Source organism: Paenibacillus sp. LHD-38, assembly GCF_031157315.1.
In the GTDB taxonomy this organism is placed as follows: domain Bacteria; phylum Bacillota; class Bacilli; order Paenibacillales; family Paenibacillaceae; genus Pristimantibacillus.
In genome coordinates, this window is record NZ_JAVIFU010000014.1 from 1 (window position 1) to 171,940 (window position 171,940).

Here is a 171,940-nt window from a genome sequence, read left to right on the forward strand (position 1 = left end):
AGTTCACCAACGAGAGCGAGTACGTCATATCCATAGGAGGAATGCTTCATGCTAAGCATTTCAGCTTCAGCAGATTTATAGGCAACTCCTGAATGTGAACAACCTGTATTCTTACAAGCATAAGCCATGCTCCAAGCGTGGATGATTCCGTCTCTTGTGACAATCTTTTTCTCCCACGCGGTATGGGTTCTCCGCAATTTAGAATCACAGTGTGGACAGTTTTTAAATTCAGGTCTGAAGTAAACTTTTGGCGCATTACCCAATCTATTTTTCTCAAGCATGAAGGTCATCTCCTAGGATAAATTCTGACCTATATACCTTCGACAAATGTTTGGAAATACCTGCTAGTTAATCTTGCTGTCGTAGTTTTTTTTACGGTAATAATACTAACACGAAGCTCCGTTGCCGCTTGTCGTATAGGTGGCAAACTATACCCATTATCTAGTTCGCCATTGAGAATTTGTGAGCTGATTTGTTCAAAAAGCTGCTGATAGATGGGTTTATCAGATATGTTCGAAATAGCTATGTTCATTATATTTCCACTTTCTCAAACCGTTTGATGGCAATATGATAAGCGATAATCGTAAATACCGCAAATATCACGATGCCTGCATTAATTCCAGGATTACAATAACGGATACCATTGCTTTTACAATGTCTTTTTTTGTTACTGGCAGCATGGTCGTAAATATCAAATCATTCTGAGTTTTATACCCTGCAAACATATTCGGTATCGTGATAAAACAAAAGTAAAGGAGGACAAGGAAATATAACCATCCAGGTATTAGCATTAAGGCGCCTGTCAAGAAGGGCATTATATAAAAGAAAGGACTTACGCCTAACTTTAATTCTTTCATCAGTAAGTTATACATGGATACCCTCCTTTTTTGAGAAATAGATCATAATCTCCTCAAGATTAGGCACGATTGACTTCATATCCAAAGACAGATCAAAGTCTGTAGTATAGATCAAGCCAGTGAAGCCAAATGAATTCTTTTTGTAGGCAATTAACTGGTCGTTTATCAAATCCAATTGGTCTTCTTTCCCATTCACCAAGCGATAGGTATCAATAAATTCTTCTTTCTCAGAGCTGTTGATAATTTGTCCGTTATCGATAAAAGTAATATAATCTGCGCATTTTTCCAAGTCGGTTGTGATATGAGTCGAAAACAGGATGCTGATTTCTCCATCTTCCACCAGTTCCTGAAAAATATCTAACAGATTGTCTCTTGCAACCGGATCAAGGTGGTGCGGAACGCTGTAAAAAAAGCAAAGCGGTCGACCCTCATTTATGGGGTGGGCCGCGTGTTATGAATATACCTCAAATCGAAAGAAATTCGAGTGTCCATCGCTAAGTAAGCGTTATCAATATTGTGCAACAATAGTTGCTAATTGGCTCTAATGATGCTCCTTCAAACTTACCCTATACTAAGGATGTACTAATCATTTAAGGGGGATAAAAACTATGAATAAAGCGTTTTATCTGGGACTTGTAAGCGTAATGTTGATGTTGTCAATTACGGCTTGCGGCACTAACAACACGCAAAACAGTGGAGAAGCTGTCCAGGCTACCAATGAAGGAGCTAATGGCGGAAATACGGAAGAACCGAAGGCAGAGGCACAGAAAGTCGAACTGAAAGTGCAAATAGGATCACCGCGTTTCAAAGAACAATTTGAAAAGTATTTTGAACAGTTTAAAGCCAAAGAATTAGCAGAGAAAAATATCAATGTTACGGTCGATCTCGAAATGCCGAATCCGGACCAGGCTAAGCAAGTTCTACAAGCACGTCTGGCTTCTAATGATGCACCCGATATCTTTGATGTACATGCCAACGATCTCACAACGTATGAAAAAGCTGGTTATCTGGAAGATCTTACGAGTCAACCGGCAATTGCAACCTTATATGATAGCGTGAAGAATACCGTTACGCTTGACGGCAAAGTTGTTGCCCTTCCACTTGAGAGCTTGGCATGGGGGTACCTGTACAACAAAAAGATCTTTAGTGATGTGGGAATCACGCCTCCACAAACGCTTGATGAAATGAAAGCAGCTGTAGATAAATTGAATGCGGCTAAAATAAAACCATTCTTGCTTGCTTTCCAAGAGTCTTGGGTGCCTCAACTAATGACAGCTCTTTCTCTTGGTGGAATCATTTCCTCTGAAAATCCGGATTGGATCGAAAAAATGAACAAAGGCGAAGCTTCTTATGCAGATGTTCAAGGGATATTCAATATTATCGACCTCATTAATGCAAACGGAACAGATAAACCCTTTGAAGTAGGCAATGAAGCGGGTTCCACTGAATTTGCGAACGGAAAAGCTGCGATGTGGATACAAGGACCATGGAATGCAGAAACGCTTCTAAAAGTAAATCCTGAGTTTGAGTTTGGCGTAGCCCCACTACCGGTTAGCAACAATGCCGCTGGAACGATGATCAACTTGTCGACCTCCACAACGCTTGCTGTATCGAAAACCAGCGAGAATAAAGAAGTGGCGCTTGATCTCTTGAACTATATCTTGGATGAGAAAGATTCGTCGGCATTGTTCCAAGAACTGAAGTTCAATCCAGTATCGAGCGTTCACAAATATGAAGTGTTCCCTTGGGTAAATGAAGCTTCCGAATATGTGGCACAAGGTAAAACGTACCAAGATCTCAAACTGCCTAATGGTGTTACAGACGAACAGGCCAAATTGCTGCAAAGCTATTTCGTTAAAGAGGTTACCAAGGAGCAATTCATCAGCACGATGGATAAGGCATGGGCAACTGCAGTAAAAGCAGCGCAATAGGTATGACAAACAGGTGGCCGGGAGTGACGGATTATGAATTATTCAAAAAAATACAAGCAAACGGTCATCCTTCTCGCCTTCGTATTTCCAGCATTATTATTCTATGCTGTATTTACCATCGCCCCCACAATCGGGGGCGTGTTGTACAGCTTGACGGACTGGAATGGATTGGATCCCACCTATGACTGGGTGGGATTCTCCAATTATACCGAGGCGCTGAAGGATGCTTATTTCATGAAATCAATATGGTTTACATTGAAATATGTGATCTATATGGTTGTACTGCAAAATGTCATTGCTTTGCTCTTAGCAGTCTTTGTGGAATCCAGGCGGCAGAGCAAAGTATGGTTTCGAACCATATTTTTTATGCCGAACATGCTCAGCTTGATCATCGGCGGATTCATGTGGGTGTTCATCTTTACGAAAGTGCTGCCATCTTTTGTTGAGTCTACCGGTATCCACTTTCTAGATCAATCCTGGATTGGCGATCCGGCCTATTCCTTCTATTCCATCATCATCCTTTCATTATGGGGCGGGGTAGGCTATCAGATGGTTATCTATATAGCCGCTCTACAAGGTGTACCCATGCAATTGAAAGAAGCAGCAGCTATAGATGGGGCAAGTAGCGTTCAGATCTTTCGTCATGTTACGTTCCCCATGATATATCCGGCTCTAACAATCGGTATTTTCCTAGCGCTTAGCACTTCATTTAAAGTGTTTGACGCCGTATTTGCATTAACCGGTGGAGGGCCGGGAAGGTCAACGCAGGTAATCGCGATAAACATAGTGGAAGAAGCCTTTCGTTTCAACCAGCGGTTCGGATATGCCAGCGCAAAAGCGATTATCCTATTCTTGATTGTCCTCTTAATTACACTCATCCAATTATTAATTATGAAGAGAAGAGAGGTAGAGGCATAATGGCACAGAGGCAATCGAGCAATAGATCGATCGGACGCGGGGCCGGAAATGCTTTTATTTTTCTCGTTTTAATTATTGCTTCTATTTTCACGCTTTTCCCCATTTATATGGCGCTATTAAATTCTTTTAAGCCGGATGGGGAAATGCTGACGAATATCATGTCGTTTCCTACCCGATTAGATTTTGGAAACTATATTGATGCATACCAAAAGATCGATTATCTGAACAGTTTTGAAAATACAATTGTCGTAACGATTATCGGGGTAGCAGGGATCATTCTTTTTGCTTCCATGGCCGGTTATAAGATGTCGAGGACACCTGGGAAGTTAAGCAGTTTTCTGTTTGGATTATTTGTCTTATCGTCATTAATCCCGTTTCATTCCATAATCATTTCACTGGTCAAAATCGCTAAGGAACTGAAAGTGCAAGGAACTTCATACGGTCTGGGATTGATTTATATTGGTTTGGGGGTAGCTCTCGCGATATTTCTGTACCATGGATTCGTAAAATCGATTCCTAGGGATCTGGACGAAGCAGCATTGATGGATGGATGCGGTGAATTTCGGCTTTACTTTTCTATTATTTTGCCATTACTTCTACCAATAACGGCAACAGTAGCTATATTAAATGCTCTGTGGATGTGGAACGATTTTCTCCTGCCGCTGCTTATGTTAACCGATTCCAAATATTATACACTTTTGATTTCTACGAACATGCTATTTGGCGAGTATAACAACGACTGGTCGGCTATTCTGTCCTCTTTGGTGCTGACGATGCTGCCGATTATTGTCTTGTATCTGCTCCTGCAAAAATATATTTTAAGCGGTATAGCAGAAGGTGCAATTAAAGGCTAATAGGAAAGGATGCGGATTGAGACAATGGGAAAATCCATTGAAGTACATGGTTTCGTAAAAGCCTCCGGAAAAAAAATCATTAACGGCAGCGGCCAAGAAATCCTGTTTCGGGGCGTCGGCTTCGGCAGTTGGATGTTGCCAGAAGGCTATATGTGGCGGTTTCCAAATCAAGGTGACCGTCCTCGCCGAATCGAACGCATGATTAAAGAATTAGTCGGAGAAGAAAAAGCCGCACAGTTTTGGGATATGTATTACGAAAATTATACATCGGAAAAAGATATACAAAAAATAGCGGCTGAAGGATTCAACTCCATTCGTTTACCTATTAACGCTAGATTCCTTATCGAGGATGGAGAACCGCTGCGTCTTATCAATGGACGTATCGAGATCATTGATAGAGTTATTGAATGGTGCCGTGAACACTCGCTTTATGTCATCCTTGATTTACATGGTGCTCCCGGTGGACAAACGGGGACGAATATTGACGACTCTGAACATGATAAGCCGGAACTGTTCATGGATGATAAGAATAAACGGTTAACGGTTGCCATATGGAAAATGCTCGCGGAACGCTATAAAGATGAATGGATCGTCGCAGGATATGACCTGCTGAATGAGCCGTTACCGGATTGGTTCTCCGTATATAACGATCAAGTTATGCCGCTTTATAAAGAGATTGTGAACGCGATCCGAGAAGTGGATGACAGGCATATGATTATTTTAGAAGGTGCGCACTGGGCTACCGATTGGTCCATTTTCGATGAGAAGATTGACGACAATCTCATGCTTCAATTCCATAAATATTGGAATAACCCGGATACGGAAAGTATTCAGACATTTTTAGATAAACAGGATGAGTGGAACGTACCGATATTCATGGGCGAAGGCGGGGAGAACAATTGCGATTGGTTTGCAGGAGTATTTCGACTATATGAAGATCACAATATATCCTGGAACTTCTGGACATGGAAAAAGATGGACTGCACTAATTCACCTTGTTCTGTAAATACGCCAAAGGGCTGGCAGTTGCTCATTGACTATTTGGAGGGCGGCATTAAACCGGATGCGGAAACTGCAGAGAGGATCCTGTGGGAATACCTAAACAATATTTTGTTTGAACATTGTGTGTATCGACCAGAAGTCGTTAATGCTTTATTCCGTAGGCCTCCAGTTCGTATTCCTGCAATCTTTTATGGTTACAAAGGTGAGGGTACAAGTTTCGGCATTGGGAAACCATGTGATAAGAAGATTGGTTTTAGAGTAAATGACGGAACAGATATCCGATTTGTTAAAGAACAAAGAGATAAACCTCATTTTCAACATATGAAGGGTGAAGAATGGCAGCCGGATGAGCTTTTATATGTACAGCTTGCTCCGAATGACTGGCTTGCTTATGAATTTACTGTTCCTTCATTCCGTTCCACATTAGAGTTTACCTTAGAATTATGTGTTCAAACAGGAGAATTTGGGTTTATCGAAGTTACTGTGGATGATGTCCTTTTCGGTGTAGCCGGTACATGTGGAGATTCCTGGAACTCAATTAAACTTCACAAACATTTCAGTGCTAATGCTGGTCTGCATCGGTTAGTATTGAAGGCAAAAGGACAGCCTGTTGCCATTCAATGGCTTCGAATAGTACCCGTTTAAAAAGAAAGAGGTCGTAATTCCACCCATAGCATCAAAAAAAACCTCCAAGCGGAGGTTTTTTTGTCTGGACAGGTGGGAGATTCCAAAAAAGAACCTACCAACCCCCGGAAAGGTGACAGGTATTGTCCCCTTTACATGTTATTTTTAATTTATGAGGTATGGCATTATAACGACAACCTTCATAAAGGAGAATGATATGGGACATGACTTTCCGGCAAAAGGACAGCAAGGAGTAAAGTTTCTTTATCAATCAGACAATCAGGCTAAGGTTGTTTCAGTAGCAGGAACCTTTAATTCCTGGGATCATACCAAACATAAAATGGACCAAAAAGGGAGCAAATTATACTATAAATGTGCCAGTACTGTTCAGTTTTATTGACAATTAAACCACGTCCTCTGGACGTGGTTTTCTGTTTTATACTAGTCGATTTAAAGAAAACGGACGAAAACGAATAATATTGCAATGGATAAAGCGTTTTCATGATGATAGTGTTGATCCTGATCATACGGAATGATGCTTTATGATTTTAGTATAAGAGGAGGTTATATGAATGCGAGTAAAGTTCCGGAGCGGTTTGTATGAGAATGATTTCTATCCTAGGGGGACTGTAAGCAGCAGTAAGCACATGACATCAAGGGAGGTGAATATGATGTTTCTGAAAGGGATTAATTTTGGTAAATGGTTTAATAAGCGTTTATTAGCCTTCGTTGTTTCCATCTGTTTGTTGGCAACGATCCTGCCGTTACCGGCGGAAGTATCTGCAGCGGAAACAACTGAGCTATCGATTATTACCGGATATCAGCCCATAATTAATGAGGTAATCGATGAAAGCGGATTCAAACATCCTGGTGTCGGACTAACTAAGGATATTCTTGAAAATTTGAGGACACAGGTACTGGCGCAAAAAGAGCCTTGGTCTACCTATTTTAATCAAATGCTCTTATCTTCGGCCGCTTCAAAGACTGTCACATCCAGCAATCAGAGCGGCGCGGACCCGACAAAACCGGCTAGTGATGCCTTTAACAGTCAGGGCTTTAATTCAAGATTTATAGCCGATGGTTTGAAGGCTTATACCCAAGCCCTTTTGTATATCGTATCCGGTGATGAGGTATATCGGGCCAATGCGATGCGTATTATTCGAATTTGGTCACAGATGGATCCTGGGAAATACGTGTATTTTAACGATGCACATATTCACACGGGAATCCCGCTCAACCGAATGGTTTCTGCCGCAGAAATCTTGAGGTATACAAGCACGCAAAACGAAGAACTGGAGTGGACGGAGAAAGATGTGACCGATTTTACGAATAATCTAATAAATCCGGTCATTGAAACCTTCCAACACACGAATGATCGATTCATGAACCAACATCTTTATTCGCTGCTGGGAGCCATGTCAGGTTATATATTTACCGGCAACAGGGACCGGTATAATGAGGGAGTCGAGTGGTTTACCGTTAACAAGACCGCCGTCGATCAGGGGCAAAATGGCGCTATTAAAGCATTATTCAGACTGGTAGATACGAATATATTGACAGGGGAAGAGGTAGATCCCCCAGTAGTTCAGCATGTCGAAATGGGCAGGGACCAGGCGCATGGCGCTGGCGACGTAACCAATGTGGAAATTTTATCGCGTTTATTGCTAGCCCAGGAAACAAAGGTAGATCCGGTGCAAGGGACGGTTTCTACAGCGCCGAATGCTGTTGGCCCCTACGAATTCCTCGATAATCGAATCTTAAAAGCTGCGGACTATTTTGCCCGGTACATGATTGGCCACGATACACCTTGGATACCGGTTGCGGCACGTACAGATGTAAATGGAAGTCCAACCATCGTGTATAAACAACTGGCCGGCGGTTATAGAGGAAGAATTGGCGGTAATGTGTATGACCTTTACTATTACTATAAATATACGGCAGGATTAAATATGGAGACAGAAGCTCCATATTTTACCGAGATGTTTGCCAAGAGATTGCCTTTCTACTGGGAGTCGCCGGATGGAGGCGGGGATTATTGGCTTTATATCCCTGAAGAAGCGGAGGCCGAGGGTACACAGAATATTCCGAAGGCGATAACAAATCCGGATTTGAGAGAAATAGAAGATCGATACACGAAGCTGGACAGTCATTCGACGACAAAACTAGAAGGAGATACTACCTTCGCTCAGATTACGGCAACGGAAGAGGGAAGCAGAATTGCATTTGTTGGCGCCGGCAGCGGCGAGAGAACCATTGCATTCAAGATACGGACCAGTGGCGTAGCGAAAATGGAAGTGTTTGGCGATACCGTGACGCTGCCGGATACAAAGGGGCAATGGAGATATATCAGCTATGCGTTCAATAATTTCCAAGGGCTCGGCGACCTCGTTTATTTCAATATAAAAGGAGCCGGCACTACGGTTGATATCGACCACATTCATTTAAAAGCCGGAGTACAGCTGACGCCTCCAGTATTTACAGCAGGCAACGAGCCATTATCACTATTTACCTATTTGGGGTCTACAAACGCTGTCCATTTCGATTTCTCTGCGACAGACGCTGGCACAACGGATGTAGTTACCTATCAGGCTGATCATTTACCTGTAGGTGCCGAGTTCGATGAGACCACCGGCGCATTATCCTGGTCTCCAACACAAGCGGGAACGTATTCCTTTGTAGTGGGAGCATCAGACGGCACTTCGGTTACGACCAGGGACGTTACCATTGTAGTGGCAAACGATCGGCAATCTGCAGTTAACGCAGTAACTGCGCCTTATCATGCAGACACACTTTATATTACGTCAACGCTTGATCATTATCACAATGTTTATGCGGACGTAATGAATCAAATTTCGAGTGCATCTGATGAGGTTTTCTATCAAAAACTATTTGACTTGAATCATGCGGTTCAAAGTCTTCAAGTATTGACGCCTTTGATGGAGGACGGAAGCGTTAATTTTACGAATATGTTTGTTAGTTCAACCATGGGCAATGCCGTTCCCAACTGGTTGGATGGTACGAATGATAGTTTTGTGGGCTTTTTTACAGCGCAAGATCGGACTCATTACATGGATTTAGGGCCCAATTACAAAATTTCAGCAAATGCCTTCGAGCTTCAGGTAAGAGCTAGTTTTCCGGAACGAATTGGCGGCGTTGCTATGTTCGGATCCAATGATAAAGTAAATTGGACAAGGTTAACACCAGGTCTAACAACGGTTACGGAAGAGATGCAGAGACTTGAGGTACAAGCCGGGCTCGAATATGAGCAATACCGATTCTTGAAAATGCAAATGATAGAGCCGTCGAGTACCATGCTGGAAGTCGCTGAGTTTAGAATCTTTGGTCAGCGCCATGAGACGGTAAACAAACTGGAGTCCGTTTCCGTCAGCTCGGATCAAAGCCTGAAAAATCGAATTGTTCCAGGGGATACGATCCGATTGTCCTTCAAGTCTACAGAAATGATCAATCATGTGAATGTAAATATTCAGGGCCAAACGATAGCTGCCAGCACTGTTGACAATATCAACTGGACAGCAACGTTCGTTACGGATCAAAGTGTACAAACAGGTACAATGAAATTCATGATCAATTACAAAACGGCTGCTGGAATGGATGCAGAGGAAACCATTTTTACAACAGACGGATCTACATTATTTATTGCAGACCAGACAGATTATGTTTCTAATGTGCTTGGGATAGCTAATCTTATTGATTCCAGTGGAAGAAATCCGGCTGATCTTTTGGCAACGGCAAATGCATTGTTTGATAAAAATTTAGGTACCGTTACGGATTTCCGGCTAAATGGCAGCGGATATGGCGCTTACCTTACCTTTGACTTTAAAGAAGGCGGCCAAGCCTTGCTTTCGAAGGTGGAAGTGATCGCAAGGCAGGATGGTTATGCCAACAGAATTAATGGCACCGTGGTGCAAGGCTCTAATGACAACGCGACTTGGACGAACATCACGGGTGCAGCATGGAATACAACGGAATGGCAGACGCTTACGATTAACAGCACAGTACCCTACCGTTATATCCGAATAACCAATGGAAACAACTGGTATGGGAATATGGCCGAACTACGGTTATATGGCTCTGTTGAATCCACGAACAAAATCGAGACGCTTTCGATCAGCTCGGCTCAGAGCCTTAAAAGCAGGATTGTGCCCGGTAATACGGTAAAACTGTCCTTCAAAGCAAAAGAAGCGATCCAAAACGTAAAGGTTAAGATTCAAGGCATGGATGCAACGGTTAGTTCTGCCGATAACATCAACTGGACAGCAGAAGCGACCTTGAATCAAGGTACGGCAGCAGGAAGCGTGAATTTCGCTGTTGATTACAAGGGGCAAAGCGGAGTGGATGGATACCCGGCGACATCTACGACAGACGGTTCCAAGCTGTACATTGTCAATGAGTCCGATGTGATTCGCAATGTGACTAGCATCGCCAATCTCATGGATTCCACTTCAGGGAGATCTGCAGCAGCAACCTTGTCAATCGTGAATAGTCTTTTTGACAGCAATTTAGGTTCGATAACTGATTTCCGTCTGAATGGCACTGGAGCGGGAAGCTATATTACCTTTGACTTTAAGGAAGGCAATCAAGCTTTGCTTTCGAGTGTGGAGCTGATTGGAAGATAAGAGAGTAATCTATTCAGCAGAATAAAGTATACCGTAATCCAAGGTTCCAACGATAATACGAACTGGACTGATCTTACAACAGCAGCTATAGCATCAGGAGATTGGCAAAGCTTCCCGGTCAGCAGCAAAGTGCCATACCGTTATATCCGTGTATACAATTGGAGTAATTGGTTTGGAAATATGGCTGAACTGAGATTGCATGGGGTTGTAAAAGCGGCTGACCTGACGCCTCCGGTGACAACGGATGATGCACCGGAATGGGCTGACAAGGATACCAAGGTAACCTTCAATGCCGCTGATGCGGGTTCCGGTGTTGCGGTGACCTATTTCACAGTAGACGGGGGGGCGCAGCAAACCGGGAACTCGGTTACTTTGACCAGCGAGGGAGCGCATACGTTAGTATACTGGAGCGTTGACTGGGCAGGCAATGTGGAACAGCCGCATACGGCTGCGGTGATCATTGACAAGACGGTCGCATCTGTAAATCCTGAAGTACCTAACGGAAGTAACGGATGGTATACCGTGCCCGTAACGGTGACGTTGTTGGACTACGGGAATGTGCAGTACAGCGTGGACGGCGGAAGCAGCTGGGGCGTTTACGACGCGCCTGTCACCTTGGGACAGGAAGGAGCGAACCGAATGCTGTATCGTCCTATAACTGTAACGGGTTCTGTTAATCCGAAGTCGGTGGAGGTGAAGATCGATCTGACCGCGCCTCAAGTGGAAATGATCGGAGAAGCGTCGTATACGATTGATCAGACGGTCAACATTACATGCAGCGCAGCCGACACCGTATCCGGCGTCACTTACTCACCATGCGGCGCACCGCTCGCGGATATCAAGGCGTATACGCTGGAGCCGGGTGTTCACAGCGTAACGGCGGAAGCGGAAGATGCGGCGGGACACCGCGGGTTGGCTGAACATTCGTATAGCGTATATGCGACATTCGACAGCCTATCTGCGCTGACCGGGACATTCGCGGCAGAAACCGGCGCACTGGATTCAGAAAGCGTAGTAAACTCACTGAAGCAGCAGCTGGCTAACGCCAAAGCGAAAGCCGAGCAGCGCAAAGGTGCGGAAGCCCGTTCACTGCTGCAAGCGTATACCTTGGAAGTGAACAAGCAAAGCGGCAAAGTATTCACGCCCGAACAAGCCGCGGCACTGACACGCTGGGCACAGTGGCTGCATGATGTAACTCCGCTTGCAGGCGGAGCACCGGGGAAACCGGTACTGTCCGACAACAATGGACACGACACGGGATTGAAAGACGGCAGCTATACCGTTGCCTTGAATCTGTGGTGGGGGAACAACGGTACTGAATTCAAGCTGTACGAGAACGGCGTGTTGATCCATACAAAGACGTTGACGGACAGCTCGCCGAATGCGCAGACCGTGCAAACGGATATTACGGGCAAAGCGAACGGAACATACACGTACACTTGTGAGCTGGCGAACAGCTTCGGCATGACAGCATGCGACCCGCTTGTCGTCACCGTCACCGACGCTGCGCCGGGTAAGGCAGTATTGTCCCACGACAACTGGGACGGGGATGGGAATTACGGCGTCACGATGAATCTATGGTGGGGAACGAATGGTTCGGAATACCGACTATACGAGAATGGAGTAGTGATCGATACGCAGACGCTGAGCGCAGCGACGCCTGCCGCCCAGAAGGCGGTCACGAATATTTCCGGCAAGGCGGCGGGTGTATACGAGTATCGTGCCGAATTGGTCAATGCGTCCGGCGAGACGTCCAGCGAGAAGATCACCGTAACCGTCAAGTAAGAAAGTTGACCGGTGCTGCGGGGAGTAAGTAACTGATCAAGAAGAGTGCCTCTTTCCATACGGAATGAGGCACTTTTTGCGTGCGGTGTGTATTCATCAAAAAAGGTTAAGGAAACAACAGATTTGCGCCAAAAAATCAAGCGGCATGAGCAAAGGCGGCTGCGAAATTATTAAAAGTGTTGATGCCTCATTATGCTCGAGAACCAAAAAAAAGCCGGAGAATCCCCTGTTGAGCAGGGACATTCTCCGGCGTTCATTATTTGCTGCTCATTATCTTCTTCAAGAAAGGAATCAGTAAGCCCGACTAGGGTTAGTCTTGATGTCAGCGGAGCTTTCCTGGTCCTTCAGTTCTGCAAGCAGCTTATCGCCTTCGACGTCCAGATTCGGCAGCATGCGGTCTAACCATTTCGGAAGCCACCAAGCTTTATCTCCGAAGACCGCCATGACTGCTGGTACGAGCGCCATGCGGACGATGAAGGCGTCAATAAGGATGCCAATCGCCAGCGCAAAACCGATCTGTTTGATCATGATATCATGAGCAAAAATAAAGCCGGCGAAGACGGATACCATAATCACGGCTGCGGCTACAACAACGCGGCTGGCCTGATTGTATCCGTGAACGATGCTCTCCGTTCCACGATGACCATGGACGTAAGACTCGCGCATGGAGCTGACCAGGAAGACCTGATAATCCATCGCCAGCCCGTAAAGAATGCCGGTAACCATAATCGGCATAAAGCTAAGCAGCGGGCCGCCGGTATCAAAGCCGAAGAGGGAGTGAAGCCATCCCCATTGGTACACGGCCGTAGTAATCCCGAAGGTGGCGAGTACACTGAGAAGAAAACCGACCGTAGCTTTGAGCGGAACGATGACCGAGCGAAATACGAGCAGCAGAATAATTAGCGAGAGGATAACGATAATGCCGACGTAGAGTGGGAATACCTCTGCCAGCTTTGACGACATATCGATGTTGATCGCGGTGAATCCAGTAACTCCTATCGTGACATCATTCGTCAGCGCCATGCTCGAATCGGAAGCCCGAATCACATGCACTAGGTTTTTGGTCTCTGTGTCCGTCGGTCCTGTTTTTGGGATGAGGCTAATAATCGCCATATCTCCGTTTTTGTTAACGCCCATAGGCGTTACTACTGAAACATTGTCATTCTGCTGAAGCTCTTGAACCAGCCCGCCCAGCGTCTCCATCGTTATGGCGTCCGAGGAATCTTGCGGCTGGGCAACTAGGAGCAGCGGGCCATTGAAGCCTTCGCCGAAACCGCTTGAAATGGCGTCGTAGCTCTGTCTTGATGGAGTGTCCAAGTTCGCCGTTGCACCCGATGGGATGCCCATTTCCATATTTGCGACCGGGAGCGCTGCTGCGCCAAGTATAACAATGACGCCAACAATAATAAGCCAACGGCCCTTCGAAACGTCCGTTACCCAGCGGTGTGAGAATCCATGAGAAATTTTATTCGTTTGGCTGCTGCTCTTCGTGCGCGCTTTTGCCGAGCAGATGCGTTCACCTAGCAGGCCTAGCAGAGCCGGCAGCAGGGTAAGTGCAACCAGAACGTTGACGAGGACGGCCAACGCGGCAACAAGGGCCATCGCGGACAAAAAGCCAATCCCAATCACAAGCATGCCGCACAAGGCAATGATAACGGTCAAGCCAGCGAAAAACACGGCGCTCCCGGCGGTGCCGACTGCTCTGCTAGCTGCTTCACGAGCGCTTAGTCCCTGATCGAGAATCATGCGGCGCTGACGGTTCACGATGAACAGCGAGTAGTCGATTCCGACGGCAAGCCCGACCATAAGCGCCAGAACAGGCGTGAGGTCGGTCATATGGATGAATTTCGAGAAGGCATATGCCCCTCCTACGCTTATCCCTACTCCCATTAGAGCGGTCAGAAGCGGCAAGCCTGCAGCAACTACCGAACCGAGAGTCATGAAAAGCACAACGGCGGCGACGGCAATACCGATTGCTTCAGTCGAACCAATTGCAGGCTTGGTCGAAAGCGAGTCGCTGGGTAATGCGGTAATACCAGTCTGCTGGGTGGCCATGACAGCATCGATTACGGAATCGGGGACCGATTCCGGCAGCGACATTTGCTGAACGGTGAATTGGAATTGGAACAGGGCGACGCTGCCGTCAGATGCAAGCATCACGCCAGGAACCGGAACACCGTCCACCATCATCGGGCCGTAAGGAGGCAATTCGCCTGCTGTTCCTTGAGCGGACCCGGCAGCGGCTTCCCCTTGCGCAGTCTGGCTGCCTTGCGCAGCCGCGTCGGTCATCGATGCTCCGGCTTGTGCAGCCAGTTCGATCGGATTAATAACATACTCAAGTTTGTATACCTCGTTAACAGCTTCGCTTATAGAGGTCAAACGCTCCGGCGTGTCCAAACGCTCGCCCTTTGGGACCGTAAACACGATACTGGCTTGACCGCCCGAAGCTTCCGGCAGCTCTGCCGATAACTGATCTAACACCTTCTGCGATTCCGTGCCCTCAATTTTCATATCGGAACTGACATGTATTCCGTTGACCCCGAGCAGGGCGAGCACAACTCCGAGGATCGCGATCCAACTGACAATGAAATACCATGGCCTGGTATAGGCTGACTTGCCTAATCTGTACAGGAAAGTTGACATAGGTTAATGCTTCTCCTTTGCATGTAGAAATAAAGTGAGGTAATGAACTAGAATCCGTTACGCAAGTAACCGAACATGGTGTCTAAATAGTGATCGAGCGTAATAGCCTCTGGGGTTTCGGCGGCTGATTGACCTGGAAGCAGCACGTTCAGGCTGCCGTCAAGCAATGGCAGCACGGCTCCGTAAACAGCACCGACGAGAAGGTGGATGTACCCCTCGGGATAACGTCCATGGGATAATCCGCTCAATGTCTCCTGAGCGGATATTTGCAAACGGCGCAGTCCGCTGAGGATGTATGGCTCAAGTGACGGGTACTGCTTCGAGAGCGATACAAGCTGTTGTAATTTCACGAAATGCTCTGCTGTCAGCTGCATCTTCATCAAATGGTACAGGATCTCAAGCGGGGAAATGTCCTCGTTTAAGCGTGCAATCCAATCCTCAATTTCATCGGCGCCTTTGAAGATAAGAGCTGCCGACGCTACCGCTTCCTCCTTGCAGGAGTAGTGGTTCGCGAACGTTCTTCTGGAGTAACCAGCGTACTGCACGACATCCTCGACGACGAAGCCGTCCATCCCCTTTTCCAGAGCTAGAGCAAACGCTGCCTCGGCAAGCGCATTCGCGGTTGCTTCCCTTTTGATATCGCGTAAGCTTTGTTTGTTCATCATATAACGCTTAAGCGTTCACCTCTTTTCAGATAGACTGGAAGCTTTTTCAAATATAAATCCATATCTATATTATTGCCCAATGGGCAATGATGCACAATGAGCAAGTTGTTACGGATTTGTGGCGTTGAGGGGCAAAGTTAGACAAAGAGTAAAAAAAAGTCGGGAAAGTACTATCAAGTAGTCGTAATTATGTTAGTTAACTAACAAGTATTGTGATAAAATGAGGAAAAAGCAGAATTTTGATAGGTAAAAGGAGGGGCAAAGATGGACGTTGACCGATCGGTTGCGCTGGAGCTCAGAACGTTAAGAAATATGTTGAAAAGACAGGTTGACGGGTTTATTAATCAAAAATACGCAGATCAGTTGACAGGCATGCACGGATGGGCGTTGAAGTACTTTGTTGATAACCGAGACAAAGAGATTTTTCAACGCGATTTCGAAAACGAGTTCTCGATTCGTCGTTCGACGGCGAGTAAAATTTTACAGTTGATGGAGAAAAACAATCTCATTACGAGACAAGCGGTTCCCTACGATGCGCGATTAAAGAGGATTATGCTTACGCCTAAGGCCATCGAGTTCCATGAAACCATTATAGGGAAATACGTTGAATTGGAGCATGAATTGAAGAAGGGCTTGTCGCGAGAGGAACTGGATACGTTTTTCGCTGTCTTGGATAAAATCAAAAACAATTTGGAGTAGCAGTCGTCAGTGTTGTCGGGACGGCTTTAATTAAAGTAATATTGTTAGTAAGCTTACAGTTCCATTGCTAACTACAAGGAGAAGGAGCGTTGGGTAGATGCTTAAGATTTTAAAGTATTTTAATCCGAAAAATGTTTGGTTTATTCTCATTAGCACCGCGTTTATCGTGTTCCAGGTGTGGCTCGATCTGAAGCTTCCCGATTATTTGGCCGAAATTACGAAGCTGGTGCAGACAGAAGGCAACTCCTTGAGCGAGGTGTGGGAGCCGGGCGCCTATATGCTGCTGTGTGCGATCGGGAGCTTACTTGCTTCCTTCATCGTCGTCTATCTCGTCGCGCAGAGCGCTGCGTCGCTCGCCAAGAGGCTTAGGAGCCTGCTCTTCGACAAGGTCGAATCGTTTTCGATGGCCGAGATGAACCAATTCTCTACGGCGAGCCTAATTACACGCTCCACGAACGATATTACGCAAGTGCAAACGATCGTGGCCATGGGGCTGCAGGTCATGATCAAGGCGCCGATTCTAGCCGTTTGGGCGATTGTGAAAATCTCCAGCAAGAGCTGGCAATGGACGCTTTCGTCCGGCATTTCGGTTGCGATGCTTCTGTTCATGATCGCGATCATCATCTTTTTCGCCATGCCGAAGTTCAGAGCGATTCAAGGATTAACGGATCAATTGAACCGGGTAACGAGGGAAGGGTTGACCGGACTGCGAGTCATTCGTGCCTATAACGCGGGACCGAGCCATGAAGCGAAGTTCGATCATGCGAATCGGGAATTAACCGATGCGAATCTGTTCACCAGCCGATTAATGGCGTTAATGATGCCTGTAATGAGTCTCATCATGAGTGGATTAAGCTTGGCAATCTATTGGATCGGCGGCTATCTGATCGCTGGGGCGGATACGTCGGCAAGACTTGGCTTGTTCAGCGACATGGTCATCTTCTCTTCTTATGCGATGCAGATCGTCATGGCCTTCATAATGCTTTCGATGGTCTTCTTCATGCTGCCGAGGGCGTCAGTCTCCGCTAAGCGCGTTATGGAAGTGTTAAATAGTGAACCAAGCATCAGGGATGGCAGTATGAAATCGCCATATGGCGCGAAGGCCGGAGAGATTGAATTCCGGAATGTCAGCTTCAAGTATGCGGATTCGGATGAATATGTACTTAGGGACATCAGCTTCGTTGCGCGCAGGGGCGAGACGGTTGCATTCATCGGCTCGACGGGCAGCGGTAAGAGTACGCTGCTGAACTTAATTCCGAGATTTTATGACGTGTCGGACGGAGAGGTGCTCGTCCATGGGTTGAACGTGAAAGAGTACGCGCTGAGGGATTTGCATAACAAGCTCGGCTACGTTCCTCAGAAAACTGTATTGTTCAGTGGAACCGTGACGACCAACGTCGCCTATGGCGATAACGGGCGAGCAGCAGGCTCGGCCGGCGATGTGAAGAAAGCGGTTGCGATCGCCAAGGGTGAGGAGTTCGTCGAGAAGCTGGAAGGCGGGTATGAGGGGAGCATCTCGCAAGGCGGCTCGAACTTGTCCGGTGGACAGAAGCAGCGGTTATCCATCGCACGAGCTGTATTCCGTAAGCCTGACATTTACATTTTCGACGATTCCTTCTCTGCGCTTGATTACAAGACAGACCGTCAGCTGCGCTCCATGCTGAAGCAAGAAACAGCTGGCGCTACCAGCCTGATTGTGGGGCAGCGAATCGGAACGATCAAGGAAGCCGATCTCATACTCGTTCTCGACGAAGGCAAGATCGTAGGAAGAGGCACGCATCAAGAGCTGCTTCAGACCTGCGAGGTATATCGTCAGATCGCGAACTCTCAGTTATCGAAGGAGGAGCTTGAAATTGGCTAATCAACAGGTCGCAACCAAGCAAAACATCGATTTCAAAGGCACAATGGGCAAGCTAGTCGCGTATTGCAGGCCATACGTTCCTCTTATTGTCGTGGCTCTGCTGCTGTCCGTCGTGGGCACTATCTTTACGATTATCGGTCCAAGTAAGCTGGAAGACATGACGGATCACATTACCGAGGGTTTCATGGGCGAAATCGACATGGACGCGATTAGCCGTATTGGTATTCTGCTTGCCGTCCTGTACGGATTAAGCGTCATCTTCTCGTTTTTCCAAGGCTACATTATGGCTACGGTAACGCAAAAGGTAACGAGAAGCTTGCGTACACGCATATCGCAGAAGATCAATAAGCTTCCGCTGAAGTATTTCGACTCCACCAGTAACGGCGACGTGCTTAGCCGCGTCACGAACGACATTGATACGATCGGACAAACGATGAATCAGAGCGTCGGGATGCTTGTGACGTCCGTCACGATGCTGGTCGGCTCCTTGGTTATGATGTTCTATACGAACGTTTGGATGACGTTGACAGCTATCATTTCGACTTTTTTAGGCTTTGCATTTATGACCATGATGATCAAAAAATCGCAAACGCATTTCGTCCACCAGCAGGCGAACCTAGGTGCGATGAATGGCCATGTCGAGGAAATATACTCGGGCTACGATGTCGTTAAAGTCTATAATGGAGAGCGGAAGGCGAAGGAAACCTTTAACGAAATTAACGATAAATTATATGAAAGCTCATGGAAGTCGCAATTTTTATCCGGGTTGACGATGCCGCTCATGATGTTTGTCGGAAACTTCGGCTACGTGGCGGTCTGTATTGTCGGCGGAGCATTAGCGATGAACAATCATATTTCGTTTGGTGTCATCGTCGCTTTCATGCTCTATGTCCGGCTGTTCACGCAGCCCCTTGGGCAAATTGCGCAGGCCGCGACAAGTCTGCAATCGACTGCAGCCGCAGCCGCACGCGTTTTTGAATTTTTGGAAGAGAAAGAGCTCGAGGACGAGAACCATAAATCGAAGGTGCTTAAGGATGTTAAGGGGCAGGTGGAGTTCCGGAACGTTACCTTCGGGTATGATCCGAATAAGCTCATCATTAACGATTTCTCAGCCCGCGCTTTGCCCGGCCAGAAGATCGCCATCGTTGGACCGACGGGTGCGGGGAAGACGACGATCGTCAATTTGTTGATGCGATTCTATGAGCTGAACGGCGGAGAGATTGTCATCGATGGCGTTCCGATTCAGGAGCTCCAAAGGGAAAATGTGCATGAACAGTTCTGCATGGTGCTTCAAGATACGTGGTTATTCGAGGGCACGATCAAAGAAAATATCGTCTTCAACAAGCAGGGCGTTACTGATGGCGAAGTGAAGAACGTCTGCAAGGCCGTCGGCATTGACCATTTTATCCGAACCTTAACGCATGGCTACGACACGGTATTGAACGAGCAAGTGAACCTTTCCGCAGGGCAAAAGCAGCTCATTACGATTGCAAGAGCGCTTATTGCGAACGCCCCGCTGCTCATCCTCGACGAGGCGACGAGCTCCGTCGATACGAGAACGGAGCTTCTCATTCAGGAAGCGATGGACCGACTGATGGCGGGACGAACTTCTTTCGTTATCGCACACCGACTGTCCACGATTAAGAATGCCGACATGATCCTCGTCATGAAGGACGGCGATATCATCGAAAGTGGAAATCACCGAGAGCTGCTTGCTGCGAACGGCTTCTATGCCGATTTGTATAACAGCCAGTTCGAGACTACGGAAGCGGTCGTATAACAAAGACGTATGCTCAAAAAAATGAAAGAGACGGCAGCAGGTTACTAATAAGCTCCCCTTACGGTAGACAGGTGAAATAATAAAACCTGCTGCTGTAAGGGGAGTTTTTTCATGTTTAAAAGAAAATACGGCGCTGCGGACAGACTCGCTATCCTTGAAGAAGTAACAAGTGGAGAAATCGTTTTTCAGGATGCAGCCAAGAAATGGTTAAACCTCTCCAAGATGAAAATTTCCTCAATTCTCTGGTAAGATAGATACAGAGATTTGACAAGGAGGCGCTTACAATGGACTTTCAAACCGATATTTCTGATGAATACGCGAGACAAAAGGGGAATTCCATACTATCGTTTTTATTAGATTGTGTTCGCGGCGGCCGTCGAAAACAAATCGAGAGAGAGCTGAGTACCCCCGAATATCAAACCTATACTAAGCTGATTTTTAGCGATCAATTGTCTTTTACTTATATGGTTGTTCAATTTCTATGGCCTCAAATTGTGCGTTCCGCCGTAGAGGGAGGGATGTCGGAGATGGAGGCTTCTGGTATTTACCGCAATTATATCGATAAGGCACAACAGGCCAAATCTGTACAAACTTTATTAGATTTGCATCATCAAGTTTTCCTTGAGTATGCCGACAACGTTGCTATTGCCCAAGAGGATGATCGCTATTCTCCGTTAGTTCGGAAGTGTCATCATTATATTAAAGAGAATTTGTACGATTCTCTTACTGTCAGCGAAATCGTGGAAGCGTTGCATTTCAGCCGAAGCCATCTTTCCCATGTATATAAGCGAGAGACGGGAGAAACGCTTTCTGATCGCATCCGTAAGGAGAGGATTGCCGAGGCTATGCAACTTCTCGAACATACTTCGCTGACATTGAACGATATTGGACAGAAACTTGGCTTCAGCTCACAAAGTCATTTCACCGATATATTCCGGAGGGAAACGAGGATCACACCTCATCAGTACCGTCTTAAACCTGATCGCAATCAAAGTTTAACCATTCGAAAATAACGCTAAGGAACTGGTCATCGTAAGAGGCTGAAGCAAGTAATAACCAAAAATAAACGAGTGAGTTCAGAAAAGAAATAGACCACCTCCTTGGAGAAGAATGGTCTATTTCTTATTTGCCTATTAAAAGATAACGTACAAATCTGATATAAAAAGCAGCAAGCTTGTAACGTTACCGATTCGATATTTGTTAAAGTTATGGTGTCATTCATATTGGCACAGGATCTGTTTTCATAACATTGTTTCAAAAATCTATCAAATAGTTGAGGTGTCGTAAATGAAATTTAAAGATAAAGTTATTGTTATTACTGGGGCCGCTGCAGGTCTTGGAAAACAAAATGCAATCCGTTTTGCCAAAGAAGGGGCAAAAGTAGCAATTTGTGATATCCAAGAAGAGAAATTAAAGGAAACTGCAAAGCTGTGTGAGGCAGAAGGTGCAGAAGTATTAGCAATGATTACAAACTTAAAAGAACAAGAGCAAATGAAGGAATTTGTACAGAATATTCAAGAGAAATTTGGTCATGTAGATGTTTTAATTAATGGGGCAACTGCTTCGAACTATATGGTTTCTTTTTTAGATCAAACAATTGAGGACTTAGATCATTCATTGAAAACGCAACTCTTTGCAACATGGACGATGATGCAGCTTTGCCATCCTTTAATGAAAGAAAATGGCGGGTCGATTATTAATTTTATAAGCAATGCCGTGCAAGGCTTGGATGGATATGCGTCTTATACTGCAGCTAAAGGCGCTGTTGGTGCTCTAACTAAGACCGTCGCTAAAGAATGGGGTAAATTTAATATTCGAGTGAACAATGTAAGTCCTATAGCGATAACTGATACGGTAATAAATGACTCTCCGAAAGAACTTTATGATGTAATTATGACGGAAGTTGCGAAATCTAGTCCTTTCAATAGAGTTGGAATACCAGAAGATGATGTTGTCCCCGTTATTTTATTCTTAGCTTCAGAAGATAGCAGATGGATTACAGGACAAGATATACGTGTTGAAGGCGGCGTGGATATTCACTGGTAAAACCATACGGAGGTGTATCTAAGTGAAAGCAGCAATTTACAAGGGGTTAAGGAAGTCGTCCTCGAGCAGTTTCCGGATTGATCGAAGGCAGTGAGACAAGGATTGTATTCGGATGACGTGGACCGATATGAAATAGAGCATAAAAGTATGAGCGAAAAGCATCTGATTCAAGGTAGGCTTCACCCTTGGTTCAGGTGTTTTGTTTGTTTGGTGGAGTGTTATTCTCGGGTGGCGAAACGGTATGAGTCAATCGAAAGTCTGTAAACCGTCATTGAGAAAGTCGTCAAACCGTTAGATGGAAAGCAATCCGTCCGCTACGATGAAGACAGGATAGTCCAATGTAGAGTTAGATTACTTGTTGTCTCCAGAGATGAGAAGATGAAGATCAAACTTATGAAACTATTTGGCATTTCATTAGAAAGGAGTCTAGCTAATGAGTAAAAGAATTACTACCGTATTAGGGGACATTAAACCAGAGGAATTAGGGTATACTACGGCGCACGAGCATGTGTTGGGAGACATTTCCTTATTGAGCAGAGAAGTTATGAAGTATAAGGGTAGAATACCTGACTCGATGCTGGAGCTTCGTATGGAAAATCTGGCAGGCCTAAGGCAGGGAATGTCCATTTTTTCGGAGGATTGTTCATTAGCCGGGGATATTGATTTCGCGGTCGCTGAATTCAATGCTTTCAAAATGATTGGAGGAAAGACTGTCGTCGATGCTTCTCCAATAGGAATGAGAGCTCCTGCCGAACAGTTAAAAGAAGCCGCCCAAAAAAGCGGAATTCACCTTATTACCTGTACCGGTATTTATTACGCTGCCGCCCGTCCAGATGAATATATCGGGAAAGACGATAAGTTTATGTATGAGGTATTCAAAAAAGAAGTGGAAGAAGGAATCGATGGCAGCGATGTGTTGCCCGGTTTCTTAAAATGTGCGGTGAATACCATTCATGAAGACGGTTCCATCGATAAGAGTGAGTTAGATGCGCTTCGCGCACAAGCAAGACTTTCGAATGAAACAGGTCTTTCGGTTCATGTTCATTCCGGCTACCCTATGACGAATAATCATATTTATGGGGTTGTTGATGTGGCTCTAAAAGAATGCGGCATGAATCCTGATCGATTGCTAATGATGCACCAGGATCAGTTTCTACGCAGAGGTTGCGAGAATCAAGCGTATCTTTACAATCCCGAAATCGGAAGAAACGTGAATACGGATTACATCGAGAAGATTTTAGACCAAGGCGTGTACGTTGGTTTCGATTCTTGGGGTTCATTCATTTCAACGCTTCCGGATGACTATGATAGATTGAAAGGTTTGGTTGCTTTATTGAAAAAAGGCTACGGATCTCAAATTGTCTGCGGGCATGATAGCGCATCGAAGGCACATGGAAAGACGGCTGGTTCTTATGGATATACCCGTTTCCCGGAGATGTTGGGACAGTTGCAGCAGTTCGGTCTTGGCGAAGAAATTGTGAAGCTTACCGTCGAGAATCCCGCAAAACTCTTAGCCTATTGATTGAAGGAGGACAACATGGGGACACTGGAATGGGAAAACCTTGAAATATTGCATGTCAATAAACAAGACGGATCCGCAACATCGATACCATACGATAACGAACGCAGTGCCCTGCTGGGCGAACCGTCGAAGTGGAAGCACTGTTTAAACGGAGAATGGAAATTCCATTTTTCGAACAATCCGAAAGAACGTCCCGCAGATTTTTATCGCGACGATTATCCTACGGACCATTGGAGCACATTGCCTGTGCCATCCTGTTGGGAAATCAAAGGATATGGTTTTCCTATATACACTAACGTGGCTTATCCGAACCCGGTAAAAACAGATTCGCTGGAAGCGATCCCGAGCATTGATCATGACGATAATCCGGTTGGAAGCTACAAACGTGATTTCGAGTTACCGCATTGGAACGATAAGGAAGTGTTTATTCATTTTGCAGGCGTAAAGTCGGCATTTTACTTATGGATTAATGGGGAAAAGGTCGGCTATAGTCAGGGTTCTATGACGCCTGCGGAATTCAACATCACGCCTTGTGTCAAAAGCAGCAAAAATAACGTGGCAGTAGAAGTCTATAAATATTCGGATGGAAGTTATTTAGAAGATCAAGATATGTGGCGTCTTGCCGGTATTTTCAGGGATGTCTTCGTGACCGGAAAGCCGAAGTTGGATATTCGCGATCATTTTATTTATTGTGACCTCGACGATAACTATGAAGATGCCTTTTTGAATGTCAGGGCAAAAATCACCAATTATCATGGTAAGGATGTTGGCGGATATCGGGTTATCGTTGGATTAACGGATGAAAATGGCGTTCCTGTCGGCGAGAGGGAGCTTGCGTCGCAGGAGATTTCTATCGGTGCTCGACAGGAAACGACCGTCAAACTGGAACATCGGATTTCGAATCCGCGAAAATGGTCAATACGATGGAAGAACTCAATAGGGCAACTCATGTTCATGAATTACCGATTCGAGATGATATTATTACGTTGAATATTGATTCCAGACAACGCGGGGTAGGCGGCGATTTGCCTGGAATCGCCAGCAGGCATGAGGAGTTTACATAAAAGGAAAATAGGTTATATCAATACACTTACAGAATTACCCCTTTGATCTAGGCTTTTTAAGCAGCGATGAAGGAGCTGTTCCTTATGGGACGGCTTCTTTTTGTTTTGCGGGATACCAATAAAGTCGTAAAAGTGCTACTTCAAGGGTCGGCAAAGTGTTAGTGAGCTTCTGTTGGATGGATTATTATGATGTTAGCACCCTAACATTGAGAGGTGAGAGAATGAATCTGCCCAACGCAATCAGCTTTGAAATTAAAATACTGGCAAATTTGATCAAGCGGAAGTTGGACGACGGTGAAAAAGGGCTGACGGGTATGCAGGGCTGGGTGATTGGTTACCTCCGATCGAATGCGGACCGCGCGGTGTTCCAGCGAGATCTGGAACGGGATTTCAATATCCGACGCGCGACGGTAACGGGCGTTCTGCAGCTGATGGAACGGGACGGCCTCATCGTGAGGGAAGCAGTAGAGCACGATGCCAGACTGAAGAAGATTACCCTGACGCCGAAAGCCATTACGCTTCATGAGCAAGTCATTCGACGGTTCAATGCGTTCGAGATTCATCTGCGCAGCGGATTAACGGAAGAAGAGATCGCGACGTTCTTCGCGATCACGGAGAAGCTAAAGAAGAATCTTTAAGTGTGCCTTTATTGTTAGATAACTGATAGTAAGTGGCGAACATTGGGGCAGCAATGACAAGGAGCGTTGTTATGAAACTTATTTTCCGCTATTTAAAACCGTTTGCGCTATCGCTTGCGGCCTGCATCCTATTTCTATTCATTCAAGTATCGAGCGATTTGGGGCTTCCCAAACTGATGAGCGATATGGTCGACACCGGCATTCAAGCCGGGGGGATTGAGGGGGGAGCGCCTACTGCGATTAGCGATGACGGGATGGAGCTGCTGAAGACTTTCGCGGGCGAACAGGACGCAACTGTGCTCGATGCGGGCTACGCTTTGATTCATGCTGGAACAGATGAAGATACCTCGGAACGGTACCCGATATCCGCAACGAAGGATATTTATAGGCTAGTCGGCGATCCGATCAAGGGGGTTGGCGATGCTTATACTCGCGCGGTCTATGCGTTAGTCCTTTCTTTGCAAAACATGCCAGAAGGCGAGTCGGCGAATGCCGAAACTGCGAAAGAGAGGACCGCGAACCTAGAGTTGGAGCCGCTGTACACCATGTCGCCGCTGTTTAAGGAGCGCCATTCAGCCAGCGAGCTTGACGCCTATATCTCGTCTGCTGCGGAGGATGAATCCATGGCAGGCTCGCAAGTCGCGGTGATGTTTACTCGCCTATTCTACGAAGAGCTTGGCGTCGACCTGAAGCAGCTTCAGCGCGAATCCATTATCGGAACGGGACTGAAAATGATCGGGGTTGCGCTGCTCGGCGGTTTCTCGGCAATCGTCGTGGGATGGTTCTCCTCCAAGATTGGCACGTCCGTCGCCATGCGGATGCGCCGCGACATCTTCGAGAAGGTTGGCCGTTTCTCGAGCGCGGAGTACGACAGCTTCTCGACAGCCTCGCTCATTACCCGGAATACAAACGACGTGCAGCAGATCCAGCAGCTGATCATGATGGGACTGCGACTCATGTTACTCGCGCCGATCATGGGCATCGGCGGCGTAATCCTTGCCATACGCAGTAGCGTGTCGATGAGCTGGATCATCGCGGTAGCGGTCATCTCCATCGTCGGCATGATTCTCGTTTTGTTCTCCTTGTCCGTGCCGAAATTCAAGACGCTGCAAACGCTGATCGACAAGCTGAATCTGGTCAGCCGGGAAAGCTTATCCGGGATGATGGTCATCCGGTCGTTCGGGAACGAGCGTTATGAAGAGACTCGGTTCGAGCAGGCTAACGACAACTTAAGACAGACGAATCGGTTCGTTCAGCGAACGATGGCTTTCATGCTTCCTGCGATGACATTGGTCATGAATCTGGTTATGCTGCTTATCATTTGGGTCGGGGCGAAGTCAATTGCGGAGTCCGAGCTGCAGATCGGCAATATGATGGCGTTTATGCAGTATGCCATGCAGATCATCGTGTCGTTCCTGTTCCTGTCGATGATGTTTATGATGGTCCCCCGAGCAGTTGCTTCCGCCGAGCGGATTCAGGAAGTGTTGGGAACGGAGCTGTCCGTCCGCGATCCCGAAGAACCGAGGACGCTAACATATAATGAAGGGATAACACTTGCATTCAAAGGCGTTTCCTTCAGCTATCGGGATGCTGAGAAGCCCGTACTGGAAGACGTTAGCTTCACGGCAAAGCCAGGCGAGACGACGGCCTTCATCGGAACGACGGGATCCGGGAAATCGACGCTTGTGAGCCTCGTTCCCCGCTTTCACGACGTGACGGCAGGACAAATTACGATGAACGGCATCGAAATTCGGTCCATCTCGCAGAATGAGCTGCGCGAAAGCATCGGTTACGTGCCGCAGAAGGGTATGCTGTTCTCGGGGGATATTGCTTCCAATGTTCGGTACGGCAAGGAGTCAGCCGATATATCCGAAGTCGGAGAAGCGTTGGAAGTCGCCCAGGCGAAAGGCTTCGTCGAAAAGCTTGAGCAGGGGATCGCGACTCCGATCGCACAGGGAGGGACGAACGTGAGCGGAGGACAGCGACAGCGTCTGGCCATCGCCCGTGCCCTCATCAAGAAGGCGCCGATCTACATTTTCGATGATAGCTTCTCGGCATTGGATCTGAATACGGATGCGGCGCTTAGAAGGGCGCTGAAGTCCTTCACGGCGAACGCTACCGTCTTGGTCGTGGCGCAGCGCGTGAGCACGATCAAGAACGCGGAGCAGATTATCGTTCTGGATAAGGGACATATAATCGGTATAGGTACACATCAGGAACTGCTGGAGAGCTGCGCGGGGTATCGGGAAATTGCGGAGTCGCAGCTTTCGAAGGAGGAGTTGGCATGAGGAATTCCGAGAGCAAGGCGAAGGATTTCAAAGGCGGGATGAAGACGCTATTGTCTTATCTGACGCCATTCCGATGGAGGCTGGTAGTGGTCGCTTTCCTTGCCGTGGGAGCTACCATATTCGGCATCGTAGGGCCCAAGATCATGGCAATGGCGACTGACGAGCTAGTGGCGGGCATCTCCCGCATGATGAAAGGCGAATCGGCAGCGATCGACTTCGACTTTATCGGTATAATCGTTCTTTCGTTAACGGCACTCTATTTGTTAGGAGCATTTTTTAGTTATATGCAAGGCCATGTAATGGCGGACCTCGCGACGAAGATTTCGTACAATCTCCGGAATGCCGTCATGGGCAAAATCAATCGGCTGCCGCTCAGCTATTTCCATCGGAACAGTCAGGGTGATGTTTTGTCCCGGATGACAAACGATGTCGATACGCTGGAACAGTCTCTTAGCCAAAGCATTACGCAGCTGCTCGGTTCTTTGGCCATGGTCATCGGCGTTACGGCGATGATGCTGACAATCAGCTGGCAGCTCACGTTGATCGCCATCGTGATGGTGCCCGTCTCGATGATGTTCGTCATCGGTATGGTGAAGGCGTCGCAGAAGCATTTCCGCCATCAACAGCAGTATCTCGGCCGCATGAACGGTCATGTGGAGGAAATCTACGGCGGTCACGTCGTTATGAAAGCATTCAACGGCGAGAAGAAAGCCATTCGGCAATTCGACGCTGAGAATGAAAAGCTCGCCGAAAGTGCGAGGAAAGCCGAATTTTACTCCGGGTTAATGATGCCGATTATGATGTTCGTAGGCAATCTTGGCTTTGTCGTCATTAGCATTGTAGGGGCGACGATGGCGGCGCAAGGAAGGGTTAGCATCGGCGATATTCAAGCGTTTATCCAATATGTTCGGAACTTTACCCAGCCTATCACGCAGATCGCGAACTTGTCGAGTCAGTTTCAGCGTATGATAGCTGCGTCGGAGCGGGTGTTCGAGTTCCTGGGCGAAAAGGAGGAGGAGAAGGAGAGAGAGGTTGTCACGTTAGCAGATCAAGCGGGCATCCGTGGGCATATCCGTTTCGAGCACGTGAAGTTCGGCTACGAGGCGGGCAAGCCGATTATCAAAGACTTCTCCTTGGATGTGTTGCCAGGTCACCGCGTCGCGATCGTCGGTCCGACGGGCGCCGGCAAAACGACGATCGTCAAGCTGCTGATGCGCTTCCACGACCTTGACGGAGGAGCTATATTCATAGACGGCCATGACATTACGTCGTTCGAACGGCACGATATTCGAGCGAAGTTCGGCATGGTTCTGCAGGATACGTGGCTGTTTAACGGCTCCATTATGGACAATATCCGATACGGCAGCCTGAGTGCGACGGACAAACAGGTTGTTGAGGCGGCGAAGGAGGTGCAGGTCGATCATTTCGTCCGTACGCTGCCCGAAGGCTACCGGATGGAATTGAACGAGGAGACGAGCAACGTATCGCAGGGGCAGAAGCAATTGCTGACTATCGCGAGGGCGATTCTCGCCGACCCGCGAGTGCTTATTCTGGACGAAGCGACCAGCTCCGTCGATACTCGGACGGAGCTTCTAATCCAGAAAGCAATGGATAAGCTGATGGAAGGGCGAACCAGCTTTATTATCGCACATCGGCTGTCCACGATTAGGAACGCGGATCTCATTCTGTGCATGAACGAAGGAGATATCGTCGAGCAAGGCTCGCACGAGGTATTGATGCGGAGAGGCGGGTTCTACGCGAACCTCTATAACAGCCAGTTCGAGAATGCGGATGCCGAGGTGGCAGTAGGTTAACGGTTCCGCTGGGGGAGTTTGAGGGAATGCAGACGCCGGTTGGCATTCAACCGGCGTCTGCATTCCCGGCTTTTTTGAACATGTCTAAAACAAAGATGTAAATCTCGGCCCTTTTCGAGCAACGATTTTTAGTGAATCTGTTTATTTCAGGCGTAGATTGAGGTTTATGCCGTTGACTACATTTGATAGAAAATATAGATTAGGGGTATAACGAAGTCAACAAATGTTGATTTCGATTACTTTCTTGGGAGGTTTAACATGAATCTGATCATTCAAACGACAACGGGTCAAGTAAAAGGAGTTGAAACTGAGGGCATACACGCCTGGTACGGCATACCGTTTGCGGCGCCCCCTGTAGGCGATCTGCGTTTCAAGCGGGCGCAACCAGCCGATTCATGGGAAGGAGTAATGGACTGCACGACTTATGGCAATGATCCCATTCAGTTTGTCGGTCAGCGCGAGAAGGAAAACGAGGACTGCCTGAATCTGAACGTATGGGCTCCCAAAGACGCCAAGAAGCTGCCCGTTCTGGTATGGATATACGGCGGAGGTTTTCATTTCGGCTACAATAGCGATTTAAGCTACGATGGAGCGCGAATGGCGGCAAGCGGCGGAGTTGTTCGCGTCAATATCAACTTCCGCTTAGGGCCGCTCGGATATTACGATTTCAATCAATACGATAACGAGTTATTCGATACGAACTGCGGCTTATCCGATCAGATAGCGGCTTTGAAGTGGGTGAAGGAGAACATCGAAGCATTCGGTGGAGATCCGGACAACATCACCATCGCGGGCGAAAGCGGTGGTGGCTGTGCCGTGTTTAATTTATTCGCGAGCCCTGCGGCTAAGGGATTGTACCATAAGGCGATCGCACAAAGTGCCCTTCCGCGCGCCAGCGGCGGCAGATCGTTCACGAAGATTAGCATTCCTCTATTCCTGAAGCAGCTCGGCGTGCAGCCCGATGACATATCGAAGCTTAAAACGATGGATATCGCCAAAATCAGGGAAGCGGGAGCAGCCTACTACAACGAGTTTACGAAAGTGTACAGCGGAATGTTTATGCCGGGTCCATTCTTCGGCGACGATCTACTCCCCGAACGTCATTGGACGGCGTTAAAGAACGGCAGCGCGGACGGGGTCCCTGTTATAATCGGATATACCCGCGATGAAGGCGACACGTTTGTTGCAGATTCCGAATTTACCAAAGCTTGGTTCTCGTCATGGAATGATGTAGAAACCATGTTGAGAAACAATGGGAAGGAACACTATTTCCCCGAGCTGAAAGCGGCCTACGAATGTTTTGAATCGAATCAGAAAGGTCTAAGTGAATTCGTGAAAGATTATCTGTTCGCCATGGATGCGCATCGTTGCGCGGACGAGCAGGCGATGCACGGCAAAGTATGGATGTACCGCTTCGACTTCGTGCCGGTCGCTTACAAGCATATGAATATGGGCGCGGTTCATGCGGTTGAAGTCCCTTTCTCTCTGAATACGACTGATCGGGGCCATTTCTCCTATGCACTGAGAGGTACGCCACAGGAGCAGTTGGATGCCGTACGCAACCATATGAATGAGGTATGGTTCAACTTCATGAAGACGGGCAATCCGAGCGGCAGTGACGTGGAATGGACGCAATACGAGAGCGAAACCAGTATGCTGCATCTTTTTGATTTGCAGCCTTCGAATCAGTCGATCCGAATCGATGATAAGGTTATCGCAGTTTGGGAGAAGATCGGGTTATTGTACGACATAGAATAGTCGGAAATTGCAGGGTCTAATTGAATCCGGCTTTTAATAATGAATTAAATTAGCCGCATTGAACCTTCAGGTTCGAATGCGGCCATTGTCGTCTAAGGGGATGGAGGATCACAGCATTTTGTTCAATCCTTCGTACCGTACTATCCAAGTACCGTCTTGAGGAAAACCAGGAGCAACCGCATCAGGACTTCCCATCCATCCGCCGGCCATCATGGCGACCGCCGTCAATAAGCCGCCGTTGCCGGGCAGATAAATCGGCAGTCTGTTGGTCTGATAATTGTGGCCGTTCGGCAGATAGATATTCTTAACCGCGTCCATCATGAGAAGATCAACAGCTAATCCGCCTTCTCCAAGTCGTGCGGCTGTCATGGCCATCATGGGATAGTCCCAGCCCCAGGTCGTCTCCCAATTCCAAATACGAATGACTTCGTACAGTGTCCGTCGCATCGTAACCGGATCCGTAGTCATCCCGGGCAATATGCCTAATGAGGCGAGCATGGTCGGGTGATCGTTTACGCCAACCAGGCCGCTGAATGTGTCAGGAACTGTCTCGGCAGCAACATAAAGCCCGTCGACTATAGGTAGAGGAGACAGATTTTTAAGTACATGATCCCATATGTCCACTCGCGTTAAACCAAGCCGTTCTCTCCAACAGTTTGCCACGGACAAGCCGAAAGTCCAATAAGCAAGCTCGAAGGTTGGGTTCATAGTGACCGAATGATCATAAAGTTCCTGTGCCGGAGCAACAGGCGGCCCTAAAACATAACGCATATTCACGTCATCCCATTCCGCGAAGGAGGCCATGAAATCCGCGCTCTGAAAAACGATGTCTGCATATCGTTTTAATGTTTCTTGATCGTTTCGTATGGAATACAGCAGTTCGGCGAAATAGATTGGATGGGGCTGCTGCCAAATCAGAAACGGTTCGATATAACATGGGGATTGATTGCCCTCCGCTGCTATGCACTTTGGCCAGCGTGCACCTGTGTATCCTTGGGATTGCGCGGTATCCATGGCTCTAGGGAGCATCTCTTGGTACCAACTCATATTATTCTCGAGTAATTCGGGACGATTCCAAAGCGCGAAATGCACAGAATGCCACCAATGCATCTCCAGATGAAACTTACCGGCCCAGCTATTCATCGTCAGTCCTGTTTCCTGCGGCGGAAGTGATCCGGAAGACTGCACCGCAGTCAAATATTGCGAAAGCACGATTCGTCGCTCCAACTCATGGGCACGATGATCTGTGCTCCCGTCGAATTCTATGGCAGCGCCGCTGTTCCAAAAGTTATGCCAGAACTCCCGCGAGCATGATATGACATGCTCGAAAAGTGGAAGTGGAGAAGTCGTTTCATCCCGAGAGTATCGAACAACAAGTTCTAGTTCATCCGTCGTTGGTGTAAGTACAAAAAAATGAGGGTCATCAGTATCGTTCTCGAGCCTGCCGTTGGACCATTGCGCCGAGACAAAATACTCGTTCTGATCCAATGTTCTTCGGAATCTGATGGATCGATCTGTTGACGCCTGAATTTCGGTCCGGTGTGCATTCGGGCGGTCCCAAACTGCGCCTGAACCGCCGAAGGCTTCACTCCCGTATGGAAATCGCAATACCAGTTTGAGATTGCCTTTCGACATAAGCCCGGACTTCACACGGATGGCAATTACATCTTCTTCAGGGTGGCAGCAAGTTATTACGGCAGCAGTTTCGCCAGTTAAAGAAAATTTGCTGGAGATGACGCCCGTCCAAAGATCCAGCAATTGATCGATATCCTGTAAGTTCTCCGGTAGAGCTGGTTCGCCAGAGGGAAGTGTAAGGAGAAATTTGACCGCTCCTAGATGCAGACGGTGATGATTAAAGCGCAACCATTTATATTCCTCGCTAGTATGGTTGTGCGGCATATAGGGATATCCCACCGTTCTTCCGTTTAATGTCTTATAAAAGGTTTTGGGAAATTTTTCGGTGTCGTAGCCGATGGGATTGGGAGTGGTATGCCAACCCCAATTCGACAAATGCCCAAGAGCGACCCCGCCATTTTCATACAGCTCGGGAAAGGTTTGCAATCCTGTTGCGTCGACGGTGAAAGCGTAATTCCCGTTCCCCACTGTAAGAGAAGATAAGGGGTCGAAGCCCTTGATCATGGGATTATGGCGACGCACGAGGGATTTTCTATTTATGGCTTTCATATATTTCATCCTTTCAAATTCCAGCATAGATTTGCATCTGATTACAAGTAATATACGACGGTGAAAGGTGTCCATAAAGAGGGGTTTTTAAGTTTCCACTGGGTCATTTTTTAGTTTTTTACTCCAACGGATTCTTAACATGGAATGCTCCGAAAAATGACCTAGTAAATCCTTAAATTTGCCTGTTTAAGAGATAAAGAGGCTAGGCTATCGTTAAATGATATTCACATAAATAGGGGAGGGAGTATAGAATGCTGACATTCTAAATAGCACCATTCATCGGCGGCTAGTTGAGAAGCAGCAACCTTTTTTCCGTAGGCCATATTTCTTCGGTAAAAAGATGTAAGTCTGATCACAGCATGCCTAATTATTGAATTGCAGCTGGTAGGTTCGGGAGGTTTTTTGATTTTATTTTCTTGGATTGAAATCAAATAAATGACGAGGTGCTTAGATGTGATATATGTGGGAACTAACTACCATCCTCATGATTGGCCAAAGAGTCGTTGGCCAGAGGATATTGACTTAATGAAGGAAGCCGGATTCAATCTAGTACGTCTTGGTCATCTCTGCTGGGATAGCTTTGAGCCCTCGGAAGGTTATTATACCTTTGAGTGGTTCGATGAGGTGATGCAATTGTTTAATGATGCAGGGATGAAGGTCGTACTCGATATTGCGACACGTCCTTCCCCAACATGGCTTCATAAGAAATACCCAGAGATTGATCTTGTCGACCGTAATGGTAACCGACTGCCTGCGGTTCACCGTTATATGGAAGACGTAGGCAATCCTATGTTTCAAGAGTACGCGTTTCGATTCGCTGAAGCCATAACTAAGCGGTACGCTGAGCATCCCGCGTTATATGCATTCGGCTTATGCAATGAGGTTGGCAGTGGTATGCCCAGCTTTTCTACTGAGGCACGCAAGCGGTATGTCCAATGGCTAAGGCGAAAATACGACAGTATCGAGCAGCTAAATAAGGCATGGGCTTCTCATAGGTGGTCCCGGAGTCTGAATAGCTTCGAAGATGCCGAGTTTCCGGTAGCCGGTGCTCTAAACGGAGCGCCGGAGAGAATGCTGGATATGTGGAGGTTTTTCTCGGATGAGCAGCTTGCTTATCTTCATGGCTTAAGCCAGATTGTCAGAAAATATGCACCGAATGCCAGAGAATCGACGAATCACTGGGGTGAACACCCAGGGTATGGCTTCGATTACTTAAAGGAATACGGTAACATTTTTGATTTGCCGGGAATTGGATTCTACCCTGGAGTTAATCCAGAAGACCGCAACGCGCTTTTTGGCGCATGTTTTGGAATGATTCACCGGATCGGCGAGTTGGATAAGCCGATATGGTGCCTGGAATTCCAGACGGGCTCCTTTGGAGCCTACGCACCCCCGAAGGGTAGTCTGAGGATGTATGCATATCTGTCATTACTTTTCCGGGCAGAAGCGGTATGTGCCTGGACGTGGCGATCAATGCTAGGCGGTGAAGAGCAGTATTTGTTTGGTCTACTCGATCATGACGGACGTCCTGGAAGAAAGTTGGACGAATATCGCCGATTTGCTCATGAGATGGAGATACTGAAGGATGTTGGTCTTCCCTATATGCCACAGCCAGAAGTGGCTCTTGCTTACTCTTTCGAATCGTTTAAAGTATCCGAAAATCAAAAAGGGTATTACAAAACAGCATACATTGAACAGATGATGCAAACCTTTTTGGCCATTAACTCGGATAATGTCGACTGCAATATGGTGAATCTTCGCAATATCGAGAAGAACTATAAGCTTCTCATCGTTCCCGGACATTGTATGATGGACGAAGCGACTGCCCAATCAATCAGACAATTCGTGGAGCAGGGAGGGACAGTCGTTATGACGGCTTATTCTGCCAAAGTGGATGAACACAATCGCGTATTCGACACATCTTTGCCAGGCAGGCTTAGCGATGTATTCGGAATCCGCGCGAATGCTTTTGAACGTCCGATTTACCATCATTCTGATGTCAATGAAGGCGGACTTCAAAAGAAAAAAATGGACCTTCGACGTGAACATCCAAAAATCAGAATTGGAAACGAAAATTTGGAAATAACGATTGATTATTATGAAATACTGGAGCCAGATACAGCAGAGATATTGGCCTCCTTCACTAATTTGGAGATGGAATTGCCTGCGATTACTGTGAATGCTTACGGTAAGGGGAAAGCGGTTTACGTAGCCATTCCGGCTCAAATTGACCTTATGAATAAACTGTTGAACCAATTTTACGTACAGCTTGATATACAGAAGGGACCGGAAACGCCAATGGGCGTTACTGCAAGGCGGATTGGGGAATATGTAATGTACGTGAACACGACTTCTCTGGAGCAATCTGTTACCCTTTCTGGAAGTGGCAAAGGCTTGACGACGGATCGGATTTACGAAAGTAGTTTGCAATTAGCTCCGTATGAAGTTGAAGTCTGTCAAATGAACATTTGAATATAAAAGGTTTATGTGGACTAATCTTAAAAATGCCCTAGTTTCTCCCCAAATCTGCCTGTTTATCATGAAAGCGCTATAAACTATTCTATTTGTAAGCGCACACAGTGCACCATGCTCTTGATAGCGCTTGAAAATCATATGAAATAAGGGGGAAAAACATGTTTAGAAAAAAAAGTGTTGTATTACTGTTGATCACAGTGATCATAACGGGTATTATTGCCGGCTGTTCATCGAATTCATCGAATCAGAATGGCAACGAACCATCATCAACGGGATCGGACAATACGTCTGGCCAGTCACAAGCGGACAACGAAATCGTCGATCTCGAAGTATGGAACGGAAACACCGGATTCAAGGGTGTGGAGAAAGGAAGCCCCTTATACAATTTCTACGTGGATCTGTTAGGCGTCGGTTACATTAGCCCGTATGTCGAATGGAACGGCGGAACCGATTATTTGAATGCTTTAAACACCAAAATCGCTGCCGGGGAAATGCCTAACGTTTTTCTGCCTTTCAATGGTAATGAAGCCGATCTTGCACGGAACGGCGCGATTGCCGACTTGACGGAGCTATTGCCGAAGTATGCGCCGAAGCTATGGGAACGCATCTCGGAAGAGGTATGGAATATCGTGAAAGCCAACGATCCAACGGGCCAAGGGCGTATATACTGGGTGCCGGGCATCAACTCTTACGAGAAAACGACAGGATTGATTCGCAAAGATTGGCTTGAGAAGCTTGGGCTGGAGATGCCGCAAACGCAGGCGGAATACGTCAATGCTCTGAAAGCGTTTAAGGAGAAGGATCCGAATAGCAACAACAAGGCAGATGAAATCCCAACTGGCGGCCGCGAGAATGCCCGTTGGATGGACCATCTCTTTAACCAGTACGGTGTCGCTATGCTGGAAGGCTTCCCTGATTGGGATATATACGACGGGAAGTTAACATTCTCCGCAGTAACTCCGAACATGAAGGATGCACTAGCGTTTATCTCTGCTTTGTACAAAGAAAAACTGTTGGATCAGGAAACCTTCCTTAACGATAAAGCGGCATGGGACGGTAAAATCGACAATAATACCGTCGGCAATTACTATCACTGGGGCCAAGGAGCTTTCGAACATCTGGAGAAACTCGAGCTAGCGGCTGGAGTGAAAGCCGACATCGCGGTTCTGCCTGTTCTTGAAGCACCGGGTTACGAAGGGAAAGGCTATATCTCTACGAAACAAGTTGGCAGACCTGAATGGGTCGTTAGCGCGCAGCAAGACGAGAAACATCTGATTGCGAGTTTGAAATTCCTCAACTCAATCGCCGATGAATCCAAATGGCTCGATATATACATGGGCGTCGAAGGGATGCATCATGAGGTCGTTGATGGTAAGAAAGTAAAGTTGCCAGAGGACAAGAGCACGCAACAGAACGGCGTGTCTCCATTCTATCAGTTCGGCTCTATGGAATTCCAAGAGAATCTCTTGCTGGAGAGCGCAACACAGGAAAACAAGTGGCGTTATGATCAAAGCATTAACAACATGAGAGAACTGCAGCAATTCGTGAAAGTGATTGAGGGAGATGGTTTGCCTTCTAGCATTTACGAGAATTATCCCGACATTAGGAATAATACGCTTTGGTTTGAATACGCGACTAAGATCATTATCGGTACGTATCCGATCGAGAAATTCGACGAGTTTGTCGAGAAGTGGAACAAGTCCGGTGGCGAGGAAGTTACTAAGAAAGCCAGAGAATGGTATGCCAAAGTGAAATAATTTAAGCCGCAATATTTTTGAAGAATGGAGGGCAATCTATTTTTAGGGTTGCCCTTTCATTATAAAGAGAAGGAGTGGAGGGACTACCAATGAACACAGCATCTTCTTCGAAAGGACTGGTTCACAATGTTCGACGTCACTGGCCATTGTATGTCATGGCGATACCGGGCATTGCCTTTTTTATCATTTTCAAATTTATACCCATGGGTGGATCGATCATTGCATTTCAGGAGTATTCCGTGTTTAAAGGAATGCTCGAAAGTACTTGGGTCGGCTTCAGGCATTTTGAGATTCTGTTTAATTCCCCTGACTTTTACCGAATATTCACGAATACGTTGATTCTAGGATTTCTAAAAATCGCTATCGTCTTCCCCGTGCCGATCGTGATCGCTTTGTTTCTCAATGAAGTTAGATTGGCTGTGCTGAAAAAAAGCATACAAACAGCGCTCTACATTCCGCATTTTCTATCATGGGTTATCATCGCGGGCATTGCATTCGATGTATTCTCGCTCAGCGGGATGTTCAACGCAATTCGAGACTGGTTAGGCATGGAGCCTATCTTACTTATGCAGCAAGAAGAGTCCTTTCGCTGGATTTATGTTTTAACTGGCATTTGGCGGGATGCGGGCTGGGGGACGATCGTCTACCTCGCCGCGATCAGCGCCATTGATGCAGAAGTATATGAGGCGGCCGTCATCGACGGGGCATCACGATTAAAACAAATGATTCATATCACGCTGCCTCTGCTAATTCCGACCATTCTAGTGCTCTTCCTACTCGATCTGGGGAATTTTATGGAACTTGGATTCGACCATGTCTACAACTTGTTGACTCCAATGACTTATTCCGTAGGCGATATCATCGACACATATGTATTCAGGACTGGTATTCAGGAAGCGCGCTATAGCTTTGCTACGGCTGTTGGTCTTTTTCAAGCCGTTATCGGTTTTGTATTGGTCCTATTATTCAATCGGTTATCAAAAAAAGTTTCGGGCGGGGGGTTATGGTAAGATGATATCTTTGTCCTTTGGAGAAAGAGTGCTGCAGACCCTTATAATCATTTTACTTTGCATCGTTGCAGTAATCGCCCTCGTACCGCTCATTTCGGTGCTTTCCGTATCGTTCAGCTCAAGATTGCCGGTTGAATTGAATGCGGTGTCTTTCTGGCCGCAAGGTTTCACTTTGGATTCGTGGAAGTATGTGCTGGACAGACTGGATCTGTGGAGATCTTTCACGATTACGTTAGTTTCGACGGTTATCGGTACGGTGTTGAGCTTGCTCATTACAGCTTTGACCGCATACCCTTTGACGAAGAAAGCATTTAAGCTTGGAAGGTTAGTGATGATTGCGGCAGTCATTACGATGGTTTTTAAGGCACCGCTTATTCCTTACTTTCTTACCGTGAAAGAGATCGGGCTTTATAACAATCCATTGGTACTGTTTATACCGCATATCCTAACAGCATTCAACCTTGTTATCATGAGAACGTTCTTTCAACAATTTCCTGCAGAATTAGAGGAAGCAGCCGTCGTGGAAGGCGCAGGATACTTCAGAACGTTGTTCAGTCTTGTCCTTCCGTTGTCCAAGGCTGTGCTTGCAACACTAGGGCTGTTCTATGCGGTTGTAATTTGGAATCAATTCCAACATCCATTGCTCTTCATTAATGATCCCGATTGGTTCCCGCTTCAACTCAAGATCAGGCAGTTCATTACGAGCGACAATGAATTACCGATCATTGGCGATATCTCCCAAATTAATTATAATGCAAGGACTTTGCGGTCCGTTACAATCGCGTTTTCCATCGTTCCAATTATCATCGTCTACCCGTTCCTGCAAAAGTACTTTGTGAAAGGCGCAATGCTTGGTTCCGTAAAAGGCTAATATTCGCACCTGCCGCCTGCATCGTGTACAATTTAATGGAAAGCGATAGGTTCCATGGAGAGTAGCTAATACTATGCGGAGACAGGGGATCCTACATGGCACATAGGTCTATACGGAAACGAATCGGAGCATGGAAGCTGCGGAATAAACTGATGATCAGTTATTTCGTGGCTTCTATTGTTCCGATTATTGTCATTAGCATTACGGTTTACCAGATATCCTCGAAGAGCGTGGAGGAGGCTTCACAGGAGTTTGCATCTCTATATATTTCGCAAGCCACGACAAACCTGGATCTGTTTTTGGATCAGCACGACAAATCAACCCGATCAGTATTGCTTGAAAGAGATATTATGAAAATATTGGGCAGCGAAACGCCTTTCTCTATGGATCAAACCATTGAGAACAAAAAAGTTCTTCAAAGATTCTTCGGGCGATTGTCAGAGGTATATCCGGAAATTGAATCGATTATGCTCGTTGATGTGCGAGGCGACATTCACCATTTCACCAAAGCAGCGGACACGGTAAACACATCGGTTTTACAAGAACAACATTGGTACGGAAGCATTAGAGAATCAGAGCATTCCATGTTTGTAACAGCAGTACACGACAAATCCTATTACAACCATGACAAAGGCGGTGCCGCATTTACAGTCGGACGGGTATTATGGGATTACGACGGCTCCTATGCAGGAATGATTTTATTTGATATGGATCCATCCAATCTTATACAATTGAGCAAAGATTTTTTGTCGATCGGAAATCGGTACGACATTCGTCTGATGATTACGGGCAATCATCATCAACTGATCTATCATTCTGATGCTGCGACGGGGAAAATTCCATGGAAACAAGTCATTGGCGCTGCCTACCGTTCAGAGAGTGCTGGGAGCAATAGCGATACAATCGTGCTATCACATGAAGCGGGCGGCGGAGGATTCCTAATTAGCGCGGAAATTCCATTGGACAAACTTCTGGCTCGAATCAAAAGCATTGAACATGTTACAATATGGGCCATCATTGTATCTTTGTTATTTATTATTATTATTTCTACTCTTTTCAGCTATCGCATTACCAGACCAATACTGGAATTGCGTAGAAGCATGAAGCAAGTAGAGCTAGGACAATATTCCGTTTTGAGTCCGGTCCCGTCGGCAAATGATGAAATCAGTGGGTTGATAAAGAGTTACAACAATATGATACAGAAAAACAAAGAGTTAATCGAAGATGTTTATATTGCAGGGATTAAGCGAAAACAAGCGCAATTCCTAGCACTTCAAGCTCAGATTAATCCCCACATGCTTTACAATACTCTGGAGTCTATACGAATGAAGGCCGTTGTGAAGAGCCAGGATGATATTGCAGAAATGATTAAGAGGTTGGCGAGGATGTTCAAGCATTCGCTAGGCATGCAAGTCGAACATAATCGGGTACGCAACGAGGTGGAATATGCGGCCAATTATTTATACCTACAAAACATTCGATACGATAACCGTTTCACCTTGGAAGTGAATCTGAGCGATCAGGTGCTGGACACGCAGATCATTCCAATTTCGTTTCAGCCAATCGTGGAAAATTGCATAAAGCATGGTTTTCAAGATTATTCTAAATCTTTGATTATAAAAATCGAGGAGTCTCGCATCCCGCCGAACGATGTGCTGATTCGGATCGTGGATAACGGAAAGGTGTTATCTGACGAGAAGATGCGCAAAATCAATGCCATTTTACAACAAGACGTCGATGCGGGAGCGAATGCTATTGTGGATTTGGATACGATTCAAGGCATCGGCCTGCGCAATATTGCGGAGCGAATCAAGATGCAATATGGCGAACGCTACTATATAAAAATCGGATCGGAAGGAACGGGTACCTACGTTGAACTGTTGATTCCGCTCCAATAGATGGTTAGTGAACAAGGAGGATGGGTCTGTGTACACAGTGATGCTGGTTGATGACGAGAAAGGGATCACAGACGGCTTGAAAGTGATCATCCCCCGATATTTACCGGAATGCCAAGTCATCGGATGCGCATATGACGGGATCGATGGTGTTAATATGGTTCGAGATCTACGTCCAGATATAGTGATAACGGATATCCGCATGTTAAGGAAAGACGGATTAGAAATGGTTCAGACACTTGTTAACGAAGGCGTAGATACCAAATTCATAATCCTAAGTGGTTATTCGGAATTCGAGTACGCTAGGAAAGGTATGCACTTAGGTGTCAGATTTTATTTAAATAAGCCTATTGAAGAAGAGGAATTGCAGCATTGCGTGAGAAGCATCATTCGGGAGATCGATAAAGAAAGGGAAAAAGAAAACACTCATGGAAAAGAAGCTAGTCTAGATATTAGCGTGGAAGAAGACGATTCCTTTTTGAAGAAGAATGTGATTGTCGAAATCAAACAGTATATCATCGCAAATTTCGAAAAAAACATTAGTTTAGCGGATTTATCGAATCGTTTCTTTATCAACATGCATTACCTAAGCCAGCTGTTCAAAGAGAAAACGGGTCAGACTTATTTGGAATATTTAACGCAAGTCAGAATCGAGCGATCCAAGGAGTTACTGGAGAAGAGCGAACTGAGAATCTATGAAATATGCCAAATGGTAGGTTATACAGATACGACGCATTTCTCGAAGCTTTTCGAAAAAGCGGTAGGGTGCAAGCCGAGCGAGTACAAAAAAATGAGAAAATAAGAAAACCTGCTCTGTGGAGCAGGTTTGTTTTTCGATATGGTAATATTCTACAATATCCCTAGTTTGAATATTAAATGTTTTTAAAACGAGCTGTCCCGAAAGCAAATGAATCGGCTTTCGGGACAGCTTTTCGTAACTAAAAATGTTTTTTAATAAACTGTGCCGTTTCTTGAAGTACCTGTAAGCTTTCCGGCGTACCTCTTCCTGTGGTAGCGAAGGCATGGAATGTACCGTCCCATTTCTGGTAATCCACTTGAACGCCCGCCATTTGAGCTTTTTCTGCTAAGAGATCCGCATCATCGGCAAGGACCTCGGTACTGTCCGTTACGATTTTCAGCGGAGGGAAGCCCTCGAAGTTACCATAGAGGGGAGAAATGTACGGATGGTCAGGGTTGTTATTAGGGAAGTATAAGGCCCTGATCTCCGATTCTAGTTCAGCGCCAATAATAAAGTCTGTGGCACTAAATCTCGTTCTATCGATTTTACCTGTTACATCTGCAGGAGGGCTGTATAAAGTAATGGATGTAGGAAGAGGTATTCCTGCATCCATTGCTCTTAAAGTTGTTACGAGTGAAAGGTTGGCTCCGGCACTGTCACCTATAAGTGAGATCTTGATTCCTGGGTACTTGGACAAAATTGCAATATATACGGTGAAACAATCGTCGGGAGCTGCAGGGTAAGGATGCTCTGGGGCAAGTCGATAAGATACCGAGTAAACGCGAAGCCCTGTTTCCCCAGCCAATTGTGATGCGAAACCTCTCGAGGCGCGTGCATTTCCGCATGTAAAACCGCCGCCATGTAAATAAATGATGATGTCGTCACCCGACATTTGGTTAGGCGTAGACAGCTCAACTTCTACCCCGTTCAAATCTTCGGAAGTAAAGGTAACCCCTGGTTCTGAGGGCATTCTCTCCGATGCTGCGTTCATCGTTTCACGCAGTAAGGCGTAATCAATTTTCTCGACGGACTTTGTCATTCCTTGCATCTGCATCATTTGTTGCATTCTTTGTCTAAGCTGCATCATTTCATTACTAGTTGCACGCGGCATATAAATCCTCCTCCAATTTAAATAAACACTTGTTGACTTCGAGATTACAATAATTTAAAATATCGTTCATCGAATGTCAATGAGCCATCGTCTAGCGGTCTAAGTAAATAAACAGAATCAACAAAAAAATGTTGCGTAGAAAGGAACCAACGAAAAGCATGCACAAAAAAATATTCCATACCAAACAGGCGCTTCGGCAAGCGCTTTTCACTTTGATCGAAACAATAGATATTCAAGAGATTACCGTTTCGCAAATATGCCGCGAGGCTAATATCAACCGAACCACGTTTTATAAATATTTTGCACTTCCGATTGATATCTTGAATGAATATGTAGAGGAAGTTAGTGAACAAGCCTTACGGTTTATCAGAAAGCAGAATGGAGTTCCTTCAAAAAGCGATACCTATACGATTATGTTGGATATTTGCCGGATTTATTATGAAAACAAACAGCTGATGAAAATATATATGGCATGTAATAAAACGTTGATTCCAATGTTACAACGGATCTTTGTGGAGTTCTCCGCAACTTCACTGAAAGAAAACAGTTTAAAGTGTTTTCTTTCCGGTGGAGTTTCTGCCATCATTTTTCAATGGAGCTTAGAGGATTATAAGCAGTTACCTGAAGAAATTGCCACGATACTGAGCCATTATATTCTTCAATTAAGTTCCCCATCCGGTGAATAATGTTTGGATTGCGAAAATTAACTACTTGGGCAGTGTGAGACGTGTATGCAAACTGGGAACAGCTAGATAAAAAGAGAAGAGAGGCAAGCTCAATCGGGCACTCGAATCGAAGCGGGTGAAGTTACCAGTCGGAGAGCCTGAGAGTCATATTTTTTTCCGGAAAGTCGTGAAAGCGTCACTGAAATAGTCGTTATACTGTTAGCGAGTCCATGTCTTTCGAAATACGATTAGTATAGTCACATATTTAGTCGACTAAAAACATTTCATAGGGAGGTTACAACATGTCGAAGGAGAACTCGTTATCGGGTGATTCCCATACCGAAACGTATCATCACGGCATTGGAAGGATTGCTGTAAGTTCGGTCCCAATGCCGGATGAGATTAAACTTCAAAGCGGTACTTACACCTATTCAGGAAAAGTCTTGGTAACGTATACGACGGATAAGGATCTCCATCGCAAAGATTTTTTTAACCTCGCTTCGATGAACGACGATGGAACGGATTTTAAGGTGATCTTCTCAGGGGAAATAACTGCGAAACCGAAGGCGAATGGTATTCGATTTCTGCCTTTTCAGGACAATACGCGCGTGCTATTAGGAGATTATGTGCTGGAATGCATCCCCGATATCGATACTTGTATAAGTGCAAAGCTAGTTCCGATCGTATACCCGTCGTACATCGAGGCAGACCCCAAAACAACCCACCATTGGTCCGAGATCATTATTGCGCCAGATAACAAGCATGTAAGCTGGACGTTGCTCCGTGCCGATATGGGAGGAGGCGCGGCAATCGGCGTTCTGGAGCGTGAAGCGGACGCCTATATGATAACGAACGTGCAGTTGATTAGTTCCCTATCGAATTTCGATCCCGATCCAAATCGTCCAGGCTATCTAATTCCGAAACCGGTCCGTGGAGGAGAGGTGAAACAGTTTGTCAGGGGAGGCAGCGCCGTCTCGGTGGTCGGTGGCAAGAGGAACGGTACGCCTGATTCCATCGTGCAGGATTTGTCTACCGAAGAGATTACGCAAATTACACATACTCCCGGTTACGATGAAACCACCATCTTCTCGCCCGATGAACGATTGGGCATTGTGATGAGTACCCGGTTTTCCAAAGCCACGGACCCGGCGATCTTCGGACTCCTTCCTCGGCCATACGCCCTCCAAACCCTTATGGGCATGGCGTGGTCTTTGTATATGTATGCCGTGAGCGGTGTACGCCAGTTCAGGAGAGGGAATATCGGTCCGGTCATGATCGATATTCAGCGTTCCATGAACGAAACAGGCTATCAAGGCATACAGCTGACTACGGACGAAGATTGGGTGTATTGTTCCCCGATGTCGTGGCATCCAAACGGAAAGCATGTTATGTGGCCGGAGATGGCTAGAGGCAGCGGCGGTTCGCAAATGCGGCTTCAGAAAGCAGAGCTGTTGGATTATGAGCCGCAAGCGTCCGTCCCCGTTGTGGAAACGCCGGACGATATTCCGTACGGGATTAAAGATTTATCCGCATTGCAATCCGTCAATCCGGACATAGAGGGGAAAATCGCGGGCAGGAGCACAGGGTACATGTCCTTTTCCAGGAGTTCTGATGGAACTTCCGGGAAAACAGAGGCGGAATATGTGAATTTTAGTGATGACGGCGTTCACTTCTATAACGGATACGAGAAAGCGTATTATGATTTTAACCTTGAAAACCGATATGAAGCGGACCTTCGATTAAATGGTTCAACACAAGGGGAGATGAAGCTGAGGGCAACGTTCTCGCCAGTGTTCGGACCTTCCCCAACGAAGCTGCTGTTCGAGGCAGATGTGGACGGAAACCCCAAAAGTTACGGGCATGCCACCTATAACGGGGTCACCCTTCATATTTCCGATTTATCCGAATAAATCCTATATTGGCATGGTTTTCACAAGCTTCAGGCATTGTTTCAAAGGTAGTAGCTAACGGATGGAATGGTATTAGCGAACAGCTTAAAGAGCAATATTACTATGATATGTACGTGGAATGCTGTCGATCTTGAACTCGATGTGAGGATACTCAAACACTGATAAGAATGTAATTACGCGCCATAAAAAATCATTCCACTCCAGAATGAAGGTGTGGGTCCGGACTTCGTATCGGACTCACACCTTTTTCGTTGTAGAAGAAGGAAGTCGTCAAAACGGCATTCAAAATGTCGTGAGAGTGTTAGTGCCCTAACGAATTTATCTTTATTATTGGAGGTATTAAGGAATGAAAGGAAGTTTTTCATGATTAGAGAAAACCTCAACCGTTATTGGGAGTTCGTAAACGGGAAACCGTCCTCGATTCCAGGATTCGGAACCAATCAATCTAAAACTGTTAACTTGCCGCATGACTTCATCATCGAGACTGAAACTACTCCGGAGGCACCTGGTGGTTCGTTAACGGGCTATTACGGAGGCGGCGTCGGCACGTACACCAAGATGCTTGACATTCCCGAAGATTATGACGGCAAGCGGGTTCTTGTGGAATTCGACGGATCTTACATGAATACAACCGTCACCTTGAACGGACATACCGTAACGAAACAGCATTACGGTTACTCGCCGTTCCACGCGGATCTTACGCACTATATGAAGCCGGGGAAACCGAATCGTCTAGCGGTTACCGTCAACAATGGAGCGCAGCCGAACGCAAGATGGTATACCGGAGCAGGTCTTTACCGCCATGTGGATCTTCTGTGCGCTCCAAAGATCCATATTGCGCCTTGGGGTATTTATGCCCATACTTCACATATTGTAAGCGGCACCGCGTTTGTTACTGTAGAGACGACCGTCGAGAACCATACGGCCGAAAGCGCAAACGTATGGGTGGATCTTAAGATCGAGAAAGAGAACGGCGGTCCTGAAGTGGGCTGCGGCAGAATCAAAGTGGTTATCCCCGCAGGGGAGAAGGGCATCGGCCGCGTCAAGGTCGCGGTAGAGAATCCCGAACTGTGGGATATTGATTCGCCGAATTTATATCGAATAAACGCTCAATTATCCGATCGCGAGTCAGTGCTTGACCAAGACAACACGCTGTTCGGAATCCGAACGATTTCCGTCGACGTCAAGAACGGTTTCATGTTGAATGGGCGCCCCCTTAAACTAAAGGGCGGCTGCGTCCATCATGATAACGGCATTCTAGGCGCAGCGTCGTTCTATGACAGCGAGTTCCGCAAGATGAAGGTCCATAAGGATAACGGTTATAATGCGATTCGCTTCGCGCACAATCCAATGGCAAGGGATATGCTGGAGGCATGCGATCGACTCGGACTGCTTGTCATAAACGAGGCGTTCGATGTCTGGGTCATGGAGAAGAATACGCATGATTACAGCCAGTACTTTGAAACCGACTGGAAGACGGATATGGAAGCCTTCATTCTGCGCGACCGTAATCATCCTAGCGTCATTATGTGGTCAACCGGCAACGAGGTTCCAGAGCGGGGGGGCATGTCGGACGGCGCTATATGGGCAACGAAGCTGGCTGCCTATGTGCGAGAGCTTGACCCTACGCGTCCGATTATTAATTCCCTATGCTCCTTCTTTAACGGACTTGATGATGAAGATCAGGCTAAATTTTTCGAAGGGCTAAGACAACAAACGATGAAAGGCGACGGCTTGCAAAACTTGGATTCGGAATTCGGCAGAAGCGTGTGGCCTGAATATACTGAAGCCTTTTGCGCTCCGCTGGATGTCGTTGGATATAACTATTTGAATTATCATTTCGAAGATGCTGTCACGAGATTTCCGAATCGTGTCATCTGCAGTACCGAAAGCAAACCAATGGAGATGGATATTTACTGGCATGACGTTGAGCGCTTCTCCCACGTCATCGGCGATTTCAATTGGACGAGCCACGACTACCTTGGCGAAGCTGGGATAGGTAAACAATTGTATGTGAATCCGGATGAGGTTGCACAAGCCGCAATGCGGGTTCATATGTCCCCTTATCCGTGGCGAACTGCCTACGATGCCGACTTCGACCTTTGCGGCTTCGAGCGGCCGCAGCTCGCTTATCGCAGAATCGTTTGGGGCTCGAGCGAAACCTTTATCGCTTCGCATAACCCGGCTAACCACGGCAAGATTGAGCTGCTAGGCAGGTGGGGATGGCCGGATTGCGAGAACGCGTGGAGCTGGGTTGGCTACGAAGGAAAACCGACGAAGGTTGACATCTACTCGTCTGCTGAGGAAGTGGAACTGATTCTGAACGGGAAGAGTCTTGGAAGAAAGCCGGCCGGCAGAGACAATCGGTATACGGCTCAGTTCGATCTTGCTTTCGAGCCTGGAACGTTGGAAGCCGTAAGTTATATCGGCGGCGAGAAAGTTTCGTCTGATCTTCTGAAGACTGCCGGCAAGCCTGCCGGCATCCGAATTAGCCCTGATAAGAAGGAGCTTGCGGCAGACGGGCAGTCGCTAGTTTATGCGACCGTGGAGATTGTTGATGCAGAAGGTAACCTCGTTCCGACAGCCGAATTCAAGGCGAATGCAGGTGTGGAGGGTGCGGCTACGCTTGCCGCGTTCGGAAATGGCAGACCGCAGACGACCGAGAATTATACGAAAGGCGAGTTTACGTCCTATAAGGGCACCTTGCTTGCGATCGTCCGTGCGGGTTACGAAGCAGGGACAGCGGTACTGACGGTCAGCATGGACGGACTTGATACCCTCTCTGTTGAGATCCCTGTAAACCGCGTATAATTTTTGGCCCTGAACCATACATGGGTCTTTATTAATCAGCCGAGACGGCCGCCAACCGATATGATCATATCAGGGCGGCCGTCTTGCATACGGAGAGGAAGACTGCAATGAAAATTATTCGGCTCAAAACAAATCGTATGACGAACCCGCTAGGCTTCACGCTCGATAAGCCGCGGTTCTCCTATGTCGTCACGGATACTATGGCCAAGAAACAAACTGCCGCGAGGTACGAAGTAGCCTTGGATGAAGCATTCTCTAACGTCATCTATGATAGCGGCAAACGTGAGGATATCGATAGTCTTGCCTTCAAGCTCCCGACCGAATTGCAGCCAAGAACACGCTACTATTGGCGCGTGGAGGTCTGGGCGGACAACGACGATCATGCTGTCAGCGACGCTGCCTGGTTCGAGACGGCCAAACTAGACGAGCCTTGGAACGGAGTATGGATCGTTCCCGAGTTGGATAAGGATACGCACCCTTTACTCGGACGTACATTCGAGATAACCGGAGAGGTTGCTTCTGCTCGTGCATATGTCTGCGGGCTTGGTCTTTACGAAATGCAAGTTAATGGGTCGAAAGCCGGCGAAGAGTATTTTGCCCCTCACTTTAATGCTTACCAGAAGTGGCTGCAATATCAAACCTATGACGTGACGGAAATGCTGCGCAATGGTGAGAATCAGGTATCGATAAGTCTTGGAAATGGGCTGTATAAGGGAAGGTTTGGTTTTGATGGACATGCGGCCGAGTTATACGGCTCAGAATTTGCTCTGTTATGTGATATCGTAGTAACCTATATCGATGGTTCAACGGCTGTTATTTGTTCAGACTGTTCATGGACGGCAACCAAGAGTAAAGTAATGAGCGGCAATCTGTACGACGGGGAAGTGTACGACGCGACCTTCGAGTCTTCGGAAACTTTCGCAGTACGGGAAGGGGATCTCGGATATGAGCGGCTGAAAGCGCGCCTCAGCTTGCCGGTCGTTATTAAAAAAGAGCGCAAGCCAATCGAGGTCATCCATACCCCGGCAGGAGAAACCGTGCTTGATATGGGACAGAACATGGTCGGTTGGCTTCGTTTCCGGACCGATGCACCTAAAGGCACTGTTATCCGGCTGCAGCATGGCGAAGTGCTGCAAGACGGCAACTTCTATCGCGAGAACTTGCGTACGGCCAAAGCGGAATTTCAATATATAGCTGACGGACAAGAAGCGGTTGTACGTCCCTACTTTACGTTCTATGGATTCAGATATGTGAAAGTCGAAGGTTGGCCAGGCGAGCTGAGTATCGACGATTTTACCGGCTGCGTCATCTATTCGGATCTCGAAGAAATCGGGACTATAGAAACGAGCGACCCGCTGGTAAACCGACTGTTCCAAAATGCGCTATGGGGTCAGAGAGGTAATTTTCTTGATCTTCCAACAGATTGTAATCAGCGAGATGAAAAGATGGGATGGACGGGGGATGCGCAAGTGTTCTCCGGAACGGCATGCTTCAATATGGACTCCTATGCCTTCTACAGGAAATACGGGTATGATATGGGCAAGGAGCAGGAAGATCGCGGCGGATGGGTTCCGAGTGTCGTTCCTGCCGTCAATGTAAATACAGGCGGTTCCAGCGCATGGGCCGATGCGGCTACCATTATTCCATGGAACGTGTATCTCCACTACGGGGACAAGTCCATCTTGGAACAGCAATTCGATAGCATGAAAGGCTGGGTCGATTTTATTATCCGGTCCGATGAGCAATCCGGAAGCCGGAGATTGTGGACGACGGGGTTCCATTTCGGAGATTGGCTTGCCCTTGATGGAAGCGATCCGAGTTCCTCGATGGGTGGTACCGACATCGACTTTATCGCTTCCGCCTTCTACCGGCATTCCTCCCTATTAGTGGCGAAGGCGGCACAAATACTCGGGAAATCCGAGCTCGTGGAGTACTATGAACGTATTTCGGATGAAGTAAAAGCGGAAATTGAAGACGAATTTTTCTCGAAGAACGGCCGCTTGACCATTAATACGCAAACCGCTTTTACCATCGCGCTATATATGGATCTCTTTCCGGATGCTTTCCGAACAAGGGTAGTTGAAGGATTGCGAAATCGGCTTCATATGGATCGTAAGCATCTGAAGACCGGCTTCGTCGGCACGCCTTACCTAAGCCGTGTCTTGTCGGAGAATGGCTTCAGCGATCTTGCTTATACACTGCTGCTTAACGATGATTACCCAAGCTGGCTATATGCTGTGAAGCTGGGAGCCACGACGATTTGGGAACGTTGGAATTCAATCCTGCCAGACGGTAAAATCAATTCTATGGGCATGAACTCACTCAATCATTATGCGTACGGCTCGATTGCAGAATGGATGTACCGCTCTATTGCCGGCATCAATCCGACCGAAGATGCACCAGGTTTCCGCCGAGTCTTATTGTCGCCTCAACCCGATCTGAGGTTGAAGTGGGCCAAAGCCCAAATCCAATCTGCCGTAGGACTATATGAGAGTGAATGGAACATTAGCGGTGAAGGTCATCTTTCCTACCGATTCGTCATTCCGTTTGGCGCCACGGCCTCCGTCAAACTTCCCGATTCGGACATCGAAACAATCAGGATTAACGGCCAAGCGTTCGGTAAGAGCGTCATAACGGGTATACAGATGGGAGACAAGTCGCACTTAGAGCTGACCAGCGGGGTCTATGAGATTCAATATGCACCGACCAAAGACTATTTCAAACGTTACAGCTCAAAGACCCCTTTGGCTGAACTTATGTGCAATGATGCGGTTCTTCGAAACGAATCGGTGATGGAGCTGATGAAGAAGGTGCTTCCACGTCGTATGGAGCATAATCCGGATGAGTTCCTCACTGCCATTGGAGATGCATCGCTTCGGAGTTTGTCGGGACACTTCCAGATGGATACGGCGGTTCTTGATCAGTTGGATGAGCGATTGAATTCTTTACCCGTTGGATGAGGTTAATATTAATGAAAAATAGACGGAAATTGGTCGTGAAAGCGTTATCTAAAAAGTCGTCAAAGTGTTAGTTGAGGTTTCAAGCCTAAAGCTATACTAAGAGAGCAAACCAAGATAACCAAATATACGGGGGGAAGAAAATGAATCGGAAATTCAAAGCATTCAAGATTTTGCTAGTCACGGCTCTCGTTACGGTTATACTAGCTGCTTGTTCGTCAAACAATGGCAATAATGAAAGCAACAGCAGCAATGTAGGCAACGGGGGCAGCCCGACAAACGATGCGGGTCAAACAGCAGAAGGTTCGAATGAGGCCATTAAAGATCCATACGATCTGACACTTGCGCTTCCTATATTCGGGGCTGTTCCAGCAGATATTGCGGAGGTTCAAGCGGAGGTCAACAAAATTACGCAAGCGGAAATCAACACAACGGTTACGCTGCTTCCGATAAGCATCGGCGCTTGGGGTCAGCAATTGAATCTTATGAACTCCGGCGGAGAAAAGTTGGATTTATACTTTACTTTTGGCCAAGGTTATTCTTACGCAGCGGCACAAGGGACAATCAAGGAACTTGACGAGCTGCTTGCGAAATACGGGCAGGGAATTGTTGAGGCGGTTGGCGAAGACAATATGAAGGCTGCCGAAATCGATGGGAAAATATACAGCGTACCTGTCACCGGTGTTTATGCGTCGGCATCTGGGATCGCGATGAGAAAAGACTTAGTCGAGAAGTACAATATTGATATTACATCCATCAAGTCTTTGCAAGACCTGGACAGCGTGTTCCAGACGATCAAGGATAACGAGCCTAACATAGCGCCGCTCGCGAGCGGTCTATCGTCGCCGCTGGAATACTACCGTTCATACGACCGTCTTTTAGACCGCTATGGAGTACTGCCGGGATATGATAATGGATATAAGATCGAGAACTATTACGAATCCGCGGAGTATGCAGAACTGTTGAATATGACACATAAATGGTATAAAGCTGGTTATATTAACAAGGATGCGGCTACGACACAGACGAATCCGTTAGATTTAATTAAAGCTGGAAAGGCATTCTCTTTTATGATGAAGAGCGAGCCGGGAACAGAAGCACTGACTAGCCGACAAACAGGGACAGAAATGGTTGTAGTCAACCTGATGCCTAATGCCTATTCGACGACCAACGATCTTCTTAATGGATTGTATTCGATCGCTCAGCATTCCGAGAACCCTGAGCGTGCGATGATGATGCTTAATCTGATGTATACGAACAGCAAACTTGCGAACCTTCTGGTATGGGGAATCGAAGGCAAACACTACGTTAAAGTGTCGGATACGCAGATCGATTATCCAGAAGGGGTTACTTCGTCAAACGTAGGGTATAACATGCAAGCCTGGCTCCTCGGCAACCCGCTTATTACCTATGTTAATAGCTCGCAAGCGCCGGACTATTGGGAACAAGTGAAGGAATTTAATGCAAACGCTATTAAATCGAAAGCGCTTGGATTTGCTTTCAACCAGGACCCGGTCAAGAACGAAATAACGGCTTTGAATAACGTAGTTGAACAATATCGTAAAGTGCTTGAGTCGGGAACGGTTGATCCTGCCGATAAGCTCAAAGAGTTCAACGATAAGTTGAAGGCTGCTGGTCTTGATAAAGTTATGGCTGAGAAGCAAAAGCAACTGGATGCATGGGTAACTGCAAACCAATAATAAACGATATGCGCCGGATCTCTAGTATCAGAGATCCGGTTTTTTCTATTTATATGAATATCGTAAATGATACTTCAAACCGCCGCTAAAGTCGTGAAACCGTCATTGAAGAAGTCGGCATACCGTTAGTTGCACCAATACCAATCCCTTATGATTAGGTTAATGAAGACATCATTAGACATAAGAAGGAAGGGACTTGAAAATGGAACAAGCCGCAGCAGCGGCGGCCGTGCAAGCGGAGCCGAACAAGAAGAAAAAGAAGACCGTTCAGAAAAAACATTTGCCATTGTTAATTATGATGATCCCAGGTCTTCTCTATTTGCTCTTCAATAACTTTCTCCCCATGCTGGGAATCGTTATCGCCTTCAAGGATATCAACTTCGCCAAAGGTATCCTACAGAGCGATTGGGTCGGGTTTGACAACTTTGAATATCTGTTCAAAACGTCGGATGCGTACATCATCACGCGCAACACGATTCTCTACAACCTTGTGTTCATCATCCTCGGGACCGTGTTAGCTCTCGGTTGTGCAATCTTGCTGAATGAGATCAAGAATAAAGTGTTGCTTAAGACCTACCAGAGCCTTATTACCTTGCCGCATCTCATCTCCATGGTCATTGTAAGCTATCTTGTATACGCGTTGCTGAGCGGAGAGGTAGGCTTTCTCAATCGAACGGTGCTTCCTTGGCTAGGCATAGAAGAAGGCATATCTTGGTACAGTGAGGCAAAACACTGGCCCGTCATCTTGACCTTAGTCCATTTTTGGAAGAGTATCGGCTATTCCAGCATCGTATTCTTCGCAGCGCTGCTTGGCATCGACGAAGAGTACTACGAAGCGGCAAGGCTGGACGGCGCGAGCCGCCGGAAGCAGATTACCCACATCACGCTGCCGTCGATAATGCCGATCATCATCTTGATGACGCTGCTAAGTGTAGGACGGATCTTCTACTCTGACTTCGGATTGTTCTATCAGGTGCCGATGAACGCCGGAGCATTGTTCGAGACGACGGCGACGATCGATACGTACGTCTTCAGAGGGCTCTCTGGCGGAGGCGACCTGGGGATGTCAACCGCGGCAGGTGTTTATCAGTCCATCGTCGGATTCATTCTCGTCGTACTGGCTAACTATTCGGTACGTCGCTATAGTAAAGACAACGCATTATTCTAAGGGGGCGTCATGTTGAAAACGGAAAGCAAATCCATAACCCTAATAAGCCATATCGTTATTTTCCTGTTCGCCGCAATTTGTATTATACCGCTCATACTGCTGATTTCGGCATCATTTACGGATCAGAACGCGATCGTGGCTCACGGTTATTCGTTCATCCCGCAAGTGTTCAGCACGGCAGCATACGATTATTTATTTGCTAGAGGCGCGGATATCGTAAGAGCGTACGGCGTCTCGGTATTTGTAACGGTGTTCGGAACAGCCGTCGGGGTAGCGATTACAACGCTTATTGCCTACCCGCTCTCGAGAAGAGAGACACCGTATCGGAACTTGATCATGTTCCTTGTATTTTTCACCATGCTGTTCAATGGCGGGCTTGTGCCTATGTACCTCGTGTACACGCAGCTCTTTGAGATTAAGAACACGATCTGGGCGCTGATTGTTCCGGGGTTGCTGACAAACGGATATTACATGATGATGATGCGGACTTTCTTCCAAACGACAGTCCCGTCGCCCTTGATTGAGTCCGCGCAGTTGGATGGGGCAAGCGAGTACCGGATCCTCTGGTCGGTGGTGCTTCCGCTCTCGACACCCGTTGTGGCGACGATGGGAATGTTCACGTCCATCATGTACTGGAATGATTGGCAGAACGGCATGGTCTATATTACAAAACCTGAATTTTTCAGCATTCAGAATTTGCTGAACCGCATTATGCAGGACATCCAGTTTATTACAACCAACATGCAGGCGGGCCAAGGCGAAGCGATGGCGATCATGCCGACCGATTCGGTCAAGATGGCAATGGCGGTCATGGGTGCGCTGCCGATTCTGATCGCGTACCCGTTCTTCCAAAAGTATTTTATTAAGGGGATTATGGTCGGCGCAGTAAAGGGTTAATTTATATTAGCGTAATTGCGCCACAACTTTCATATCGAGGTTGTGGCGTTTTGACCTTATTTGCTTGTATGATGGAACGGTAAATCCATTCAAAGGAGCAGATGCATTGAATATTCGTAATTGGGGACAAAGGCGAGGTTCCTTGAGGCGGAAGCTGATCCTAAGTGTGCTGCTCATGACGATTCCGCTCGTTGGAATGCTTTTGTACAATAATTTTTATGCCATTCATGTTGTTCGCGGTCAAGTCGCCGATTCGTATAATAAGATGCTTACGCTCTACATGAAGCAGATCGACACCGGTTTGAACGATGCCGATGCTTATATGAATACGATCGGCGGCAGCACAAGCTCCGACTTGGTGTCTCTTGGCCAAGCCAAGACGGATACGGAATACTTCAGCGCGAAGGTCTATTTGTTTAATAAGCTAACAAAGGAGATCGCGCTTTACGATTCGATTAATTCTTATTTCGTATACCAAGCTGATCGCAAGGATTTTATGGTTGTATCGCAAGGAAATATTCCATATGAGGAGATTGATCGAGTCGAGAGTCATGTCGTAGCGTTGATGCAAGACGGCCGAATTGCTAAAGGAACGGCTGTGAAGAGGTGGCAGCACCATCATATCGGACAAGACGACTATCTAATTGACATTATCCAGTCAGGTAACGTATTTATGGGCGCTGTTGTGAAAACCGACCAGTTGTTAAAACCGCTCGATTCCCTTCAGATTGGCGTCGACGGCGCCGTGCTGCTCGCAAATTCGAAAGGCGATCCCATTACGGGTATAGATAAGAAAAAACTTCAGGGGATCGAACTGCAGCAGCAGAAAGACTATTACCTCTCGGGTTCCAAGGAAAAGTATCTGGTGGTAGGTACTCCTTCCCTGAGGGGGGATTTTAGTTTGATTGCGCTCATTCCTGATCAGCAGATATTGGCCAAGCTTCCGTATCTACAATGGATAATATGGCTGATTACGGCGGTCACTTTGCTATTTGTTCCAATCGGCTTATACGCTATGAGACAGTCGATCTTGATGCCATTAACCCGGATATTGCTGGCCATGAAGAAAGTCCGCAGCGGCGATTGGAGCAAACGCGTGGACTTGCATCAGACTTCGGAAGAGTTCAGGCTATTAGGTGAATCATTTAATGCGATGATGACGGAGATCGAGACGCTGCGCGTTAACGTATACGAAGAGCAGCTCAACAAGCAGAGAGAAGAGCTGCAGCGGCTTCAACTGCAAGTGAACCCGCATTTCTTCTTAAATGCTTTAAATATCGTTTATAATCTTGCCAAGGTTAAAAACTTCGAGCTGATTATGCAAATGACGATGGCTTTGATTCAATATTTCCGCTTTCTGTTCCGCAGCAACACGTCATTCGTGAAACTTAAAGATGAGCTTGAACATACACGAAATTATTTAAGCATTCAGATTCTGCGGTTCCCTGGGCAATTAACTTGGCAAGTGGATTCCCCGGATTATTTATCGGATGTCCCGGTGCCTCCGCTTTCCATACAGTCATTCGTCGAGAATTCGATCAAATATGCGGTTACAATGGAAAAACCCATTCACATAGCTGTTCGCATCCGATTTGCCGACGAAGAAAGCGGATCTCATATCATCATTCGAATCGAGGATACGGGTAAAGGATTCGACAACGACGTACTAATTGAACTGCAGGCTGGACGAAGCGTTCAGAACGAGCTGGGCGAACATACGGGAATATGGAATGTGCAAAGGCGTTTAAGGCTGTTATACGGTGAGCAAATGACCATTCGCTTCTTTAACCATGGAGAAACAGGAGGCGCGGTAGTGGAATTAATCCTTCCTACCCGCGCGGAGATGGAGGAAACAACATGACCTATCAGATGCTGCTGGTTGACGACGAAGTTCATGCCATCGAAGGCGTGAAAGCCGATCTGGATCTTGCGAAATTAGATATTACGAATTTGTTCACGGCATACAGCATGCGGCAAGCCATGGACATTTTCGAGAAGGAAGTCATCGATATCATGCTTTGCGATATTGAAATGCCGCAAGGCAGCGGGATGGATCTGGTTGCTTGGGTAAGGGAACAGTATCCCGATACGGTAACCATCTTCCTGACTAGCCATGCCGACTTTAAATATGCCAAGGAAGCGTTGAAATTAGGAAGTCTCGATTATCTGCTCAAGCCCGTTATTGCGGATGATTTGGAACATGCGATTCGGGAAGCGCAATGCGTCATCGACCGCAAAACCGAAACAACGCGGCATACCCATTCCCATCAACTGTGGACGAAGCATCATGCCTATATCATCGAGCGTTTCTGGCTCGATCTGATCAACCAGTCGACGCCAAGCCAACCGGACGCGGTTCGTGAGCAGGTCGAGCGCCATCATATCCCGATTTCGGAAGGGGCTGTCTTTGTTCCGATTCTAATCGCCGTTCAACGTTGGAACAAACCGTTAAATCGCAGGGATGAGAAGATACTGGAATATGCCCTCAAAAATTCCGCGGATGAAATCATCAAAGGCAGCCATTCCAATGGAATATGTTTTGCGCTCGATCGAGGGATGCTGCTTGTTGTCCTGGCTGTCAGCGGCGATCACGAAGGGGATGACAGCTCGTTCGTGGAGGCATGCAGCAGCTACATCGACTCGTGCCATCAGTATTTTTACTGTGATTTATCTTGTTATGTAGGCCAGGCCGTCCTAGCGCACGAAATGGCTAGTATGGTGTTACGTTTAAGACAGCATAATACCAACAATGTGGCTTTCGTCAATCAGGTATATTCTGACCCTAATTCCTGGCAGACGATTCAACCTGTCACTCTGCCAGCGCTAAGCAACATCGCATCCTTGTTAAAGACGGGAACACAGGAAGCCGTCCTGCGCGAAGTTGATAAGGTTCTTGGCGATCTTGTTCGCAAGCAGGAGATGAATGCTGAGGTTCTTCATCAATTTCATCAAGACTTCATGCAAGTGCTTTACTCGTTCCTGAACGCTAAAGGGGTTCAAGCCCATCAACTGTTCGGTGACGAAATATCAAGACGGTTGTCCGAAACGGCAGGGCGGTCCGTAACCGACATGATGGGGTGGGTTCATCATGTCGTGAGCAAGGCCATGAAGCAAGCTGATGTGGTAAAAGAGACCGATACCGTCATTGAAACTGTTAAACGCTATATTGCGCATAACATGGATCAAGACATTTCGCGGGAGCAGGTGGCAGAACAGGTTTTCCTAAATCCCGACTACCTGTCAAGAATATTCAAGAAGGAAACGGGATCTTCTATTTCGGACTATATTCTTCTGGAACGAATTAATCATGCGAAGTCGTTATTGTCCCAAACGAATATTCCAATCAGTTCTATAGCCTCCGCAGTAGGGTATACAAACTTTTCTCATTTCGCAAAAATTTTTAAAAAGTATGTTGGAATTGGCCCAACTGAGTTTAGAACCCAACACAGTGATAGGACATGAATTAACCAATATGGATACCAAGAGCCGGCCCTGAACGGGGCCGGCTTTTGTGCATGTATTACAAGTTCAGGTTTTAATTTTTATTAAAAGTCGGTATAGTTCCATTCATTTAGTCGTAAAACCGTTAGTCGTCCATAGTTATCTTTCTTATGATTAGTTATAGACGAGAGCTGTCGCCAAAGGGAAGGGAGTGATCTTATGCAACAACTACCGGACAATGTTAGTCAAGTTCTAATACATCTCCAACAGAGGCATCGGGCACAGCGATTAGCCAATTTTGTTGAATTGAACAAGAGCGTGGAAAAAGGCGGTATCTTGTTTATCGGCGATTCGATTACGGAGGGTTTCCCGATTCATGAGATGTTAAAGTGCGGCAAGGCGATGTACAACCGCGGCATCGGAGGCGACAAAACGCAGGATGTATTGAATCTCATGAAGGATATCGTATATGATTTAGAGCCAGCGAAAGTATTTTTGTTAATTGGAACGAATGATCTTGGTTTTGACATTAAACCGCCTGCAATCGTTGAACGTATTAAAGAAATCGTTACGAACATTCAGCAACAGCTGCCGGAAACCAAGCTGTATTTGCAATCGATCTACCCTGTTAATCAGTCATACCCCGCATCGCAGGCGGGATTGCGGAACAACCACGATATTCAGCGAATAAACGTTGCAATCCGTGAAATCGCATCAAAAGATCAGATCGCTTATATCGATCTTTACCCAAAGTTAATAGATGGGGAAGGCTTGCTTCACGATGAATACACGTATGATGGTCTTCACCTAACGATCAAAGGGTACGAAGTCGTAAGGGAAGAAATTCAGAAGTATCTATAAGAAACGGCAACTCGGGGAATGCCTGCCCGGGGAGTCGTTTTTTTATGCAGAGGTTTGGATATGTGGCGATTAATAAGTCGTGAAAGCGACAGTCATGTAGTCGTCAAAACGTTAGTTCGCTAGAAGGGCAGTAGCTAAAATGATAATAGGCACTTAATACCGAACTACAGGGGGAATTCCACAATGACGCTTCAATTTCCTAATGGTTTCTTGTGGGGAGCATCAACAGCTGCCCATCAAGTAGAAGGCAATAATATACACTCTGATTTTTGGGTTATGGAGAATTTGGAAGGATCTATGTTTAAGGAACGCTCGGGTGATGCTGTCGACCACTTCCGCCTTTACCGCGAGGATATCGCCTTGATGGCTGAACTAGGGTTGAATGCATACCGATTCTCGATCGAATGGGCAAGAATCGAACCTGAAGAAGGAGTCTATGACGAATCGGCTATCGAGCATTACCGGAACGTTCTGAAGGCCTGCAATGACAACAACATTACTCCCATCGTGACGCTTCATCATTTTACGACTCCGGTCTGGGCCATTCGCTTGGGAGGTTGGGAATCGGAGGAGATGCCTGCACGTTTCGCCCGTTATTGCGATAAGGTTATGAGCGAACTTGGTGAATATATTCCGTACGTATGCACGATCAATGAAGCGAACATCTCAATTGGCATTACCAAGGTCATGAAGCGCCACCAAGCCGGAGGTACTGCCCAAGTCGGCATCAACACGGATATGGCAGCTCGTATGCAGACGTATATGGAGGAAGTAAGCAAAGCCTTTGGAGTACCGCCAGAAGAAGTACACTCCTTCCTCGGTCTGCGTACAGAGAAGGGGTTGGAAGTCATCTTTCGGGCGCATACAGAAGCAAGAACGATTATTAGGCAGATCAGTCCGAATACGCAAATCGGCATCACCATGTCCTTGTACGACGTTCAGAGTATACCCGGCGGTGAAGAGATTGCAGCGCATGCGTTGCAGGAGGAATTACTGCAATTCACGGATTATCTGAAGGACGACGATTTCTTCGGCTTGCAGAACTATACCCGTTCGGTATATGGACCGGATGGCATGCTTCCGGTACCGGATGATGCCGAGAAGACCCAAATGGGAAATGAGTTCTACCCGCAAGGACTGGAGGCAGTTATCCGATACATCTCGAAGCATCTGGATAAGCCGATCTTCGTCACGGAGAACGGAGTGGCTACGGACAATGACGAACGGCGCATCGCCTTTATCGATCGTGCCTTGAGAGGCATACATGCATGTATCGCCGATGGAATTCCGGTGCAAGGCTACATGCATTGGTCATTGCTTGATAATTTCGAATGGCAGCTTGGATTTTCTAAGCGCTTTGGACTTATTGCAGTTGACCGCGCGACACAGGTAAGGCATCCGAAGCCAAGCGCCAATCATTATGGAAATATCGCCTCAACGAATGTGCTGGCTGATTAATCATAACTCGCAGAAACATACCAAAGGAGCTAGATATGCATGTTATATCCAATCGTAACGGAAACTCGCAGCATCATCGATTTAAGCGGCATTTGGAATTTTAGTCTCGATTCGGGAAATGGTTTTCAAGAAGAATGGTATAACGACTACCTGAAAGATCCGATAAGCATGTCCGTTCCGTCTTCCTTTAACGATGTCGGGGTTACCGCTGACATTCGCAACCATGTAGGCTGGGTCTGGTACGAAAGAGACTTTACAGTACCGAATCTATTGTTCTCCGAACGAATCGTTATTCGATTTGGTTCAGCCACTCACAAGGCACAGGTATATGTGAACGGTAAGCTTGTCGTTGAACATATCGGCGGATTCACGCCCTTTGAAGCTGAGATCAATGCTTTCCTTCAAGCAGGCAAGAATCGTCTAACAGTCGCGGTAAACAACATCGTAGACGAAACCACGTTGCCAATGGGAAGCTATAGCGAGAGGGAACTGCCTGGAGTGGGCAAGATCGTCAAAAACAATCCTTACTTTGACTTCTTCAACTATGGAGGCCTTCACAGACCGGTTAAGATCTATACGACCTCTAAGGCGGCCTACGTTAAGGATGTAAGTATCGTAACGGATCTGAATACGTCGATCGGGACCGTTCGTTATGAAGCGTCCATCGAGGGTCAGGCACAAGTCAAAGTGACCTGCGTTGATCAGTCCGGCGCAATCGTTGCAGAAACGCAGGGGCAGTCTGGTACGATCACGATCGATAACGTGAAGACATGGGAACCGCTGAATGCCTACTTGTACCAGTTGAAGCTTGAAATCATGCAAGATGGACAAGTCATTGACGTCTATGAGCAGCCTTTTGGAGTGAGGACGGTTGAAGTCAAGGACGGTCAATTCCTGATTAACAACAAGCCGTTCTACTTTAAAGGCTTCGGTAAACACGAGGATACCCCGCTTAATGGCAGAGGTCTGAATGAGGCCGCGAACGTCATGGATTTCCGATTAATGAAATGGATGGGTGCCAACTCCTTCCGTACGGCGCATTATCCTTATTCAGAAGAAGTTATGCGACTGGCGGACAAAGAAGGAATCGTGGTTATAGACGAGACACCAGCAGTCGGGTTGCATCTTAACTTTAATGTGGCTCCTACGCAGGGACCCAAGAGGAACACATGGGAAGTGTTGAAGACCCAAGAAACGCATAAGGAAGTAGTGCGAGAGCTTATCGCTCGCGACAAGAATCATCCAAGCGTAGTCATGTGGTGCATCGCCAACGAACCGGCGTCCGAGGAAGACGGAGCAGAAGAATACTTCCGTCCGCTCGTGGAATTAGCCAAGGAGCTTGATCCGCAAAAGCGTCCCGTAACGATCGTCAATATGATGAATGCCACCCCGGATAAGGATAAAGTGGCTGAACTAGTCGACGTTCTGTGTCTTAACCGTTATTATGGCTGGTACGCGTTCGGCGGAGACTTCGACACGGCCAAGGCTTTGCTGCGGCAAGAATTGAACGGCTGGGTCAAGCGTTGCCCTGGCAAGCCAATCGTGATGACGGAATACGGCGCAGATACGATTGCCGGATTGCATGATGTAGATCCCGTCATGTTTACCGAAGAGTATCAGGTTGAGTATCTCCGTGCGAATCACGAAGTGTTCGATGAATTCGAGCATTTTGTTGGGGAGCAAGTATGGAATTTTGCCGATTTCCAAACGAGTCAAGGGATTATTAGGGTTCAGGGTAACAAGAAAGGTATCTTTACGCGCGAGCGCAAGCCGAAGGCTGCCGCCCACGAACTGCGCAGAAGATGGCAAACGATCCCGGATTTCGGATATAAATCAGAATAATGAATGGACTCTAGAGTAACTGAAACTGTACTGAGGTGAATGTTCATGCTACCGCAATTAATAAAAGAAAATGGTGTATTCAATCTTTATGTCGATGGTAAACCCTACATCGCTTTGGCAGGAGAAATTCATAACTCCAGTTCCTCTGACTTAGACTATATGAAACAAAAAGTATGGCCAAACCTCAGAGGATTACATCTGAATACGGTGATTCTACCCGTCTATTGGGAGCTGCTCGAGCCTAAAGAGGGTGAGTTTGACTTTCATATCGTTGACGGAATCATTGAACAAGCACGTGAAGAAAACGTTCGATTAGTGTTGTTATGGTTCGGATTATGGAAGAATGGAAAATCCACTTATGTTCCTAGCTGGGTAAAGAAGGACTACAAAACGTATTTTAGAGCTTCTTATAGGAACAAAGAGACATCGGATACCATTTCACCACTGTGTGAGAAAGCGGTAAATGCAGACGCGAGTGCTTTCAGACAACTGATGTCACATCTAAAGAAGATTGACGGTGACCAGCACACTGTTATTATGGTACAAGTGGAAAACGAAGTCGGATTCCTTGGCAGTGATCGTGACTATTCAGACATCGCGAATTGCGAGTTCAACCTTCCGATCCCATCTGAAGTAAAAGCGGCTTATGAAAGAAGCGGCACTTGGAAGGAAGCATTTGCTGGAGAAGCACCTGAGTACTTCATGGCGTATCATTATGCCCGGGCGGTAGAGCGAATTGCAAAAGCCGGTTCTGATGTTTACCCTATCCCGATGTTCGTTAATGCTTGGCTTGAGCAACATCCATGGAACCCAGGCTCATATCCTAGCGGTGGGCCGATTGCCAAAGTAATGAAGATGTGGAAGGCAGTAGCTCCGACCATATGTCTTTATGCACTGGATATTTATTTGTCCAATTTTGCAGAAATCTGTGAGGAGTATACTGCTGGGAATGACAATCCGCTGTTTATTCCCGAAGCTAGAAGGGACATTGTATCTGCTACCAACGTTTTTTATGCTATTGGAAAACATGACGCCTTATGCTTTGCTCCATTCGGGGTTGAAGACTTTCTAGATCCGTCTGCGGATGTGGGAGCAGGAGTCGATCTCAGTATTTTGATGGCTCTTAATATTGACAGCTCTGGTTTTAATATAAAAGGAACAGGTACTTATCTTGCTCGCAGTTATGAGCTTATTGGAAATATGATGGGTATCATTCAAAAATACCGTGGAACAGGAAAAATGACGGGATTTCTGCAAGATCAAGACCGTGGTTGTATCCTGTCCTTCTCGAATTATGACTTGAAAATCAGCTATACACACCGACAGGAAGGAAAACCGATATCCGGAGGATTGGTTATCGAACTCTCTAGGGATAAGTTTATTTTGGCTGGAATCGGGTTTAATATTGAGTTCCTGCCCAAAAGCGGAGAATCGAGCAAGGTAGGGTACATTCGAGTTGAAGAAGGTACATTCGTTCACGATAAATGGATTCGAGGCCGTGTCCTGAACGGAGATGAAGCTTCATACCGGCTTGGAATTGGCAGCAATCCTGGCGCAATATGTGTGGAAATGTATAAATACGAATGAACTGAGGCGGAAAATCAATGATTTATTCTAATCCCATATTAAAAGGATTTTATCCGGATCCGAGTGTTTGCAGGGTAGGAGAAGATTATTATTTAGTGACTAGCTCGTTTGGTTACTTCCCGGGGGTCCCGATTTTTCACAGCAAGGACTTGGTTAATTGGAAACAGATCGGTAATTGCTTAAACAGAGAAAGTCAGTTGCCCTTATTTGCGAATCATGCTTTCTTAAAGAGACATGTAGGGAAAACAGGTATCTATGCGCCTACTATCAGGTATCATCATGGAAAGTTTTATGTGGTTACCACTAACATGGCACATTATCGTAATTATGTTGTATGGGCGGAACAACCGGAAGGTCCTTGGTCGGAACCCTTAGATTTAGAATGGGGCGGTATTGATCCGTCGCTTTTGTTTGATGATGATGGCAAGGTCTATATTTCGGGCACAAGTGCTGGGCCCGATGAGCCTGAAGAAGGCATTTATCAAGCAGAGATTAACCTGGAAACTGGTAAATTGAATTCAGAACGAAGGCATATCTGGAAGGGAAGCGGTGGCAGCTATCCCGAGGGGCCGCACCTTTATAAGATCGGTAATGTTTACTACTTGTTGATTGCAGAGGGCGGAACGGAATATGGACATATGGTAACAGTTGCTCGAAGCGAACAACCGTATGGACCTTTCGAAAGCTGTCCATATAATCCGATTCTTACTCATAGGAACACCAATTCCCCCATTCAAGCAACGGGACATGCCGAACTGATTCAAGCACATGATGATACTTGGTGGGCGATATTTCTAGGTATTCGGCCTTCCGGATATCCCTATTATCATCAATTAGGAAGGGAAACCTTCTTGGCTCCTGTAAAATGGACGGAGGATGGCTGGCCGATTATCGGTGAACAGGGCCGCGTCCATCTCGAAATGGAAGCACCAGCGTTTTTTCAGGGGAATCTGGAAAATCAGATCCAACTGAAGCGGGACGATTTCGATTCCGAGACATTGAGTTTTGAATGGAATAGCATTCGAAGCCCGATAGAAGGAATCTGTTCGTTGAAAGAAAGATCAGGCTGGTTGGCGCTGCATGGAACAGAATTCGGATTGGATGATATAGAGGATAAGGCGTTTATTGGACGGCGACAGCAAGATATCAATTGTCGCGTTTCTACGTTGATGGAATTCAACCCGAAGGAACAAGGAGAAGAAGCAGGTCTTACGGCATTTATGAATGAAAACAGTCATTACGACATAGCCGTAACCAGCGCGAATGGAAAACAACGGGTAATGTTTCGTCGGCGTATAGGATCATTATGGAAGACAGAACGCGAAGATGAAATCGAATCCGATCAAATTATTTTATCTATTCGTACGAACAAGACCAATTATTTATTTTCATACTCGTTACCTGGACAAGAAGAAATCGAAATCGGCAGAGGGGAGTGTTTCTACCTTTCGACCGAGGTTGCCGGCGGCTATACGGGAGTATACCTTGGAATGTATGCAGCAGGGAATGGAAGTTCCCTCCAAACACCGGCATATTTTGATTATTTTGAATATCAAATCGAGTAACTCAGTCAATGAAGCGACATTATGCTGCCTTCAGGCTGTGAAAACGACCATAGCCACCTGATTTTAGGTGTTTGAGGTCGTTTTTTTCTGTTCCTTACGGGCAGGCAGCCCCAAATCGTCATTTATTGGGGTGAAGATATGGGCGAAACTCCATAATGAATAGGCCTCTTTGGGAGAGGCCTATATGCTGATTTGGGCGCCAACCTGTAGTAGCATGTCGTGTTTTTCTCAACATGCAAACGAACAGCCTCTACTTATAAGGACTCAGGTTAATGTTTAAACTTCTGACCTTTCTTAGCTGGCATAATATATGCACCTCCTAGAATTTCATCGGACAAAACCAGGGGGGCAATGTCCATTCTAAGGGATGCACTTCAGAATGCCCCGGGTGTCGTTTTTTATGCAGCGGTTTACGCGTGTCCCCTTTAATAAGTCGTGAAAGTGACATCCAAGTAATCGTCAAAACGTTAGTTTGCAAGAAGGGCAATAGATAAAATGATATTAGGGACTTAAAACCGAACTACAGGGGGAATTCCACAATGATGCTTCAATTTCCTAATGATTTCTTGTGGGGAGCATCAACGGCTGCCCATCAGGTAGAAGGAAATAATATACATTCTGATTTTTGGGTTATGGAGAATTTGGAAGGATCTATGTTTAAGGAACGCTCGGGTGATGCCGTCGACCACTACCGTCTCTACCGCGAGGATATCGCCTTGATGGCTGAATTGGGACTGAATGCATACCGATTCTCGATCGAATGGGCAAGAATTGAGCCTGAAGAAGGCGTCTATGAAGAATCGGCTATCGAGCACTACCGAAACGTCCTGAAGGCCTGCCATGACAACAACATTACGCCAATCGTGACGCTACATCATTTCACGACTCCGGTCTGGGTCATTCGCTCGGGGGGCTGGGAATCCAAGGAGACGCCTGCACGTTTTGCCCGTTATTGCGGCAAGGTTATGCGTGAACTGTGTGAATTTATTCCTTACGTATGCACGATCAATGAAGCGAACATCTCAATTGTCATTGCCAAGATTATGAAACGCCACCAATCCGGAGGCACTGCCCAAGTCGGCATCAACACGGATATGGCAGCTCGTATGCAGACGTATATGTTGGAAGTAAGCAAAGCCTTTGGAGTACCGCCCCAAGAAGTACATTCCTTCTTGGGTCCGCGTACGGAAAAGGGATTGGAAGTTATCTTTCGGGCGCATACAGAGGCAAGATCGATTATTCGTCAGATCAGTCCGCAAACGCAAATCGGCATCACCATGTCCTTGTACGACATTCAGAGTATACCTGGCGGCGAAGAGAATGCAGCGCATGCCTTGCACGAGGAATTACTGCAATTCAAGGATTATCTGAAGGACGACGATTTCTAGAGACGTTGGGCTGACAAAGTCCAGCGTTTCTTGCTAGTAGTGCCTTGCCGTATACACTCAGAATGCTAAGGGTTACGGGACGGAAATAGACACTTAATATTCCATTTTCTTATCAAAAAATACGGAGGTTGGTTAAATGAAGCTATCTGGAAAAGTAGCAGTTGTTACAGGTGCGGCGTCAGGCATGGGAAAAGCGATCGCCGAGCTCTTTGCCAAAGAAGGAGCTAAGGTTATCGTATCGGATCTCAATGTCGATAATGCGCGCAAAGTGGTCGAAGGAATTACGGCGAAAGGCGGAAGTGCGATCGCGGTCGCGACTAATGTCGCAATAGAACAGGATGTTCAGCAGTTGATTGACACGGCAGTAGAAAAGTTCGGAACGGTTGATATATTGGTTAACAATGCAGGGATCATGGATAATTTCGTTCCAGCAGGGGATATAACGGACGAGCTCTGGGAAAAAGTATTCGCCGTTAATACGACAGGACCGATGCGCACTACCCGTAAGGTGCTTCCGATCTTCACAGAGAAGAAGCAAGGGGTCATCGTGAATATCGCTTCCGCCGGAGGGCTATTCGGTTCGCGCGCAGGTGCGGCTTATACCGCGTCCAAGCACGCCGTTGTTGGCTTTACGAAGAACGTCGGTTTTCAATATGCGAAGCTCGGCATCCGGTGTAATGCTATTGCGCCGGGCGCCGTAAATACAAACATCGCTGCATCGCTAACTGCACCGAATCCTTTCGGAGTGGAACGCGCATCGATCGGAATGGCGATCAATCCCGGTTTAGGCCAACCGGAAGATATTGCGAAGGTTGCTTTATTCTTGGCTTCGGACGATTCGAGCTTCGTTAACGGCACTACAGTTACGGCTGATGCAGGCTGGACGGCATATTAGAGTTGAATCATTAAGATCGAATAAATCTGATCCCGTTTGATCTCTCTCCTATTCGTAGAAAGTTGATTATCTTTCTTCGTGCGGGGAGCTTTTTCATTATAGATATGAGCGAAATGGTGGGAACCGGAGTGTAATTTATTTAGAGAGAGTAGAAGGAGGAGTTTGGTTTGAACTTCGGTAGTGGGGAGAACAAAGCTGCGGATATCGACTTAAGCAAGATCAAGAGAGGGCCGCTCGTCGCTGCGCTAATTATCGGAGCGTTCGTCGCGATCTTGAACGAAACGCTGCTCAACATCGCATTTCCTGATCTGATGAAGGAATTTCTGATTCTACGGTACAATGGCTGGCAACAGCATACATGCTTGTCGTAGGAATGCTCGTGCCAGTTACGGCTCTATTGCAGCAATGGTTTACTACAAGACAAATGTTTATTGGGGCAATGGTGCTATTTTTAACAGGCACAGTCATAAGCGCAATTGCACCGATATTTGATGTGCTGCTCGCTGGACGCGTCGTTCAAGCATTAGGCACTGGATTGATGATGCCGGTGATGATGAACGTGATCTTGATCATCTTCCCTCCGGATAAACGCGGCGGCGCAATGGGCATGATCGGTCTTGTCATCATGACGGCACCCGTTATCGGCCCTACTTTATCGGGACTGATCGTGGAACATCTGTCTTGGCGCTGGCTGTTTTATCTGGTCATTCCGCTCTCCATGTTTTCAATAGCGTTTGCCTGGGTGTTTTTGAAAAACGTAATGACCCTCACGAAACCGCGGATTGATATTTTATCGATCCTTCTATCATGCATCGGTTTTGGGGGAATTGTATACGGCTTCAGCAGTGCAGGCGAGCGTGGTTCATGGTCGGATCCGGTCGTCGTGTGGAGTCTGATTACCGGAAGCATCAGCCTAATTTGCTTTGTGTGGAAACAACTCGTTTCGAAAGCTCCGATAATGGATCTTCGAGCTTTTAAGTATCCGATGTTTTCGCTCGTCACCGTGTTGATGCTGGTCATGATGATGTCGCTTTTCTCAACGATGATTATGCTGCCGCTATTTATGCAACAGGTACTGCTCTTAACTGCTCTAGCTTCGGGATTAGCATTGATGCCCGGAGGCATTATTAACGGAATCATGGCACCGGTGTCTGGCATTCTTTTCGATAAATTCGGTCCAAGGGTATTGATCATTCCCGGAATCTTACTCATGTGCGTCGCGCTTTGGCTGTTTATGGGCATTGAAGCAGATTGGACGCAGGGCCGCATCGTTTCCATACACATCATCATGATGCTTGGAATGTCTTTGGTCATGATGCCAGCTCAAACGACAGGCTTGAATCAGCTGCCGCGAGATCTCTACGTTCATGGGACCGCCATTTTGAACACACTGCAGCAGGTGGCAGGCGCGATTGGCGTAGCATTGTTCATCAGTATTATGTCATCAGGAACGAAAGAATACATGACCACCTCGCCGGATCCGACTTCTCCGATCGAGGTACGTCAAGCGATGGTCATGGGTCTGCACGATGCTTTCTTTGTTGGCCTATGCTTAGCCATACTGGCACTGCTTATTAGTTTCTTCATTAAGCGTACCGATGCACCGAAGAAAGAGAATACGGAGCAGTCTTTATCCGCGAAGGTTCAATTGAGTAAGGGATCATAAATGCTACACAAGCAGTTTGACGAGCTTTGCAGTAATGAAATTAGATATACTGTAGATAGAGAAAACATTTTAGATAGTATGGTGAATTTTACTATTAAGCTAAACGATTTGACCGGAAGGAATTATTGAAATACGGACAAATAAATTGCATTGTAGATTTGAAGCCATATTCGAAAAGCCGAAATCTGTAGAAGTTGTCATAAAAGTTACTACAGCAACTATTGTCGAGTGACAAGAACATATAACTATAAAAAGCCGCGTTGTTGCGGCTTTTTTCATTTTAACGATAAATCCAGACATGTCTTTGTGCCCCAATATTTTTGCCACATAGATCCATGGCGGAAGAAGCTTTATATCTGCAATAATATACTATAGGCATTTAATTTTAAGATGTAGGATATGAGAAGAACTTGAAAGGAGTTTTCACATGGATGTTACATCTTTTTTGATTTACTGTATGATTGCTACCTTTACACCAGGACCTACTAATATCGTTATATTGTCCACCGTGCATAATTTTGGGGCAAAAAAGGCAATGAAATATACGTATGGAGCAACGATTGGTTTTGCTTTATTACTTGTTATTTCTGCTATGTTGAATACGATGCTTATAACGATCATACCGAAAATATTAATTGTGATGCAGATAATCGGGAGCATCTATATGTTCTATCTTGCTTATCGAATTCACAAAAAGGATACATCAAACAGAGCTGTAAACCAAACGGCTACCTTAATGTCAGGCTTCCTTATGCAGTTTTTAAATCCAAAGGTAATACTCTTTACAATGACTGTAATTCCAAGTTTTATTATGCCTTACTATAGCGCAATCCCTGCGGTGACGATAAGTATTATAGCGATTACTCTGATTGGATTTTCAGCTTTCACAACGTGGGTTCTTTTCGGTACAATCTTCAAGGAGTTTTTACAGAAGTATAGAAAGACTGTTAATGTAATGATGGCCTTATCTTTAGCTTATGCTGCAATCATGATATGGAAGTAGGTAAGCTTTTTAAGAGGTGAATGGAATGAATAAGTTTATCTATAAAAAATCCGCAGGTATTACTGCGTTGTCTGCAAGTATGACTGATTTTACGTATAAAAAGCACTCACACCAGGAGTACGCGATAGGTGTAACATTGCGTGGTATTCAACAGTATGATTTGGATGGCAGTTTACAATTATCCTATCCAAACGGCGTTATGCTTTTTAATCCAGAGCAGGCACATGACGGAATGGCGCATGATGAAACAGGCCTTGACTATATTATGCTATATATTGAGCCGCAACTGCTTTTAGAGGTTATTGAGAAAAAGGATATTGTACGTTTTTCAACCCCTATTGTGTATGATTATGGGCTTGAACAAAAAATCATAAATCTTTCTCATGCAATATTAAGTGAAAAAGATGAGGCTTTGTGCAGCGAATTACTCTTATCCCTAACGGATAGCCTTATTCAAACTAATCTTTCCACTGACGATAAGAAAGATAACGCTCTAATTGGAAAAGCAAAGGATATACTTAATTCCAACTTAGAAAAAGCACTTAAACTTGACGAGATTAGTAAAGAGCTTGGTTTATCGAAATTCCAGTTTATCCGATTATTCAAGACTCATATTGGAAATTCACCATACCAATACTTTCTTAACTGCAAGATAGAACGTGCAAAGCAGTTAATCGAAAAGAATGGGGATATTTATTCAGCAGTAGCTGAATGTGGTTTTGTTGATTTAACCCATCTAAATAAACATTTTAAAAGCGTATATGGAACAACAGCTTTTGAATATATATCACATATGAGCGTATGAAGCTACTGAATAGCTGAAGAGAGGCCGCCGATTATATCGGCGGCCTCTTCTTGTTGTTGGTAAGCGATGATTTCTCTCTTATAATTTGGAGCCTTTCGCTAGCGATTCAATGCTCCAGCTCTTTGCTTGTTGAAGGAGACGAAAACGGCAAATAGCAGCAGGATGACTCCTGTAAACGTAAACCCTTCAATAATGGTGAACGGCAGCCAGCCTAACACGGAAGAGCCGGCAACAACACCAAGAGAGAAGAAGGCATAGAAGTAACCATAAGCTTTCCCGCGCAGCTCTGCTGGCGTGGCGTTAATGAGCATCGTATTAATAGATGGAAACAAGAAGGCAAAGCCTACTCCATAAAGACCTAACACGGAGTATAGTGCGAATGTCGTCGTTGATTGGCTAATAAGCAGCTGACTGAGTCCCATTAAGCCGATTCCTATGGCCATCGTTTTTGATGAGGCAACACGATCGAAGATACGATTCGTAGGAAGCGCAAATATTAGGACGGCAATGATCCCAAAAGTGCTCATTAAGGTGCCGCTTAATTTCGAATCATAGCCAAGCGTTTGAATATGCAAGGGTAACAAATAAGCGATCACGCCTTGTGAGAACATTAAGAAAAAGGCGCCGCCGTAAGCCTTTATAACGCCTGCATTGAAAATCGAGCCCGATGACGGAACGATAGTTTCGTTTTTCTCTTTCTTCGATATTTTGTACTTGCTGAGAAAAATGGCGGACAGGATGGCAAGTGTAAAACCCATAATAGATACCCACGTAAAAACAAAAGGCACGGAGGATTTACTCGCCATAATGCCGCTGAAAGCAGGGCCGATAATTGCAGCTAGTCCAACAAATGTACCGGTGAAGGCGACTTTTTTCCCCTGCTGATCATTTATCGTCGTATTCGCAGAGAATGTAAACGCAGCTGGGACAATTAATCCGGCGACAAAACCATGTATGATCCGAACAATGATCAAATATGATGGTTGATCGACAAAATGATAAAGCAGCAGAGCGCTGCTTGATAACAGCAATCCGACCATTAGTATTTTGAAAGGCCCGACCTTATCGGTCATCATACCGGATAAAATATTGCCAAGCGTATTGGCTAACGAATATAGCCCGATGACAAAACCTACAATAAACGAGCTGGCACCGACGGAAGTCGCAAATGTGCTCATGACCGGCAGCTGTGAGAATAAATCAAAAAAAGAAAAAAACACGATGCTGTAAACGAGCAGGGCATAGTTAAAAGGCTTCACACTGTATTTGACCTGCGCCTTCTTCAACTGCCAGTCCAATAAAAAGTTCCCTAATGGTACAAACGCTGCGATTAATGAGGCGGCAGCCCAAAGAGGGCTCCATTTCACTCGAATTGCCGTATAAAGGATAGATAATGTATATAAACTGAAAATCCCGCCGTGAATACTGCCTACAATCGTGACTGCTACGTCTATCCCCCAAATATATTTCAAGGGCATAGCGATGCTGAGTAATACCAGTAATGAAATACCATCAAAAAGGCCTGCTATACGTAAAATGTAGATTGGATGTGATCGCACTTAGGCTGCTCCTAATTTAAATTTTTAACGGATGACTCTATTCTAACATTTTATTAGGCAAGTAAAATAGGAGGGTTAAGGCAAGTGTATGAATAAAAAAATTACTTAACGCCAATGAAATAGGGCTGGCAAAGACGCCATTTTACCGCGTCTTAGCCAGCTCTTTTTTTATTTTCCGCCATCGAAATCTAAAAACACAAGTTTGGAATAAAAAAGTACACAGTTTTAACCGCTTGCTAAAAAAAACAAAAAAATTTAAAGGGAAACCGAAAGGGCCTCCGTATATCGACTTCATGAAAGCGATTTATAATTGCCATACACCAGAGATGGTGATAACGAAAGGGGATGAAAGAAGAAATGAAAAGGTACAGAAAACTAGGAGCGACTGTCGCTCTATCACTCATGATGATTTTTAGCGCTGCTTGCGGGAGTAATGCAAATAACGGTAATACGGGTGGGGAGAACGCGGGTACGAATGCAGAGGCTGGAGCTGCTGCTAACGATAATGCCGTAAAAGCAAGCGGGGACAAAAAAATCACACTTGGTTTCTCGCAAGTAGGTGCTGAAAGCGGTTGGCGCTCAGCAAACACCAAATCGATTCAAGAGTCTGCAGGTGAAGTGGGTTACGATCTAAAATTCTCCGATGCGCAGCAAAAACAGGAAAACCAAATTAAAGCCATTCGTTCATTTATCCAGCAAAAAGTTGATGTAATCGGCTTCTCCCCCGTTGTTGAATCGGGCTGGGACACGGTTCTTAAAGAAGCAAAAGACGCGGGCATCCCGGTCGTCCTGACCGATCGCGCCGTTGATTCGCAGGATAAATCGCTTTATGTTACCTTTATTGGCTCTGATTTCGTGGAAGAAGGCCGTAAAGCAGGTCAATGGTTGGTTGATCAATACAAGGATGCACAAGAACCGGTCAATATCGTAGAACTTCAAGGTACGACAGGATCGGCGCCTGCGAATGACCGCAAAGCGGGGTTCGAGGAATTGATTAAGACAAATCCTAATCTAAAGGTTATCGCTTCGCAAACGGGTGATTTCACTCGTGCGAAAGGCAAGGAAGTTATGCAAGCCTTCTTGAAAGCCCATAAAGATATCGATGTTCTTTATGCGCACAACGATGACATGGCGCTTGGAGCCATTCAGGCAATCGAAGCTGCCGGTCTTAAGCCAGGCGTAGATATTAAGATTATTTCTGTAGATGCGGTTAAGGACGGCATGCAGGCAGCAAGCGAAGGGAAAATCAATTTTATCGTTGAGTGTAATCCTCTGCTAGGGCCTCAATTGATGGAAGCCGTTCAAAATATTATGGACGGTAAGGAGATTCCGGCCCGTATTGTGACGGAAGAGTCAACCTTTACGTCCGAGCAAGCGAAAGAGGCTTTGCCGACACGGGCTTATTAATTCAAACTTATTTTAAATCAAGCGAGAAAGTCACTCGATCCAGCCGAATGCTGCCTCCAGAGTGGCTTTCTCATTTGAAAAGGAGAGATATCCATTGAGTGAGCTTCAACCTGTTCTGCAAATGACGGGCATTCATAAAGGGTTTCCTGGCGTTCGAGCATTATCAAACGTGAATTTCCGTTTATTCCCGGGCGAGGTTCACGCTTTGATGGGGGAGAACGGAGCAGGTAAATCAACGCTGATTAAGGTATTGACGGGCGTTTATTCCATCGATAAAGGCATGGTTCTCTTGAACAATAAGCAAATATCGGTTCAAAACCCGCATGAATCACAAGAGGCCGGAATCAGCACCGTATACCAGGAAGTTAATTTATGCACGAATCTTACGGTGGCGGAAAATATCTTTATTGGAAGGGAGCCAAGAAGATTCGGCCGTATTCTTTGGAAGGAAATGAACCGAAGGGCAGAAGAGCTTCTGCGCGATCGTCTTCATTTGCAAATTGATGTGACACAGCCTCTTCATGCCTATTCAGTAGCAATTCAGCAGTTAATAGCCATTGCGCGGGCTCTCAACATATCGGCTAAGGTGCTCATTCTCGACGAGCCAACCTCAAGCTTGGACAGCAATGAAGTAAAGCAATTGTTCACCATCATGAGAAAGCTGAAAAGCGAAGGTCTAGCCATCCTTTTCGTCACGCACTTTCTAGATCAGGTATACGAAATTTCAGATCGGATAACGATCCTTCGTAACGGCGAATTTATTGGAGAGTATCCGGCAAATAAACTGCCTCGAATCGAACTCGTGTCAAAGATGATTGGCAAAGAACTTCATTTGCTCGAGGACCTTCCAAAATTATCTAATGAGGTAGAGTCCCATAGGAATGAATTAGTAGTAGAAGCATCTGGGGCAGGGAGAAAGGGAGCGATAGAGCCCTTTGATTTGAAGCTCCATAAAGGTGAAGTAGTTGGACTCGCGGGTTTGCTAGGGTCAGGGCGTACGGAAGCCGCACGTTTATTTTTCGGAGCTGACAGACCCGACGTGGGATCAGTCGTTGTCTCGGGGACGAAGCAAGCGGTTCATTCCCCTAGGAAAGCAATCGAACAAGGGATAGCATTTTGTTCGGAAAACCGCAAGACCGAGGGCATAATCGATGATTTAACGATTAGAGAGAACATTATTTTGGCTCTCCAAGCGACTCGCGGCTGGCATAAGCCAATTTCCCGCAAGCGTCAGGATGAAATCGCCAACGAATATATTAAACTTTTGAATATTAATCCTCCTAATCCGGAGCATCTCATTAAAAACCTAAGCGGTGGCAATCAACAAAAGGTGCTGCTGGCAAGATGGCTGCTGACGGATCCTAAACTGCTGATATTGGACGAACCGACAAGGGGCATCGACGTAGGCGCTAAGGCGGAAATTCAGAAGCTTGTGCTATCGCTCGCAAAGAAGGGAATGTCGGTTCTCTTTATTTCCTCTGAACTGGAGGAAGTGCTGCGGGTTAGCAATCGCATAGCCGTACTGCGGGACAGACGCAAGGTAAAGGAAATCACAGACGAAAAATTCAGTCAGCAAGAAATTATGCAGACCATCGCAGGAGGATAAACATGATGAAACGGATGTTCAAACACCATCTATTTTGGCCTTTGAGTGTTTTAGGCGGATTGCTTTTATTTAATTTATTTTATTCTCCGGACTTTTTCTCCATTGTCATGAGAGACGGACATTTGTACGGCAGTTTGATCGATATTTTAAATTTCGGAGCTCCTTTGATGCTCGTTTCCATTGGAATGACCATTGTCATTGCAACGAAAGGCATAGACTTGTCCGTTGGCTCCATTGTGGCCATCGCCGGAGCAGTTACCTGTATGACAATAAGCAAGGGGGCTGATCAAAATGCGCTTTCGCTTGTGTTAACAGGAATTGGAATGTCTCTCGTCCTCTCTTTAGTATTAGGGGTTTGGAATGGCATTCTCGTTGCGGGAGCTGGCATACAGCCTATTATTGCTACTCTTATCCTTATGGTTGCCGGCCGGGGTATCGCACAGTTGATTACAAGCGGCCAAATTATTACGGTTTCCAGTCCGACTTATGCGTATATAGGGACAGGTGCGTTAGCTTCTCTTCCGTTTTCTATATTTGTAGTCCTATTTATATTCGTCATAGCTGCTTTGTTAACAAGAAAAACGGCGTTAGGTATATTTATTGAGTCAGTCGGCTCTAATCCGAATGCAAGTCGTTTAGCCGGTATCCGTTCCAATTTCGTTATCATTTCTGTTTATGTGTTTTGTGGTTTATGCGCGGGTATTGCGGGTTTGCTGCTCAGCTCAAACGTTTCTAGCGCCGACGGCAACAATGCAGGTCTCTGGTATGAGCTGGATGCGATCCTAGCCGTCGTTATCGGAGGAACCTCACTGAATGGTGGACGTTTTTACCTGACAGGCACAATCATCGGCGCGTTGATTATCCAGACGCTGACGACAACGATATACATGATCGGGGTACCGCCAGAAATTACACTCGTCGTTAAAGCCTTTGTTGTACTTGCCGTTTGCTTGATTCAATCGGAAACATTCCGGCAGTCGATCGTCAAGAGATGGAAAACAAGGCATTACCCTGCAGAAAAGGAGATCGTACGCCATGCTTCTTAACCGTAGATACATCCCGATTTTAGTTACATTTGGTTTATTCATTATTATGTTTGCGGCAGGTTCCTTTAGATATACGGGCTTTTTTTCTCTTCAGGTGCTGCTAAATCTTCTCATTGATAACTCATTTCTTCTTATTGTTGCAGTAGGGATGTCATTCGTTATTTTATCCGGGGGCATTGATTTGTCTGTCGGTTCGGTCATCGCTTTAACGACCATGATTTCCGCTAGTCTGATCCAGCAGCAGGGATGGCCGCCTGCAGTGGTTATTCCACTAGTCTTAATTATCGGATCCGTATTCGGTTACGCGATGGGCGCCATTATTCATTATTTCAAAATCCAGCCTTTTATTGTAACCTTGGCTGGAATGTTTTTAGCGAGAGGTCTTTGTTACATGATAAGCGTTAACACCATTACGATTGATAATCCTTTTTACACTTCAGTCGCGCAAACCAAAATCCCATTGCCCGGCGGCAGTTTTGTATCGATTAGCGTAATCATAGCTATAGTCGTCGTGATAGCTGCTATCTACGTCGCACATTACACTCGCTTCGGACGCAATGTGTATGCAGTCGGCGGCAGTGAGCAATCTTCCTTGCTCATGGGATTGCCCGTAGCCAAAACAAAAATAATGGTTTATACGTTAAGCGGATTCTGTTCCGCCCTTGCCGGAGTTGTCTTCACGTTCTACATGCTGTCGGGTTACGGGCTGCACGCAGTAGGACTCGAGCTCGACACGATCGCTGCGGTTGTAATCGGGGGAACACTGCTTTCTGGAGGTGTCGGTTATATTGCAGGAACCTTCTTTGGCGTATTGATTCAGGGGGTTATCCAAACTATAATTAGCTTCGAAGGAACTTTGAGCTCTTGGTGGACGAAGATCGTTATTGGTCTGCTGCTTTGCGTTTTCATTCTTCTACAGAAGGTTCTCAGCGCAAGACGCTCCACGATAAAGGCTTAATCGTTAATATGATCTTCCATGATCGAGGGGGACTTATGCGTAGTATTTTAAAATGGATATGTATTCCCTTGCTTGTTTTTTTCCTCAGCGGTTGTTGGTGGGGAGCACAATCGGAACGAATGGTATCGAAGGATGATGCGATTACGGAAACGGACCTGTGGACGCCTCCGATTACGCCCACTGATGGTTTAGGGGAGAGAATCAAGCTAGGCTTTTCTCAGCTCGGAAGCGAAAGTGATTGGAGAAGGGCAAATACCGCTTCAATCACCGAAGCGGCCGAAGAAGCAGGAATCACACTAATTATGGAAAACGCAGAGCAGTCTCAGGAAAAACAGTTCGAGGCCATTCGAGCCTTTATTAAGCAAAAAGTGGATGTCATTGCAGTTGCCCCGGTTGTGCAATCCGGTTGGGAAGCTATTTTGGAAGAGGTTAAGGAGGCTGGAATTCCGGTCGTCGTATTGGATCGATCCGTTAACGTAGAGGATACATCCCTTTATGTTACATTTATCGGGCCGGATTTTTACGAGGAAGGAATTAAGGCGGCCAAGTATGCTATTGATAAAATGCGCAATCATCCGGGACCTATCCGCATTGCAGAGCTGGAAGGCACAATAGGATCTACACCCTCTATCGACCGTGGGAGAGGTTTTAGGGATGCCATTGCAATTAGAGAAGATATGGATATCATCTGGAGCCGTCCGGCGGAGTTTACCGTAAAGGAAGGAACCAGAGTGATGAGGGAGTTTCTGAAGGAAGCGGGAAGCGAACGTCCCGAGCTCCTATTTTCACATAATGACGACATGGCGATTGGCGCAATCGAGGCGATTGAACAATCAGGACTTATTCCTGGCGAGGATATTATTATCATATCGGTAGATGGCACACGGCAAGCATTCGAAATGATGGTAGAAGGAAAAATCAATGCGGTTGTGGAGTGTAACCCGCTGTTAGGTCCCCTGCTCATGCAGGCTACTAAGGAAATCATGGCGGGAAGAACCCTTCCGAAAAGGATGATCCCGCCCGAAGATATCTACACCCAGGAGAATGCTGCGACAGAAGTGAAGAATAGGAAATATTAGACTTTTATGAATACAAGTGAAACCGCTGATTTGAAATTCAGTGGTTTTTTGTTGTTTTTGCCTAGGAGAGTCTATTCGGTGATACAGATTGGATGGGTGTAAATACTCCACTTTTGGATGGTTTGTTTTAACGCTTTTTCTTTTATCATAGTGGATACATTGTAATGGATAGCATGATAGATGAGAGAGGAGTATCCGTAATGGCCAAGGCGCTGGAGGGAAAACGAATTGTTATCACCGGTTCCCGTAAACTAAGCGAACTCAGTGAAATTATTGATAGACAAGGGGGGGATCCCCTTGTTCGATCCCAACAAGGTACGCTGCTGCCCGCAGAAGAGGAAGTTGAGCGTGATCTGAACCATCTGGTTGAAAGCGGGACAGATTGGATCATTTTCACAACGGGAACCGGGCTGGTCATCGTGCCTGAAAGTGAACGAATGGGCGCCATGATTATCGAGCTTTCGCATTACTACAAGAATCAAACGAGCTTAACGAGATGAAGCTTTATAAAGAACATCTCCTGACTGGAATTTTATCTGCGCTGCTTGCTAGCACCGGCGGCGCCGTTCTCATCATTAACAGCGCTTTGAAAGCAGGATTTACTAACCCGGAGCTCATTTCCTGGATGTTTTCTGTGTACTTTCTTGGTGGACTTCTGAATGTTGGTTTGTCCTTCATCTATAAAATCCCTTTCGGCGGAGCGCATTCGATAACGGCAGCAGCTTTTTTGAGCACATCCATCTTCTATTTCTCCATTGAAGAGTTGGCTGGTGCAGCCATTATGTCTGGTGCGGTCATCGCTTTTTTCGGGATTTCGGGTTTAGGGGAAAAGCTTTTAGCCTTCCTTCCGGTGGCGTTAATGGATGCCATGCTTGCGGGATTGATTTTTAACCATATTGTACAAATAATCCCTGCCATTAAAGAGACGCCTTTTATTGGAATGTTTGCATTGGCGGGCTTTTTTTTGTTTCCAAAGCTGATCAAAAAATGCCCCCCGATTTTGGGCGTGATCGGATTGGGGATGCTGGCTTTATTCATTGGTTATGATTTACCTAAATTCGATGATATCCCATTTTCCTTGCCTTATATGGTTACCCCGGTATTTTCATGGAACAGCTTTGTGTCGCTTTCGGTGCCACTTTCGTTACTAGTCATTAGCAATGATATATTCGTTGCTTTAGCGGTGCTTAGGAAGAATGGATATGAGCCTTCCGCAGCGAGAACGATAACGGTAACAGGAGCAGCGGCTTCGCTCGTTGGCTGGTTCGGTGGCCACTCCGTTAACATAGGCGGGATGATGACGATGCTCTGCAGCAGTGATGAGGCTGGCCCAAAAGAAAAGAGATATTTTGCAGCTATTGTATCAGGCTTGCTTGTAGCGTTGTTCGGGTTGATGGCGTGGAAAGTGATTGCGTTTATTAAGACACTGCCTATTTCTTTTATCTGGATGATTACTGGCTTTTCTTTAATGGCTGTATTCATGAAAAGCATACAGTCAGCCTTCTCAAAGCCAGAGTACCGCTATTCCACTGTGTTTACCTTTGCAATCGCGGTATCGAATGTTAGTTTTATGGGCATATCCGCTCCGGTCTGGAGTCTAGCCGTCGGCATATTTACAATGAAATGGCTTGGAGAGGGCAGAAATGCCGATGAAGGATAAGATCGCCTATCTTTGATTTATAAGAAAATTGAATGTCATACAATTTTTTATTTGATGGCAAACAATGAATGTTGTTACAATTCTCTTATCAGGAGTATGAAGTAAGGAAGGTAGATGAATATGAAATATTATGTCGTTGATGCGTTTGCCGAGAACGTTTTTGAAGGCAATCCAGCCGGTGTCTGTGTTATGGATGCTTGGCTTTCGGAAGAACTTATGCAGAAGATTGCGATCGAGAATAATCTTTCCGAAACAGCATTCGCGGTCAAAGAAGAGGACGAGCTTTATCGGTTAAGATGGTTCACGCCAGGAGGCGAAATCGATTTGTGCGGCCATGCAACGTTAGCAACTGCCTACGTAATCACTAACTTTTATGATACGGATAGCAAGCGTATACGATTCAAAACGCTCAGTGGAGAGTTAACGGTAATAAGAAATGGGGAACTGTACGAAATGGATTTCCCGAGCAGAATGCCGGAGACACAACCATTAACGGATCAGATGGTTGAAGCTCTTGGAATCAGACCTTCTGAAGCTTATCTTGGCCGGGATTTGATGTTCTTATTGGAGTCAGAGTCGGATGTCATTAACCTGGAACCGGATTTCTCCAAGTTAGCTGGGCTGCCGGAAGGGCTGGGCGTATTGGTTACTGCTAGAAGTGATGAGTATGATTTCGTATCTCGATGCTTCTTCCCCAAATTAAATGTCAACGAGGACCCCGTTTGCGGTTCCGCTCATTGCAATTTTATCCCTTTTTGGGCAGCGCGTTTGAATAAGCAGGAAATGACGGCAAGACAGGTCTCCAAACGCGGCGGTACGCTGTATTGCAAACTTGCCGGTGACCGGGTAACGATTAGTGGCCGGGCTGCACTATATTCGATTGCTGAGCTTTATGTTGCATAAGATGATGAAGATAAGCTATCGGGAAAAGATTATTCAACAAACATATAACAGCTAAGGGAAGACCCCAAAAGGATAAAAGGTGAACCTAAGTTCATCTTTGATCATCCTGGGGTCCTTTTTCAAGTTTTAAAATCCCGGTATCAATCATCTCTGGAATGATTTCGCCCTCACTTACTTTCATAAGAGCTTCTATGATCTTTCGACCCCATTGATTTTCATATTGCGAAATAATAGAGGTCACTTGGCCATTAAGCAGTGCTTCTTCGATATTAGGTGTGGATCCAATACTAAGGACATACCGATTTAGCCCATATGCTTTCCAGATCAAAATGGAAGCAGAGCTGGAAACGAAATCTAGGCTGAGGAAAGCATTGAAATGCGGATGTGCGTTAATCATATCTTCTAATTCCGTAATGGCGAGATCTTCACGACCATCATTGTAACGAACTTCCAACACTTCTATTTCAGTCTCAGAATTTAAATAGTCCAGAAGGCCTTCAAGTCTCTCCTTTAGGCTAAACATTTCCGACATTCCCGTTCCTACCATGACCATACCTTTTCCACCAAGCAGGAGATCCGTTGCTTTACCGAGTTGTCTGCCTGTGTCGTAGTTGTCGGCGCCGATATAGCTGAGCCGTTTGCTGTTAGGGGAATCTGTCTCAAAGCAAATGACGGGAATCCCTTGTTCTACCGCTTTATTAATGACGGGGGCAAGTGCTTCTGGGTTTACGGGCGCGATAGCGATACCGTCAACCTTCTGCTTAATCATCGACTCCATAATGCGAATTTGCTGCTCCAGGTTGGCTTCATCAGGAGCCGAGACTAACAGGCGAATGTTTGCCGCTTTTGCAGTGTTCTCCGCATTCTCGGTTATTTTCTCATAGGCTGGAATGGCCATTGGGAAGATGATACCGAATACGCGATCCCTATTGGATGGTATGGTGCTGGGCTCTGATGAGTTCACCAGGCTAGTTGGTGGAGCCGACTGGCAGCTCACTGTAAACAGTGCAAGGAATAAGAACATAAAAAACCAACTGCGTCGTTTAGGGAGCAGCATGTTATTTTCCTCCGTCTTCCGGTACATGTATCTTCTCATTTGTACTGCCTTGGCGCCTAAACTCCATGGGCGTCATGCCTGTTACTTTTTTGAAAATATTAGAGAAGTAATGCTGATCGTGGTAACCGACCTCAAACGCGATTTCAAACGTTTTTCTGCGAGTCGTTTTAAGCAGTTCCATCGCTTTGCGGATTCGGGATTGCGTTAAATACTCAGTTAGTGTTTGGCTCGTTTCTTGACTGAACACTTTGCTTAAGTGACTGGGACTGACCCCGACATGTTTAGATACGACGTGTAGTGATAATTGATCATCGTTGTAATGCTCATTAATGAATTGCTTGACGCTGGCGATCAGCTCACCGTATTGATCGGAGCCTTTAGATCGCCACAGCCACAAACGGTCTAGTAAAATAAGCAGATATTGCACGCAATCTTCCCAGCTTGCAATCTCCCTAATCTGCTGCTGCAGCTCTTGTATCGTGTCTGAGGTATGGTTTGAAGCCGTGAAGCTTTGCTTTGCGACACGGAAGGCCTCCAGTGTAATATCGTTTAACAAATAGCATCCATACATGGATGATTGCCAATCTAGGCCCCTGAGCTCGGCTGCGAATTCATTTACGAATTGTTCAGCCTTTACGGAACTTCCAATCTTCATGAAATCAACGAAGAGGTTGCGATCCAATAAGATATTGCTGATAGAAGATGCTTTAATAAAGTCTTTAAATGCCAATTTGTTTTGATTGGAAAGCCGTTGTAGGTTTTTATCATCATCTGCTTCCAAGAATGAGCTGTGTATGCCTTGGAGACGGTCTTGTATGCTTCCTACCCCTATAGACAGATCGCAGTTGAATAGTTCCTGCAGCTCATATCGGAGCTTATTGACAATGATGTTCATTGCTTCGGATATGGCCGTTTTATCGTTTTCTTTGATAATCCAAATCATGTCCGATCGGTTGCGTTTGTAAGAAAAGCCGGTAATCAATCTTTCCATTCGTTCTTTAAGGACATGCTCCACTTGCTCAGTACGTAACGATTCTTCGGATTCATGAACTCGAATGTCAATGATGGCAACTGCATAATAGCGAGCAATTAAATTAATTGAAATATTGCCTGAGGTTTCAATTGCATCTGAGGTACTGATCAGGCCGCCGCACAGGTCGGAAAGCAATTTATCACTCGTATAAGTTAACTTCTTCTTGTCTTGGCGTTCTTTGTCGATTCTTCTGCTAATTTTGTGCAGCATTTCAATCAAATCCGACGCGCCAACAGGCTTAAGGCAATAATCCTCAACGCCGATTCGTAGAGCGGACTGGGCATAATGGAATTCGTCATGTCCCGTAAGAATAGCTATTTTGATATCCGGCATACGCTGACGAACGATCGTGCTAAGCTCTAGTCCGTTCATAAAAGGCATTTTAATATCGGTAATTAAAATATCCGGCATCCATTCTTCGATTAGAGGCAGTGCCATTTCCCCATCGGGGGCATCGCCGCAGTAGATGAAACCCTCTTGCTCCCAATCCACGCAATTTCTAATGCTTTCTCTAATTAAGATTTCATCATCAATCAACATCACTTTTTTCATGGTGCTGCCTCCTTATTTCTTTGGTATGCGGAGGGAGATCCGCGCCCCTTCTCCTTCGATACTATCCAATTGCAAGCCGTAATGATCGCCGAAATAAAGACGAAGCCTTTGATGCACATTATTTAAACCAAACCCTCCTTCGCCGGGTCCATCTGGCAGCTCGGCGTCTTTTGGCCGCTCAAGCTGACGTCTTAGCTCGGCTAACCGTTCGGGTTTGATGCCTATACCGTTATCCTCGACGTTCAGAATAATATTTCTCTCATTCTCGACATAACCGGTTATTCGAATATTTCCCATGCCTCTTTTGTTTTTGATGCCGTGATACAAAGCATTCTCGACCAGAGGCTGCAGGGTCATGCCAAGCATCGGATAAACCTGCAGCTCGGCAGGGACGTCAATTTCATAGGAGAGGATGTCCCTATAGCGCATTTGCTGAATCGTTAAATAACTTTGTACATGCTCCAGTTCGGTCTTCAATGATATCCATTCTCTTCCTTTGTTGAGCGTAAGCCGGAAAAAGCGAGAGAGTGCTTTCACTAACTTGATTACGCTTTCATTTTTGCCTGCTTCAGCCATCCAGATGATGGATTCTAACGTGTTATACAAAAAATGCGGATTAATCTGCGCCTGCAGTATTCGCAGTTCTGCTTTCTGAACTTGTTCTTGTTCGCGAATACTTTTTTCTAGAAGCAGCTTAATATTTTCCAGCATGATATTAAAGCTGTTGCTTAGATCTGTAATTTCATCATGACCAGCCGGCTTTACCTTTGCTTCCAGATAGCCGCTCGCGGCTTGCTTCATTTTATTTTTCAGGATCTGAATGGGTCGAGTCAGCCGTTGTGTCAGAGAGATATAAATGGCAATTGCAAAAACCGCGCTAAGAATTACGCTAGCAATGATCAGCATCCTAATTTCATTCGCTTCGAAAATGATTTCCCGCAATGGTGCCATGCCGATGATGGTCCAATCCGTTGTCTGCGATCTCACATGGACGACGAGGTTCTTATTCCCATCAATTTTTTGGACGAAGCTTCCAGAAGTATCAGTAAACTGATTGGGCATTCCATTCCCCGCAGGAATGTTGATCTGTTCACCGGCGGAAGGCTTGAAAATCGGGACTCCTTGTGGATCCAGCACATAGAAGAAGCCTGTTTTTCCAATGGTGACATTATCGCAAAATTGTTCAATAATGGAGTCATCAAGGTCGATGACGATAAAACCAATCACTTCGTTTGTAATACGCTGCTGGATAGGTGCGATAATGGAAATGACACTTTTGTCTGGGTATGTAAAGCCGTCCAACCGATCGAACTCGGAGGAAGAGGACGGAGGTACCTTTAGTACAAGACCCGGATCATTCGTCAATTGAACAAAATGCGGATTTCTGAGAGGATTATGGTCAATTTGAAAAAGTCCTCTACGCTCACTGATTCCTTTACCATAGAGATTAACCATTTGTATGTTCAGTACGCTATCGTATTTGTACGTATCACGGTACATTTCAAAGGTACGAACGATTTCTTTGGCCTCCGCGTTTGTTTCGGATTGCGAGATAAGAAAATGAAGAACCTTCGGGTTATTTCCGAGTTCTAGCAGCTTTTGCGTATCCTGAAAAAGCACATCGATGTTTCGGACGAGTTGATCCGCGACAAGTATTGTGGAGGCCTTACTGTGATCGGATACGGTATGATAAGACTTTTGATAGGATACAAGACCAACCACGAGCAGCGGGATTGATGTCAAAATAATGAACATCACCAGCAGCTTCGCACGCAGGCTCGATGTAATACGTCGTATGAGCTTCATACTCTTTTTCCTTTCTATAAAGCTTAAACTCATATTGCAATTACATCATATATCAAAATCAGTGAGTTGAAAGGGGGAAATGGAATTGTCGATTAAAAATGCAACTTTTAAATAAAATTGTACACATTCGATACCGACACAAAGAAGAGGGCCAAATCTATAATAGTTCAAGAACGATCAATTGATCAACTGCTGAAAAAAATACCTTTATTGGAAATTGTGTTTTAATAAATCAGTAAAGTTTGGGTAACGAAATAAAGATATGTGTCTTGTATGATCAGGATCCAATTTGGATAATTATAATGATACAGTTGGTCGCTATCAATATATGTGAAATGGGGTTAGAACTGTTGCGGGAACCCATAATAAATAAGGCCAAGCTTTTGCTTACTGCATTATTGTCTGTTCAAATTTTATCGGCATGCAGTCAAAGCGGCAGTACGAATAACCAAATTTCAGATGAGACCGAACATGTAGTAGTTTATCAAGACATCGCGTTAAGCAAATATAACCCTCCTATTGATGTCACATTTGTTAGAGAAACCAGTGATAGCTTGGATAATTTAATTAGCCAATTTCCGGGGCAAACCTTGGAGGATAACAGTTGGAGCAATCTCTATGAACAGGTATTGGGTATTAAAATAAAGTATGATTGGATCGCTAAGGGCGATCTCTACCGTCAGAAACTAGGCGTTGCGCTTGCTTCGGGAAATATACCTGACGTAGTCAGGGTCAACGCACAGCAGTTAAGACTGCTCAGTAACGCAGGATTGATACAAGATTTATCTAAAGTGTATGAGAAATATGCCTCTCAGCTTACAAAGAATATCCTTAGCCAAGAAGGAACCGGCCCTTTCGATACGGCAACGATCGATGGTAAGCTGATGGGAATTCCTGAAACGAATTCCTCTATTGAAGGTGCACAGTTTATATGGATCCGAACGGATTGGCTGGATCAGCTTGGTATGAAACCGCCCAAAACCATTGGTGATGTTCTTGTTATTTCGAAAGCGTTTACAGAAAAAGACCCGGACCAGAACGGCAGCAATGACACGCTAGGGCTTGCGGTTACGAAACACTTATGGGATCCAGTGATGGGATTGTCAGCATTCATGGCAGGCTATGATGCATTCCCAAATATTTGGATAAAGGATAATTCCGGGAAGCTAGTGTTTGGTGGAATTCAACCGGAAGTGAAAACCGCATTGAAAGCATTGCAAGATATGTATCGAAAGGGTCAAATCGATAGTGAATTCGGTTTAAAGGACGGCGTCAAAGTGGAAAAGCAAGTCGCTGCCGGTAAGATCGGAATGCTGTACGGGGAGCAATGGGGGTCGTTTTTGGCTCAGTCGAGCCGCGCAGATAATCCAAATTCGGAATGGCAGGCATTTCCAATCGTTTCTGTAACGGGAGAAGCGCCGAAGGTTCCGCTCAGATTCAGCACCTCTCAGTACCTTGCCGTAAGGAAAGGTTATAGCCATCCCGAAGCTATCGTTAAACTTTTTAATCTGCACCTTGAGAAAAATTGGGGGGAAACAGCGGAATATGAGACTTACTACAGCTCTCCGTTTCCTGTATGGCAGCTTTCTCCTGTAACCCCGTATCCGGCAAGGAAAAACCTTGAAGCTTTTCGTCAACTTGAAGAGGCTCGCCGCACGGGGGATACTTCCGTGTTAAAGGACGAAGCCAGATCCATACAAAAGAACATCGATAATTATTTGGCCGGAAATGTAAATAAAGAATCAGGGTGGGGCTGGGAACGGACATACGGTCCTTCAGGTGCCTTTGCGATACTAGACCAATACGAAAAGAATAACCAGCTATTGTATGAAAATTTTGTTGGAGCCCCCACGGAAACGATGATTGAGAAACAAGCCATTCTGGATAATCTTCAACACGAGACTTTTGTTAATATCATTCTCGGCAGGCCCATCGACGAATTCGATCAATTTGTTGAAGAATGGCATAAGTTGGGCGGGGAAAAGATGACAACAGAGGTAAATCAGTGGTTTGCAGGAAGAGACAGCAAGTGAAGATAAGGTGGACAACCTCTGGCTTTGTCTGCTATCAGCATAAACAATTTAATCATACTTTAAAGCGGCTACGGAGGCGTTTTCTTGCTTAAATTTCCCGCCATATCAATACGCAATACAATCTTCGTTCGGCTGGTATTTACTTATCTCATCGTGATACTCCCCATCATATTACTAGGGGTGTATCTATATAACTGGAGTTACAAAAATGCAAGCCAAGATATATCGAGAGCTACCGTTAAGCAGCTGACTTATTATTTAGAAGGTTTAAACCGTGAAATCGTGTGGATGGAGCTTCAGCAATTCGATATTTTGGAGGATAGCGAGCTGAATAGGCTCGCTGCCACTTGGGGGATGATGGACAACGCAGAAAGAAGGTCAAGTTTGAACTACTTGCTGCATCGGCTTACTTCATTTCAAAATAACAGTCCATACATTAAAGATATCTATGTGCATATCCGTACGATTAACAAAACGGTTTCGGCGGTTAATGCGATCTATGATTTTGACACTGATAGGTTCGATTATTTTCGTTCCAGTGCCGGAGGAAATGAAAATCGGCTTATTAATTGGAATAATACGCTTCATCTCAGTGCCTCTAAACAAAGCGGAAAAAAGGGAGAGGAACCTTTATTCCTTGTCGAGATCGAATTGGACACGGAGAGGCTAAGGGATTCTTTACAACAGATCAACATTTATCCGGACAGCGGCTCTTTTCTGACTTCGGTTACGACAGGGTTTACGTTAATGAGCCATGAAGAATCAAACCCTATTAACCAGGACGGAGTAGACGCAGCGAATGCATCAAGCGACAACACCTATTTATTGAATATGAACGGCAAAAAATATCATATTAACAAAACCTATTCCAAGAAACTGGGACTTACCGTCGCTACGTATTTACCTGAAGAAACGGTTAAAAGACCATTGAGCATTTTTTATAGATGGGCCTGGGTGTTCGCCATAACGTCATTTTTTGCAGTTGTTATCTTTTCCTATTCTTCTTATAAGATTATCCATAAACCGCTGCTGTCTCTCGTCCAGAGCTTTAAACGGATGGAAGGAGGTGCATTAAACATTCGAATCGAACACGAACAGAAAGATGAATTTGGCTATTTGTATACAAGATTCAACCATATGCTTACGAAATTGCAAAGCCTTATTGATCAGGATTTTAAACAAAAAATGATGATGCAAAAGGCGGAGCTAAAGCAGCTGCAATCTCAGATTAACCCGCATTTTCTGTATAACAGCTTCTTCATTCTGAACTCATTGGCCAAAACCGGGGATATTGATCGGATCGAACAATTTACCAATATGCTTGGTGAGTATTTCAGGTTTATTACACGAAACGGGGAAGACCATGTTTTATTGTCGGAAGAAACGAGACACTCCCAAATGTATACGGAAATACAAAAACTCCGATTCTCAAGACGCATTCGAGTGCAATTTGATGACTTACCAAAGGAAATGGAACAAATCAAGGTTCCAAGATTAATCATTCAGCCCATTATCGAGAACGCTTACGAGCATAGTCTCGAGAAAATGACAGAGGAAGGCTTGCTTCGCGTTTCATTCGAGATGGATTATGCCGAGGCTCGAATCATTGTAGAGGATAACGGAGACAGCATCAGTGATTCCGAGATTGAAGCGTTAAGGGAGCGGCTGGATCCTTCCGCCGAATCCTATGAAATGACGGGCGTGATCAACATTCATCGACGCCTTGTTTTAACATACGGGGAAGGCAGCGGCTTGAATCTATCAAGGAGCGAGCTGAACGGCTTGAAAGTCATCATTAAAATCAAGCTGCAGGAGGAGATTTGGGATGTATAGACTGTTAATCGTCGATGATGAAGAAATTATTACGGATGGTCTATACGAGGTGTTTAATCAACTAATGCCGGAAACGCTGGATATTTGTAAAGCCTATTCCGGCAAAGAAGCGCTAAATTGGATGTCCCGTACGAGAATCGATATCGTTCTAACCGACATTCGCATGCCAGGGATGAGCGGTTTGGAGTTAACCGAAGAAATTCAAACCTATTGGCCAAGATGCAGAATCATTTTTCTCACCGGATACAGTGAATTCGACTATGCCTATAAAGCTATTCAAATGTCAAATGTCCGGTATTTGTTGAAAACGGAAGGGTACGCGAAGGTAACCCAAACCGTGCAAGAGGTCATGCAGGAATTAAATCACGGCATTCAAATGAATGAATTATTGGAGCAGTCCCGCGAACAGAAGGATACGCTTGAATTTATGGCGCAGGGGGATTACTTTAGGCTTTTCCTGCAAGAGAGTCATGGTTTTTATGAGAATCAAGAAGTGTTAGTCCAAGATTTTGACAAATTAAATATTAGTGTAGATCCTAAAGCGCCAGTCATGCTGGCCCTTGGCCGCTTATCGTATCCCGCTGGGGCTTCCTATACCGAAAGAAGCCAAATCCTTGCTTCGTCTAGAATCATATGGAATTCCTTTATGACGGATCAGACACGCAGCATTGGAATCGTGGATAAGTACGGTGACATCGTATGGTTCATTCAGACATCGCTGCACTCCGAGGAGAAGTTCAACAATCATTTCATGCGCTATTTGGAGGGAACGCTGGAGCTGATACAAGAAGCATGTCTTGCATCCCTTGGTTTGACGATAGGCTTTACGATAAGCGGTGCTTCTTGTGAATGGGGAAACGTAACTCCGCAGTATGAGAGGCTTCGACAGCTTCAGCAGTTAAAAATCGGCGACGGCATTTCCATGATCTTGATGGACCGTTCCGATCAATACAATAGCTCTTCTATTAAAGAAGGATTTGTGCCGAGCCATAAAGCCGAGATCATGGAGGCGCATCTTGAGGCAGGCAGGGCGGCGGAATTTTTTGAGGATTTGGAAGAAATGTCGAGGTCCATGCTGCTTGCAAACGGAAAAGTCCAGCGAACGATCGAAGGGTATTATTCAATCGCGCTTGTCCTGCTCTCTTACATCAACCGAATGGGGCTGCACAGTCAAATCGAGGATAACGGAAAGCTTATGCGTCTCGATGATCATGCCTCCATGAAAGAGGGATTCCTATATCTTAAACAAATCGCGGATGCGATATTTAAATTCAAGCGCAAGGATGAACGAGACAGAGCTTCTCATGTCATTGAGCGGATATGTCAATTTATCGAGGAGCATCTAAGCGAGGACTTGTCTTTGGTTCGACTGGCGGAAATCCATTATTTTAATCCGTCATACTTATCCCGTTTTTTCAAACAGGAACGCGGAATTAATTTATCCGAGTATATCGATAAATGCAGGTTAAGGAAAGCTAAGGATCTTCTTAGAGACGGAGATTTGAAGGTGCGGGAAGTGGCGTCGTTCGTCGGTTACGAGGCAGCCCATTCTTTTACCCGTTTTTTCAAAAAAGCAACGGCATTGACACCCCAAGAATACCGCGACAGTTTATCCGTAAACGATATTCAATAAATGAATCAAATGGATAATAGGACTGGACGAGCATAAGCTCTTCCGGTCTTTTTTTAAAATATAAGAATTTATAAGTTTCACATTTATAAATAAGCTTATATTTCACCGCGAAACGAACTGTTGCCGCCAAAGGACGGCGACAGCCGTTTACGCTTGTTGGATAAGCTCAAGCGCGAACTAATAATTCAGCAACCGGTTAGAAGCTGCGTTCCGATAATTGCTTGGCGTCAGATTTGTCAGCTGCTTAAAAGATTTCATAAAATGATGACTGTCGTAATAACCCAGCTGCAATGCGATTTCCGTGATCGTCATATTGGTGTCGGTCAGCAGGAAGGAGGCCGCATCCATTTTTTGCTGTAAAATAAACCGCTTGAGCGAAACGCCAGAAATCTTCGAAAACATTTGCGAAATATACTTTGCATTGTATCCGAAGTGATCCGCAATATGCGACACCTGAAGCTGTTCAAAACGGTTCCACTTGACGTAATCCACGATATCGTTATAAAGCTGCTGCTTCTTCAGCTGCGGTTGCGTCATTTTCTTTTGACCGAAAGTTTGATTATAAAGCTCGCACATAATACTTGTCGCCAAATAATTGTTAAGCGTTTGATCCTGGTAACTTCGAATGGAGTCTTGCAGTTGTTTCATCATCACGATTAATTTATCCTTATTGCGCAGCTTACCGCTGCCAGGAATAATAATATGTCCCGGCGGACAATCGGACGATTCGACTTTACATGATAGCTCGGGCTGACCTTCTGCAATGAAATGCAGCCAATAAAAGCAACAGTCGGACTCTAGGTAACCAAACTGCTTGCTTCGGGGAGGCATAAGCAGATAATCACCTTCCCGCAGCTCATATTGCTCTTGATCATTCGCTATGTACAAAGTGTCCTTAATCGGTACGAACAGCTCGTAATCCATCAGCATTCTGCTCATATGTTTCCAATCGGGAGAAGGCGCGACGAACTTTCCTGTCATTGTGAGCTGCACTGGTTTTGCAATATTTATCGTGTAGTTGTTCATTTGTACCGTCCTTTAGCTAACCTTTTGACACCTAATTATAGGTGCTCATTTCATCATATCAATAAATAATTATTATAACAATTGTGGTTTCGTTATCGTAATAGCTGAAACTTATTCATTTTGAAATCATCCAAACATATGACTTTTTTACACTAATTCGAACCTTTCGCCATTTACCTGTATACGTGTGAAGCGATAATCTAAAGTTGGTTAGCGTGATTTTACTAGAGGGTGTTTGAAAGGGAGAGATTTATGATAAATGGGATTAAGCTTATGCTCGATAACTTGCAGGATTTCGGACTGGACCAGGTTAAACTTACCGGCGATTATCAAGCCAACGCGTTTACAAAAGAGCTTCAATATTTACAAGATTACGATCCTGACCGACTGCTGGCCGGATTTAGGGAAACCAAGGGATTGGAACCCAAAGCTGAGAAGTATCCCGGGTGGGAAAATACGGAAATTCGAGGGCATACGCTCGGGCATTATTTGACGGCATGCGCCCAGGCATACGCCCAGACCAAAGATCCGGAGATGCTGAATAGACTAACCTATATGATTTATGAATTATCGCTTTGTCAATTCGAAAGCGGATATCTCTCGGCGTTTCCTGAAACGTTGATCGACAACGTCGAAAATAGACAACCAGCGTGGGTGCCTTGGTATACGATGCATAAAACCATTGCGGGATTGATCTCGGTGTACCATGCCACTCATTCGCAAGCGGCATTCGATACGGTTACAAGGTTAGGCGATTGGGCAGCATCCCGGACCTCGCGTTGGTCTGAAGAACTGCAAGCGGTTGTACTTTCGGTTGAATATGGCGGCATGAATGACTGTCTTTATGACTTGTATAAAATTTCAGGCTGTCAGGGGCATTTAGATGCAGCTCATAAATTTGACGAGCTTCCCTTGTTTGAAGCGATCAGAGAAGGCCGGGATATACTGAAAGGGAAACATGCCAACACGACAATACCTAAATTTATCGGAGCTCTGAACCGTTACTTGGTGCTCGGGGAAAACGAGCGTTTTTACCTTGAGGCTGCAATGAAATTTTGGGACATCGTCGTCGGTCATCACAGCTATATGACCGGCGGAAATAGCGAGTCGGAGCATTTTGGAGAGCCAGATTCGCTTAACGGCAGACGCACAGATATCACCTGCGAAACTTGCAACAGCTATAACATGCTGAAATTAACCCGCGAATTATTCAAGCTCACGGGGGACAAGAAATATACAGATTTCTACGAGAGGACCTATATTAACGCGATTCTCTCGTCGCAGCATCCGGAAACAGGGATGACGATGTATTTTCAGCCTATGGCGACTGGTTATTTCAAAATTTACAGCTCGCCCTTTGAGCATTTCTGGTGCTGTACAGGTACGGGGATGGAAAGCTTTACGAAGCTTAACGACAGCATTTACTTCCATAAGGACAATCGGCTTTATGTGACGCAGTATACAAGCTCTATCCTGGACTGGCAGCAGCAACAGGTGGTTCTCACCCAGTGTTCCGGTATCCCTGATCAAGATCAAGTCACATTGAAGATTGAAACGGCAGATCAGCAAGCCAGATCGTTAGAACTTTATCTACGAATCCCTTATTGGGCAAGCGGACCGATCGAAGCAAGCATAAATGGCGAACCGATTCGTTTTGTCCGTCAGGACGATTACATGGTAATAAAGCGAAATTGGCAGCATGGCGAGAAGCTGGAATTGCGATTGCCGATGAACATCATCGTTTCTCGTCTGCCGGATAATCAGAATGTGGTCGGCTTCCAGTATGGACCCGTCGTTCTAAGCGCTGCTCTAGGAACGGAGGATTTAAGCATTGCCCAGACGGGCGTTATCGTCAATGTGCCCACCCGCAAAATGCTGATCAAAGATTTTCTGATTCCGACCGGACAGAGTCCGGAGCAATGGCTGGAAGGGATAGAGAGCCATCTTGTGAAGGATAGCAGCGAGCTGGCATTTAGATTGGTGAATACAGACGAGGACGATCGGCTTGTCTTTACCCCTCATTACAAACAGCATCAAGAGCGTTACGGCATTTACTGGAGCATTGTAGATGCGGAATCCGAGGAATTAAAACAGCATTTGAATAAAACAAGAATGGAGCAGTTAATTAAGGATGCTACGATCGACAGCGTTCAGGTTGGCAACGATCAATATGAGCTGCAGCATGCGATTTCGGGGGAAGCCACTGTCGGCGGAGCTTGGGATGGACAGAATGGTAGAATCGTATATCCTGGAGGATGGTTCAGCTATCAATTGAAAATCGTTCCAGGTGAGCAAAATCTGCTTCAGGTGACTTACTTCTCCGTTAATAATGATCGTGTCATGCATATTTATGGAAACGGCAAGCTCTTCGTTAGCGAACGTTCGTCTTCTCATTTCAAACGCGAATTTAGCACGAAGCTTTATCCGATTCCCGATGAACTCATTAACGGACAAGACTTTATCGAGTTTACGTTCAAGCCTGATAACAAAATGAACGGTATTTATGGCGTCCTTCGGACCATGAGACCGATTGATTGAAAATAATATCATAACGCAAAAATAGACATTGCAGCCGCTTAAGCCTGTTGAGAAACCTCAACAGGTTTTCTTTAATATATAAGAATTTATATGTTTTCACATATAAATGTGCTTATATATCTCCGCGAAACGACTGCTTTTGCCACAGAGGACGGCGACAGCCGTTTACGCTTGTGTTCATACCTAAAAACCTATAAATTGACAGGTTATTTATCAGAAATCGGCAGGTTGTTGCCTCTATGTGTAAGCGTTACACTTTTTACATATAGGAAGGGCAGGAGGCTGGCGGAACATGCTTGTCAAATGGAAGCCATTTCTATTGCTGGCTGCGGCTTTGGTCGTGGCAGCAGCCTTGATCTTTATTCTAATTCGTTCATTTGATTCCAATCCCAATTCGGAAAGGAACACGGGCGAAAGCAGTCATGAAGCAGCGGGAAGCGAAACGCCAGCCGTGTTAAAGGCTTATTTGAAAGAAGACGCTGTAGTGCTTAGCAGCGAAAAGGGAATTGTTTATGATTTTCAACTATTAATAGATGAATTTCCGGATGATAGGGAAGTTCATCGAATTAACGCAACCGCTCGTATACCAACAGCATTCGAGGTCGTTAGCATTGTTCCGAATTCAACTAATCTAAAGGCAACGAATGTGGAGTTTAATTCGGTAAACGGCCGGTTGGAGCTTCATATCCATAACACGGATGATTCCGCTATTTCATTTGCGAATTCGGACACAAGCAGAGAATTGGCGACCATCAGATTAAAACTTAATCGGGAGTTGACAGTAGTCATGAATGAAGAAATTAAAGTGAATAGCATGGAGATCGGTTACTCCGACAACAAAACGGACTCGTATGACGTTAGCGGTGCCGTTTCCAAAGTGAGCTTCGCTCCGCTTGCCGGGGCGATCGGGAAGCTTCCTCGGAACGGAAACCCGGTTGTCTCCCATAAATTCGGCGCGGATCCGTATGCATTGGTATTCAAGGATCGCGTGTACCTGTACAATACGAACGACGTGCTGGAATATGACGGGGATGGCAACGTTAAAGACAATAGTTACGGCAACATTAACAAGCTGTCGGTCATTTCCTCCGATGACTTGGTGAACTGGACGGATCACGGCGAGATCAACGCGGCAGGCCCGGAAGGCGCGGCAAAATGGGCGACGCAATCATGGGCGCCTGCAGCCGCCCACAAAGTCATTAACGGACAAGATAAGTTTTTCTTATACTTTGCCAATAATGCCAGCGGCATCGGTGTATTATCAAGCGACAGTCCAATCGGACCGTGGGTGGACCCGATCGGTAAGCCTCTCATTTCGAGATCCATGTCAGCCGCGGCGGATGTGACCTGGCTCTTCGATCCTGCCGTGCTGGTAGACGACGATGGCAAAGCCTATATCTACTTCGGCGGGGGCGTTCCGGAAGGGAAAGATGAAATGCCGAATACCGCGCGCGTCATGCAGCTCAGCGAAGATATGATTGGCGTTGTCGGCGAAGCGGCTTCAATACCAGCACCCTTTATGTTCGAGGATGCCGGAATCAATAAATACAACGGCGTTTATTACTACACCTATTGTTCGAATTTCTACAATGGCGCCCGTCCGGAAGGAAGCCCGCCGGCTGGTGAGATTGCCTATATGACGAGCGACAATCCAATGGGACCATGGACGTATCACGGAACGATATTAAAGAATCCGGGACATTTCTTCGGGGTTGGCGGCAATAACCATCATGTTATTTTCCAATTCCATGACGCTTGGTACATTGCCTATCATGCGCAGACCTTATCCAAAGCAATGGGTGTTCCAAAGGGCTATCGTTCGACTCATCTGAACAAGGTTCTCTTTAGCGAAGACGGTTCCATTGGGGAAATCGCCGCAGATATGAAAGGCGTAGAGCAAATCAAGGATTTCAATCCGTTTGTCCGCGTTGAAGCGGAGACGATTGCGTGGAGCGCAGGGATCAACACGCAGCCGCTCTTGACGGATGATAAGGAGCAAACGTCCGTTAAGCTGGCTGTCTCCGATATTGGCAACGGGGATTGGACGGCGGTTTCAAAAGTAAACTTCGGCAGCGGGGCAACCTCGTTTATGGCATGGGTTGCGAGCGCGGAGGATGGCGGCAGCATAGAGCTGCGCTTGGATGATCCGGAAGGCAAGCTGGTTGGAACGCTTGCCGTGCCTTCGACGGAAGGATGGAATCAATGGGTCGAAGTGAAAACGAAAGTCTTGGGTGCCGAGGGTATTCACGATCTATATTTCGTGTTTAATGGAAAGCCGGGTACGGAGTTATTTAAAATTGGCGCCTGGCAGTTTAGTAAATAAGCTGACTGAACCAATAGCGAGCGTGGAAGGCGCCAGTCGGATGATCCGACTGACGCTGCCATCTATCGAGGGGAAGATGACTATAAAAGCAGCAAGTGGTACATGTGTATGACGCTTGTTGTGGACGACGAACAATGATGCCAGGAAGAACGCCCCGAAAGGGGCGTTTTTATGGAATAAATAATTTGAAGGTGAGGTGTTTTTTATGATTATGAATGGCTGGAAACGAAAAATTTCACTTCTGTTAGTCTACGTTCTCGCGCTGACATCCGCGACGCTAAGCGCGCCGATGAAAACAAATGCGGAGGCAATCTCGCTCTCCTTCGGATTCGAAGACGGAACAACGCAAGGATGGTACGCGCGCGGGGATACGTTGTCAGTATCCGGGGATGAGGCGTACAGCGGCAGTCACTCGCTCTTGTCCACAGGCCGCACTGCCAATTGGAATGGGCCAGGGTATAACCTGGTGTCCTTGCTGAAGCCGGACACTGAATACCAATTGGAGGCCTACGTGAAGCTTAAGGACGGCGAGGGCGACACAACCGCCAGTATGTCGATGCAGAGTGTGTCCGGGGGCGAGACGAATTACGACTCGATCGTTTACAAGACGCCGGTTACGTCCGGCTCGTGGACGAAGCTGTCCGCGCCTTATACGTTTACTGGCGACGTCTCGGAGCTGTCGGTTTATTTTGAGCTGCCGGATTCGCTCGGCTCGTTTTACGTGGACGAAATTACAATTACGGAAACGGGCAGCGGACTGCCGGAACCGACCGCGACTGATTTTGAAGACGGCACGGTTCAGGGCTGGTTTGGACGCGGGGGCTCAGAGGTGTTGACGGCAACGGCCGCTGCAGCGCATTCTGGCTCCTATAGCCTTCAGGTAGAGGGAAGAACGGAGGGCTGGAACGGTCCGATGCTCGACATGACGCCGATCATGGCAGCCGGCAAAACGTATGCGTTTACAGCCTGGCTGCGCTTGCCCGAAGGTACGCAGAATGCCCCTGTTTCGATGATGATCCAGCGAACGACAGGTGGTATCAACTATTACGAGCGCGTCGGCGCCTTAACCGTAAGCGCCGGCGGCTGGCTCAAGCTGTCGGGTGAATACAAGCTTGCTGCCGCGTCCGAGAACGTGGCCGTCTACTTCGAATCGTTCGACCACCCGACACTGGGCTTTTACATGGACGATTTCACGATGGCGCAAATTCCGGACCCGGAGCCGATCGAAATCCAGACTGATATCCCATCGCTTAAGGATGTTTTCGCCGAGGACTTCATGCTCGGTTCAGCGTTCCTGGTTTCTGAAATCGCAGAGCCGGACGGACCGCACGCACAGCTGCTTAAGAAGCATTTTAACAGCCTGACAGGCGGCAACGAGCTGAAATGGGACGCGACCGAGCCGCAGGATGGACAGTTCGACTTTACGCGTGCGGACCAGTCCGTTAATTTCGCCATCGATAACGACATTGCCTTCCGCGGACATACTCTCGTCTGGCACAGCCAGACGCCGGACTGGGTGTTCTACGATGACGAAGGGAAACTTGCAAGCAAGGAACTGCTCTTGCAGCGGATGAAGCGGCATATCGATACGTTGGTCGGCCGTTACAAGGGCGAAATTTACGCTTGGGATGTCGTAAACGAGGTTATTGAACCCGCAGATCCCAATGGTATGCGGAACAGTCTATGGTATCAAATCGCAGGCGAGGAATTTATTGAGAAAGCATTCGAATACGCACATGCTGCAGATCCGGACGCCAAGCTGTTCATTAACGATTACAATACGCATCAACCGGAAAAACGGCAATATTTGCATGACTTAATCAAGCGTCTGAAGGACAAAGGCATTCCTGTGGACGGCGTCGGCCACCAAATGCATATCGATATTCAAAACCCGTCGGCGCAGGAAATCGACGCAACGATCAATGCGTTCACCGATCTTGGCATTGAGCAGCAGATTACCGAGCTCGACATGAGCAGCTATACGAACGGCACGGATTCGTGGGAGTCGTTCCCTGTTGACCTGCAGATCAAGCAGGCTAATCGCTATAAGGACATTTTCGACGTGTTTAAGAAATATAAGGACGAAATAACTGCCGTGATCTTCTGGGGCAAGGATGACGGGAACACTTGGCTAAGCACATTCCCGACCGTTCGCCGTAACTGGCCGCTGCCGTTCGATGAGCGGCTGCAGGCAAAATATGCGTATTGGGGACTTGTCGATCCGAGCAAGCTGCCCGTCGAAATCAAGTATGCGACGGCAACCGCCGGAAGCGCGATAGTTGATGGTCAATCGGAAGAAGCATGGAACCGGGCGCCGGCGGTGTCCATTCTCAAGGCCGGGGAAACTGCGGGTGCTTTCAAGGCGCTTTGGGATGAGAGTCGTCTATACGTTACCGTAGACGTATTCGACAAGACGGTGAACGACAACGATGTGGTGGAGATTTATATCGACGGCAATAACGGCAAAACGGCCTTATACGAAGCTGATGACATAAAATACACGTTTGGGCGCAGCGGAGCAACTCCGCAAAATACGGGGGATTACAAAGCCATTAACACCGCTGACGGATACCGGATCGAAGCTTGGATACCAATGGACGGCGCTGTGCTCGGCCGAGAAATCGGATTCGATGCCCGAATCATTGACCAATCCGGGGAGGTCTTGACGGTAACGTCGTGGAACGACACGACGGACTCGCAGGATTCCGATACATCGGGGTTCGGCGTGCTTGAGTTCGGCGAAGGCCCTCTCTATACGGCGGCGGTAATGGGAACGCCTGTCATCGATGGCATCATCGACGCGCTTTGGGACGATGCGAATGAAATCGCAACCGACCGCTGGGTAATCGGGTCAAGCGGTTCGACCGCGAAGGTCCGGACGCTTTGGGATGAAGGCCGTTTGTACGTATTGGCCGAAGTAACCGACTCACTGCTCTCGAAGCAGAGCGCCAATGCGCATGAGCAGGATTCGATTGAAATTTTCGTCGACCAGAACAATGCCGCGACCGGTTATTTCGAATTGGATGACGGGCAGTACCGGATCAACTTCGACAATGAACAGTCCGTCAATCCGGCTTCAAAGAGCGGAAATCTAGACTCTGCTGCAAAGCGGACGGCGGACGGCTACATCGTTGAAGCGTCGATCGCATTGGATAAGATAGATCCTGCGCTCGGCAAACTAATAGGTTTCGACTTTCAAGTCAACAATGATCAGGATGGCGATGGCATAAGAGACAGCGTTGCCATCTGGAACGACCTGACAGGTTTGTCCTGGCAGAGCACATCCCGATACGGCGTACTTAAGTTCGCCGAAGCGGGAGACGGCACCGAACAACCAACGCCAACAACGCCAACTACTCCAGCAATGCCAGAAACTGCAGCCCAGACCTTTACAGATGCTGCTTTCGCCGCTGCATTACGCAATGCGCAGGGGAGTAAGCTTGTTCTTGAAGCGAAGGATACGGTGGGCGATAAGGTAACTGTTACCTTATCTTGGAGTCAGATTCAACAAGCCGCAGCTGCCGGAATCAAAACCGTCGAAGTGAAGACGGCATGGGCGGCCGTTCAACTTCCGATCTCCATCATTACCGGCGCAGGCAGTCCTCAGCAGGCTTCACTATCAGTGAATAAGATAGATCCTGAAGGGTTATCTGAGGAAGCTCGTGAGAAGGTTGGAGATAACACGGTATTTGACTTTACTCTCACTGTGGGCGGCCAACAAATTAGTCACTTTGGCGATAACCAAACCGTTCGGGTATCGTATCCGTACACCTTGAAAGCCGGCGAAAAACCGGGTCAGGTTGTCGTATATTATATTGCGGAGGACGGAAAGCTGGAAGTAGTCAAAAATGGACGTTACATTCCGGGCACAGGAAAAATAGAGTTTAAAGCCAAGCACTTCAGTAAGTATGCTGCGTCAGCCGTGAAATCTTCCTTCACTGACCTGTTCAAGGCAGCATGGGCAGCTGATGCAATCGAAGCGATAGCGGCTCGTGGGATTGTGAAAGGGGTTTCCGCTGTTTCCTTCGCACCGAACGATGCCGTCACTAGAGAGCAGTTCATCCACATGCTGGTTCAAACCTTAGGTCTGGAAACGGCGAGCGCAGGCCATTCCTTCAATGACGTGGCAAGCGGCGCTTATTATGAGCAGTCCGTATCCATTGCTGCGAAGCTGGAAATTGTGAAAGGTAAACCAAATGGCGCTTTTGATGTAGGTGCAAGCATTAGTCGCCAAGATATGGCGGTGATGACTTACCGTGCATTGCGAGCAGCCGGTCTGGCCTTGGAGAAGACCCAAGCTGCAGCTGCATTCGCTGACAGCGCGAAGATCTCCGCTTATGCAGGTGCCGGAATTTCCGAGATGCAGCAAGCCGGTCTTATCAAGGGCAAGCCGAATAACAACTTTGATCCGGCAGGCACGGCTACCCGCGCTGAAGCGGCAACGCTTCTGTTTCATTTGTTAGAAATGCAATAATAACAAGACAAACTTGGACGCATGGCATTGAAAACCGAAAACCACCGATATACTTGAAGAACTGCGCCAGCACGGCGCAGTTCTTTTTATTTGCCGGGCGGTAAGCGTCCATTTGGCCAAACGGGCAATTGTGCTCACGAGCTGAGCTCCCAAAGGACGGCGTCTGCAGTTTTTCGCTCATTAAACCTATTATTTGTAAGGTGAATAAACAAGAAACAAACGGGTATTGTTCGCTAAATGAAAGCGCTAAAATGATGAGTGTTAGTATCGGATCGGCTTTAAATCCATGGTGGCATGACTTTACTGCAACAACAATTAAATGAACTGGAGGGGGATCGCGATGTCTACGAAGGTAGAGAGAATGATAGAAGCAAGCGGCGAAACGATCCTGAAGGCAACCGGCATTAAACGAGTCTTTGGCAGAGGCAATACCGCCGTCACCGCGCTGGCGGACATTCATCTGACCATTCCGGCCGGGTCTATGGTGGCACTCAAAGGCCGGTCGGGTTCCGGCAAGACGACCCTGCTGAATATTCTCAGCACGCTTGATGAGCCGACGGAGGGCCAAGTGTTCCTTCGGGGACGGGAGATTAGCGGACTTTCCGGCGCGCAGCGCAGCGCGCTGCGGCGTAAGGAGATTGGCCTGGTGTTCCAGTCGTTCGGCCTGATTCCGTTAATGTCTGCTTACGAGAACGTGGAGTTCGGGCTGCGTATTGCGGGTACCCCGGTCAATGGCAACCGCGAGGCCGCTGAGCGTGCGCTGGAGCGCGTCGGCATGCGGGAGAGGATGAAGCACCGGCCGACGGAGCTGTCCGGCGGCGAACAGCAGCGCGTGGCGATCGCCCGTGCGATCGCACACGAGCCTTCGCTGCTGATCGCGGACGAGCCTACCGCGGAGCTGGACAGCAAGATGGGACTGCAGGTCATCCGCGTATTCCGTGATCTTGTGAATAGGTCAGGCATGACGATCGTTCTGACGACGCACGACCCGGGCATTATGGAGCTTGCCGATTACGTTATCGCATTGGAGGATGGAAAAATTGTATCGCAAACAACTCATGAAACACCCGTTGTTTAGTCTGATTCCCCGCGCCAAGCTCGTGGCCGTAATGCTCGCAGCAACGCTGGCGCTTACGGGCTGCTCGCTGCTCCCCATGGAGGAGGCGTCGCTTCAGCCACCGCTTGTCCAGCCGGCCGAGGAAGAATTAGACATCGTGGACGCAGCCAAAGGAAACATTCAGACGTTTCTCAAAGGAACGGCGAATTTCGTGTCCTCCAGCATGGATACGCTATCTTTCAAGGAATCCGGAGGGCGGTTGAAATCCATCAACGTGGCGGTCGGCCAAGAAGTGAAAGCCGGCGACCTGATCGCCCAGCTGGAGACGGGCGACCTGGACCTTCAGATCCGCCTGCAGAGGCTTAGTGTGGAGCGCGCCCGTCTGCAGTATGAACAGGCTCGGGCTTCCGGCGCGAACGCAACCGATCTGCGCCTGCGGGAGATCGATTTGGAACGGGAATCGCTGATGCAGGATTCCATGGAGAAGCGACTCGACCAATCGCAGCTGTACGCGCCGATTGCAGGGATCGTAACCTTCGCCGAATCACTGAATGCAGGCGACTTTATCAACGCTTACCAATCCATCGTAACCATCGCGGATCCGTCCAAAATGCAGCTGACGTATGCAGCGGCAAATTCGAAGGACCTGCTTCCGGTAGAAGCGGGCATGCCCGTCAGCCTGAAGTATAAGGGCAAGGACTATCAAGGGAAAGTGCTGCAATCTCCTTCTAACGTGCCCCTCGGCGCTGACGATGCGAAGGCCGAACGCAATTCGGTGACCATCATTATCGGCATGAACGATAAGCCCGAAGGGGTACAGATTGGCCATAGCGCGGAGCTCAATATCGAGCTGCAGAAGCGCGAGAACGTCATCTTGCTTCCGCGATCAGCGATCCGCTCCTATATGGGCCGCAGCTACGTGCAGGTCGCGGAGGGCGATCGGCGCAAGGAGGTCGACGTTGAGGTGGGATTAACGACACCGACCGAAGTGGAGATCGTCCGCGGGCTGGAGGAAGGCGAGAAGGTCATCCTGAACAATTAAACGCAGGGCGTAAACGGCTGATGCCGTATTTTGAAGGCTCAGTCTACGTTTCAAGGTGAATTCTAAGCGCAAATAAAATTGGAACTTTATTAATTCTTAGAATCGAACAATAATGCCCGGACTGACCGGGCGCAAGAATGGGGTATACGTATGGCCTTATGGACGATGATTCTCCGCAAAATGGCAAATAACAAATGGCTGCAGCTGAATCTGTGGTTTGGCCTTACCGTATGCGTGGCCCTGTTCAGCTCTATGCCGCTTTATTCCGAAGCCATCCTGCAGCAGACATTGTTGAAAGAACTCCAGCAGGTGCAGAGTCAAAGCGCCGTTTACCCGGGCTTCGTCCGGGTTAGTACGACCGTTTCTTCATCAACAATGGATAAAGAGACTTCTGAGGCGCTTGAACGGGCTGACCGTTTCGTTCAGACGATCCCGGACAGGGCGGGACTTGCGGCGATGTCGTTCTACCAGCAGCGGTTCACGCAAAAAATGAAGGTATACGGTGCCGACGCCTCGGATCAAGAGAAGCAGTCGCAGAAAACAGCAGGCAGCTTTAAATCCCTGTCCGGTATGGAGAAGCGCTTGCGGCTGATAGACGGACGGATGCCGGTTGACCGAACGGACGGCGTTTTCGAAGCGCTTGTCACCCAGAAGTTTCTGTTCGCGACGAAGCGCGGTCTCGGAGAAGAGCTGGTGGCGGAATCGCCGGAAGGGGACCGGAGCCGCTTTCGCGTCATTCCGGTCGGCATCATCGAGACGGATCCTGCCGGCGACCCCTATTTGCCGTATTTGACGACGGAGGCCGAAGACGGGTTTATTATCCCGTTCGAGCAGTTCGAGCGCGAATTTACGAAAGGCGGCAAGGCGAGGTTAACCGACTTGGAATGGCGCTTCGCCCTGAATTATGAACAGCTGAATGTCGACAATATCGACCAATTTATCGCAGCCAACACGGATATCCGTCGCTATTTCCGGGGACGGATCGGGGTTGAAGAGATTAATATCCCGGCAATTGAGACGGTCGGATCTTATCGGGGGAAACAAGCGAAGCTCGACGTAATGATGCTGTCCCTTTACTCCCCCGTCATGCTGATGCTGGCCTTCTATTTGTATATGGCTGCCAATCTCATCATCGAACGGCAAAAGACGGAAATTTCCGTTCTCCGCAGCCGTGGAGCCAGCCGATTGCAGATCATGATGGCCTACGCGCTGGAGAGTCTGTTCCTCGGGCTGAGCGCACTGGCCGTGGGACCTTTCCTCGGCGTTTCGTTTACGAAGCTGCTGGGCGCCTCGAGCGGTTTCCTGGAGTTCGTCCAGCGACCGGCGCTTGAAGTCAGCATGACCAGCACCGCCTATAAGATCGCGGCGATTGCTGTGGGCGTGGCGATTGTGCTTATTCTGATTCCGGCTTTCCTGGCGACAAGGACAAGCATCGTGGGTCACAAGCAGCAAATGGCACGCCTGACCAGGATGTCGTTCTGGCATAAGACCGGTCTCGATGTCATACTCGTCAGTCTGGCGGTCTATCTGCTGTTCAATTTCAACAAACGGCAGGAGGATTTGAAGCGGCTGGCACTTGATGCAGGCGCCATGCAGCTTGATCCGCTGCTGTTCCTAATGCCTGCACTATTTGCGCTCGGAGGCGGTCTGCTGGTGCTGCGCGTGTACCCGTGGTTTATCCGTCTCATCTACTGGGCAGGCCGCAGATGGTGGTCGCCGGCGCTATATAATACGCTGATTCAAATCAGCCGATCGTCCGGGCAGTATTTGACCATCAAGGTGTTTCTGATCATGACGGTGGCGACCGGCCTCTTCAGCGCGAATGCGGCCCGGACGATCAACGACAATATGGAGAGCAAGATCCAGTACGCCGTCGGCGCCGACATGGCGTTGACCATGCGGTGGAAGAGCGACGCGCCTCCTCCGCTGTCATCAGGCTCTTCGCAGCAGCCGCAAACCGAAACAGGCATCGCGGAAACGAGACGGATCCAGTATACCGAGCCGCCGTTCCAGCCAATTCAGAAACTGGAGGGGGTAGAAGCGGTTGCTAGAGTGTTCAAGAAGGAAGCGGTCAGGTTCAGCGCAGGCAGCAGCGGCACGACCGGAAAGACCGTGCTATTCGGCATCGATACGTTGGATTTCGGCAAGACGGCCTGGATGAAGAACGGGCTGCTTGAATACCCCATCAACAGCTATCTGAATCTGATAGCGCCGAATCCGAAGGCGGTACTGATCTCAAGGTCGCTCGCCGATGCGGCAGCAATCAAGCCAGGCGATCCGATCCGTGTCTCCTGGGATGGACTCGACCAGGCACAGTTCACTGTTTACGGAATTATCGACTACTGGCCGGGCTGGAATCCGCTTCCGACAAGCGGAGACGCGAAAGACGGGCAGGCAGCAGAATCTCATCTGATCGTCGGACATCTGGGCACGATCCAGAACCGGCTTGCGGTCGAGCCCTATGAGGTATGGCTCAAGCTGAATGACGGCGTATCCAGCCAGGTGATCTATGACCAACTGGCTGAGAAAAAAGTGCCGGTTGCCGGCCTTCGCGATGCGATACAGGAGCTGATCTTGTCAAAGAACGATCCTTTCCGGCTGGCCATCAACGGTGTTATGACGCTGGGCTTCGTGATCTCCATGCTAATCAGCTTCTTCGGCTTCTTGCTGTTCTGGGTGCTGACCCTATCGGGAAGGACGCTCCAATACGGGGTGCTGAGGGCCATGGGCATTCCATTCCGGCAGATTATTGGCATGCTAGTCAGCGAACAGTTGTTCACCTCGGGAGCGGCTGTCATCATCGGCGTGTTTATCGGCAACTTGATCAGCGAAATGTTTGTTCCCCTGTTCGAAATGTCTTTCTCGACCGCCGAGCAGGTGCCTCCGTTCGAGATCACATATCAGCTCAGCGATTATGTGCAGCTTTACAGCATTGTCGGGGTTATGCTAACGATCGGCCTGCTGATTCTCGGCTACCGCCTGTCGAGGACCCGGATTGCCCAAGCGCTGAAGCTGGGAGAGGAGTAACCTATGATTCAATGTGAAGGACTTGTCAAAATTTATAAAACCGCGGATCTCGAGGTCGTCGCCCTGCAAGGGCTCGATATGAAGATCGAAGACGGCGAGCTGATGGCCATCATCGGCAATTCCGGCAGCGGCAAGTCAACGCTGCTCAACATGTTGGGCGGATTAGACAAGCCGTCAGCCGGCAAGCTGCTTGTGGACGGGAATGATCTGCTGACGTTTGGCGAGAAGGATCTGGTGAAGTACAAGCGGGATACGGTCGGTTTCGTATGGCAGAACAATGCGCGAAACCTGATTCCGTACCTGACCGCAAGGGAAAATGTCGAGCTGCCGATGCTGCTGCGCGGCAAACACCGCCGGGCACGGGCGATCGAGCTTCTCGAAGCAGTTGGGCTCGGCCACCGAATGATGAATCGGCTGAGCGAGCTATCTGGCGGGGAACAGCAGCGGGTGGCGATTGCCATCGCCCTCGCGAACGAGCCGAGGCTGCTGTTAGCCGATGAACCGACAGGCTCACTGGACACGAAAACGTCCAATCAGGTGCTGGATCTGTTCCGCACGCTGAATCGGACGATCGGTATTACGATTGTCATCGTGACGCATGATCCGCTGCTGGCGCGCAAGGTGGATCGAGTCGTTCAAATCCGTGACGGCAAGACGTCGGCGGAGATGATTCGCCGGGTATCGTATGCGGAAGAAATGGCGCTGCTGGACGCAGAGAGCGCCCGGTACGGGACAGAGAGCCATATTGAGTATGCCGTTGTCGATAAGGCGGGCCGGTTGCAGATTCCGGCCGGCTACCTCGACCTGGAGGGCTTCAAGGACAGCAACAAAGTGCGCGTGGAGATGGAGGACGGCCGCATCATTCTTTATCCGCCGGAGGCCAGGAAGACGGGCTGAACGATACAAGAACAAACGAAAGAAAGCCGCTTGCTTTGACAAACAAAGCAAGCGGCTTTCTTTTCTGATAATTAAAGGATTCCACGATCAAATGAGCTTATGCCGATATCGCAATCCATTACGGGTCATGCCGTAATCGAGATCATCTTCCTGTACTCGTTAGCGCTTACACCGGTGTACGACTTGAATTTTTTGTAGAACCAATCCATTTCGGTGTATCCGACTTCGTTAGCGATTTTATATACTTTCATGTCGGTATGTTCGAGTAAGGATTTGGCTTTCTCCATGCGCTGTTGCAGCAGATATTCGTTAAAGGTCATGTTCTCGTGATATTTGAATTTTTGTCCCAGGTAAGAGCAGTTGAAGTGCAAAATATTGGATATTTCTTTCAAGGTAATGTTCTGATGCAACGTTTCTCCCACGTATTCCTTCACTTTATCGATAATGTTGGCCTGCGGGGAAGAATCATTTTCGGATAAGGACAAAGAATGCTCGTTATAATCCGTTGATAGAGCGGAGTCGAGCTCCCGCTTCAAATTTTGCAAGCTTGCCGTTAACTCATCGGTTGACAAGGGATCGGGCAAATAGTCGCTGACTTGATAGTACATCGCCTTTCTTGCGAGCTGGAAGTCCTTGCCCCCGCCAATGAGCATTATCGGCAGGCGGCTTTTGCTGCGGATCTGGTCGCATAGCTCCAGCCCCTCTGCGTGAGCGCCTTTCATATTGATCGCGATAAGCGAGAAACGATGCTTGGCGAATAAAGACATGGCGGCTGCGGAGGCGTCGGCATAACCCTCCAAGGAAAAACCCAAGCTGTTCCAATCAAGCGTATATAGTGTCTTATCTTCCGAATGATTATTCAGATCGACAAACAGTACCTTATACACAATGTTTACCTCCCATTGTATTCGCGGCACGTCTGACTCCCTCATGCCTGCAAAAGATTACGCTTTCATTATGTAAAATACACGAATGATTAACAATGTGCTTTTCTTTATATCGTTAGCCGTTGTTTACTACTTGTCTTACCTGGCGGTAATGGATTCGAAATGTCAGCTCTAGACCTATAATTAGACAGGTGGAATAGCTGGTTTTCGACAGGTTGTTGCTGCAAAATGTAAGCGCTAAACTTTGAATGTGTTCACAAATCAAAAGGGGGATTAAGTATGCAGATTCGCAAAATGATGATTCTGTTATGCGCAATGGTTCTGGTTCTCGCAGCATGCAGCAGCGGTTCAAACAGCAGCAATAACACCGGTAACAACAAGGGAACGAACGCCAGTACGAACACCGGCGCGACCGAGACGCAAGGCAATGCGGCTGGGAACAATGCGGAAGAAGTGAACAGTACGCCGGAGATGGATTTCGATCTGGGCGGCAAGACGATCAAAATCGTTTCGTGGTGGGATATGACGATTCCGGAAGACAATCCGGACAATATTCAACGCAAGAAAAACCTGGATGCCTTAATGGAGAAGCATAATTTCAAAGTGGAATATGTTGCGATCGATTACGGCGAGTACCAGCAGAAAGTCACCGCATCCTTGCTGGCGGGCGAGCCGATCGGCGATATCGTCCGATTGGGCAAAACGTACACGGTTCCAACGCTTGTGAAACAAGATCTGTTGTGGCCAGTCGACGAGTACACGAAGAACCCTAGGGCATTCAATCAGAAGGTCACAAATGAATATTACACGTATGAGGGCAAAGGTTACGGCTTCAGCGAAGGTCAGGCTAATCTGGTTCAGGGCATATTCTACAACCGTACGCTTATGAATCAGCTAGGCGCGAAAGCCCTGCAAGAGTATGTGAACGAAGACAACTGGAATTGGGAAACGTTCATTCAAGTTGCCAAAGAGGCCAATAAAGATACGAATAACGATGGCAAGCTGGATACATGGGGTCTCGCGAATGCTTCGCTTATCGACCATGCTCTGTATTCCAACAATACAGGTCTCACCAAAGGAGATAAGCAAAATCTAGAGGATCCTGCAACGCTTGATGCGCTTAATTTCGTTTCCCGCTTGGCTACTGAGCAAGTAGGCAGACCGACGGAAGGCGGCGATTGGACGGAGCCTGGTCAGTTCTTCCGTCAAGGGAACACGCTCATGTATGCAGGCGCTTTGTGGGAGCTAGGCGGCTTCCAGACGGATATGCCTGATTATGAGCTCGGTTTCATTCCGTTTCCGAAGGGACCGAATGCTACGACCTATCATTCCGCGGAAGCGCTCTTCCAAGCTCTGACAATTCCAAAATCAGTTAAGAATCCTGAGCAGCTGCTGTATATCTGGGAAAAGATTAACGATATCGATTCCATGTATGATTATCCGGATCAAGGCTGGTATGAGACTTTGTTTAAAAATGAGGATGACATCAACAACGCCAAAATGGTTGCGCCGAATATGATCGTTCTCGACCACAATACGTTCCCGAATCTGAAGTTCTATGATTTCGTTGGCGAACTGAATAGCGGGGTTTCGGTATCCACAGTCGTCGAAAAGTATAAATCGACATTCCAAGCGGCGATTGACGAAGTATTTGGCTCGTAACCATTCATAGCGATTGCCTTGCAGTCCCCATTTAGAAATTTTCTATAATGGGGACTGTTATTGGATTAAATACTTCATGCTGCAGGAGGGGAGAAAAATTGAACATCAGAAAGAAGAAGTATGTAATCGTCATCCTTGTTCTTGCCGTATTTGTATTGTCCATTTGGGCTTTCTACCCTTCAAATCAGACAAATAACGGGCAGGTTCGGGCCATGGCTGATTTCGAAGCGGAATCGGCTGGAGAAGAAGGTTATGACGAATATATAAATTCCCACTCGACAGCGAAGCGGCCTGAAGGGGTCATCCGAATCGAGGGGGAGAATTATGCCGAAACCGTCGGGGACGGTTTTGAAGTCGCAGAGAAGCTGCATGGTTTGGACGGTAAAGCGGTAATTACGCCGGAGACGGGATCTATTGGTTGGGATGTTCAAATGGATCAGCCAGGTTTGTACAACGTTAGAATTCATTATTATCCGATCGAGGGAAAGAGCTCTGCGATTGAAAGACAATTTGCTATTAATCAGGAAGTCCCCTTTAAGGGCGCTGATATTATTTTGTTTGACCGGGTATGGGGAGATCGGAATGAAGAGATCAAGAGAGACGACAGAGGAAACGACCTGCGTCCGAGACAGGTTGAGAAGCCTGTATGGCAAATCACCGCGCTCACCGACAGATACGGTTATTATGATGAGCCTTATTCCTTCTATTTCGACAAAGGCATGCAAAGGCTTACCTTGACGGCGTTAAGAGAGCCCATGGCGATTGATTATATTGAGCTATATCAAGATCAGGAGTTGAAGACTTACGAAGAGCTGAAGAGCGAGTATACAGCCGGAGGTATAAAGCCTGTCAAGGATCAATATATCCTCATCCAAGCGGAGGACGCAGAGTTCAAGTCTTCCCCGACCTTATATCCGATGTCCGACAGGTCTAGTCCAACGGTTATTCCATATGACGTATCCAAAATCAGAATCAACACAATCGGAGGACTGAACTGGAAGCTGCCCGGGCAGTGGATCGAGTGGGAATTCGAGGTAGAAGAGGACGGTTTGTATCAAATTGCGTTAAAACAAAAGCAGGATCAGCTTCGCGGCGTCTTCGCCACGCGCAGTCTTATGATCGACGGAAAATATCCGTTTGAGGAGATGAAGCGAATTCGCTTTAACTTTGAAAGGGATTGGCAGATGAATGTGCTGGGCGGCGAAGAGCCCTACTCGTACCATTTGACCAAAGGCTCGCATCGTATTCGAATGATGGTCTCCCTCGGCGAAATTGCGCCTTTGCTTCAGACGATCGAGTCTAGCGTGCTGCAGTTGAATGAGATGTACCGGAAAATCTTAATGATTACGTCGAATAAGCCTGATCCGTTTCGCGATTATCAATTGGAGAAGCGGATTCCTGATATGGTAGAGGTTTTCACAGATCAAGCCGAAACGATTCAAAGCGTAGCGGACTATCTCGAGCAGGCAACAGGTGAACGAAGCGACAAGGTAGCCGTCCTTCACTCGATGGTTCGCCAACTAAAGGATTTGGCGGAATATCCTGAAACGGTTGCCAAGCGATTGGATGCATACAAGGTCAATGTCGGCGGTCTGGGAACGTGGATTCTGACCGTGCGGGAGCAGCCGCTTTCGCTTGATTATCTTGTTGTCTCTTCACCAGGCCGCGAACTTCCGAGAGCGGAAGCAACATTGCTGGAAGAGGTAGGACATGAGCTCGGAGCCTATGCAGCCTCTTATACAGAAGATTATGACAACATCGGAAATACCGAAGAGAAAAATCGTTCGGTCACGGTGTGGATTACGACCGGACGCGATCAGGCGCAAGTATTGAAGGGTCTGATTGACGACTCCTTTACGCCGGATACGGATATTTCCGTTCAGTTGAAGCTCGTTCCGGGCAACATCCTTCTACCGGCTACGCTTGCTGGCGAGGGGCCGGATGTAGCTATGCAGATCGGCGAAGATGTTCCGGTGAACTATGCGATGAGGGGCGCTGCGGCCGACTTGTCACGCTTTGCGGATTACGAGGAAGTCGCTTCAAGGTTCCGCGACAGCGGACTTACGCCTTACAAATACGATGAGGGAGTATTTGCCCTCCCGGAGCAGCAGACATTCCCGATGTTGTTCTATCGCAAAGATATCCTCGAGGAGCTGAATTTGACTCCGCCGAAAACCTGGCAGGATATCTATAACATGATTTCGGTGCTTCAGAAGCACAACATGGAGTTTTATTTGCCGCTTGAAGCCACGAATGCGAGTTTGGTTCCGAATGCGACATTCTCTATGCTGCTTTACCAGAACGGCGGCGAATTTTATCGTGGTGACGATAAGAAGAGCGCACTCGATTCCGAAATTTCGATGAATGCATTTAAAAAATGGACGCAATTTTATACAAGCTATAAGTTCCCGCTGCAAGCGGACTTCCCGAACCGGTTCAGAACGGGCGAGATGCCGATTGGCATTGCGGACTATACGACGTACAACATGCTGACGGTTATGGCTCCGGAGATCAAAGGCCTATGGGACTTCACGGTTGTTCCGGGCACGAAGCTTGCGGATGGCACGATTAACAATGAAGTAGCCAGTCACACAACCGGCGTCATGATGCTGGAAAATTCGGATGATAAAGAGTCGTCTTGGCAATTTATGAAGTGGTGGACGGACAAGGAAACCCAAATTGCTTACGGACGTGAAATGGAAGGTCTTATGGGCGAGGCGGCCCGGTATCCGACGGCCAATATTGAGGCGCTTGAAGAGCTGCCTTGGCCGGTCAAGGATTACAACAACTTAGAGAGCCAGTGGCAGTGGGTCAGAGGCATTCCGCAGGTTCCGGGCGGTTACTTTACGGGCAGGCATTTGGACAATGCCTTCCGAAAAGTCGTTAATGCCAATGAGAATCCCCGCGAAGCCTTTTCGGATTATATCCTCTATATTAACGATGAAATTGAGATTAAGCGGAAAGAATTTAATTTACCGTATTAGTTAGGGGGAGGAAGCCGGGTGCAAGCAGAAACAACCGCTCAAGCCATGAAGGGCTCCATTCGTCCGAAGAAGAGATCCAAGTTGGCTTATGTCGTGAATGAGTTGAAACGAAACAAGCATTACTACTTATTGATGAGTCCGTACATGATTATTTTCTTCTTATTTACCGTTATTCCGGTAGTTTTCTCGTTAGGCTTAAGTTTCTTCTATTTTAATATGCTTGAATTTCCGCGTTTTGTGGGCTGGCAAAACTATTCTAGGCTGTTTCTAAACGATGATGTTTTTATGATCGCCTTGAAGAACACGTTTATGTTCGCGGTCATTACCGGTCCGGTCAGCTATATCGCCTGCTTCTTGTTTGCATGGATCATCAATGAGCTTTCGCCCAAGGTGCGCGCATTCATGACGTTGATTTTTTATGCGCCGGCGATTTCAGGAAATGTGTTCTTTATTTGGCTGATCGTGTTTTCCGGCGACAGCTACGGCTATTTGAACGGTTTCCTGATGAAGATCGGGTTTATATTGGAACCGATTCAATGGCTGCTGGACGAGAAATATATTTTGACCATTGTCATGATCGTTCAGCTTTGGCTCAGTCTGGGAACCAGCTTCTTGGCCTTTATCGCCGGTCTGCAAACGATCGATAGAACGCTGGTTGAAGCAGGGGCGGTAGACGGAATTAAGAACCGCTGGCAGGAGCTTTGGTTCATAACGCTGCCTTCCATGAGGCCGCAGCTTCTGTTCGGCGCGGTCATGCAGATTACCGGTTCGTTTGCCGTTGCCGACATATCGATCGCGCTTGCGGGATTTCCAAGCGTCAATTACGCGGCGCATACCGTAGTAACGCATCTGATGGATTATGGCACAATCCGTTTCGAGATGGGCTACGCGTCCGCGATCGCAACGGTTCTCTTCGGGCTTATGATCGGGACCAACATGCTGACGCAAAAAATGTTGAGAAAGATAGGTGAGTGACGACATGAAAATGATGGCGGCCTTTCGAACGCACAAAAAGCTCAATCGCTCCTTTACCGTCAGCTTTTTGCTGTTCGTTCTCCTTGCCTTATTCGGGTCCTTTATGGCTCTGCCGTTAATTTATGCGGTGAACAATGCCTTTAAGCCGCTTGACGAATTGTTCATTTTCCCGCCGCGGTTTTTCGTGAACAATCCGACATTGGATAACTTTTATGATCTGCTGTCCTTGATGGGGAATTCGTGGGTGCCGCTAACGCGCTATATCGCCAATACGCTGCTGATTACGGTTGTCGGCACCGTGGGGCATATCTTATTGGCATCCGCTGCGGCTTATCCGCTGGCCAAGTACCGATTCATGGGATCAAAAACGCTTTTCTCCATCGTCGTGCTGTCCTTGATGTTTTCTCCGCATGTAACGGCCATTCCCAACTATATGGTGATGTCCTGGCTGGGATGGATCAACACGCATGCGTCTATCATTGTGCCGTCATTGGCTTTCCCGTTAGGGCTCTTCCTGATGAAGCAATTTATGGAACAAATTCCGGATGCCCTGCTGGAAGCGGCCAAAATAGACGGAGCTAATGAGTACCGGATTTACTGGAGTATCGTTATGCCCAATGTTAAGCCTGCATGGCTAACGCTCATGATTTTGCAATTTCCAATGCTTTGGGGAACCGATGGAGGCAGCTTTATCTACAGTGAGAATCTAAAGACGCTTCACTTTGCATTGGGGCAGATTACGCTTGGGGGAATTGCCAGAGCAGGGGTTGGAGCGGCAGTCGCGATGCTCTTGATGATTGTTCCGATTTCGCTCTTTATTATTTCCCAGAGCAGCGTCATTCAGACGATGGCGACTTCCGGGATGAAGGATTAGAAGGGAGCCGTGCACGATGTTTAAAAGCATACAAAAAGTGAGAGCACACCTCCTTATTGCGCTTAGTTGTTTACTGGGCGTTAGCATGGGAGGAGCGCTCGTCCAGGCTGAAGACGGAGCCGCCGCTTCCTATAATTACTCATTCTGGGGAGATACCGTTGCCTCGCCCGCCGCTTACCAGGCGACAACTTTATTGAGCGGGCTAAGCCTCGGAGTGGGGCCGTTCAAAGATCCGAGCGATCTTTACGTCACGCCGGACAAACAAATCTATGTGCTGGATTCCGGCAATAACCGGATTGTTATTTTGGATGAGAAATTCAAGCCGGTAGCCACGATCGATTCCTTTGAAAGGGACGGGCAAGCCGACAATTTCCAGAATCCGCAAGGCCTCTTCGTAACGGATCAGAAGCATGTGCTTGTTGCCGATACGGGCCATAATCGCATCGTTCATCTCGATTCGAATTTTAAGCTGGTGAAGGTTGTCGAAGCGCCGGAATCTGAGCTGCTGCAAGCTAATTTTCAGTTCCAGCCCGTCCGGGTCATTATGGACAAGGCGCAGCGGACCTATGTGATGGCGACCGGCGTATTTGACGGCTTCATGGAATTTAATGCGGACGGGGCGTTCACTTCATTTATCGGCGCTAACCGCGTTTATGTCGATCCGGTTGAATACTTCTGGAAGCGGATGTCGACAAAGGCGCAGCGGAGCCAGATGGTTATGTTTACGCCGACGGAATTTACGAACCTGGATATGGATAACGAAGGGTTCATTTATGCAACCAATGGGGATCTTTGGGGAGACAATATCAAAAAGCTGAATGCGCAGGGCAACGATATATTGCGCAGAACCGGGTATTACAATCCGCAAGGCGATATTCGTTATACGAGCGATATCGGCCCCTCCAGACTTGTGGATATCGATGTCGCGGACAGCGAGATGTATTCCGTTCTCGATGCCAAGCGGGGCCGGGTTTTCACCTACAGCGGCGACGGGCATTTTATGTACGTTTTCGGGGGGATGGGCAACCAATTGGGCGAATTCAATACGCCGGTGGCGATTGAACGGGTCGGAGACGATTTCCTCGTTTTGGATAAGGCGCTCGGCGAGATTACGGTATTCCAAACGACGGAGTACGGCCGGACGCTCAATGAAGCCGTTAGAAGCTATTATAGAGGCGAGGAAGAGCAAGCCTATCAATTGTTCAATCAGACGATCAACATGAATGCGAACCTTGAATTCGCTTATGCCGGCATCGGCAAGTCGCTTCTAAGACAAGGCGATTACGAAGAGGCGATGAAGCATTTTAAACGGAGCATGGATCAAAAGAATTATTCGAAGGCTTTCCTGCTCTTCCGGAAGCAAGTAATGAGAGAGCATTTTGCGACGATCATGACCGTTATCGTCTTACTTGCAGCAGGTGTACTAGCGGTGAGAAAGTATCGGAAAACGTCGGGAAGAAAGAGGGGTGTCTCTATTGAGTAAAGAGTGGATTAAATATCCGTTAAATCTCATCGTTCATCCTTTTAACGGCTACTGGGACCTGAAATATGACCGCAGTCAGAAGCTCAATTTAATCATTGCATTTGCGGTTGTGTTCCTGCTGGCCGTTACCAATATTTTAAGCAGCCAATACAGCGGTTTCCTCGTTAATTTATTCAATCCGAACGAAATGAACAGCTTCATGGAAATCATGTACGTGGTTGTGCCGGTTTTGTTCTGGTGCGTGGCCAACTGGTCGCTCACAACCTTGCTGGACGGGGAAGGGAAGTTTGTCGAAATCTTTACCTCAACCTGTTTTGCCCTGATTCCGCTGGTCGTTATTAACTTCCCGTGGATCTGGCTAAGCAACGTCATTTCGCTGCAAGAGACGACATTTTATTATTTTTCGAATAGCGTTGCGGTCATTTGGTTTATTTTTCTATTATTTGTCGCGAATATGACGGTGCATCAATTTACGCCGTCCAAAACGATCGGGATCATCATTCTGACGGTCCTAGCGATGGGCTTTATGGCCTTTATCGGTTTACTGTTCTTCAGCTTGGTCCAACAGATCATCGCCTTCATATCCGTTATCTATCAAGAATTGGTTATGAGGAACTAAGGAAGGAGGAGGAGAGATGAACAAAGCTGGAAGGTACGTACTGCTTGCCTCATGTTTATTGGTGGGGCTTCTCGTTGCCGGCTGCTCGGATGGGGGCACGGTTAATCAGGCGGAGGATAGCGTACAGCTAGCCGAGGCATTTACACAAGGAAAGGCTCTGAGCGTTTCCTTCACGGATGCCCGCGTGGCCGGCATGAAAGGGATAGCTGAAAATGACTTATTGAAATTGTTTGTGGATGATAAGACAGGCGCTGTTGCGGTCATTCATAAGCAAAGCGGCGAAATATGGCACAGCAATCCGCCTGAACGCGAATCGGATCCGTTAGCCGCAGGGGTTAATAAGGGAGTATTGTCTTCTCAACTGAAAATCGATTTTTATAATTTGTTCGGACAGCTGAGCGCAGTCAATTCCTTTTCGGACAGCGTGGTTTACAAGCAGATCAAATTCGAAGAAATTCCAAGCGGCGTAAGGGTGTCGTATCAGTTCGGAACGAGCAAAAAAACGATGGACGACATGCCCATGAAGATGAGCAAAGCCCGTTTTGAAGAAAAAGTGTTAAGTAAATTGGATAATACGGGGAAGCGGGCATTGAAAATCGCCTATACCGAAGACAAAGAAAATTCGGTATATGAAAGAAACGACGGTGCGCTGAAAGGACTTCAGCTTGACCGGGCGCTCAAGGCGTTCGAGGATGCGGGTTATACGGAGGAGGATCTGGTAGCGGACATCGCGGAGAACAATCTGGATCAGACGAAGCCGGAGCCGCGGATTTTCCTTGCATCGATTGAATATGTCCTGGATGGGGATAGTCTCGTCGCCAAAGTTCCGGTTTCGAGCATCCAATATCCGGAGGAATACCCGGTGAACACGATTTCACTCCTGAGCTTCTTTGGCGCAGGGGGACCAGAGTCGAAAGGCTCCATCCTTGTTCCGGACGGGGCAGGGGCGCTGATCCATTTTAACAACGGCAAAACCAATTATCCAGCCTACCAGCAGCAAATATACGGAGCGGACCAGACGATGGATACGACTGAAAATGCGGTTAGAACGCAAGAGGCCAGGCTGCCGGTATTCGGAATTATTCGCGAGGGCGGCGCGTTTCTCGGCATTATTGAAGAAGGCGAGTCCGTAGCGACCATTAATGCCGATATCAGCGGCAGGCTGAACAGCTATAACTACGTCTACCCGAGCTTCTCTGTTCTGAACAAGGGCGATTTAAGCCTGGATGCGAATGGACAGCAGCGCTCGCTGCCGAAGTTTCAAGAAAATCCGGTGATGAGCGACCTGACGGTCCGTTATGCGTTTCTTGACGGCGAAGATGCTTCTTATCAAGGAATGGCTGCGTACTACCAGCAATATTTGATGCAGAAAAACGGTCTCCCTCATCTGGAGGCGGCTGACGGAAAGGATGATATCCCTTTTTATCTGCAGCTGATCGGAAGCATATCCAAAAAGAAGCATATCGCAGGAATTCCGTATCAATCGCTGGAGCCGCTAACGACATTTGAACAAGCGCAGAGCATTGTTACACAGATGCAGCAGCGTGACATTCATGAAATCAAGCTTAAGTACTCCGGCTGGTTTAACAAAGGCCTGGATCACGAGGTTCCGGATAACCTCTCGGTCGACCGGGCGATCGGCGGGAGCAGAGGCTTGAAGGACTTTGTATCGTTTGCCAAGGAACAGGGAGTTTCATTCTATCCGGACGTTGCGATTCTAACTGCCCATTCAGGGTCAGGGTTCAACAAGACGAAGGAAGCTTCCAGAACGTTAAGAGGAGTTCCGGCAGCGCTTTATCCGCTCGACACGGCGCTAAACCGACGCGATCGGAACAGCCTTCCGTCCTATGTCGTCTCGCCGAAGATGGTTGGGAAATTCACGGATGCCATGCTGAAGGATTTCGGCGGCTTTAAGACCGGAGGCATTTCGCTGCGGGATTTGGCGGACCAATTGAACAGCGATTACCGCGAGAACAATCAAGTCGATCGGGCAGAGTCTGAGGGGATATCTATCCAATCGCTGAACAAGATCCGCGAAGCGAATCTCACGATGATGGCCGACGGCGGAAATGCCTATGCGCTTCCTTACCTGAGCGACATCACAAATGCGCCTATGTCGAACAGTAAATTTAAAATCGAGGATGAAGAGATTCCTTTTTATCAAATGGTCGTTCGCGGATTTATCGATTATACGGGAGCGCCATATAATCTTTCTACCTACACCGATGTAAAGCAATACGTGCTCAAATGCCTGGAATACGGTGCGGGAGTTTACTTCGAGTGGATCTATGAGCCGAATCATAAGGTGAAAGATACGGAATATAACGATCTGTACGCCGTTAATTACGAGCTGTGGATCGACCAGGCCGCCGAGATTTATCAGGAGGTAAACGGGGTTCTGAAAAATGTCCGGAATGAGCGGATCACCGGGCATGAGAAGCTAAGTGAAGGCGTGTTCAAAACGGTCTATGAGAATGGCGCTTATGTCATTGTGAATTATAACCGTTCGCAAGTAACGGCGGGCGGCAGGACGGTCGAAGCCGAGAGCTATATTACGGGTGGTGGACAATCATGAAATCCTTAACGAAGCTCGGCATGAAACAAAGGACGTATGCGGAGCAGAAAGCGCTCTGGGGCTTTGTCTACGTCTTGCCTTGGCTGCTTGGATTTGTATTTTTCTTCTTTATTCCTTTGCTGTCATCCTTGCGGTACAGCTTCAGCACGATCAAGGCCAATGCGGAAGGCATCACGATCACGTTTTCCGGTTGGAAGAATTACGTGGAAGCCTTGACCGTCAATGCTACCTTTAATCGGATTCTGACGGAAGCGATCGTAAATATGGTGGTAAACGTACCGCTGATCGTTATATTCAGCTTGTTCCTCGCGGTATTGCTGAACCAGAAGTTTTTTGGCCGATCTGTGGCCAGGTCCATCTTTTTCTTGCCGGTCATCCTGGCCTCCGGGATTATTATGACCCTTGAGAGCACCAGCTTGATCCAAGCCGTCAACGAGCAAAATGCGGGATCCGGCGGCGTTATGAATGCTTTTGGAAGCTTCGAACTTGCCAGAATGATGCTTCAAGCCGGCGTAAGCGAGACCATAGTGAACTATCTTACGGGTGCGGTAGACCGGATCTACCAAATCGTCAGTCAGTCGGGCGTTCAGATTCTGATTTTCCTTGCCGGGATTCAGACGATATCCCCTCAGCTGTACGAAGCTTCAAAGATCGAGGGAGCTACCGGCTATGAAGCCTTCTGGAAAATTACGTTTCCGATGGTCAGCCCGCTTATTCTGGTCAACATGATCTACACGATTATTGATTCGTTCTCGCGTAATGCGTTAACGGACTTGATTCGTGATACGGGCTTTGTCAAATTCAACTTTGGCCTCAGCTCGGCGATGGCCTGGATTTATTTTCTGGCGATTGCCGTCATTTTATTGATCAGCTCTTATTTTATATCCAAAAAAGTCTTTTACCACGAATAGAAAGAAGGTGTATGAGATGCCCGTTTCTCGATTGTTATCGTTAGAAAGCTGGAAGCGCTGGCTTTGGACAATCATTCGGTTAACGCTGATCGCAGGGTTATCATTCGTTATCTTGTACCCGATCCTTCAGAAAATCTCGACAGCGATTAAGGACAAAACGGATCTCTATTCGCCGATCGTCGTATGGATTCCCAAGCATTATACGTTGGACAATTTCATGAACGCGATAAGGATCATGGACTACTGGGAGACGCTGCTCAATACCTTTACGCTATCGGCGACGACCACGATTCTGACCGCGATTTCCTGCGCGCTCGCTGGATACGGGTTTGCCCGCCTAAAATTCAAAGGAAGCAATTTGCTCTTTGCAGGCGTCATTTTGACCATACTCGTACCGCCAACAACCATACTCATTCCGATTTATTTAAATCTGAAGGATTTCACCTTAATGGGGCTTATTCCTTTGATTTCCGGGAAATCAGTTAATCTTCTCAACTCCTATTGGCCGTTTATACTGACGTCGCTTACAGCAAATTCGCTCAAAGCGGGATTGTATATTTTTATCTTCCGGCAATTTTTCAGGGGGATTCCCAAAGAAGTCGAGGAAGCGGCGTACATCGACGGCGCCGGGGTAGGGTCAACGTTTACGCGGATCATGCTGCCTAATGCGGTGCCGGCCATTATTACTACGACGCTCTTCTCGTTTGTATGGCAATGGAACGACAGTTTCTTTACGACGACGTATTTAACCTCGAGTAAAGTCATGTCAACGCAATTGTCGTCATTGCCGTACAATTTGGCGATTCAGCTTCAAGGCGGCGATGCGTCAAAGGCAGATCCGTTCTATATGAGCATGGTGCAGGATACGGGAATTCTGCTCGCGATTTTACCGCTCATTATTATTTATTTGTTCGTTCAACGCTATTTTGTCGAAAGTATCGAGCGAACTGGCATAGTAGGCTAGCTTTGACAAGTATAGGGGAGGCGCCTTGCGGAGCTGAAAACTTCCGCAAGGCTGTTCCCTTTTATGGATATATAAGAATTTATAAGTTTTCACTTATAAATGTGCTTATATATCTCCGCGAAACGATAGCTTTTGCCACTGAGGACGGCGACAGCCGTTTACGCTTGTATCCATTGAAATTATCCATAGGAAGGTGGTTTCCGGCTTGTCCAGCCCAATTATTAAACGAAGAAACGCCTTGCTAGTTATCTTGTTAGCCGCCGCAATTGTCGTTGCCTTGCTGCTGCTGAACAGGTTTGATCCAAGCGAGACGGAAGCTATAAGTACCAGCGAAAGCCTGACGGCTCAGCAGGAGGATGGCCCAAAGGCGGAAGAGTCCGTGGACCCCATTGAACAGACCGCGGCCCCGGAGGAAGAAAAGGAGAGAGCGCTTCCGGAGCCGTCAGTCCAGACGGATATACCGTCGCTCATGGAATCGTACGCCGACTATTTCCCGATCGGAGCGGCCGTCGAACCGTTTCAGACAACGGGGCTCAAGGCAGAGCTGCTCAAGAAGCACGTGAATTGGCTGGTCGCGGAGAACGTAATGAAGCCGGATGCGATACAACCTGCAGAAGGCAGCTTCAATTGGGAAAATGCGGACCGGATCGTCAAATTTGCGAAGGAGAGCGGCATGGAAGTTCGATTCCACGCGCTTATCTGGCATAGCCAGGTCGGAGCTTGGTTCTTCAAGGATGCCGATGGCAAACCGATGGTCGACGAGACGGATCCGGGGAAGCGCGTTGCGAACAAGAAATTGCTGCTTGAACGGCTCGATACGCATGTCCGTACCATTGTCGGACGGTATAAGGACGACATTCAATCATGGGACGTTGTAAACGAGGTCATTGAGCCGGGGGACCCAGGCGGCATGCGGGCCAGCGACTGGTACAAGATTACAGGTACCGATTACATCGAGACGGCCTTCCGCGCGGCGCGCGAAGCGGGCGGACCGGACGCAAAGCTGTACATTAACGACTATGGAACGGACAATCCGGTGAAACGCGACAGGTTGTATGAATTGGTCAAGGAAATGCTGGCCAATGGGGTGCCGATCGACGGCGTCGGGCATCAGACGCATATCGGCATACTCGGGCCCACGGTCGATTCCATTATCGATTCGATGCAGAAATTCAGCGAGCTCGGCCTTGACAATCTGGTTACCGAGCTTGATATGAGTATCTACGCTTGGAACGATCGCAGAGATTTCGGCGCGGATATTCCGGCTGACGTGCTAAAGAAGCAAGCAGATCGGTACCGTGAGCTGTTCGAGGCGTTCAAGGCGAACAAGGACATTCTCAGCGGCGTCGTATTCTGGGGCATCGCGGATGACCATACGTGGCTGAGCTCGTTCCCGGTAAAGCGCACCGAGGCGCCGTTCCTATTCGATAAGCAGCTTCAGGCGAAGCCGGCGTTCTGGGCGGTCGTGGATCCTTCGAAGCTGCCGTAATGCGGGAAGCTCTTCATCGCTGCGCGAACAAGGAGCCGAAGCGGAGTATTTCGAGTGTCTTCGGATCGTTGCTTAGTTGTAGATTAAGAAAGGGAGAATGATGTCCATGTCCAAGCAGGATATGCTTCCGGAGCATCTCCTGAAGCAGCTGACAGGCAAGCTGTTGTTTAGTTTCAAGACAGACCTGCTGCCTGACGGCCGGTTCGGCGAGCAATGGATCGCCGTTACTAGCCGCGACATCATGATTATGCAGATGGAAGGTCCGACAGTCATGCAGCTATCGGCTGCGGAGCTTAAGGATGCGAGAGCCGTTGGTGCAGTAGGAGGCGGCACACTGGTAGCCGACATGCAAAGCGGACCGGTAGTCATTGCCCGCTATACGGCTGAGCTGACATCGGTAGCCGGCTTTGCCGCAAAGCTCTTGAGCGCGATTGCAAAGGGAGAGGAGCTTCCGGCCGTTTCGGAGCGCGATTTACCGCGTTATTGCCCGACCTGCGCCAATCCGCTCGGTGAAGGCACGCAGGTTTGCCAGCTTTGCTTGAACAATGGCAAGCTAGCCTCCCGGATGCTGGGTTACGCAAAGCCCTATAAGCTTCAAATGGCAGCGGCCGGCTGTTTGCTGATTCTAACCACCTTGGTCGAGCTGCTGCCGCCGTTTCTGACGAAAATCATCATCGACGATGTGCTGCAGCCCAAAAATATGGGCTCAGCCTTGTTTACCGTTGTTTCTGGCTTGGGTCTTACCATGCTGCTTCTTACTGTTATGCAGACGGTGCGCGGGTATATCGGCATATGGGTCGGTTCCAAGCTAATGGGTGATGTTCGCAAGGATGTTTATGCGTCGCTCATGAGGCTTTCGCTGGCCTTCTTCGACCGCAGGCAGACCTCTCAATTTATTGGCCGCGTTAATAATGATGCAGAGTCGATGCGTCAATTCATGACGGACGGCGTCATTTTCGTCTGCGGAGAATCGCTTCGCGTCGTCATCATTTTTATCATCATGATGAGCCTGGATTGGAGGCTGTCACTGTTCGCGCTGCTGCCTGTTCCGGTTATGGTTGCGGCGTCAGTCACCATCTGGCCAAAAATCGGACGCCGCCTCTACCAGCAGTGGAGGTCGATCTTTCGCTTGAATATGCTGGTCGGCGATTCACTGCAGGGTATTCGGGTGGTGAAGGCATTTGGCCGTGAACGCGAGGAGTTGTCCCGCTATACCGAGGCGAACGCGGAAGTCGTGAAGAACAATGTCAAGACAGAAGGGCTTTGGCAGTTTATATTTCCTGCCTTTAACCTTATTGCGGGAATAGGCACGCTTCTGATCTGGTATTACGGAGGAAGCAAGGTGTTGAACGACGAGCTGCAGCTAGGGGTGCTTATGGCGCTTGTCGCTTATCTTGGCATGTTATTCGGTCCTTTGCAGTGGGTCAGCCAGATGATTAACTGGGCCAGCAATGCGATGGCTGCCGCGCATCGGGTGTTTGAAATTATCGATACGCCATCCGAAGTGCCCGATGTTCACAAGCCGGTGCCGCTCGGTACCATCAAGGGCGATGTCGACTTCGAACAGGTCACTTATGGCTATGAGAAGCATCATCCAGTGCTTCGGAATATCAGCCTAAGTGTGAAAGCAGGCGAGATGATCGGCTTGGTCGGACATTCGGGAGCGGGCAAGTCGACGTTTATCAATTTGATATGCCGGTTTTATGACGCGGATGAAGGTTCCATACTCATTGACGGTGTTTCGATCCGCGATATCAGCCAATCCGATTTAAGAAAGCAGATCGGTGTTGTCCTTCAGGAAACGTTTCTCTTTGACGGCTCGATCGCGGAGAACATCGCGTATTCCAAGTCCGACGCGACACCTGAAGAAATTATGCGGGCAGCCAAGATTGCCAATGCGCATGATTTTATCGTCAGATTGCCGGACGGCTATGATACCCGGGTTGGCGAGCGTGGGCACAAGCTGTCCGGCGGGGAGCGGCAGCGGGTAGCCATCGCCCGCGCTATCATCCATGACCCCCGTATTCTTATTTTGGATGAGGCAACCGCTTCAGTGGACACCGAAACAGAGCGGCAGATTCAGGAGGCGATTTCGCGGCTTGTTCAGGGCCGTACGACCTTTGCCATTGCCCATCGCTTGTCCACGCTCCGCAACGCAGACCGTCTCGTCGTGCTGGAACGGGGTAAAATCGTCGAAGTCGGCTCTCACGAACAACTTCTTGAGAAAGAAAAGGGCGTCTACCGTAAGCTTGTTGACGCCCAGAAAGAGATGTCCAAAATAAAGGGGGTTGAGGGCTGATGACGGATAGCTTTGCTATTCGGGTATTGTCAGAGGACGAAGCGAGCTTCAGCCGAGGCAAAGGCGGCGTGCTCCAGGGCGTCGTTGACGGCAAACCATATGATGAGCTTGTCGTCTACCGTGCGTTCCCGTTTCAATACGACTCGCAGTATATCTCAATCCGAAATGCGAGCGGCGATGAGCTCGGAATCATCCGCGATATCGCGGAGCTTAATGAAGAAAGTACCGCCGAGCTTACGAAGGAGCTTCAGTTCCGCTACTTCCTTCCGAGGGTAACGCGGGTGGAAAGTGTGAAATTCAAATCCGATCTGTGGCTGTGGGAGCTGCAGACACATCTTGGCCCCGCCCGAATGGCGATGCGAAATCTGCATGAGCATCTCCAATATCCCGGCGGAGGCCGGATTATTCTGACCGATCTGAGCGGCAAACGCTGTGAAATTCCCGATTGGCACGCGCTTGACGCGCATAGCCGAAGATTGCTTGAAGAAGTGCTGTAAATGAACGCAAACTTATATCTACAAAGGAGTGTCTTACGAAATGACTTACCAAAATCCCGTTATTAGCGGCTTCCATCCCGACCCGAGCGTCTGCAGAGAAGGTGAGGACTACTATCTGGTGACCAGCTCTTTCGAGTATTTTCCGGGAGTACCGCTCTATCACAGCAAAGATCTTGTGCATTGGCAGCAGATAGGACATTGCTTGACCAGGCCAGAGCAATTGGATTTGCGTCAAGCGAGCAGTTCTGGCGGAATATTCGCGCCTACTATTCGTGTTCATAACGGTACATTCTACATGATCACCACAAATGTCTCGAGCGGGGGCAACTTTTATGTGTATACGAATGATCCGCGCGGGGAGTGGTCCGATCCGATTTATCTAGATCATCCCGGGATTGATCCTGATCTCTTCTTCGACGAGGATGGGACGGTCTATATTACTTCATCCGCGAGCAATGATATAACGGGCCCGGGTATATACCAGAGCCGAATCGACTTGAAGACCGGGAAAAAAGTTTCGGAATGCGCGTTCCTATGGACGGGGACCGGCGGGCAATATCCGGAGGCTCCGCATATCTACCGGATCGGCGATTGGTATTACCTCCTCATATCCGAAGGAGGCACGGAGTACGGCCATATGGTAACGGTGGCAAGGAGCAAAGGGCCGGCCGGACCGTTTGAGAGCTGTCCGCACAATCCGATTCTGTCTCATCGGAGCCTCTTCAAGCCGATTCATGCGACGGGACATGCAGACTTCGTCCAGACGCCGGATGGCAGCTGGTGGGCCGTATTCCTTGGCATACGTCCTGTCGGGTATCCGAATCGTCATCATCTCGGCAGAGAAACGTTCCTTGCACCCGTCACCTGGACGGAAGACGGATGGCCGATGATCGGCGAGAACGGCACCATAGGAGAGACGATGCCTTCCGCTGGGTTAACTCTGCAGCCTGTGACCGAGGAGCCGATGGTGAGAGACGACTTCAACGCTTCCGCTCTCGCTCCGCAATGGAATTTTCTGCGTTCGCCGAACCCGGATAATTGGACGTTGACGGAGAAAGACAGCTGCCTGACGCTGTACGGCTCCCCGGCTACCTTAAATGCTGTTGACGCGCCTGCGTTTATCGGGCGGAGGCAGCAGCACTTTGCATGCCGCGTATCCGCATATTTGACGTTTGCACCGCAGCGAGACGGCGAAGAAGCGGGAATAACCGTATTCATGAATGAGCGGTTTCATTACGAGATTGCAGTGACAAGAATTGCCGGCGAACGCAAGATCATTTTCCGGAGAAGGGTCGGCAGTTTATGGAAGGTGGAGCACGAGGCGCCATGGTCGGCTGATAAGGTCGTGCTGACTGTCAAATCGGACAAGGAGCATTATGCCTTCGGTTTCTCAAGCAGCAGCCATGAGGAGCCCTTCTGGTTTGGCCAAGGGGAGTGCGCTTTGCTGGCCACGGAAGTAGCCGGCGGGTTTACGGGTGTATTCTTCGCCATGTATGCGACGGGCAACGGCACTCGATCCGAGTCGCCGGCTCATTTTGACTGGTTCCATTATGAAACCTACGAGTAGGAATGAATAAACGAGAGGCCTAAGCGCATGTGCATGGGCCTCTCTTTTTTTAATATATAAGAATTTATATGTTTTCACATATAAATGTGCTTATATATCTCCGCGAAACGACTGCTTTTGCCACAGAGGACGGCGACAGCCGTTTACGCTTGTAATGCAGTCTAAGAGCTCCTCAGATGGGACTTGGAGTTGATTTTGTGAAATTCCCAAAGAAAATATAACTTTCAAATAAGAGACACCATTTTAATAGATACTATTATATCTATAATTTACTTAGGAGACTCTTCTAAGCGTTTGGAGCGTTTAGTCAATTTTCAACGATCAACGATAAGGAGGCTGAAATAATAAAATCGAATTTTTGAAAACGCTTTAAAGTTAAGGCTCAATTGAGTTGAAGGATCAAGCTATAGTTGAATATTAATATGAGGTGATTCGATTATGAAACCAATACCAAAGAAAACGGTTAGAGGCAAGGTGGCATTACTTGTACTTTCTCTTACATTATTAGCAAATGCTACCGGATTCACTAGTACGGGTATGTATGTTAATGCAGCAGGGTTGGATGACTCCATGGAAATGGAATTAAAGTTCGAAGATAATATTACGGATTCTTCTACGAATGCGATCCAAGGTACATTAAATGGCTCTGCAATCTATACCAGCGGGAAAGTAGGAAAAGCATTACAACTCAATGGAACTAACAATTATATTGACCTGGGCACGTCATCGGCATTACAACCACAAAACTTGACCGTTTCCTTCTGGGTTAAGCCTGACACAAACTTGGTTGGCGAGCACATTGTTATGTGGAACAAACCAAGTGGCGCTTGGAATGGAGAGGGATGGTATTTGAGCATCTTGAGCGATGATGTTCCATTAAAACTATCAACAGGCACAAGCGTTCAAGAATCATATGTAACAGGGGATAGAAATGCTTTCTTTCCTGTTGGTGAATGGACTCACATTGCTGTCACCTACGACAATGCCACTAAAAATGCAGCTATATACCGTAACGGTATGGCACAGCAGGTCATGTACAATACAAAGGGCGGCGGCATTATTGCGAACGATACAGACCATAAGTATTTGGGATTTAATTCACCCAACTACGGTGGAGGGTATGCCAAGCTGAATATGGATGAATTTAAAATCTATAGCACAGCAGCATCAAATGAAGAGATCAGAGATATTTTCAAAGCAGAAGGAGGCATAATTGAAGAGGAGTCCATTGCACAGATGGACCTGGATTCAATTATGCTCCCGGGAACAATAAGAGGGAGTCTGCCTTTTCCGGTGAGTGGGAATAACGGGAGTATGCTGGCGTGGAGTTCTTCTAATCCAGATGTTCTTTCCCATACGGGAGAAGTTATTGCGCCTGAGGTTGATACTCCCGTAACAGTTACTGTAAGTGTAACGTATGGCACAATAACGTTGACTAAAAAATTTGATGTTATTGTAAAAGCCAGCAAATACGCTGGCGATTTTGCGATGATTAAGTCGTTTGACATGGAAGATGTAGAGGTAACGGACCCTTTTTATGTAAATGCATTTAATAAAAATTTGGATTATTTGTTAAAGCTCGATCCGGATCGACTGCTGTCGGGATTCAGGACGGTAGCAGGATTACCGAAGAAAGCAGAGCTGTATGGCGGCTGGGAAGGCGGTTGGAGCTATCTAAGAGGGCATATTATGGGCCATTACTTGACAGCGCTTTCACAGGCATATAAACAAACCAAGGGCAATCCCGCCCTAAACCTGCAAGTCAAAAATAGAATCGATTATCTTCTTAGCGAATTAAAGGCATGTCAAGTTGCAAGTCCGAATGGCTATATCTTCGCAACGCCGGAGACGCATTTCGATGTTATCGAAGGAAAAGTCGAAGGTCCGAGCTGGGTGCCGTGGTATACGATGCACAAAATTGTTGCCGGCCTAGTCGATGTATACAATTATACGGATAATGGAGTGGCTTTAGAGATTGCAAGCAAGCTGGGAGACTGGACTTACAACCGGACGCAAACCTGGGATGAAGCGACACATACAAGGGTGTTAAATATAGAATATGGCGGCATGAACGACGGCTTATATGAATTGTACAAAGCCACTCAGGATCCAACTCATGTCATAGCAGCTCATATGTTTGATGAAGATTCATTATTCACCCCGATTGTAAACGGCAATGATGTTTTGCAAAATTCGCATGCCAATACCCAGATCGTAAAGTTTATTGGCGCTCTGAATCGCTATCGGACATTAGGTGAAGAGGCGGAGTTCTATTTGCAAGCAGCTGAAAACTTCTGGGAGACGGTCGTTCACGATCATACTTACGTAACAGGCGGCAATAGCGAAAACGAGCACTTTAGAGAACCAGGACAACTGGATGCAAGAAGAAATAATGTGAATGCGGAAACCTGTAACGCGTATAACATGCTAAAGCTTACCAGAGAACTGTTCAGGTTAACCGGAGATATCAAATACGCGGACTATTATGAAAGGGCATTCCAGAATGAGATTCTGTCTTCCATGAACCCGGAGACCGGAATGACGACGTACTTCAAGCCGATGGGAACAGGTTATTTCAAGGTCTATGGAACAGAGTTTGACAGCTTTTGGTGTGATACCGGAACGGGGATGGAAAACTTCACGAAACTGGATGACAGCATTTATTTCCGAACCGAATCGGATCTTTATGTCAACATGTACGTAAGCTCGACGCTAAAGTGGACGGATAAAGGCCTTCAATTCACACAGCAGGCCAATCTGCCGGAAAGCAATAAGGCAACCTTCACCATCAACGCTGCATCTGCCGAAAGCATTAATTTCAAATTCAGGACTCCAGATTGGATTGCGGCAGGTCAAAACGTGGTGGTGACCATTAATGGGGAAGCATTGCATGCAAACGCAGTAGACGGCTATGTAAATGTAGAGAGAGTATGGGAAGCAGGGGATGTTATTGAGCTGACGTTCCCTATGGAGGTCAAAATTTCAACGCTGCACGATAACGCAGAAGCGGTAGCGTTTACGTACGGTCCTGTCGTCTTAAGCGCAGGTATGGGAACCGAACAAATGGTGGCCATTCCCCATCTCGCCTCGCAAAAAGCAAATATGCCGGAAGGTGTGACTTACAAGGACTATATTCTGATTGAAGATGGAACTGTGAGTGACTGGATGGCTAACGTCAAGGATAATTTGGTAAAGACAGAAGGGAAAGTAGAATTCACGCTGCGGAATACAGATGAGGATCAAAATCTGAAATTTACCCCTTACTATTTAAATACAGGGGAAAGATATGGCATTTACTTTTACTTATCGGCGTTAGACTCTCCTTTTTTTCAGAATAACATTTTAAATAAAAAGAATGCAGCGAGGAAGGCTGTCGCGCTAATCGATGAAGTGCAAATCACCAATGATCAGCACGAATTGGCGCATAACCTGCAAGGCAATTCATCAGGAGGCTCCTACGGCGGCTATCAGTACCGCCATGCATTCGGCGTGAATACCGGAGACGGCTGGCTCAGCTACGACATGACCGTTACTCCGTCCATCACGAATTATGTGGCGACCAAGTACTACAGCGGTGATCAAGGAAGAACCTTTAATGTGTATGTGGATGGAACACTCATAAAGGAGGAAACGGTAGAAGCCAGAAATCCGGCTCAATTCTATGACGTGAGGTATGAAATTCCCGCGCAATTGGTGGCGGGAAAAACCAAAGTAACGGTGAAGTTTGCGAGCAGAGGAACAAGTTATGTTGGTAGTCTATTTGGGACGTTATCGATTCTAAAAGATTATAGCAATGATACGAACCTTCAGAGCGTGACTGCAGGCGGCACAGCGGCGGCATTAACCGGTAGTGACTATGCTTTAACAGTACCGCAGGATACCACGGAGGCCATGGTTAATTTCACGCCTGTAAATTCAAATGCCTTGGTATATGTAGACGATATTCTGATCGATGATACGGCTGTTCGAAAAGTTGCTTTAGATGCCGATACAGCAACATTAAATATCCGGGTGGTTGCAGAAGACAGAGTAACTGAGAAAGCGTACACGCTTAGTATTAAGAAGCAGGTGTCAGAAGAGTTTCCTTTGGAATCGGTTAGTATCACAGCAAGTTTAGCATCAATTAACATGAGCAATGAACTGGTCCTGAACGCTAATCTTAACCCATCAAACGCTGCGAACCCCACGTACGAGTGGAGCACGGATCAACTTCTGGAGATCGTTGGGGACAGCAATAAAGATACGGTTACAGTTAGGGGATTATCAGTCGGAACAGGAACCGTGACTCTAACGGTTATTGCCGGAGGTGTAGTACGGACAGCAGCAACTGAAGTAACGGTGACCAAAGCGAATAACACGGGTAATCATGGCGACCCTGGCTCAGGTAATACAGGAAATGAAAATCCAGTGAACAGTGTCATCGGAATTAAAGTTAATGGTCAATTCGTAAACTTAGGGATGGCTGTGAAATCTGTGAGAAACAGCCAAACGGTTACTACGGCTAGGTTTGACGAGCAGAGGCTTGAACAAAGCATTAACGGGACCGCAGCCGGTTCCATAATCACTATTCCGCTAACTAGCGATTCGGATGTCGTAGTTGCAGAGTTTGCTGGTCAAGTGTTAAAGCTGATGGGAGACAAGAAGGTGACGGTGGAAATCAAAACGGATAAAGCCGCTTATACCTTGCCTGCCGAGCTAATCGGAGCGTCTGCTTTATCTGCACAAGCTGGTATTTCCTTGCAGGATATTACCTTTCAAGTGGAAATCGGCAGTCCATCGGCTGCTATGCTAGAGTTGGTGGAACAAGCGGCAAGCAAAGGGAAGTTTGCTTTTGTCTTACCGCCAGTTGAATTTATTGTGAGAGCTTCCTATGGGGAAAAGACAATTGATGTTTCAACGTTCACAACTTATGTGGAGCGTACAATTGCACTTCCGAATGGAGTAGACCCAAACAAGATAACGACTGGCGTTGTAGTAGAAGCGGATGGTACGATTCGCCATGTACCGACAAAAATCATTGTAATGGATGGCAAGTATTTTGCCAGCATTAAGAGCTTGACGAATAGCATCTATTCTGTCGTGTATAACCAAGTAGAGTTCAAGGATACTGCTTCACATTGGGCTAATGAAGCCATTCATGAACTGGGTGCAAGAATGATCGTCAGCGGAGACGGCAATGAATCATTTTATCCGAGCGCAGATATCACTCGAGCAGAATTCGCCGCAATCATAGTCAAAGGATTGGGCTTGAGGCTGGAAAACGACAAACCTTCCTTTAACGATGTAAAAGCAACGGATTGGTACAGTAACGCTGTCCAAACTGCTCAGTCTTTTGGTTTAATTAACGGCTTTGATGATGGTTCTTTCCGCCCGATGAGCAAGATTACAAGAGAACAAGCGATGACGATCATTGCAAAAGCCATGACCGTTACGGGACTGAAGGATCAACTTGATCTACAGCCTGCGAACGATGTATTACGAGTTTATAAAGATGCGTCAGCCGCTTCAGCTTGGGCAAAGCAAGCCATTGCACACAATATCCAAGCTGGCATAGTGTCTGGAAGAAGCGTCGATGCCCTTGCTCCGAAGGCTTATATCACTAGAGCTGAGGTCGCAAATGTAGTTCTAAAACTACTTAAGCAATCTGATTTGATTTAAATGAAAAAGGATTGAATTGGCAGCCGGCCAGAACGACCGGCTGCTTTTATTTGACTATACCTATTGATCGACAGGTTGTTTCCGCATATGGCAAGTACTACACTTTATTTATCCGTCATCTACTGAAGATGGCTTCGCCGAAGTGTAAGTATGCCAGATCATTAAGGTTATAAAAAAGGAGAATTCGCATGAATCAAATACCAAAACCAAATCAATCGCTTGTCACCCATATTTTCACGGCCGATCCTTCTGCGCATGTATTCGAGGGAAAAATTTATATTTACCCATCGCATGACCTCGACCACGATGGACCTGATAATGACAATGGGGACCACTATGCAATGGAAGATTATCATGTGCTTTCCATGGACAATCTAGAATCTCCCGTCGTTGATCATGGCGAGGTTCTTCATTTAAGAGATATTCCGTGGGCCTCCAAGCAGCTTTGGGCACCGGATGCCGCTTATAAGAACGACATCTATTACTTGTTTTTTCCCGCACGGGACCATGATGGGATTTTTCGGATCGGTGTGGCGACAAGCCCGTCGCCGGCCGGACCTTTTATCCCGCAGCCGGATTACATTGCAGGCAGCTTCAGTATCGACCCGGCCGTACTGATTGACGAAGATAAGCAGGCCTATATCTACTTTGGCGGTCTTTGGGGCGGCCAACTGGAAAAATGGCAGACCGGCAGCTTCGAGCCGGAAGCTGCGGGGCCGGATGCGAGTGCTCCTGCTCTTGGTCCGCAGGTTGCGATATTGAGTGAGGACATGCTGTCTTTTCAAGGAGCTCCGCAGGAAATTTCGATCATCGATGAGGACGGCAGCCCGATTCCGGCCGGCGACGAGGATCGGCGCTTCTTTGAAGGACCGTGGGTGCACAAGCATAACGGATGGTACTACTTGTCCTACTCGACCGGTACCACGCATAAGCTCGTCTACGCCGTCAGCCGGAATCCGCTGGGCCCGTATACCTTTAAAGGAACGATCCTTACACCGGTAATCGGCTGGACGACCCATCATTCCATAGTCCAGTTTGAAGACAAATGGTACCTGTTTTATCACGACTGTTCCCTCTCTGGAGGCGTCAACCATAAGCGGTGTGTCAAGTATACGGAACTGCATTATAACGAGGATGGGACGATTCAGACGATCGATCCTTACATTAAAGGAGAAGTAGAATAAATGGAAAACGCGGAAGCCATAAGTTTAGAAAGAAATCATGTCTATTTATTATGCTATACAAGAACGCCTCTGGAAGATGATGTCTATAGTCCCAAATTGGCCTATAGCATGCATTTGGCGTATAGCCATGACGGAAATTCTTACACAGGGTTGAATCATAATTCAGGCGTTTTATTCGCAAAGGCAACCGCCAATGACAACGGGACCCTGAACGCCAAAAGTTTGAAAAATCCATACCTCTTTCATATGGCGGACGGTACCTTCGGCGTCATCGCAGAACGTATCGAGCATGATGGTGGGAACGACCGGGAGAGTGTAGGCTGTATCCTGCTGTTTACCTCCTCCGATTTAATCCATTATAAAGAAATCGGTTTGATTCATTTGAAGAGCGATTCCTATGTAAGCGATGCGATTTGCGAATATAATCCCCGCACAAACCATTACGAAATTAGCTGGTGCGATGAATCCGGCCATTTTTACAAGAATTCCATGCCGGATATTACCGCACTGGATTGCTCATCTCAACCGGAAACGGCAAGTGCATTCGTATTTAAGACAGCTGAGACTGATATTGAGGGGGCTGTGGAGCGAAACGAGATTCATGTGCCTAATCAAATCGGAAATAAGGTCATAACGAAATTATCAGCTCTTGCAAATACAGAAATCCGAGTACCAGATACCGTAGAGGCTTCCTCGGCAAGCGACTTGGAACTTGTAAGGGCTGTGGCTTTCTATAACGATGGTTCGTCATCTATGAAAAAAGTAGATTGGGATACTAGTCACGTAGATTGGGATTTTGCTGGTATATACGATGTTAAAGGAACGGTACGACAAGATTCTTATTCCTTTCCAACGGCTGTCAATCGAGCTGACCCATGTGTCATCGAATGGAATGGTAAATTCCTTTTTATCGCGACTAATGATGATACTTCAATTAAGCAAGGTTTTTATGTTAGGGAATCAGCGACTATTGCAGGTATAGCAAGCGCCGGCGAGAGCTTGATTTTGGATGACGATATGTATCCGTTAATTAAACAATTTTTTTGGGCCCCGGAGTTCCATATTATCGGGAATGATCTTTATATTTTCTTCGCGGTAAGCAGTGGAGAATTCGGCAGCATTCATTCCCATGTGATGAAATTAAAGTCCGGTGGAAATCCAGTCCATGCAGATGATTGGGAAATGCCGATTAGAATGCAGAACAAAGATGGCGATTATATGTACGAATCCGGCATCACACTGGATATGACCTATTTTGTAGCAGATGGCAAACACTTCGTCATATGGGCACAGCGACAGCTTTCTCCGGTGGATCTTGGCTCTTGGCTGTACATTGCGAATGTTGATCCAGAGCAGCCTTGGAGGTTGGTTAACGATCCCGTTCTACTCTCCAAGCCGGAATATGGCTGGGCAAATAATCACACTTTTGTGGATGAAGGACCTTTTGCCATTATTACAAAAGAGAATATATTTGTTACCTTCTCCAGTGCGCTCGTTAATGCTACCTACTGCGTAGGTATGATGACGGCACCAAGAGGTGCGGACCTTCTGGATACAGACAGCTGGACGAAGAGTAATTATCCATTGCTCACATCGAGGTCGGTAGCCGGTGAATACGGACCTGGTCATAATGCTTATATATCTGACGGTGACGGTAATCTGCTGAATGTTTACCATGCAAGAGGCGGTTTAACGGAGCCAAGAAGTACTGGCATCCGCAGAGTGCATTTTGATATCGATGGATGCCCGGTCTTGGATCTGACGGAGGATGCTGACCTGAACAGAGATCTGAGGTGCGTAACGACGAAAGTCAACTTGACGAAAAAGTGATTGGGTGAAATTTTGGACGAACGATCCTTATCCAGGAATCTATTATTTGCCGGGTTAATGAACAAATAATAGACAGGTTGTTGCTAACGAATGCAAGCGCTACACTTTTGGTAAACAATTGCCTATGGCTTGTTTGAGCTTCAAGCATTACATAGGTAAGAGGAGGCGAACAAAGAGTGGTCAATTCTCATACGGATGCTTCCCCAAAGCTGCATGAAGCGTTCAGTCAGCAGTTTTTAATAGGGGCGGCAGTAAATTCAAAGACGCTGGTCACGCAGCGTGACCTGTTGGCGGAACATTTCAATAGTATAACGGCGGAGAACGAAATGAAGTTCGAGAGCCTGCATCCTGCTGAAGATCGATATACCTTCGAGAATGCGGATCGATTGATTGCGTTTGCCAAAGCGAATGGCATGGCGGTTAGAGGACATACCCTGGTATGGCACAATCAAACGCCTAATTGGATGTTTGAGGATCACACCGGCGGCGCAGTTAACCACGAAACGCTGCTAGCGCGGATGAAATCCCACATCGAAACAGTGGTTGCGCGTTATAAGGGATGCATCTATGCATGGGATGTCGTGAATGAAGCGGTATCCGACAGCGGCGGGGAGCTGCTGCGTTCTTCCAAGTGGCTGGACATCGTAGGAGAGGATTTTATAGCCAAAGCGTTCGAATATGCGCATGCGGCGGATCCGGAGGCCATGTTGTTTTATAACGATTATAACGAGTCCATCCCCGAAAAGAGAGAAAAAATCTATGCCTTGGTAAAGTCGTTGAAGGAGAAGGATGTGCCGATCCACGGGATCGGACTCCAGGCGCACTGGAACTTGGAGCATCCGTCCATTGACGATATACGCCAAGCGATCGAAAGATATGCAAGCCTTGGCGTGAAGCTGCATATTACGGAGTTGGACGTATCCGTATTCCAGCATGACGACCGCCGAACCGATCTGCTCGCGCCGACCAAAGAGATGCTCGTGAGGCAAGCGGAACGTTACAAGCAATTTTTCCAACTGTTTAAGGAGTACAGCGAATGTATCACGTCCGTAACATTCTGGGGAGCAGCCGATGATTATACTTGGTTGGATAACTTTCCGGTGAAAGGCCGAAAAAACTGGCCATTCGTCTTCAATATGGCGCATAAGCCCAAGCCATCCTATTGGGACATTTTGGACGCAGCACGTTATTGACCGCGGTCGGGCAAGCGTAAAACGTAAGATAATACAACTGGTAGTATAAGTGTTTAATAAGGAGAGATAGGGATGAATAATACGATAATATCCAACCCGGTCATGTGGTCTGATGTTCCGGACGTAGATGTCATAAGAGTAGGGACATTTTATTATATGGTCAGCACGAGCATGCATACGATGCCCGGATGCCCGATCATGAAGTCGGAGAACCTGATGCATTGGGAGATCGTGAATTATGTGTACGATACATTCGAGGATAACGATGCTCACAACTTGTTGGATGGGAAAGGCATTTATGGACAAGGGTCATGGGCCGCAAGCTTGCGTTATCATAACGGATTGTTCTATGTGTGCTTCTCAAGCAATGATATGAACCGTTTTTATATTTACCGGACGAATGATATCGAGAACGGTCAATGGGATCGCTCCACGATTGAAGGGCTCTTTCACGATCCGGGCTTATTGTTTGATGAAGGCCGCGTCTACGTGATCTATGGTAACGGTGATATTTACATTACGGAGCTGACGGATGATGCGACAGCTGTAAAGCCTGGCGGAGTCAATCGGCTGTTGTTTGAAACGGAACGGGACGGCATTGGACTACGATGCGAAGGGTGCCACGCGTATAAGATAGACGGCCGCTATTATCTGTTCTTCATCGAGTGGCCAAAGACCGGAAACCAGCGTCGCAGACAAATTTGTTATCGCTCGGAAGAGCTTCTTGGTCCTTATGAAAGCAAATTGATTTTAGATGACGACATGGGCTATCAGAACAAAGGCGTTGCGCAAGGCGGCATCGTTGAAACGCCGGGAGGCAAGTGGTATGCCGTGCTGTTTCAAGATCACGATGCCGTCGGCAGAATTCCCTGCGTGCTGCCTGTTTCTTGGGTAGATGAATGGCCTATCATCGGGGTGGAGGGGAAGGCGCCAGAGGAATTTGAAATCCCGTTGCCCGCCACGTCTCCTAAACCGCTGGTGATTAGCGACGAGTTTGAATACACGGCAAACAAGTTGGCGCTGAACTGGCAGTGGAATCATAACCCGGACAATCGACTTTGGTCGGTGACGGAGCGGCCAAGTTTTCTGAGATTGGAAACGGGCAATTTGACCGACAGCGTAGTACACGCGCGCAATACGTTAACGCAGCGGACAGAAGGACCCGCCTGCGTTGGGATGACGCTGATGGACATTTCCCACATGAAACCTGGCGATCATGCCGGCTTGGTCGCTCTACAGAATCACTTTGGCACCGTTGGCGTTAAAGTTGCGGAGAACGGCGACAGATTCGTTGCGATGTGTGTTAATCGGGGCGATGGCAGTGAAGAAGCGGTCGAGAATATTCGATACAATGGCAGCCAGATTTCTTTAAAGATTGAATTTATTTTTGAGAATAGCATTGATATAGCAAACTTCTTTTACGCTGCGGATGGAGTCAAATGGATTCAAATCGGCCGCCCGTTAGAGATGAAATATACGTTAGATCATTTTATGGGATATCGGATCGGGTTGTTTAATTATGCAACCAAGCAAATAGGCGGGTATGCCGAGTTTGATTATTTCCGTTATGCCAGGGTAATGAAACAAAGGTTCGAATAAATGAGGTTCGGTTAAAGAGAAATGTTCATCAGTGCCCAACTATTGCGGCACTGATGTTTTTTTACACACAATTTGTATCCGCTTACAGCCTTGTTGGTTTTAGAGGAAACCTAAGTCGGAATTTCGTATCAAATGAAACTTTTCAAACAAGAAATTACATGGTTCGTACGGAATTACTGAGTTAAAATGAGCTCAGAAATAGATATTTTATTGGAATGACAAACAACTCAGAGGAGGAGATACAAATCAATGTTTAAAAAGTCGTTTTCATTTTTATTAGCGCTTACATTATTTCTGAACCTTGTACCAAGCACATCAGTCTATGCGCAGCAAGGCGAGAGCATGTTTGAGAACCCATTTATATGGGCGGATGTACCTGACCTTAATGTTATTAGGGTGGGTGATGCGTACTATATGTCGAGCACGACCATGCACATGAATCCCGGCGTGCCGATCATGAAATCTTATGATCTCGTGAATTGGGAAATCGTCAATTATGTTTACGATATCCTTGCAGATAATGACGAACAAGCGCTCAGGAACGGGAAAAGCAATTATGGTCAAGGCTCGTGGGCCAGCAGCCTTAGGTATCATAATGGAAAATTTTATGTGGCATTTCCATCCTATGATACCGGCAAAACTTATATTTATCAAACGGAAGATATAGAGAAAGGCCCATGGACGCATTCAACGTTTGATGGCGTTTATCATGACATGTCATTGCTGTTCGATGATGATGGACGTGTGTATATGGTTTATGGCGGCGGCGATATTAAAGCCATTGAGCTCACCTCGGATGCAACGGCGATCAAACCGGGCGGGCTTGATAAAATCATCATTCCTAATGCAAGCCTGGTTGCAGGACCTAACGTTGGCCTGAATGCTGAAGGCACACATATTCAAAAAATTAACGGCAGCTATTATGTATTCAACATCACATGGCCGAAAGACGGCATGCGTACTCAAATTGTTCATCGAGCGGACGCTATAGACGGCACATACAGAGGACAAGTTGCCTTGAGGGATGCTGGTATCGCGCAGGGTGGAATTGTGGATTCGGTTGATGGGAAATGGTACGGAATGTTATTTGGAGACCGCGGATCCGTTGGACGTATCCCCTACCTAATTCCCGTTACATGGGAAGACGGATGGCCGATATTCGGGGTTGACGGCAAGGTCCCGCAAAGTATGCCTATTCCAGTTAACGGTGTGACATCGAAGAACCTCATTGTCGATTCCGATGAATTTTATCAAAGACCAGAGAGAGTAGGAGCTTCACATACGGTATTCGGGGATACAGCAAATATCGTTTCTAATCCCTCATTCTCTTCTTCACAAACCGCAGCAGATCCAGCAGCACAAACATTCGCTGCGGCAAACGAAGGACAAGAAATTCTTGTAAACGGCGGATTTGAAGCCGGCCAAGAGCCGTGGACAGGCCATGAGAATGCAACGGTTACAGCATCAACATACGATGCTTACAGCGGCTCAAGCAGTTTGTTCATCAGCAACAGGCAGGCAACTGGCGCAGGCCCGCAGCATTTGATTACCGGAAAAGTGAAAGCCGGCGGGGTATATGAATTTTCCGCAAGAGTGAAATATGACGGTAACAGCGCGCTGCCTGCAACCAAGCAATTTAACTTTGCTATCCAAGATGGCGATTGGACGACGATTAAGGTGCTTGGTTCGGCAACGGTAAACAAAGGGGAATGGGGTACAATTGAAGGTACCTATACCATTCCAGAAGAAGCAGTGCTTAATGAACCGCTAATTTTTATTGAGACGGTTTGGACACCGCAACAAGATCCGACGTTAGATTTAATGGATTTCTATGTCGATGATGTATCGCTTAGAGACGTAACGCCGGATTCAAACCTGCTTGTAAACGGCGGATTCGAGAATGGCCGAGAGCCTTGGTCGGGACATGAGAATGCAGCGGTTGCGGTAACGGCGGACGAAGCTTTCAGCGGCTCAAGCAGTTTGTATATCAGCAACAGACAAGCTACGGGGGCGGGCCCGCAGCAATCGATTGCCGGAAAAGTGAAAGCTGGCGGAGTGTATAAGTTTTCCGCCAAAGTGAAATATGACGGAGACAGCACGCTACCTGCGACCAAGCAATTTAACTTCGATATCCAGGATGGCGATTGGACGACAATCAAGGTTCTTGGATCGGGTACGGTAAGTAAAGGGGAATGGGGCACCATTGAAGGTACGTATATGATACCAGATGATGCCGAGCTTCATGCACCGATTATTTTTATGGAGACCCCATGGACGCCAGAGCAAGATCCGGTAAAAGATTTAATGAATTTCTATGTCGATGATGTTTCTCTTGAAGACGTTACACCGGCGGGCGGGCTGGACAAAGCGAAAATCGGTGAATACGATTACAATGGTTCTAATCTTTCATTAGTGTGGCAGTGGAACCTTAACCCGGACAACAGGAATTGGTCGCTTACGGAGCGTCCTGGTTATTTAAGGCTAACGACCGGCAGAAAGAGCACTAATCTTCTTGATGCCAGAAATACGCTTACCCAAAGAACATTTGGACCCGAGAGCTCTGGAAGCATTGCAGTGGATATAAGCCAAATGAAAAATGGCGATTATGCCGGACTTGCTGCATTGCAAAAAGAATATGGCTACGTCGGTGTTAAAATGTCCGGGACTTCGAAATCCATTGTTATGGTAGACGGCAGCTCGGAAACGGCAGTGGAAGTGGCCAGCGTTCCAGTCAATGAGGAAAAGGTATATTTTAAAATTGAATTGGATTATAAAAATCAGACCGATAAGGCGTATTTCTATTACAGCCTTAATGGAGCTGACTGGACAGCGATAGGGAACACGCTGCAAATGCATTATACATTGCCGCATTTTATGGGCTATCGTTTTGCATTGTTCAATTATGCAACAAAAACGACAGGCGGATCAGTCGATTTTGATTATTTCAGAGTCGACGATAAGATGACGGGATCAAATGCGTCCGCAACCATCCTAAATGCGGAATTAGGAGATGTTACCGATGTTATCGGCGTCCAAAACATGGAACTGGAAGTGCCATTGAAAATGGATGCGCTGCCGTCAGGACAATACACATCGATTTCGGCTTCCTTTAACATTCCGAAGTATCTATCTGTAACCGGAGTGGAATTCAATTCTGATAATATCGTAGGAGACCCTTCATTTACTTATGCCGATAATCGGCTGCAGGTAAAGGTTTCTGGTGAAAATGTGAATTTCACACATCAAGCTTCTGATTTGTTTGCGACAATTAAGCTGAAGGTTGAAGGCTTCGTTCCAACAGATCAAACGGTTGCCATCCAGACCGATTATATTCAGGTCGAGGGCGGGAATATTGGCTACAATGTCCATGAAGCAGTGGCAAACGTAGGATTAAAAAAGCTGGATACAGGCGCCATTGCCAAAATTCCAGGGTACTCCAATCCGCTTATGGACCATAAATTAGGGGCAGACCCCTACGCCTTGGCTTATAATGGAAGGGTTTACATCTATATGTCAAGCGATGATTACGAATATGACAGCAACGGAAACGTGAAAGACAATTCGTTCAGCAATTTGAATAGAGTTTTCGTCATTTCTTCTGATGATATGGTCAACTGGACAGACCACGGTGCGATTCCGGTGGCGGGACCTGCCGGCATTGCCAAATGGGCAACGTTCTCTTGGGCGCCGGCAGCCGCAAATAAGCAAATAGACGGCAAGGATAAATTTTTTCTTTATTTTGCAAATGGTGCTGGAGGTATTGGGGTACTCACAGCGGATAGTCCGATCGGGCCGTGGACAGATCCGCTAGGAAAAGCACTGATTACGGGCAATACTCCTGGCGTTCCCGGCGTTGTATGGCTTTTTGACCCGGCCGTATTGGTTGACGATGATGGAAAAGGTTATCTGTATTTCGGCGGAGGAATACCTGGCGGTAACAATCCGACGCAAGAGCAAGTTGCAAATCCTAGAACGGGCAGAGTCATGGAGTTAGGCGATGATATGGTCTCCACTGTTGGGGAAGCGGCTTTAATTGATGCTCCTTTCTTGTTTGAAGATTCGGGTATTCACAAGTATAACGGTAAATATTATTACTCTTATTGTTCGAATTTCGCCGGTACGCATCCGGAAGGGACACCTCCTCCAGGTGAAATTGCTTACATGGTGAGCGATAACCCGATGGGGCCTTTCACTTATGTCTCGCCTATTTTGAAAAATCCATATGAATTCTTTGGCGTAGGCGGCAATAACCATCATGCGATTTTTGAATTTAATAACGAGTGGTATGCGGTATACCATGCCCAAACCGTCAGCAAAGCGCTTCTAGGTGACGGAAAGGGATACCGTTCTCCTCATATTAATAGGTTTGAGTTCTACGAAAATGGATTAATCAAGGATATCAAAGGTGATATGGAAGGTATTTCGCAGATTGCGGATCTTGATCCATATAAGAGAACTGAGTCTGAAACCATTGCATGGAATGGAGGCATTCTGACCGAGAAATCAGGCGCGCCTGGCAGTCTGGTAGAAAGCGTTAATCTTCATGTCACGGATATTGATAATGGAGACTGGCTTGCCGTAGCAAACGCTGACTTCGGTGAAAAGGGAGCGGCATCATTCGAAGCCAATATTGCGGCTGCTGCAGGAGGTACAATCGAAATTCGCCTGGATAGTCCGATTGGCAAAGTGATTGGCACTCTTGACATAGCTGCTGCAGGCGGAGTGCAAGTATGGCAGCTGCTGCAAACAAACGTAGATCATGTCAAAGGGATTCACAATGTCTTCTTTATGTTTAAAGGAGCGGGTACTAGTAACTTATTTAATATGGATTATTGGAAGTTCACAGCTGTTGATCCGGGACCAGATGTAACTCCTGTACAATCCGTTAGTATCACAAGTGAGGCGACAGGGGTTAAGGTGGGTGAAACATTAACGGTAGGCTCGACGATTAATCCATCCCAAGCAACAAACCCGATTTATCAGTGGACATCTAGCGGGAAGATTAGCATCGTTGGCGACAGCAACAAAGCTTCGGTTGCCATCAAGGGAGTTTCTGCCGGAACCGGCACGCTTACATTAACGGTTACTGCCGGCGGTTCGGAAAAGAAAGCCGAAATGGAATTCACGGTAACCTCTTCGAATAACGGCGGCGACGGTACACCGACTGCTCCGCCTGTTACCGGCAATACAGTCGTCGATATTCTTATCAACGGCAAAGCCGAAAGTGCGGGTACGGCTGTGAAATCCGAAAGGAATGGCCAAACGGTAACCACGATTGCAATTGACCAGATAAAACTGGTTCAATGGCTTGCAGCGGAAGGAGATCAAGCAAGAATCACCATTCCGGTTAATAGCGAGTCCGATATCGTAGCCCTGAAGTTGAATGCCCAAATGGCCAAAGAGATGGAATCGAAGAAAGCAGTACTGGAAATACAAACGAATCGGGCAACGTATACCGTTCCTGCTCAGCAAATCGATAGCAGCGCAATTTCTAAGCAGTTCGGCGCATCGGTCGCTTTGAAGGACATGACGATCCAGATCGAAATCGCCGTACCGGATGCAGCAATGGCAGAATTGGTTGAGAATGAGGCAATCAAAGGAGAATTTACATTGGTTGCGCCGCCAATTAACTTCACGGTTACAGCCCAACACGGTAACAAAATCATCGAAATTTCGAAGTTCAACGCTTATGTAGAGCGAATGATTGCGATTCCGGACGGCGTCGCTCCAAACAAGCTTACTACAGTCGTTGTGGTCGAACAGGATGGAACGGTACGCCATGTGCCGACAAAAATCATCACTATTGAGGGCAAGCTTTATGCAAAGGTGAACAGCTTAACAAACAGCACATACGCTGTTATCTATCATCCGGTAGAGTTCTCGGATGTCGCTCAGCATTGGGCGAAGGATGCTGTAAATGATTTGGGTTCGCGGATGGTCATCACCGGTATCGGGAATGACCGGTTTAATCCGAGCGCAGATATTACACGTGCCGAGTTCGCAGCAATTGTCGTACGGGGATTAGGCTTGAAGCAGGAGAACGGTACAACGCCATTCCCGGATGTGAAAGCTAAGGATTGGTACAGCAGCGCCATAGTGACAGCACAGTCGTACAATCTGATCAATGGCTTTGAAGATGGCACCTTCCGTCCTCAAGATAAGATTACGAGAGAACAGGCTATGGTTATCATTGCCAAAGCAATGACGATCACCGGCCTGAAGGCAAATCTTGAGAACCAGACAGCTGATGTTGTATTGCGCCCTTACAAAGATGCTGCAGATGCGTCAAGCTGGGCGAAGAAAGCAATCGCTGACAGCATTCAAGCAGAAATCGTATCAGGAAGAAGTGCTGCAGTGCTTGCGCCGAAAGCTTATATTACAAGAGCCGAAGTTGCTAAGATTGTACAACAGTTATTGCAAAAATCTGACTTAACTTAACCAGATGAGCAGCAAATTGACAACCTAGAATAATGAGCGCTTCATGTGCCCTATCCCTTAACTATCAGTTGATAACAGGGATAGGGCACATTTGTTTTCCGTACGAACGAACATGAATTTATATAAAAAAAGGCATGTGAAATCAAGCAGAGTCACAGGGTGACTCTGCTTGATTTGGCGTGCCCGGCAAAGGTGTCATCTGCAGGAAAGCCTAGCATAGTGAAAAGGGAGCAGCCATCCAGCTCCTATATTACTCTGCAGGAAGATTCGGATAGATCATGACTTTAATGCTAGTATCCTTCCGTGTACGTGCGGTCTCCACCGCTTCCTTGATATCCGTTAGCGAGTACCGGTGCGTGATGATGGACTCGATGTCTACGGAAGAATGCTGCAGGGCCTGGATAGCTGCCGGATAGGTATTCGCATACCTGAATACGCCATAGGCGTTGATCTCGCCGTCGATGAGGCTGGCCATATCCATTGGCACCTCATCTTTAGCTGGAAGCCCGACAAATACAATCCGGCCGCCTCGTTTGACCAGCTTCACCGTGTCTGCCATCGCTCTGGCATTTCCCGAAGATTCCACGACGAGCGTGATGCCGGCACCTCCGGTCAGCTCATCCAGTCTCTCCGCTACCTGATCTGCAGACGGGTCGAATACCGCCTTGAAGCCCATCTCAAGCGCAAGTTCCCGCCTATAAGCTACAGTATCCGTGCCGTAGATTTCGGTTATGCCGAACAATTTTGCCGCCTGTCCGGCCAACAGGCCGATCGGACCGAGTCCCGTGATAAGCAGGCGATCGAACGGCTTGGCTTCACCTCGCAGCATCGCATGGAATCCGACCGACAGCGGCTCGAGCAGCGCGCCTGCCTCAAAGCTCATCGAATCTGGCAGCTTGAACAGGTAGTCGCTCGGCATAACGATATATTCCGCCCAAGCCCCGTTCACGGGTGGAGTCGCTAGAAAGATAACATCGGGACATAGATTGTACCTTCCCGATTTGCAATATTCGCAGCGTCCGCATGTCACGCCAGGCTCCACTGCGACGCGGTCGCCTGGTGCTATATGCGTGACCGCTTTACCGACCTCTACGATCTCGCCCGCCAGCTCGTGGCCAAGCACAATCGGTTCCTTCACGATATAACGTCCAATTTGGCCATGCTCGTAGTAATGAATATCGGAACCGCACACGCCTATGCAGTGAACTTTAACCAATGCTTCGTTATCCCCGGGAATGGGGATAGCCACCTGCTTAACCGCTATAGACAACGGTTTGTCCATAATTGCCGCATTCATCATACCTGACTTCATATGCTTTCGCTCCTTTGGTTTTAAAAATTTCATGATTCCGGATTATGGCTTAAACCATCTGAAACACCGGATTAACCGGTATAAAGTGAACGGGCAGGCTAGGATACGATTCCTGCAGCCGTTCTGCCAAATAACGCATGCCTGGCTCTTCGCTCTCGGCATGTCCCAGTACAAGCAGCGATTTCGGCAAGCCCTGATACGTTGAGTCCCTCGCATATTCGGGCGTTTCCCATTCAGGTCCCTCGCCCGCGATAATTAGGTCGAGCTTCTTCTCACGGAATAGTGGAATGGCGTTGACGCCTCCGCCTCTGTAGCCCACAAGAATTCCGATGCGGCTGCATGTCATGTAAGGGTCGCCAGCGATCCGTACATAAGGTATGGAAAGCTGTGTTTTGATGTATTCCGCAATTTCTATGGCACGCATTTCAGGTAAACGAAGCACCGCCGCCGCAGGCAGCATTTCCTCCACGCAAGATTCCCACTTCAGGTTATGAAGCAAACCGGCCATGATGGTATCGGGCTCCATCCTATGGCAATAATCATGATGACGATAGATAGCGAGGCCGGATTGCTGAAGAAGTTTTTCCTTGTTTTGAAAAATTGGATCTTCGTTCAAAAGCCCGTTCGAGATCCGATGGCTGTAGTAGGCGCCCTCATGGGAGATAAGTAAATTCACGCCCAAGGACAAAGCTTGTTCGATGACCTGCTGCGTTGCCATATGCGTCGTCGCGATCCCAAGTACTTCGGTTCCGGGATTGCCCGGCTCTAAACCATCGACCGTGTTCTCAATCGGATGGACGGAAGAGCGCAGTCGATCGATTACATTTTGAATCGTAATTCTCATGGATCCTATTCCTTTCTACGAGAGTTAATCCGTCCTCCTACACTTCGATGCCTAGAGGCATAATCCTTGTTTTCTTAGCGTCGGTATTAAATAATGGCGGTCAGTTTGTGGTTTTTTATTGTTTAGCGGAGCCCAACATGGAAGCCGAATCTTGGCTGGAATGTGCCGTATTTCAGTTGTGATATTGTTAATATGAAGATTTTATAATAGCGAAAGCCGGTGCATTTTAGTATCTTTAATTATAATTGCTTTCATTAAAGAAAGTTACAGAGATAATGTTAAGTATTAGAGGGGGGTCTTGTGATGAAAATTGGTAAACAAAGAAATGGCGGCACATTATTTACTCATCTGATTTTTTCATTCACATTAATGGCCGTTGTCTTGATCGGTCTTGTGGGCAGCTATCTATATGTTCAGGCTAATCGCTTAATGGTGGATGAGATTGCTAGAGACAGCCGGCAACGAATAGAGACATCGAGTGATTTTGTCGAAAATACGGTGCTCCAAAAATACGAGAACAGTGTCCGCAACCGTGCGATATCCACCTTGTCGTTAGAGAGCCAATCCATGTTGAACTATTTGCTGGATAGCAAGTGGGAAGGTAATGCGGGAGGGATATTAGCTTTTCGCAAGGATCTTGAAATTTTCAAAGTTGCAAATGAAGGCGTTTACAAAATAACTGCGTACTTCGAGAAAGGCAATTATATCACTGATAATAGTCAGTTTTACTCGAAGCTGGACAATTCACCAGATGCCCCTTTCTTGAAAGAATCCCTTCCGTCAGGTTTAAACCGATGGACGTACAGAACGTTATCTGATGGGACAGAAGTGTTGACTTATGCCATTGCCCTTCCATACGGTTCATTGTCGAAAACGTCGGCAGGAGCAATGTATATTGACGTTAACTTAGAATATATCAATCAATTGGTATCGAGCACGATGAGCTCACCTATGGAAAAGTTGTACGCTTTTAATGAAGAGGGAAGCTCTATTATCCATTCGGGCCTAAATGACGAAGAGAGTCTTTCGATTGCGAAGCAGTGGCTGGAATCCGATGGGGGAGATAAGGATATCCATTATAATAAACGCGGCAAATACGTATTGTCTTACATGTATGATCAGACCTCGAATAATAATTGGAAATATGTACTCATTCGGCCGATGAACACATTCGTATCCTCATCGGAGCAGTTGAAAGGACAAATATTTAGCAGCTGCCTTCTCGTATTGTTAATCGGACTGCTATTTTCTTATTTGATTTCCAAACGCGTGTATGTTCCGATGAAGAAGCTTGTATCCAGCGTACGCAGCTTTTATCATCCGGGCTCAGCAAATTTTTCACAAAATGAGTATGCAATTATTGGAAGCACACTTTCTACGTTAGGTCAAAAAATCGAAAATTTAGAATCCAAAGCTAAGGTAAATGAACTAAAAAACCTCGTATTAGGCGCAGGAATCGGCTCGGAGTATTACGATTATTTACCGCTGCAATGCCATTACATGATTAGCTATATCCGTATATTGGAAGGAGATTGCGAAGTCTTCAAAGCTTATTATGAAGAGCATGCTGCTTATAGTTATTATAAATTCGTAAGCTTAAATGCACAGGAAGCGGCGATTATCTACTTCAGTGAGCTGAACATGACGAACGAAGAGTTGGAACAAACACTGCTGATCGAATTGAACCGCATGAAGAGCGTGACGGCCGAACAATTACGCTTTGGCGCTGCCATCGGTTCGCATGTTCAAGCTCCTGAAGAAATTCCTTTCTCGTATCAAAGCGCCTTACATGCGTATCGTTATCGGTTTTTTTATGGTTCGGAAGCTATTGTACGGCATTCGCAAATTCCGCCTAATCATCTAAAGCCGCACATCTTATCCTTTGATGTTTATAAAAATGCGTTGAAAGCGGGTAACGACGTTTCGATGAATCGGTTTATGGACGATTTCCAAAAGACAATGGAGAAAGGCGATATCCAATTGGAAACGGTTGAGCTAGGGCTTCTTCAATTAGTTACGGTGTTGTATCAGTCCGTTATTGAACTTGATCTGCAACAAATTGTTCCGCCTTCGAGCCTGTTCGATGAGTTGAAGAAGGAGACGCTCACAGACACGCTTGAATCGATTCGGGGTTTATCCGCTCAAATTACGGCTCATGTTCAAGAGTCAGGCAATCATGCGCATACGGAAATCATTCATAAATTAAAAACGTTTATCGATGACAATATTCATGAGGATTTATCGCTTCATAAATTGTCAGAGGTCGCTTCGCTTGCGCCATCGTATATCTCTACCTTATTTGGAACAGTCATGAACGAATCATTTACTGAATATGTGACGCGGGTACGGCTTGAAAAGGCTGCTAATTTGCTAAGAGAGGATAAGAAGTTATCCGTCGCAGAAATTTCTGGACTTGTTGGTTACCGTAATCCGCAATATTTTCACAACAAATTCAAAACGCGTTACGGAGTTACGCCCGTTCAGTATCGAAACGTAGGCAATACAAGCGCTTAGCGCTTAATAAATGGGGATGAAGCAATCGCGATGCGATTGCTTTTTCTTTTGTTCATAAAATCATATCCTTCATGCGAAGATCCTTTAGTGATTTTAATGAAATTGCAATAGAAAAAGCGCTTACAATGGCCTAATGTAAGGGGTGTTCAGACCAAGTCTCAACGCAAAATCGCATTTGGAAGGAGAAAACAACTATGAACCCGGCAAGCGCTGCTGGCATTCACAAACAGGGAGAAGGCCTTGAACCTAAAGTCTCGAGGTGGACACTCAATTGGCGGCAATATAAGAAAAATAAGTACTTATTCTTATTGTTAGCTCCCGTGCTTATCTGGTATGCCGTATTTGCTTATGGCCCGATGTACGGCATCCAATTGGCGTTCAAAGATTATTTTATCCGTGATGGAATCTGGGGAAGTCCTTGGGTAGGCCTCAAGCATTTCGAATATTTGTTCACGGCGTCGCCAGACTTTTGGAAAATTATTAAAAACACGATTATTATCAGCTTTTACCATATTATATTCGGTTTTCCCGCACCGATTATATTAGCCCTATTATTTAATGAACTCAGGTTCTCACTCTTTAAGAAGATTGCACAGACGATATCGTATTTGCCTCACTTCTTATCTTGGATCGTTATCGGGGGGATTATGATCACGCTGTTATCCCCGAATTCGGGTGTGGTCAACTATATTATTCAGTGGCTCGGCTTTGATTCGATTTACTTCCTTGGCAGCGAGAAGTATTTCCGATTTACGCTCGTTATGTCAGGAATATGGAAGGAAATAGGCTGGGGAACGATTATCTATTTAGCTGCATTGACGAGTATCGATTCTCAAATGTACGAAGCGGCTGTTCTGGATGGAGCGAATCGTTGGAAGCAAACGCTGTACATTACCATTCCCTCAATTTTGCCGGTTATTGCAATTCTGCTTATCCTTAGGGTGGGCGGCGTGCTGGATGCTGGATTCGACCAAGTTTTAACGCTTTATTCGCCTGCCGTATATGGGGTGGCGGATACGCTCGATACTTATGTGTACCGGATCGGCTTACAGAACTTCCAGTTCAGTTTGACGACGGCCGTTGGATTATTTAAAAATGTGGTCGGTCTTATGCTGGTTCTGTTTGCAAACGTCATTACGAAAAAAATGGGGCAGGAAGGCCTTTATTAAAAATATAAGAAAGGAGTAACTAAAAGTGAAGATATCCACTGGCGAAAAAGTATTTCAAGTTTTTTTAATCGTATTTGTAATCATTCTTAGCATCACGATGATTTACCCCTTTATGCACGTGCTATCCATTTCGTTTAGCACACCTGCGGAAGCATTGCGGCCGGGTATTCATTTCTTTCCGAAAGAAGTTTCTTTCTTTGCTTGGAAGCGCGTGCTGACGACGGAAACGGTTTGGCAAACGATGGGGAATACCGTTTTCCGTACGGTTGTAGGAACGGCACTGACGCTTGTTTTCCTATCGCTGGGCGCCTATCCTTTATCCCGCAAATATTTGCCGCACCGTGGATTTTATACGATGTTCATTGTCGTAACGATGTTTTTTGGCGGCGGGCTTATTCCTACCTATCTGTTGATCAAAGGACTCGGACTTATTAATTCGGTATGGGTGTATGTTATCCCTGGGCTTCTCAGTACGTTCAATCTTCTGCTTCTCCGCAACTTTTTTATGGGCATACCAGAGGAATTGGAGGATTCAGCTAAGATTGACGGCGCCAATGATATGCGGATCCTATTCACGATCATTATTCCGCTTTCGAAGCCGGTACTTGCGACACTTGCGCTATGGACTGCCGTTGGCCACTGGAATGCTTGGTTTGATTCGATGTTATACATGCAGGACCAATCGAAGATTGTTCTTCAGCTCTTCTTAAGACGGCTCGTCATTTCGTCCGAAGGAGATCCGATGCTTCCGGTCCCTACGAACGAACAGGCTCCTGAAATGGTCAAAGCTGCGATCATTATGTTCACCGCTCTGCCTATATTAATGGTCTACCCGTTTCTTCAACGATTCTTCGTCAAAGGGATCATGGTTGGATCACTCAAAGGCTAGTTTTAATTGAACGGTTTAAACAGATCGCTATATCCGCGAGCTGTCTAAATATATAATAGGAATAGAAAAGGGAGGAAGTAAAAGAAAATGAGCCACACAAAAAAGAAATGGTTGGGATTTGCCGCGATAGCCTTATCAGTATCGCTTGTCATGAGCGGGTGCAGCAGCAATAATACGTCGAATAACGGTACCAACGAGCCGAAGTCGACGAACAATGGGGAATCGCCGGCAGCGGAGGCGCCGATCGAAATTACTTGGGCGAATAACTTTAATACGCCTGAGAAGGACGGCAACTATGTTCAAACCGAGCTTGAAAAGAAATTCAATGTTAAAATCAAAAACGTCAAATTGGAGCGCGGTACTTGGAAAGAGCAATTTTCGGTGCTGCTTGCTTCAGGCGATATTCCTGATATTTTCCCGATTGATGCAAACGAAACAGATATGGTGCAATGGGCAGATCAAGGCATCATTGCGGTTATGGACCAAGCTGAAATTGAAACCTATATGCCGAAATTTACGGCAGCATTAAATTCGGTTGATTCCGGCGCATGGGGTGTCGGGCAATACAACGGCAAAAACTGGGGCATTCCAAAAGTTTGGCCAGGCGGCCTTGACGGATTTATCCCGGGCTACAATGAAGCATGGCTGAAAAATATCGGCTATTCCGCACCTCCTAAGACACTCGAAGAGGTTGAAGACGTACTTACGAAATTCGTTAATGACGACCCGGATAAGAATGGGAAGAAGGATACGTATGGCCTGATCGGCCGCGGCAAGCTTACGGAGCAATTATTCACTAGCATTTTCTCGGCGCATGGCGTTTCGCCTTATCAGTTCAAGAAGGACGCATCCGGAAACGTCGTTTATGGCGGCATTTCGGAAGAGACGCGTACAGCATTGACATTACTCAGCAAATGGTACAAAGCGGGTCTTATCGATCCTGAATTCATTACTAGCGATAATAACGAGATTAATATTAAATTTGCCGACCAAAAAATCGGTATGGTTGATAACGGGAAGTGGGGCAATTTTTACAAAGATTCAGGATTTGTCGCAAAACCTGGCCTTGAGAAGGGACAAATATTCCAGCCTGGAACGCCGTTTACGGCATCAGACGGCGTTGCTTATTCTTTCGCGTACGGCGCAAGACAGGCACCTGTATTGTTCGGCGTTCAATTAGAGAAAGATGATAAGAAACGTCAAAAGATTATGGAAATCCTTGAGTATGTAGCAACGGATTCCGAAGGTTTTCTGCTGACGGGCTTCGGTCAATTGGGCGTAAGCTATGATATGGAAGGTGCCCTCGCCATTGCCAAAACGGATGAAGCGGTTGCCGCTCCGAAGATGGGAGCGGGTAACTTCTATAATCCGCTAAGCTCCACGGACGTATCGATGCAGAAACATACGACAAAACAAGAGCTGCTGGATCTGAAGGATAAGCTAACTGTAGGAGTCACGCCTTTACTTGATGTACTGGGTCCGGCAGTACTGACAAGCAAACCAAAATATTGGGGTAATCTGAAAACGCTGCAGGATACGTATGTGATCAAGGCGATAACAGGTGAAGCGAACACGGAGAAAGATTTTGACAGTTTCAAAGAAAGCTGGCTGAAATCCGGAGGCCAGGAAGTAACAGATGAAGTTAGTAAAGTGTTAGCGGAGCGCAAATAGTAGACTTATGCGGTGATTAGAGCAGGGATGATAGGCTGGAGCTTGAACATGCTCCAGCCTATTTATTAATGCCGGAAGCAAGAGACGACCCTTAAATAACGGAGGGAAAAATGAGCGGATTAATCCTATATGAGCAGCCGAATGAGGCAATCGGCAAAGACGATTTTACTGTGAGTGTGCGAAAGCCTGGCGGGCTGTGGCAATCTCTATTTGTTTTTGAAGCGAAGGTGGATATGCATCATGTTCGATCCGCATCTATGGTTTATTTTGATATGGAAGGTACAGTGGAGGTTTCTGTTATTTCCAATAAGCAGCGGATTGAGCAAGCGGTCATTCGCCCATTATCGACCCAAATTCCATTTCAAACCGAAGGGGATGCCATTACTTTCACATTGGATCGACCGTGCAAACTTTCAATTGAAATAAATGGGGAACGCTTTAGCAATTTGCATCTGTTCGCTAATCCGATCGAGACAGCGCCGCCTAAACCAGATGATGCAAACGTACTGCTTGTCCACGCAGGCACACACCGGTTTGTTGATGTTGCAGAAAACGTACAGCGCCTGTCTGAGCCTGCTGACAGAGAGGAAAAGGTGATTTACTTCATGCCGGGAACTCATCATTTTGACAATCCGATGCTGCATATCCCCTCGGGGACTACGGTTTATATTGCCGGAGGCGCTATTTTGTACGCGTCCTTAATCTGCAAGCATGCAGAAAATATCGTGATACGCGGCAGAGGCGTGCTGTATATGTCCGATATGGAGAAAACGACTTATTTAAGAGGCGTCCAAATCCAATTTTCTAAACATATCGAAGTCGAAGGCATCATAACGCTTGATCCTCCGCATTACAGCATTTATCTCGGAGAGTCCGAACATATTCGCATCAACAACTTCAAATCGTTCAGTACTCGCGGCTGGTGCGACGGAATTGATATGATGGCTAGCTCGAACGTGGACATTCGGGATGTTTTTTTGAGGACGTCAGATGATTGCATTGCGATTTACGGCAGCCGCGGTGAGTATTATGGAGATTCACGCAATATAACGATTAAGGATTCTGTCTTTTGGGCCGACGTCGCCCATGCCATGCATGTTGGCATTCATGGTGATCATCAAAATAACGGCGATATCGTAGAGAGCATATTGTTTGAAAATATCGATGTGTTGGAACATCACGAGCCGCAGGAAAATTATTGGGGCGTCATGGCGATATGCGCTGGTGATAACAACACGGTTCGCGATGTGACATTTAATAATATAAGGGTGGAAGATTTTGAACGAGGTCAGCTTTTCGATGTCCGCGTAGTGTGGAATAAAACGTACAATCCGGTGCCAGGCCGATGTATCGAGAATATTGTGTTCAGCAATATCAACTATAACGGCAATAACACCAATCCTTCGCGTATATTGGGCTATGATGAGGAGAGGCGGATAAAAGACATTCATTTTTATAATGTCCGGATTAACGGTGAGGTTATTGTCGACCTGCTGGACGAACGCTTTATAGTGAATGAATTTGTGAGCGGTATTTATTTTGGAAGTGAAAAAGCATCAAAAATGTAACCATTCCCCTCCTGTTTATCATTTGAATCAAACGACAGTGCTCGATGTGAACAATACAACCTCACCATAACAATTCTCCAAAATAATACTTAAGTATCTTTATGGAACAACCGCATTGCAGTTATGCTATTACTAAATTATGTAATTGCATTAAATGAGGTCAGAAAAATTCGATAGAGCTTAAACCTTGGAGGTGACTCATGAAAGCAATTGTATGCACAAGATACGGACCACCTCATGTTCTCCAGCTTAAAGAGGTAGAAAAATCGATTCCCAGAGACAATGAAGTACTCGTAAAAGTTCATGCGACTACCGTAACATCAGGGGACTGTAGAGTTCGAGGTTTTGAAAGTCCTATCTTATACTGGATTCCCATGCGGCTAATCTTAGGTCTCAGAAAACCAAGAAAACCTATACTTGGGGTGGAGCTGGCCGGAGAAATTGAAGCAATAGGCAAAGACGTCAAACGCTTTAAGATAGGAGACCAGATTTTTGCATTAACGGGTATGAAGTTTGGTGCGTATGCCGAGTACACCTGTCTGCCTGAAGACGGATTAGTGGCAATAAAACCGGCCAATATGTCCTTTGAGGAAGCCGCTGCTGTTTCTTTCGGAGGAACTACTGCATTACATTTTCTTAGAAAAGGCAATATCCAGAATGGAAAAAAAGTTCTTATTTATGGCGCTTCTGGAGCAGTAGGCACTTCCGCGGTACAGCTAGCAAAGTACTTTGGGGCAGAGGTTACCGGTGTATGCAGTTCTACGAATTTAGCATTGGTGAAATCACTGGGCGCAGATAAAGTCATTGATTACACGAAAGAGGATTTTACGGAAAGTGGGGAGCTTTACGATATCATATTTGATGCGGTTGGTAAAAGCTCCAAATCAAAATGCAAGAAAGCACTAACCCCAAACGGGGCATTCGTATCCGTTGAGGGGCAGGGGATGGCTAAGGAACGTACGGAAGATTTACTTCTTCTCAAGGAGCTTATCGAGATCGGGAAAATAAAATCGGTCGTTGATAGAAGCTATCCGTTAGAACAAATTCCTGAAGCCCATAGATACGTGGAAAAAGGCCATAAAAAAGGTAATGTAGTCATAACAGTTGGTCATGATAAATAAAACAAGCATCATTCCCCTAGGCATATCCCAAATGAACATGCAGCAGCCCATAAAGGGCTGTTTTCTATTATGTCGGACCTTAGCCTTGAAGGCTTCGGCGCATACTCGGGCAGCTAAAGCCGAAACGCACCGAAAGCCACCATTCCTGCGCTTCCCATGATTACTCCAATCCAAGTATTAATCCCCATGCCCAAAATAATAAGGAGTAGCGCCATACGGCTTATGGATTGCCCATAAAAAATGTCGTAAGCTCGGTTGAAATCATTTTGGTATCGAGCTTCTTGGTATGACCGAGTCCCTTTTTACTCAGCAGCTTTGCTTTGGGGAGTACGCCAGCTAGTGCTTGGGCTCCATGACGCAGCGAAGCCGGGCTTTCCGTGCCTTCCAGCACAAGCGTGGGCATTGTGACTTTACTCCAGATGTTGACAGGCAGCGGCTTTCCGTCCATATATCCATCCAATAAAGCTGCATCGTAGGGGAGTGTTTGAGCAACGGCCATGAGCCTGGACCACACACCCGGCATTATACGCATCAAGCCGACAACGAATGAAGGAGCACCCATACCCTTGGTCATAAAATACTTGATAGCTTCTGCCCGGCGATTAGCGGAAATAAGCTCATTCAAGAATGTGTACATGGGAAGTCTCCTTTGTGTTGTTGTATATGAAGACGACGAACCGCCGACGGTCAAATCGACACATCGGAAAAGATCTTTTTAAAAATGTTCCTACATATCAAATAAGTTTATTTTCCTTAATAAAGGACATGCTGTTAATGGGAGAACGCATGTTCTTTTCTTGCGTTCATATCTCTAAATGAAAACGGAAATGAGATGATGTAATGCTTGAAATCATTGAGGATATTGAAACAAAAATTATTGGGCTGCAATCGCAAATACAAAACAGAAAGTCTTTCGAGAGGTATAATTTCAGTTACGAATCAGATAACCAGTATAAAATCTTTGTATTGACCTTAGAGCTGGAGAAGTGGGAAGCATTGATGAAGCTGTTAGTTACATATCAGAAGAAGAGATGCGTACCGTTCATAAGAAAGAGTAATGATTTTGAAAGAACAATACAGCTTCAAATCAAAGACTATCCTGGAACCATTCGAAAAGAAACCTGTTCATCTATGATTGAATATATGAAGCAATTAGAATGGGAAATTGAGAATAGGAATGGGTTTTTATTAGAGGGTTCGGGGCATTAGGTTTATCCATTGACGGCGGAGAGCAGCGATTATTATAATTGATCCATGATAATGCCAATTTTAACCACTAAATTATATATCCCGCCGCCCCGGCCTAAAGTTATCCAACGACCGCGATTAATCGAGAGATTGAATGAAGGAATGCACGGCAAACTGACGCTAGTCTCTGCCTCCGCAGGCTTTGGCAAAACGACGCTGGTCAGCGATTGGGTTGCCGGCTGCAGGCGGCCGGCCGCATGGCTTTCGCTGGATGAAGGAGATGACGATCCTTCGCGTTTTCTGAGTTACCTCATTGCTGCCATTCGGACGATTAGAGTAAACATTGGAGAAGGCTTGTTTGGTGCGCTTCAATCCCCACAGCCGCCAATCGAATCGATTCTGACGAATTTGATTAATGAAATCACCGCTGATCCAGACCCATTTATTCTCGTCCTTGACGACTACCACATGTTCAATGCCAAACCGGTTGACAATATCCTTATCTTTCTGCTCGAGCACCTGCCTCCACAGATGCACCTGGTCATCGCCACCCGTACGGATCCAGATCTCCCTCTAGCCCGGTTACGCGTCCGGGGTCAATTAACCGAGCTGCGCGTCGAAGATATGCGGTTTAATCCCACAGAAGCAGCCGGATTTCTCACCCAAGTGATGAGCTTAGAACTCTCATCAGAAGAAATCGCTCTGCTTGAAACACGCACGGAAGGCTGGATTGCCGGCTTGCAATTAGCCGCGATTTCATTGCAGGGGCATAAAGATGCAGCCAGCTTCATCAAGTCCTTCACCGGCAGCCACCGTTTCGTACTGGATTACCTGGTTGAAGAAGTGCTGCAGCAGCAATCCGAAAGTATTCAGACTTTTTTGCTGTACACCTCTATATTAGATCGCATGTGCGGTCCCCTTTGTGATGCTGTTTTGTCCTTCAACCACGATGCTTCCGGACAAGAAACGTTGAAATATCTCGAACACGCCAATCTGTTCATCGTCCCGCTCGACAGCGAGCGGCGCTGGTATCGTTATCATCATCTCTTCGCTGATCTACTGCGGCAGCGAATTCACCAGACGTCAATCTTGCATGTAAAAGTGGCTGAATTGCACAGGCTTGCCAGCGTATGGTATGAAGAGAATGGTCTGGAGCTTGAAGCCTTTCACCATGCTGCGGCCGCTAATGATGTGGATCGCGCCGCGCGCTTGATGGAAGGAGGTGGCATGCCCCTGCACTTCCGCGGTGCAGTTACCCCGGTACTAAAATGGTTAGAGGTGCTGCCGGCCTCGGTACTGGATGCGAGACCCTCGTTGTGGGTGATGTATGGCTCAGCGTTATTAATGGTCGGACAAATGAACGGCGTCGAAACGAAGATGCTAGCTGCCGAAGCAGTCCTGCAAGCCGCCGAGCAAGATGATATCACCAGGGACCTTATCGGACATATCGCTTCCGTAAGGGCGGCGTTAGCTGTCAGCCAGCATCAGGTTGAAATCATCATTGCCCAGTCGCACCGCGCACTGAAGTATCTGCATCCAGGAAACCTGCCTGTCCGCACGGCCACAATCTGGACGCTGGGCTATGCCTACCAACTTCAGGGAAACCGCGCAGCAGCGAGTCAGGCCTATACCGAAGCCATCTCGATCAGTGAGGAGATTGGACATATGATCATCACCATATCCGCTACAATCGGCCTAGGCAATCTGCAGGAAGCAGATAATCAGCTCGATCTTGCAGCGCAGACCTACTTGCGCGTCCTTCAACTGGCAGGCGATCCTCCGCTGCCGATTGCCTGCGAAGCGCATCTTGGCCTGGCCCGAATATTCTTTGAATGGAACGATATGGATATGGCCGAGCAGCATGCGGAGCATAGCATCCGACTGGCGCAGCAGATAGAAAACACAGACAGATCCATTGCTTGTGAGGCTTTTCTCGCCCGCCTGAAACTTGCCCAGCGAGATGCGGCCGGTGCGGAGGCTATTCTAGCTAAGGCTTCACAGCTCGTGATCCGGCATAACTTTGCGCATCAGATGCATGAAGTCGCTGCCGCACAAGTACTTACGCTGCTCCGCATGGGCAATCTGACGGCAGCTGCCCATCTGGCTCAAAAGCATGATCTCCCCGTGAGTCAAGCCAGGGTACATCTCGCCCAGGGAGAAGCCGCGACAGCACTGGATGCGCTGGGGCGATTGCTCCGTCAGGCGGAGGAAAGGGGCTGGGAGGATGAGCGGCTCAAGATTATGGTTCTACAAGCAATTGCTCTGCATATGCTGGACGACAAAGACAAGGCTCTGAACAAGCTGAGTGACGCGTTATCGCTGGCAGAGCAGGGCGGCTTCATCCGAATTTTTACCGACGAAGGTACTCCGATGGCCGGGCTGTTATCCGAAGCAATTGCTCGCGGGATAAGGCCGGATTATGCAAGCAAGCTGCAAGCAGTATTTAAAGCAGAGGAGCAGAAGGATGTAGACCATCCGCAGGCTTATTTACCCCTTGCCCTGGTTGAGCAGCCTCTAATCGAACCGCTCAGCCAACGCGAGTTGGAGGTGCTTCGGCTCATTGCCCAGGGACTTTCGAATCTCGAGATTAGTGAGCGGCTTTTCCTCGCCTTAAGTACGGTTAAAGGTCACAATCGGAACATTTTTGACAAACTATTGGTCCAAAGGCGTACCGAAGCCGTTGCTCGCGCCCGCGAGTTGAATCTGTTGTAGCTCCTTTAACCATACTTTAGTATCTACGCGTCAATACTGTATTGCGGCTATATTAAAATGACAAAGCGTAATGCTGATCCTAAAGATATTAATTTTATTAATGGGCTGGATCAATCGGAGGTATGGTAATGAAAGCAATCTTATGCCTGGAATATGGTTCACCTGATGTGCTTCAGTTCAAAGAGGCAGAAAAACCTGCACTTAAGGACAATGAAGTTCGGATAAGAGTTTATGGGGTCCATAAAATCAGCTGCTATGACTTATGAGGAAGCCGCCGCTATCTGTGATGGGGCGACAACCGCGTTGACGTTCCTTCGGGATACAGCGAATGTTCAGCGCGGACAAAAAGTACTCATTAATGGCGCTTCCGGTGCAGTGGGCGCGTATGCGGTGCAGCTTGCCAAGTTCTATGGGGCAGAAGTTACCGGAGTAAGCAGTGCCGTAAATTCAGAATGGGTGAAGACTCTGGGAGCAAGCAAAACAATTAACTATACCGAAGAGGATTTCACCCAAAACGGTGAGCGCTATGACGTGATTTTCGATACGGTAGGCAAACGTTCATTTTCACAGTGTAAAGGTTCGTTAACGCAAAAAGGAGTCTATCTTACAACGGTCCCATCGCTGGCCGTTATGGCTCAAATGGCGTGGACTGCTAAGATCGGCAGCAAAAAAGCAGTGTTTCTGGCGGCGGGATTAAAGCAGAATAAAGAGAATCTAATTTTTAGAGCGGGCAATACGGAAGCCAAGGTCATCGATACAAAATGTAGGGTGGCTGCGACGACGGCACGATGCCCCGCAGCCTCTGGCTTCTTCAGCCCAGCTGCCGCCGCGAAAAATGCGGTAGGAGCCATATACTTTTTCATCATACAGATCAAAGCACCACTCCCACACATTTCCGAGCATGTCATACAACCCCCATGCATTCGGCTCCTTTCTCCCTACCTCATGGATTTTGCCTCCTGAATTTTCATTATACCAAGCAATCCTGTCTATCTCTCCGTACCGATAGCCGGTAGTTCCTGCTTTACATGCATACTGCCATTCGGCTTCTGAAGGAAGGCGATAACCGTCTGCTTCCCAATCGCAAAGGATACTTTCACCATCCATACCTACGGAATAACAAGCTTTCAGTCCAGCCTTTTGTGAAAGTAGATTACAAAAAGAAATGGCATCATTCCAAGAAATATTCACAACCGGCGATTGATCTCCGTCAATAGAAACAGGTGTTTTATTGGTAGTAGCGAAGTATAGATCGTTAGTCACTGGATGCGGGGCGAGAAGGAATGGACTTATTTTGGCCTTCCATTTGCTTTTTGTCCTATCGTCTCTTAATTCTATTTCTCCTCCTGGAATTTTTACCATGGGATAAAGTGGTGCGTTGATGGGAGGTTCCCGCCTTTCATGAGAATATATTGACCGCAATGGTACTTGTGCCGGTTTCTTGCTCCCAATATACCCTCAATGTTTTTACAAGTCCAGATAAATATGGTAATTGTTTGAGCGAGCCTTTACAAAAACTACTTTCCTATTTAACAGATAAACGATACTTTACCTATACCATTAGAGAGGAAGTGACCAATTTGTATTAGCCGGGAGGAAAGTAATGATGAAATTAGTTCTGATGGGAGATTTGCATTATCACGAAATCGATCATTCGATTCCGGGATTGCTGGAGGCACGAACAGCATTCTATCACACCTTGCTGGAACGTTTTCTGGATATCAACGCAGATTTGCATATATCGCTTGGAGATCTTACGAATTTGGGATCGTCTTTGGAGCTTCAGGAGGTGTACGAGATATTAAGGCATAAGGACAGAACGTTTATTCATGTGCTGGGCAATCATGATCTCTATACGCAGACGAGAAGGGAAGTGCTGGAAATTACGGGCCAGCAGCGTTATCACGCCATTGACACCGATACCGCTATGCTGGTCTTCCTGGATACGGCGAAGGAGATGGATTTCGAAGACTGGGGCGGCTGGATCGATGATGAACAGCTGAAATGGCTGGAAAGGTTGATTGATGCTTCGGGTTCGAAGCCGCTGCTTGTATTTGGCCATCATCCCGTATATAACACTACGGCAAGATCAGAGAAGGAGAAAGGCTCGATTCATCCGTGCATCGATATATGGAGCATTTTGAATCGAAAAAATGGGGTTGGCATCTATTTCAACGGTCACACGCATGTAGATTCCATCGTAACGCAGAATAACTGGACATTCGTACAGCTATCTGCCTGTCTGGATCAGCATGGATTCCGAATTCTTGAATTTTTGGAAGAGGAGATTCGGATCTCGGCCATCGATATCGCAGACAAAGACGTTCAAAAACATGCTTCTATGCTGCATCAGCATATGAAGCACTTCAAACCTAATCCTGACGCCAGAGGATTGGACTTGGATCGGGAAATTATGGTTTCCTTATTGAAGACGGAGCAGCCGCAAAAATAGAAGCGAGGTTATAGAGATGAAGAACGCAGGCAATCATGACGCTTTCTTGAAAGGGCTCGCTACGCATAAAATGATCGCTTCGATTAAAGATCCGAGGCATATCGAAATTGCGCTGGCGTGTCGCAGCCAATTAAGCGGTATTTTTCTACTGACAGGGCATATCGGCACTGTGAAAAGCTACGTCGACTTGTTCAAGGAGCATCAGCTGCCGATTTTCCTGCATCTCGAGAAGATAGGCGGACTTAGCACGGACAACTACGGTCTCGAATACTTGGCGAAGGTGATTAAGCCGTCAGGCATTATTTCGACGAAAACCAATGTGATCAAAACGGCGAAAAGATTGGGCTTAATAACCATTCAACGCTTCTTCCTCGTCGATACGGAGGGCTTGGAAAATATAGCTAAAAGTTTATGCCATATCGAGCCGGACATCATCGAGGTCATGCCTGCCCGGATTCCCGACATGATCGGCAAGGTGAAAGCATTTACCTCTCTCCCTATTATTACCGGGGGCTTATTGTACGAGCAAAGCCATGCGGAAGAATGCCTAAAGCACGGGGCAACCGCGATCTCATCTTCGAAGCCCGAGCTTTGGAGCGGCGCGGAGCCTATTCCAAGCAAGAAGAAGGTTAAACAAATCATTTAGTCTATGACAAGAGGACGAATTCATATAATCTTTGCAACTAGATAACATAGATTTAATAAACATCGGTTATTATTCATTATGAAAAGTAAATAGCAATCGGTTGGAGCAATGGAGAAACCTTATCCGCTGTGGACGCTTATGTCCTCGGCAGGATTAAGGTTTCTTTTTTTGATGCTTTTGCCAGAGAGGCCGGCATCAGCCATTACGCTTGCAGCCGATCTATTAAAAAAATGGAAAAGGTGGAGTTGGACAATGGTTAAGAGGTTAACAGCACTTTCGCTTGCAATTTTCATGGCAGTAGTACTCGCGGCATGCGGGTCAAACGGTACGGCAACGAACAGCGGCAACGCTAGCAGCGGAGTTAATGCGGAGACCGCGGATGCCGCAGCGTCCGAAAAGATCGTCATTAAGTATTGGTACGCATTCGGCGACAAAATTGAAGAGGCAAAGCTGCATATGGTCAAAGAGTTTAATGAATCCCAGGATAAAATCGAAGTGATAGCCGAGCATCAAGGCAACTACGATGATCTTCATGCCAAAGTGCAGGCGGCATTCGCAGCGGGGGATGCCCCAGCCGTAACGGACCTCGAAATCGCGTCTACCGGCGTATTCGCTCGCTCCGGCATGCTGGAAGAGCTGACGACTTATGCGGAGAGGGATAAGGATCAGCTTCAGCTTGAAGACTTTAATCCCGGTCTAATGGGCAACGCCTACGTGGACGACAAGCTGTACGGACTTCCGTTTATGCGCAGCACCCCGATTTTGTACAAAAACGTCACGATGCTGAAAGACGCCGGTCTTGATCCGGCTGGTCCTAAAACATGGGATGAGCTTGAACAGTATTCCCGCGTGTTGAAGGAAAAGGGAAAGGTCGGCATGACGGTGGCGGCCGACATTTGGTTCTATGAAGGCCTAGTTGCCCAAAGCGGCGGGCAAATGCTGAGCGAGGACGGCAAATCGGCTGCGTTCAACTCGCCAGAAGGCGTGGCGCCGGTAGAGTTCTGGAAGAAGCTCACCAGTGAAGGGCTTATCAAAATGCCTGTAGGCGATGAAGCGGGAGCGACAGCGGATAAAGATTGGTCGAATCAAGTATCTGCCTTTAAGTTCGGCTCCACTGCCGGCGTAACGGGAAGCCTCGAAATCGCGAAGGGCAACGGTTTTGAATTGGAAACGGCGTTTATGCCCGCTAACGTCAGCTACGGCGTTCCAACCGGCGGTTGTCAGCTCGTGATGACGTCGAAGAGCAGCGATGAAGAGAAGGAAGCGGCTTGGGAATTTATCAAATGGATGACTTCCAAAGAAAATACGATCTACCAGCATAAGCATGTCGGTTACCTGCCGACTCGTATATCCGCTGTGGAGAGCGATGAGCTGAAGAAGCATTTTGAAGAGTATCCGCAGTTCAAGGTAGCCGTGGACCAATTGGAATATGCAAGACCGCGTCCGATGGAGAACGCCTATCCGGAAATCGCAAAAATAGTCAAGGAATCGATTCAAAAGGCTATTATCGATCCAAATACGACTCCGCAGGATGCGCTCAACCAAGCTGCGGAGAAAGCCAACAAGCTGCTTAGCAAATAAGGAAAGCTTCGCGATGCCAACTGTTTCGCGGTGAGAGGGCATCAGGCTTGAAAGCCCTCTTCCGCCCATTATATGAGCTGAGAGGTTACATCCTATGTTCAACGAAAAATGGTTGTCTGATATAAAAATCATTATTTTTGATATGGACGGCACGCTCTATCAGGAAGACAAATTTTTGGAACGCTATATCCGTTATTTGCTTGCGGGAACGGAGCACGAAGGAGAAACAGAGGCTGCCATCAGCGCGGGTAGGGACATTTTGACGGGAAAACATCCCTTTCAATTCGGGCATTTCTATCATAAGCAGGACGATTTGGTGCTCGTTCGGAATGAGGATGGCTTCGTTCAAGGCTATACATGGGAAGGTGCTGCGATCGATGAACGCGCACTCTCGTATGGACCACTGTCCACCCAAGCTCATGATCTGATTCCAATTGGTGATCCATGGGGAATTGCGGCAGTTGTCAGTCACAAATACAAGCTTCCCGAAGGGAAACTGCAATCGGCTTTCAAACGGGTTCGCAGGGAGATGATCCTCGCACCTTATCATTTCGAGGTACACAATGATTTGTTTGAGGCCATGGAGGAGCTTACTGCCACCCATCAAAAAATTCTCATGACGAATACGTATCAGGAATCCGGGATCGAGTTCCTGAATTATATGAAAATCCGTCATTTGTTCGAAGAAGTGCATTGCGGCGCCGAGAAGCCGCTAGGCATGGATGACTGTATCACATCCCTGCTTGCTCAGGGGTATCAGGCGCATGAAATTTTGTCGATTGGCGATAACCCTTGGAATGATCTGCACCCGGTCAAGCGGAAGGGCGGCAGAACCTGCTTTATATCCCCTTACACGAGCAGTGATCAGGAAATCTGGGATTTGCGGCTAACGACGCTCGATGAACTGGCGCAGCTCATGCGTGCGATTCAGCAATCCATTACAAGGAGGTCAATATCGAATGGCGAAGATCGAGCTGAAGCATATCAGCAAGACATTCAAAGATGAAACCGTGATTGAGGATTTGAATTTAACGATCAAAGACGGCTCATTTACCGTTCTCGTTGGACCGTCAGGCTGCGGCAAATCAACGACACTGCGCATGGTAGCCGGTCTGGAGAAGCAGTCTGGCGGAGAAATATGGATTGACGACAAATGTGTAAACGATACACCGCCAGGACTGCGGGACGTAGCGATGGTTTTTCAAAATTATGCCTTGTATCCGACGATGACCGTGCGCGGCAATATTGAATTCGGCCTCAAGAATAGAGGTGTTGCGAGAAGCGAGCGCGAGAAGCTGATACAGGACATTTCGGAAATTGTCGGGTTAACGCCGCATCTGAACAAGAAGCCGCAGCACTTGTCCGGCGGACAGCGTCAGAGGGTTGCCCTCGCCCGGGCGATGGTGAAAAAACCGAAGGTGTTCATTCTCGATGAACCTCTGTCCAATCTGGATGCCAAGCTGCGCAACCAGATGAGAACGGAACTAATCCAGCTTCATAAACGGCTTGGAACCACTTTTGTCTATGTCACGCATGATCAAGTGGAAGCCATGTCGATGGGTGATGAGATTGTCGTGATGAACAAGGGAGTCATTCAGCAGGCCGACTCCCCGATGAAGCTCTATCATGATCCAGCCAATCGATTTACCGCGGAGTTCATCGGCACCCCAGCCATGAACATGATGAAAAGACCGGATGTACATGGACTTGATATTCTGACGAACGCCAGCATCGATTATGTAGGGTTCCGTCCGGAGCAGGCGCTCCTCGGCGAGAACGCGGGTATCGAGGGTTATGTCATAGAAGGCGAAATAGTAACCCGCGAGAGTCTGGGCGCCGAGCATATTTACCAGATTCAAGCGCAGGCCGGCATCTTTTTTGTCAAAACGTTCCTTGCTCCCATTGAAACTGCCGAGCATGTGAAGGTTACGGTTCCGTATGAACATCTCTATTATTTTGGGCCGAGTGGGGAACGGCTTCGCGGCATTCAGCACGAGAAGCCTGATTGCTGCTGGAGGGATCTGATATGACCGTATGGGGAAAGCTGCGTCCTTACGGAATGGTTGCGCCGGCTATTATCATTTTTTCGTTATTTTTTATATATCCGATCTTTTACATGATCTATTTAAGTCTATTCGACTGGAATTTTGTCAGCCCGACCAAGACGTTTGTAGGCTTCCAGAACTTTAAGGATCTGCTTGCGGAGCCGGATTTCCGGCAGGTGCTCACCAACACGACAATCTATACGGTATTGACCGTGACGCTGACAACTGGCTTTGCCTTGCTGCTCGCGCTGTGGCTGAACGGAAAGAGCTTCTTCCACGGATTCGTGCAGGGAGCCATTTTTAGCCCGCATATTATTTCGCTTGTGTCCATCTCGCTGCTGTGGAGCTGGTTAATGGATCCCGAATACGGTCTGCTGAACTGGGTGATCGGCCTCTTTGGCTTTGGCAAGCTGGACTGGTTGTCCCATCCGAGCACGTCATTGATCTCGCTCGTCATGGTGGCCGTATGGAAAGGGCTCGGATACAACGCCCTAGTGTTTATCGCTGGCTTGCAGAGCATTCCCGCCGATATTTACGAAGCTGCGTCCTTGGACCGTTCAAAACCTTGGACGACCTTCACGAAGCTGATTCTGCCGATGCTGTCGCCGACGATCTTTTTTCTCGTGATCATCAACATGATCGGATCGTTTCAAGTTTTCGAGACCATCGCGATCATGACGCAAGGAGGCCCGGTCAACTCGACCAACACGCTGGTGTATTACATCTATGAATACGGCTTCCGGTTCTTCAAGATTGGCTATGCTTCCGCTGCCGGCGTCATTCTGCTGGTCATCGTTGGGATATTAACATTGATTTATTTCAAGCTGCTGTCGAATCGCGTTCATTATCGTTAGAGAGGAGTGGAGGTCTTGAAAGCCGTAAACCGTTTAATCGGCAGCAAGCCTGCGTTGGTTGCTGCCGAAGACAAGTTGACTTTCATACGCAGTAAACGAGTGACTTTGTCAAAAGCATTACGGGCCGCGCTGCGTGTATTTAATGTCATAGGGCTGCTGGCGTTAGTGCTGATCTTCGCCTTGCCTTTTGTTTGGATGCTCTCCACCTCGCTGAAGACGCTGCCGGAGACGATGATTTTTCCGCCTGAATGGATCCCGAATAACCTTGTTTGGCAAAATTACGCCGATGCCTGGAACACGGGGCCTTTCCTAAGTTATTTCGTGAACAGCGTTATTATTGCCGTTGGCATACTCATTTTGCAGATGCTGACGATTATTCCGGCTTCTTATGCTTTTGCAAGGTATAAATTCAAAGGCTCGAGCTTTCTATTTGGCATCGTCATGGTAACGTTGATGATTCCAGCGCAGTTAATTTTTCTTCCTGTTTACTTGGAGCTCAGCGCCTTCAAGCTGCTTAATACACATCTCGGTTTAATTCTTCCATTTGCTTCGAGCGCGTTTGGCATCTTCCTGCTGCGGCAGGCATTCATGCAAATTTCGGATGAATTGCTTGAAGCGGCAAGACTGGATCAAGCAGCCGAGTGGAAAATCATTGTGCAAATTATGGTGCCGATGGTAAAACCGGTGCTCATTACTTTTGCTTTATTCAGCTTCATTGCCCATTGGAACGACTACTTCTGGCCACTCGTCATGACAACGAACGAAACGGCGAGAACGCTGCCTCTAGGGATCGCAAAGATTAGGGAAGTAGAGGGCGTGACGACATGGAACATTTTGATGGCCGGCAACATGATACTGGTCGCTCCGATTCTGGTCGTGTTTTTCCTATCCCAGCGTCAGATCATTAAGGCATTTGTTTATAACGGCGTTAAATAAAAGATCGGAAGGACTGAGTTGATATGATAACAATTGTTGCTCACCGCGGATGGTCGGGAGAAGCGCCCGAGAATACGATCGCAGCTTTCAAGCTGGCTATGACGGACCCTGATATCCCTATCATTGAGCTCGACGTGCATTTGTCAAAGGACGGAATCCCCGTCGTTATTCATGATCATGTGCTGGATCGGACGACGAGCGGCACCGGTCCCGTCAAAGCGTTTACCTTAGAAGAACTACGTCAATTGGATGCGGGCAGCTGGTTTGCTCCATCGTTCGAAGGAGAGCGGATTCCGACGCTGGAGGAGGTGCTTCTGCTTACAAAAGGGAGCTGCAAGCTTCATGTGGAGCTGAAGTCGATGGGCGATGAATATGAAGGCATCGAGGAGAAAGTGATTGCGATCATTCAGCGCCATAACATGCAGGAGGAGGTTTTTCTCTCTTCCTTCGATCATGATTCCATGAAGCGGGCGAACGAGATCGATCCTACGATCCGGACGGGACTTATTTTCTTAGGCAAGCCAACGCTTCTGATCGAACAGCTTCGGTATACGGGCGCTGCGAGCGTGTCCATACATTATGCATTCATAACGCCCCTTTTCGTGGAAGAGATGATTCAGAATGGCATCGATCTAGGCGTGTGGACGGTCGACGACCCGGACATTCTTACCCGAATCATCGAACAGTACCCTGATATGCGCATTACGACCAATCATCCGGACCGCGTGCTTCGAATTGTCAGAGGAGATCGCGTCACTTCCTAAGTCGGCTGGTTCATGGTTAAGGTAAAAGGAGGCGGAGCAATGGCCAGTCGAAGAGCATCTGTGGTTTGGCGTAAGATCGGATTGGTATTGTTCATGCTATGCAGTGCGGCGTTGACGATGTCTGCCGCTGGTTTCCAATCAGCAGAGGGGACGCTCATCATCGCGCATCGCGGGGCTTCCGGTTACGCTCCCGAGAATACGATGGCCGCTTTCGAGCTGGCCGAGCGGCTAGGCGCCGATTTCATTGAATTCGATGTACAGATGAGCAAGGACGGAGAGCTTGTCGTCATCCACGATGTTACGGTGGATAGAACGACGGCTTTCATAGGCAATGTAAACCACTATACGCTCAGCGAGCTGCAAGGCATGGATGCAGGGAGCTATTCCCATGCGAATTATGCGGATGAAACCATATTATCGTTTCAAGAAGTGATGAGCCGATTCGCTGGGAAAATTGGTATGTTGATTGAGATTAAAAATCCGACGCTCTATCCTGGCATTGAAGAAAAAGCGGCGGATGTCGTACGACGGTACGGACCTCGGCTAAAAGTTGCCGGATTAAGGGATACGGATCGTTTACAGCGTATGGTGGAAAGTAAAAACAGCTCAGCTATCATTATGCAATCCTTCGACCGCGTATCGCTTCGTCGAATCCATTCTCTGCTGCCCGAAATTCCCGTTGCTGTACTGGTTCACAAGGATCAACATCCATTGTCTGGCGATACGTTGGATGAACTCGCTTCATACGCGTCATACATTAACTACAGCCATGATCTGCTTGATGGGGAGCTCGTACGTGAAATCCATAAACGCAGCCGCAAGGTGATGGCATGGACCGTACGAAACGAACGGGATATGGAGCGGATGAAGAAGCTGGGCGTGGACGGAATTATTACAGATTTTCCGGGATAATACAACAATGAAACCCCTAGCATGCAGCGGATAAACTCTGGTTAGCCACTGCATGTTATGGGTTATTTGCTGCTCTATTATTTAAAATCAGTAGCGTTGCATTAAACCTAACATAGGTTTCAAGTGATTTATTTTGTGCTAAATTGTGCTAAAAATGTAAATTTTACGGCGTACATGGCAGAAAAAAATCTCCTAAAATTAGAGGTACAGGTAGTCCCTGTCCAAATCCCTAATTAGGAGATCACGCATGGACAAGGATACACTACTTTCGTCATTTGGTAAATGGGTTGCGCCAATAAATTCAAACATTATTCAAGATTGGCAGAATTTCAGCACACTCGACCGCTACACGAAAAAAATGAGCACGATGGTGTTTTTGCTCCTGTTCGTGGAAGCCCAGCTCCAGAAACGCAAGGGGCTACGATCGATTATGAGAGAGATTCAGGCCGACGAGGAATTTCAGCAAGCGATAGGCATC

The 171,940-nt window shown here is 47.1% G+C and carries 114 protein-coding genes and 4 pseudogenes; 99 read left to right on the forward strand and 19 right to left on the reverse strand.

The features are described from left to right. The 4 genes and pseudogenes from RCO25_RS13875 to RCO25_RS13890 all read right to left on the reverse strand — a co-directional run. Positions 1–281 (reverse strand): annotated as a pseudogene (locus RCO25_RS13875) (transposase); the annotation flags it as partial. Positions 282–367: 86 nt separating this feature from the next. Continuing rightward, positions 368–532, reverse strand: a pseudogene (locus RCO25_RS13880) (GntR family transcriptional regulator); the annotation flags it as partial. A 67-nt stretch (positions 533–599) separates the two neighbouring features. Continuing rightward, complete coding sequence (locus tag RCO25_RS13885) at positions 600–872, reverse strand: hypothetical protein (protein WP_308996745.1); 273 nt, start codon at positions 870–872, stop codon at positions 600–602. Beyond that, on the reverse strand, positions 865–1,197 hold the full coding sequence (locus RCO25_RS13890) for a hypothetical protein (RefSeq protein ID WP_374992111.1): 333 nt from the start codon (positions 1,195–1,197) through the stop codon (positions 865–867). Before RCO25_RS13890 ends, RCO25_RS13885 begins: the two co-directional genes overlap by 8 nt. A 310-nt stretch (positions 1,198–1,507) precedes the next feature. Between RCO25_RS13890 and RCO25_RS13895 the strand changes: the two genes are divergently transcribed. The 6 genes from RCO25_RS13895 (at position 1,508) to RCO25_RS13920 (ending at position 12,608) form a co-directional block, all read left to right on the forward strand. Continuing rightward, positions 1,508–2,788: an ABC transporter substrate-binding protein gene (locus RCO25_RS13895; RefSeq protein ID WP_374992112.1), complete on the forward strand. Its 1,281-nt coding sequence runs from the start codon at positions 1,508–1,510 to the stop codon at positions 2,786–2,788. A 33-nt stretch (positions 2,789–2,821) separates the two neighbouring features. Beyond that, positions 2,822–3,706 (forward strand): carbohydrate ABC transporter permease, encoded by an 885-nt coding sequence (locus RCO25_RS13900; protein WP_308996747.1) that lies wholly within the window; start codon positions 2,822–2,824, stop codon positions 3,704–3,706. After that, complete coding sequence (locus RCO25_RS13905) at positions 3,706–4,560, forward strand: carbohydrate ABC transporter permease (protein WP_308996748.1); 855 nt, start codon at positions 3,706–3,708, stop codon at positions 4,558–4,560. The genes RCO25_RS13900 and RCO25_RS13905 overlap by 1 nt, the downstream gene beginning before the upstream one ends. 24 nt (positions 4,561–4,584) lie before the next feature. Further along, complete coding sequence (locus tag RCO25_RS13910; protein ID WP_308996749.1) at positions 4,585–6,207, forward strand: glycoside hydrolase family 5 protein; 1,623 nt, start codon at positions 4,585–4,587, stop codon at positions 6,205–6,207. A gap of 647 nt (positions 6,208–6,854) precedes the next feature. Further along, positions 6,855–10,823 (forward strand): discoidin domain-containing protein, encoded by a 3,969-nt coding sequence (locus RCO25_RS13915; RefSeq protein ID WP_308996750.1) that lies wholly within the window; start codon positions 6,855–6,857, stop codon positions 10,821–10,823. Positions 10,824–11,003: 180 nt separating this feature from the next. After that, positions 11,004–12,608: an OmpL47-type beta-barrel domain-containing protein gene (locus RCO25_RS13920; RefSeq protein WP_308996751.1), complete on the forward strand. Its 1,605-nt coding sequence runs from the start codon at positions 11,004–11,006 to the stop codon at positions 12,606–12,608. A 291-nt stretch (positions 12,609–12,899) separates the two neighbouring features. Here the strand turns inward: RCO25_RS13920 and RCO25_RS13925 are convergent, their stop codons facing one another. Then, on the reverse strand, positions 12,900–15,251 hold the full coding sequence (locus RCO25_RS13925) for an MMPL family transporter (protein WP_308996752.1): 2,352 nt from the start codon (positions 15,249–15,251) through the stop codon (positions 12,900–12,902). Between the two features lie 47 nt (positions 15,252–15,298). Further along, complete coding sequence (locus RCO25_RS13930; protein WP_308996753.1) at positions 15,299–15,916, reverse strand: TetR/AcrR family transcriptional regulator; 618 nt, start codon at positions 15,914–15,916, stop codon at positions 15,299–15,301. 264 nt (positions 15,917–16,180) lie between these two features. On the opposite strand from RCO25_RS13930, the gene RCO25_RS13935 reads away from it, so the two are divergent. From RCO25_RS13935 to RCO25_RS13990, 12 genes are all read left to right on the forward strand, one after another. Next, positions 16,181–16,615 (forward strand): MarR family winged helix-turn-helix transcriptional regulator, encoded by a 435-nt coding sequence (locus RCO25_RS13935; protein ID WP_308996754.1) that lies wholly within the window; start codon positions 16,181–16,183, stop codon positions 16,613–16,615. A 97-nt stretch (positions 16,616–16,712) separates the two neighbouring features. Next, a complete protein-coding gene (locus RCO25_RS13940) occupies positions 16,713–18,476 on the forward strand; it encodes an ABC transporter ATP-binding protein (protein ID WP_308996755.1) in 1,764 nt (587 codons plus the stop codon). A 43-nt stretch (positions 18,477–18,519) separates the two neighbouring features. Beyond that, entirely contained in the window at positions 18,520–20,256 is a 1,737-nt protein-coding gene (locus tag RCO25_RS13945) for an ABC transporter ATP-binding protein (protein ID WP_308996852.1), read from the forward strand. 111 nt (positions 20,257–20,367) lie between these two features. Continuing rightward, the gene (locus tag RCO25_RS13950; protein ID WP_308996756.1) at positions 20,368–20,505 is read left to right on the forward strand and encodes a hypothetical protein; all 138 of its coding nucleotides are present in this window, start codon (positions 20,368–20,370) and stop codon (positions 20,503–20,505) included. Positions 20,506–20,540: 35 nt separating this feature from the next. Continuing rightward, entirely contained in the window at positions 20,541–21,269 is a 729-nt protein-coding gene (locus RCO25_RS13955; RefSeq protein WP_308996757.1) for a helix-turn-helix transcriptional regulator, read from the forward strand. A 274-nt stretch (positions 21,270–21,543) separates the two neighbouring features. Continuing rightward, complete coding sequence (locus RCO25_RS13960) at positions 21,544–22,302, forward strand: SDR family NAD(P)-dependent oxidoreductase (RefSeq protein WP_308996758.1); 759 nt, start codon at positions 21,544–21,546, stop codon at positions 22,300–22,302. Positions 22,303–22,735: 433 nt separating this feature from the next. Beyond that, the gene (locus RCO25_RS13965; RefSeq protein ID WP_308996759.1) at positions 22,736–23,824 is read left to right on the forward strand and encodes a phosphotriesterase family protein; all 1,089 of its coding nucleotides are present in this window, start codon (positions 22,736–22,738) and stop codon (positions 23,822–23,824) included. Between the two features lie 15 nt (positions 23,825–23,839). Continuing rightward, entirely contained in the window at positions 23,840–24,814 is a 975-nt protein-coding gene (locus RCO25_RS13970; RefSeq protein ID WP_308996760.1) for a sugar-binding domain-containing protein, read from the forward strand. Positions 24,815–25,109: 295 nt separating this feature from the next. After that, on the forward strand, positions 25,110–25,526 hold the full coding sequence (locus RCO25_RS13975) for a MarR family winged helix-turn-helix transcriptional regulator (RefSeq protein WP_308996761.1): 417 nt from the start codon (positions 25,110–25,112) through the stop codon (positions 25,524–25,526). Between the two features lie 71 nt (positions 25,527–25,597). Beyond that, complete coding sequence (locus tag RCO25_RS13980) at positions 25,598–27,814, forward strand: ABC transporter ATP-binding protein (RefSeq protein ID WP_308996762.1); 2,217 nt, start codon at positions 25,598–25,600, stop codon at positions 27,812–27,814. Continuing rightward, a complete protein-coding gene (locus tag RCO25_RS13985) occupies positions 27,811–29,628 on the forward strand; it encodes an ABC transporter ATP-binding protein (RefSeq protein ID WP_308996763.1) in 1,818 nt (605 codons plus the stop codon). The genes RCO25_RS13980 and RCO25_RS13985 overlap by 4 nt, the downstream gene beginning before the upstream one ends. A gap of 258 nt (positions 29,629–29,886) precedes the next feature. Then, entirely contained in the window at positions 29,887–31,386 is a 1,500-nt protein-coding gene (locus tag RCO25_RS13990) for a carboxylesterase/lipase family protein (protein ID WP_308996764.1), read from the forward strand. 108 nt (positions 31,387–31,494) lie between these two features. Here RCO25_RS13990 and RCO25_RS13995 read toward each other — a convergent pair whose 3' ends face one another. Continuing rightward, entirely contained in the window at positions 31,495–33,570 is a 2,076-nt protein-coding gene (locus RCO25_RS13995) for a glycoside hydrolase family 65 (RefSeq protein ID WP_308996765.1), read from the reverse strand. Positions 33,571–34,005: 435 nt separating this feature from the next. On the opposite strand from RCO25_RS13995, the gene RCO25_RS14000 reads away from it, so the two are divergent. From RCO25_RS14000 to RCO25_RS14025, 6 genes are all read left to right on the forward strand, one after another. Then, the gene (locus RCO25_RS14000; protein ID WP_308996766.1) at positions 34,006–36,042 is read left to right on the forward strand and encodes a beta-galactosidase; all 2,037 of its coding nucleotides are present in this window, start codon (positions 34,006–34,008) and stop codon (positions 36,040–36,042) included. 161 nt (positions 36,043–36,203) lie between these two features. Continuing rightward, on the forward strand, positions 36,204–37,802 hold the full coding sequence (locus RCO25_RS14005) for a type 2 periplasmic-binding domain-containing protein (protein WP_308996767.1): 1,599 nt from the start codon (positions 36,204–36,206) through the stop codon (positions 37,800–37,802). Positions 37,803–37,891: 89 nt separating this feature from the next. Further along, positions 37,892–38,812, forward strand: coding sequence for an ABC transporter permease (locus RCO25_RS14010; RefSeq protein ID WP_308996768.1), 921 nt, complete (start codon positions 37,892–37,894; stop codon positions 38,810–38,812). A gap of 1 nt (position 38,813) precedes the next feature. Then, on the forward strand, positions 38,814–39,683 hold the full coding sequence (locus RCO25_RS14015) for a carbohydrate ABC transporter permease (protein WP_308996769.1): 870 nt from the start codon (positions 38,814–38,816) through the stop codon (positions 39,681–39,683). Positions 39,684–39,778: 95 nt separating this feature from the next. Then, complete coding sequence (locus RCO25_RS14020) at positions 39,779–41,581, forward strand: cache domain-containing sensor histidine kinase (protein WP_308996770.1); 1,803 nt, start codon at positions 39,779–39,781, stop codon at positions 41,579–41,581. A 28-nt stretch (positions 41,582–41,609) separates the two neighbouring features. Then, entirely contained in the window at positions 41,610–42,380 is a 771-nt protein-coding gene (locus RCO25_RS14025; protein ID WP_308996771.1) for a response regulator transcription factor, read from the forward strand. Positions 42,381–42,516: 136 nt separating this feature from the next. Here the strand turns inward: RCO25_RS14025 and RCO25_RS14030 are convergent, their stop codons facing one another. After that, positions 42,517–43,428 carry an alpha/beta hydrolase gene (locus RCO25_RS14030; protein ID WP_308996772.1) on the reverse strand — a complete coding sequence of 304 codons (912 nt, stop codon included), beginning with the start codon at positions 43,426–43,428 and terminating at the stop codon, positions 42,517–42,519. 158 nt (positions 43,429–43,586) lie between these two features. On the opposite strand from RCO25_RS14030, the gene RCO25_RS14035 reads away from it, so the two are divergent. From RCO25_RS14035 to RCO25_RS14125, 19 genes and pseudogenes are all read left to right on the forward strand, one after another. Beyond that, a complete protein-coding gene (locus RCO25_RS14035; RefSeq protein ID WP_308996773.1) occupies positions 43,587–44,114 on the forward strand; it encodes a TetR/AcrR family transcriptional regulator in 528 nt (175 codons plus the stop codon). 281 nt (positions 44,115–44,395) lie between these two features. Then, the gene (locus RCO25_RS14040; protein WP_308996774.1) at positions 44,396–46,003 is read left to right on the forward strand and encodes a hypothetical protein; all 1,608 of its coding nucleotides are present in this window, start codon (positions 44,396–44,398) and stop codon (positions 46,001–46,003) included. 363 nt (positions 46,004–46,366) lie between these two features. Beyond that, positions 46,367–48,814, forward strand: a complete 2,448-nt coding sequence (locus RCO25_RS14045) for a glycoside hydrolase family 2 TIM barrel-domain containing protein (protein ID WP_308996775.1) — start codon at positions 46,367–46,369, stop codon at positions 48,812–48,814. Between the two features lie 107 nt (positions 48,815–48,921). Then, entirely contained in the window at positions 48,922–51,774 is a 2,853-nt protein-coding gene (locus RCO25_RS14050; RefSeq protein WP_308996776.1) for an alpha-L-rhamnosidase, read from the forward strand. Positions 51,775–51,914: 140 nt separating this feature from the next. After that, entirely contained in the window at positions 51,915–53,471 is a 1,557-nt protein-coding gene (locus RCO25_RS14055; protein ID WP_308996777.1) for an ABC transporter substrate-binding protein, read from the forward strand. Positions 53,472–53,673: 202 nt separating this feature from the next. Continuing rightward, the gene (locus tag RCO25_RS14060) at positions 53,674–54,639 is read left to right on the forward strand and encodes an ABC transporter permease (protein WP_308996853.1); all 966 of its coding nucleotides are present in this window, start codon (positions 53,674–53,676) and stop codon (positions 54,637–54,639) included. Positions 54,640–54,648: 9 nt separating this feature from the next. Continuing rightward, positions 54,649–55,536 carry a carbohydrate ABC transporter permease gene (locus RCO25_RS14065; protein ID WP_308996778.1) on the forward strand — a complete coding sequence of 296 codons (888 nt, stop codon included), beginning with the start codon at positions 54,649–54,651 and terminating at the stop codon, positions 55,534–55,536. 106 nt (positions 55,537–55,642) lie between these two features. Further along, positions 55,643–57,397, forward strand: a complete 1,755-nt coding sequence (locus tag RCO25_RS14070) for a sensor histidine kinase (RefSeq protein WP_308996779.1) — start codon at positions 55,643–55,645, stop codon at positions 57,395–57,397. Further along, on the forward strand, positions 57,394–58,998 hold the full coding sequence (locus tag RCO25_RS14075) for a response regulator transcription factor (protein WP_308996780.1): 1,605 nt from the start codon (positions 57,394–57,396) through the stop codon (positions 58,996–58,998). Before RCO25_RS14070 ends, RCO25_RS14075 begins: the two co-directional genes overlap by 4 nt. A gap of 198 nt (positions 58,999–59,196) precedes the next feature. Then, a complete protein-coding gene (locus tag RCO25_RS14080; protein WP_308996781.1) occupies positions 59,197–59,838 on the forward strand; it encodes an SGNH/GDSL hydrolase family protein in 642 nt (213 codons plus the stop codon). Positions 59,839–60,021: 183 nt separating this feature from the next. Then, on the forward strand, positions 60,022–61,296 hold the full coding sequence (locus RCO25_RS14085) for a glycoside hydrolase family 1 protein (RefSeq protein ID WP_308996782.1): 1,275 nt from the start codon (positions 60,022–60,024) through the stop codon (positions 61,294–61,296). Between the two features lie 39 nt (positions 61,297–61,335). Beyond that, positions 61,336–63,138: a beta-glucuronidase gene (gene uidA / locus RCO25_RS14090; protein WP_308996783.1), complete on the forward strand. Its 1,803-nt coding sequence runs from the start codon at positions 61,336–61,338 to the stop codon at positions 63,136–63,138. Positions 63,139–63,183: 45 nt separating this feature from the next. Further along, a complete protein-coding gene (locus RCO25_RS14095; RefSeq protein ID WP_308996784.1) occupies positions 63,184–64,725 on the forward strand; it encodes a GH35 family beta-galactosidase in 1,542 nt (513 codons plus the stop codon). Between the two features lie 17 nt (positions 64,726–64,742). After that, positions 64,743–66,290 carry a glycoside hydrolase family 43 protein gene (locus RCO25_RS14100; protein ID WP_308996785.1) on the forward strand — a complete coding sequence of 516 codons (1,548 nt, stop codon included), beginning with the start codon at positions 64,743–64,745 and terminating at the stop codon, positions 66,288–66,290. A 539-nt stretch (positions 66,291–66,829) separates the two neighbouring features. Further along, positions 66,830–67,678 (forward strand): family 1 glycosylhydrolase, encoded by an 849-nt coding sequence (locus RCO25_RS14105; protein ID WP_308996786.1) that lies wholly within the window; start codon positions 66,830–66,832, stop codon positions 67,676–67,678. Positions 67,679–67,814: 136 nt separating this feature from the next. After that, positions 67,815–68,573, forward strand: a complete 759-nt coding sequence (locus tag RCO25_RS14110) for an SDR family oxidoreductase (RefSeq protein ID WP_308996787.1) — start codon at positions 67,815–67,817, stop codon at positions 68,571–68,573. Between the two features lie 203 nt (positions 68,574–68,776). Then, positions 68,777–70,239: pseudogene (locus RCO25_RS14115) on the forward strand (DHA2 family efflux MFS transporter permease subunit). A gap of 427 nt (positions 70,240–70,666) precedes the next feature. After that, on the forward strand, positions 70,667–71,242 hold the full coding sequence (locus RCO25_RS14120; RefSeq protein ID WP_308996788.1) for a LysE family translocator: 576 nt from the start codon (positions 70,667–70,669) through the stop codon (positions 71,240–71,242). 25 nt (positions 71,243–71,267) lie between these two features. After that, positions 71,268–72,047 (forward strand): AraC family transcriptional regulator, encoded by a 780-nt coding sequence (locus RCO25_RS14125; protein WP_308996789.1) that lies wholly within the window; start codon positions 71,268–71,270, stop codon positions 72,045–72,047. A gap of 98 nt (positions 72,048–72,145) precedes the next feature. Here RCO25_RS14125 and RCO25_RS14130 read toward each other — a convergent pair whose 3' ends face one another. Next, entirely contained in the window at positions 72,146–73,606 is a 1,461-nt protein-coding gene (locus RCO25_RS14130; protein WP_308996790.1) for an MFS transporter, read from the reverse strand. Positions 73,607–73,963: 357 nt separating this feature from the next. On the opposite strand from RCO25_RS14130, the gene RCO25_RS14135 reads away from it, so the two are divergent. The 8 genes from RCO25_RS14135 (at position 73,964) to RCO25_RS14170 (ending at position 82,265) form a co-directional block, all read left to right on the forward strand. Beyond that, on the forward strand, positions 73,964–75,013 hold the full coding sequence (locus tag RCO25_RS14135; protein ID WP_308996791.1) for an ABC transporter substrate-binding protein: 1,050 nt from the start codon (positions 73,964–73,966) through the stop codon (positions 75,011–75,013). 94 nt (positions 75,014–75,107) lie between these two features. After that, positions 75,108–76,619 carry a sugar ABC transporter ATP-binding protein gene (locus tag RCO25_RS14140; protein WP_308996792.1) on the forward strand — a complete coding sequence of 504 codons (1,512 nt, stop codon included), beginning with the start codon at positions 75,108–75,110 and terminating at the stop codon, positions 76,617–76,619. Between the two features lie 2 nt (positions 76,620–76,621). Then, a complete protein-coding gene (locus RCO25_RS14145) occupies positions 76,622–77,665 on the forward strand; it encodes an ABC transporter permease (RefSeq protein ID WP_308996793.1) in 1,044 nt (347 codons plus the stop codon). Then, on the forward strand, positions 77,655–78,623 hold the full coding sequence (gene yjfF / locus RCO25_RS14150) for a galactofuranose ABC transporter, permease protein YjfF (RefSeq protein ID WP_308996794.1): 969 nt from the start codon (positions 77,655–77,657) through the stop codon (positions 78,621–78,623). The genes RCO25_RS14145 and yjfF overlap by 11 nt, the downstream gene beginning before the upstream one ends. A 35-nt stretch (positions 78,624–78,658) precedes the next feature. Further along, a complete protein-coding gene (locus RCO25_RS14155) occupies positions 78,659–79,702 on the forward strand; it encodes an ABC transporter substrate-binding protein (RefSeq protein WP_308996795.1) in 1,044 nt (347 codons plus the stop codon). Positions 79,703–79,866: 164 nt separating this feature from the next. After that, on the forward strand, positions 79,867–80,202 hold the full coding sequence (locus RCO25_RS14160) for a uroporphyrinogen-III synthase (protein ID WP_308996796.1): 336 nt from the start codon (positions 79,867–79,869) through the stop codon (positions 80,200–80,202). Next, a complete protein-coding gene (locus RCO25_RS14165; protein WP_308996797.1) occupies positions 80,199–81,362 on the forward strand; it encodes a benzoate/H(+) symporter BenE family transporter in 1,164 nt (387 codons plus the stop codon). The genes RCO25_RS14160 and RCO25_RS14165 overlap by 4 nt, the downstream gene beginning before the upstream one ends. Before the next feature lie 120 nt (positions 81,363–81,482). Further along, on the forward strand, positions 81,483–82,265 hold the full coding sequence (locus RCO25_RS14170) for a PhzF family phenazine biosynthesis protein (RefSeq protein ID WP_308996798.1): 783 nt from the start codon (positions 81,483–81,485) through the stop codon (positions 82,263–82,265). A gap of 91 nt (positions 82,266–82,356) precedes the next feature. Here RCO25_RS14170 and RCO25_RS14175 read toward each other — a convergent pair whose 3' ends face one another. The 3 genes from RCO25_RS14175 to RCO25_RS14185 are packed head-to-tail and all read right to left on the reverse strand — an operon-like array spanning position 82,357 to position 86,713. After that, positions 82,357–83,322, reverse strand: coding sequence for a sugar ABC transporter substrate-binding protein (locus tag RCO25_RS14175; RefSeq protein ID WP_308996799.1), 966 nt, complete (start codon positions 83,320–83,322; stop codon positions 82,357–82,359). Position 83,323: 1 nt separating this feature from the next. After that, positions 83,324–84,907: a response regulator gene (locus tag RCO25_RS14180; RefSeq protein ID WP_308996800.1), complete on the reverse strand. Its 1,584-nt coding sequence runs from the start codon at positions 84,905–84,907 to the stop codon at positions 83,324–83,326. A 12-nt stretch (positions 84,908–84,919) separates the two neighbouring features. Next, positions 84,920–86,713, reverse strand: a complete 1,794-nt coding sequence (locus tag RCO25_RS14185) for a sensor histidine kinase (RefSeq protein ID WP_308996801.1) — start codon at positions 86,711–86,713, stop codon at positions 84,920–84,922. Between the two features lie 350 nt (positions 86,714–87,063). Here RCO25_RS14185 and RCO25_RS14190 point away from each other — a divergent pair, with 350 nt between their 5' ends. From RCO25_RS14190 to RCO25_RS14200, 3 genes are all read left to right on the forward strand, one after another. Next, a complete protein-coding gene (locus tag RCO25_RS14190; RefSeq protein ID WP_308996802.1) occupies positions 87,064–88,746 on the forward strand; it encodes an extracellular solute-binding protein in 1,683 nt (560 codons plus the stop codon). 84 nt (positions 88,747–88,830) lie between these two features. Continuing rightward, positions 88,831–90,579 (forward strand): sensor histidine kinase, encoded by a 1,749-nt coding sequence (locus RCO25_RS14195; RefSeq protein WP_308996803.1) that lies wholly within the window; start codon positions 88,831–88,833, stop codon positions 90,577–90,579. After that, complete coding sequence (locus RCO25_RS14200) at positions 90,572–92,212, forward strand: response regulator (protein ID WP_308996804.1); 1,641 nt, start codon at positions 90,572–90,574, stop codon at positions 92,210–92,212. The genes RCO25_RS14195 and RCO25_RS14200 overlap by 8 nt, the downstream gene beginning before the upstream one ends. Positions 92,213–92,389: 177 nt before the next feature. Here RCO25_RS14200 and RCO25_RS14205 read toward each other — a convergent pair whose 3' ends face one another. Next, complete coding sequence (locus RCO25_RS14205) at positions 92,390–93,238, reverse strand: AraC family transcriptional regulator (RefSeq protein ID WP_308996805.1); 849 nt, start codon at positions 93,236–93,238, stop codon at positions 92,390–92,392. 252 nt (positions 93,239–93,490) lie between these two features. Here RCO25_RS14205 and RCO25_RS14210 point away from each other — a divergent pair, with 252 nt between their 5' ends. The 3 genes from RCO25_RS14210 (at position 93,491) to RCO25_RS14220 (ending at position 102,573) form a co-directional block, all read left to right on the forward strand. Next, complete coding sequence (locus RCO25_RS14210) at positions 93,491–95,776, forward strand: glycoside hydrolase family 127 protein (protein WP_308996806.1); 2,286 nt, start codon at positions 93,491–93,493, stop codon at positions 95,774–95,776. A gap of 292 nt (positions 95,777–96,068) precedes the next feature. Continuing rightward, entirely contained in the window at positions 96,069–98,099 is a 2,031-nt protein-coding gene (locus RCO25_RS14215; protein ID WP_308996807.1) for a glycoside hydrolase family 43 protein, read from the forward strand. Between the two features lie 205 nt (positions 98,100–98,304). Beyond that, positions 98,305–102,573 carry an endo-1,4-beta-xylanase gene (locus RCO25_RS14220; RefSeq protein ID WP_308996808.1) on the forward strand — a complete coding sequence of 1,423 codons (4,269 nt, stop codon included), beginning with the start codon at positions 98,305–98,307 and terminating at the stop codon, positions 102,571–102,573. Here the strand turns inward: RCO25_RS14220 and RCO25_RS14225 are convergent. After that, complete coding sequence (locus RCO25_RS14225; RefSeq protein ID WP_308996857.1) at positions 102,521–103,033, reverse strand: hypothetical protein; 513 nt, start codon at positions 103,031–103,033, stop codon at positions 102,521–102,523. The genes RCO25_RS14220 and RCO25_RS14225 overlap by 53 nt on opposite strands. Between RCO25_RS14225 and RCO25_RS14230 the strand changes: the two genes are divergently transcribed. From RCO25_RS14230 to RCO25_RS14245, 4 genes are all read left to right on the forward strand, one after another. After that, entirely contained in the window at positions 102,935–103,651 is a 717-nt protein-coding gene (locus RCO25_RS14230) for an ABC transporter ATP-binding protein (RefSeq protein WP_308996854.1), read from the forward strand. The genes RCO25_RS14225 and RCO25_RS14230 overlap by 99 nt on opposite strands. Continuing rightward, complete coding sequence (locus tag RCO25_RS14235; protein WP_308996809.1) at positions 103,578–104,672, forward strand: efflux RND transporter periplasmic adaptor subunit; 1,095 nt, start codon at positions 103,578–103,580, stop codon at positions 104,670–104,672. The genes RCO25_RS14230 and RCO25_RS14235 overlap by 74 nt, the downstream gene beginning before the upstream one ends. A 150-nt stretch (positions 104,673–104,822) precedes the next feature. Beyond that, positions 104,823–107,699 (forward strand): ABC transporter permease, encoded by a 2,877-nt coding sequence (locus RCO25_RS14240; protein WP_308996810.1) that lies wholly within the window; start codon positions 104,823–104,825, stop codon positions 107,697–107,699. A gap of 3 nt (positions 107,700–107,702) precedes the next feature. After that, positions 107,703–108,596, forward strand: a complete 894-nt coding sequence (locus RCO25_RS14245; protein WP_308996811.1) for an ABC transporter ATP-binding protein — start codon at positions 107,703–107,705, stop codon at positions 108,594–108,596. Positions 108,597–108,721: 125 nt separating this feature from the next. Here the strand turns inward: RCO25_RS14245 and RCO25_RS14250 are convergent, their stop codons facing one another. Then, positions 108,722–109,483, reverse strand: coding sequence for a response regulator transcription factor (locus tag RCO25_RS14250; protein WP_308996812.1), 762 nt, complete (start codon positions 109,481–109,483; stop codon positions 108,722–108,724). Positions 109,484–109,762: 279 nt separating this feature from the next. On the opposite strand from RCO25_RS14250, the gene RCO25_RS14255 reads away from it, so the two are divergent. From RCO25_RS14255 to RCO25_RS14345, 19 genes are all read left to right on the forward strand, one after another. Continuing rightward, positions 109,763–111,145, forward strand: a complete 1,383-nt coding sequence (locus tag RCO25_RS14255; RefSeq protein ID WP_308996813.1) for an ABC transporter substrate-binding protein — start codon at positions 109,763–109,765, stop codon at positions 111,143–111,145. A gap of 98 nt (positions 111,146–111,243) precedes the next feature. Continuing rightward, on the forward strand, positions 111,244–114,129 hold the full coding sequence (locus RCO25_RS14260; RefSeq protein ID WP_308996814.1) for an extracellular solute-binding protein: 2,886 nt from the start codon (positions 111,244–111,246) through the stop codon (positions 114,127–114,129). A gap of 45 nt (positions 114,130–114,174) precedes the next feature. Next, positions 114,175–115,104, forward strand: a complete 930-nt coding sequence (locus RCO25_RS14265; protein WP_308996855.1) for a carbohydrate ABC transporter permease — start codon at positions 114,175–114,177, stop codon at positions 115,102–115,104. Between the two features lie 4 nt (positions 115,105–115,108). Beyond that, on the forward strand, positions 115,109–115,978 hold the full coding sequence (locus tag RCO25_RS14270) for a carbohydrate ABC transporter permease (protein WP_308996815.1): 870 nt from the start codon (positions 115,109–115,111) through the stop codon (positions 115,976–115,978). A gap of 16 nt (positions 115,979–115,994) precedes the next feature. Then, a complete protein-coding gene (locus RCO25_RS14275; protein WP_308996816.1) occupies positions 115,995–117,461 on the forward strand; it encodes a hypothetical protein in 1,467 nt (488 codons plus the stop codon). Then, on the forward strand, positions 117,454–118,080 hold the full coding sequence (locus RCO25_RS14280) for a YIP1 family protein (RefSeq protein WP_308996817.1): 627 nt from the start codon (positions 117,454–117,456) through the stop codon (positions 118,078–118,080). Before RCO25_RS14275 ends, RCO25_RS14280 begins: the two co-directional genes overlap by 8 nt. Positions 118,081–118,096: 16 nt before the next feature. Further along, complete coding sequence (locus tag RCO25_RS14285; protein ID WP_308996818.1) at positions 118,097–120,655, forward strand: DUF5696 domain-containing protein; 2,559 nt, start codon at positions 118,097–118,099, stop codon at positions 120,653–120,655. Beyond that, positions 120,652–121,566 carry a carbohydrate ABC transporter permease gene (locus RCO25_RS14290; protein ID WP_308996819.1) on the forward strand — a complete coding sequence of 305 codons (915 nt, stop codon included), beginning with the start codon at positions 120,652–120,654 and terminating at the stop codon, positions 121,564–121,566. Before RCO25_RS14285 ends, RCO25_RS14290 begins: the two co-directional genes overlap by 4 nt. Positions 121,567–121,582: 16 nt before the next feature. After that, positions 121,583–122,530, forward strand: a complete 948-nt coding sequence (locus RCO25_RS14295; protein ID WP_308996820.1) for a carbohydrate ABC transporter permease — start codon at positions 121,583–121,585, stop codon at positions 122,528–122,530. A gap of 379 nt (positions 122,531–122,909) precedes the next feature. Beyond that, positions 122,910–124,019, forward strand: a complete 1,110-nt coding sequence (locus RCO25_RS14300; protein ID WP_374992113.1) for an endo-1,4-beta-xylanase — start codon at positions 122,910–122,912, stop codon at positions 124,017–124,019. 106 nt (positions 124,020–124,125) lie between these two features. Next, the gene (locus RCO25_RS14305; RefSeq protein ID WP_308996822.1) at positions 124,126–126,318 is read left to right on the forward strand and encodes an ABC transporter ATP-binding protein; all 2,193 of its coding nucleotides are present in this window, start codon (positions 124,126–124,128) and stop codon (positions 126,316–126,318) included. Beyond that, the gene (locus RCO25_RS14310; RefSeq protein WP_308996823.1) at positions 126,318–126,815 is read left to right on the forward strand and encodes a DUF1854 domain-containing protein; all 498 of its coding nucleotides are present in this window, start codon (positions 126,318–126,320) and stop codon (positions 126,813–126,815) included. The genes RCO25_RS14305 and RCO25_RS14310 overlap by 1 nt, the downstream gene beginning before the upstream one ends. 40 nt (positions 126,816–126,855) lie before the next feature. Next, complete coding sequence (locus RCO25_RS14315) at positions 126,856–128,382, forward strand: glycoside hydrolase family 43 protein (RefSeq protein WP_308996824.1); 1,527 nt, start codon at positions 126,856–126,858, stop codon at positions 128,380–128,382. A 438-nt stretch (positions 128,383–128,820) separates the two neighbouring features. Further along, a complete protein-coding gene (locus RCO25_RS14320) occupies positions 128,821–134,040 on the forward strand; it encodes a beta-L-arabinofuranosidase domain-containing protein (protein ID WP_308996825.1) in 5,220 nt (1,739 codons plus the stop codon). A gap of 188 nt (positions 134,041–134,228) precedes the next feature. Next, complete coding sequence (locus RCO25_RS14325) at positions 134,229–135,224, forward strand: glycoside hydrolase family 43 protein (protein ID WP_308996826.1); 996 nt, start codon at positions 134,229–134,231, stop codon at positions 135,222–135,224. After that, complete coding sequence (locus tag RCO25_RS14330) at positions 135,225–137,054, forward strand: family 43 glycosylhydrolase (RefSeq protein WP_308996827.1); 1,830 nt, start codon at positions 135,225–135,227, stop codon at positions 137,052–137,054. A 176-nt stretch (positions 137,055–137,230) separates the two neighbouring features. After that, a complete protein-coding gene (locus RCO25_RS14335) occupies positions 137,231–138,247 on the forward strand; it encodes an endo-1,4-beta-xylanase (RefSeq protein ID WP_308996828.1) in 1,017 nt (338 codons plus the stop codon). A 72-nt stretch (positions 138,248–138,319) separates the two neighbouring features. After that, positions 138,320–139,846, forward strand: coding sequence for a glycoside hydrolase family 43 protein (locus RCO25_RS14340; protein ID WP_308996829.1), 1,527 nt, complete (start codon positions 138,320–138,322; stop codon positions 139,844–139,846). 249 nt (positions 139,847–140,095) lie between these two features. After that, on the forward strand, positions 140,096–146,284 hold the full coding sequence (locus RCO25_RS14345) for a family 43 glycosylhydrolase (protein WP_308996830.1): 6,189 nt from the start codon (positions 140,096–140,098) through the stop codon (positions 146,282–146,284). 250 nt (positions 146,285–146,534) lie between these two features. Here the strand turns inward: RCO25_RS14345 and RCO25_RS14350 are convergent, their stop codons facing one another. Both RCO25_RS14350 and RCO25_RS14355 read right to left on the reverse strand, forming a co-directional pair. Next, positions 146,535–147,596, reverse strand: coding sequence for an NAD(P)-dependent alcohol dehydrogenase (locus RCO25_RS14350; protein ID WP_308996831.1), 1,062 nt, complete (start codon positions 147,594–147,596; stop codon positions 146,535–146,537). Positions 147,597–147,645: 49 nt separating this feature from the next. After that, positions 147,646–148,440, reverse strand: a complete 795-nt coding sequence (locus RCO25_RS14355; protein ID WP_308996832.1) for a Nif3-like dinuclear metal center hexameric protein — start codon at positions 148,438–148,440, stop codon at positions 147,646–147,648. Between the two features lie 303 nt (positions 148,441–148,743). On the opposite strand from RCO25_RS14355, the gene RCO25_RS14360 reads away from it, so the two are divergent. The 6 genes from RCO25_RS14360 to RCO25_RS14385 all read left to right on the forward strand — a co-directional run bounded on the left by RCO25_RS14360 (position 148,744) and on the right by RCO25_RS14385 (position 157,372). Beyond that, on the forward strand, positions 148,744–150,954 hold the full coding sequence (locus RCO25_RS14360) for an AraC family transcriptional regulator (protein WP_308996833.1): 2,211 nt from the start codon (positions 148,744–148,746) through the stop codon (positions 150,952–150,954). Between the two features lie 194 nt (positions 150,955–151,148). After that, a complete protein-coding gene (locus tag RCO25_RS14365) occupies positions 151,149–152,123 on the forward strand; it encodes an ABC transporter permease (RefSeq protein ID WP_308996834.1) in 975 nt (324 codons plus the stop codon). A gap of 25 nt (positions 152,124–152,148) precedes the next feature. Continuing rightward, positions 152,149–153,012 (forward strand): carbohydrate ABC transporter permease, encoded by an 864-nt coding sequence (locus tag RCO25_RS14370; RefSeq protein WP_308996835.1) that lies wholly within the window; start codon positions 152,149–152,151, stop codon positions 153,010–153,012. Positions 153,013–153,099: 87 nt separating this feature from the next. Beyond that, positions 153,100–154,683: an extracellular solute-binding protein gene (locus tag RCO25_RS14375; RefSeq protein WP_308996836.1), complete on the forward strand. Its 1,584-nt coding sequence runs from the start codon at positions 153,100–153,102 to the stop codon at positions 154,681–154,683. Between the two features lie 110 nt (positions 154,684–154,793). Further along, positions 154,794–156,251 (forward strand): glycosyl hydrolase family 28 protein, encoded by a 1,458-nt coding sequence (locus RCO25_RS14380; protein ID WP_308996837.1) that lies wholly within the window; start codon positions 154,794–154,796, stop codon positions 156,249–156,251. A 200-nt stretch (positions 156,252–156,451) separates the two neighbouring features. Next, the gene (locus tag RCO25_RS14385) at positions 156,452–157,372 is read left to right on the forward strand and encodes an NAD(P)-dependent alcohol dehydrogenase (RefSeq protein WP_308996838.1); all 921 of its coding nucleotides are present in this window, start codon (positions 156,452–156,454) and stop codon (positions 157,370–157,372) included. A 220-nt stretch (positions 157,373–157,592) separates the two neighbouring features. Here RCO25_RS14385 and RCO25_RS14390 read toward each other — a convergent pair whose 3' ends face one another. Further along, positions 157,593–158,009: an alpha/beta hydrolase family protein gene (locus RCO25_RS14390; RefSeq protein WP_308996839.1), complete on the reverse strand. Its 417-nt coding sequence runs from the start codon at positions 158,007–158,009 to the stop codon at positions 157,593–157,595. Between the two features lie 203 nt (positions 158,010–158,212). Here RCO25_RS14390 and RCO25_RS14395 point away from each other — a divergent pair, with 203 nt between their 5' ends. The 3 genes and pseudogenes from RCO25_RS14395 to RCO25_RS14405 all read left to right on the forward strand — a co-directional run. Beyond that, positions 158,213–158,581, forward strand: coding sequence for a hypothetical protein (locus RCO25_RS14395; RefSeq protein WP_308996840.1), 369 nt, complete (start codon positions 158,213–158,215; stop codon positions 158,579–158,581). 141 nt (positions 158,582–158,722) lie between these two features. Continuing rightward, positions 158,723–161,272 carry a winged helix-turn-helix domain-containing protein gene (locus RCO25_RS14400; RefSeq protein ID WP_483874710.1) on the forward strand — a complete coding sequence of 850 codons (2,550 nt, stop codon included), beginning with the start codon at positions 158,723–158,725 and terminating at the stop codon, positions 161,270–161,272. 255 nt (positions 161,273–161,527) lie between these two features. Further along, positions 161,528–161,899: pseudogene (locus tag RCO25_RS14405) on the forward strand (NAD(P)-dependent alcohol dehydrogenase); the annotation flags it as partial. 87 nt (positions 161,900–161,986) lie between these two features. Here RCO25_RS14405 and RCO25_RS14410 read toward each other — a convergent pair. Then, on the reverse strand, positions 161,987–162,634 hold the full coding sequence (locus RCO25_RS14410; RefSeq protein WP_308996842.1) for a formylglycine-generating enzyme family protein: 648 nt from the start codon (positions 162,632–162,634) through the stop codon (positions 161,987–161,989). Between the two features lie 241 nt (positions 162,635–162,875). Between RCO25_RS14410 and RCO25_RS14415 the strand changes: the two genes are divergently transcribed. The 10 genes from RCO25_RS14415 to RCO25_RS14460 all read left to right on the forward strand — a co-directional run. Next, positions 162,876–163,724, forward strand: a complete 849-nt coding sequence (locus tag RCO25_RS14415) for a metallophosphoesterase family protein (RefSeq protein WP_308996843.1) — start codon at positions 162,876–162,878, stop codon at positions 163,722–163,724. 16 nt (positions 163,725–163,740) lie between these two features. Continuing rightward, positions 163,741–164,370, forward strand: coding sequence for a glycerol-3-phosphate responsive antiterminator (locus RCO25_RS14420; protein WP_308996844.1), 630 nt, complete (start codon positions 163,741–163,743; stop codon positions 164,368–164,370). 252 nt (positions 164,371–164,622) lie between these two features. Then, complete coding sequence (locus tag RCO25_RS14425) at positions 164,623–165,951, forward strand: ABC transporter substrate-binding protein (protein WP_308996845.1); 1,329 nt, start codon at positions 164,623–164,625, stop codon at positions 165,949–165,951. A 94-nt stretch (positions 165,952–166,045) separates the two neighbouring features. Next, the gene (locus tag RCO25_RS14430; RefSeq protein ID WP_308996846.1) at positions 166,046–166,957 is read left to right on the forward strand and encodes an HAD family hydrolase; all 912 of its coding nucleotides are present in this window, start codon (positions 166,046–166,048) and stop codon (positions 166,955–166,957) included. Next, complete coding sequence (locus RCO25_RS14435; RefSeq protein WP_308996847.1) at positions 166,911–167,981, forward strand: ABC transporter ATP-binding protein; 1,071 nt, start codon at positions 166,911–166,913, stop codon at positions 167,979–167,981. Before RCO25_RS14430 ends, RCO25_RS14435 begins: the two co-directional genes overlap by 47 nt. Then, positions 167,978–168,850 (forward strand): carbohydrate ABC transporter permease, encoded by an 873-nt coding sequence (locus tag RCO25_RS14440; protein ID WP_308996848.1) that lies wholly within the window; start codon positions 167,978–167,980, stop codon positions 168,848–168,850. The genes RCO25_RS14435 and RCO25_RS14440 overlap by 4 nt, the downstream gene beginning before the upstream one ends. 105 nt (positions 168,851–168,955) lie before the next feature. Continuing rightward, entirely contained in the window at positions 168,956–169,786 is an 831-nt protein-coding gene (locus RCO25_RS14445) for a carbohydrate ABC transporter permease (RefSeq protein WP_308996856.1), read from the forward strand. A 23-nt stretch (positions 169,787–169,809) separates the two neighbouring features. Next, positions 169,810–170,550: a glycerophosphodiester phosphodiesterase gene (locus RCO25_RS14450; protein ID WP_308996849.1), complete on the forward strand. Its 741-nt coding sequence runs from the start codon at positions 169,810–169,812 to the stop codon at positions 170,548–170,550. A gap of 39 nt (positions 170,551–170,589) precedes the next feature. Then, complete coding sequence (locus RCO25_RS14455) at positions 170,590–171,462, forward strand: glycerophosphodiester phosphodiesterase (RefSeq protein WP_308996850.1); 873 nt, start codon at positions 170,590–170,592, stop codon at positions 171,460–171,462. 247 nt (positions 171,463–171,709) lie between these two features. Further along, positions 171,710–171,940 (forward strand): DUF4372 domain-containing protein (locus tag RCO25_RS14460; protein ID WP_308996851.1); only part of this gene is annotated, 231 nt, incomplete at its 3' end.

Coding starts and splice junctions, on each gene's coding strand:
- RCO25_RS13885 (WP_308996745.1), bottom strand. CDS start 872: ATGTATAACTTACTGATGAAAGAATTAAAGTTAGGCGTAAGTCCTTTC.
- RCO25_RS13895 (WP_374992112.1), top strand. CDS start 1,508: ATGTTGTCAATTACGGCTTGCGGCACTAACAACACGCAAAACAGTGGA.
- RCO25_RS13900 (WP_308996747.1), top strand. CDS start 2,822: ATGAATTATTCAAAAAAATACAAGCAAACGGTCATCCTTCTCGCCTTC.
- RCO25_RS13905 (WP_308996748.1), top strand. CDS start 3,706: ATGGCACAGAGGCAATCGAGCAATAGATCGATCGGACGCGGGGCCGGA.
- RCO25_RS13910 (WP_308996749.1), top strand. CDS start 4,585: ATGGGAAAATCCATTGAAGTACATGGTTTCGTAAAAGCCTCCGGAAAA.
- RCO25_RS13915 (WP_308996750.1), top strand. CDS start 6,855: ATGATGTTTCTGAAAGGGATTAATTTTGGTAAATGGTTTAATAAGCGT.
- RCO25_RS13920 (WP_308996751.1), top strand. CDS start 11,004: ATGGCTGAACTGAGATTGCATGGGGTTGTAAAAGCGGCTGACCTGACG.
- RCO25_RS13925 (WP_308996752.1), bottom strand. CDS start 15,251: ATGTCAACTTTCCTGTACAGATTAGGCAAGTCAGCCTATACCAGGCCA.
- RCO25_RS13930 (WP_308996753.1), bottom strand. CDS start 15,916: ATGATGAACAAACAAAGCTTACGCGATATCAAAAGGGAAGCAACCGCG.
- RCO25_RS13935 (WP_308996754.1), top strand. CDS start 16,181: ATGGACGTTGACCGATCGGTTGCGCTGGAGCTCAGAACGTTAAGAAAT.
- RCO25_RS13940 (WP_308996755.1), top strand. CDS start 16,713: ATGCTTAAGATTTTAAAGTATTTTAATCCGAAAAATGTTTGGTTTATT.
- RCO25_RS13945 (WP_308996852.1), top strand. CDS start 18,520: ATGGGCAAGCTAGTCGCGTATTGCAGGCCATACGTTCCTCTTATTGTC.
- RCO25_RS13950 (WP_308996756.1), top strand. CDS start 20,368: ATGTTTAAAAGAAAATACGGCGCTGCGGACAGACTCGCTATCCTTGAA.
- RCO25_RS13955 (WP_308996757.1), top strand. CDS start 20,541: ATGGACTTTCAAACCGATATTTCTGATGAATACGCGAGACAAAAGGGG.
- RCO25_RS13960 (WP_308996758.1), top strand. CDS start 21,544: ATGAAATTTAAAGATAAAGTTATTGTTATTACTGGGGCCGCTGCAGGT.
- RCO25_RS13965 (WP_308996759.1), top strand. CDS start 22,736: ATGAGTAAAAGAATTACTACCGTATTAGGGGACATTAAACCAGAGGAA.
- RCO25_RS13970 (WP_308996760.1), top strand. CDS start 23,840: ATGGGGACACTGGAATGGGAAAACCTTGAAATATTGCATGTCAATAAA.
- RCO25_RS13975 (WP_308996761.1), top strand. CDS start 25,110: ATGAATCTGCCCAACGCAATCAGCTTTGAAATTAAAATACTGGCAAAT.
- RCO25_RS13980 (WP_308996762.1), top strand. CDS start 25,598: ATGAAACTTATTTTCCGCTATTTAAAACCGTTTGCGCTATCGCTTGCG.
- RCO25_RS13985 (WP_308996763.1), top strand. CDS start 27,811: ATGAGGAATTCCGAGAGCAAGGCGAAGGATTTCAAAGGCGGGATGAAG.
- RCO25_RS13990 (WP_308996764.1), top strand. CDS start 29,887: ATGAATCTGATCATTCAAACGACAACGGGTCAAGTAAAAGGAGTTGAA.
- RCO25_RS13995 (WP_308996765.1), bottom strand. CDS start 33,570: ATGAAAGCCATAAATAGAAAATCCCTCGTGCGTCGCCATAATCCCATG.
- RCO25_RS14000 (WP_308996766.1), top strand. CDS start 34,006: ATGACGAGGTGCTTAGATGTGATATATGTGGGAACTAACTACCATCCT.
- RCO25_RS14005 (WP_308996767.1), top strand. CDS start 36,204: ATGTTTAGAAAAAAAAGTGTTGTATTACTGTTGATCACAGTGATCATA.
- RCO25_RS14010 (WP_308996768.1), top strand. CDS start 37,892: ATGAACACAGCATCTTCTTCGAAAGGACTGGTTCACAATGTTCGACGT.
- RCO25_RS14015 (WP_308996769.1), top strand. CDS start 38,814: ATGATATCTTTGTCCTTTGGAGAAAGAGTGCTGCAGACCCTTATAATC.
- RCO25_RS14020 (WP_308996770.1), top strand. CDS start 39,779: ATGGCACATAGGTCTATACGGAAACGAATCGGAGCATGGAAGCTGCGG.
- RCO25_RS14030 (WP_308996772.1), bottom strand. CDS start 43,428: ATGCCGCGTGCAACTAGTAATGAAATGATGCAGCTTAGACAAAGAATG.
- RCO25_RS14035 (WP_308996773.1), top strand. CDS start 43,587: ATGCACAAAAAAATATTCCATACCAAACAGGCGCTTCGGCAAGCGCTT.
- RCO25_RS14040 (WP_308996774.1), top strand. CDS start 44,396: ATGTCGAAGGAGAACTCGTTATCGGGTGATTCCCATACCGAAACGTAT.
- RCO25_RS14045 (WP_308996775.1), top strand. CDS start 46,367: ATGATTAGAGAAAACCTCAACCGTTATTGGGAGTTCGTAAACGGGAAA.
- RCO25_RS14050 (WP_308996776.1), top strand. CDS start 48,922: ATGAAAATTATTCGGCTCAAAACAAATCGTATGACGAACCCGCTAGGC.
- RCO25_RS14055 (WP_308996777.1), top strand. CDS start 51,915: ATGAATCGGAAATTCAAAGCATTCAAGATTTTGCTAGTCACGGCTCTC.
- RCO25_RS14060 (WP_308996853.1), top strand. CDS start 53,674: ATGGAACAAGCCGCAGCAGCGGCGGCCGTGCAAGCGGAGCCGAACAAG.
- RCO25_RS14065 (WP_308996778.1), top strand. CDS start 54,649: ATGTTGAAAACGGAAAGCAAATCCATAACCCTAATAAGCCATATCGTT.
- RCO25_RS14075 (WP_308996780.1), top strand. CDS start 57,394: ATGACCTATCAGATGCTGCTGGTTGACGACGAAGTTCATGCCATCGAA.
- RCO25_RS14080 (WP_308996781.1), top strand. CDS start 59,197: ATGCAACAACTACCGGACAATGTTAGTCAAGTTCTAATACATCTCCAA.
- RCO25_RS14085 (WP_308996782.1), top strand. CDS start 60,022: ATGACGCTTCAATTTCCTAATGGTTTCTTGTGGGGAGCATCAACAGCT.
- uidA (WP_308996783.1), top strand. CDS start 61,336: ATGTTATATCCAATCGTAACGGAAACTCGCAGCATCATCGATTTAAGC.
- RCO25_RS14095 (WP_308996784.1), top strand. CDS start 63,184: ATGCTACCGCAATTAATAAAAGAAAATGGTGTATTCAATCTTTATGTC.
- RCO25_RS14100 (WP_308996785.1), top strand. CDS start 64,743: ATGATTTATTCTAATCCCATATTAAAAGGATTTTATCCGGATCCGAGT.
- RCO25_RS14105 (WP_308996786.1), top strand. CDS start 66,830: ATGATGCTTCAATTTCCTAATGATTTCTTGTGGGGAGCATCAACGGCT.
- RCO25_RS14110 (WP_308996787.1), top strand. CDS start 67,815: ATGAAGCTATCTGGAAAAGTAGCAGTTGTTACAGGTGCGGCGTCAGGC.
- RCO25_RS14120 (WP_308996788.1), top strand. CDS start 70,667: ATGGATGTTACATCTTTTTTGATTTACTGTATGATTGCTACCTTTACA.
- RCO25_RS14125 (WP_308996789.1), top strand. CDS start 71,268: ATGAATAAGTTTATCTATAAAAAATCCGCAGGTATTACTGCGTTGTCT.
- RCO25_RS14135 (WP_308996791.1), top strand. CDS start 73,964: ATGAAAAGGTACAGAAAACTAGGAGCGACTGTCGCTCTATCACTCATG.
- RCO25_RS14145 (WP_308996793.1), top strand. CDS start 76,622: ATGATGAAACGGATGTTCAAACACCATCTATTTTGGCCTTTGAGTGTT.
- yjfF (WP_308996794.1), top strand. CDS start 77,655: ATGCTTCTTAACCGTAGATACATCCCGATTTTAGTTACATTTGGTTTA.
- RCO25_RS14155 (WP_308996795.1), top strand. CDS start 78,659: ATGCGTAGTATTTTAAAATGGATATGTATTCCCTTGCTTGTTTTTTTC.
- RCO25_RS14160 (WP_308996796.1), top strand. CDS start 79,867: ATGGATAGCATGATAGATGAGAGAGGAGTATCCGTAATGGCCAAGGCG.
- RCO25_RS14165 (WP_308996797.1), top strand. CDS start 80,199: ATGAAGCTTTATAAAGAACATCTCCTGACTGGAATTTTATCTGCGCTG.
- RCO25_RS14170 (WP_308996798.1), top strand. CDS start 81,483: ATGAAATATTATGTCGTTGATGCGTTTGCCGAGAACGTTTTTGAAGGC.
- RCO25_RS14175 (WP_308996799.1), bottom strand. CDS start 83,322: ATGCTGCTCCCTAAACGACGCAGTTGGTTTTTTATGTTCTTATTCCTT.
- RCO25_RS14180 (WP_308996800.1), bottom strand. CDS start 84,907: ATGAAAAAAGTGATGTTGATTGATGATGAAATCTTAATTAGAGAAAGC.
- RCO25_RS14185 (WP_308996801.1), bottom strand. CDS start 86,713: ATGAAGCTCATACGACGTATTACATCGAGCCTGCGTGCGAAGCTGCTG.
- RCO25_RS14200 (WP_308996804.1), top strand. CDS start 90,572: ATGTATAGACTGTTAATCGTCGATGATGAAGAAATTATTACGGATGGT.
- RCO25_RS14205 (WP_308996805.1), bottom strand. CDS start 93,238: ATGAACAACTACACGATAAATATTGCAAAACCAGTGCAGCTCACAATG.
- RCO25_RS14210 (WP_308996806.1), top strand. CDS start 93,491: ATGATAAATGGGATTAAGCTTATGCTCGATAACTTGCAGGATTTCGGA.
- RCO25_RS14215 (WP_308996807.1), top strand. CDS start 96,069: ATGCTTGTCAAATGGAAGCCATTTCTATTGCTGGCTGCGGCTTTGGTC.
- RCO25_RS14220 (WP_308996808.1), top strand. CDS start 98,305: ATGATTATGAATGGCTGGAAACGAAAAATTTCACTTCTGTTAGTCTAC.
- RCO25_RS14230 (WP_308996854.1), top strand. CDS start 102,935: ATGATAGAAGCAAGCGGCGAAACGATCCTGAAGGCAACCGGCATTAAA.
- RCO25_RS14225 (WP_308996857.1), bottom strand. CDS start 103,033: ATGAATGTCCGCCAGCGCGGTGACGGCGGTATTGCCTCTGCCAAAGAC.
- RCO25_RS14240 (WP_308996810.1), top strand. CDS start 104,823: ATGGCCTTATGGACGATGATTCTCCGCAAAATGGCAAATAACAAATGG.
- RCO25_RS14245 (WP_308996811.1), top strand. CDS start 107,703: ATGATTCAATGTGAAGGACTTGTCAAAATTTATAAAACCGCGGATCTC.
- RCO25_RS14255 (WP_308996813.1), top strand. CDS start 109,763: ATGCAGATTCGCAAAATGATGATTCTGTTATGCGCAATGGTTCTGGTT.
- RCO25_RS14265 (WP_308996855.1), top strand. CDS start 114,175: ATGAAGGGCTCCATTCGTCCGAAGAAGAGATCCAAGTTGGCTTATGTC.
- RCO25_RS14270 (WP_308996815.1), top strand. CDS start 115,109: ATGAAAATGATGGCGGCCTTTCGAACGCACAAAAAGCTCAATCGCTCC.
- RCO25_RS14275 (WP_308996816.1), top strand. CDS start 115,995: ATGTTTAAAAGCATACAAAAAGTGAGAGCACACCTCCTTATTGCGCTT.
- RCO25_RS14285 (WP_308996818.1), top strand. CDS start 118,097: ATGAACAAAGCTGGAAGGTACGTACTGCTTGCCTCATGTTTATTGGTG.
- RCO25_RS14290 (WP_308996819.1), top strand. CDS start 120,652: ATGAAATCCTTAACGAAGCTCGGCATGAAACAAAGGACGTATGCGGAG.
- RCO25_RS14295 (WP_308996820.1), top strand. CDS start 121,583: ATGCCCGTTTCTCGATTGTTATCGTTAGAAAGCTGGAAGCGCTGGCTT.
- RCO25_RS14305 (WP_308996822.1), top strand. CDS start 124,126: ATGTCCAAGCAGGATATGCTTCCGGAGCATCTCCTGAAGCAGCTGACA.
- RCO25_RS14310 (WP_308996823.1), top strand. CDS start 126,318: ATGACGGATAGCTTTGCTATTCGGGTATTGTCAGAGGACGAAGCGAGC.
- RCO25_RS14315 (WP_308996824.1), top strand. CDS start 126,856: ATGACTTACCAAAATCCCGTTATTAGCGGCTTCCATCCCGACCCGAGC.
- RCO25_RS14320 (WP_308996825.1), top strand. CDS start 128,821: ATGAAACCAATACCAAAGAAAACGGTTAGAGGCAAGGTGGCATTACTT.
- RCO25_RS14325 (WP_308996826.1), top strand. CDS start 134,229: ATGAATCAAATACCAAAACCAAATCAATCGCTTGTCACCCATATTTTC.
- RCO25_RS14330 (WP_308996827.1), top strand. CDS start 135,225: ATGGAAAACGCGGAAGCCATAAGTTTAGAAAGAAATCATGTCTATTTA.
- RCO25_RS14340 (WP_308996829.1), top strand. CDS start 138,320: ATGAATAATACGATAATATCCAACCCGGTCATGTGGTCTGATGTTCCG.
- RCO25_RS14345 (WP_308996830.1), top strand. CDS start 140,096: ATGTTTAAAAAGTCGTTTTCATTTTTATTAGCGCTTACATTATTTCTG.
- RCO25_RS14350 (WP_308996831.1), bottom strand. CDS start 147,596: ATGAAGTCAGGTATGATGAATGCGGCAATTATGGACAAACCGTTGTCT.
- RCO25_RS14355 (WP_308996832.1), bottom strand. CDS start 148,440: ATGAGAATTACGATTCAAAATGTAATCGATCGACTGCGCTCTTCCGTC.
- RCO25_RS14360 (WP_308996833.1), top strand. CDS start 148,744: ATGAAAATTGGTAAACAAAGAAATGGCGGCACATTATTTACTCATCTG.
- RCO25_RS14365 (WP_308996834.1), top strand. CDS start 151,149: ATGAACCCGGCAAGCGCTGCTGGCATTCACAAACAGGGAGAAGGCCTT.
- RCO25_RS14375 (WP_308996836.1), top strand. CDS start 153,100: ATGAGCCACACAAAAAAGAAATGGTTGGGATTTGCCGCGATAGCCTTA.
- RCO25_RS14380 (WP_308996837.1), top strand. CDS start 154,794: ATGAGCGGATTAATCCTATATGAGCAGCCGAATGAGGCAATCGGCAAA.
- RCO25_RS14385 (WP_308996838.1), top strand. CDS start 156,452: ATGAAAGCAATTGTATGCACAAGATACGGACCACCTCATGTTCTCCAG.
- RCO25_RS14390 (WP_308996839.1), bottom strand. CDS start 158,009: ATGTACACATTCTTGAATGAGCTTATTTCCGCTAATCGCCGGGCAGAA.
- RCO25_RS14395 (WP_308996840.1), top strand. CDS start 158,213: ATGCTTGAAATCATTGAGGATATTGAAACAAAAATTATTGGGCTGCAA.
- RCO25_RS14400 (WP_483874710.1), top strand. CDS start 158,723: ATGCACGGCAAACTGACGCTAGTCTCTGCCTCCGCAGGCTTTGGCAAA.
- RCO25_RS14410 (WP_308996842.1), bottom strand. CDS start 162,634: ATGGTAAAAATTCCAGGAGGAGAAATAGAATTAAGAGACGATAGGACA.
- RCO25_RS14415 (WP_308996843.1), top strand. CDS start 162,876: ATGATGAAATTAGTTCTGATGGGAGATTTGCATTATCACGAAATCGAT.
- RCO25_RS14420 (WP_308996844.1), top strand. CDS start 163,741: ATGAAGAACGCAGGCAATCATGACGCTTTCTTGAAAGGGCTCGCTACG.
- RCO25_RS14425 (WP_308996845.1), top strand. CDS start 164,623: ATGGTTAAGAGGTTAACAGCACTTTCGCTTGCAATTTTCATGGCAGTA.
- RCO25_RS14430 (WP_308996846.1), top strand. CDS start 166,046: ATGTTCAACGAAAAATGGTTGTCTGATATAAAAATCATTATTTTTGAT.
- RCO25_RS14435 (WP_308996847.1), top strand. CDS start 166,911: ATGGCGAAGATCGAGCTGAAGCATATCAGCAAGACATTCAAAGATGAA.
- RCO25_RS14440 (WP_308996848.1), top strand. CDS start 167,978: ATGACCGTATGGGGAAAGCTGCGTCCTTACGGAATGGTTGCGCCGGCT.
- RCO25_RS14450 (WP_308996849.1), top strand. CDS start 169,810: ATGATAACAATTGTTGCTCACCGCGGATGGTCGGGAGAAGCGCCCGAG.
- RCO25_RS14455 (WP_308996850.1), top strand. CDS start 170,590: ATGGCCAGTCGAAGAGCATCTGTGGTTTGGCGTAAGATCGGATTGGTA.